This window comes from Eleftheria terrae, from assembly GCF_030419005.1.
GTDB lineage: Bacteria > Pseudomonadota > Gammaproteobacteria > Burkholderiales > Burkholderiaceae_C > Caldimonas > Caldimonas terrae.
In genome coordinates this window covers 971253-1201938 of the sequence record NZ_CP106951.1, presented here as the reverse complement: position 1 = coordinate 1201938, position 230686 = coordinate 971253, and the positions used below count along the sequence as shown (strand labels likewise).

At 68.4% G+C, this 230686-nt stretch carries 195 protein-coding genes, 3 tRNA genes, 1 other RNA gene and 2 pseudogenes (1 of these 201 running past the window's edge); 146 read left to right on the top strand and 55 right to left on the bottom strand.

From position 1 onward, the window contains the following. The first annotated feature begins 51 nt into the window (after positions 1-51). Positions 52-127 (top strand) — tRNA-His (locus N7L95_RS05335). A gap of 456 nt (positions 128-583) precedes the next feature. On the opposite strand, the gene N7L95_RS05330 is transcribed toward N7L95_RS05335, so the two are convergent. Beyond that, positions 584-838, bottom strand: a complete 255-nt coding sequence (locus N7L95_RS05330; RefSeq protein WP_301258783.1) for a hypothetical protein — start codon at positions 836-838, stop codon at positions 584-586. A gap of 734 nt (positions 839-1572) precedes the next feature. On the opposite strand from N7L95_RS05330, the gene N7L95_RS05325 reads away from it, so the two are divergent. Together N7L95_RS05325 and N7L95_RS05320 are read left to right on the top strand one after the other, a co-directional pair. Further along, the gene (locus N7L95_RS05325) at positions 1573-2292 is read left to right on the top strand and encodes an aspartate/glutamate racemase family protein (protein WP_301258782.1); all 720 of its coding nucleotides are present in this window, start codon (positions 1573-1575) and stop codon (positions 2290-2292) included. Positions 2293-2432: 140 nt separating this feature from the next. Then, positions 2433-2855, top strand: a complete 423-nt coding sequence (locus tag N7L95_RS05320; protein ID WP_301258781.1) for a response regulator — start codon at positions 2433-2435, stop codon at positions 2853-2855. Between the two features lie 81 nt (positions 2856-2936). Here N7L95_RS05320 and N7L95_RS05315 read toward each other — a convergent pair whose 3' ends face one another. Together N7L95_RS05315 and N7L95_RS05310 are read right to left on the bottom strand one after the other, a co-directional pair. After that, complete coding sequence (locus N7L95_RS05315) at positions 2937-3965, bottom strand: porin (RefSeq protein ID WP_301258780.1); 1029 nt, start codon at positions 3963-3965, stop codon at positions 2937-2939. A gap of 215 nt (positions 3966-4180) precedes the next feature. Then, complete coding sequence (locus tag N7L95_RS05310; RefSeq protein WP_301258779.1) at positions 4181-4516, bottom strand: cupin domain-containing protein; 336 nt, start codon at positions 4514-4516, stop codon at positions 4181-4183. A gap of 161 nt (positions 4517-4677) precedes the next feature. Between N7L95_RS05310 and kduI the strand changes: the two genes are divergently transcribed. From kduI to kdgR, 9 genes are all read left to right on the top strand, one after another. Then, positions 4678-5514, top strand: coding sequence for a 5-dehydro-4-deoxy-D-glucuronate isomerase (gene kduI, locus N7L95_RS05305; RefSeq protein WP_301258778.1), 837 nt, complete (start codon positions 4678-4680; stop codon positions 5512-5514). A 58-nt stretch (positions 5515-5572) separates the two neighbouring features. Next, complete coding sequence (kduD, locus tag N7L95_RS05300) at positions 5573-6334, top strand: 2-dehydro-3-deoxy-D-gluconate 5-dehydrogenase KduD (protein ID WP_301258777.1); 762 nt, start codon at positions 5573-5575, stop codon at positions 6332-6334. Between the two features lie 203 nt (positions 6335-6537). Then, a complete protein-coding gene (locus N7L95_RS05295; RefSeq protein ID WP_301258776.1) occupies positions 6538-7422 on the top strand; it encodes a carbohydrate ABC transporter permease in 885 nt (294 codons plus the stop codon). Next, positions 7419-8315, top strand: coding sequence for a carbohydrate ABC transporter permease (locus tag N7L95_RS05290; protein ID WP_301258775.1), 897 nt, complete (start codon positions 7419-7421; stop codon positions 8313-8315). Before N7L95_RS05295 ends, N7L95_RS05290 begins: the two co-directional genes overlap by 4 nt. A gap of 20 nt (positions 8316-8335) precedes the next feature. Continuing rightward, positions 8336-9466 carry an ABC transporter ATP-binding protein gene (locus N7L95_RS05285; RefSeq protein ID WP_301258774.1) on the top strand — a complete coding sequence of 377 codons (1131 nt, stop codon included), beginning with the start codon at positions 8336-8338 and terminating at the stop codon, positions 9464-9466. Between the two features lie 38 nt (positions 9467-9504). After that, a complete protein-coding gene (locus N7L95_RS05280; protein ID WP_301258773.1) occupies positions 9505-10800 on the top strand; it encodes an ABC transporter substrate-binding protein in 1296 nt (431 codons plus the stop codon). Between the two features lie 105 nt (positions 10801-10905). Then, the gene (locus N7L95_RS05275; RefSeq protein ID WP_301258772.1) at positions 10906-12078 is read left to right on the top strand and encodes an oligogalacturonate lyase family protein; all 1173 of its coding nucleotides are present in this window, start codon (positions 10906-10908) and stop codon (positions 12076-12078) included. Continuing rightward, positions 12078-13451, top strand: coding sequence for an MATE family efflux transporter (locus tag N7L95_RS05270; protein ID WP_301258771.1), 1374 nt, complete (start codon positions 12078-12080; stop codon positions 13449-13451). Before N7L95_RS05275 ends, N7L95_RS05270 begins: the two co-directional genes overlap by 1 nt. 48 nt (positions 13452-13499) lie before the next feature. After that, positions 13500-14324 (top strand): DNA-binding transcriptional regulator KdgR, encoded by an 825-nt coding sequence (gene kdgR, locus N7L95_RS05265; protein WP_301258770.1) that lies wholly within the window; start codon positions 13500-13502, stop codon positions 14322-14324. A 155-nt stretch (positions 14325-14479) separates the two neighbouring features. Here kdgR and N7L95_RS05260 read toward each other — a convergent pair whose 3' ends face one another. Further along, a complete protein-coding gene (locus N7L95_RS05260) occupies positions 14480-15418 on the bottom strand; it encodes a sugar kinase (protein ID WP_301258769.1) in 939 nt (312 codons plus the stop codon). Between the two features lie 172 nt (positions 15419-15590). On the opposite strand from N7L95_RS05260, the gene N7L95_RS05255 reads away from it, so the two are divergent. The 4 genes from N7L95_RS05255 (at position 15591) to N7L95_RS05240 (ending at position 19932) form a co-directional block, all read left to right on the top strand. Continuing rightward, positions 15591-15797, top strand: a complete 207-nt coding sequence (locus N7L95_RS05255; RefSeq protein ID WP_301258768.1) for a hypothetical protein — start codon at positions 15591-15593, stop codon at positions 15795-15797. A 223-nt stretch (positions 15798-16020) separates the two neighbouring features. Continuing rightward, positions 16021-16635, top strand: coding sequence for a hypothetical protein (locus N7L95_RS05250; protein ID WP_301258767.1), 615 nt, complete (start codon positions 16021-16023; stop codon positions 16633-16635). 86 nt (positions 16636-16721) lie between these two features. Further along, entirely contained in the window at positions 16722-17678 is a 957-nt protein-coding gene (locus tag N7L95_RS05245; protein ID WP_301258766.1) for a DUF4123 domain-containing protein, read from the top strand. Next, a complete protein-coding gene (locus tag N7L95_RS05240; RefSeq protein WP_301258765.1) occupies positions 17668-19932 on the top strand; it encodes a hypothetical protein in 2265 nt (754 codons plus the stop codon). The genes N7L95_RS05245 and N7L95_RS05240 overlap by 11 nt, the downstream gene beginning before the upstream one ends. A gap of 34 nt (positions 19933-19966) precedes the next feature. Here N7L95_RS05240 and tagF read toward each other — a convergent pair whose 3' ends face one another. The 5 genes from tagF to tssJ all read right to left on the bottom strand — a co-directional run bounded on the left by tagF (position 19967) and on the right by tssJ (position 27658). Next, positions 19967-20689, bottom strand: coding sequence for a type VI secretion system-associated protein TagF (gene tagF, locus N7L95_RS05235; protein ID WP_301258764.1), 723 nt, complete (start codon positions 20687-20689; stop codon positions 19967-19969). 16 nt (positions 20690-20705) lie between these two features. Next, positions 20706-24326, bottom strand: a complete 3621-nt coding sequence (gene tssM, locus N7L95_RS05230; protein ID WP_301258763.1) for a type VI secretion system membrane subunit TssM — start codon at positions 24324-24326, stop codon at positions 20706-20708. Positions 24327-24354: 28 nt separating this feature from the next. Next, positions 24355-25653 (bottom strand): DotU family type VI secretion system protein, encoded by a 1299-nt coding sequence (locus tag N7L95_RS05225; protein WP_301258762.1) that lies wholly within the window; start codon positions 25651-25653, stop codon positions 24355-24357. A gap of 98 nt (positions 25654-25751) precedes the next feature. Next, positions 25752-27092 carry a type VI secretion system baseplate subunit TssK gene (tssK, locus tag N7L95_RS05220; RefSeq protein ID WP_301258761.1) on the bottom strand — a complete coding sequence of 447 codons (1341 nt, stop codon included), beginning with the start codon at positions 27090-27092 and terminating at the stop codon, positions 25752-25754. Between the two features lie 89 nt (positions 27093-27181). Then, positions 27182-27658, bottom strand: coding sequence for a type VI secretion system lipoprotein TssJ (tssJ, locus tag N7L95_RS05215; RefSeq protein WP_301258760.1), 477 nt, complete (start codon positions 27656-27658; stop codon positions 27182-27184). Between the two features lie 350 nt (positions 27659-28008). Between tssJ and tssA the strand changes: the two genes are divergently transcribed. The 24 genes and pseudogenes from tssA (at position 28009) to mltA (ending at position 55363) form a co-directional block, all read left to right on the top strand. After that, on the top strand, positions 28009-29025 hold the full coding sequence (tssA, locus tag N7L95_RS05210) for a type VI secretion system protein TssA (protein ID WP_301258759.1): 1017 nt from the start codon (positions 28009-28011) through the stop codon (positions 29023-29025). A 120-nt stretch (positions 29026-29145) separates the two neighbouring features. Continuing rightward, complete coding sequence (gene tssB, locus N7L95_RS05205) at positions 29146-29658, top strand: type VI secretion system contractile sheath small subunit (RefSeq protein ID WP_301258758.1); 513 nt, start codon at positions 29146-29148, stop codon at positions 29656-29658. A 44-nt stretch (positions 29659-29702) separates the two neighbouring features. Beyond that, positions 29703-31196, top strand: a complete 1494-nt coding sequence (gene tssC / locus N7L95_RS05200; RefSeq protein WP_301258757.1) for a type VI secretion system contractile sheath large subunit — start codon at positions 29703-29705, stop codon at positions 31194-31196. A gap of 95 nt (positions 31197-31291) precedes the next feature. After that, the gene (locus tag N7L95_RS05195; protein ID WP_301258756.1) at positions 31292-31774 is read left to right on the top strand and encodes an Hcp family type VI secretion system effector; all 483 of its coding nucleotides are present in this window, start codon (positions 31292-31294) and stop codon (positions 31772-31774) included. A gap of 157 nt (positions 31775-31931) precedes the next feature. Further along, positions 31932-32414 carry an Hcp family type VI secretion system effector gene (locus N7L95_RS05190; RefSeq protein WP_301258755.1) on the top strand — a complete coding sequence of 161 codons (483 nt, stop codon included), beginning with the start codon at positions 31932-31934 and terminating at the stop codon, positions 32412-32414. Between the two features lies 1 nt (position 32415). Further along, positions 32416-33249, top strand: a complete 834-nt coding sequence (locus N7L95_RS05185; RefSeq protein ID WP_301258754.1) for a type VI secretion system accessory protein TagJ — start codon at positions 32416-32418, stop codon at positions 33247-33249. A 3-nt stretch (positions 33250-33252) separates the two neighbouring features. Next, positions 33253-33759, top strand: coding sequence for a type VI secretion system baseplate subunit TssE (gene tssE / locus N7L95_RS05180; protein ID WP_301258753.1), 507 nt, complete (start codon positions 33253-33255; stop codon positions 33757-33759). A gap of 103 nt (positions 33760-33862) precedes the next feature. Beyond that, a complete protein-coding gene (gene tssF, locus N7L95_RS05175) occupies positions 33863-35737 on the top strand; it encodes a type VI secretion system baseplate subunit TssF (RefSeq protein ID WP_301258752.1) in 1875 nt (624 codons plus the stop codon). After that, positions 35734-36909 (top strand): type VI secretion system baseplate subunit TssG, encoded by a 1176-nt coding sequence (gene tssG, locus N7L95_RS05170; RefSeq protein ID WP_301258751.1) that lies wholly within the window; start codon positions 35734-35736, stop codon positions 36907-36909. The genes tssF and tssG overlap by 4 nt, the downstream gene beginning before the upstream one ends. 25 nt (positions 36910-36934) lie before the next feature. Beyond that, positions 36935-39658 carry a type VI secretion system ATPase TssH gene (gene tssH, locus N7L95_RS05165; RefSeq protein WP_301258750.1) on the top strand — a complete coding sequence of 908 codons (2724 nt, stop codon included), beginning with the start codon at positions 36935-36937 and terminating at the stop codon, positions 39656-39658. A gap of 1 nt (position 39659) precedes the next feature. Continuing rightward, complete coding sequence (locus tag N7L95_RS05160) at positions 39660-40214, top strand: hypothetical protein (RefSeq protein WP_301258749.1); 555 nt, start codon at positions 39660-39662, stop codon at positions 40212-40214. Between the two features lie 189 nt (positions 40215-40403). After that, entirely contained in the window at positions 40404-41756 is a 1353-nt protein-coding gene (locus tag N7L95_RS05155) for a tetratricopeptide repeat protein (RefSeq protein WP_301258748.1), read from the top strand. 236 nt (positions 41757-41992) lie between these two features. After that, positions 41993-43431: pseudogene (locus N7L95_RS29735) on the top strand (type VI secretion system Vgr family protein); the annotation flags it as partial. After that, a complete protein-coding gene (locus N7L95_RS29730) occupies positions 43408-44253 on the top strand; it encodes a bacteriophage T4 gp5 trimerization domain-containing protein (RefSeq protein ID WP_435870089.1) in 846 nt (281 codons plus the stop codon). The pseudogene N7L95_RS29735 and the gene N7L95_RS29730, both read left to right, overlap by 24 nt. Continuing rightward, positions 44253-44621 (top strand): hypothetical protein, encoded by a 369-nt coding sequence (locus tag N7L95_RS05140; protein WP_301258747.1) that lies wholly within the window; start codon positions 44253-44255, stop codon positions 44619-44621. Before N7L95_RS29730 ends, N7L95_RS05140 begins: the two co-directional genes overlap by 1 nt. Before the next feature lie 88 nt (positions 44622-44709). Further along, entirely contained in the window at positions 44710-45087 is a 378-nt protein-coding gene (locus tag N7L95_RS05135; RefSeq protein WP_301258746.1) for a hypothetical protein, read from the top strand. A gap of 26 nt (positions 45088-45113) precedes the next feature. After that, complete coding sequence (locus tag N7L95_RS05130; RefSeq protein WP_301258745.1) at positions 45114-47765, top strand: DUF2169 family type VI secretion system accessory protein; 2652 nt, start codon at positions 45114-45116, stop codon at positions 47763-47765. A gap of 11 nt (positions 47766-47776) precedes the next feature. Beyond that, on the top strand, positions 47777-48835 hold the full coding sequence (locus N7L95_RS05125) for a pentapeptide repeat-containing protein (protein ID WP_301258744.1): 1059 nt from the start codon (positions 47777-47779) through the stop codon (positions 48833-48835). 44 nt (positions 48836-48879) lie between these two features. Further along, the gene (locus N7L95_RS05120; protein ID WP_301258743.1) at positions 48880-49539 is read left to right on the top strand and encodes a DUF3540 domain-containing protein; all 660 of its coding nucleotides are present in this window, start codon (positions 48880-48882) and stop codon (positions 49537-49539) included. Between the two features lie 18 nt (positions 49540-49557). After that, a complete protein-coding gene (locus tag N7L95_RS05115) occupies positions 49558-49947 on the top strand; it encodes a DUF4150 domain-containing protein (RefSeq protein ID WP_301258742.1) in 390 nt (129 codons plus the stop codon). Positions 49948-50187: 240 nt separating this feature from the next. Beyond that, a complete protein-coding gene (tagH, locus tag N7L95_RS05110) occupies positions 50188-52206 on the top strand; it encodes a type VI secretion system-associated FHA domain protein TagH (protein ID WP_301258741.1) in 2019 nt (672 codons plus the stop codon). A gap of 8 nt (positions 52207-52214) precedes the next feature. Next, positions 52215-53042, top strand: a complete 828-nt coding sequence (locus N7L95_RS05105; protein WP_301258740.1) for a PP2C family protein-serine/threonine phosphatase — start codon at positions 52215-52217, stop codon at positions 53040-53042. Between the two features lie 42 nt (positions 53043-53084). Then, the gene (locus tag N7L95_RS05100; RefSeq protein ID WP_301258739.1) at positions 53085-54122 is read left to right on the top strand and encodes an OmpA family protein; all 1038 of its coding nucleotides are present in this window, start codon (positions 53085-53087) and stop codon (positions 54120-54122) included. 2 nt (positions 54123-54124) lie between these two features. Beyond that, positions 54125-55363 carry a murein transglycosylase A gene (mltA, locus tag N7L95_RS05095; protein WP_301258738.1) on the top strand — a complete coding sequence of 413 codons (1239 nt, stop codon included), beginning with the start codon at positions 54125-54127 and terminating at the stop codon, positions 55361-55363. Positions 55364-55394: 31 nt separating this feature from the next. Here the strand turns inward: mltA and N7L95_RS05090 are convergent, their stop codons facing one another. The 3 genes from N7L95_RS05090 to N7L95_RS05080 form a co-directional block, all read right to left on the bottom strand. Continuing rightward, positions 55395-57677, bottom strand: coding sequence for a sensor histidine kinase (locus N7L95_RS05090; protein WP_301258737.1), 2283 nt, complete (start codon positions 57675-57677; stop codon positions 55395-55397). A 171-nt stretch (positions 57678-57848) separates the two neighbouring features. Then, the gene (locus N7L95_RS05085) at positions 57849-58628 is read right to left on the bottom strand and encodes a LuxR C-terminal-related transcriptional regulator (RefSeq protein WP_301258736.1); all 780 of its coding nucleotides are present in this window, start codon (positions 58626-58628) and stop codon (positions 57849-57851) included. Between the two features lie 89 nt (positions 58629-58717). Then, positions 58718-59695: an NADPH:quinone oxidoreductase family protein gene (locus N7L95_RS05080; protein ID WP_301258735.1), complete on the bottom strand. Its 978-nt coding sequence runs from the start codon at positions 59693-59695 to the stop codon at positions 58718-58720. Between the two features lie 88 nt (positions 59696-59783). On the opposite strand from N7L95_RS05080, the gene surE reads away from it, so the two are divergent. From surE to rlmD, 6 genes are all read left to right on the top strand, one after another. Beyond that, positions 59784-60542: a 5'/3'-nucleotidase SurE gene (gene surE, locus N7L95_RS05075; RefSeq protein WP_301258734.1), complete on the top strand. Its 759-nt coding sequence runs from the start codon at positions 59784-59786 to the stop codon at positions 60540-60542. After that, positions 60539-61429: a protein-L-isoaspartate(D-aspartate) O-methyltransferase gene (locus N7L95_RS05070; protein WP_301258733.1), complete on the top strand. Its 891-nt coding sequence runs from the start codon at positions 60539-60541 to the stop codon at positions 61427-61429. Before surE ends, N7L95_RS05070 begins: the two co-directional genes overlap by 4 nt. Before the next feature lie 18 nt (positions 61430-61447). Next, the gene (locus N7L95_RS05065) at positions 61448-62338 is read left to right on the top strand and encodes a peptidoglycan DD-metalloendopeptidase family protein (protein WP_301258732.1); all 891 of its coding nucleotides are present in this window, start codon (positions 61448-61450) and stop codon (positions 62336-62338) included. Positions 62339-62362: 24 nt separating this feature from the next. Then, the gene (gene rpoS / locus N7L95_RS05060) at positions 62363-63379 is read left to right on the top strand and encodes an RNA polymerase sigma factor RpoS (RefSeq protein WP_301258731.1); all 1017 of its coding nucleotides are present in this window, start codon (positions 62363-62365) and stop codon (positions 63377-63379) included. Between the two features lie 100 nt (positions 63380-63479). After that, complete coding sequence (locus N7L95_RS05055) at positions 63480-64271, top strand: 3'-5' exonuclease (protein ID WP_301258730.1); 792 nt, start codon at positions 63480-63482, stop codon at positions 64269-64271. An 8-nt stretch (positions 64272-64279) separates the two neighbouring features. Beyond that, the gene (rlmD, locus tag N7L95_RS05050) at positions 64280-65635 is read left to right on the top strand and encodes a 23S rRNA (uracil(1939)-C(5))-methyltransferase RlmD (RefSeq protein ID WP_301258729.1); all 1356 of its coding nucleotides are present in this window, start codon (positions 64280-64282) and stop codon (positions 65633-65635) included. Positions 65636-65736: 101 nt separating this feature from the next. On the opposite strand, the gene N7L95_RS05045 is transcribed toward rlmD, so the two are convergent. Continuing rightward, positions 65737-66432 (bottom strand): Bax inhibitor-1/YccA family protein, encoded by a 696-nt coding sequence (locus N7L95_RS05045; protein ID WP_301258728.1) that lies wholly within the window; start codon positions 66430-66432, stop codon positions 65737-65739. Positions 66433-66627: 195 nt separating this feature from the next. Here N7L95_RS05045 and N7L95_RS05040 point away from each other — a divergent pair, with 195 nt between their 5' ends. Continuing rightward, entirely contained in the window at positions 66628-67038 is a 411-nt protein-coding gene (locus tag N7L95_RS05040; RefSeq protein WP_301258727.1) for a GlcG/HbpS family heme-binding protein, read from the top strand. Between the two features lie 122 nt (positions 67039-67160). On the opposite strand, the gene hemP is transcribed toward N7L95_RS05040, so the two are convergent. Both hemP and N7L95_RS05030 read right to left on the bottom strand, forming a co-directional pair. Continuing rightward, a complete protein-coding gene (gene hemP, locus N7L95_RS05035) occupies positions 67161-67382 on the bottom strand; it encodes a hemin uptake protein HemP (protein ID WP_301258726.1) in 222 nt (73 codons plus the stop codon). Between the two features lie 124 nt (positions 67383-67506). Continuing rightward, positions 67507-67725, bottom strand: coding sequence for a (2Fe-2S)-binding protein (locus N7L95_RS05030; RefSeq protein ID WP_301258725.1), 219 nt, complete (start codon positions 67723-67725; stop codon positions 67507-67509). A gap of 369 nt (positions 67726-68094) precedes the next feature. Between N7L95_RS05030 and N7L95_RS05025 the strand changes: the two genes are divergently transcribed. Further along, complete coding sequence (locus N7L95_RS05025; protein ID WP_301258724.1) at positions 68095-68820, top strand: protein-S-isoprenylcysteine O-methyltransferase; 726 nt, start codon at positions 68095-68097, stop codon at positions 68818-68820. 28 nt (positions 68821-68848) lie between these two features. On the opposite strand, the gene bfr is transcribed toward N7L95_RS05025, so the two are convergent. After that, entirely contained in the window at positions 68849-69325 is a 477-nt protein-coding gene (bfr, locus tag N7L95_RS05020) for a bacterioferritin (protein WP_301258723.1), read from the bottom strand. A gap of 340 nt (positions 69326-69665) precedes the next feature. Here bfr and carA point away from each other — a divergent pair, with 340 nt between their 5' ends. The 4 genes from carA to N7L95_RS05000 all read left to right on the top strand — a co-directional run bounded on the left by carA (position 69666) and on the right by N7L95_RS05000 (position 75077). Further along, entirely contained in the window at positions 69666-70823 is a 1158-nt protein-coding gene (gene carA, locus N7L95_RS05015; RefSeq protein WP_301258722.1) for a glutamine-hydrolyzing carbamoyl-phosphate synthase small subunit, read from the top strand. After that, entirely contained in the window at positions 70816-74058 is a 3243-nt protein-coding gene (gene carB / locus N7L95_RS05010) for a carbamoyl-phosphate synthase large subunit (RefSeq protein WP_301258721.1), read from the top strand. The genes carA and carB overlap by 8 nt, the downstream gene beginning before the upstream one ends. 85 nt (positions 74059-74143) lie before the next feature. Next, positions 74144-74620, top strand: a complete 477-nt coding sequence (gene greA / locus N7L95_RS05005) for a transcription elongation factor GreA (protein WP_301258720.1) — start codon at positions 74144-74146, stop codon at positions 74618-74620. Positions 74621-74633: 13 nt separating this feature from the next. After that, complete coding sequence (locus N7L95_RS05000) at positions 74634-75077, top strand: DUF4149 domain-containing protein (RefSeq protein WP_363324861.1); 444 nt, start codon at positions 74634-74636, stop codon at positions 75075-75077. 82 nt (positions 75078-75159) lie between these two features. On the opposite strand, the gene yhbY is transcribed toward N7L95_RS05000, so the two are convergent. Further along, the gene (gene yhbY, locus N7L95_RS04995) at positions 75160-75636 is read right to left on the bottom strand and encodes a ribosome assembly RNA-binding protein YhbY (protein ID WP_301258719.1); all 477 of its coding nucleotides are present in this window, start codon (positions 75634-75636) and stop codon (positions 75160-75162) included. A 20-nt stretch (positions 75637-75656) separates the two neighbouring features. On the opposite strand from yhbY, the gene N7L95_RS04990 reads away from it, so the two are divergent. The 4 genes from N7L95_RS04990 to glmM all read left to right on the top strand — a co-directional run bounded on the left by N7L95_RS04990 (position 75657) and on the right by glmM (position 80719). Next, positions 75657-76334 (top strand): RlmE family RNA methyltransferase, encoded by a 678-nt coding sequence (locus N7L95_RS04990; RefSeq protein ID WP_301258717.1) that lies wholly within the window; start codon positions 75657-75659, stop codon positions 76332-76334. Positions 76335-76515: 181 nt separating this feature from the next. Next, complete coding sequence (gene ftsH / locus N7L95_RS04985) at positions 76516-78426, top strand: ATP-dependent zinc metalloprotease FtsH (RefSeq protein ID WP_301258715.1); 1911 nt, start codon at positions 76516-76518, stop codon at positions 78424-78426. A 67-nt stretch (positions 78427-78493) separates the two neighbouring features. Next, positions 78494-79333 (top strand): dihydropteroate synthase, encoded by an 840-nt coding sequence (folP, locus tag N7L95_RS04980; RefSeq protein ID WP_301258714.1) that lies wholly within the window; start codon positions 78494-78496, stop codon positions 79331-79333. A 51-nt stretch (positions 79334-79384) separates the two neighbouring features. Beyond that, a complete protein-coding gene (gene glmM, locus N7L95_RS04975; RefSeq protein WP_301258712.1) occupies positions 79385-80719 on the top strand; it encodes a phosphoglucosamine mutase in 1335 nt (444 codons plus the stop codon). A 95-nt stretch (positions 80720-80814) separates the two neighbouring features. On the opposite strand, the gene N7L95_RS04970 is transcribed toward glmM, so the two are convergent. Continuing rightward, positions 80815-81303 (bottom strand): fasciclin domain-containing protein, encoded by a 489-nt coding sequence (locus N7L95_RS04970; RefSeq protein ID WP_301258711.1) that lies wholly within the window; start codon positions 81301-81303, stop codon positions 80815-80817. A gap of 279 nt (positions 81304-81582) precedes the next feature. Here N7L95_RS04970 and pstS point away from each other — a divergent pair, with 279 nt between their 5' ends. The 7 genes from pstS (at position 81583) to phoR (ending at position 88193) form a co-directional block, all read left to right on the top strand. After that, positions 81583-82623, top strand: a complete 1041-nt coding sequence (pstS, locus tag N7L95_RS04965) for a phosphate ABC transporter substrate-binding protein PstS (protein ID WP_301258710.1) — start codon at positions 81583-81585, stop codon at positions 82621-82623. Positions 82624-82754: 131 nt separating this feature from the next. Continuing rightward, positions 82755-83714 (top strand): phosphate ABC transporter permease PstC, encoded by a 960-nt coding sequence (pstC, locus tag N7L95_RS04960; protein WP_435870060.1) that lies wholly within the window; start codon positions 82755-82757, stop codon positions 83712-83714. Then, positions 83711-84577 carry a phosphate ABC transporter permease PstA gene (gene pstA / locus N7L95_RS04955; protein WP_301258708.1) on the top strand — a complete coding sequence of 289 codons (867 nt, stop codon included), beginning with the start codon at positions 83711-83713 and terminating at the stop codon, positions 84575-84577. Before pstC ends, pstA begins: the two co-directional genes overlap by 4 nt. 17 nt (positions 84578-84594) lie before the next feature. Then, positions 84595-85380 (top strand): phosphate ABC transporter ATP-binding protein PstB, encoded by a 786-nt coding sequence (gene pstB, locus N7L95_RS04950; RefSeq protein WP_301258707.1) that lies wholly within the window; start codon positions 84595-84597, stop codon positions 85378-85380. 22 nt (positions 85381-85402) lie between these two features. Then, positions 85403-86110, top strand: a complete 708-nt coding sequence (gene phoU, locus N7L95_RS04945; protein WP_301258706.1) for a phosphate signaling complex protein PhoU — start codon at positions 85403-85405, stop codon at positions 86108-86110. A gap of 18 nt (positions 86111-86128) precedes the next feature. Beyond that, complete coding sequence (phoB, locus tag N7L95_RS04940; protein ID WP_301258705.1) at positions 86129-86827, top strand: phosphate regulon transcriptional regulator PhoB; 699 nt, start codon at positions 86129-86131, stop codon at positions 86825-86827. A 13-nt stretch (positions 86828-86840) separates the two neighbouring features. Continuing rightward, positions 86841-88193: a phosphate regulon sensor histidine kinase PhoR gene (phoR, locus tag N7L95_RS04935; RefSeq protein WP_301258704.1), complete on the top strand. Its 1353-nt coding sequence runs from the start codon at positions 86841-86843 to the stop codon at positions 88191-88193. Here the strand turns inward: phoR and N7L95_RS04930 are convergent. From N7L95_RS04930 to trxA, 5 genes are all read right to left on the bottom strand, one after another. Beyond that, positions 88172-89530 carry an MATE family efflux transporter gene (locus N7L95_RS04930; protein ID WP_301258703.1) on the bottom strand — a complete coding sequence of 453 codons (1359 nt, stop codon included), beginning with the start codon at positions 89528-89530 and terminating at the stop codon, positions 88172-88174. The genes phoR and N7L95_RS04930 overlap by 22 nt on opposite strands. Further along, positions 89527-91185, bottom strand: a complete 1659-nt coding sequence (locus N7L95_RS04925; protein WP_301258702.1) for a hypothetical protein — start codon at positions 91183-91185, stop codon at positions 89527-89529. Before N7L95_RS04925 ends, N7L95_RS04930 begins: the two co-directional genes overlap by 4 nt. A 153-nt stretch (positions 91186-91338) precedes the next feature. Next, a complete protein-coding gene (locus N7L95_RS04920; RefSeq protein WP_301258701.1) occupies positions 91339-91599 on the bottom strand; it encodes a type B 50S ribosomal protein L31 in 261 nt (86 codons plus the stop codon). A gap of 185 nt (positions 91600-91784) precedes the next feature. After that, a complete protein-coding gene (rho, locus tag N7L95_RS04915) occupies positions 91785-93047 on the bottom strand; it encodes a transcription termination factor Rho (RefSeq protein WP_301258700.1) in 1263 nt (420 codons plus the stop codon). 238 nt (positions 93048-93285) lie between these two features. After that, a complete protein-coding gene (gene trxA, locus N7L95_RS04910; protein ID WP_301258699.1) occupies positions 93286-93615 on the bottom strand; it encodes a thioredoxin TrxA in 330 nt (109 codons plus the stop codon). A 480-nt stretch (positions 93616-94095) separates the two neighbouring features. Here trxA and N7L95_RS04905 point away from each other — a divergent pair, with 480 nt between their 5' ends. Together N7L95_RS04905 and N7L95_RS04900 are read left to right on the top strand one after the other, a co-directional pair. Next, positions 94096-96504, top strand: a complete 2409-nt coding sequence (locus tag N7L95_RS04905; RefSeq protein WP_301258698.1) for a serine/threonine protein kinase — start codon at positions 94096-94098, stop codon at positions 96502-96504. Between the two features lie 112 nt (positions 96505-96616). Next, the gene (locus tag N7L95_RS04900) at positions 96617-98902 is read left to right on the top strand and encodes a serine/threonine protein kinase (RefSeq protein ID WP_301258697.1); all 2286 of its coding nucleotides are present in this window, start codon (positions 96617-96619) and stop codon (positions 98900-98902) included. 263 nt (positions 98903-99165) lie between these two features. On the opposite strand, the gene N7L95_RS04895 is transcribed toward N7L95_RS04900, so the two are convergent. The 6 genes from N7L95_RS04895 to N7L95_RS04870 form a co-directional block, all read right to left on the bottom strand. After that, entirely contained in the window at positions 99166-100407 is a 1242-nt protein-coding gene (locus tag N7L95_RS04895; protein ID WP_301258696.1) for a flavin monoamine oxidase family protein, read from the bottom strand. 7 nt (positions 100408-100414) lie between these two features. Further along, on the bottom strand, positions 100415-100738 hold the full coding sequence (locus N7L95_RS04890; protein ID WP_301258695.1) for a DMT family transporter: 324 nt from the start codon (positions 100736-100738) through the stop codon (positions 100415-100417). 53 nt (positions 100739-100791) lie between these two features. Next, the gene (locus tag N7L95_RS04885) at positions 100792-104109 is read right to left on the bottom strand and encodes a thioester reductase domain-containing protein (RefSeq protein ID WP_301258694.1); all 3318 of its coding nucleotides are present in this window, start codon (positions 104107-104109) and stop codon (positions 100792-100794) included. A gap of 49 nt (positions 104110-104158) precedes the next feature. Continuing rightward, positions 104159-105565, bottom strand: coding sequence for a homospermidine synthase (locus tag N7L95_RS04880; protein WP_301258693.1), 1407 nt, complete (start codon positions 105563-105565; stop codon positions 104159-104161). A 642-nt stretch (positions 105566-106207) separates the two neighbouring features. Next, a complete protein-coding gene (locus tag N7L95_RS04875; protein ID WP_301258692.1) occupies positions 106208-106495 on the bottom strand; it encodes a hypothetical protein in 288 nt (95 codons plus the stop codon). A gap of 412 nt (positions 106496-106907) precedes the next feature. Next, entirely contained in the window at positions 106908-107441 is a 534-nt protein-coding gene (locus tag N7L95_RS04870) for a hypothetical protein (RefSeq protein ID WP_301258691.1), read from the bottom strand. On the opposite strand from N7L95_RS04870, the gene N7L95_RS29725 reads away from it, so the two are divergent. Then, complete coding sequence (locus N7L95_RS29725; protein WP_301258690.1) at positions 107440-107799, top strand: hypothetical protein; 360 nt, start codon at positions 107440-107442, stop codon at positions 107797-107799. The genes N7L95_RS04870 and N7L95_RS29725 overlap by 2 nt on opposite strands. A 420-nt stretch (positions 107800-108219) precedes the next feature. Here N7L95_RS29725 and ffs read toward each other — a convergent pair. Next, positions 108220-108317, bottom strand: an RNA gene (gene ffs / locus N7L95_RS04860) — signal recognition particle sRNA small type. A 126-nt stretch (positions 108318-108443) separates the two neighbouring features. Between ffs and dnaX the strand changes: the two genes are divergently transcribed. From dnaX to N7L95_RS04835, 5 genes are all read left to right on the top strand, one after another. Further along, complete coding sequence (gene dnaX, locus N7L95_RS04855; RefSeq protein ID WP_301258689.1) at positions 108444-110618, top strand: DNA polymerase III subunit gamma/tau; 2175 nt, start codon at positions 108444-108446, stop codon at positions 110616-110618. Positions 110619-110690: 72 nt separating this feature from the next. After that, positions 110691-111017: a YbaB/EbfC family nucleoid-associated protein gene (locus N7L95_RS04850; RefSeq protein WP_301258688.1), complete on the top strand. Its 327-nt coding sequence runs from the start codon at positions 110691-110693 to the stop codon at positions 111015-111017. A 61-nt stretch (positions 111018-111078) separates the two neighbouring features. Continuing rightward, complete coding sequence (gene recR / locus N7L95_RS04845) at positions 111079-111660, top strand: recombination mediator RecR (RefSeq protein WP_435870059.1); 582 nt, start codon at positions 111079-111081, stop codon at positions 111658-111660. 52 nt (positions 111661-111712) lie between these two features. Continuing rightward, positions 111713-112120, top strand: a complete 408-nt coding sequence (locus N7L95_RS04840; protein WP_301258687.1) for an MAPEG family protein — start codon at positions 111713-111715, stop codon at positions 112118-112120. An 85-nt stretch (positions 112121-112205) separates the two neighbouring features. Then, the gene (locus N7L95_RS04835) at positions 112206-113285 is read left to right on the top strand and encodes an ABC transporter substrate-binding protein (protein WP_301258686.1); all 1080 of its coding nucleotides are present in this window, start codon (positions 112206-112208) and stop codon (positions 113283-113285) included. Positions 113286-113345: 60 nt separating this feature from the next. On the opposite strand, the gene N7L95_RS04830 is transcribed toward N7L95_RS04835, so the two are convergent. The 3 genes from N7L95_RS04830 to gloB all read right to left on the bottom strand — a co-directional run bounded on the left by N7L95_RS04830 (position 113346) and on the right by gloB (position 118023). Further along, positions 113346-114629 carry a pectin acetylesterase-family hydrolase gene (locus tag N7L95_RS04830; protein WP_301258685.1) on the bottom strand — a complete coding sequence of 428 codons (1284 nt, stop codon included), beginning with the start codon at positions 114627-114629 and terminating at the stop codon, positions 113346-113348. A gap of 896 nt (positions 114630-115525) precedes the next feature. After that, positions 115526-117256 (bottom strand): transglycosylase SLT domain-containing protein, encoded by a 1731-nt coding sequence (locus tag N7L95_RS04825; protein WP_301258684.1) that lies wholly within the window; start codon positions 117254-117256, stop codon positions 115526-115528. After that, positions 117253-118023, bottom strand: a complete 771-nt coding sequence (gene gloB / locus N7L95_RS04820; RefSeq protein WP_301260072.1) for a hydroxyacylglutathione hydrolase — start codon at positions 118021-118023, stop codon at positions 117253-117255. The genes N7L95_RS04825 and gloB overlap by 4 nt, the downstream gene beginning before the upstream one ends. On the opposite strand from gloB, the gene N7L95_RS04815 reads away from it, so the two are divergent. The 4 genes from N7L95_RS04815 to N7L95_RS04800 all read left to right on the top strand — a co-directional run bounded on the left by N7L95_RS04815 (position 118022) and on the right by N7L95_RS04800 (position 123833). After that, the gene (locus N7L95_RS04815) at positions 118022-118831 is read left to right on the top strand and encodes a class I SAM-dependent methyltransferase (RefSeq protein WP_301258683.1); all 810 of its coding nucleotides are present in this window, start codon (positions 118022-118024) and stop codon (positions 118829-118831) included. The genes gloB and N7L95_RS04815 overlap by 2 nt on opposite strands. A 76-nt stretch (positions 118832-118907) precedes the next feature. Continuing rightward, positions 118908-119360 (top strand): ribonuclease HI, encoded by a 453-nt coding sequence (rnhA, locus tag N7L95_RS04810; RefSeq protein WP_301258682.1) that lies wholly within the window; start codon positions 118908-118910, stop codon positions 119358-119360. A gap of 100 nt (positions 119361-119460) precedes the next feature. Then, positions 119461-120717, top strand: a complete 1257-nt coding sequence (locus N7L95_RS04805; protein ID WP_301258681.1) for an efflux RND transporter periplasmic adaptor subunit — start codon at positions 119461-119463, stop codon at positions 120715-120717. 44 nt (positions 120718-120761) lie between these two features. Next, positions 120762-123833 carry an efflux RND transporter permease subunit gene (locus tag N7L95_RS04800; RefSeq protein ID WP_301258680.1) on the top strand — a complete coding sequence of 1024 codons (3072 nt, stop codon included), beginning with the start codon at positions 120762-120764 and terminating at the stop codon, positions 123831-123833. A gap of 60 nt (positions 123834-123893) precedes the next feature. On the opposite strand, the gene moeA is transcribed toward N7L95_RS04800, so the two are convergent. The 5 genes from moeA to N7L95_RS04775 form a co-directional block, all read right to left on the bottom strand. Continuing rightward, positions 123894-125153: a molybdopterin molybdotransferase MoeA gene (gene moeA / locus N7L95_RS04795; protein ID WP_301258679.1), complete on the bottom strand. Its 1260-nt coding sequence runs from the start codon at positions 125151-125153 to the stop codon at positions 123894-123896. Positions 125154-125158: 5 nt separating this feature from the next. After that, positions 125159-125698, bottom strand: a complete 540-nt coding sequence (locus N7L95_RS04790) for a GNAT family N-acetyltransferase (protein ID WP_301258678.1) — start codon at positions 125696-125698, stop codon at positions 125159-125161. Further along, positions 125691-126281 carry a molybdenum cofactor guanylyltransferase MobA gene (gene mobA / locus N7L95_RS04785; RefSeq protein WP_301258677.1) on the bottom strand — a complete coding sequence of 197 codons (591 nt, stop codon included), beginning with the start codon at positions 126279-126281 and terminating at the stop codon, positions 125691-125693. The genes N7L95_RS04790 and mobA overlap by 8 nt, the downstream gene beginning before the upstream one ends. Positions 126282-126353: 72 nt before the next feature. Further along, complete coding sequence (gene moaA, locus N7L95_RS04780; RefSeq protein ID WP_301258675.1) at positions 126354-127472, bottom strand: GTP 3',8-cyclase MoaA; 1119 nt, start codon at positions 127470-127472, stop codon at positions 126354-126356. 90 nt (positions 127473-127562) lie between these two features. Next, positions 127563-128237 carry a C40 family peptidase gene (locus N7L95_RS04775; RefSeq protein WP_301258673.1) on the bottom strand — a complete coding sequence of 225 codons (675 nt, stop codon included), beginning with the start codon at positions 128235-128237 and terminating at the stop codon, positions 127563-127565. Between the two features lie 352 nt (positions 128238-128589). Here N7L95_RS04775 and N7L95_RS04770 point away from each other — a divergent pair, with 352 nt between their 5' ends. The 3 genes from N7L95_RS04770 (at position 128590) to N7L95_RS04760 (ending at position 134337) form a co-directional block, all read left to right on the top strand. Continuing rightward, a complete protein-coding gene (locus N7L95_RS04770) occupies positions 128590-130482 on the top strand; it encodes a propionate--CoA ligase (protein ID WP_301258672.1) in 1893 nt (630 codons plus the stop codon). A gap of 79 nt (positions 130483-130561) precedes the next feature. Further along, positions 130562-131863, top strand: coding sequence for a cyclic di-GMP phosphodiesterase (locus N7L95_RS04765; RefSeq protein ID WP_301258671.1), 1302 nt, complete (start codon positions 130562-130564; stop codon positions 131861-131863). Further along, positions 131860-134337, top strand: a complete 2478-nt coding sequence (locus N7L95_RS04760) for a sensor domain-containing protein (RefSeq protein ID WP_301258670.1) — start codon at positions 131860-131862, stop codon at positions 134335-134337. Before N7L95_RS04765 ends, N7L95_RS04760 begins: the two co-directional genes overlap by 4 nt. 28 nt (positions 134338-134365) lie before the next feature. Here the strand turns inward: N7L95_RS04760 and N7L95_RS04755 are convergent, their stop codons facing one another. From N7L95_RS04755 to N7L95_RS04745, 3 genes are all read right to left on the bottom strand, one after another. Beyond that, the gene (locus tag N7L95_RS04755; RefSeq protein ID WP_301258669.1) at positions 134366-134701 is read right to left on the bottom strand and encodes a hypothetical protein; all 336 of its coding nucleotides are present in this window, start codon (positions 134699-134701) and stop codon (positions 134366-134368) included. A 62-nt stretch (positions 134702-134763) separates the two neighbouring features. Continuing rightward, complete coding sequence (locus N7L95_RS04750; RefSeq protein ID WP_301258668.1) at positions 134764-138180, bottom strand: alpha-L-rhamnosidase-related protein; 3417 nt, start codon at positions 138178-138180, stop codon at positions 134764-134766. A 274-nt stretch (positions 138181-138454) separates the two neighbouring features. Beyond that, positions 138455-139315, bottom strand: a complete 861-nt coding sequence (locus tag N7L95_RS04745; RefSeq protein ID WP_301258667.1) for a hypothetical protein — start codon at positions 139313-139315, stop codon at positions 138455-138457. A gap of 132 nt (positions 139316-139447) precedes the next feature. Between N7L95_RS04745 and N7L95_RS04740 the strand changes: the two genes are divergently transcribed. Further along, positions 139448-140836 (top strand): DUF2868 domain-containing protein, encoded by a 1389-nt coding sequence (locus N7L95_RS04740; protein WP_301258666.1) that lies wholly within the window; start codon positions 139448-139450, stop codon positions 140834-140836. Beyond that, the gene (locus N7L95_RS04735; RefSeq protein WP_301258665.1) at positions 140833-142329 is read left to right on the top strand and encodes a GTPase domain-containing protein; all 1497 of its coding nucleotides are present in this window, start codon (positions 140833-140835) and stop codon (positions 142327-142329) included. The genes N7L95_RS04740 and N7L95_RS04735 overlap by 4 nt, the downstream gene beginning before the upstream one ends. A 306-nt stretch (positions 142330-142635) precedes the next feature. Here the strand turns inward: N7L95_RS04735 and N7L95_RS04730 are convergent, their stop codons facing one another. After that, on the bottom strand, positions 142636-143055 hold the full coding sequence (locus N7L95_RS04730) for a secondary thiamine-phosphate synthase enzyme YjbQ (protein ID WP_435870088.1): 420 nt from the start codon (positions 143053-143055) through the stop codon (positions 142636-142638). A 389-nt stretch (positions 143056-143444) separates the two neighbouring features. On the opposite strand from N7L95_RS04730, the gene N7L95_RS04725 reads away from it, so the two are divergent. Beyond that, positions 143445-145397 (top strand): carbohydrate binding domain-containing protein, encoded by a 1953-nt coding sequence (locus N7L95_RS04725; protein ID WP_301258663.1) that lies wholly within the window; start codon positions 143445-143447, stop codon positions 145395-145397. Between the two features lie 245 nt (positions 145398-145642). Beyond that, a complete protein-coding gene (locus tag N7L95_RS04720; protein ID WP_301258662.1) occupies positions 145643-146581 on the top strand; it encodes a porin in 939 nt (312 codons plus the stop codon). A gap of 78 nt (positions 146582-146659) precedes the next feature. On the opposite strand, the gene N7L95_RS04715 is transcribed toward N7L95_RS04720, so the two are convergent. Next, positions 146660-147568: a LysR family transcriptional regulator gene (locus N7L95_RS04715; RefSeq protein WP_301258661.1), complete on the bottom strand. Its 909-nt coding sequence runs from the start codon at positions 147566-147568 to the stop codon at positions 146660-146662. A 118-nt stretch (positions 147569-147686) separates the two neighbouring features. Here N7L95_RS04715 and N7L95_RS04710 point away from each other — a divergent pair, with 118 nt between their 5' ends. The 6 genes from N7L95_RS04710 (at position 147687) to zapE (ending at position 156501) form a co-directional block, all read left to right on the top strand. Further along, the gene (locus N7L95_RS04710; RefSeq protein WP_301258660.1) at positions 147687-148649 is read left to right on the top strand and encodes a Tim44 domain-containing protein; all 963 of its coding nucleotides are present in this window, start codon (positions 147687-147689) and stop codon (positions 148647-148649) included. A gap of 335 nt (positions 148650-148984) precedes the next feature. Continuing rightward, positions 148985-149263 carry a hypothetical protein gene (locus N7L95_RS04705; protein WP_301258659.1) on the top strand — a complete coding sequence of 93 codons (279 nt, stop codon included), beginning with the start codon at positions 148985-148987 and terminating at the stop codon, positions 149261-149263. Positions 149264-149565: 302 nt separating this feature from the next. After that, on the top strand, positions 149566-152424 hold the full coding sequence (locus N7L95_RS04700) for a 2-oxoglutarate dehydrogenase E1 component (RefSeq protein WP_435870058.1): 2859 nt from the start codon (positions 149566-149568) through the stop codon (positions 152422-152424). Between the two features lie 104 nt (positions 152425-152528). Beyond that, positions 152529-153809: a 2-oxoglutarate dehydrogenase complex dihydrolipoyllysine-residue succinyltransferase gene (odhB, locus tag N7L95_RS04695; RefSeq protein WP_301258657.1), complete on the top strand. Its 1281-nt coding sequence runs from the start codon at positions 152529-152531 to the stop codon at positions 153807-153809. Between the two features lie 10 nt (positions 153810-153819). Continuing rightward, a complete protein-coding gene (lpdA, locus tag N7L95_RS04690; RefSeq protein ID WP_301258655.1) occupies positions 153820-155247 on the top strand; it encodes a dihydrolipoyl dehydrogenase in 1428 nt (475 codons plus the stop codon). A gap of 153 nt (positions 155248-155400) precedes the next feature. Beyond that, positions 155401-156501: a cell division protein ZapE gene (gene zapE / locus N7L95_RS04685; protein ID WP_301258654.1), complete on the top strand. Its 1101-nt coding sequence runs from the start codon at positions 155401-155403 to the stop codon at positions 156499-156501. Positions 156502-156857: 356 nt separating this feature from the next. On the opposite strand, the gene N7L95_RS04680 is transcribed toward zapE, so the two are convergent. After that, entirely contained in the window at positions 156858-158999 is a 2142-nt protein-coding gene (locus tag N7L95_RS04680; RefSeq protein WP_301258653.1) for a hybrid sensor histidine kinase/response regulator, read from the bottom strand. 177 nt (positions 159000-159176) lie between these two features. Continuing rightward, a complete protein-coding gene (locus N7L95_RS04675; protein ID WP_301258652.1) occupies positions 159177-159944 on the bottom strand; it encodes a PP2C family protein-serine/threonine phosphatase in 768 nt (255 codons plus the stop codon). A gap of 79 nt (positions 159945-160023) precedes the next feature. On the opposite strand from N7L95_RS04675, the gene N7L95_RS04670 reads away from it, so the two are divergent. Both N7L95_RS04670 and yoaA read left to right on the top strand, forming a co-directional pair. Beyond that, positions 160024-160227, top strand: coding sequence for a DUF465 domain-containing protein (locus N7L95_RS04670; protein WP_301258651.1), 204 nt, complete (start codon positions 160024-160026; stop codon positions 160225-160227). Positions 160228-160408: 181 nt separating this feature from the next. Then, on the top strand, positions 160409-162403 hold the full coding sequence (gene yoaA, locus N7L95_RS04665) for a DNA repair helicase YoaA (RefSeq protein WP_301260071.1): 1995 nt from the start codon (positions 160409-160411) through the stop codon (positions 162401-162403). Between the two features lie 27 nt (positions 162404-162430). Here yoaA and N7L95_RS04660 read toward each other — a convergent pair whose 3' ends face one another. After that, the gene (locus N7L95_RS04660; protein WP_301258650.1) at positions 162431-163276 is read right to left on the bottom strand and encodes an outer membrane protein assembly factor BamD; all 846 of its coding nucleotides are present in this window, start codon (positions 163274-163276) and stop codon (positions 162431-162433) included. A gap of 56 nt (positions 163277-163332) precedes the next feature. On the opposite strand from N7L95_RS04660, the gene N7L95_RS04655 reads away from it, so the two are divergent. The 20 genes from N7L95_RS04655 to N7L95_RS04560 all read left to right on the top strand — a co-directional run bounded on the left by N7L95_RS04655 (position 163333) and on the right by N7L95_RS04560 (position 184489). Beyond that, on the top strand, positions 163333-164334 hold the full coding sequence (locus N7L95_RS04655) for an RluA family pseudouridine synthase (RefSeq protein WP_301258649.1): 1002 nt from the start codon (positions 163333-163335) through the stop codon (positions 164332-164334). A 291-nt stretch (positions 164335-164625) separates the two neighbouring features. Then, positions 164626-165663 carry an SMC-Scp complex subunit ScpB gene (gene scpB / locus N7L95_RS04650; protein WP_301258648.1) on the top strand — a complete coding sequence of 346 codons (1038 nt, stop codon included), beginning with the start codon at positions 164626-164628 and terminating at the stop codon, positions 165661-165663. Beyond that, positions 165653-167761, top strand: coding sequence for a pseudouridine synthase (locus N7L95_RS04645; RefSeq protein WP_363324860.1), 2109 nt, complete (start codon positions 165653-165655; stop codon positions 167759-167761). The genes scpB and N7L95_RS04645 overlap by 11 nt, the downstream gene beginning before the upstream one ends. Positions 167762-167880: 119 nt before the next feature. After that, positions 167881-168306 carry a nucleoside-diphosphate kinase gene (gene ndk, locus N7L95_RS04640; protein WP_301258647.1) on the top strand — a complete coding sequence of 142 codons (426 nt, stop codon included), beginning with the start codon at positions 167881-167883 and terminating at the stop codon, positions 168304-168306. Positions 168307-168364: 58 nt separating this feature from the next. Beyond that, a complete protein-coding gene (gene rlmN / locus N7L95_RS04635) occupies positions 168365-169501 on the top strand; it encodes a dual-specificity RNA methyltransferase RlmN (RefSeq protein ID WP_301258646.1) in 1137 nt (378 codons plus the stop codon). Beyond that, complete coding sequence (pilW, locus tag N7L95_RS04630) at positions 169498-170328, top strand: type IV pilus biogenesis/stability protein PilW (protein ID WP_301258645.1); 831 nt, start codon at positions 169498-169500, stop codon at positions 170326-170328. Before rlmN ends, pilW begins: the two co-directional genes overlap by 4 nt. After that, positions 170321-171223: a helix-turn-helix domain-containing protein gene (locus N7L95_RS04625; protein WP_301258644.1), complete on the top strand. Its 903-nt coding sequence runs from the start codon at positions 170321-170323 to the stop codon at positions 171221-171223. The genes pilW and N7L95_RS04625 overlap by 8 nt, the downstream gene beginning before the upstream one ends. Positions 171224-171263: 40 nt before the next feature. Next, the gene (gene ispG, locus N7L95_RS04620; RefSeq protein WP_301258643.1) at positions 171264-172535 is read left to right on the top strand and encodes a flavodoxin-dependent (E)-4-hydroxy-3-methylbut-2-enyl-diphosphate synthase; all 1272 of its coding nucleotides are present in this window, start codon (positions 171264-171266) and stop codon (positions 172533-172535) included. 73 nt (positions 172536-172608) lie between these two features. Further along, entirely contained in the window at positions 172609-173907 is a 1299-nt protein-coding gene (gene hisS, locus N7L95_RS04615; protein WP_301258642.1) for a histidine--tRNA ligase, read from the top strand. Positions 173908-173961: 54 nt separating this feature from the next. Beyond that, positions 173962-174633, top strand: coding sequence for a YfgM family protein (locus N7L95_RS04610; protein ID WP_301258641.1), 672 nt, complete (start codon positions 173962-173964; stop codon positions 174631-174633). Further along, entirely contained in the window at positions 174633-175781 is a 1149-nt protein-coding gene (gene bamB / locus N7L95_RS04605; RefSeq protein WP_301258640.1) for an outer membrane protein assembly factor BamB, read from the top strand. The genes N7L95_RS04610 and bamB overlap by 1 nt, the downstream gene beginning before the upstream one ends. Before the next feature lie 22 nt (positions 175782-175803). After that, a complete protein-coding gene (gene der, locus N7L95_RS04600; protein WP_301258639.1) occupies positions 175804-177144 on the top strand; it encodes a ribosome biogenesis GTPase Der in 1341 nt (446 codons plus the stop codon). Between the two features lie 69 nt (positions 177145-177213). Continuing rightward, a complete protein-coding gene (hfq, locus tag N7L95_RS04595) occupies positions 177214-177456 on the top strand; it encodes an RNA chaperone Hfq (protein ID WP_301258638.1) in 243 nt (80 codons plus the stop codon). A 56-nt stretch (positions 177457-177512) separates the two neighbouring features. Continuing rightward, positions 177513-178763, top strand: coding sequence for a GTPase HflX (gene hflX, locus N7L95_RS04590; protein ID WP_301258637.1), 1251 nt, complete (start codon positions 177513-177515; stop codon positions 178761-178763). Between the two features lie 158 nt (positions 178764-178921). Beyond that, positions 178922-180145, top strand: a complete 1224-nt coding sequence (gene hflK, locus N7L95_RS04585) for an FtsH protease activity modulator HflK (RefSeq protein ID WP_301260068.1) — start codon at positions 178922-178924, stop codon at positions 180143-180145. Between the two features lie 29 nt (positions 180146-180174). Further along, positions 180175-181068, top strand: coding sequence for a protease modulator HflC (gene hflC, locus N7L95_RS04580; protein ID WP_301258636.1), 894 nt, complete (start codon positions 180175-180177; stop codon positions 181066-181068). A gap of 10 nt (positions 181069-181078) precedes the next feature. Next, a complete protein-coding gene (locus N7L95_RS04575; protein ID WP_301258635.1) occupies positions 181079-181264 on the top strand; it encodes a DUF2065 domain-containing protein in 186 nt (61 codons plus the stop codon). Between the two features lie 93 nt (positions 181265-181357). Beyond that, a complete protein-coding gene (locus N7L95_RS04570) occupies positions 181358-182521 on the top strand; it encodes an ATP phosphoribosyltransferase regulatory subunit (RefSeq protein ID WP_301258634.1) in 1164 nt (387 codons plus the stop codon). 56 nt (positions 182522-182577) lie between these two features. Beyond that, the gene (locus N7L95_RS04565; protein WP_301258633.1) at positions 182578-183909 is read left to right on the top strand and encodes an adenylosuccinate synthase; all 1332 of its coding nucleotides are present in this window, start codon (positions 182578-182580) and stop codon (positions 183907-183909) included. 58 nt (positions 183910-183967) lie between these two features. Beyond that, complete coding sequence (locus tag N7L95_RS04560) at positions 183968-184489, top strand: phosphoribosyltransferase (RefSeq protein WP_301258632.1); 522 nt, start codon at positions 183968-183970, stop codon at positions 184487-184489. Positions 184490-184768: 279 nt separating this feature from the next. Here N7L95_RS04560 and N7L95_RS04555 read toward each other — a convergent pair. Continuing rightward, positions 184769-184853: transfer RNA gene (locus N7L95_RS04555), tRNA-Leu, on the bottom strand. A gap of 781 nt (positions 184854-185634) precedes the next feature. Then, positions 185635-185719: transfer RNA gene (locus tag N7L95_RS04550), tRNA-Leu, on the bottom strand. Positions 185720-185820: 101 nt separating this feature from the next. Here N7L95_RS04550 and rnr point away from each other — a divergent pair. After that, positions 185821-188004 (top strand): ribonuclease R, encoded by a 2184-nt coding sequence (gene rnr, locus N7L95_RS04545; protein ID WP_301258631.1) that lies wholly within the window; start codon positions 185821-185823, stop codon positions 188002-188004. A gap of 30 nt (positions 188005-188034) precedes the next feature. Here the strand turns inward: rnr and N7L95_RS04540 are convergent, their stop codons facing one another. From N7L95_RS04540 to N7L95_RS04525, 3 genes and pseudogenes are all read right to left on the bottom strand, one after another. Next, entirely contained in the window at positions 188035-189624 is a 1590-nt protein-coding gene (locus tag N7L95_RS04540; RefSeq protein WP_301258630.1) for an NAD(P)H-hydrate dehydratase, read from the bottom strand. Between the two features lie 151 nt (positions 189625-189775). Beyond that, positions 189776-191093 (bottom strand): annotated as a pseudogene (locus N7L95_RS04535) (FAD-dependent oxidoreductase). Between the two features lie 3 nt (positions 191094-191096). Further along, the gene (locus N7L95_RS04525; protein ID WP_301258627.1) at positions 191097-192455 is read right to left on the bottom strand and encodes an amidase; all 1359 of its coding nucleotides are present in this window, start codon (positions 192453-192455) and stop codon (positions 191097-191099) included. Positions 192456-192685: 230 nt separating this feature from the next. On the opposite strand from N7L95_RS04525, the gene rpsB reads away from it, so the two are divergent. The 16 genes from rpsB (at position 192686) to N7L95_RS04445 (ending at position 207604) form a co-directional block, all read left to right on the top strand. After that, positions 192686-193435 carry a 30S ribosomal protein S2 gene (rpsB, locus tag N7L95_RS04520; protein ID WP_301258626.1) on the top strand — a complete coding sequence of 250 codons (750 nt, stop codon included), beginning with the start codon at positions 192686-192688 and terminating at the stop codon, positions 193433-193435. A gap of 112 nt (positions 193436-193547) precedes the next feature. After that, positions 193548-194426 (top strand): translation elongation factor Ts, encoded by an 879-nt coding sequence (gene tsf, locus N7L95_RS04515; protein ID WP_301260067.1) that lies wholly within the window; start codon positions 193548-193550, stop codon positions 194424-194426. 63 nt (positions 194427-194489) lie between these two features. After that, positions 194490-195200, top strand: a complete 711-nt coding sequence (gene pyrH / locus N7L95_RS04510; RefSeq protein ID WP_301258625.1) for a UMP kinase — start codon at positions 194490-194492, stop codon at positions 195198-195200. A gap of 14 nt (positions 195201-195214) precedes the next feature. Next, positions 195215-195775: a ribosome recycling factor gene (frr, locus tag N7L95_RS04505; protein ID WP_301258624.1), complete on the top strand. Its 561-nt coding sequence runs from the start codon at positions 195215-195217 to the stop codon at positions 195773-195775. 79 nt (positions 195776-195854) lie between these two features. Next, complete coding sequence (uppS, locus tag N7L95_RS04500; RefSeq protein WP_301260066.1) at positions 195855-196547, top strand: polyprenyl diphosphate synthase; 693 nt, start codon at positions 195855-195857, stop codon at positions 196545-196547. Between the two features lie 3 nt (positions 196548-196550). Next, on the top strand, positions 196551-197387 hold the full coding sequence (locus N7L95_RS04495) for a phosphatidate cytidylyltransferase (RefSeq protein WP_301258623.1): 837 nt from the start codon (positions 196551-196553) through the stop codon (positions 197385-197387). Continuing rightward, positions 197384-198589: a 1-deoxy-D-xylulose-5-phosphate reductoisomerase gene (gene ispC, locus N7L95_RS04490; RefSeq protein ID WP_301258622.1), complete on the top strand. Its 1206-nt coding sequence runs from the start codon at positions 197384-197386 to the stop codon at positions 198587-198589. The genes N7L95_RS04495 and ispC overlap by 4 nt, the downstream gene beginning before the upstream one ends. Then, positions 198586-199953, top strand: a complete 1368-nt coding sequence (gene rseP / locus N7L95_RS04485) for an RIP metalloprotease RseP (protein WP_301258621.1) — start codon at positions 198586-198588, stop codon at positions 199951-199953. The genes ispC and rseP overlap by 4 nt, the downstream gene beginning before the upstream one ends. Positions 199954-199957: 4 nt before the next feature. Next, entirely contained in the window at positions 199958-202282 is a 2325-nt protein-coding gene (bamA, locus tag N7L95_RS04480) for an outer membrane protein assembly factor BamA (RefSeq protein ID WP_301258620.1), read from the top strand. A 23-nt stretch (positions 202283-202305) separates the two neighbouring features. Further along, positions 202306-202797 (top strand): OmpH/Skp family outer membrane protein, encoded by a 492-nt coding sequence (locus tag N7L95_RS04475; protein ID WP_435870087.1) that lies wholly within the window; start codon positions 202306-202308, stop codon positions 202795-202797. A gap of 10 nt (positions 202798-202807) precedes the next feature. Then, complete coding sequence (gene lpxD / locus N7L95_RS04470; protein ID WP_301258618.1) at positions 202808-203839, top strand: UDP-3-O-(3-hydroxymyristoyl)glucosamine N-acyltransferase; 1032 nt, start codon at positions 202808-202810, stop codon at positions 203837-203839. Positions 203840-203841: 2 nt separating this feature from the next. Beyond that, positions 203842-204282: a 3-hydroxyacyl-ACP dehydratase FabZ gene (gene fabZ / locus N7L95_RS04465; RefSeq protein WP_435870086.1), complete on the top strand. Its 441-nt coding sequence runs from the start codon at positions 203842-203844 to the stop codon at positions 204280-204282. An 11-nt stretch (positions 204283-204293) separates the two neighbouring features. Further along, positions 204294-205082 carry an acyl-ACP--UDP-N-acetylglucosamine O-acyltransferase gene (gene lpxA, locus N7L95_RS04460; protein ID WP_301258616.1) on the top strand — a complete coding sequence of 263 codons (789 nt, stop codon included), beginning with the start codon at positions 204294-204296 and terminating at the stop codon, positions 205080-205082. A gap of 5 nt (positions 205083-205087) precedes the next feature. Beyond that, positions 205088-206230 (top strand): lipid-A-disaccharide synthase, encoded by a 1143-nt coding sequence (gene lpxB, locus N7L95_RS04455; protein ID WP_301258615.1) that lies wholly within the window; start codon positions 205088-205090, stop codon positions 206228-206230. Then, positions 206202-206828 carry a ribonuclease HII gene (gene rnhB, locus N7L95_RS04450; protein WP_301258614.1) on the top strand — a complete coding sequence of 209 codons (627 nt, stop codon included), beginning with the start codon at positions 206202-206204 and terminating at the stop codon, positions 206826-206828. The genes lpxB and rnhB overlap by 29 nt, the downstream gene beginning before the upstream one ends. After that, positions 206828-207604 (top strand): TrmH family RNA methyltransferase, encoded by a 777-nt coding sequence (locus N7L95_RS04445; RefSeq protein ID WP_301258613.1) that lies wholly within the window; start codon positions 206828-206830, stop codon positions 207602-207604. Before rnhB ends, N7L95_RS04445 begins: the two co-directional genes overlap by 1 nt. 22 nt (positions 207605-207626) lie before the next feature. Here the strand turns inward: N7L95_RS04445 and ppsR are convergent, their stop codons facing one another. Then, entirely contained in the window at positions 207627-208448 is an 822-nt protein-coding gene (gene ppsR / locus N7L95_RS04440; protein WP_301258612.1) for a posphoenolpyruvate synthetase regulatory kinase/phosphorylase PpsR, read from the bottom strand. A 225-nt stretch (positions 208449-208673) separates the two neighbouring features. Here ppsR and ppsA point away from each other — a divergent pair, with 225 nt between their 5' ends. From ppsA to dnaB, 10 genes are all read left to right on the top strand, one after another. Next, positions 208674-211070: a phosphoenolpyruvate synthase gene (gene ppsA / locus N7L95_RS04435; protein ID WP_301258611.1), complete on the top strand. Its 2397-nt coding sequence runs from the start codon at positions 208674-208676 to the stop codon at positions 211068-211070. A gap of 168 nt (positions 211071-211238) precedes the next feature. Continuing rightward, complete coding sequence (locus N7L95_RS04430) at positions 211239-211535, top strand: hypothetical protein (RefSeq protein WP_301258610.1); 297 nt, start codon at positions 211239-211241, stop codon at positions 211533-211535. Further along, positions 211526-212119 (top strand): tetratricopeptide repeat protein, encoded by a 594-nt coding sequence (locus N7L95_RS04425; protein ID WP_301258609.1) that lies wholly within the window; start codon positions 211526-211528, stop codon positions 212117-212119. The genes N7L95_RS04430 and N7L95_RS04425 overlap by 10 nt, the downstream gene beginning before the upstream one ends. A 136-nt stretch (positions 212120-212255) precedes the next feature. Next, on the top strand, positions 212256-212513 hold the full coding sequence (locus N7L95_RS04420) for a DUF4212 domain-containing protein (RefSeq protein ID WP_301258608.1): 258 nt from the start codon (positions 212256-212258) through the stop codon (positions 212511-212513). Between the two features lie 2 nt (positions 212514-212515). Then, positions 212516-214639, top strand: coding sequence for a sodium:solute symporter family protein (locus N7L95_RS04415; protein ID WP_301258607.1), 2124 nt, complete (start codon positions 212516-212518; stop codon positions 214637-214639). A 239-nt stretch (positions 214640-214878) separates the two neighbouring features. Continuing rightward, a complete protein-coding gene (rpsF, locus tag N7L95_RS04410; RefSeq protein ID WP_301258606.1) occupies positions 214879-215241 on the top strand; it encodes a 30S ribosomal protein S6 in 363 nt (120 codons plus the stop codon). A gap of 35 nt (positions 215242-215276) precedes the next feature. Then, positions 215277-215558 carry a primosomal replication protein N gene (priB, locus tag N7L95_RS04405; protein ID WP_301258605.1) on the top strand — a complete coding sequence of 94 codons (282 nt, stop codon included), beginning with the start codon at positions 215277-215279 and terminating at the stop codon, positions 215556-215558. Positions 215559-215600: 42 nt separating this feature from the next. After that, positions 215601-215885: a 30S ribosomal protein S18 gene (gene rpsR / locus N7L95_RS04400; protein WP_301258604.1), complete on the top strand. Its 285-nt coding sequence runs from the start codon at positions 215601-215603 to the stop codon at positions 215883-215885. Between the two features lie 12 nt (positions 215886-215897). Beyond that, positions 215898-216350: a 50S ribosomal protein L9 gene (gene rplI, locus N7L95_RS04395; RefSeq protein WP_301258603.1), complete on the top strand. Its 453-nt coding sequence runs from the start codon at positions 215898-215900 to the stop codon at positions 216348-216350. A gap of 179 nt (positions 216351-216529) precedes the next feature. After that, positions 216530-217960, top strand: coding sequence for a replicative DNA helicase (dnaB, locus tag N7L95_RS04390; RefSeq protein WP_301258602.1), 1431 nt, complete (start codon positions 216530-216532; stop codon positions 217958-217960). Between the two features lie 186 nt (positions 217961-218146). Here the strand turns inward: dnaB and N7L95_RS04385 are convergent, their stop codons facing one another. The 3 genes from N7L95_RS04385 to N7L95_RS04375 all read right to left on the bottom strand — a co-directional run bounded on the left by N7L95_RS04385 (position 218147) and on the right by N7L95_RS04375 (position 221006). Beyond that, positions 218147-219814: a PhoH family protein gene (locus tag N7L95_RS04385; protein ID WP_301258601.1), complete on the bottom strand. Its 1668-nt coding sequence runs from the start codon at positions 219812-219814 to the stop codon at positions 218147-218149. 176 nt (positions 219815-219990) lie between these two features. Beyond that, a complete protein-coding gene (locus N7L95_RS04380; protein ID WP_301258600.1) occupies positions 219991-220461 on the bottom strand; it encodes a peroxiredoxin in 471 nt (156 codons plus the stop codon). 164 nt (positions 220462-220625) lie between these two features. Next, a complete protein-coding gene (locus N7L95_RS04375) occupies positions 220626-221006 on the bottom strand; it encodes an Mth938-like domain-containing protein (protein ID WP_301258599.1) in 381 nt (126 codons plus the stop codon). Between the two features lie 157 nt (positions 221007-221163). Here N7L95_RS04375 and N7L95_RS04370 point away from each other — a divergent pair, with 157 nt between their 5' ends. The 9 genes from N7L95_RS04370 to clpB form a co-directional block, all read left to right on the top strand. After that, the gene (locus tag N7L95_RS04370) at positions 221164-222390 is read left to right on the top strand and encodes a pyridoxal phosphate-dependent aminotransferase (protein ID WP_301258598.1); all 1227 of its coding nucleotides are present in this window, start codon (positions 221164-221166) and stop codon (positions 222388-222390) included. Positions 222391-222451: 61 nt separating this feature from the next. Next, positions 222452-223774, top strand: a complete 1323-nt coding sequence (locus tag N7L95_RS04365; protein WP_301258597.1) for a homoserine dehydrogenase — start codon at positions 222452-222454, stop codon at positions 223772-223774. Between the two features lie 22 nt (positions 223775-223796). Then, positions 223797-225203 carry a threonine synthase gene (gene thrC, locus N7L95_RS04360; RefSeq protein ID WP_301258596.1) on the top strand — a complete coding sequence of 469 codons (1407 nt, stop codon included), beginning with the start codon at positions 223797-223799 and terminating at the stop codon, positions 225201-225203. A gap of 13 nt (positions 225204-225216) precedes the next feature. Beyond that, on the top strand, positions 225217-225801 hold the full coding sequence (gene mobB, locus N7L95_RS04355; protein ID WP_301258595.1) for a molybdopterin-guanine dinucleotide biosynthesis protein B: 585 nt from the start codon (positions 225217-225219) through the stop codon (positions 225799-225801). Then, positions 225719-226954, top strand: coding sequence for a molybdopterin molybdotransferase MoeA (locus N7L95_RS04350; RefSeq protein ID WP_301258594.1), 1236 nt, complete (start codon positions 225719-225721; stop codon positions 226952-226954). Before mobB ends, N7L95_RS04350 begins: the two co-directional genes overlap by 83 nt. Then, a complete protein-coding gene (locus tag N7L95_RS04345; protein WP_301260065.1) occupies positions 226954-227205 on the top strand; it encodes a MoaD/ThiS family protein in 252 nt (83 codons plus the stop codon). The genes N7L95_RS04350 and N7L95_RS04345 overlap by 1 nt, the downstream gene beginning before the upstream one ends. A 2-nt stretch (positions 227206-227207) precedes the next feature. Then, positions 227208-227693 (top strand): molybdopterin synthase catalytic subunit MoaE, encoded by a 486-nt coding sequence (moaE, locus tag N7L95_RS04340; RefSeq protein WP_301258593.1) that lies wholly within the window; start codon positions 227208-227210, stop codon positions 227691-227693. Next, positions 227690-228079 (top strand): fluoride efflux transporter CrcB, encoded by a 390-nt coding sequence (gene crcB / locus N7L95_RS04335; RefSeq protein ID WP_435870057.1) that lies wholly within the window; start codon positions 227690-227692, stop codon positions 228077-228079. The genes moaE and crcB overlap by 4 nt, the downstream gene beginning before the upstream one ends. A gap of 85 nt (positions 228080-228164) precedes the next feature. Next, positions 228165-230686, top strand: the 5' portion of a protein-coding gene (clpB, locus tag N7L95_RS04330; RefSeq protein WP_301258592.1) for an ATP-dependent chaperone ClpB. 79 nt of this gene lie beyond the right edge of the window; 2522 of the gene's 2601 nt are visible here — the first part of the coding sequence; its start codon is at positions 228165-228167; the stop codon falls past the right edge of the window.

The window sequence follows — 230686 nt, the reverse complement described above, 5'->3', positions numbered from 1 at the left end:
GAATAAGTTGCACAAGATCGCTGAGATGTGTCTATAATCTCAGCTTCTCTGGTGGCTGTAGCTCAGTTGGTAGAGTCCAGGATTGTGATTCCTGTTGTCGTGGGTTCGAGTCCCATCAGCCACCCCAAGATTCAAGAGGCCCTCCGCGTGAGGGCCTCTTTTCTTTTGGCTTTGATTTCCCTCCGAGGGAAATCCATGGGCCCTCTGGCATGGATGACCTTGCTGGGAGCCCAAGTGCAGAGCCCGGCTGTCACCGTTGGGCCAGCCCGAGGGACGGGCAGGGCGCCGCATGGCGGCTTGTGCACCGTGACGTGGAAGTCGCCAGGTCGGCGAAGCTGAACTGTTTCTCCTCGGCGCCGGTGTTCTTTCTCGTCCATCGTTTGAACCGGCGGTACTCATGCTGGACATGAAGCCGTGTCCCTCGTCGACGTCGCGCTTCGCGATCCCGCGCGTGGTGGGCAACCGGCAGCACGCCTGCCAAGGGCACTGCGCCCCAGCTGCTCGGCTCGAAGCTCGCCCGGACCGGAAGAACCGGCCTTCCGTGGTCGCGTATTCGGCCGACGGTGAAGCCGTGACGAACCGCCTATCGACGGGCACAGCCCTTCAGCCGGCTCTTTGCGAACGCTCCGAGCACCGTGGCGACAAGCAGCGCCACTGCATCGAACGCCAGCAGGAAGGGGACCGGACTCTCCCACTTGTCCATGTTGGCGGTCCGACCGTAGTAGGGCGGACCGCTGCCGTACGACTCGAGCAGGTTCGACGCGGTGACGAAGGTGGCCACGCAGAGTGCGGCGCCTGCGGCAAACGCCGCGGAGATGGCGATGGCCTTGTTCGACATGATCGGTGATCGACTCGGAGAAGGAGAAGGCAGGAGGTGGTATCGCCCCCCGCCCGTCGCGAAGGCTGCGACGAGCTCACGCATTTTCGCGTGCCGATCAATACAAGCAGCGCTCTCGCGAGCAGCTTCACCGTGGACCGGTCCATCACTCGCCTTCGGGCATGAAGCGCACGACACGAAGCCTCTGCTGCTCCGCAGCGCAAGAGGGCTTGCCGCTCTTGTCGCGCTTGCCAACGCGGGGCAGGGAGGAACAGGGGCTCTCACTCGTCCCGGTGCGAGGGTGCTGCCGTTCAGGCACCGTGACAACGACGCTGGCGCGCCATGCGCTACCGCCGGCTGCGCCCGCTCTTCCCTGGCGTTCGGCATGGACGACCTGCCGCTTGTTCCTTGACGGCTGATCCGTGTGCGCATGCAGGGGGAAGCGTCACCGGACCCGCGCCCACTGCCCGGCTCCCTCGTCCGCGGGCTGCCTGCTCGATATGCCGCCGCGCAGTGGCACCTCCATGACGGCATGCCCCTCCTACAAGTGCCAGCCCGCTGGCAGGGAGCTCGATCGAGCTGGTGATGGCCGTGCTGCCGGCATGCGGCACCGGAGACCGCGGCTGCGGCGCCGATGCCCCGGGCGTTCCATGGCATGCGAGGGCGGCTGCAATGGCACTCGTGCGCCCGCCGTCGACGGTGCGGCTATCCTTGGTCGACCGCGGTGAGTCGCACCGCTTCGCATCAAGGAACCCATGCCCCAGCACATCGGTATCGTTGGTTGCTCCGCCGAAGGCGCAGCGCTCTGCTATCGCACCCTTTGCGCCGAAGGGGCGGATCTCCTCGGGCCCTACGCCCATCCGGAAGTGTCCCTGCACACGCCATCCTTGGCCGACTACGTCGCCTGCCTGGCAAGGGATGACTGGCAAGGCGTTGCCGATCTGATGCTCGCGTCGGCCGAGAAGTTGGCGCGGGCGGGGGCTGATTTCCTGATCTGTCCCGACAACACGATCCATCAGGCGCTGCCGCTGCTGCAAGCGCGTTCACCACGGCCCTGGCTGCACATTGCGAAGGTCGTCGCCGCAGAGGCGGCGGCGCGCGGCTTTCGGCGGCTGGGCCTCACTGGCACGCGCTTGCTGGTGGAGGGGGACGTCTATCCGGAGCAGCTGGCACAACATGGCCTGGACTGGGTGCGCCCCGACGCTGAAGACCGCGAGGCGATCGACCGCATCATCATGAACGAGCTGGTCCCGGGCATTTTTCGCCCAGAGGCGGTGAGCTGCTTCCAGGCTGTGATTGGCCGGCTGCAAGCGGCGGGCTGCGATGCCGTCGTGCTGGGGTGCACCGAAATCCCATTGATCATGAACGATGGCAACTCGCCCTTGCCGACGCTCGATTCCACTCGTCTGCTGGCGCGTGCGGCGCTGCTGCGGGCGGTCGGCCGGGGTGAGGCGGCCTCGCAGCAGCCGGCCTGAGACGGTCGGCGATGGCCGACCTATTGTGTGTAGTCCAGGAGGCCCCGCCGGGGTCGTTGGTGACCATAAGAGACTCTCTGCTCGCCAAGGCGCGCAGGCTGCATAGAATCTTCCCTATGTCGAACCCAGCGAATCTGCTCATGAACCCAGCCGAAGGCGCGCCGGCATCGGGCCATCCCTCCCCATGCAAGGTGCTGATCGCCGACGACAATGTCGATGCGGCCGAAAGCCTGGCCGTGCTGCTGTCCCTGGATGGCCACGAGGTCCGCACCGCCCGGGGCGGGGAGGAGGCCTTGCAGATGGCAGAGTCTTTCCAGCCCGATGCGGCGGTGCTCGACATTGGCATGCCGCGGCTCAACGGCTATGAAGTTGCGCGGCGCATCCGCGCCGCCTCCTGGGGCGGCCGGATGCTGCTGATCGCACTGACCGGCTGGAGCCAGTCCGATGACCTGCAGCGCGCCCGCGATGCCGGCTTCGACCATCACTGCACCAAGCCGGCCAATCCGGACGAGTTGCAGCCCTGGTTGAAGCAGGCGGTGGAAAGACGCAGCGCCACCCACTGAGGGCGCTCCGCTGCCTCCTGCCGGCAGGCAGGGACGGCGCCCTGCCTGCCTGCCGGCCGGCCCGCGTGGCGGTCAGGCGCGTCAGAAGTTATGCCTCAGGGCCAGCTCCACGCCGCGGCCGCTGAAGTGGCTCTTCTCGCTGCCATTGGCGTTCTGCACCTTCACCTTCTCATGGGCCAGCAGCGAGAAATTGGCACTGGTGCGCTTGCTGAAGGGGTACTGGTAGCCCAGGCCCAGCCGCCGGCTGTCACGGTCGGACGAGAAGTCGCCCCGGCCTTTGAGCTGGTCGTCGCGCACCGCGCGCCACGACGCCCGGAATTCGCCGGGGCCCGCCGGCACCCGCGTGCCGAGCGTGTAGACCACCCGCTTGCCGGAGTCCGCGGTGTTCACGTCAGCGCTGCGCGCGTAGGTGCCCAGCAGCTTGAATGGGCCGAAGTCATAGGTGGTGCCCAGCGTCCAGGTCTTGATGCCGTTGCCCACCACCGAGCTGAAGCTGTCCTGCTCCACTTGGTAGGTGAGCGCTGCGACCAGCGGGCCGCCGGCATAGTCGAGGTGGAAGCCGGCGGCATGTTTGCGACCCCCTTCACCCAGGGCGCCGGCCAGCCCGACGGTGATGCCGGCCAGGTTGGGCGTGGTGTAGTAGATGGCGTTGTCCCATTTCGCCGCTGAGGCCGCTCCGCGCGTGCCCATCGAGGCATACGAGTCGCCGCCATAGGCCTCGAAGCGGCCGTTCACGCCCAGGTTGTCCTGCGGTGAACTCATGCGGCCCAGCTGCAGCGAGCCCCAGCTGCGGCTGGCAAGGCCGACCCAGGCCTTGTCCTTCCAGAAGACGGTGCCATCCACATTGCCGGTGTCTGCCTTGAAGCGGTGCTCCAGCTGAAAGAAGGCGCTCAGTCCCCCACCCAGGTCTTCCACCCCTCGGAAGCCCAGCCGGGCCGTGGAGCTGTCATCCACCGCCCAGATCCTGTCGTCCGACTTCGTCAGGTCCTGCGGGCCGTACTTGAGGCCGAGGTCCACGCGGCCATAGATCGTCACGCTCGACTGCCCCCAGGCCAGGCCGCAGGCGGCGGCAAAGAGGGCGGGCCCGAGGGCCAGCGGAAGGGTTCTCATTGGGTTTGTCTCCGTCTCGTTTGTATCGGCATCGTCTCGTGTGCCGGCTACGCGTCCGGCAGGCAGCCCACCTCGCCGTCGATGCCCCGGCGGTGTGGCTGTTGAAAAACACAAAGGGGAGGGCCGCAGCAGGCGGCAGATGAAGGGCCGGGCGGCAGCAGGCCGCTGGCCACACATTCGGCAGTGAGGGCGCTGGCGCGAGGAGGGCGCCGGCTTCAGGCGACGAAGTCGTCGCGCCGCGGCGAGAACAGGTCGAGCAGCAGGCTGCCCGGCTCCAGGGCCACCACACCGTGACGAACGTGCTTGGCTGCGACGAAGGCGTCACCGGCCCGCAGCACCCGCTTCTCGCCATTCACTTCGCATTCGAAGGCGCCGGCCAGCACATAGGCGATTTGGTCATGCACCTCGTGGTGATGCGGACTGCCGATCGCCCCTTGCTCGAACTTGACGACGGCGGCCAGCAGCTCCGGCGTGTGCCCCACGATCTTGCGCGTGATGCCCGGCTCCACCGGCGTCCAGGGGGTGTCCTTGTCAATGAAGTAGGGGCTCATGTCGCTTCCTGTCGTGAAGGAGGGGTTGTTTCGGTTCATTATAGAAGCGAATTCTTTTTGTGGAACGCCGGTTCATTTTTTTGGAATCCATGTTTAGAATGACTTCCATTCGAGCGGCGGCCCACGGGCCAGCCGAGGAGACCACCGCATCAGGAGCCTTCATGGAAATCCGACAAGCCATCCACAGCGAACATGCGCGCCAGCTCGACACGGCCGGCCTGCGCAAGCAGTTCATGGTGGAGGCCATCTTCCGGCCCGGCGAGATCACGCTCACCTACAGCCACATCGACCGCATCATCGTCGGCGGCATCCAGCCGACCACCGGGCCGCTGGTGTTCTCGCCCGAGCTGGGCCGCCACACCGGCACCGACTACTTCCTGGAGCGGCGCGAGCTTGGCCTGATCAACATCGGCGGCGACGCGGTGGTGAAGGTCGACGGGCAGACCTTCGATGTGGCAGCGCAGGAAGCGCTCTACATCGGCAAGGGCGCGCGCGAGGTCGAGTTCCTCAGCCGCAACGAGGCGCAGCCGGCCAAGCTCTACTTCAACAGCGCGCCGGCCCACACGGCCTACCCGCACAAGAAGATCACCCTGGAGCAAGCCTCGCCGCAGACCCTCGGCGAGGCCCGCACGAGCAACCGCCGCACCATCTACAAGTTCATCGTGCCGGGCGTGGTCGAGTCCTGCCAGCTGGTGATGGGCATGACGCAGCTGGAGGAGGGCAGCCTCTGGAACACCATGCCTTGCCACCGCCACGAGCGCCGCATGGAGGTGTACTTCTACTTCGGCATGGCGGAGGACGCGGCCGTCTTCCACCTGCTGGGCGAGCCGCAGGAAACCCGCCATGTGGTGGTGCGCAACGAGCAGGCAGTGATCAGCCCGAGCTGGTCCATCCACTCCGGCGTCGGCACCCAGGCCTACACCTTCATCTGGGGCATGGTCGGCGAGAACCAGGTCTTCCCCGACATGGACCATGTCGCGATGAAGGACCTGATGTAGTGGGCTTCGCCGCGCGGTGCCTCGGCGCCGCGCTTCCTTCCTCTCACCAAGAGACACCATGGTTTTGAACAGCTTCGACCTGGAAGGCAAGGTCGCCATCATCACCGGCTGCGACACCGGCCTGGGCCAGGGGATGGCCCGCGCCCTCGCGCAGGCCGGCGCCGACGTGGTCGGCGTGAACATCAGTGAACCCAAGGACACCATCGCGCAGATCCGCGGCATGGGCCGGCGTTTTCACGATGTGCGCGCCAACCTGGGCGAGATCCGCGGTATCCCCGACATCGTGGCCGAGGCCACCGAGGTCTTCGGCGGCGTGGACATCCTGGTCAACAACGCCGGCATCATCCGTCGTGAAGACGCGCTCAAGTTCTCCGAGAAGGACTGGGACGACGTGATGAACATCAACCTGAAGACGGTGTTCTTCTTCTCGCAGGCGGTGGCGCGGCAGTACGTCGCGCAGGGCCGCCCGGGCAAGATCATCAACGTCGCATCGATGCTGAGCTTCCAGGGCGGCATCCGGGTGCCGTCCTACACCGCGTCCAAGAGCGGTGTGATGGGCATCACCCGCCTGATGGCCTGCGAGTGGGCACAGCATCGCATCAACGTGAATGCCATCGCCCCGGGCTACATGGCCACCAACAACACCGCCCAGCTGCGCGCTGACGAAAACCGCAGCCAGGCCATCCTCGAGCGCATCCCGGCCGGCCGCTGGGGCACGCCGGACGATCTGGCCGGCCCGGTGGTGTTCCTCGCCTCCCGCGCCTCGGACTACATCAACGGCTACACCGTCGCCGTCGACGGCGGCTGGCTGGCGCGCTGAGCGCCCGCGCCCAGCAGGCGCACACCGGCGGCCTGACGCCGCTGAACACCATAGAGACCGGCTGCCCGGGGCTGACCCCCGCGACGCAGAGCCGGCACAACAGGAGACGCTTCGTGACGACCCACGCGCCGTGCGTGCCGTCCGACGGACGTCGCATGCGTGATCCGGCTGCCCTGCCGCAGCTGCGATGAAAGGAGTACGTCATGTACGAGAACAAGAAGCTCGGCTTCATGTTCGTGTTGCCGTTCTTTCTCGGGGTGCTGCTGTTCAAGCTCTTCCCCTTCGTGATGTCGTTCGCATTGAGCTTCACTCACTACGACATCATCAGCCCGCCCGAATACATCGGCCTGGAAAACTACCGTGAGCTAAGCGAAGACCCGCTGTTCCGCAAGTCGCTGGGCGTCACGCTGATGTTCGTCGCGCTGACCGTGCCGCTGCGGCTGGCTTTCGCGCTGATGATCGCGCAGGTACTGAACTTCCGCCTGCGGGGCATCGATTTTTTCCGCTCGGCCTACTACCTGCCGTCCATCCTGGGCGGCTCCATCGCAGTATCGGTGCTGTGGCGCTACCTGTTCTCCCGCAACGGCCTCATCAACATCGTGCTGATGAAGCTCGGCATGGAGCCGATCGCCTGGCTGGCTGACGAGGACTATGCCTTGTGGACGATCGTGCTGCTCAACGTGTGGCAATTCGGCTCGGCCATGGTCATCTTCCTGGCCGCACTGCAGAACGTGCCGACCTCGCTGTACGAGGCGGCCGCCATCGACGGTGCCACGAAGTTCCAGATGTTCTTCAAGATCACCGTGCCGCTGATCACGCCGGTCATCTTCTTCAACCTGGTGATGCAGACGGTGCACGCCTTCCAGGAGTTCAACGGCCCCTACATGGTGACCGAAGGCGGGCCGCTGCACTCCACCTACCTGCTGTCGCTCTACATCTACGACCAGAGCTTCCGCTTCTTCAACCTGGGCTACGGCAGCGCGCTGTCGTGGGTGATGTTCTTCCTGGTGGTGTCGCTCAGCCTGGTGGCCTTCTGGTCTTCCAAGTACTGGGTGTTCTATTCGGGTGAGAAGGAGAAGGCACGATGAGCGCCGTCCTGCAAGAGCGACTGCCGGTGTCCGACGTGGAGTCGCGTCGCACGCGGCGGCGTGAACAGTTGAGCGCGGTGGTGCGCTATACCATCCTGATCGCGGTGGGGTTGCTGATGCTCTACCCGCTTATTTGGCTGGTGGGCGCCTCGTTCAAGAGCAACGCCGAAATCTTCACCGAGATCGGCTTCTGGCCCAGCCATTTCAGCCTGCAGGCCTATGCCAAGGGCTGGAAGACCAGCACCGAGTACACCTTCGCGACCTACTTCCTCAACTCCTTCGCGATCATCATCCCGCGCATCGCGGTGACGGTGGTCTCCTGCGTGCTGGTGGCCTATGCCTTCGCGCGCTTCGACTTCTGGGGCAAGAAGGTGCTGTTCGGCGTGATGGTGGCCTCGATGATGCTGCCCCACATCATCCTGCGCGTGCCGCAGTACCTGATGTTCAAGGAGTTCGGCTGGCTCGATACCTACCTGCCGCTGATCGTGCCGTCGGCCTTCGCCACCGACACCTTCTTCGTCTTCCTGCTGGTGCAGTTCCTGCGCGGCATCCCGCGCGACATGGAGGAGGCGGCGCTGATCGACGGCTGCAACGCGCTGCAGCTGCTGTGGCACATCCTGGTGCCACTGCTGAAGCCGGCCATCATTTCGGTGGTGGTGTTCCAGTTCATCTGGACCATGAACGACTTCATGGGGCCGCTGATCTACCTGTCCTCGGTCGAGAACTACCCCGTCTCCCTGGCGCTGAAGATGAGCATCGGGGCCACCGAGGAGGTCGAGTGGGCGAGCGTCATCGCCATCTCGGTGGTGGCCCTGCTGCCATCGGTCCTCATCTTCTTCATGGCCCAGCGCCACTTCATCGAAGGTGCCACCAGCAGTGGCATCAAAGGCTGACAACACACAGAGGTACAGCGATGGCCCATGTTTCCCTCAAGCGCCTCGAGAAGGTCTATCCCAACGGCTTCAAGGCGGTGCACGGCATCGACCTGGACATCCGGGACGGCGAGTTCATCGTCTTCGTCGGCCCCTCGGGCTGCGCCAAGAGCACCGTGCTGCGCATGATCGCCGGGCTCGAATCGATCAGCGGCGGCGAGCTGCACATCGGCGGCGCAGTGGTCAACAACCTGCCGCCCAAGCAGCGCGGCATCGCCATGGTGTTCCAGAACTACGCGCTCTATCCCCACATGAAGGTGCGCGACAACCTGGGCTTCGGCCTGAAGCTGGCCGGGGTCGGCAAGCAGGAGCTGACGCAGCGGGTCGAGCAGGCGGCCCGCACACTGGAGATCGAGCACCTGCTCGACCGCTATCCCAAGCAGCTCTCGGGCGGCCAGGCGCAGCGGGTGGCGGTGGGCCGCGCCATCGTCAAGCGGCCGGAGGTGTTCCTGTTCGACGAGCCGCTGTCCAACCTCGACGCCAAGCTGCGCGCCTCGATGCGAGTGCGCATCACCGAGCTTCACCGCCGGCTGAAGGAGCGCGGCCAGCCCTCCACGGTCGTCTATGTCACGCACGACCAGGTCGAGGCGATGACGATGGGCGAGCGCATCTGCGTGCTCAAGGACGGCACCATCCAGCAGGTCGATACGCCGACCGCGCTCTATGACCGGCCGGCCAATGCCTTCGTCGCCGGCTTCATCGGCTCGCCCGAGATGAACATCCGCGATGCCCGGGTGGTGCAGCAGGGCGCCGGGCTGGGCGTCGAGGTGGGCGGTATCTGCCTGGCCCTGCCGGAGCACAAGGCGGCGCGGCTGCGGGCCCGGGTCGGTACGCCGGTGCGCCTGGGCATCCGGCCCGAGCACATTGCCTCGCGCCACGCTGCGGGCGGGGAGGGCCAGGTGGTGACCGGCCGGCTGCGCTTCCAGGAGCACATGGGCAGCGAGGTGTTCGTGCACTTCGACCTTGGCGACGTGCCCTTTGCGTGCCGCATCAGCGCCGACCGCCTGGGCGCTCTAGGCGGGCTGGCGCGCGGCGAGCCGCACGAGTTCGCCTTCCTGATGGACCAGTGCCATGTGTTCGATGCCGACAGCGGCGCCAACCTCACGCTGTGAGCGGACCTCATTCCAAGCAACAAAAGACGGAGACGCGGATGAAACAGATCAAGAAGGCCTTGCTGGCGGCGGTGGCCGCCCTGGGGGTGGCCGGCAGCGCGGTGCAGGCGCAGGACGCCACCTTGCGCTTCTCGTGGTGGGGCGGCGGCGAGCGGCATGAAAGCACGCTGAAGGCCATCCAGCTGTTCGAGAGCAAAAACCCGGGCATCAAGGTGAAGGCCGAGTACATGGGGTTCGCCGGCTACCTGGAGCGGCTGACGACGCAGATCGCCGGTGGCTCGGAGCCCGACATCATGCAGATCAACTGGGCCTGGCTGTCGATGTTCTCGCGCAATGGCGACGGGCTGTACGACCTGAACCAGCAGAAGGCGTCACTGGCGCTCAACCAGTTCTCGGAGGAAGAGCTGAAGATGGGCGTGGTCAAGGGCCGGCTCAATGCCTTGCCGGTGTCCTACACCGCGCGCGTGTTCGTCTGGAACAAGGCAGCCTGGGACCGGGCCGGCCTGCCGCTGCCCACCACCTGGGACCAGCTGTTCGCCTCCGGCGCGGCCTTCAAGCAGAAGCTGGGCGACAAGGCCTATGCCATCGACGGCGAGGCCTACGACATGCTGCTGCTGTCGCATGCCTATGTGCAGCAGAAGTACGGCCAGCCCTACATCCACCCCTCCGAGCCCAAGGTGGCCATGACGCCGCAGGCCGCGCTGGATTGGGTCAAGACCTACAAGCGGCTGAGTGCGGAGCACACCGCCGTTCCGCTGCCTTTGCGGGCCAGCCTGGGCGGCGCCGAGAAGCCCACCGAGCAGCAGCCTGACTGGGTGAGCGGCAACTGGGCCGGCAACTACACCTGGGACTCGGTGCTGAGGCTGCGCGCCAGCACGCTGAACAAGGACCAGAAGCTCGACATCGGCGAGTTCCTGATGCTGCCCGGCGCCAAGGCTTCCGGCGTGTTCGGCCGGCCGTCGCTCATGTTCGCGGTGAGCAAGAACAGCAAGCACCCGGCTGCCGCGGCCAAGCTGCTCAACTTCCTGCTGACCGATCCTGAAGCGGCCCGGGTGCTGGGCCTGTCGCGCGGGGTGCCGGCTTCGGACAGCCAGTTCCACACGCTGGTGAAGGAGAACCGCATCGAGCCCACCGAGCTGAAGGCCTACCTGCAGATCAAGAAGCTGAAGGACGCGGGCCAGATCCAGCTGCCTTCGCCCTTGCTGGAGCATGCGCGGGTGCACAAGTTCCTGCGCGAGGTGTTCGAGTCGGTGTCCTACAACAAGGTCAGCGACGAAGACGCGGCCCGCCGCCTGGTGGAAGAGGGCAATTCGATGCTGCGCCGCATCCGCTGAGGCCGCTGGCGCATTCCTTTTCGTGACCCCGGGAGCCGGGTGGCATGCGTCGCCCCAGCTCCCTTTCTGCCGGCCTGCCTGCACCGGGCAGGCCGGTACTTTCGAATGAAGGCACACCGCACCATGGCCAAGGCCCGCGTCATTCCGCTTCCCTTCCACAGCTACGACGACCCTGACACGGGCGTGCGGGTGACCCGCATGACCCCGACGGACGTCACCTGCCATCGCAACTACTTCTACCAGAAGTGCTTCACCAACGACGGCGCGCGCCTGCTGTTCGGCGGGCAGTTCGGCGAGCACTGGAACTACTTCCTGCTCGACCTGCAGGAGCGCAGTGCCTTGCAGCTCACCGACCAGGCCGGCGAGAACACCTTCGGCGGCTTCCTGAGCCCGGACGACCGCCACCTCTACTTCGTGCGGGCCGAGCGGCAGCTGATGCGGCTGGCGCTGGCCGACCTGTCGGAGGAGGTGGTGTACACCGTGCCGCAGGGGTGGGTGGGCTATGGCACCTGGGTGGCGAACTCGTCCTGCACGAAGATGGTGGGCATCGAGATCGCCGCCGAAGACTGGATGCCGCTGACCGACTGGCAGAAGTTCCGCGAGCTGTACTTCCGCCGGCCTCGTTGCCGGCTGATCCGCATCGACCTGCACAGCGGCGAGCGCGAGGTCATCCTCGACGAGCGCACCTGGCTGGGTCATCCGCAGTACCGGCCCTTCGACGACCAGACGGTGGCCTTCTGCCACGAGGGGCCGCACGACCTGATCGACGCCCGCATGTGGTTCGTCGACGAGGACGGCAGCCGCCTGCGCTGCGGCAAGGAGCACCTGGACGGCGAGAGCTGCACCCATGAGTTCTGGGTGCCCGACGGCTCGGCGATGATCTATGTGTCCTACCTGAAGGGACAGACCGAGCGCTGGATCTGCTCGTTCGACCCGCAGACGCTGGAGAACCGGCGGCTGATGAAGATGCCCAACTGCTCGCACCTGATGAGCAACCACGACGGCAGCCTGATCGTCGGCGACGGCAGCGACACGCCGGTGGATGTCGACGACACCGGCGGCTACCGCATCGAGAAGGATCCCTACCTGTACCTGTTCGACCTGAAGGCCGGGCAGGCGCGCCGCATCTGCCGGCACGACACCTCATGGCGGGTGCACAAGAACAACCGGCAGGTGACGCATCCACACCCCTCGTTCGCGCCTGGCGACCGCCAGGTGCTGTTCACGTCGGACTGCCACGGCGAGCCGGCGCTCTACCTCGCCGATCTGCCGGCCTGATGCCGAGGCCGGCGCTGCTCGAACGGCTGGGGCGCTGGGGCCGGCCCGAGCCGGTGGTGCTGCAGCTGGCCTGGCCGGTGGCGCTGCAGGAGGTGTCGCTGGTGTTCTCGGGCGTGCTGGTGACGATGATGGCGGGCCACCTGAGCTCGACCGCGGTGGCGGCGATCGGCGCCATCGAGTCGCTCGGCTACCTCTTTCATTCGCTGTTCGTCGCACTGGGCGTCGGCGCAACGGTGACCGTCGCTCACTGCCAGGGGGCGGGGCGGGACGCCGACGTGCGCGATGCCGGCTTCAACGCGCTGGCGCTCGGCGCGGCGGCCGCGCTGCTGCTGGCGGCCTTGCTGTGGTGGCTGCGGGAGCCGATCGTGCGGTGGTGCTTTCCCGCTGTGGAGCCGGCCTTGCGGGCCGAGGCGCTGGCGTATTTCGGCTGGGTCATCGCATCTGATCTGCCGACCGGCCTGGTGGTGGTGGCCAGCGGCGTGCTGCGTGGCATGGGCCATACTCGCCAGGCCATGCAGGCGCATGTGGCGATGAACCTGCTGCAGGTGGCGGCAGCCTTCGTGCTGATGCATGGCGTGGCGGGCTGGCCGGGGCTCGGCGTGCATGGCGCCGGCCTGGCGCTGGTGGCGGCTCGCACCCTTGGCATGGCGCTGGCGGTGGCTGCCTGGTGGTCCGTGGCGGGCCGGCGGCCGTCGGCCGGTGCCCGGCCGCGCCTGCAGCGGCGGTTCCTGGCGGGCATGCTGCGGGTGGGCTGGCCGACGGCCGCGGAAGCCGGGCTCTTCCACGTCGGCAAGCTGCTGACGCAGCTGATGGTGGCCGGCATGGGCACCGCCGCGATGGCTGGCAACTACGTGGCCGCCTCGCTGGTGACCCTGATCAACATTCCCGGCCAGGCGCTGTCGGTGGCGGCCACCACGCTGGTGGGGCAACGCCTGGGCGCGCGCGACGTGGCCGGCGCCCGCCAGGCGCTGGGCCAGGTGCTGCGCAGCGCGACCCTGGCGCTGTCGATGCTGGGGCTGGCGGTGCTGCCCCTGTCGCCGTGGCTGGCCGGGCTGTACGGCTCGGGGCCCGCGGTGACACGCACCGCGGCCTGGCTGATTGCGGTGAACTGTCTTTTCATGCCGACCTGGGCCGCATCCTTCGTCCTGCCTTCCGGGCTGCGGGGTGCCGGTGACACGCGCTACACGATGATCGTGGCGGTCGGCTCGATGTGGCTGTGCCGCATCGCGGCGGGCTACGGGCTCGGCGTGCTGGCCGGCTGGGGCGTGCTCGGCGTGTGGCTGGGCATGCACATCGACTGGATGGTGCGGGCCGCGCTCTTTCTGCGTCGCGCGGGCGGCGACACATGGACGAGGCATCGGCTTCTACAATGAGCCGTTGCACTCGGCGACGATGCACACACAACTGACAGGCGACACAACATGCTTGCTAAGCAGATGGATGCTGAAACACAGGACCACAAGCAGCCGGAGTCGGTGGCGGCGGTGCTGAAGGTCTTCGCGATCCTCCAGGCGCTGACCGAACAGGAAGAAGTCGGCATTTCCGAGCTCTCGGTGCGCATGGCCATGCCGAAGGCCACGATCTACCGCTTCCTGCAGACCATGAAGAGCCTCGGCTATGTGCGCCAGGCTGCCGACAGCGAACGCTACAGCCTGACGATGAAGCTGTTCGAGCTGGGCACCAAGGCACCCCGCTACCCGGACCTGGTGGAGCTGGCCAAGACCGAGATGGAACGACTGTCCGCGCAGACCGCCGAGACCATCCACCTCGGCATGCTCATCGAGAGCGAGATCATCTACGTGCACAAGGTCGACTCGCGCCACATGCTGGGCATGTATTCGCGCATCGGCCGACGCGCACCGCTGCACTGCACCGCCATCGGCAAGGTGCTGATGGCCTGGGAGGAGCCGGCCCGCCGTGACGCGGTGCTCGAAGGCGTGGAGTTCAAGCGCTTCCGCGAGAACACCATCACCAGCCGGGCGGCCTTCGACGAGGAACTGCGGCGCACCCGCGAGCAAGGCTACGGCGAAGACCGTGAGGAGTTCGACGAACACATCCGCTGCCTGGGCGTGCCGGTGTTCGACCGTCACGGCAAGGTGGTGGCTGGCCTGAGCATCTCCTTCCCCACCTTCCGCTACCCGGAGCAGCGCAGCGACGAGATCGTCAAGCTGCTGCACGATGCCGGCCGCGCGGTGTCGGCCGGCCTGGGCTGCAGCAGCTATCCGCCGGACGCCAAGCGCGGCTGAGCCGAGGCACGAGCCCCGCGCCTTGGCTGTGGGCCGACCTCGCGGCAAGGGGCTCACGCGGGCCGTCGCGGCGCTGCCGGGGCGTCAGCGCCTGGGCCGGCGAGGGGGGCGCCGCGCCGCCCCGTGCGTCGCGGGGGCGGCGGCAGGGGCCGGCGTCAACCCGTCGAGCCTGCCATGACGTCCTGCATCACCTCCCGCGGCACGATGGCCCCCGGATGCTGCACCACGATGGCGGCCAGGCGGTTGCCGAGGGCTGCGGCCTCGGCCGCCGGCGCGCCCGCCAGTCGAGCGGCCAGGTAGCCGCCGGCAAAGGAGTCGCCGGCGGCCGTGGTGTCCACCACGCGCGGCACCGGCACCACCGGGACCGGTTGCGGGGCACCGCCGGCCAGCCTCACCAGCGTGGCCTCGGCCCCGCGCTTGACGACCACTTCGGGGCAGGGCAGGGCGAGGCAGTGCGCCAGGGCCGCCTCTGGCCCCCGCAGTTCATGAAGCAGGCTCTCGTCATCGGCGGTCACCAAGGCGATGTCGGCGCAGCGGCAGGCCTGCTGGAACCAGTCACGTGCCTCCGAAGCGTGGCCCCACAGCCGTGGCCGGTAGTTGTTGTCGAAGATCACCCGACCGCCGGCCGCCCGCAACCGCGCTGCGGCGTCCAGCAGGCGCTCGCGCGCAGGCGCGGGCAGGATGGCCAGGCTGATGCCGCTGAAGTAGAGCGCGCCGAGCACCGGCAGCCGGGCTTCCAGCGGCGTTTCCGGTGCGTCGAAGTAAGCCTTGGCGGCGCTGGTATCGCGCCAGTAGCTGAAGCTGCGTTCGCCCCGCGCATCCACCTCGATGGCATACAGGCCCGGCATCCGGCCCGGCACCCGCCGGACCAGCTCGGTGCCGACGCCTTCGTCGGCCCAGCGCTGCAGCAGCCCGTCGCTATAGCGGTCTTCGCCGAGCCCGGTCGCATAGCTGGCCCGGATGCCGCGCGCCTGGCCCAGGCGAGCCAGATAGACCGCGGTGTTGAGGGTGTCGCCGCCGAAGCCCTGGCGCATCGTGCCAAAGGCCTCGCCTTGCAGCTCCAGCATGCATTCGCCGAACAGCGCTACGTTCACGCGGTCTCCTCTTGATTATTGAAACGGTGTTCCGAATTCTATCGATGTGAAGCGATGGTGGCCAGTCCGCGCCTCCAAGGGCCTCGGTAGCCCCTGGCTTCGACACTGTCTTTGACCGGCCGGAGCCGCCGGGCGCTACCGTGACGGTATTCATGGAATGGAGACGCTTTTCATGTTCGACAGTGCCGCCGACCGCATCGAATACAGCCAGGCTGTGGACTACCTCGATCAGGGCCGCGCAGACCTGGTGCCTGCCCAGAAGCTCGAGGACTACGTCGCCCGTGGGCTGTTGCAGCGTGAAGGCTCGCAGCTCGTGCTGACCGAGGCGGGGCGGCGCGAGTTCGAGACAGCAAAGAACGAGCGCTCGGCCGAGGGCTGAGCGCGGCAGCCACAGGGCGGCTGCCGGCGCCCCCCGGGTCGTGGGGGCCCGGCACGCCGCCGTCTCACTAACATTCGCTTCGACGGCCTGCACTGCCGCTTCCGGCGGGCGCCATGCGGGGCCGCACGGTATGTCGAGCGCCGCAGAGGGCCCCGGACCTGGAGTCTCGGTATCCCGCTGCTGGCACCGCCTTCGGTTCATTCGACGATGCCCAAGGAGTGCCATGACCGAGCTGGAACCCAGCGTCCTGCGAGCCAGCCTGCGCCTGGACGACAGTCATTGGCTCTGTGAGCCGCGCGACTTGCCGGCCGGTGTCATTGAAGGCGAGCGGCCCCGGCCTTGCGAAGCCGCCTGGCATCTGTGCTCAGGCGACCCGCCGACCTTCAGTCGCAGCCTGCTGCCTTGCCTTTGCGAGCGAGACCGGATGCAGAGCCTGCGTGCGGCTTTGCGTCAACTGGGGCACTTCGAGGTGGCCCGGCTGGAAGACGGGCGGGTCGTGGAGGAAGTCGCGGTGTTGCTGGCCATGGGCCGGCTATGCCTGCTGGCGCTGCCGTTGTCGGCCGGCCGACATCGCTCGATCGCTGCGGTGCCGCAGCAGCCTGCCCCCGTGCAACGCAGTACGGGGTGGGACCATATCGAAACGCGGCGGCCGGAGCCGGAGGCGTTGCCGCAGGTCCCTGCCGCAGTGGCGCAGGTCAACGACGCCAGCGACCTCACGCCCTCGTCGGCGCTGCAGGAAGAGGCGCAGGCCCGGGCACTTGAGCTGGCCGCCCAGCATGGCATCGCACGCTGCCGCCTGTGTGGCCGCGGCGCCGCCCGGGCGGGAGACCGGCCGTGACAGCGGCGGCACCTGCCGGCACTCTGGCCTGGCTGGAGCAACTGCCCTTGCTGCGGAATCAGGGGCGGCCGCTCCGGTATTTCGCCGTGCTGGATACGGCCCGCGACCGGGCGATAGAGCCGTTGCTTCGCGCCAGCGGCTTGCCCCGCGAGTGCTTGCTGGCGGGAGCGTTGTCGGCCCGGCTGCTTGCGGTGGCGCCCTATGTCGTTCAGTTGGATGTGCACGAGGGTGGACAGTGGCTCCAGCTGCTGACGGCCGTGTGGGGTGGCAGCAGGGGCTGGCTCGCCGTGACCCGGCAAGAGGTTGGACTGGCCCTGATGCGCCGCCACCTGCGTTCCCTGCTGCTGGTGCCGGGGAGCGCGGACGACGGTCCCAGCCTGCTGCGATTCTTCGACCCCCGGGTGCTGCGCGTGCTCCTGCCGCACAGCACATCGGCCCAGGCCGAACGCTTCATGGGGCCGATGGCTTGCGTGTTGGTGGAGTCGAGCGCGTCGAACGATGCGCAGCTGTGCGGCATGGGGCCGCGGCCGCAGGATGTGCAGAAGCTCCAGGGCCTGCCTCAGCTGCGGGTCTTCGTTGAGCGGGCGATGTTGCGGGAGGCACCGTTGGATGTGAGGTTGCCGCCAGCCGGTGGCTGGGTGCTGAAGCTGACGCCTCAGCAGCTGCACGCCCTGACACAGGACGCCAGTGACCGGTTTGCCGAGCGCCTGGCGCACGAACTGCGTCGCGCATGGCCGCGGGCCTGCGAAGGCCGCAGCACGGCGGAGTTGCAGGCCCTGGTGCGGCAGGCACTCATCGATGCACGGCGGCTGGAGCTGCAGTCGCTGCGTTCACTGTCCGACTATGTCGGGCTGGCATTTCGCTTCGGCCTCGGGTTCGAGGAGCACCCTGCGGTGCGGCGGCTGCTCGAGCCTGACGATCGACCTGTGGAGCAGCGGCTGGCACGCCTGTTCCTGGAGATGGCCGACGGGGACTGGGCTGACTTGCAGGCGGGGGCCGCTGCGAGATCAGCAAGGCGAGAGGACGCACCCCATGACGATTGAGTCAGTCCGCCGCGATCTCCTGGCGGCACTCGACGAGGCAGCAGACGGGGTCATCTGCCCGAACCAGGAGCATGGGGCCGCCTTTCAGCAGCAATGGGCGCAGGCGCGAAAGGCGGTGGCTGACGCGGACAACTTCCGCCGGTTGGTGGAGGCCTTTGGCAACGCAGTCGACGAGATCCTATTTGCGGGCCCGGATGCCAAAGAGGCGCTGCATTTGGCCTCGGCCCGCTTCCTCGCAGAGCTGGAAGCGAGACGTCGGAACTCTCCTGCATTGTTCTGCACTGTGCTGGCTGCACTCGATGGGGCAGCGGATCTGGTCACTCCCGCGAACCAGGAGCACCTTGCCGACTTCAAGCAGCGGTGGAAGCGGGCGCGAGGGGAAATAGTCAGCGCGGAGAACTGCGTGCTGTGGGTCGCGGGCCCATTCTCCAACGCGGTCAACATGATCCGCGGTGACAGCCTGGAGGTTGAAGACGAACTGGATTCGGCTGAGGGCAAGTTCTTGGCATGGCGCCAGGAGTCGGAAGACGTGATGGGTGCCTGCGACCGGCTGCAGCAGATGATGAACAGATGGGGCTGCGCCGAGGGCGAGCATGCAGCGCTGCAGGACGAAGAGGACGAAGACCAAGACGAAGACGAGGATGAGGATGAGGATGAGGATGAGGGTGAGGGTGAGGGTGAGGGTGAGAGCGAGGGCGAGGGCGAGAGCGAGGGCGAGAGCGAGGGCGAGGCCATGCTCGTCGTCATCGACGAGGAGGAGGTGCTGAGCGACGGCAGTCCGCAAGAGCTGCCGCTCGGGCCAGTGGGTGGGCAAGGTTTTGGAGCGAACGCCGGTGCCTTGCCGTTCAGCGCTCTGACTGGCGAGGTTTCTCGCGCCACGCTCGAAGACGTACCGTGTTCGATGGACGGCTTGTGGCCCACTGAGACGCTGAAGGTGGTGCTGACGAACTTCCCTGCCTGGCACGTCACGCCAATGGTGATCCACGTTGTACAAGACGATCTGAATGCCAAGCAGTTGCTTCGGCTCGGTGAGATGCCGAACTTGCGCACGCTGGATGCAACATTCCACGTACTCCCGGCTCCGTTCGCGGTGTATGCGTATCCTTCTGAAGGTGAGGACTGCGGAGTTTGGACCTCGTCAGCCATCGTGCCGCAAGATGCATGCGTCAGTTTGGTGGTTAATCCTTCGCCTTGCTGCCGCGCTTGCTGCTGGAGAACACCTTATGCGCTCAGGGTCGCCGACGGTTGCATCACAGGTTATCGCTTAATGCGCGTTGCCCACCGGGTAATGGCCGCGATTGTGTCGCGTGTGTGGTGCGATGGGCAGTACGAGGCCACCGCGCAACGGCGCAGCGGTGGCCAGCGTGACGCTGTCCAGCGCGACAATTACGGCTTCCAGGTGCGTAACGGCTGCCAATGGCTATGGCTGGCTGGGCGGCTGCAAGAGTTGAACAATCCCTCCCGGTTGGCGTCCTTTGATCCAGGGAAGGTCTCGGCATTCCAGGAGTCCGGGGCAAAGCTGCTCGACGTCTGTGCGACGACATGGATTGGAAACCGCCGCATACCGGTGAAGAGCGATTTCTCGACGGTGAGAGTCGCTGGGACGGGCACCATGACCGTGTTGCGCAAGCACCCTCGCGTCCAGTATCACAGCAAAGATGTGGCGGGGGCCAGCTATTCGGAGATCGCCGCGATGTTCCAGCAAAACGATCGCAGTGAGGCAGCCCAGCTGCTGGCCCTGCTTTGCAGCGGCGACAGCGGTGCTGCGGACGAGCGCGAACTGATACGGGCCGCCTTCCTGCTGCACATCTTCGGCGTTGAAGCAAACAAGAACAACCTGGCCTATGTCACGGCGGTCATGGGCCTGCAACTGATCGGTGAGGGGGCGTTGACCTTCGACGCCTTCCTCCGCAACTGCGGTGAATTCGGTCTGAAGGGCGGGCTATTCGCCATGGCCTCGTTCAAGGACGAGGAGAAGCTCGAAAACGCCAGTGTCGAGCTGGTGTCTGCCATCTCCCGGGAGCAGGAGCAGACGAAGCGGGAGAATGATGCAATGCAGGCTCTTGGTGAGAGCCTGCGTTCCGGCATCAGGAAGCAGAAGTGGACGATCCCGGCTAAGGAAATGAGGATGCTGATCCGCTGGTGTGAGAAGTTTCACCCTGCAGTGCAGGGAATGCCGAAGTCGGTTGCAGAGCAGTACCTGGCCGGTGCCATCGAGAACATGCTCCTGCACGCCTATGGTGTGCCGCAATAGCGGCCGGCCGCGACCTCGCCGGTTTTTCTGCCCCTCACCCCTCCGCCGCCAGCATCGCCGTATACGACTCCGGCGGCGGCATGCCCTTGAAGGCTCGCAACACCGTCGCGCCGCCTGGCAGCGGTGCCCACCACAGCGTGGTGCCGCGCAGGTAGTGCGACATCAGGTCCAGCCCCAGCATGTCGACCGCGCTGGCCATGTTCGGCAGCAGCAGCGGCTGGCCCTGCTGGAAGGCCGCACCCCAGTCGATGCTGCCCGATAGCTCCAGCGCATCGCCCACCCCCGGCGCCATCGGCGCCGATGCCAGCAGCGACTCGAACTGCTCGTGCGTGAACTGGGTGTTGAGCACCTGCGGCAGCGCCTGCTGCACATAGGCGTACCAGCTGCCTGTGCCCTGCATCTCGCGCAGCAGCGCGCGCGGGTAGGGCACCTCGGTGTACACCGTGAGGGGGAAGTAGCGGCCCACCCGGTCCACGCTGGACATCAGCACGCCCGCGTAGGCCTCTTCGCCGCAGACGCCGGGAAACATCGCAAAGCTCCACAGCGGTGCGCCCACGTAGGCATGCGTCCAGCCCTCGTTGAGCTGGGCGCGGCTGGCGGGGATGGCCCGCTGCAGCCAGGCATCCAGCAGGCCGTTGAAACGTTCGTTGCCGCGACGGTGGGCGAAGTCGCCCAGCGCCGGCAGCTTGCCGAACCAGGCCGGCGCGCCGTCCCCGGCGGCCGGCGACGTGGCGAGCCAGTCTTCCAAGCCGGTCATGTTCTCGCTCCCGGTGTCACAGCTTGCCAGGGCAGCCGAAGCTGGCCAGCTCATTCATGCGGAACGGATTCAGCACGCTGCTCGTCGTCACCTCGAAGACCGCGCGGCGGCCGTCGATGACGAAGGTGGCGCGGAAGCGCTCAGGCTGGCCGGCGCCGTCGATCTGCACCTTGTCGAACATGCGGAACAGTGCCCACGGCCCCTCGAACACCGCGCCCGAGCTGCCCGACGCGGATGGCGGCGAGAGCTGGATGCGTACCTGCCCGCGGCCTCCGGTGCCTGGCCACTGCACGCTCATCGGCACCGACGGGCCGTGCGCGTACTTCACGATCTGGCCGTCCACGTCGAGGATGAACTGCGTGATCGACGCATCCATCTCCACCGGCTTGAAGTCCAGCCGCAGGCCGGGCGCCTTGCCGCCCGAGCGGAAGAAGGTGTCACGGATGGCCTGCGCCCGCTGGAACTGCACCAGCGCACCGGAATCGCTCGTCGTGCCCATCTGGCCGCCGCCGATCTCACGGAAGGTCCAGGGCCGGGTGGTGGTGTCGGCGAACTGGATCAGGTTGCGCTGGAAGAAGTCGTCCATCAGGCCGCCGGGCGAGAACAGGCGCGAGAAGTCGTCCTGGGTGACGTCGCGGTTGCTGCCCCGGGCGAAGGGGTAGCGGCCGTCGATCGCCTGGTGGCAGAAGTCCGACACCGTGGTCTTGAGGTTGTTGCTCAGGTTCTCGCGGGTCGCGCCCAGGGCCTGGCTGGTGCCGCTGGTGACAAGCTGGGTCATCATGCCGCGCATCGGCTCCGGCAGGCGGCCGGCCTCGGCACGCACCTTGTTCGGCACGTCGCTGGTGGGCGGCGCGGCACCGCCGCGCACCGCGGTCTCGGTGGCGGTCATCAGCGTGTAGAGCTCGTTGAGCAGCTGCAGCGAGGTGTCGATCGGCGCCGGCTGGCCCTGCCCCGGGCTCAGCACGAAGCGACGCAGTGGCTCGAAGCGGTCGTCGACGATGCTTTCGAGCTTCTGCGGCTGGCTGGAGGTGCCGGGTTGCGGCTGGTCGGTGGCCAGCAGGCGGGCCAGGCTGTCGCGGGTGTTGGAGACCCGGTCGCTGACGCTGCTGGTGGCGCGCTCCACCGTGCCGCCCTCGATCTTCTCGCCCAGCGTCGTTTCCTTCACGATGGCCCGCAGCAGCGGCGGCAGCGGCGAATCGCCGGCCGACAGCGTGCGAGCCGCCTGGATGGTCTGCGGCAGCGTGCCGTGGCGAGCCAGCTTGATGTCGTTGATGAAGGTTTCCCAGATGCGGGCGTAGTCCTCCAGGTAGAGGCGGCGCACCTCGTTCACCAGCCGGGCCAGGCTCTGCGGGTCCTGCAGGTTGAAGCTGCGCTGCTGCTCGTTGAGGCCCAGCACCCAGCCTTCCTCATCGAACAGTTGGCGTGCCACCTTGTCGGTCTGCTGCAGGAAGGCCTTGTGGTAGCCGTCATAGGTGTAGAGGCCCGGAATGCCCTTGGTCAGCGGCGCGCCGCTGGCGCGGGTGAACACCAGGCCGGCTGCCGGACCGGCGGCCTTCGTCAGCTTGAACTCGGGAATGTCCGCGCCCACGCCCACGCGCTTGAGCCGGCTGTAGACGCGCTGCGCCAGCGACATGCGCTGCAGCGCCTGGCGCGATTGCTCGACCAGGGTCTTGTCCTGCGGCACCGGCGACAGCACCATGCCGCGGTCCAGCAGCACGTTCAGGTGCTGCTCGAGCATGGCGCGCTGCTCATTGTTGACTTCGCGCGGCAGGTTGGCTTCCCAGTCGGCCAGCACCAGGTCCTTCAGCGCCGCCGACGAGTAGTGCTCGCTGTCGTAGAGCATCAAGTAGGCCTTGAGCGCCTCGTACATCAGCTCGGGATTGCGGCTCTGGGCCGAGCGCAGCAGGTCTTCAACGCGGCGGGCCACCTTGGGCAGCATCGCGTCTTCCAGCAGGCGCTCGTAGGCGGCACGGGCCGCGGCGTCCATCTTCTCGCCCTGGAACAGTCCGAAGCGCCAGGAGGCGGGGGCATCCAGCTCGCTCGTCACCGGGGGCACGATGGCCAGCTGGCGCAGTTCGTTGAGTGCGGGCAGCAGCTGCACCACCTCGGCACCGGTGCTGGGATCGATCGCCTGCACCGTCTTGTTGGCCGGCGGGACGCGCTCGCCCACCGCGGCGAGGTACTGCTTGTTGTTGACGTAGCTGACGCTCCATGCGGCCAGCGCGCCCACCGCCAGCAGCCCCACCAGCACGTAGGCCGCGCCCTGCACCCAGGCGCGGCGGCGCTCCCACTTCAGGTTGGTGCCGGCGAGCTCCGACTCCTGGAAGATCACGTCCTTCAGAGTGCGGGTCAGGAAGTAGCTGCGGCCGGTGTTCTTCTGCGGCGGCAGCGCCCGGCGCTCCACCTTGAAGCTGCGCGCCAGCACGCCCATGATGCGGTCGATCGGCGAGTCTTCCTGCGTGCCGCTGGTGAAGTAGACGCCGCGCAGGATCATCGCCTCGTCGAACTGCGAGCCCGAGAAGGCGTTCACCAGGAAGTCGCCCAGCACCTCGCGCACTGCGGCGAACTGCTGCGGAAAGCTGTAGATCAGCGAGCGGCGGGTCGGGTCGCGCTCGGCCTCGAGCCGCTCCAGGGAGCCTTCGAAGAGGCGGCGCGACATCAGCTCGAACTCGGTGCCGAAGGTCTGGGCCAGCGCCGCCTTCTCCAGGGCCGGCGCACGGTCCTGGTAAGGCATGGTGAAGCCCAGCACCTGCTCGCGCTCTTCCTTGCTCAGGTTGTCGAAGTACTCGGTGAAGCCGGGCAGCAGGTCGGTCTTGGTGACCAGCAGGTAGATCGGAATGCGCACGCCCAGCTGCTGGTACAGCTCCTGCACGCGCTGGCGCACGGTCTGGGCATAACGCTCACGCTCCGGCGCGGCATGCGAGAGCATGTCCGACACGCTGATCGTCACCAGCACCCCATTGATGGGCCGGCGCGGCCGGTTCTTGCGCAGCAGCTGCAGGAAGCCCTGCCAGGCCGTCGCGTCGTCCTGCTGGTGGCTGTCCTGGGTGGTGTAGCGGCCGGCAGTGTCGAGCAGGATGGCTTCGTTGGTGAACCACCAGTCGCAGTTGCGGGTGCCGCCGACGCCGCGGATGGCTTCCTTGCCGAACTTCTCGGCCAGCGGGAACTCCAGCCCGGAGTTGATCAGCGCGGTGGTCTTGCCCGAGCCTGGCGCGCCGATGATGATGTACCAGGGCAGGTGATAGAGGTAGCCGCGGCCGAGCTTGCGGCTCAAGCTGGCCTTGCCGCCCAGGCCGGCCTTCTTGAGCGTTTCGAGCGCTTCCTTGAAGCGGCCTTCGATCAGCACCACTTCCTGGCTGCCGGCGCTTGGCGGCGGCGCGGCCGCGGCCTGCTGCGCAAAGCCCTGCACCAGCTTGTCGCTGGCCTTGCGGGCGCGCCAGGCCAGCCACAGCTGCCGGCCGATGACCAGCAGCACGATGATCCCGATCAACGCCAGGCGCGACCAGAGACTGTCCAGCGGACGCCAGTCGCCGATGGAGACCAGCGGCCCGACGATCCAGATCACCAGCGACAGCGCCAGCAGGCCGAGGGCCAGCATGACCCAACGGTTGAAGATCCAACCCAAAACCTTCTTCATCATCATTCCTTCGATGCGCGCGCGGGCCTCAGGCCGGCTTGGCGACGTACACCGTGATTTCGACCCGGCGGTTCTTGGAGCGGCCGGCCGGCGTGTCGTTGGGCGCCACCGGCTCGGACTCGGCGCGGCCTTCGGCCTGGATGCGCGTTGCGTCGATCTTGCTGGTCAGCAGGTTGGCGACCGACTTGGCGCGTTCCTGCGACAGGTGCCAGTTCGACGGGAAGCGGGCCGAGCGGATCGGCTGGTTGTCGGTGTGGCCGGTGACGAGCACGCGGCCCTTGACCGATTCCACCGCCTCGGCGATGCGCCGCATCAGCGGCTCACGCGCGACTGCCAGCGTCGCGCTGCCGGGGTCGAACAGGCCGTCGCCGCGGATGGTGACGATGCTGCGGTCGGCGAAGTCGCGCACGTCCACCAGGCCGGCGGCGATCTCGGGCGCCAGGAAGTGCGCCAGGCGCGGGGCCGCCGCCGGCGGCGGGGCGGGCGGCGCGATCTGCGTCTTGCGGGCCTTCAGGCCGGTGATGGAGGCGAACAGCGGATCCGACGCCTGGTTCAGCGCATAGCTGAACCCCATGTAGCCGAGCAGCAGCAGCAGGGCCACCACCGCGCCGAAGATCCACAGCGGCATGGCGGTGGACCACTTGCGCTTGGGCAGGACCGCCGGTGCCCAGTGCTTGGCCAGTGCCGGCTCGAAACTGCCGCGCTGGCGGCGGATCAGCTGGGCCAGCCGCTCGCGCAGCACCTGCAGTTCGGTGCGGCCGTTCTCGATGACACGGTAGCGGCCCTCGAAGCCGAGGGCGATGCAGGTGTAGATCAGCTCCAGCAGCTCGATGTTGTCGGCCGGGCTCTGCGCCAGCCGGGTCAGCAGCTGGAAGACCTTCTCGCCGCCCCAGCCCTCGTTGTGGAACATCACCAGCAGGCTGTGCCGGCCCCACACGCCCGAACCGCCCCAGGGTGTGCTGGCGGCCGTCTCGTCGAGCACGGTGCAGAGGATGTAGCGGGCGGCAATGACCTTTTCGTTGGCGATGTTGGCCGAGCGCGCGGCATTCTCGAACTGCCGGATGCCCTGGGCCAGGTTGTCGCGCAGGCCGGCCACGTCCTGGTGCACCGTGATCGTCCGCATCTGCGGGATCATGTTGAGCAGCGGGTTGGCCGCGGCGATCAGCGGGTTGAAGCCGGCGGGATGCCAGGCGATGTCCTGCGCGGCTTCGCGCATGAAGCCGCCCTGGGCAGGGGCGGCCATCGTGGCCGGGCGTGCGCCCGGGGTGGGCATCACGAATGTCTGCCCGACGTCGAAGCCTGCAAACGGATCGTTGGATGGGCTCATGGGAGGCACCTTGAAGGCGGTGGGGCGGGGCCAGTGCGCAAGTCGGTCAACTCAGGGCACGGGCCGCATAAGGGAAGGGCGGGGCGGTTCGGTGCGCCTCAGCGCTCCCGGATGGCCCAGAACTCCAGCTGCAGGCCGGGGAACTCGCCGGCGATGTGCATCGCCATCGCGCCTGACTTCTTCAGCTGCTCCCAGAGGTCGCCGTGGCGTTCCAGCTCGAAGTAGTGGAAGCCGGCGTGGTAGGGCAGCTCGCGCGGCGCCACCGGCAGGCCGCGCAGCGTGATGCCGGGCAGCTGCAGGTTGACCAGGTCGCGGATCTTGTCCACCGGCCCCAGCTTGACCTGTGTGGGGAAGCGGGTTCGCAGCTGCTCGCCGGGCAGCTGGGCATTGACGGCGAGCACGAAGTTCGCGCTCTTCATCAGCTCCAGGTCGGCGATCGAGGCGGTCCGCACGCCGTACTTGCGGTCGATCAGCTCGATGGCGATGGCGCGCTGCTCCAGCACGGTGCCCAGCAGCGCGCGCAGCTCGGCCACCACGACGCTGAAGCAGCGCTCCAGGTCCTCGTGCAGGTAGTCGGGCATGGCGCGCGGGCGCCGGGTCGGGCTGCCGAAGATGGCCAGGTCGCCGGCGGCTTCCAGGCAGGTGCGGTAAAGCAGCTCCGGGTGCACCTGGTAGAGCTTGGTCAGGTGGGTGAAGACCGGCTCGTAGCGGTTGACCGTCTGCAGCATCAGGAAGTCGGCGATCTCGGCCACGCCGCCCGCGCCGGGCTTGCCCATGCGCGCAGCCAGCGCCTCGCCGCGCTGCGCCAGCAGTGCCTGCACCTCGCGGGCATAGCCGATCAGGCGTGGATGCCCTGCGATCGACAGCATGGACGGCACGTAGTGCCGGTCGATCACCAGCTGGTTGTCGGCCTTGCGCTCGATCACGCGCAGCACGCCCACCGACTGGTAGGCTTCGCTCGCCTCGCGCTGCAGCATCAGCCGGGCGTTCAGGTCGCCCACCTGGATGTCGGCCTGGTTCTCGAAGTCGGCCGAAGCGTCCTGCACTTGCACGTCACGCGCCAGGTAGCGCAGCAGGGCGGCATCGCTTTCGCTGTCGAGGCCCGCTTCCTGGGCGGTAGGCCGGCGCGAAGGCACGGCCAGCACGACCACGCTGTCCTTGACGTCGGACGGGAAATCGAAGGCCGGCGGCAGCGGGTCGAGCGCGGGCGCGTCGATGGGGGTGCCGTCGGGCAGCACGCCGCGAATCTTGACCAGCTGCACCCGGCCCAGCATCAGGCTGGCATCGTCCAGCTCGTACTCGACCCAGCCCCAGCGATAGGGCGCGGTGGTGGACAAGCGCTGGTCGACCCAGCGCTCGATGTGGCGATCTTGCTGTTGAAAGTGCTGCGGCTGGAGGAACATGCCCTCCGTCCACACCACACGGCGAAAGCTCGACATGAAATCCGCTTCCCTGCTCTGGACGTGAAAATGAAAATTCGATCTCGGCGGTGGTGCCCTGCACCGGCCGCCGCCACGGCGCCGGACGCCTACTTCCTGGAGATGGCCAGGTCCACCACCCGCGGCCCTGCAGTGATGCGCACCACCTGCGACTTGCCCAGCGGCAGCGCGCCCACGGCGCGCCAGCGCGAGCGTTCCAGGTCGCGGTAGGCCACCAGCACCGCGATATAGCGGGTGTCGGGCTTGGCAACCCGCTTCATCGACAGCGTCTTGCCCGGCTGCAGCACGAATTCATCGCGCGCATTGAGGTCGGCCGCCAGCGTTTCGCGGTCCTTGTCGAACAGCGAGAAGAAATCGGCGGTCTCGAAGGCGGCGGGCGACTTCAGTTCATAGACGCGCACCATGGCGGGCGACGGGCGATTGCGGCTGTCCGGGTTCAGGTCGGCCGTCCCGGTCAGCTGAATCTCGATCGGCGTGGGCTTGGGCGTGCTGGAGCAGCCCCACAGCAGGGCGGCAAGGCCGACCACGAAGATCCGTTTCAGCAGGTCGGGCAGGTGTCGGCTCATCTCTGGTTTCCGTTTGGGGCAACGATCTCGGGCAGGAACATCGGGGGCGGCGGTCGCGGGCAGCCAAATGCGCGGCTCGCGACCGCCGGCGCCGCACGATTATGGGTCGCGCAGGACCCGGAAGAAAGCTTTGCTGCTGTGCACCACCAAGAACTAGGGGGCGGCCTCGGCAAGCGGGTGGTGGGCGGGGCGTGCGATCGGGGTCTGGACGTGGTATAGGCGCGTTGTGGGCGCGAGGGCGCGCCGGCCAGCGATCCCCTAACCCTTGGGGTGGCGCCTGCCGGGGTGCGATCCTAGACTGCCGGCAATCCAAACAAATGGCGCAACAAGTGCCTGCTGAGGTTCCTTCCGTGATAGCTCTCGACGTCCTGCTCGCTCCTGTCTCCGAGTCTTCGCCCTGCGGCGAGGACCTGGAGTACGACGCGCAGTTCATGGCGCTGGAGCAGGCGGCCCGCGGCAAGGCGGAGCAGCAGTTTGGCGACACGGTGGTGGCCGCCGAAGATCCCGACTGGAACGTCGTGATCGACAGCGCCACCGAGCTGCTCGGCCGCACCAAGGACCTGCGCGTGGCCACCTACCTGGCCCGCGGCCTGGCTCGTACGGCCGGGCCGGTGGGCCTGGGGCATGGTCTTGAACTTCTGCACGGCCTGTGCGAGCGCTACTGGGATCAGCTGTATCCTCAGCTGGATCCGGATGACGGGTACGATCCCATCATGCGCATGAACGCGCTGGCACCGCTGGCCCACCCGGAAGCGGGCCTGAAGGAGCTGCGCGAGTCGCCCTGCGTGCGCACTCGGGGCGGTGCCATCACGGTGCGTCAGGTGGAGTATGCACTGGCTCTCGCCGAGCCGCCGGCCGGCCAGCCCGCGCCGTCGGAGCAGGAGGTCCTGGCGGCGTTCCGCGAAGCGGCGGCGGCCAAGGCCGGTTTTGTCGAGGGGGTGCGGCGGGCCAGCCAGCAGGCCAATGCGCTGCAAAGCTGGTTGAATGAGCGTGTCGGCTCCGAGCAGGCGGTGGACTTCCGCCCGCTGCGGGCCATCCTGAACGCTGTCACCAAGCTGGTCGACCAGATCGCGGCACCGGCGCCGGAGGCGGCCACCGTGGTGGTCACGACCGAGGGCGCCGACGGGCAGGTGGTGGTTGCCGCGGCACCGGCGCTGCCGCCGGGCGAGATGCGCAGCCGGGAGGATGTGATGCGCATGCTGGACAAGGCGATCGAATTCCTCGAGCGCAACGAGCCGACCAACCCGGCGCCCCTGCTGTTGCGTCGTGCTCAGCGCTTGATGACGATGAACTTCCTGGAGATCATCGAGGACATGACGCCGGACGGCGCCAGCACGGTGCGCAACCTGGCCGGTATCAGAGAATGATCATCCCGAGCCCCGCCGCACCGGTGCAGTCGCCGACTCGTCTGCCCCGACCGTATTGATTTAGATGTTATGGGTCGCCGCGACTGCACGCGGGGTCCGTCCTCAACTTAGGAGATCCACATGGCCACCAGCAGCCAGAAATTCATTGCCAGGAACCGTGCGCCCCGCGTGCAGATCGAGTACGACGTTGAGCTGTATGGCGCCGAGAAGAAGATCCAGCTGCCGTTCGTGATGGGCGTGCTGTCCGACCTGTCGGGCAAGCCGGCTGATCCGCTGGCCCCGGTGGCCGACCGCAAGTTCCTGGACATCGACGTGGACAACTTCGACTCGCGCATGAAGTCGATGAAGCCGCGCGTCGCTTTCCAGGTGCCCAATACCCTGACCGGCGAAGGCAACATCAGCGTCGACATCACCTTCGACAGCATGGACGATTTCTCGCCGGCTGCCGTGGCCAAGAAGGTCGATGCGCTGAACAAGCTGCTCGAAGCGCGCCAGCAGCTGGCCAACCTGGTCACCTACATGGACGGCAAGACCGGCGCCGAGGAACTGATCGCCAAGGTCATGCAGGACCCGGCGCTGCTGCAGTCGCTGGCTGCCAACAAGAAGCCTGCCGAAGAAGGCGGTGCGGCCTGAGGTCGCTCGACTGAAGTCGCTCGAACCACTCAGGAGTTTTTCTCATGGCTGACACAAAACAACAGCAAACTCAGCTCGAAGGCGTGACCTTCGAGGGCAACGAACTCAGTTCGCTGCTGCAGCGGGAATTCAAGCCCAAGACCGAGGAAGCGAAGTCCGCGGTCGAGCAGGCGGTGCAGACGCTGGCCCAGCAGGCCTTGTCGCAGACCCAGGTGATCGGCGCCGATGTCGTCAAGACGATCGAGTCCATGATCGCCCAGATCGACAAGAAGCTGTCGGAGCAGATCAACCTGATCCTGCACCACAACGACTTCCAGAAGCTCGAAGGCGCCTGGCGCGGGCTGCACTACCTCGTCAACAACACCGAGACTGACGAGCAGCTGAAGATCCGCGTGATGAACATCACCAAGAACGAGCTGGGCAAGACCCTCAAGCGCTACAAGGGCACGGCCTGGGACCAGAGCCCGATCTTCAAGCGGGTCTATGAAGAGGAATACGGCCAGTTCGGTGGCGAGCCCTTCGGTTGCATGGTGGGCGACTACCATTTCGACCACAGCCCGCCCGATGTGGAGCTGCTGGGCGAGATGGCCAAGGTCTGCGCTGCCGCGCACATGCCCTTCATCTCCGGTGCGTCGCCGACCACCATGCAGATGGAGACCTGGCAGGAGCTGGCCAACCCGCGCGATCTGACCAAGATCTTCTCGACGCCCGAATATGCGGCCTGGCGTTCGCTGCGCGAGTCGGACGACTCCCGCTACATCGGCCTGGCGATGCCGCGCTTCCTGTCGCGCCTGCCCTATGGTGCACGCACGAACCCGGTCGAGGAATTCGACTTCGAGGAAGACACCGGCGCGGCCGACCACAACAAGTACACCTGGGCCAATGCCGCCTACGCGATGGCGACCAACATCAACCGCTCCTTCAAGGAGTTCGGCTGGTGCTCGCGCATCCGTGGCATCGAGTCGGGCGGTGCGGTGGAGGGCCTGCCGGCCCACACCTTCCCGACCGACGACGGCGGCGTGGACATGAAGTGCCCGACCGAGATTGCCATCTCCGACCGGCGCGAGGCCGAACTGGCCAAGAACGGCTTCATGCCGCTGGTGCACCGCAAGAACAGCGACTTCGCTGCCTTCATCGGTGCCCAGTCGCTGCAGAAGCCGGCTGAATACGACGATCCGGACGCAACGGCCAACGCCAACCTGGCGGCCCGCCTGCCGTACCTGTTCGCCACCTGCCGCTTTGCGCACTACCTGAAGTGCATCGTGCGCGACAAGATCGGCTCGTTCAAGGAACGGGACGACATGCAGATCTGGCTGCAGAACTGGATCACCCAATACGTGGACGGCGACCCCGCCCACTCGTCCGAATCAACCAAGGCGCGCAAGCCACTGGCTGCCGCCGAAGTTGTTGTGGAGGAAGTCGAGGGCAACCCCGGCTATTACACCTCCAAATTCTTCCTGCGACCGCACTACCAGCTCGAAGGCTTGACCGTCTCCTTGCGGTTGGTATCCAAGCTGCCGTCAGTCAAGGGGGCTTAAGCCGCTCGCCGGCTTACAGAAGCGCTGGCCCGCAAGGGCCAGCACAAGAAGACGCAGTACTTTTCCATCACTGTCATAGCAATTAGGAGCGCGACATGGCTGTAGATATGTTTCTGAAGATCGACGACGTCAAGGGCGAATCGGTCGATTCCAAGCACAAGGGCACGATCGACGTGCTGGCATGGAGCTGGGGCATGGCCCAGTCCGGCACCACCCACCTGGGCGGTGGCGGCGGTTCCGGCAAGGTGGCCGTGCAGGACATCTCCCTGACCAAGTACGTCGACAAGTCCACCCCGACCCTGATGCTGGCCTGCTGCAACGGCAAGCACTACAAGGAAGCGGTGCTGACCGTGCGCAAGGCTGGCGAAAAGCCGCTGGAGTACATCAAGATCACGATGAAGGAAGTCCTCATCTCCAACCTGAGCACCGGCGGCTCGGGTGGTGAAGACCGCCTCACCGAGAACCTGACCCTGAACTTCGCCGAGTTCAAGATCGAGTACACCCCCCAGCGGCCGGATGGCTCGGGCGAAGCCGTGGTCGAGTCGGCCTGGAACATCGCCGAGAACGTCAAGGTCTAATCGCCTGTGTTCTGGACGCAGGCCCGCAGGGGCCTGCGCCCTTTTCCTTCCGGTCCTCACCGGGATGCGCGGCGCATGCGTATCGCGGTGAGGGCCGTACTCAGCCACAACATGCGCAGGCGGCTTCCGGCCGCCACGCCACTTCACGAAAGCTCCCATGTCTCACGGTGACATGTTCCTCAAGGTCAACGGCAGCCGCTCCGGCGGTATCAAGGGCGAGGCCAACGATCAGGCCCACCGCGACGAGATCGACGTCGTCGGCTGGTCCTGGGGCATGCGTTCGGCCAGTGCCATGGGCGGCGGCGGTACGGCCTCCAAGACCACCGTTGAATCGCTGCACGTGACCAAGGAAGTGGACGCCGCATCGACTGCGCTGATGTCGGTCATGCGCAACAACGAGCTGCTCACCAAGGTGGTGCTGACCGTGCGCAAGGCGGGTGGCCTGCCGATCGACTATTTCGTGGTGACGCTGGAGAACGCCCGCATCACGTCCTACGACGTGGCGACCGCCGGTGCCGGCAGCGACGTGCTCCTGGAGAAGCTCACCTTCTCGTTCCAGAAGATCACCGCCGAGTATGTCGGCCAGGACGACCGGGGCCTGAAGCGGGGCAGCATGAGCTTCACCGCGGAGGTGAATTGACATGGCCCTTTCCTCGGAAGAACACCTGCGCGCTGGTGATCCGGCCGCAGCGCTGAAGGCGCTGCAGGATGAAGTGCGCGCCAAGCCGGCCGACGCGAAGAAACGCATCTACCTGTTCCAGCTGCTGTGCGTGCTGGGCCAGTGGGAGCGGGCGCTGAACCAGCTGAACGTCGCGGCCGAGCTCGACCCGATGGCGCTGGCCATGGCCCAGACCTACCGCGAAGCCATCCAGTGCGAGATGCTGCGCAGCCAGGTGTTCGCCGGCCGCAAGGTGCCCATGCTGTTCGGCGAGCCCGAGCCATGGATCGCCCTGCTGATCGAGGCCTTGCTGCGTGAAGGGCAGGGCCAGCCGGCCGATGCCAAGGCGCTGCGCGACCAAGCATTCGAGCAGGCGCCAGCCAGCAGCGGCAAGCTGGGTGACGCGCCCTTCGCCTGGATCGCCGATGCCGACATGCGGCTGGGCCCGGTGCTCGAGGTCATCATCAATGGCAAGTACTACTGGGTGCCGTTTGCCCGGCTGTCGAAGCTGACGGTGGAAGAGCCGGCCGACTTGCGCGACGCGGTCTGGATGCCGGTGCACCTTCAGTTCGAGAACGGTGGCGAAACGGTGGGCCTGGTGCCGACCCGCTACCCCGGCAGCGAGCAGTCCACCGACGGCATGGTGGCGCTGTCGCGCAAGACCGAATGGCTGGAGCCGGCGCCCGGCTTCTACACCGGCCTGGGCCAGCGCGTGCTCACCACCGACAACGGCGACGTGCCGCTGATGGACATCCGCACCATCGAGTGGGACGCGGTGGCCGACGAGGCAGCAGCCGAGGCGCCCGCAGGCGAGTAAGCGGTGGCCGAGCTGACGCCGCAGGAGCGCCTGCAACCGGCCTTGCTGGACCGGCTGACCGACGACGACCCGGGCCGCAAGGTCGAGTCGCGCGAGCAGCGGGTGCTGAGCAAGGCACGGTTGCGCGAGGCGGTGCTGCGTGACTTGGCATGGTTGTTCAACTCCACCCGCATGTCGGGCGACGTCGACTGGCAGAATCTGCCCCATGCCAACCGCTCGGTGATCAACTTCGGCCTGCCCGCGCTGTCCGGCGAGACGGCGTCCACGCTGGACATCGTCAACCTGGAGGCTGACGTCAAGCGGGCCATCATGGATTTCGAGCCCCGCATCATGGCTTCCACCTTGAAGGTCGAGGCGCTGGTGTCGGAGCTGCAGATGGACCATCACAATGTGGTCAGCCTGCGCATCTCGGGCCACTTGTGGGCCCAGCCGATTCCCTTCGAACTGCTGTTGCGCACCGAGGTCGATCTCGAAACCGGGCAAGTCGAGATCCAGGAACTGGCCCGCTGAAAGGAAGGCGGCCATCGAGATGTACCGGCCTGCTGTTCTTCTGCCTCTTGCCTGCGCCGCCCCCGGGGTGGCACGTCCGACCCCCTGCTGAACCGACCTCCACATGGATCCCCGGCTGCTTCGCTACTACAACCAGGAACTGCAGCATCTGCGCGAGATGGGCGCCGAATTCGCCCAGCAGTTCCCGAAGATCGCCGCCCGGCTGGGCATGGACGGCATCGAGGTGGCCGACCCGTATGTCGAGCGCCTGCTCGAGGGCTTCGCCTTCCTGGCGGCCCGGGTGCAGCTGAAGATCGATGCGGAGTTTCCGCGCTTCACGCAGCGGCTGCTGGAGATCGTCTACCCGAACTACCTTGCGCCGACGCCGGCCATGGTGATGGCGCAGTTCCGGCCCGACCTGAACGACGGCAACCTGGCGCGCGGCTTCACCATCGCCCGCGGCAGCACGATGCGCAGCCAGCTCGGCAAGGGAGACGAGACGCCGTGCCAGTTCCGCACCGCCAACGACGTCACGCTGTGGCCCATCGAGATCGCCTCGGCCTCGTACTTCTCCTACGCGCCCGACCTGCCGCTGAACCAGTTGGCCGTCGGCCGGCGCGTCAAGGGTGGGGTGCGGCTGAAGCTGCGTTGCACGGCCGGGCTGACCTTCAACCAGCTGTCGTTGGACACGCTGCGCATCCACCTCTCCGGCGGCGACGAGATCGCCTACAAGCTCTACGAAGCCATTCTGGGCGGCACCCTGGGCGCCATGGTGGTGCCGCCGCAGCGGCCGGTGCCGTGGCACCACCAGCTGCCGGGCAGCGTGGTGACGCCGGCCGGCTTCGGCGACGAGGAGGCCTTGCTGCCGGTGGGCCTGCGCAACTTCCAGGGCTACCGGTTGCTGCAGGAGTACTTCACCTTCCCGCAGCGCTTTCTGATGTTCGACGTCGGCTCGCTGGCGCCGGCCATCAAGCGGCACACCGGCAATGAGCTGGAACTGGTGCTGCTGCTGGAGCGGGGTGACGCGAGCCTGGAGAACGTGGTCGACGCCGGCAACTTCTCGCTGTACTGCTCGCCGGCCATCAACCTGTTCGAGCGCCGCTGCGACCGCATCCACATCACCGACAACGCGCACGACTATCATGTGGTGGCCGACCGCACCAAGCCGATGGACTTCGAGGTCTTCGACGTCACCTCGGTCACCGGCTATGGGGTGGGCGCCGACAGCGAGCACAAGTTCCTGCCGTTCTACGCTGCCTTCCATGCCAAGGACGGCGCGCACCATGCGTACTACAGCCTGCAGCGCGAGCCGCGCCTGCTGTCGGCCGAGCAGAAGCGCCGCGGCGCCCGTTCCACCTACATCGGCAGCGAGGTGTTCCTGTCGCTGGTGGACCCCAAGGAGGCGCCGTTCAGTGAAGACCTGCGCCAGTTGGCGGTGACGGCGCTGTGTACCAACCGGGACCTGCCGTTGCACATGCCGCTGGGCATGGGCAAGACGGATTTCATGCTCGACATGGCGGCGCCGGTGGAGTCGGTGCGCGCGCTCAAGGGACCGTCGCGGCCGCATTCGGCGATCCGCGAAGGGGCGATGAGCTGGAAGTTCGTGAACCAGCTCTCGCTCAACTACCTGTCGCTGGTGGACACCGACGAACGCGAAGGTGCAGCCGCCTTGCGTGACATGTTGTCGCTGTACGCGCAGAGCGGTGACGCCAGCCTGCTGAAGCAGATCGACGGCCTGCGCTCAGTGCGCACTCAGCCCACCGTACGGCGCTTCCCGGTGCCCGGGCCGATCACCTTCGGCCGCGGCATCGAGATCGGCCTGGAGGTGGACGAATTCGCCTTCCAGGGCGCCAGCGCCTTCCTGTTCGGCGCGGTGCTGGCGACCTTCTTCAGCCGCTACGTGTCGATCAACTCCTTCACCGAGACCGTGCTGCGGTCCACCAGCCGCGGCCAGCTGATGCGCTGGGTGCCCAAATGCGGAAGCCGGGCGATCCTGTGAGCGCGCCGGCCGAGCCGGTGGAGCGGCCGGCCGCGCCTGCTGCGGGGCCGGCCGGCGTACCGCGCGTGGCCGCGCCTGCTGCGGGGCCGGCCGGCGTACCGCGCGTGGCCGCGCCGATGCAGCTGTGGCACCGGTTGGAAGCGCAGCCCTGGCGGCACGACTTCTACTGGACCATGCGGCGCATCGAGTGCCACTACACCGACCGGCCTCGCCTGGGCCTTGGCATGCGGCCGGTGGATGAGCCGGTGCGGGTGGGCCAGGAGCCGGCGATGGACTTCGCGCCGGCTTCCTTGTCGGGCTTCAAGCTCAATGACAAGGGCCTGCCGCCGCGCATGGAGGTGCGATTCTTCGGCCTGTTCGGCCCCAACGGGCCCTTGCCGCTGCACCTGACCGACTACGCCCGGGAGCGCCTGCTGCACCACGGCGACCGGGGCTTCGCGCGCTTTGCCGACGTGTTCCACCACCGGCTGCTGCTGCTGTTCTACCGCGCCTGGGCGCAGGCGCAGCCCACGGTGTCGCTGGACCGGCCGAAGGACGACCGTTTCGCCAGCTATGTCGGTTCGCTGTTCGGCATCGGCAGCGCGCCGCTGCAGCGGCGAGACGAGATCCCCGACAACGCCAAGCTCTACTACGCCGGCCTGCTGGTGCGCCAGGCCCGCAATGCCGACGGCCTGCAGGCCTTCGTGCAAGGCTATTTCGGGCTGCCGACACGGGTCGAGCAGTTCGTGGCGCACTGGATGGCCCTGCCGCCCGACCAGCGCACCCAGCTGCGCCGCGAGCCCGATCCCGGCAAGCAGCTGGGCGTGGGCGCCGTGCTGGGCCGCCGCGTCTGGGACCGGCAGCACAAGTTCCGTATCCACCTCGGGCCGCTGACGCTGGCGCAGTACGAGCAGTTCCTGCCTGGCGGAAAAGGGCTGGAGCCGCTGGTGGCGGCGGTGCGCCAGTACATCGGCTTCGAGCTCGACTGGGACGTGCGCCTGATCCTGCGGGCCGACCAGGTGCCGCTCGGACGGCTGGGGCCGCATTCGCGCCTGGGCTGGACGTCCTGGGGCGGCAAGCGGCGCGATGCCGGCCATGCGCAGCCGTTGATCATCCATCCCGAACAAGTGCGCAGCCGCCGTCCGGCTGCGCCGACACCCACTACCGACGCCACCCGAGCGGTTGTCGCTTGAGGCAGTCCATCGAAGGAGAAAAAGCATGAGTGAGATCAGCCGCGTGGCTCTGTTCGGCAAGCTCAATCCGGTCGCCTACAAGGCGGTGGAGGGCGCGACCGTGTTCTGCAAGCTCAGGGGCAACCCGTACGTGGAGCTGGAGCACTGGGTGTCGCAGATCGTGCAGGTGCCCGACAGCGACTGGCACCGCATCATTCAGCACTACGGGCTCGACGTTTCGGTGCTGGCCAAGGACATCACCAACGCGCTGGACCGCCTGCCGCGTGGCGCCACCTCCATCTCCGACCTGTCGGACAACATCTCCAACGCGGTGGAGCGCGGCTGGGTCTACGGCTCGCTGAAGTACGGCGAGGCGCAGGTGCGCACCGGCCACGTGCTGGTCGGCTTGCTCAAGACCTCCTTCCTGCGCAATGCGCTGGTGGCCATCTCGCGCCAGTTCGAGCGCATCCGTCCGGACGATCTGGCCGAGGACTTCGAGAAGATCGTGGCCGGCTCGCCGGAAGAAGGCCTGGCCTCCACCGACGGCTCCTCGCTGGGCGGTGCCGTTCCCGGCGAAGCCAGCGGCGCGATGCCGGCCGCGCAGATGGGCAAGCAGGAAGCGCTCAAGCGTTTCACGGTCGACCTGACCGAGCAGGCCCGCAGCGGCAAGATGGACCCCATCGTGGGCCGTGACGACGAGATCCGCCAGGTCATCGACATCCTGATGCGCCGGCGCCAGAACAACCCCATCCTCACCGGCGAGGCCGGCGTCGGCAAGACCGCGGTGGTGGAAGGCTTCGCGCAGCGCATCGTCAAGGGCGATGTGCCGCCGTCGCTCAAGGACGTGGAGCTGCGCACGCTGGACATCGCGCTGCTGCAGGCCGGCGCCAGCATGAAGGGCGAGTTCGAGCAGCGCCTGCGCCAGGTCATCGAGGAGGTGCAGGCCTCGCCCAAGCCCATCATCCTGTTCATCGACGAGGCGCACACCCTGGTGGGTGCCGGTGGCGCGGCGGGCACCGGTGATGCCGCCAACCTGCTGAAGCCGGCACTGGCCCGCGGCACGCTGCGCACGGTCGCCGCCACCACCTGGGCCGAGTACAAGAAGTACTTCGAGAAGGACCCCGCGCTGACCCGCCGCTTCCAGGTGGTGCAGGTGGAGGAGCCGTCGGAGCAGAAGGCCATCCTGATGCTGCGCGGCTCGGCGTCGATGATGGAGAAGCACCACAAGGTGCAGATCCTCGACGAGGCGCTGGAAGCGGCCGTCAAGCTGTCGCACCGCTACATTCCGGCGCGCCAGCTCCCTGACAAGGCGGTGAGCCTGCTCGACACCGCCTGCGCGCGGGTCGCAGTGAGCCTGCATGCGACGCCGGCCGAGGTCGAGGACAGCCAGCGCCGCATCGAGGCGCTGGAGACCGAGCTGGCCATCATCGGCCGCGAGAAGAGCATCGGCATCGACACTGCCGAACGCGAGGCCACCTGCACCGGCCTGCTGGCCACCGAGCGCGAGCGCCTGGCCGCGCTGAGCGAGCGCTGGACCAGCGAGAAGAGCCTGGTCGACGAGCTGCTGGCCATCCGCGGCCAGCTGCGTGGCGGCGTGCGGGCGGTGGAGGGCACCGGCAGCGCGCTGGAGGCCTCGGCCGAGGCCGCCACCCCCGAGGAACACAAGCTCACCGAAGGCGACCGCACCGCGCTGCTGGAGCAGCTGCGCGGGGTGCAGGCCCGGCTGACCGAGCTGCAGGGCGAGAGCCCGCTGATCCTGCCCACGGTGGACTACCAGGCGGTGGCCAGCGTGGTGGCCGACTGGACCGGCATCCCGGTGGGCCGCATGGCACGCAACGAGATCGAGACGGTGCTCAACCTCCCGAAGATGCTGGGCCAGCGCGTGATCGGCCAGGACCATGCGATGGAGATGATCGCCAAGCGCATCCAGACCTCGCGTGCGGGCCTGGACAACCCGAGCAAGCCGATCGGCGTGTTCATGCTGGCCGGCACCTCCGGCGTCGGCAAGACCGAGACGGCACTGGCACTGGCCGAGGCGCTGTATGGCGGTGAGCAGAACCTCATCACCATCAACATGAGCGAATACCAGGAGGCACACACCGTGTCGTCGCTGAAAGGCGCGCCTCCGGGCTACGTCGGCTACGGCGAGGGTGGCGTGCTGACCGAGGCGGTGCGGCGCAAGCCCTACAGCGTGGTGCTGCTCGACGAGGTCGAGAAGGCCCACCCGGATGTGCACGAGCTGTTCTTCCAGGTCTTTGACAAGGGCTGGATGGAAGACGGCGAAGGCCGCCAGATCGACTTCAAGAACACGCTGATCCTGCTGACCACCAATGCCGGCACCGAGCTGATCGCCAGCCTGTGCAAGGACCCCGACCTGATGCCCAACCCCGAGGGCATGGCCAAGGCGCTGCGCGAGCCGCTGCTGAAGATCTTCCCGCCGGCCTTGCTGGGCCGGCTGGTGGCGATTCCGTACTACCCGCTGTCGGACGAGATGCTGGGCCGCATCGTCGAGCTGCAACTGGGCCGCATCAAGAAGCGGGTGGAAGCGCGCTACAAGATCCCGTTCACCTACAGCGACGAGGTGGTGAAGCTGGTGGTGTCGCGTTGCACCGAAAGCGAGTCCGGTGGCCGCATGATCGACGCGATCCTCACCAACACGATGCTGCCCGACATCTCCCGTGAGTTCCTGAACCGGATGATGGAAGGGCGCGATATCACCGGGGTGAAGGTGGAAGTGGCGGACGGCGACTTTGCCTACAACTTCGCCTGAAGTGGCGGTGCCCCAACGGAGACAACAGCATGGCGGCTTCTTCGCGATGACCGGCTCTCGGCACGTCGCGCTTGGCCTGCTCGCCCTGGCTCTGATGGCTGCCGGACGGCCGGCAGCCGTGCAGGCCGCGGATGTCGATCCACCGACCGTGGAGCGGGTCCTGCAGGGGCCGGCCAATTGCCGGTTCGCTGCGTTGAAAGGCTGGGAGGCCTTCGCGGTGCAGTGGGAAGGACCCTGCGCCCACGGGCGTGCCACAGGCAGCGGGGTGCTGCGGGCCTACGGCCAGGCCGGGCCGACGCAGTTCTTCTTCGGCCGAATCGAGGCAGGCGAGCCCCGGTTCGGCGTGATGGAGGCCGAGGGCGGCCTGGGGCCTGGCGAGTTCCGGCACGGTAGCCTGGTGCCGACGGATGACCGCGGTCTCATGATCCGGGCCTTTGAGGAGGCCGAGAAGGCAGCGAAGCAGGCGGCCGCGCGGTTCGAAGCGCGTGGGAACGCCGCATCGGCTCGGTTCTACCGGGCCCGGGCCGCCAGCTTCGCTGAGCAATTGTCCGACTGACGGGTCGAGGTCGCAGCCGGTCGGCGCCGTAGGTGTTCATGCAGAGCTGACGACCCGAAGAGCGCAGGTTGCCAGGCGAGCCGGCGCTTGTTTCGCCTTGCGAGGGAAGACGGCATCGCCCGGCTGCGGCCGGAACGAGGCCCGACATGCCTGCGAGCAGATCGACCGAACCGGCCTACCAGGTCTTCCATGAGCAAGTCCACATCCAAGTCACGCCGAGCCAGCGCCAAAGGCCCCGCCCACCTCTCGCTCGGCGACGCCCTGCGGGTGGCGGTGGAGCTGCATCGCAAGGGCGCGCTCGACGAAGCGGAAACCCTCTATCAGCGTGTCCTCAGGCTGGCGCCGCGTCAGGCCGACGCGTTGCACTTCCTGGGCGTGCTGAACCACCAGCGCGGCCGCAGCGAAGCGGCCTGGGGCTTGATCGAGCGGTCGCTGCAGGCCAATGCCAAGGTGCCCGACTGGCACAACAACGCGGGCAACGTCCTGCTCGAGATGGGCCGCCTGAACGAGGCCGCAGAGGCCTACGAGCGCTGCCTGGCGCTGGCGCCCGAGCGGCCCGAGGTGCTCAACAACCTGGGCGTGCTGCGGCGTGCCCAGCAACGGGCCGGCGAGGCCGAGGCGGCTTACCGGCGCGCCATCGAGCTCGCCCCCGATTTCGCCGACGCCTATAACAACCTCGGCAACCTGATGGGCGACCGCGGCGACAACGAAGCCGCGCTGGCGCTGTATATCAAGGCCATCGAGCTCAGGCCGCGCCATCCCGAGGCCCGCATGATGCTCGGCGTCGGCTACTGTGCCCTGGGCCGGGTGGAGGAGGCCGCCCGCGTCTACCGCGAGTGGCTGGCCGAGGAGCCGGGCAACCCGGTCGCGGCCCACTACCTGGCCGCTTGTTCCGGGGAGCCGGCACCGGTGCGCGCGTCGGATGCCTATGTCGAGGACACCTTCGACCGCTTCGCCAACAGCTTCGACGCCAAGTTGGCCCGGCTGAGCTACCGGGCCCCGCAGTTGATTGCCGACGCGGTGGCCAGCGCCTGTGGCGAACCGCAACGCCGGCTCGACGTGCTGGACGCCGGTTGCGGTACCGGCCTGTGCGGCCCGCTGCTGGCGCCCTATGCGCGCCGGCTGGTGGGGGTCGACCTGTCGGCGCAGATGCTGGCCAAGGCCGAGCCGCGTGGCGTCTACGACCAGCTGAGCAAGGCCGAGCTGACCGCGTTCATCGAAGCGGCGCCCGGCGCCTATGACCTGATCGTCTCGGCCGACACGCTGTGCTACTTCGGCGACCTGGCCGGGGTGGCGCTGGCGGCCCGCCGGGCACTGCGGGCCGGTGGCTGGCTGGTTTTCACCGTCGAGTCGCTGCCGGCGGACATCGGCGGCGAGGGGTTCCACCTCAACCCGCATGGCCGCTACAGCCACGAGGCCGGCTATCTGCGCCGGGTCCTCGAATCGGCCGGCTTCCAGCCGCCTGCGCTCTCGGGCCAGGTGCTGCGCAGCGAAAACGGCCGGCCGGTGCAGGGCTGGGTGGTGTCGGCGCAGGTGGCATAGTGGCCGGCGACGCGAGCGGGCGCTGACATCGAGCACGCCGGGCTGGCGGCGCTGCATCATCAGCGGCCGGCCTGCCGGCTGTGCCGCTCATCGCGCTTGGTCGCCCGGCTGTCGCCATGTGGCGGGCAGATGTCATCCCGCCACGCAGGTTAGGGATGGAGCCCGGGCGCGGCCTTGCGCACAATGCACCGGGCTCGCACACGAGCGCCTGTGCCTGACTGAAGGATTTCGAGAAGATGCAAAGAGTCATGGATATCAGCACGCCTTTCGGGGGGGACGTGCTGCTGTTTCGTTCGATCAGCGCGAACGAGGAACTGGGGCGCTTGTTCGAGTTCCAGATCGAAGTGCTGTCCGAGCGCAACGACCTCGACCCGGACCAGATCCTGGGCAAGAACGTCACCGTCAAGCTGGAGCTGCCCTATGCCGCGCCGCGCTGCTTCGACGGCTGCGTGACCCGCTTTGGCCTGAGTGGCCGCGTCGGACGCTATCACCGCTATCGCCTGACGGCGCGGCCCTGGCTCTGGCTGCTGACGCGCACCAGCGACTGCCGCATCTTCCAGAACAAGACGGTGCCCGACATCCTGAAGGACATCTTCGACAAGTACCCGGCCGCCGCCTTCGAGAGCCGCCTGACCGGCAGCTACTCCGCGAAGGACTACTGCGTCCAGTACCGCGAGACCGATTTCAACTTCGTCAGCCGGCTGATGGAGCAGGAGGGCATCTACTACTACTTCGAGCACCGCGACGGCGGCCACACCCTGGTGCTGGCCGACGGTCCGAGCGCCCACACGCCTTTCGGGGACTACGGCACCATTCCGTTCATCCCGCACGATCGCGGTGGCCGGCTCGACCAGGAGTACGTGGACGAGTGGTACTTCTCCCGCGAGATCCAGCCCGGTGCCTATGTCAGCGACGACTTCGACTTCATCAAGCCGAGTGCCGACCTGCGCGTCTCCACCCGCCGCCAGCGCGGCCACGCGGAGGCCGGTGGCGAGTACTACGACTACCCGGGCGAATACACCCAGGCCGGTGATGGCGACCACTATGTGAAGGTGCGGCTCGAGGAGCTGCAGGCCCGCCACGAGCTGATCGAAGGCGGCGGCAATGCACGGGGCATCACGGTGGGATCGGTGTTCCGGCTCACCGGCCAGCCGCGCGACGACCAGAACCGCGAGTACCTGGTGGTGCGCAGCACCATCGAGTTCGAGGACTTCGGCACGAGTCGCAGGAAACCGCCGGCGCGCGCTTTCGCTGCAACTTCGCGGTGCTGGACAGCCGCGAGAGCTTCCGGACGCAGCGCCTGACGCCCAAGCCGACCGTGCAGGGGCCGCAGACGGCCATCGTCGTCGGCCCCAAGGGCGACGAGATCTACACCGACGAATACGGCCGCGTGAAGGTGCAGTTCCACTGGGACCGCCTGGGCGAGCTGAACCAGAACAGCTCCTGCTGGGTGCGGGTGTCGCATCCCTGGGCCGGCAAGAACTTCGGCATGATCGCCATCCCGCGCATCGGGCAGGAGGTGATCGTCGACTTCCTTGAAGGGGACCCGGACCAGCCGATGGTGACCGGCCGCGTCTACAACGCCGAGAACATGCCCCCGTGGCCGCTGGCCGACCACAAGACGCGCAGCGGCATCGTCACGCGGTCCTCGCTGGGCGGCTCGTCGAGCACGGCCAACGAGCTGCGCTTCGAAGACAAGATGGGCGCGGAAGAGGTCTTCCTGCATGCCGAGCGGCAGCTGCGCACCGAAGTCGAGGTGGACGAGCTGCGCGACGTGGGCCACGACCGCAAGAGCACCATCCACAACGACGAGACCCTGACGGTCGAGGGCCAGCGCCTGAGCACGATCACGAAGGACGAGACGCTGCGGGTCACCACCGGCAACCGGCTGATGGAGGTGCAGACCGGCACCAACACCGAGAACATCACCGGCTTCGAGACGCGCACCCTCAAGAGCGGCCGCAAGGTCACGATCGAGAAGGGCGGGGAAGAGAAGGACATCACTGGCGCGCTGAAGGAAACCATCAAGAACGCCGATGTCACGCAGACGCTGACCACCGGCAGCTACACGCAGACGGTGAGCACGGGCAATGCGACGCACTTTGCGCAGGCCGGGCATGTGTTCAACACGCCGACGACGATTCTGCTCAAGGCGGATACGAGCGTGACGATCAACAGTCCGCAGTTGATCCTGACGGGGGGAGCGTCGGTGACCGGCTCGGCGCCGAAGTCATCGTGGTTCGTGCTGCATGACGCGAAGGTGTACGGCATGGTCAACAAGGCCACCGGCATCAGCACCGAAGCGAAACTCGTCAGCCTGGAGACGAAGGGGCTCGCCATGACCGGGGTCACCTTCAAAGGCGAACATGTCGGTGTGGCCACCCGAACCGCGGCGCTCAACAACGCCAGCAAGGCGCTGGAGATGAAAAACGTCGGCGTGGCGATCGGCAAGGGCGGCGTTGCCCTGTACAAGAAGGTCGTGTCGATCTGGTCCTGATGAAGGTCGGTCCGCTGCTGGTGGTTGCCATGCTGGCAGGGGCCGGCTTCTTCGGCTATGTGGTCTACGACTCGCTGCGAGTGGAGCGGCTCGAACGCGAGATTCGCAACCACGGCCGGCCGGCCGTCGCGACCGTGCTGTCCGCCAGGCAAACCGGCTCATGGGTGGCCAACAATCCGGAGCTCGAGCTGCTGCTGCGCATCCAAGAGGAAGGCGCGCCCGCACGACAGCAGCAAGCGACGAAAATCGTTCCGCTCGCGGCGGCAGCCCTGTTCCAGCCGGGGGTCGAGATGCGCTTGCGCATCGATCCAAAGGACCCTGGCGCGTTTGTTTTTGACGAGCCCTGGGACGTACCACCCGACAATTGAGCCGGCAGTCGCGGCATCATGACGCCACATCTTTCCTTCGTGCAGTGACTGCCGCCGGGTGGTGGGGCGCTGAATCCGGAACCCGAGAATGTCTGAAGAACTGACGAACCCCTTTTTCATTGTCCCGCTGGTGGCCTGCCTCCTGTTTGTCGGCTGGCTGTTCGTGGGCATCCGAAAGGAGCAGCGAATGCAGCGTTTCCTTCGGGCCCATGGCCGGCCGGCGCTGGCCACGGTGATTTCAGCGCGGGAAACGGGTGGCTGGTCCGGCAATTCGCCTGCGCTCGCCCTGGTGATGAGCGTGGAGCAGGACGGCCAGCCTGTCCGTGAACTGCGCGCCGAGAAGGTCGTTCCGGTGCTGGGTGCGGCGCTGTTCCAGCCGGGCGCCAAGATGCGCCTGCTGGTGCACCCAACAGATCCGCAGGAGTTCCTCTTCGACGAGCCCTGGAACGCGGCTGACGAGCAATGAAAATCCTCAAGCCACAATCGCTTTCCGTGCTGCATCGCTGTTTCGAACGGCAGCAGCGGGCCTGGCTGGGCGTGTCGGTGATCGGCTTCGTGCCGCTGGCTGCAGAGCCGGCCTTGCTGCCGGAGCAGGAGCTGTGGCAGATGGTGCCTTCGCTGCTGGGTGATACGCCACTCGATGTGGCCGTGCCGAAGCAGGGTGCGGAATTCGTGCTGGCCGGCGACGCCTGTGCGCCTGCCGGACAGCCCTTGTCCGGCCTGAAGGTCGGTGTGCGCGTCGGTGGACTGCGCAAGGAGTTGCATGTCTTCGGCGAGCGGCAGTGGATCGGCCCGTCGCCCAGTGAGCCACGGCCCTTCGAGCGCTTGCCCCTGGTGTGGCAGCATGCTTATGGCGGCCCCGGATTCGAGCTCAACCCGCTTGGCCTCGGCCATGTGCCGCTGGAGACGCCGAGCGGCCGGGTGCATCCGCTGCCGCATATCGAATACCCGACGCAGCCAAGCGTAAAGCCCTCCGCCCCGCTCACGCCGGCCGGGTTCGCCGCATTGGGAGCGATGGCGCCGCAACGCAAGCGCTTTGATGGCACCTATGACGATGCCTGGCTGCAACAGGACTTTCCCGGCACACCGCGGGACATCGACTGGCGCTATTTCTGTGTTGGAAGCGAGGACCAGTGGCAGTCCGAGCCGTTTGTCGGCGACGAACCGGTGGAACTGCTGCACCTGCATCCGGAGCATCCGCGGCTGGCGGGTCGGCTCCCGGGCATCCGTCCCGTCATTGCGGTGCGTGACAAGCGCATGTCGAATGGCGCGGCCCGTTTTCTCGAGCCTCGGCTCACCACGGTGTGGTTGTTCCCGAATCAGCTGCGCATGGCGCTGGTCTGGCATGCCCTGATGCCGGTGGCGGATGAGTTCGCCGACCAGGTGGAGCTGATGCAGGTGGGCGCGGAATGGCTGCACAGCCCGAAGCCCCGCGAGCACTACCTGAAAGCCATTGACGAGCGCCTGGACGACGAGCACGGTGCCCTGCGCATGCTCGACGATGAAGACCTGTTGCCTGAAGGCATGGCGGCACCCAACGAGGCGCTAGCTCGCTACGAAACACTGCTGAAGGATTCCGGCATCGGACTGGAACGTCACCAGGACAAGCTCCGGCAGAGCCAGCAACGCCTTGAGGCCGAGTTGAAAGGGAAGTTTGGCGACACCGCCGTGCAGGAGTTGCGAGCCGAGCAGGCCCGCACCCTGCGTGAGCTGGGATTGCCGGATCCACTGGCGCCGCTGCCCAGCGATATCAAGGGCTTGATGGCGGTTGCCAAGCAATTGCCCAGCACGGCGCCGGGCTCTGCCATCGGACAGTGGATGTCCAGCCGTCAGGCCGCGGCAGTTGCTGATGCCCATCGAACGCTGCAGGCCGCGGGCCAGGACCGTTCCTGGCTGGGTGCCCTGCAGCAGGCCAGTGGCCTGGCGCAAGCCCCGCAGGGCTTTGCTCGCAGCTTGAGCGGCCTGGACCAGGGCATGGCGGCGCTGCCGGCGGCGGTGCGGCCTGGTGACCTCGTCACCCCCGAGTTGCGCAACCTCGCGGCTCAGGCGGACACACGGGTGAAGCCCATGCTCAACGCCATGGCACACCTGCAGGACGCGCCGGCCCGCCTGGACGCAGCCACCGCCGGTGCCTGGCGCGAAGGCGCCGCGCAGGCGAAGGCACAGGGCCGCAGTTTCGCAGGGCTGAGGCTGCAAGCAGCCGACTTCCGCGGCATGGACCTGGCCGGTGTGGATTTCAGCGGCGCCCAACTGGAGGGGGCGGATTTCAGCGAGGCGTGCCTCGACGGTGCCCGCTTCGATGGCGCTTCGCTCGCCCATGCGAAGCTCGCGCGCGCACGTGTGGAAGGCACCAGCTTTGCAGGGGCCAATCTCGGCAAGGCTGACATGACCGGTGCAGCGGGCCAGAAATGCAATTTCACCGATGCGGTCCTTGGCGAAGCCTGCCTGGCGGAGGCGGTGCTCCAACTCGGTACCTGGCAGGAGGCCACGCTGCTCGACACCGACTTACAGCGCGCCGACCTGAGCGGCGCCCGCCTCGAAGACGCGGTGCTGATGCGCTGCCGACTCGGTGGCGCCAGGCTGGACGCGGCCTTGCTGAACGGGACCTCGTTCATCGAGTGTGACGCAACGGGGGCCAGCTTCCGCCAGGCGGCACTGGCCAAGGCGGACTTCGTCACCTGCCTGCTCGACGGCGCCTGCTTTGATGAGGCACGCGCCGACAACCTGCGGGCCGTGCACCAGTCATCGCTGAAAGGTGCCAGCTTTGTGCGCGCGCGGCTGCAGCGAGCGAATCTGCGCGGCATGCCGCTGCACGGTGCCAACTTCAGCTACGCAAGCGCTGATGCGGCGGATTTCGGCGAGAGCGAGGGCCCGGGAGCCGTGTTCGTCGGCGCCAGCCTGAAGGAAACCCTGTTTGCCAAGGCGGTGCTGACTGAGAGCTGTTTCGCACAGGCCAACCTGATGTCGGCCATCCTGCAGCACGCCGACCTGCGTGGCGCCGACCTGAGTGGCTGCAACCTCTACGGCGCGGACCTCGCTCGCCTGGAGACAGACGACAGGACCCGCTGGGATCAGACCTTCACCGCGAAGGCCCGCACCCTGCCGGCCCGCAAGGTGCTGCCGGTGAACGGCTCGGCCGCTTGAGGAGAACCAGGATGGAGCTGAACCAGATCCTTGAACAGATCGCCGATCTGCAGCCGCTGTCGGAGCTGCAGATGCAGGGCCTGCCTTTGAAGGGTGTGAATTTCACCGGCGGCGTGTTCCAGCGGGTCGATTTCTCGGGCTGCGACCTCTCGCAAGCGGTGTTGCGGGAAGCTACCTTCATCGAATGCAACTTCGCGGGGGCTTGCCTGGACGGCGCCAGCCTGCAGCTGGCCACCTTGCAGGCCTGCGGGCTGAAGGACACCTCACTGCGCCAGCTGTTCGCGCCCGGAGTTACCTTCAACGAATGCGTGGCGCACCGCTCACAGTGGCAGCAGGCCGACCTGGAATTCGGCAGCCTGGTCAAATGTCAGCTGCAGGGCTCGGATTTTGGCCAGGCGCAGCTCGAGCAGGTCTCCTTCATCGAATGCGCCTTTGGCGACGCCAACCTGGATGCCGCGCATCTGCTCGCCACCGTGTTCTACCAGGCTGACCTGTCGGCAGCCCGGTTCGGCAGCGCGCCACGCGGCGACAAATGCGTCTTCACCGAATGCAAGCTCACCGGCCAGCGCTTCGCCGGCGCCAGCTGGCTGCGTACCCAGTTCATGGAAGCCGAGCTGAGCGGCTGCGACTTCAGCGGCGCTGAGCTGGCCAACAGCAACTTCAAGGGCGCCGTGCTGGATGGCGCGAGCTTCCGGCAGGCCCGCGCGCCCCAGACCCTGTGGCTCGAAGCGCGGCTGCAGCAGGCCGATTTCACCGGCGCGCTGCTCAGGCAGACCGTCTGGACCGGCGCGCAGGCGCGCGCCGCCAGCTTCGCCGGCGCGGTGCTGGAAGAATCGGTGCTGCAGCGCGCCGTCTTCGAGCAGTGCGACTTCCGCGGCGCCGTCCTGCGCTATGCCGACCTGGCCCATGCCCGCGTGGACGGCAGCCGCTTCGAGCGCGCCGACCTGTTCCGCACCGGCCTGCGCGGCTTGCAGGCCGAAGGCAGCGGCGGCCTGGACCGCTCGCTGGCCGCCCCCGACGACCCCGACACCGTGAAGGCCGAGGCATGGACGCCTCCGGCCCGCACCTGAACCCTGGCCCGCCCGCCCACCGACCGCACGAGGATGTGATGCAAGTGCAGCAGCAAGATCAGCAAGAACGACAGCCGGCCCCCGCGGCCACCACCGGCCTGACGCAGGGCGTCATCCAGCATGTGGGCGAGGTGGAGCGTGTCTCGGCCGAGAGCGCCCGTGTGCTCACCGTCTCCACGGCGGCCGGCCTGCGCCGGGCCCGGCTGGCGGCCTCCTGCCTCGCCCTGCCGGCCTGCGGCGACCGGGTGCTGCTCGCCTCGGACGACAGCGACTTGTATGTCCTGGCGGTGCTTGCACGTGCGTCGCAGGAGCCGCTGGTACTGCAGACCGAGGGCGATCTGCGCCTGGAGGTGCAGGGCCGGCTCGATGTGCAGGCGCGCGACGCCGCCCAACTTGCCGCGCCGCAGCTCCGGCTGGAAGGCCGCGAGGTCGAGATCGCGGCAGACAAGCTCAACATTCTCAGCCGCGCTGCCCACTGGGTGGCCGACACGCTGGAGACCGCCGCCCGCGCGCTGCGCCAGGTCAGCCAGACCCACACGTTGCAGGCCAAGGGCTTCCACCGCCAGGTCGATGAGCTGGAATCGGCCCGCGTCGGCCACCTCGACCTGAAAGCCCGGGAGATGCTGAACGTGCACGCCCGGCATGCCGTGGTGAAGAGCAGCGAGCTGGTCAAGATCGACGGCAAGCAGATCCAGGTCGGCTGAGCAAGGGGAGCAACGAAGATGTTTGCGAATTGCCAGATGGGCGGCATCGACATGGCGTTTCCCGATGTCTGCCTGACGCCGCCGGTGCCGGTGCCGGTGCCGTATCCCAACATCGCCGCCTCTCCGATGGCGGTAGGCGCTGCCTACAACCTGCTCGTCGGCTGCGCGCCGGCCCACAACCTGGGCACCACCATCCCGATGACCAACGGTGACAACGCCGGCGTCGCACTCGGCGTGGCCTCCGGCATGGTGATGGGCCCGAGCCGCCACCTGACGGCCGCCTTCACCGTGCTGTTCGGCGGCATGCCGGCCACCCGGCTCACCAGCGCCTCGCTGCAGAACAGCACCAATGCCCCCGGCATGCGGGTTGCACCGAGCCAGGTCAAGGTCCTGCTGCTGGCGCCCTGAGCACGGGGCGTGCTCGCCAAGGGGGGCGGGCGACCTCAAGTTAGGGGGGACGCCTTGCGCCTGCCGGAGCGCTTCGATAGCCTCGGCATCCACCTGCGCCCGCGGGGGTCAGGCATGGTGCCCCCCCGAGAGCCGAAGCTTCCCGCACGGGGTTCACGCGGGTTCACCCAGACGAGCGAAATTCCAACCATGCTCCAGATTCGAGTTGTGAGTGTTGCCGGCCAAGCGCCGGCTTCGGCCATGGCTGCCCAGTTCGGGCCGGCCGGCGGGACCATCGGTCGCAACGAAGGCAACACCCTGGTGCTGCCGGACGATGCCAAGACAATTTCGCGGCAGCAGGCGCAGGTGCTGATGCAGGGCGGCCACTATGTGTTGGTGGACAAGGGCGCCAATCCGACCCTGCGCAACCGGGTGCCGGTGGGCAGCGGCCAGTCGGTGCCGCTGGTGGCCGGCGACGAGTTGCGCATCGGGCCCTACGTGCTGGTGGTCGAGTCGCCTGCCAGCAGCGCCCGCGGCTTCGATCCCCAGGGCACGCTCGTCAACGAGGCGCTGGCCGCGCGGCCTTCGGCTGCTCCGGCCGTGGTGCCGCCGCCGGTGCAACGGCCGGCCGCGCTGCCGCCCTTCGATCCCTTCGCGATCCCACCGCCAGCCCCGGCCGTGCCGCCGGCGCCTTTGGGCGAGGCGGCCGCGGGGTCGCCGTTCTCGGCCGCACCCACCGCGCCAGCGCCTTTCAGCGGAGCGCCGACGGCCCTGGCTCCGCTGGGGGGGGCTCCTACCGCGCCGGCGCCCTTTGCCGCGACACCGGCCGCACCGGCACCTTTCGGTGCGCCGACGCCGGCCATGTCCGATCCGTTTGCCGACTTGCTGGGCCCGACGCCCGCGGCGCCTGCGGCGGCACGGCCGCCGGTCGATCCCTTCGGCCTGCCGCCGAGTGCTCCCGCGCCGGCGGCTCGCCCCACCGGTTCCGCCATTCCGGACGACTTCGATCCCTTCGCCAGCCTGTCGCGCATGCCGCCGCCGGCTTCGCACACCAGCACCGGTGGCTTCAACCCGCTCAGCTCGGGCGCGCGTCGCATACCGCCACCCATTCCCTTCGATTCAAGGGCCGGCCATGACGACCTGATCGGCCCGGCAGTCGAGAAGTCGGCCTCGATCGACGAGCTGTTCGGCCTCGGCGCCGCGCCGGCCAACCCGCTCGACGTGCTGGGGGCTCCGGCCGGCGCGGGCAACCCGTCCGCGCAGCCGGTGGATGACCCGCTCGCCTTGTTCGGCGGCCCGTCGAGCAGCGCTGGCGCCGGCCCCGCGCATGCCGACCAGACGCCCGCCGTGCACTCGGCCTTCGCGCTGCCGCAGGCGGCGCCTGCGCCGCGCACCGCGCCCACGCCCATGCCGGTCCCTTCGGCCCCGGTGCCGATGCCGACGCTGTCCTCCGGCCCGCCGGGGGCCACCCGCACCGGCGGCGTGTCGGCAAAGGCGATCGACGACCTGCTGGCGTCAGTCGGCCCGCTCGATCCCAACAAGGGCGCCACCGGCCAGTTCCGCGTGGCCCAGCCGGCGCATACCGCGCCCCTGCCGCCCTCGCCACCGGCGAGCCCGGCGGCCGCCATGGCGCCGGCAGCGGCCGCTGGCGCACCGCCGGTCGCCGGCCAGGTGTCGGTCGACGCGCTGATGACCGCCTTCTGCGAAGGCCTTGGCAGCCCGCTGAACCTGCCGGATGGCGTCACCGAGGAATTCATGTTCCGCATGGGCGGCCTGGTGCGCGAGGCAGTGCAGGGCACGGTGGACCTGCTCAACGCACGGGCGGTCACCAAGCGGGAGGTGAAGGCCAGCGCCACCATGATCATGGAGCGCAACAACAACCCGCTGAAGTTCTCGCCGGATGCGAAGACGGCGATGCTCTACCTGGTGTCCGGCCGGCTCAACCCGGCCTTCATGCCGCCCATCACCGCGATGCGCGACGCGTACTACGACCTGCGCTCGCACCAGTTCGGCTTCATGGCCGGTACCAAGGCGGCGCTCGAAGGGGTGATCGAGCGCTTCGAGCCGCAGCGCCTGGAAGGGCGGCTGAGCAAGGGCGGCTTGGTGGAGTCCATCATTCCGGCGGCCCGCAAGGCCCGGCTGTGGGACCTGTTCACCGAGCTGTACAAGGAAATCGCCCGCGAGGCGGAAGACGACTTCCACGCCTTGTTCGGCCAGGCCTTCCTGAAGGCCTATGAAGAGCACGTCGAGGCGCTGCGGCGCGACATGCCCCAAGAGTGAACGGCACCATGCTCGAGTTGCACGCCCACCTTCTGCACAGCCAGGGTGGGCGCTCCTACCAGGAGGATGCCTACGGATTGCGAATCTCGCAGGACGTGGCCTGCCTGGTCGTGGCCGACGGCGCCGGCGGCCATGGCGGCGGCGATCTGGCATCCAAGCTGGTGGTGCGGTCCATCCTGGAGCAGCACTCGCTGCGGCCGGCCTGCTCGATGGAGGCGGCCAATGCGCTGATCCAGCATGCGCAGCAGGTGGTGCTGGCCGGCCAGAGCAAGTTCGCCCAGTTCCCCGACATGCGCTCCACCGTGATCCTGGCCCTGGTGGACCTGCCGAGCGGGCGGGCGGTGTTCGGCAATGTCGGTGATTCGCGCGCCTACTGGTTCCGCCGCGGCGAATTGCAGCTGCAGACGCGCGACCACAGCCTGGTGCAGCAGATGGTGGAGGCCGGCATGATCGCCCCGGGTGACCTGCGCCAGCGCAAGGAGCGCAGCGTGCTCACCAGCTCGCTCGGCAGTGCCGGCGGCATCGAGCCGTATGTCTACGAGCTGGCGCAGGGCGGGCAGGGCGGTGATGCGCTGCTGCTGTGCACCGACGGCATCTGGGAGTACGTGCACGAACAGGAGATGCAGGAAGTGCTGCGCCTGGGCACCGACGGCGACCAGGCCCTGGCCTGCTTCGAGCGCTGGGTGGACCAGCGGGCCCCGCAGACGCGCGACAACTTCACGGCCCTGCTGGCGCTGTTCGACGGCGGCAGCGATGCCGAAGCGTTCGACGGCATGGACCCCGAAACCACCGTGATCGCCCGCCTCGAGCCCTATGGCAGCGGCGACGATGCCTGACGCGGCTGCCGGCCGCCCCGACAACAACATGCAGGAGCAACCATGAGCCAGCCGACCTCCCCACTTCTTGCGCGCGCGGCCCTGGCCGTCGCGCTGGCCGCAGCGCTCGCGGCCTGCGGCGACAAGGCAGCCGAGGCGCCGCCGGCGCCGTCGGTGGACACCGCAGCACCGGCGCCGGCCGGCCAGGCGGTGCTGTTCGAAGCCAACCAGACGGTGGCCGTCACCGGCCCGGAGTTCGTGGCCTGGCGTGACCGCATGCTGGCCGAAGGTGGCAGCACCAAGGTGCTGCAGGTCACCGGCCGCGCCTATGGCAACGAGCAGGCCAATGGCGGCGAAGATCTGGGCCGGGCCCGGGCCGAGGCGGCCAGCATCCTGTTCATGGAAACGCTGCCGCCCGAGCGCATCGTGCTGAAGTCGGCACCGGCCAGCGGCAGTGCGCCGGCCGGCCGGTTTGAGGCGGTCAGCTTCGAGTGGGTGGACGCACCGTCGACCGCGGTTGCGGCCGCCCCAGGCGCCTCCGCGGGCAGTGAACCGGCCGGCACGGTGGTGGCCGCGGCGCCGGCGGAAGCGGGGGTTGCCTCCGCCCCGGCTGCGGCTCCGGGCTCGTCCGGGGCAGCCGTCCCCGGTTCCGCGGCTGCGCCTGCGCCCACGCCGGCCCCGGCTCCCGCTCCGGCTCCTGCCGCGGCAGCCTCCCCGGTCCCCGCGCCCGCTGCGCCGCCGACCGCGACGGCCACGGCCGCCGCTGCCCAGGCTTCGGCGATGACGCTGTTCTTCGCCACGGGTAGCAGCACCCCGCGGCCGTCCGCGGCGCAGCGCGAGCAGCTCAAGGCCCTGGTGGCAGCGGCCGGTGGCGGCAGGCCCATCGTCGTGGTCGGCCATGCCGACCAGCAAGGCGACAGTGCCCGCAACCAGGCGCTTAGCGAGGCGCGGGCCCGCGCCGTCAAGCAGCTGCTGGTCGGCCTGGGCGCCAAGCCGGAAGGCGTGGACGCCAGCGCACGCGGCGATGCCCAGCCGCGCGAGGGCAACGACACCGCCGCCGGCCGGGCTCGCAACCGGCGCGTCGAGATCGCGGTGCTGTGAGGATGTCAAGCGCCGTACAGCCCACCGGCAAGGCCGCGCGGCGCCACGCCCTGCTGGCAGGCGCCGTCGCGCTGGCCGCTCTGTGGTCCGGCTGTGCCAGCCCGCCAAGCCCTGCGCCCGGCGGCCAGCGGCCGGCTGGCGAGACACCCGCGGCCGGGCCGGCACCGGCGCCGGCCCAGGCCGAGCCGGCTGCCAAGGTGATCCAGACCGAGGCCGGCCGGCTGGTGCCGGTGGCCTGGAGCGAACTGCCCGACATCGACGTCGATCCGCTCGACGACGTGCACAAGAGCTTCCGGCTGAGCTGCCCCTACCTCAGCCGCACGGCGCAGTGGCGTAGCGTCTGTACGGAGGTGGCCCGCCTCAAGCCGACCGACGCGGCCGGCCTGCGGCAGTTGCTCAAGACCTTGCAGCCGTATCGTCTCGAATCCCGCCAGGGCGAGGACAGCGGGCCGATCACGGGCTACTACGAGCCGGTGCTGCGCGGCTCGCGCACGGCGCGCAACCCCTATTTCTTCCCGCTGTATTCGCGCCCCGTGGACCTGGTGCCGCTCGATGCCAAGGCCGGCAAGGGCGTGACGCGCGGCCGGCGCGAGGGCGACAAGGTGGTGCCCTACTGGTCGCGCTCGCAGATGGCGACGCCGCAGGGCCTGCGCTCGATGAGCGGACGCGAGATCGTCTGGGTGGACGACCCGATGGACGTGATCCTCATCGAGGTGCAGGGCTCCGGCCGGGTGGTGCTGCCCGATGGCAGCGCGATCCGGCTCTCTTATGCCGACCACAATGGCCATCCCTATCGGCCGTTGAGCACCTGGTTCAAGGAAACCGGCGAGCTGGCGTCGCCCGGCATGCTGCAGATCCGGCAGTGGGCGCGCCGCAGCCCGCCGCCCCGCGTGCAGGAGATGCTCTACAGCAATCCGCAGGTGGTGTTCTTCCGCTGGGAGCCGGTGGCCGACGTCACGGTGGGCCCGCGCGGCGCCTCCGGCGCGCCGGTGGTGCCGATGCGCTCGCTGGCGGTGGATCCCAAGGCGGTGCCGCTGGGCGTGCCGATGTTCATCGAGTTCCCGTCGCCGCTGTCAGCCCAGGTCATGAACCGGCGGGTGGTCTTCGCGCACGACGTCGGCGGCGCCATCAAGGGCCCGATCCGGGCCGACTTTTTCTGGGGCTTCGGCGAGCATGCGGGCGAGGTGGCGGCCAAGACGCGCCAGAACGGCCGCCTCTGGGTATTCCTGCCCAAGCCTTGACGCGCGTGGCGGCGCACCTGCGCCGCCTGCTTCAGTCGGTCGGCCGGAACCGGGCCACGGTCACCCGGCATTCGATCCCCTGGGGCGCCACCTCGCGCCATTCCACTTCGCCGCCCAGCTGCTTGATGCGCTTGCGGATGCCGCCCAGGCCCAGCCCGTGCGACCAGCTGGCCGGGTCGCGGCCAATGCCGTTGTCGCGCACCACCAGCTCGAAGCGGTCGCCCTGCAGCGTCATCGCCACATCGACCCGGGTCGCCCGGGCGTGTGCGATGGCGTTGTTGCCAAGCTCGCGCAGCACCCGGGTGAGGGCCGACCACTGCACCACGCCCAGTGGCACGTTGCGGTCGAAGCCCACGTTCCACACCAGGTCGCATTCCGCGGCTTGCAGCCGGTGCACCAGGTCGGCCTTCCATTCGGCCGCTGCATCGGAGAGGTGGTGGTTCTGCGCCGCCAGCCCGCGGGTCAGGGTTTTCAGGTCCTGCAGGGTGTGGCGGATGTAGTCCTCCATCTCGGGCGTTTGCGCCTGGTACATCAGCGTCAGCAGCCGTGCGCCGATGTCGTCGTGCAGGTCTTGCGCCAGCCGGGTGCGTTCCTCGCTACGGCCTTGTTCGACCGCCTTGTCGAAGGCCACCGCGCGGCGCAGCTGCTCGAAGATGCGATCGGTGAGCCGCGCGTCCTCGGCGGTGAAGACCTTGCGCCCGCGGTGGGCGAACCGGATCACGATGGAGCCCATGGTCGGCGCGGTCGGCTGCGGGTTCACCATGTTGGGCACCGGCACCACCAGCGTGGAGCCGTCGGCCACCACCCGCGAGCCGGATGTGAGCTTGTCCACCACCAGGATCTCCAGCGGCTCGAACAGCTCGCGCAGCAGCCGTGTCAGCAGCGAGGCGGTGCGGTCGGGCCGGGCCTCCACCTCCCGCGCGATCTTGTAGAGCTGCTCGAACATCCGTTCGGTGGTGACCACGCTGCTGCCCATCAGGCGGTCCAGCAGCCATTGGCGGGCACCGACGTACAGGCCGAGCGAAACGAACAAGGCCAGCGTGACCGAGGTCACCTGGCCGAGCGAGAAGGCGGCCACGAAGAGCAGGTCCAGCGAGGTGCCCACCGTCGTGATGGCCGCCAGCAGCGAGAACTCGCGCATCACCTGCTGCGACTTCGACAGGAAGGGAATCAGCAGCAGCAGCGAGGCAAAGAACACATACCAGATCATCGAGCCGACGATGGAGATGTTCTGCTGGATGCCCGGCTGCCCATCGGCCATGGCGACCGCCACGCTCAGCAGCACCCAGGTGCCGAGTGCGATGAAGCCGAAGCGCCGCAGCACCAGCGCGAAGGGGTGCGGCTCGATGCGGTGCGACCAGGTCAGCAGCACCATCGCGGTGCCGCTGAGCGCCGCGGCGCCGAGCTGGCACCACCACCAGGTGCCTGGCAGCCAGTCCAGCGTGCCCAGCAAGACCAGCAGGCCCACCGCGGCCCATGCCGCCGCCAGCCACAAGCGGGCATGCGGCACGCGGTGTGGGTAGAGCGCGGTGGCGTGCACGGTGGCGCCGGCCGTCACCACATCGAGCGCCAGGCGCACATACAGGTCCCAATGGGCCAGGCCCGGCGGCCAGGCGAAGTCGAGCGTCGACTCCGCCGCAATGAACACCAGGTTCAGTGCCTGGCACACCGCCATCAGCGCATACACGCCGTTGCGGTGGCCCGGGCGCGCCAGCAGTACGGCCAGGGCCACGCCGAACAACACCAGCGCCAGCGCGCACAGCAGCCAGAACAGCAAACCCAGCCCCATCAGGCCGCGCGGCTGCGGACGCAGCTCGAGCTGCGTGTGGTCGGAGAAATGCAGCTGCACCGTGTCGTGCTGCAGCAGCTGGCCAAGCTGCCGTTGCAGGCCCAGGTAGCGAGTGGCCTCCACGTCGTCGATCAACCAGCGGGCGGAGCGCTGCAACACCAGCGCGTCCACTGGCACCACCCGGCCGTCCGGCCCGGCCAGGCCCACCAGGGTCTTGCCCTGGGCCGCCTTCAGGATGCTGTCGTGGGCCAGGTTCAGCTCGATCTGGCCATTGCCGGTGGCCCGCCAGGTGGCGCCCAGCGTCGGCTGCGCGGCCAGCCAGTAGGCCAGGAAGAACACGCCCAGGCAGCCGAGCAAGACCGCTGCCACCAGCCCCCGCAAGCGCCAGCCGAGCCAGCGCGACATGGCCGCCTTGCGGCCCAGGCTGCGGTCGAAGGCATTCCATTGCCCGGTGCTCAGGAAAGCGCCGGGCCCGGGCAGGGTGGGCGTCGGTGGGTCCTGCGGGGCGGGCGAGGGTGGGGTCATGAGGGCAGTGCGGGCGAGGGGCGGGCCTGCCGCGGGCAGGCGGCACTGCGGCGTTGCCGCAGCAGGGATTGTGCAGCGGTGTGCCGCGCTATGGCGCAGCGCGCAGCCGCTGTGCCGCGGCTGAGATCCGCGGCCGGGCGCCGGCGCGGGCCGCCATGCTGCCGGCGGCGCTCAGACCAGGCCTTGCTTGCTGGCCAGCACCGCGGCTTCGGCACGGCTGGAGACGTTCAGCTTCTTGTAGATGGACTTGATGTGGTCGTTGACCGTGAACCACTTGATGCCCATCAGGCTCGCGATTTCCTTGATCGTGAAGCCTTTGCTCAGGTAGGTCAGCACCTCGTTCTCGCGCGGCGTGAGGCGCTCGTAGTCCAGCTTGTCCGCCGGGTCCATCGGGATGGGCGGATGGGCCGGCTGCGGCGCGGGCGCCGGCTGGCGGTGCGGGTGATGCGGCTCGGCAGGGGTGAAGCCCGAATCGCTGTAGCGCTGGCCGCCGAAGTCGCCGCCGTGGCGGAAGTGGGTCAGCAGGCGCCGCGCGATCGCGGGCGACAGCGGCGGCTGCCCGCGCACGATCTTCTGCAGCTCCTCCACCAGCACCTCAAAGCGGTCTTCCTTCAGCAGGTAGCCGTCGGCGCCGCACTGCAGGGCCGGAAAGAGGTGTTCGTCGTCCGAGTACAGCGTGGTGATGACCTTGGTCGCCGGGTACTGGGTCAGCTGGGCCAGCAGTTCCAGCCCATTGCCGTCGGGCAGTTCCAGGTCCAGCAGCATCAGCTTGAAGGGGTCGGGGCCCGGTTCCAGGGGGCGGCCGGGCTGCAGTCCGATCTGCCGACGGGCCGACTCCAGGTCGCCGGCTTCCGTGATCGCGATGGCGTCGCTGAAGCTGTCTCTCACCACCCGACACAGGAATGCCCGGGCCACCGGGTTGTCTTCGACGATCAGGACCTTGACTGTCATGTGTGTGCGCCTTCCTCCAACAGGCGCAATGGTAGCGCAGCGCTTTCCCTGGCCGGCCGCAGTGTCACTTCATCGGGGGACAGTGCGGCTCAATCCACCGTCAGCACCAGCTTGCCGCGCACCTGGCGTGCCGCCATCAGGGCGAAGGCCTGCGGCAGCTGCGACATCGACAGCTGGTGTTCGATGACCGGCTTGATCTTGCCGGCCGCATACCAGCCAGCCAGCTGCCCCAGGGCGGCGGCATTGCGCTGCGGCTCCCGCTTGGCGAACTCGCCCCAGAACACGCCGACGATGGACGCGCCCTTGAGCAAGGCCAGGTTGAGCGGCAGCGCCGGGATGCTGCCCTGCGCGAAGCCGATCACCAGGTAGCGGCCACGCCAGGCGATGGAGCGGAACACCGGCTCCGCCAGGTCGCCGCCGACCGGGTCGTAGACCACGTCGGGGCCCTTGCCGCCGGTCAGCGCCTTGATCTCCTCGCGCAGCTGGCCACCGCTGTAGTTGAGGGTCGCATCCGCCCCCAGCTCGCGGCAGAGTGCGCATTTCTCGTCGGTCGATGCGGCCGCGATGACGCGCGCACCGACCGCCTTGGCAATCTGGATCGCCGCAGTGCCGACGCCGCCGGCCGCGCCCAGCACCAGCACGGTTTCGCCGGGCTGCAGGGCGGCCCGGTCGACCAGGGCATGATGGGTGGTGCCGTAGGTGCACAGGAAGGCCGCCGCATCGGGAAATGCGAAGCCGGCCGGCAAGGGCATCAGCAGTGCGGCGGGCACCACCGCATGCGTGCCGAAGCCGCCCAGGCCGGCGAAGGCCGCCACGGCATCGCCCGGCTTGAGGTGCTTGACCCCTTCGCCGACCGCTTCCACCACGCCCGAGAACTCGGCGCCTGGCACAAAGGGCGGCGTCGGCTTCATCTGGTACTTGCCCTGGACGATCAGCAGGTCGGGAAAATTCAGCCCGGCCGCCTTGATCGCCACCAAGACCTCGCCCGCCTGCGGGCTGGGGGTCGGCAGCTCGCGCCAGCTCAGTGCCTCGGGCCCTACGGGGTTGTCGCAAATCCAGGCATGCATCGTCCGGTCTCCTCCAAGAGTTGACGAATGATAGGCAGCCCCCACGGAGGGGTGAGTCACCGAGGTGACGACTCAATACAATCGCGCCATGCGCATCCTAGTAGCCAACGACGACGGTTATCTTGCCCCCGGATTGCAGGCCCTGGTCGACGCCTGCCAGGGCCTGGGCGACATCGAGGTGGTGGCGCCCGAGCAGAACGCCAGCGGCACTTCCAACTCGCTGACCCTGCACCGGCCCTTGTCGGTGTTCCAGGCCGCCAACGGGTTTCGCTTCATCAACGGCACCCCATCCGACTGCGTGCACGTGGCGCTGACGGGGCTGCTGGAGCAGCGGCCCGACCTGGTGGTCTCGGGCATCAACAACGGCGCCAACATGGGCGAGGACACGCTCTATTCGGGCACTGTCGCCGCTGCGATGGAAGGCTTCCTGTTCGGTGTGCCAGCCATTGCGTTCTCCCTGGTGGACAAAGGCTGGCAGCACCTCGATGCCGCGGCCCGGGTGGCCCGGGACGTCATCCAGCGGGTGGTGGCCGAGCCGCCCTCGGGCGGCGCCTTCCTGCTCAACGTCAACATTCCCAACCGGCCCTACGACGAGCTCGGCGGCCTGGCGCTGACCCGGCTGGGTCGCCGCCATGCGAGCGAAGGCGTGATCCGGCAGACCAACCCCCGCGGCGAGCCGATCTACTGGATCGGCCCGGCCGGCGGTGCCCGCGAGGCCGGGGAGGGCAGTGACTTCCATGCGGTGGAAGCCGGCATGGTGTCGGTCACGCCGCTGCAGGTGGACCTGACCGACCACGCCCGCCTGCCGGCCTGGCGCGACTGGTTCCAGGGCCGGGCCCCTGCATGAACGACAGCACCAAGCCGCGGCCCCCACGCGCCTTCCCGCTCAGCCTGGAGCGCCTTGCCCCGGCGGCGCAGCGCGCGCCCGTACCGTCGCGCCAGGAACCAGCCGGCGGCCGGGCCACGCCGGTGGCGGCCGCAGCTCGCAGCGTGGTCGCCAAGGCGCCGGCCGGCGTGTTGCTGCGGCCCCAGCGGCCCTTGCACGAGGCCGCCCAGGACCGCGCCCGCCATGCCACGCCGGCCGGCATCGGGCTCGACTCCGAGCTCGTGCGCCAGCGCATGGTGCAAAAGCTCCGGGCCCTCGGCGTGCGCGACGAGCAGGTGTTGTCCGCCATGCAGCGGGTGCCGCGGCACCTGTTTGTCGACACGGCGCTGGCCAACCAGGCGTATGAAGACACCAGCCTGCCCATCGGGCTGCAGCAGACCATCTCCAAGCCCTCGGTGGTCGCCCGCATGCTCGAGCTGATGCTCGGCGGGCGCGGCCCGCAGCCACTGCCGCGCATCCTGGAGATCGGCACCGGTTGCGGCTACCAGGCGGCGGTGCTGGCCTTGCTGGGGCGGCAGGTGATCTCTGTCGAGCGTCTGAAGCCGCTGCACGACAAGAGCCGGGAGTTGCTGCGCTCGATGCGCATCGACAACCTGCGCCTGGTGTGGGGCGACGGCATGCTGGGCCACGGCCCCAATGCGCCGTACGACGGCATCGTGAGCGCAGCTGGCGGCGAGGCCCTTCCACCGGCCTGGCTGGAGCAGTTGGCGGTGGGCGGCCGCCTGGTCGCGCCAGTTGTCCGGGGCGGCGGCCAGGTCATCGTGCTGGTGCAGCGCACCGAAACCGGCTTTGTGCGCAGTGAGCATGAGGCCGTGCACTTTGTCCCTTTAAAATCTGGCACGACCTGAGCCCCACCTGCGTCCCTCATGGTTTCCACTTCTGGAGTTTTGATGAGTTTCAAGACAGGCGTCTGCATTGCAGCCGCCTTGCTATTGGCGGCCTGCACCACCCCCAGGCACCGTGCCCCCGTCGAGGATCGCAACACCTCGGGCCGGGCGTCTTCGACCCTCCCCGGTGATGCGTCGCGGCCGCTGCCGCCCGGCGCGGAGAACGCCGGCAAGCCCGGCTACTACACGGTGAAGCCGGGTGACACGCTGATCCGCGTGGGCCTGGAGTCGGGCCAGAACTGGCGTGATGTCATGCGCTGGAACAACATCGACAACCCCAACGTGCTCGAAGTCGGGCAGGTGCTGCGGGTGGTGCCGCCGGGTGTCGACCCGGGGGGGGCTGCGACCAAGCCGATCTCCGCAGCGCGTGTCGAGCCGCGTCCGCTGGATGCCAAGCCCGGCAGCGTGCCCCCCGGCGAAGCCGGCCTGCCGCCGGTGACGACGGCCGCTTCCGCACCGGTGGCGCCGCCGCCGCCCGCGCCGCCCGCCCGCGAGGGGGACGACAACATCAACTGGATGTGGCCGGCAGGTGGCGCGGTGGTCGCCGGGTTCGACGAGTCGCGCAACAAGGGCCTCGGCATCACCGGCAAGCCGGGCGATCCGGTCTATGCAGCCGCCGATGGCCGGGTGGTCTATGCCGGTTCTGGCTTGCGTGGGTATGGCAACCTGGTCATTGTCAAGCACAACAACAGTTACCTTACCGCCTACGCGCACAATCAGACGCTGCTGGTCAAGGAGGATCAAACTGTGCGGCGCGGTCAGAAGATCGCCGAGATGGGCTCCACCGACTCCGATCGGGTGAAGCTCCACTTCGAGATTCGCAAGCAGGGTAAGCCGGTCGACCCTGCCAAATTCCTACCACCGCGCTGAGCGCACCGGACCCCGGAGCAGCCCATGATGAACAGGAAGCACGTCGAACTCAACGCTCGCGAGCTTCCTGAATCAGCGCTGGAGCCCTACCTGGAGTCGGACCAGGCGGTGCCAGCCGAGCCGGCGCCGGAAGTGGTGGAGCCGGTGGTCAACGGCGCTGCTGCCAAGGCCGAGTTCTCGGCCGGTGAGCCGGACATCGGCAACACCTTGCAGACCTACCTGCGCGAGATTCGCCGCACGCCGCTGCTGACACCCGAGGAAGAATTCGCCACCGCCACGCGGGCGCGCGGCGGCGACTTCGGCGCCCGTCAGTCGATGATCGAGCACAACCTGCGGCTCGTGGTCAGCATCGCGAAGAACTACCTCGGCCGGGGCCTGCCACTCACCGACCTGATCGAGGAAGGCAACCTGGGCTTGATGCATGCCATTGGCAAGTTCGAGCCCGAGCGCGGGTTTCGTTTCTCGACGTATGCCTCGTGGTGGATACGACAGAGCATCGAGCGGGCCATCATGCATCAGGCCCGTCTGGTGCGGCTCCCGGTGCATGTGGTGAGGGAGCTCAACCAGGTGCTGAAGGCACGCCGCCACCTCGAAGCCGAACTGTCGCGCCGCCCCGACGGCGACAAGCCGGTGCGGGTCGAAGACGTCGCGGCAATGCTGGGCCGCCCGGTGCAGGACGTGGCCGAGCTGCTCAAGTTCGCCGAGACGCCCACCTCGCTCGACGCGCCGCTGGAGCGCGACAACTCCGAGTCGATGATCGACATGGTGGCCGATGAACAGGCCACCGACCCGATGGGCACCACGCTGACGCACGAGGTCGAGCACCTGCTCAACACCTGGCTTGGTGACCTCAGCGAGCGCGAGCGCGAGGTGCTCGCCGGACGTTACGGGCTGCACGACCGGGAGCCCGAGACGCTGGAGGTGCTGGCCGAGCGCTTGGGCCTGACACGCGAGCGCATCCGGCAGATCCAGCAAGAGGCCTTGCTCAAGCTCAAGCGCCGCATGATCCGCAACGGCGTGGACCGCGACTCGATCTTCTGATCGCCCCCGCCGGCTGCCGCCAGCGGCCTGGATCCGGGCCCGGAGCGGCATTCTTTCGTTTTCCCGTTCTCACTTCACTTCCCCACTGCACAGAGGTGCCATGACCTGGCCGGTACTCGTCTTCGACATCGAATCCATCCCCGACATTCCTGGTCTGCGCGCCTTGCGCAAGGCCGAGCCCGAGCTTGACGACGAGGCGTTCTTCGCCCAGGTGCTGGCCGAGCGTGCCGCCGCCGGCCAGAGCGACTTCATGCCGCACTACCTGCAGCGGGTGCTGGTGATCAGCTGCGTCTTCCGCAACGCCGACGGGCTGCGCATCCATTCCTTCGTCGATCGCGAGCCCGAGGGTGTGAGCCAGGAAGGCAAGATCATCCAGACCTTCTTCAACACCATCGAGAAGCACATGCCGCAGCTGGTCAGCTGGAACGGCGGCGGCTTCGACCTGCCGGTGCTGCACTACCGCGGCCTGCGGCACGGCGTCACCGCCCACAAGTACTGGGACCTGGGCGAGGACGATCGCGAGTTCAAGTGGAACAACTACATCTCGCGCTACCACATGCGCCACCTCGACCTGATGGACCTGCTGGCCCTGTACCAGCCGCGCGCCAATGCACCGCTGGACGCCATGGCCAAGCTTTGCGGCTTTCCGGGCAAGCTGGGCATGGACGGCTCGGCGGTCTACCCGGCCTACCGGGCGGGGCAGCTGGAGGACATCCGTCGCTACTGCGAGACCGACGTGATGAACACCTACCTCATGTACTGCCGCTTCCAGCAGATGCGCGGCGGTCTCACCGAGGGCGAATACGAGCGTGAAATCGAACACGTCAAGAACTGCCTCGGCGAGATCGACGAGCCGCACTGGCGGGAGTACCTGGAGGCCTGGGGCCGATAATCCGGGGCATGACTCAAGCAAATGAATGGCTCCGGATCGAGTCGCTCGACCTGGAGGCGCAAGGCGTGGCCCACAACGCCGAAGGCAAGGTGGTGTTTGTCGAAGGGGCGCTGCCCGGCGAAGAGGTCCAGGTGCACACCGGGCGTCGCAAGAACAACTGGGAGCAGGCGACGGTGCGCGCGCTGCGACGCGAGAGCTCCCAGCGCGTGGTGCCGCGCTGCCGGCATTTCGGCGTCTGCGGGGGCTGCAAGATGCAGCACTTCCATGTTGGCGCTCAGGTCGCGGTGAAGCAGAGGGTGCTGGAGGACAACCTCTGGCATCTGGGCAAGGTCAAGCCGGACACGATGTTTCGCCCCATCGAGGGCCCGACCTGGGGCTACCGCTACCGGGCGAGGCTGTCGGTGCGCTATGTGGCGAAGAAGGGCGGTGTGCTGGTGGGATTCCATGAGCGCAAGTCGAGCTATGTGGCGGACATGGACAGCTGCGAGATCCTGCCTGCGCACATCAGTGCCATGCTGGTGCCGCTGCGTCGGCTGATCGAGGCCATGGACGCCCGGGAGCGCTTGCCGCAGATCGAGGTGGCCATTGGCAACCATCACGGCGAGCTCATCACCGCGCTGGTGCTGCGCCATCTGGAACCGTTGTCGGCCGCCGACCTGGACCGGCTGCGCGCCTTCGCCGCGGAGCAGGGCGTGCAGTGGTGGTTGCAACCCAAGGGTCCGGACAGCGTCCACCTGCTGGAGGCCGGTGGGGTACAGCTGGCGTACTCGTTGCCCGAGTTCGACATCTCGATGCCCTTCAAGCCGACCGACTTCACCCAGGTCAACCACCACATCAACCGCGTGCTGGTGAACCGTGCCCTGGGCTTGCTCGATGCGCAGCCGCAGGAGCGGGTCATCGACTGGTTCTGCGGGCTCGGGAACTTCACGCTGCCCATTGCCCGCCGTGCCCGCCAGGTGCTGGGCATCGAGGGCAGCGAGGCGCTGGTGCAGCGTTCGCGCGAGAACGCGCGCCACAACGGCCTCGCTGACAAGACCAGCTTCGAGGCTCGCAACCTGTTCGAGATCGAGCCGTCCGAGCTCGCCGGCTACGGGCCGGCCGACAAATGGTTGGTAGACCCGCCGCGTGAAGGCGCCTTCGCGCTGGTGAAGGCGCTGGCCGACCTGCATCAGCAGCCGGAGCTGGTGCCGGGCTACCAGGCGCCACGACGTATCGTCTACGTCTCCTGCAACCCGGCCACCCTGGCACGTGATGCAGGGCTGCTGGTGCACCAGGCGGGCTATCGGGCCGCGGGCGCAGGCGCGGTCAACATGTTCCCGCACACGGCTCATGTGGAGAGCATCGCCGTGTTCGAGCGCAACTGAGGCCCGGGCGGCCCCACCGCGGCTGCCGCCCGCAAGCACAACGGGGCCCGCGGGCCCCGTTGTGCTTGCTGCGGCCTTCGGCCGCGGTGTGTCCAGCCGGCTTACTCGCGTTCGCCGCCGAAGATGCCGAGCAGGCTCAGCAGCGACTGGAACACGTTGTAGATGTCCAGGTAGATCGCCAGGGTGGCCGTCACGTAGTTCGTTTCGCCGCCGTCGATCACGCGCTTGATGTCGTACAGCATGAAGGCCGAGAAGATCACGATCGCCAGGGCCGAGATGGTGGCAGCCATGGCGGGCATCTTCAGGAAGATGTTGGCCACGCAGGCGACCATCAGCATCACGGCGCCGACCATCAGCCACTTGCCCATGCTCGACAGGTCGCGCTTGACCGTGGTGGCAAGCGTCGCCATGCCGAAGAACACCAGCGCGGTGCCGCCGAAGGCCATCATGATCAACTGGGCACCGTTCGAGAAGTTGCCGAGCACCACCCCGATCAGGCGCGACAGCATCAGGCCCATGAAGAAGGTGAAGCCGAGCAACAGGGCCACGCCCACCGGGGAGTTCTTGAACTTCTCGATCGCGAAGAAGAAGCCGAAGGCCACGCCCATGAACACCATGAAGCTGATCAGGGGCTTGCCGGCAAAGAAGCTGAAGCCGGTTTGCACGCCGATCCAGGCACCAAGGACGGTGGGCACCATCGACAGGGCCAGCAGCCAGTAGGTATTGCGCAGCACACGGTTGCGTTGTTCGGCCAGGACGCCTGAGCCCGAATACGCTGCTTGAAGACTTTCATTCATCGGTTTTCTCCTCTAACACAAAGCGGCCGCGATTCGACCTCCCGGTGGCGATTCTAGTTCCACCGCGCAGGCGCGGTGAGCGGCACCAGCAAGATGGCTGTAAGCCAGCACCGGCCGCTTGCTGGCAACATGCAGGATGCAGCAGGGCGGCGCTGTGCCGCCCGTGCATACCGAGGACAAAAGAAAGGTTCGCGAATGAAAACCAAGCCGCAACTGACCGCTGCCGACGTCGACCGGATCGCCCAGGCGGCACGCGCGGAGGCGCAAGCCCATGGCTGGGCGGTCTCCATCGCCATTGTTGACGACGGCGGCCACCTGCTGTGGTTCCAGCGCCTGGACGGCGCCTCACCCGTCTCCGCCCAGATCGCTCCTGCCAAGGCGCACACCGCGGCGCTCGGGCGCCGTGAAAGCAAGATCTACGAAGACATGGTGAACCAAGGGCGCATGTCCTTCCTCAGCGCGCCTGCACTGCAGGGGCTGCTGGAAGGTGGCGTGCCGATCCTGGTGGAGGGCGAGTGCGTCGGTGCGGTGGGAGTCAGCGGCGTCAAATCCGCCGAAGATGCCCAGGTGGCGAAGGCCGGCATCGCGGCCCTGGCTGCAGGCTGAAAGGGTCTACCCAGGGGGCAAAAAAAGCGTGGCTGGCACCGGCGACCGGTACGTGGCTGCGCACAAATACGACCCGCGGCGGTTCGATAGAAACCCGCCTCCGGGTCGCCCCACGATGAAAGCTATTTGGTCAGGATCAGCTTGCCCAGCTTGGTCGCGCGCAGCTGGTAGAGCGAGCCGTTGTGTTCAATCTGAACCGATTTGCCGCCACGAAGCAGACTGCTGCTGGCCAGCGTGGGGGCGGCCGGTGCTTGAGAGGCGGGGCCCTGTGCTGCGGCGACGGCCAGCGAAGGGGGCAGGGGGACAGGCTGTTCGCGGCCTGCCAGAGCAGAAGTCGATTTCATCGGACGTTGCTTTCTTGAAATGATCGGGTGCGGCAGGCTCGGTGGGGCCGGGACGCTCAGGGGCGGGTCACCACCCACCAGGCGCCGACCAGCACAATGGCCAAGCTCAGCAGCGAAACCATCATCACGCCAAGGCCAGCTCACGCGGCGCGCACGCTGCACGCGCGCCGACTGTCTGCTTGTGGGTGGCGGACTCCAGGGTCTGCTGTGCGCACTCGGCGCACCGGCCGCAGCAGGTGGCCACACCCAGCTCCATTTGCAGGTCGTCGAACGAGGCGCAACCCGCCCGAGCGGCACGCTCGATGTCGCGGTCCGAGACCTTTCGGCAGACGCACACAATCATTCGCTGGTCCTTCTATTCAAGTTGTGCCCAGTATAAATACGAATGATTCGCAATTCAATGCTCTGTTGCGAAGAGGGGTATCTGAACGAGGGGGAGGGGCCGCGATGGCGCCGCGAACCCGGGCTCTGGCCGGGGTGCGCCGTTGGGGCCTCCCACTTTTGGGGGAGGCGGTATTCGCGCGTTGGGGCCGCATACTGCCCACTATCAATAGGCAAATTCGATGCCCTAATTGCGCGCCATGCGCCGAGGAAATATGAGGATGGAGAAGTCCCTGATCGCGGGAAGTGGCTGTACCGCACGGGCATGCGAGGCGCGGGTAGCCAGGGGCGAGGCGGAAGACGCTGAACCGGAGCCCTTGGGGCTGTGCGCATGAGGCGCATCGACGCGGCGGCGGCGCAGGACCGTGGCGCCAATGCCACCTCCGGCGTTTACGGGGCCCGCCTGCGCTTGTGGTTCCCGGTGCTGTTGTTCGGGCTGGTGGTGGCCGCCTATGTCTGGCGCCGCGGGGAGCAGGTGCGCTGGCCCGAGCTGTGCTGGGTGCTGGCTGCCTTCCTCCAGCTGGCCATACGTTGGCCGCATGTGCAGGCCAACCGGGCGAATCGCGTGGCGCGCAGCAAGGTCTGCCCGCTGGAGCAGTGGCTCATGTTCGGGGTCTTCCTGACCTTGCTCGGCTTGCCGATGTTCTACTTGGCCACACCCTGGCTGGACCTGTTCGACTACCGCCTGCCACTGCCTTACGGTGGTGCCGCCGTGGCAATGATGGTGGCGTCGCTGTGGTTGTTCTACCGGTCGCATGCCGACCTGGGCCGCCACTGGTCACCGTCGCTGGAGGTGCATACCGAGCACCGGCTGGTCAGCCAGGGGGTGTATCGCCGCCTCCGCCATCCGATGTATGCCTCGATCTGGCTGTTCGCCCTGGCGCAGCCGCTGCTCGTGCAGAACTGGGTGGCTGGGGCGCTGGCCATCCCCGGCTTTGCGCTGCTGTACTTCCTGCGCGTGCCACGCGAAGAGGAACTGATGCTGGAGACATTCGGGGAGGACTACCGCGACTACATGCGGCGCACTGGGCGGGTCCTGCCTCGCTGGCGCGGCTGACAGGAACCCGTCGAGGAAGTGGGGCGGCTCAGGCCACCTCGGCCATGATGGACTGCATGTAGTTCTGCAGGCCCACCTTGCTGGCCAGGTCCAGCTGGGTTTCGAGGAAGTCGATGTGCTCCTCGGTGTCGTCGAGGATCTCCTGCAGCAGGTCGCGCGAGACATAGTCGCGCACCGACTCGCAATAGGCGATGCCATCCTTGATGGTGGCCTGTGCGCCTTGCTCCAGCCGCAAGTCGCATTGCAGGACTTCGAGCACCTCTTCACCGATCATCAGCTTGCCCAGGTCTTGCAGGTTGGGCAGGCCGTCCAGCATCAGGATGCGGGCCATGAGCTTGTCGGCATGCTTCATCTCGCCGATCGACTCGGCGTACTCCTTCTTCGCCAGCTTGTCGAAGCCCCAGTGCTGCAGGATGCGGTAATGGAGGAAGTACTGGTTGATCGCGGTCAGCTCGTTCTTCAGCTGCGCGTTCAGGTGTTCGATGACTTTCGGATCGCCTTTCATCGGGGCTCCTGTCCTTCTTGTAGTGGTGAATCGTCGGCGGATTGTGGGGCTTCGATTGCCGAGCTCCAAGTGCGCGGCCGCCTAACCCGACTCGCGGTGCATGGGCTGCGCATGAGAGTGAGAGGCTTTCGCGTTCCGGTGCCTGTTGTCGGGGCGTCGAAGGCCGCTGCAGGCGCAGGCTGCCAGGAAGTCGTGCCCGCAGGCTATAATTCCGCGGTTTACCTGCAACCACCCCCGCCTAGCGAAACCCCCTGTCGTTTCCACCCCGGTCGACGTCCATCGACTGGAGCGCTGCTTGTCGAGCAGAGCTGGGCGTGCACACACCTACGGAGAGTATCCCGTGCTGCCGCAACTGCCCCAAGCACTCCTCGCACTCGCAGACGGCACGGTCTTTCGTGGCACCTCGATCGGCGCAGCCGGTCATACGGTCGGTGAAGTGGTGTTCAACACCGCGCTCACCGGCTATCAGGAAATCCTCACCGACCCCAGCTACTGCCGGCAGATCGTCACCCTGACGTATCCGCACATCGGCAACGTGGGCGTGAATGAAGAGGATATCGAGGCGCCGAAAGTCCATGCCGCCGGCTTGATCATCAAGGATCTGCCGGTTCTCGAATCAAACTTCCGCATGACGCGGACGCTGCCCCAGTACCTCCAGCAGGAGGGCACGGTGGCGATCGCCGACATCGATACCCGTCGCCTGACCCGCATCCTGCGTACCACGGGCGCGCAGAATGGCTGCATCCTGGCGCTGCCGGCCGGCCAGGAGATCACGCAGGCCCACATCGATGATGCGATCGCCAAGGCCAAGGCTGCGCCGAGCATGGCAGGGCTGGACCTGGCGAAGGTGGTGAGCGTGAACGAGCGCTACGACTGGACCGAGAACGAGTGGAAGCTGGGCGAAGGCTATGGCCGCGTCGAGACCCCGCGCTTCCACGTCGTGGCCTATGACTTCGGCGTCAAGCGCAACATCCTGCGCATGCTGGCCGAGCGGGGGTGCAAGGTCACGGTGCTGCCCGCCACGACGCCTGCGGCCGAGGCCCTCAAGCACCAGCCCGACGGCATCTTCCTCAGCAACGGCCCTGGCGACCCCGAGCCGTGCGACTACGCCATCCAGGCGTCGCGCGAGCTGATCGAGCGAGGCATCCCGACCTTCGGCATCTGCCTGGGTCACCAGATCATGGCGCTGGCCTCAGGTGCCAAGACCTTCAAGATGAAGTTCGGCCACCACGGTGCCAACCACCCGGTCAAGGACCTCGACTCCGGCCGCGTCAGCATCACCAGCCAGAACCATGGCTTCGCGGTGGACGAGGCCTCGCTGCCCGCCAACCTGCGTCCGACGCACGTCAGCTTGTTCGACGGCACGCTGCAGGGCCTGGCCCGCACCGACAAGCCGGCCTTCTGTTTCCAGGGGCACCCCGAGGCGTCGCCCGGCCCCAGCGACATTGGATACCTCTTCGACCGCTTCGTGGCGTTGATGGAGAAGAAGAATGCCTAAGCGGAACGACCTCAAGACCATCCTCATCATCGGCGCCGGCCCGATCATCATCGGTCAGGCCTGCGAGTTCGACTACTCCGGGGCGCAGGCCTGCAAGGCGCTGCGTCAGGAGGGCTACAAGGTGGTGCTGGTCAACAGCAACCCGGCCACCATCATGACCGACCCCGAGATGGCCGATGTCACCTACATTGAACCCATCACCTGGCAGGTGGTCGAGCGCATCATCGCCAAGGAGCGTCCCGACGCGATCCTGCCGACCATGGGCGGGCAGACCGCGCTGAACTGCGCGCTGGACCTGCACAAGCATGGCGTGCTGGCCAAGTACGGCGTCGAGATGATCGGCGCCAACGAGCATGCCATCGAGAAGGCCGAGGACCGCCAGAAGTTCAAGGAGGCGATGACCAAGATCGGCCTCGACTCGGCCAAGTCCGGCATCGCGCATTCGATGGAAGAGGCCTGGACGGTGCAGAAGCGCATTGCCGCCGAGACCGGCGGCCCGGGCTTTCCGACCGTCATTCGTCCCAGCTTCACCTTGGGCGGCACGGGCGGCGGCATTGCCTACAACCCGGAGGAGTTCGAGGAAATCTGCAAGCGCGGCCTCGACCTCTCGCCGACCAAGGAACTGCTGATCGAGGAATCGCTGATCGGCTGGAAGGAGTACGAGATGGAAGTGGTCCGCGACAAGGCGGACAACTGCATCATCGTCTGCTCCATCGAGAACCTGGATCCGATGGGCATCCACACCGGCGACTCCATCACCGTGGCGCCGGCGCAGACCCTGACGGACAAGGAATACCAGCTGCTGCGCAATGCCTCGGTGGCCATCCTGCGCGAGATCGGCGTGGACACCGGTGGCTCCAACGTGCAGTTCTCGATCAACCCGGCCAACGGCCGCATGATCGTGATCGAGATGAACCCGCGCGTCTCGCGCTCCTCGGCACTCGCATCCAAGGCCACCGGCTTCCCGATCGCCAAGGTTGCGGCCAAGCTGGCGGTGGGCTACACGCTCGACGAGCTGCGCAACGAGATCACCGGCGGCGCGACGCCCGCGAGCTTCGAGCCGAGCATCGACTATGTCGTCACCAAGATCCCGCGCTTCGCATTCGAGAAGTTCCGTGAGGCCGATTCGCGCCTGACCACCCAGATGAAATCGGTGGGCGAGGTGATGGCGATGGGCCGCACCTTCCAGGAGAGCTTCCAGAAGGCCCTGCGAGGCCTGGAGACCGGTATCGACGGCCTGAGCGAACGCAGCACCGACCGCGAGGAGATCGTGCAGGAGATCGGCGAGCCCGGCCCGGAGCGCATCCTCTTCGTGGGCGACGCGTTCCGCATCGGCATGAGCCTGCAGGAGGTGTTCGAGGAAACCGCGATCGATCCGTGGTTCCTGGCGCAGATCCAGCAGATCGTGAAGACCGAGCAGCAACTCGTCGGCCGCACGTTGGCCAGCCTGTCGGCCGAGGAGCTGCGCTTCCTGAAGAAGAAGGGCTTCTCCGATCGCCGCCTGGCCAAGCTGCTGGGCACCAACCAGCATGCGGTGCGCCAGCGCCGCCATGCCGAGGGCATCCGCCCGGTCTACAAGCGAGTGGACACCTGTGCCGCCGAATTCGAGACGCAGACGGCCTACATGTACTCCAGCTATGACGAGGAGTGCGAGGCCCAGCCGACCGACAAGAAGAAGATCATGGTGCTCGGCGGTGGTCCCAACCGGATCGGGCAGGGCATCGAATTTGACTACTGCTGCGTCCACGCCGCCCTCGCCATGCGCGAGGACGGCTACGAGACCATCATGGTCAACTGCAATCCCGAGACGGTCTCGACCGACTACGACACCTCGGATCGCCTCTACTTCGAGCCGGTCACGCTTGAAGACGTGCTGGAGATCGTTGACAAGGAAAAACCGGTCGGCGTCATCGTGCAGTACGGCGGCCAGACGCCGCTGAAGCTGGCCCTCGACCTCGAGGCCAATGGCGTGCCCATCATCGGCACCACGCCGGACAGCATCGACATCGCCGAGGACCGCGAGCGCTTCCAGAAGTTGCTGCACGAGCTGGGCCTGAAGCAGCCGCCCAACCGCACCGCCCGCACCGAAGAGCAGGCGTTGGCGCTGGCGCAGGAAATCGGCTACCCGCTGGTGGTGCGCCCGAGCTATGTGCTGGGTGGCCGCGCGATGGAAATCGTGCACGGCGACAAGGACCTGGAGCGCTACATGCGCGAGGCGGTCAAGGTCTCCGAGAAGTCGCCGGTGCTGCTGGACCGCTTCCTCGACGATGCGATCGAGGTCGACGTGGACTGCATCAGCGACGGCCAGGACGTCATGATCGGCGGCATCATGGAGCACATCGAGCAGGCCGGGGTGCACTCGGGCGACTCCGCTTGCTCGCTGCCGCCGTACACGCTCTCGAAGTCCCTGCAGGACGAGTTGCGCCGGCAGACCACGCTGATGGCCAAGGCGCTCAAGGTGGTGGGGCTGATGAACGTGCAGTTCGCCATCCAGGGCGAAGGCAGCGATGCCATCGTCTACGTGCTCGAGGTGAATCCGCGTGCCTCGCGCACGGTGCCGTACGTCTCCAAGGCGACCGGCCAACCGCTGGCCAAGATCGCGGCACGCTGCATGGCGGGCCAGAAGCTGGGCGAGCAGAAGGGCGTCAAGGGCGAGGTGATTCCGCCTTACTTCAGCGTCAAGGAAGCCGTCTTCCCGTTCAACAAGTTCCCGGGCGTCGATCCGGTGCTGGGGCCCGAGATGCGATCGACCGGCGAGGTGATGGGCGTCGGCAAGACCTTCGGCGAGGCGATGTTCAAGAGCCAGCTGGCCGCCGGCTCGCGCCTGCCTGCCAGCGGCACGGTCTGCATCACGGTGAAGAACGGCGACAAGGCACGTGCCGTGGAGGCGGCGCGCACACTGCATGCGCTGGGCTTCCAGTTGGTGGCCACCAGGGGCACCGCAGTGGCGATCAGCGAGGCCGGCGTGCCGGTGCGCACCGTCAACAAGATCAAGGACGGTCGCCCGCACATCGCCGACATGATCAAGGCCGGCGAAATCCAGCTGGTCTTCACGACGGTGGATGAAACCCGCACGGCCATTGCCGACTCGCGCTACATCCGCACGGCAGCGCTGGCCAACCGCGTCACGTACTACACGACGATGGCGGGCTGTGAAGCCGCGGTGGAGGCTCTGAAGCACCTGGACGACCTGGTGGTCTATTCGGTGCAGGAGCTTCACAAAGAGCTAAACTAACTTCAAACTTGAACCCAGCGGCCGCCGCCGCCCTCCTGAGAAGGAGTGTGGCGGCGGCTGATTTTTTGCTGCCGGAGAGATACTGATGGCCACCATTCCTTTGACCAAGCGCGGCGCCGAGAAGCTCAAGGAAGAGCTGCACCGCCTCAAGACGGTCGAACGCCCGGCCGTGATCAATGCGATCGCCGAGGCTCGCGCCCAGGGCGACCTGTCCGAGAACGCCGAGTACGACGCGGCCAAGGACAAGCAAGGCTTCATCGAAGGCCGCATCCTCGAAATCGAAAGCAAACTGGCCGCTGCCCAGGTCATCGATCCGTCCACGCTGGACGCCGGCGGCCGGGTGGTGTTTGGCGCGACGGTCGACCTGGAAGAGGAAGAGTCCGGCGAGCCGGTCACCTACCAGATCGTCGGTGACGACGAGGCGGACCTGAAGCAGGGCCTGATCTCGGTCAGCTCGCCCATCGCACGGGCAATGATCGGCAAGGAAGCCGGTGACGTCGCGGAAGTGCAGGCGCCCGGCGGCATCAAGCGCTACGAGATTGTTGAGGTTCGCTACGCCTGAGGCAGCCGGCGTGATGCGGATGTCGCTTCTGCGCTGGCGTGGCTGGCTCGCCGGCTTGTGGGCCGGTGTGGTGGGGTGCGTGGGGCTGGTGGCAGCTCCGTCACTGTTCGCCGTGCTGGAGCGCCAGCAGGCCGGGCTGGTGGCAGCCCGGCTGTTCCGCATCGACGCCTACCTGGGCCTGGCGCTGGCCGTCGTGCTGATCCTGCTGGAGCGGCAGGTTGCTGCCCGCCAGGCCGAGCAAGGCCGTGGATCGCCGATGAGCACTGAACTGGTGCTGGTGTTCGGCGTGCTCTTCTGCGTGGTGGCTGGGTATTTCGCACTGCAGCCGATGATGGAGCAGGCGAGGGCGGGGCAGGGGCCGTGGTCGTTCGGGACGCTGCACGCGGTGTCGAGCGTGTTTTTCCTGCTCAAGGGCCTGCTCTTGCTCGCACTCAGCTGGCGCTGTGCGCCTCGTTGAGCGGGCTGGGCGCGCTCGCGGCTGCGGTTCCTGGTTGCCTCGCGGGCGCCGCGCCGAAGGGGCGCGGCGGTTGGCAAGGCGGTTATTCGCTGCCGGCCTTTTTCTTGACGCTGGTGATCCGTGGCTTGGCACGCTTGATGGTGCCGCCGGGCGTCAGGCGCTGGTTGCCGAGCAGGGTCACCTTCTTCACTTCCGGGCGCTGGCCGCCTCGCTTGGAGTACTTGACCAGCTTGACCGTCTTCGGCGCCGGCATGCGGTCCTCGCGCTCCGCTTTTTCCTTTGGCGGCATGGGGCGCCAGAGCACCAGCAGCTTGCCGATGTGCTGGATGGGGGCGGCGTCGAGTTCGTCGGCCAGCTTGGCGAGGATGTCCTCGCGGGTCTGGCGCTCGTCGGAGAACACCCGGACCTTGATCAGGCCGTGGGCCTTGAGGGCGGCGTCGGTTTCCTTCATGACGGCAGGGCTGAGGCCCTCGCCGCCGATGAGGACGACCGGGTCGAGATGATGGGCCTCGGCGCGTTTTTCTTTGCGCTGGGCAGGGGTCAGATTGATGGCTGGCATGCGCGTATTATCGTTTGGCAATGAAGATCAAAACCAAAAGCAAGAAGGTGAACAAGGCGTGGTTGCATGACCACCTCACGGATCCCTACGTCAAGTTGGCTCAGAAAGAGGGCTACCGGGCCCGCGCTGCGTACAAGCTGAAGGAAATCGACGAAGAGTTGCACCTGCTGAAGCCCGGCCAGTTGGTGGTCGACCTGGGCGCTGCCCCGGGCGCCTGGAGCCAGTACGTGCGCCGCAAGTTCGCGCCCAAGGAAGCCGGCGTCGGCGGCGCCGCGGTGGGTGAGTTGAATGGCACGCTCATTGCTTTAGATCTGCTCGATTTCGAGCCGATCGAGGGCGTGCGCTTCATCCAGGGCGACTTCCGAGAGGATGAGGTGTTGCAGCAGTTGCGCGACGTGGTCGGCGGGCGGCCGGTCGATGTGGTCATCTCCGACATGGCGCCCAACTTGTCGGGCATCGAGTCCTCGGATTCGGCCCGGGTGGCGCATCTTGTCGAGCTGGCGGTCGAGTTCGCGCAAAACCACCTGCGACCGGACGGGGCGCTCGTCTGCAAGGTCTTCCACGGCAGCGGCTACAGCCAGCTGGTCGAGTTGTTCAAGCGCAGCTTTCGCGTGGTGAAGCCCATCAAGCCCAAGGCCTCGCGCGACAAATCTTCTGAAACCTTTCTTGTCGGCCGGGGTCTCAAGCTGCAGGCTTGACTGCCGATAGTGCTCAAAGAAGGCGCTTTTGCGCTCGTTGGTGGACGGGCGGGCGATAGAAAACACCTGTCACAAGCGTGGGAAACATCAAAGAGAACCGGGTCTTGACTCGTCTAGAATTGCCCCGATCTATTCGGTATTCGCAGTATTTTTGCTATCAGGAATCGGAGAAGGAGCCCCAGTGAACAATCAGTGGTTCTCTAAAGTGGCCGTGTGGTTGGTGATTGCGCTGGTGTTGTTCACCGTGTTCAAGCAATTCGACCGCGGCGTGGCCACCTCGGGGCAGATCGGTTATTCCGATTTCCTCGAAGAGGTGCGCAGCAAGCGCATCAAGGCCGTGACCCTGCAGGAGGGCTCGGGCGGTACCGAGATCATTGCCGTCACCAATGACGACAAGCGCATCCGCACCACCGCCACCTACCTCGACCGGGGCCTGGTCGGCGACCTCATCAACAATGGCGTGAAGTTCGACGTCAAGCCGCGCGAGGAGCCCTCGCTACTGATGAGCATCCTGATCTCCTGGGGGCCCATGCTCCTGCTGATCGGCGTGTGGATCTACTTCATGCGCCAGATGCAGGGGGGCGGCAAGGGCGGCGCCTTCAGCTTCGGCAAGAGCCGGGCACGCATGCTCGACGAGTCCAACAACTCCGTCACCTTCGCCGATGTCGCCGGTTGCGACGAGGCCAAGGAAGAAGTGAAGGAGTTGGTCGACTTCCTGAAGGACCCGCAGAAATTCCAGAAGCTCGGTGGCCGCATTCCGCGCGGCGTGCTGATGGTCGGCCCGCCGGGGACCGGCAAGACGCTGCTGGCCAAGAGCATTGCCGGCGAGGCGAAGGTGCCGTTCTTCTCGATCTCCGGCTCCGACTTCGTCGAGATGTTCGTCGGTGTGGGCGCGGCCCGCGTCCGCGACATGTTCGAGCAGGCGAAGAAAAACGCACCCTGCATCATCTTCGTCGACGAAATTGATGCCGTCGGCCGCCACCGGGGCGCTGGCCTGGGCGGCGGCAACGACGAGCGCGAGCAGACGCTGAACCAGATGCTGGTGGAGATGGACGGCTTCGAGACCAACCTGGGTGTCATCGTCATCGCAGCGACCAACCGGCCGGACATCCTGGACCCGGCGCTGCTGCGCCCGGGTCGTTTCGACCGCCAGGTGTACGTGACGCTGCCGGACGTGCGCGGCCGTGAGCAGATCCTGACCGTGCACATGCGCAAGGTGCCGATCGGTGGCGACGTGCGGCCGGACATCCTGGCGCGCGGCACACCGGGTTTCTCTGGTGCCGATCTGGCCAACTTGGTGAATGAAGCCGCGCTGTTCGCGGCGCGGCGCAACGGCCGCGTGGTCGAGATGCAGGACTTCGAGAAGGCGAAGGACAAGATCCTGATGGGCCCCGAGCGCAAGTCCATGGTCATGCCCGAGGAAGAGCGTCGCAACACCGCCTACCACGAGGCCGGCCATGCCCTGGTGGCTCGCCTGCTGCCGAAGACCGACCCGGTGCACAAGGTCACCATCATCCCGCGTGGCCGCGCGCTGGGTGTGACGATGCAGCTGCCCGAGGGCGACCGCTACAGCATGGACAAGGAGCGCATGCTCAACACCATCTCGGTGCTGTTCGGTGGCCGTATTGCGGAAGAGGTGTTCATGAATCAGATGACCACCGGCGCCAGCAATGATTTCGAGCGTGCCACGCAGATTGCCCGCGACATGGTCACCCGTTACGGCATGACCGACGAGCTGGGCCCGATGGTCTATGCCGAGAACGAGGGCGAGGTGTTCCTCGGCCGCAGCATCACCAAGCAGGTGAATGTGTCCGAGCAGACGATGCAGAAGGTCGACCACGAGATCCGCAAGATCATCGACGACCAGTACGGCACCGCCCGCAAGCTGATCGAGGACCACCAGGACAAGATGCACGCGATGGCGAAGGCCTTGCTCGAGTGGGAGACCATCGACGCCGAGCAGATCGAGGACATCATGTCCGGCCGCCCGCCGCGCCCGCCTAAGGACTGGACGCCGTCCAACTCCAAGAGCGGTGGGGGTGGCGGCAGCACGCCCTCGGTGAACACCGACGGTGCACCGGCGACCGCCTGAGGCTGGCCGGACTTCCACACGACGGGGCCGCAAGGCCCCGTTTTGCATTTCCTGAGGGATGTTCAGCATGAGCTTCTGGCAGACCACCCGGTTTCGCATCGACCTTTCGGGCCCGCGGGTGATGGGCATCGTCAACGTCACGCCTGACTCGTTCTCCGACGGCGGCCGGCATGGCAATGCCACGGCGGCCGTGCGAGCTTGCGAGCTACTGCTGGAAGAGGGGGCTGACATCCTCGACATCGGCGGTGAGTCGAGTCGCCCGGGCGCCGAAGCCCTGCCACTGCAGCAGGAGCTGGACCGCGTGCTGCCTGTGCTGCGCGAGGCGGTGCGGCTCGGCGTGCCGGTGTCGATCGATACCTACAAGCCCGAGGTCATGCAGGCGGCGCTGGACCTGGGTGTGGATATCGTCAATGACATCAATGCCCTGCGGGCGCCGGGCGCCGAGGCCACCGTGGCGGCGCATCCGGCCTGCGGGGTCTGCCTGATGCACATGCAGGGGCAGCCGAAGTCGATGCAGGCCTCGCCTTCCTACGAAGGCGACGTGCTGGAAGCGGTCGGCGGCTTCCTGGCCGAACGCGCCGCGGCCTTGCGCGGGCAAGGCGTGGGCGGCGAGCGCATCGTGCTAGACCCGGGTTTCGGCTTCGGCAAGAGCGTGGAACACAACTTCGAGCTGCTGGCCCGCCAGCGCGAGTTGCTGGCGCTGGGCTATCCGCTGCTGGCCGGCTGGTCGCGCAAGTCCTCCCTGGGTGCGGTGACCGGCCGGGCGGTGGGCGACCGGCTGGTGCCCAGCGTGGCGGCCGCGCTTGCGGCAGTGATCCTCGGTGCACGCGTGGTGCGCGTACACGATGTGGCGGCCACTGTCGAGGCCCTGAAGGTGTGGCGCGCAGCGCGCCTGGTGTCAGGCTGAAAGGGCGAAAATACCGCCCTTTCCACGAGAACAGCAGGCAGAGGACGCAGGATGAGCCGTACTTACTTTGGCACCGACGGCATACGCGGCACCGTGGGCCAGGCCCCGATCACGCCAGATTTCATGCTGAGGCTGGGTCATGCCGTGGGCCGCGTGCTGAAGACCGGCGGGCGGCGCCCGACGGTGCTGATCGGCAAGGACACCCGCATCTCGGGCTACATGCTGGAATCCGCGCTGGAGGCCGGCTTCGCCTCGGCCGGCGTGGATGTGCTGCTGAGCGGGCCGCTGCCCACGCCGGGCGTGGCCTACCTGACGCGGGCGTTGCGGCTGGACCTCGGCGTGGTGATCAGTGCCTCGCACAATCCTTTCGGGGACAACGGTGTCAAGTTCTTCTCGGCGCGTGGCGAGAAGCTGCCCGACGAGTGGGAGGCCCGGGTCGAGGCGGCCCTGGCCGAGGAGCCGCGGTGGGCCGATTCGGCGGGCCTCGGCAAGGCGCGGCGGCTGGACGACGCGCAGGGCCGCTATACCGAGTTCTGCAAGAGCACTTTCGGCAACGACCTGTCGCTGAAGGGCGTCAAGGTGGTCGTCGACGCGGCCCACGGCGCTGGCTACCTGGTCGCTCCGAACGTCTTTCACGAATTGGGGGCGGATGTCGTGTCCATCGGCTGCGCGCCGGATGGCTACAACATCAATGCCGGTTTTGGCGCGACTGCGCCGGCTGCCCTCGTCAAGGCCGTGCAGGAGCAGGGCGCCGAGTATGGCGTGGCCCTGGACGGCGATGCCGACCGCCTGCAGCTGGTGGACCGGCAGGGCCGGCTCTACAACGGCGACGAGCTGCTCTACGTGATGGTGATGGACCGCCTGGCGCAAGGCCAGTCGGTGCCGGGCGCAGTCGGCACGCTGATGACCAACATGGCGGTGGAGCTGGCGCTGCAGGCGCGTGGCGTCGACTTCGTGCGGGCCAAGGTGGGCGACCGCTATGTGCTCGAAGAACTGATCACGCGCGGCTGGCAGCTGGGCGGTGAAGGCTCGGGCCACCTGTTGGCGCTCGACCGGCACACCACCGGCGACGGCATCATCAGTGCCCTGCAGGTCCTGCAGGCGGTCATTCGGTCCGGTCGCACGTTGACTGACCTGCTGGACGGCGTGCAGTTGTTCCCCCAAGTGCTGATCAACGTCCGGCTGCAGCCGGGCCAGGACTGGAAGGCCAATGGCCGGCTGGCCGAAACGCAGCAGGCGGTCACCGAGGAGCTGCAGGCACGCGGGCGGGTGTTGATCCGTGCCTCGGGCACCGAGCCGCTGCTGCGGGTGATGGTCGAGGCGCAGGACGAGCCGTTGGCGCGCCGCTGCGCGGAACGCCTGGCCGAGGCGGTGCGGGCCGGCTGAGGTTCGCTTCCTCCTGGCCGGCGGCCTGGCTGCCTGCAGGCAAAGGGCCGGCCGGTGCCGGCCCTTTGCCGTTCGGGCGACGACTTATCGTCGCATCATTTCTTCTGCGGCGGCATCAGCACGCGGTCGATGACGTGCACGACGCCGTTGCTGGCCGGCATGTCGGCCTGCAGGACCATGGCGTCTTCCACCGTCACGAAGGTGCCGGCCTTGGACAGGGCCACTTCGCTGCCCTGCAGGGTCTTGACATTGCCGTTCTTCACATCGGCGGCGCCAAGCTTGCCCGGCACGATGTGATAGGCAAGCACCGCCTTCAGCCGTTCCTTGTCCTGCGCCAGGCTGTCCAGGGTGGCCTTGGGCAACTGGGCGAAGGCTTCGTCGGACGGCGCAAACACCGTGTAGGGGCCGCCGGCCCGCAGCGTGTCGCCCAGGCCGGCTTCGGCCACCAGCTTGTTCAGCGTGCCCAGCTGGGGCGCGCCGGCCGTGGCCTCGGCGACGGTTTTCGGTGCGGGCGTGGCGGCGCAGCCGACCAGGGTGGCCATCAGTGCAGCGCCGAAGGCGAGCACCCAGGTACGTTGGATCATGTGAGCTCCTTGGGAAAGCGTCGGGCTGTCTCGGGCCGGTGAGCGTGGACCCTCCACCTCCCGGCTCTCAGCGCCGCGCAGCTTAGAAGCGGTGCATGACAATCCCGTGACGCCGGCATGACGCTCCATGACAGTCCGGCCGGTGCGGGCGGGCGCATTGCTGGTGCGGCGCCAGATGTCACGGCGATGTCACAAATGCGCCCTACAGTCCGCCACCGTCGAGAGGCCTGTTGTGAGGCCTTGTTTCCCACCCTCCGCTTACTAAGTAAGGTGCACCTGATGAACTTCTCCCTGATCCGCTGCGGGCTGGCTGCTGCCGCGCTGGTGGGTGTTACCGGCTTCGCCCAGGCCCAGGACGTCACCGGCGCCGGTGCCTCCTTCCCGGCGCCGGTCTACAGCAAGTGGGCCGACGCCTACAACAAGGCCACCGGTGTGCGCATCAACTACCAGTCCGTCGGCTCGGGCGCGGGCATTCGCCAGATCAAGGCGAAGACGGTTGCTTTCGGTGCGTCGGACGCACCGCTGAAGGACGAAGAGCTGGCCAAGGACGGTCTGGTGCAATTCCCCACCGTCATCGGCGGCGTGGTGCCGGTGGTCAACATCAAGGGCATCACCCCCGGCCAGCTCAAGATGAGTGGCCAGGTGCTGGGTGACATCTTCCTCGGCAAGATCGCCAAGTGGAACGATCCGGCGCTGACCGCCCTGAACCCGGGCGTGTCGCTGCCGGACGCGGCCATCGCGGTGGTGCGCCGGGCCGATGGTTCGGGCACCAGCTTCATCTTCACCAACTACCTGTCGAAGGTGAATGCCGAGTGGAAGAGCCAGGTCGGCGAAGGTACCGCGGTGAAGTGGCCCACCGGCGCGGGTGGCAAGGGCAACGAGGGGGTGTCGGCCTTCGTGCAGCGCCTGCCCAACTCGATCGGCTATGTCGAGTACGCCTATGCCAAGCAGAACAAGATGTCCTATGTCCTGCTGCGCAACAAGGATGGCCAGTTCGTGGCCCCTGACGAGGTGAACTTCAAGGCCGCCGCCGCCGGCGCCGACTGGTCCAAGAGCTTCTACCAGGTGCTGACGGAGCAGGCAGGCAAGGATGCCTGGCCGATCACCGGCGCCACCTTCATCCTGATGCACAAGTCGCAGGATGACCCGGCCAAGGCTGCCGGCGCACTGAAGTTCTTCGACTGGGCCTACGGCGCCAACGGCGACAAGATGGCGTCCGAGCTCGAATATGTGCCGCTGCCGGAATCGGTCAAGGCGCTGGTTCGCAAGCAGTGGGGCGAGATCAAGGACAGCAGCGGGAAGGTCGTCGCCGTCAAGTGAGGCAGGCGGGCTGAAGCAGGCTCCAGGGTGGGGTGGCGCGAGCCGCCCTGCTCGCACATCGAGGGGAAAACGTGACCGCTACACTCCGGGCATCCCACTACAACACCGACAACATGCAACGAACGGACCCAATGGGCGAGCCCCCGGTCGCGCGCCGGGTTTCGCCGTGGGCGGACACCGTCTTCTCCTGTCTGGCCCATGGTGCGGCCTTGCTGACCCTGGCGCTGCTGCTGGGCATCTTGGTGTCGCTGCTGATCGGCGCGGCGCCTGCCATCGAGGCCTACGGCCTGAGCTTCCTGTGGCGCAGCGAATGGGACCCGGTGCAGGACCAGTACGGCGGCCTGGTGATGATCTACGGCACGCTGATGACCTCGCTCATCGCGCTGCTGATCGCCGTGCCGGTGAGCTTCGGCATCGCGCTGTTCCTCACCGAGCTGTCGCCGGGCTGGCTGCGCCGGCCGCTGGGCACCGCCATCGAACTGCTGGCCGCCGTGCCGTCCATCGTCTACGGCATGTGGGGCATGATGGTCTTCGGCCCCATCCTGGCCACCTATGTTCAGCAGCCGCTGCAGGCGGCGTTCGGCGAAGTGCCTTACCTCGGTGCGCTGTTTTCCGGCCCGCCGGTGGGCATCGGCCTGCTGTCGGCGGGCATCATCCTGGCCATCATGATCATTCCCTTCATCGCCTCGGTGATGCGCGACGTCTTCGAGGTCACGCCGGCGCTGCTGAAGGAATCGGCCTACGGCCTCGGCTCCACCACCTGGGAGGTGGTCTGGAAGGTGGTGCTGCCCTACACCAAGACCGGTGTCATCGGCGGCATCATGCTGGGCCTGGGGCGTGCGCTGGGCGAGACGATGGCGGTCACCTTCGTCATCGGCAATGCCAACCAGCTCGACTCGGCCTCGCTGTTCGAGGCAGCCAACAGCATCACTTCCGCCCTGGCCAATGAGTTCGCCGAGGCGCAGGAAGGCCTGCATTCCGCCTCGTTGATCTACCTCGGCCTGGTGCTGTTCTTCATCACCTTCGTGGTGCTGGCGTTCTCCAAGATCCTGTTGCTGCGCCTGAAGCGGCGCGAAGGAGCCCGCGCATGAGCCGCCTGCTGCTCGACGATGCGCGCCTGGCGGTGCACCGCCGCCGCAAGCGCACCAACACCCTCGCGCTGGCCCTGTCGATGGCGGCCATGGCCTTTGGTGTCTTCTGGTTGCTGTGGATCCTGTTCGAGACGGTGCGCCTCGGCATCGGCGGCCTCTCGCTGTCGCTGTTCACCGAGATGACGCCGCCGCCGCAGGCAGAGGGCGGCGGCCTGGCCAATGCCATTGCCGGCTCGCTGATGATGGTGGCGCTGGCCACGCTGCTCGGCACGCCCATCGGTATCCTGGCCGGGATCTACCTGGCCGAGTACGGCCAGCGCGGCTGGCTCGGTGCGGTGACGCGCTTCATCAACGACATCCTGCTGTCGGCCCCGTCCATCGTTATCGGCCTGTTCGTCTACGCGGTGGTGGTCGCGCCGATGCGGAGTTTCTCCGGCCTGGCCGGGGTGGTGGCGCTGGCCCTGATCGTGATCCCGGTCGTGATCCGCACCACCGAGAACATGCTGATGCTGATTCCCAACGCGCTGCGCGAAGCCGCCTATGCGCTGGGTACGCCGAAGTGGAAGGTGGTCTCCATGGTCACCCTCAAGGCGGCCCGGGCCGGCGTGGTGACGGGCGTGCTGCTGGCACTGGCGCGCATCGCCGGTGAAACCGCACCGCTGCTGTTCACCGCCTTCAACAACCAGTTCTGGAGCCTGAACCTCGGAGCGCCGGTGGCCAGCCTGCCGGCCACCATCTTCCAGTTCGCGATGAACCCGGACCCGAACTGGCAGAAGCTCGCCTGGGCGGGCGTGTTCCTGATCACCATCGGGGTGCTGCTGCTCAACATCCTGGCGCGGATCTTCTTCCGCAACAAATCCTGATCCGAGGCCATCCATCCATGGACGCAAAAGTTGAACTGCCCTTGATCGAGAAGGCCAAGCTCTCGGTCCGCAACCTGAACTTCTACTACGGCAGCTTCCACGCGCTGAAGAACATCAACCTCGACATCCCGGAGCGCAAGGTCACCGCCTTCATCGGGCCGTCGGGCTGCGGCAAGTCGACGCTGCTGCGCACCTTCAACCGCATGTTCGAGCTGTACCCTGAGCAGCGCGCCAGCGGCGAGATCCTGCTCGATGGCGAGAACATCCTGAAGTCCAAGCTCGACGTGTCGCTGATTCGCGCCAAGGTCGGCATGGTGTTTCAGAAGCCCACGCCTTTCCCGATGTCGATCTATGACAACATCGCCTTCGGTGTGCGCCTTTTCGAGACGCTGCCGCGCGCCGAGATGGACGAGCGGGTCGAATGGGCGCTGAAGAAGGCGGCCCTGTGGAAAGAGGTGAAGGACAAGCTGGACCAGAGCGGCGCCGGCCTGTCGGGAGGCCAGCAGCAGCGGCTGTGCATCGCCCGGGGCATCGCCATCAAGCCGGAAGTGCTGCTGCTGGACGAACCGTGCTCGGCGCTCGACCCCATCTCCACCGGCAAGATCGAGGAACTGATCCACGAGCTGAAGGCGGACTACACCGTGGTCATCGTCACGCACAACATGCAGCAGGCGGCCCGCTGCTCGGACTACACCGCCTACATGTACCTGGGCGACCTGATCGAGTTCGGCCCCACCGCCGACCTGTTCATGAAGCCCAAGCAGAAAGACACCGAGGACTACATCACCGGCCGCTTCGGCTGAGCCGGACCGAGGAGCGCACACCATGAGCGACAAACACCTGTCGACGCAATTCGATGCCGAGTTGAGCGGCATCTCGACCCGGGTCCTCGAGATGGGCGGCCTGGTCGAGGCCCAGGTCGCCCAGGCGATCTATGCGCTCACCCATTTCAGCGGCGAGACGGCCACCCAGGTCATCGCGCAGGAGGAGCGGGTCAACCACATGGAAGTGGACATCGACCGCGACCTGTCCACCATCATCGCCCGGCGCCAGCCCACCGCGCGCGACCTGCGGCTGCTGATTGCCATCTCCAAGACCATCGGCAACCTCGAGCGCGTGGGCGACGAGGCCGCCCGCATCGCCCGCACGGTGCAGCGCTTGATCAACACCGGCGTTTCGAGCCGCCTGCGGCTGCCGGTGTCGGACCTGTCCTTCGAGGCGTCGCTGGCGACCGACCAGTTGCGCAAGACGCTGGACGCCTTCGCACGGCTGGACATCAAGAAGGCGGTGGAGGTGCTCAAGCAGGACAACCAGATCGACCAGGAGTTCGACGGCCTGATGCGCAAGCTCATCACCTACATGATGGAAGACCCGCGCACCATCTCGGCCAGCATCGACCTGGTGTTCGTTGCCAAGGCCATCGAACGCGTGGGCGACCATGCCAAGAACCTGGCCGAGCAGATCATCTACATCGTCAAGGGCACCGACGTGCGCCATGTCCCCATGGAAAGCGTCGAGTCGGTGCTGAAGTAAGAAGCCACAGGAGTCCGCATGAGTCGTGTTCTGGTCGTCGAGGACGAAGCTGCGATTGCCGAGCTGATTTCGCTCAATCTCCGGCACACCGGCTACGAGGTCAGCGTGGCGCCGGACGCGCACAGCGCGCAGCAGGAGGTGGACCGCGTGCTGCCCGACCTGGTGATCCTCGACTGGATGCTGCCCGGTCAGTCCGGCCTGGCCCTGGCCAAGCGCTGGCGCTCGGAGGCCCGCACGCGTGAGATGCCCATCATCATGCTCACCGCCCGCTCGGACGAGCCGGACAAGATCGCCGGCCTCGATGCCGGGGCCGACGACTACCTCACCAAGCCCTTTTCCACCAACGAGCTGATGGCTCGCATCCGCGCCGTGCTGCGGCGCAAGGCACCCGAAGCGCTCGATTCGGCGGTGGAGGTGGGCGGCCTGCGGCTGGACCCGGCCACGCGGCGCGTCTCGCGTGGCGAGCGCGACGTCAAGGTCGGACCGACCGAATTCAAGCTGCTGCATTTCTTCATGACGCACCCGGAGCGGGTGCACAGCCGGGCCCAGCTGCTCGACCGGGTATGGGGCGACCACGTCTTCATCGAGGAGCGCACGGTGGACGTGCACGTCAAGCGGCTGCGCGAGGCGTTGTCGCCGGTGCAGTGTGCCCAGATGATCGAGACCGTGCGCGGCGCAGGCTATCGCCTGACGCAGCAGGTCTCCGCGACCGCCTGACGGCCCGGTGGGCATGAGCTGGTTCCTGCCGAGGGTCCTGGCCTATGTGGTGATGATGTTGGGAGGCGGCCTGCTTGGCCGCATCGCCGGTACGCCTTTTCACATGTCGACCTCGGGCATGGTGGTGGGCGCTGGAATGGGCGTGGCGCTGGCGGTGCTGTTCGACGGCCTGCGCGGCCGGCGCCTGCTGGTGTGGTTGCGTGGCTCGCTGCAGGGGCCGGCCCCGCGCGACACGGGCTTCTGGGGTGAACTGGGCTATCGCGTCGAGCGGGCGGTGCGCAGCCGTGAGATGGTGGCGGTGCAGGAGAAGGCCCGGCTGGCGCAATTCCTGTCGGGCATCGAGGCCTCGCCCAACGGTGTGATGCTCTTGAACGCCAACGACCAGATCGACTGGTGCAACCACCTGGCTGCCGAGCACTTCGGGCTCGACCCGGTGCGTGACCGCAGCCAGCACCTGACCAACCTGGTGCGGGCGCCCAGCTTCGTGGCGTATCTGCGGGCGCGGCAGTTCGAGCAGCCGGTGGTGTTCCCCAGTCCGGGCGGGCGAGGCACGCTGTCGGTGCTGATCCGCGGCTACGGCGACGGGCTCAAGCTGGTGCTCTCGCAAGACATCACCGAGCGCGAACGGGCCGAGACCATGCGGCGTGACTTCGTCGCCAATGTCTCGCACGAGATGCGCACGCCGCTGACGGTGCTGTCCGGCTTCATCGAGACGCTGGTGAACCTGCCCCTCACCGAGGTCGAGCGCAAGCGCGTGCTGAGCCTGATGGGGCAGCAGACGGCGCGCATGCAGACCCTGGTGAGCGACCTGCTCACACTGGCCCAGCTCGAGGGCAGCCCGCGGCCGCCTTCGGACCGCTGGGTCGACGTGGACAAGCTGATGCAGCATGCCGAAGGTGACGCCCGCACGCTGTCGCGCGAGCGCCACCAGCTCGTCTTCGAGAGCCTGGCGCCGGCCCAGCTCGCGGGCGCCGAGGGTGAGCTGCTGAGTGCGCTGACGAACCTGGTGACCAACGCGATCCGCTACACCCCGGACGGAGGACGCGTGGAGGTGCGCTGGCAGCCGCGCGCTGACGGCAGCGCGGAGTTCATCGTGAAGGACAGCGGCATCGGCATCGAGAAGGAGCACCTGCCGCGGCTGACCGAGCGCTTCTATCGGGTGGACGGCAGCCGTTCCCGCGAGACGGGCGGCACCGGGCTGGGCCTGTCCATCGTCAAGCACGTGATCCAGCGCCACGGCGGCGAGCTGGATGTGCAGAGCGAACCGGGCAAGGGCTCGGAGTTCCGCCTCATCTTCCCGTCGTTGCGGGTGAGGGTGGGGCAGGCGGCGCCGGTGCCGGTGCCTCAGGCGGTGGGCGCGCGCTGAGCTTCCCGGCGGGCCACCGCGCCGAACAGCAGCACCAGCACCGCTGCCACCACCGCGAGCGCGCCGGCATTGGCGCACCAGAAGCCGCTGGCGGCATGCAGGGCCGCCGGCACCTGGCCGCCCAGGTTGAAGCCGAGCGCATAGCCGCCGCCCAGGCCGAAACCCCACAGCGCGACCACGTAGACCACGGCCGGCAGCGCCGCCACGCGGAAGGAGCGCAGTGCAAAGGCGCAGGTCACCTGGGTGGCGTCGAACAGCTGGTACAGGGCGATGTAGATGAACAGCCCGGCCGCCGCCGCCTGTACCGCCGCATCGGTGCTGTAGAGCTCCACCAGCGGAGCGCGGCACAGGTACATCATGCCGCCCATCAGCACCGACAGCGACACCGCCAGCCCGATGCCTTGCCAGCCGGCGCGAGCAGCGGCGGCGGCCTGGCCCGCGCCGCGCAGCTGCGACACCTGGGCGCCGGTGGCGATCGCGATGGACAGCGGCAGCATGTACATCACCGCGGCGAGGTTGGCGACGATCTGGTGCCCCGCCACCGCGATGGTGCCGAAGCGGGCAATAAAGATCGCCATCAGCGTGAAGGCGGTGACTTCGACGAAGTAGCTGGCCCCACTCGGCAGGCCTAGGCGCAGCAGCTCCTTTTGCACGACCCAGCGCGGGCCGTGCCAGCCGGTCCAGAGCTGGAACGGGCGGTAGACCGGATGGCGCAGCAACATCAGCAGGCCCACCAGCAGCAGGCCGGCGCTGATGACCAGCGAAGCCATCCCGCAGCCCACCGCGCCTTGTGCCGGCAAGCCGGCGCCGCCGAAGATGAACCAGGCGTTCAGCGGCACCTTGACCAGCAAGGCGCCGAGCTGCAGCACCGTCACCATCAGTGGCTTGGAGATGCCCTGGTTCAAGCCGGTGTAACAGCGGAACAGCAAGCCCAGCGGCAGGCTCCAGGCCAGCCAGCCGAGGTAGTCGCGGGCCCGGTCGGTCAGCCCCGGTGGGGCGCCGGCAAGGCTGAGCAGCGCGTCGGGCCAGCGCATCAGCAGCAGGCCCGGCACCGACAGGATCAAGGCCAGCCAGACGGTCTGGCGAAACGCTTCGCCGACCTGCAGGTTGTCCTTCGCGCCATGGTGATGGCCGACGATGGGAATGAGGGCCTGCACGATGCCGGTGGCGCCGACATAGATGCTGATGTAGAGCGCCGAGCCGATGGACAGTGCCGCCAGGTCTTCACTGGCATAGCGCCCGGCCATGATGGTGTCGGCCACCCCGAAGCCGATGGTGGCCAGCTGGCCGACCAGGATCGCGCCCGCATCGCGGGCGATGCGCCGCAACACTGTCATGGGCGGTCCGCCTGCGCGCGACGGAACACATAGATGTAGTCGCCGCCCCGGTCGGTCGGCCGCCGCTCGCGGGCCACCTGTGTCCAGCCCTCGGGCGCCGGTGCCTGATGCCCTCCGGGCAGCATCAGGATGTCGCAGCGCGGCGCATTCAGCACATGGCTGGCGTAGACATGCCAGCCCCCCAGTGCCTCCAGCGCCGCCACCTGACTGCGGGCCAGGCCACGTGCCTCGATGCAGGCATCGCGCGGCAGGTGCACGCCGAGCCGCAACACCAGCGGTCGCTCGCTGCGGGCGTAGTCCAGGACGGGCAGGCACAGCGTCATCAGCAGCAGCCAGCACAGCGCCACGCCGCTGGCCGGCAGCACCAGGCTGCGCCAGAGCACCTCACGGCTGCGGCCGGCGCGCCAGCGCACCAGCCACAGCCAGGCCAGCGTGCCGAGCAGCGCGGGTACCAGCGCCGCCAGCGAAAAGCCGGGCTCGAAGCCCGGTGCCAGCTTCATCACATTGGCTGCCGGCTTGGCCGGCACCCCGGTCTGCAGGGAGATGTAGATCACCCACACCGCGAGCGCGCAGAAGCTGAAGAAAAAGACCGAGAACCAGTCGATCGCCGATGCCACGCCGCGACGCAGCGTCGGCAGCGAAAAACCGGCCAGTACCGCCAGCGAGGGCAGTGCGAGCATGAGCGCACGGTCGTAGCCGTTCATCACGATGCAGGCCCCCACCGCAACGGCGGCGGTGAACAGCGGTACCGCAATGTGGCGCTTGAGCAGGTGGCCGCGCCAGCGCCACAGCGTCCAGGCAGCCAGCGGCCATGCCGGCCAGGTGAACCAGGCCAACAGCCGGGTGACCTGGCGCAGCTGTGGCCGCGGATCGGCTCGCCAGGCCCAGGCATCGAAGGCGGTGGCCGTCAGCGCGGCGAGCAGCAGCGCGGCGAACACCCAGATGGCAAAGCGCTTGGTGCGGTCGTCATGCGACATCCAGCACACCGCCAGCGACACCAGGGCCAGCAGCACCGCCATGTTGGGCGCGCCGCTGCCGGCCATCAGCGGCAGGGCCACGACGATCGCCACCCGCGGCTTGGCGCTGCGCACCGCGCTGGCCGCCAAGGCATAGATGAGCAAGGCCACGCCGGTCAGCTGCAGCAGCTCCGGCGTCGTTTCGTGGCCGAGTTGCAGCAAGCCGAGCGTGGCCAGCAGGGCGAGCAGCGCGCCGTCGGCGATGGCTCGTGCGTAGTCCACCGGGCTGGCCTCGCCCCCGAAGGCAAACGACACCGGTTGGGCAGCCTCGGTCCGGGCCAGGTGGTAACAGGTGTACCAGGTCAGCACCAGCACCGCGGCCAGCAGCAGGGCAAAGGGCAGCCGGGCCGCCAGCGCCGGGTCCAGCCAGCCGTCGAAGAGGCGAATGAAGGCGGCGCCCAGCCAGTAAGGCAGCAGGCCGCCCTCGGGCGGCAGCCCACCGACCAGCGGATGCCACAACTCGGCATCGCCACGTGCGAGGCGGTGCATGAAGCCGAAGGCCGTCACATCGGCGCTGCGCCACGGGTCGCGGCCGAACAGGCCGGGCAACACATAGGCAGCGCACAGCAGCAGCAGGGGAATGCGCGGCAGGCGCTGCGCGGCGCGCTGCGTGACGATGGCGGGAGTGGGATGGTTCACGGGCAGAGGCGGGAAGGCGAAGCCGGCATCATGCAGCAAATCGGCCGCCGGGCCGGCAGGGCTGCATTGTCGCAGCCGCGACTGGGCGGACCCCGAAAAGAAAAAAGGCAGCCGGTTGCCCAGGCTGCCCTCTTCGCGAAGAAGAAGCGGTGCTTACTTCTTGATGCCCACCCGGGCGAACTTGTTGCGGAACTTCTCGACACGGCCGCCGAGGGAGTCCACGCTCTTTTGCGTGCCGGTGTAGAAGGGGTGCGATTCGCTGGTGGTTTCCAGCTTGAACAGCGGCAGTTCCCGACCGTCTTCCATCTTGATGGTTTCCTTGGTCTGGGCGCAAGAACGGGTCACGAACTTGAAGCCGTTGGACAGGTCCACGAAGCAGACTTCGCGGTAGTTGGGGTGGATGCCTTCTTTCATGGCGGTGCCTTATCGCTGGTCTATGCGCCGGGAGCCACTTCGAACCGCTCGAAGCACTTTCCGGAAGCGGAAAACCGGCGATTATGCCATGACGATCAGGCACTTATGAAGATTCTCGGCCTGGCACCGCCCGTCCAGGCGCAAAAAAGGCCGGTTGCCCGGCCTTGCTGGGTGCGCAGGGGCGTTCAACCGCCGCGGCGCATCATGTCGAAGAAGTCCAGGTTGGTCTTCGTCGCCTTCATCTTGTCGAGGATGAACTCCATCGCCGCGACTTCGTCCATCGGGTAGAGCAGCTTGCGCAGGATCCACGTCTTCTGGAGGATCTCGGGCTTCAGCAGCAGCTCTTCGCGCCGGGTGCCCGACTTGTTCAGCAGGATGGACGGGTAGACCCGCTTCTCGGCCATGCGGCGATCCAAATGGATTTCGCAATTGCCGGTGCCCTTGAACTCTTCGTAGATCACCTCGTCCATGCGGCTGCCGGTATCGACCAGCGCCGTGCCGATGATGGTCAGCGAACCGCCTTCCTCGATGTTGCGGGCGGCACCGAAGAAGCGCTTCGGGCGCTGCAGCGCGTTGGCGTCGACACCGCCGGTCAGCACCTTGCCGGAGGAGGGCAGCACGTTGTTGTAGGCGCGCGCCAGGCGGGTGATGGAGTCGAGCAGGATCACCACGTCCTTGCGCAGCTCGACCAGGCGCTTGGCGCGCTCGATCACCATCTCGGCCACCTGCACATGGCGGGCGGCCGGCTCATCGAAGGTGGAGCTGATGACTTCGCCGCGCACGGTGCGCTGCATCTCGGTCACTTCCTCGGGGCGCTCATCGACGAGCAGCACGATGAGGTAGACGTCCGGGTGGTTGGCGGTGATGGCATGCGCCAGGTGCTGCATCATCACCGTCTTGCCGCTCTTGGGTGGCGCCACCAGGAGGGCGCGCTGGCCTTTGCCGATAGGGGCGATCAGGTCGACGATGCGGCCGGTGATGTTCTCTTCGGAGCGGATCTCGCGCTCGAGCTTGAACTGCTCTTTCGGAAAGAGCGGCGTCAAGTTCTCGAACATGATCTTGTGCTTGTTCTCCTCCGGGGTCAGGCCGTTGACACGGTCGACCTTCACGAGGGCGAAGTAGCGCTCGCCGTCCTTCGGCACCCGCACTTCACCTTCGATGGCGTCGCCGGTGTGCAGGTTGAAGCGGCGGATCTGGCTGGGCGACAGGTAGATGTCGTCGGTGCTCGCGAGGTAGCTGGTCTCGGGCGAGCGCAGGAAGCCGAAGCCGTCGGGCAGCACCTCCAGCACGCCATCGCCGAAGATCTGCTCGCCCTGCTTGGCGCGCCGCTTCATGATCGCGAACATCAGCTCCTGCTTGCGCATGCGGCTGGTGTTCTCGATCTCCAGCGACTCGGCCATCTTGATGAGTTCCGAGACGTGGAGGACTTTCAGTTCGGATAGTTGCATGGGCGCATACCCTTGTCGGTGCCCGTCGCACTGCCAAGGGCGACGGCTGAATAGACTTCGGCATCGCTCGCAGCCCGGCGGACCGGATGCGAGAACTGGCGCATGACCGCGACAAGCGCGAATCGGAAGACGCTGGAGTTGGGGGCCGAAACTACGCGGCGAACGATGTGCGTAGTGGCGAAGCTTGTGCTACCGGGAACCGACCTTGTGGTGTCGGCTCCCGATGCATTGAGGGAAATTATAGATGACCGTCGAGGAAAGACGTCAACTGGGCTTTCGACAGGGCGCCCACCTTGGTGGCGGCCAGCTGGCCGTCCTTGAACAACATCAGGGTCGGGATGCCACGAATGCCGAACTTGGCGGGCACTTCCCGGTTCTCGTCGACATTCATCTTGGCGATGGAGAGACGGTCGCCGTAATCCTTGGCGACTTCGTCGAGGATGGGGGCGATCATCTTGCAAGGCCCGCACCATTCGGCCCAGTAGTCCACCAGCACAGGCTTGCCCGCCTGCAGCACGTCGGCGTCGAAGGACGCGTCGGAGATGTGTTTAATCAGATCGCTGCTCATCTTGGAGTCCTCAGAGAGGTCGAAGCCCGGCTTCGACTCAAGTCCCAATGATTCTGACATAAACCTTTTGGCCGGCGTACCTGGCCGGTGCAAGTCTTTCTATCGCGGGGATATCCGTTTTCTCTCTCAGCATCGGTGGCAGGCCACCTTTTCTTCAAGGGGGCGTGGCTGCAGCATCGGCTGGTTGGCCGGGATGGCAGAGCCTCAGCGCATCTCGCCCGGCAGCCCTCCTGCTGCCGTTCCACCGGCCGTGCACGCACCGGGCGCCGGGAGGGTGGTTGCGGAGGGCGGCGGAGCCGGCGGGGTGGGCCCCACCGGGCAACCGAACCGGCAAGGCGGGAGGCGACCAAGGCGTCGCTCGCATGAGCGAGCGCACACGGAGGCGAAATGGCGGCACTTTTGCCGCTTCCTCCGGGCTTCTCCCTCCCCCGAGACGCGGTCCAATCAGGACAATCACCCCATTTGCAACGAAACGTACAAATGTCGGCCGCCGCCACCCTCAGCCCACCCACCCGCCTGCTCGGACGCTATGAACTGCGTCACGCGCTGGGCCAGGGTGCCCAGAGTTCGGTGTGGCGGGCCTTCGATCCGCGGCTCGACCGCGAGGTGGCGCTGAAGCTGCACCGCGCCCAGGCTTCGGATGCGGCAGCCCTGACGCAGTGGTTGCATGAAGCGCGCGCGGTCAGCCGGCTCAGCCATCCACACATCGTGCCGCTGTTCGAGGCGGACGTGCACGAGCAGCATCCCTATCTGGTGTTCGAGTTGGTCGAGGGTGTCACGCTGGCGCAGCGGCTGCGCGAGCAGGGCCCGATGGCGCCGGCGGAGGCCGTCAAGCTCCTCCTGGGGGTGCTTGAAGGGCTCGCACATGCGCACCAGGCCGGCGTGGTGCATCGCGACCTCAAGCCGTCGAACATCCTGCTCGACGCCAGCGGCCGGGCGCGGGTGATGGACTTCGGCATCGCGGCCAGCCAGCGACACGGTGTGGCCGACACGACCCTGGTCGGCACGCCGGGCTATATGGCACCGGAGGTCACGCACGGCCGTCCGCCGACGCCGCAGGTGGACGTCTACGCCGCGGGCCTGGTGTTGTACGAGATGCTGGTGGGACAGCCAGCGGTGCATGAGCGCGACCCCTACCGGGCGATCTACCGCAATGCCCACGAGGACCTGAGCCTGCCGGTGCAGACGCCGCAGCCGGTGGATGACGCGCTGCGCGCCATCGTGAACCGGGCCACGGCACGCGACACCGCGGTGCGTTTCGGCGGTGCCGCCGAACTGCTGGCCGCCCTGCGGTCCTGGCTCGCGCCCACGGCGGACTCCGAGCCACAAGACAGCGCCCGCAGCGGCACGCTCGATTTCCTGCTGCGGCGCATGCGGCACAAGAGCGATTTCCCGGCCTTGTCCGACTCCATCGGCCGCATCCAGCGCATTGCCAATTCGGAGCACGAGAGCCTCAACAGCCTGGCCAACGAGGTGTTGAAGGACGTGGCGCTGACCCACAAGCTGCTGCGGCTGGTCAACTCGGCGCATTTCGGCGGTGCGGGGGGCGGCTCGATCAGCACGGTGTCGCGGGCGGCCGCGCTCATCGGCTTTGCCGGCATTCGCAACCTGGCGCTGTCGCTGATCCTGCTGGAGCACATGCAGGACAAGGCCCATGCCGCCGGGCTGAAGGAAGATTTCCTGCGCGGCATGATGGCCGGTACGCTGGCGGCCGAGCTGTGCGCCGGCGGGCGCGATGCCGAGGAGGCGTTCATCGGCGGCCTGTTCCAGAACCTCGGCCGCACGCTGACCCGGTTCTACTTTCCCGAGGAGGCGGAACAGATCCGCCGTCTGGTGGAGTCGCCCGAGGGCGAGTCGATGGACGAGGAGCGGGCCGCGAGGGCGGTGCTCGGCATCGGCCTGGAGGACCTGGGGATAGGTGTCGCGCGCTCCTGGGGCCTGCCCGAGAGCCTGCAGCGCTGCATGCGCAAGCTGCTGCCGGGGGCACCGGTGAAGCGGCCCGAGCATGCGGCGGAGCAATTGCGCCTGCTGGCTTGTGCCGCCAACGAGGTGGCCGAGATGCTGCTGCAGACTCCGAGCACCGGGCATGCGTCGAAGGTCGAGCAGCTGTCGCAACGCTTTGCGCCGGCGCTGGGCCTCGGCGCGCGCGAGCTGCAGGAGGCCGTGCAACGCGCGCGCAACCGCATGGCCGAGATCGTCACTGCGCTGCAGCTCAGCCCACGGGCCGGCAGCCCGGCCGCACGCTTGCTGCAGACGGGCCCCGTGGCCACAGGTGCTGCTGTCGATGCCGATACCCTGTCGCCGCACCAGCTCGACACGCTCGTGCAGGCCCAGGCCGCCCAACCGGTGGAGGCCGCCGTGCGCAGTGCAGCCGACGATGCGGCGCATACGCTGGCGGCTGGCATCCAGGACATCAGCAACACGCTGGTCGAGAACTTCAAGCTCAACGAGGTGTTGCGCATGATTCTCGAGACGATGTACCGGGCGCACGGCTTTCAGCGCGTGATCTTCTGCCTGCGCGACGCGCGCAGCGGGGCCCTGACCGGCCGGTTCGGCCTCGGGGTCGATGCAGAGCGGGTGGCTGGTCGCTTTCGGCTGCAGGTGACCGGGGCCGCGGACCTGTTCGCTGCCGTGTGCGCGAAAGGGGCCGACACCTTGATCAGTGACGCCTCGGCAGCCAACATCGCAAACCGCCTGCCCGCCTGGTATCGCAGCGAGGTCAACGCGCCCACCTTCCTGCTGCTGCCGCTGGTGTTGCGCAATGCGCCCCTGGGCCTGATTTATGCCGACAAGGCGAATGCCGGCGCCATCGCCATCAGCGACCGCGAGCTGTCCTTGCTGCGCACACTGCGCAATCAGGCCGTCATGGCCTTCAAGCAGGCCGTTTGAAATGACCGTGCACCGCCGCCGCAGTTTCCTGCTTGCCGTGCCGGCAGGTGTCCCCGTCTTCGGGGGCACGGCCGGGTGCGACGGGCCTTGCTCATGATCACCGTGAACCGCCGTGCAAACGCTGGACGACACCACCGCTGAACACCTGCCCGCCCTCGGGCGCTGGCGTCTGCTGCGAGCCCTGGCCCGCGGCAGCGTCAGCACCTGGTGGCAGGCCCACGACACGCTGTCGCAACGTGATGTGCAGTTGCAGGTGGGGCACCGCCTGCCGCTGCCCGGCCTGGGTGAGCAGGTGTGGCGAGCCGCCGCAGCGCCGGTCCTGGCGCTGCGCCATCCCAACCTGGTGCAGGCGGTGGAAGCCGGCGTCGCGGCTGGCCGGCCGGTGCTGGTGGTCGAGCCGGTGCAGGGCGTCGCCCTGTCGCAGTGGCTCGCCGAGCACGACGCGATGCCGTCGCGCCAAGCCGTGCTGACGGTGATCGGCATGCTGGACGGGCTGGCGCATGCGCATGCCGCGGGCGTGGTGCACGGCTGCCTGGAGCCGGCTTGCGTGGTGCTGGACATTGCCGGGCGGCCGCGGCTCACCGGCTTTGCGGTGCTGCCCGTGCCGCCCGAGGTGAGCGCACTGCCGAGCGCGAGCGGGCTGTACCTCGCACCCGAGATGGTGACTGGCGGCGGGGCCGACGTGCGCAGCGACCTGTTCTGTGCCGGCCTGGTGTTGTTCGAGTTGTTGACTGGCCGGCCCGCCGTGCAGGACCAGAACCCGCAACGCGCCGCCGCCCGCTTGCAGGAGGAAGACCTGGCGTTGCCGCGCGGCGTGCCGGGGATCGAACACGGTGAGGCGCAGCTGCGGGCCATCGTGGCGCGCTGCCTGGCGCGCGATCCGGCGGAGCGCTACGAAACCGCAGCGGCCCTGCGCGATGCCTTGCAGGACTGGCTCACACCGGCCTTGCTCGAGGGCATTGGCGATAGCCGGGCTGCCCGCACGTTGAACCGCCTGGTGCAGCAGATCGCGCAGCAGGCGGACCTGCCGGTGCAGACCGAGGTGGTGCGGCGAGTACGGCGCCTGGCCAGTGCGGAGAAGGTCAACCTCGACGAGATCAGCCAGGCGGTGCTCGACGACGTGTCGCTGACGCAGAAGCTGCTGCGCATGACCAACGCCGCCTACTACAGCTCGGTCGGCGGGGGCAGCATCACCACTGTCTCGCGGGCGGTGGCCCTGATGGGGTTCATGGCGATCCGGGACCTGGCAGGCACCTTGCCGACACTGGAGGACATGCGCGACGCCGCGGCTGCCGAGACCCTGCGCGAGGAATATGCGCGCTCGCGCCTGGCCGGCCATTTCGCCGCCCGCCTGTGCCCAACGCAAGCGGAGGAAGAGGAGTCCTTCATCACCGCGATGATGCAGAACCTCGGCCGGACCCTGGTGCACTACTACCTGCCCGAAGAAGCGACGCAGATCCGCCAACTGGCCCTCAGCCAGGGCGGCAGCGAGGACGCCGCCGTCTGGTCGGTGCTGGGCGCCAGCTTTGAAGACCTGGGCATCAGCATCGCACGCACCTGGGGGCTGCCGGAAAGCCTGGTGCGCGACATGCGCCGCCCCGGGCGCGACGGCGTGCCGCGCCGGCCCGAGAAGCGCAACGACTGGTTCCGCCTGCTGGGCGGCCTGGGCAACGAGCTGGCCGATGTGCAGACGCGAGCCGACCGGCGCGATCACGCGGTGCGCAACACCGTGATCATCGAGCGCTACGGCAAGGCGCTGGGCCTGGCGAGCCAGCAGATCTGGGCCGCCATCGACGCGCAACAGCCGCCCGCTGCGCCTCGCGAGGCCGCTGTGGCACGTGTGCAGCCCGCTGCGTCGCGCGATGCCAGCCATCCCCTGGCACGGGCAGCCGCCCGGCTGCGCCTGGCCAGCCTGCAGTCGACGGACCGTGCGCCGCTGCTGAAGATTGCCGCCGAGGCGGTGTTCGACACCTTCCAGTGCCAGGATGTGGCGCTGTTGCTGCGCGAGCAGCCGGGGGACACCCTGGTGGTGCGGCAGGCTTTTGGCGCCCGGGAGGCGCTGCTGCGCCAGCACTTCCGCTTCCGCCTTGGGCAGGACAGCGACCTCTTCAGCGCCTTGTGCCTGAAGGGGGCCGACACGCTGATCCGTGACGCCGGCTCGCCGAACATTGCGGCGCGCCTGCCGGCCTGGTTCCACCGGCACTTGCGGGCGGCCAGCCTGATGGTGCTGCCACTGGTGGGCGAGGACGGGCCGGTCGGCCTCCTGTATGCCGACAAGTCGCAGGTGGACGGCTTCAAGCTGGCCGACCGGGAGCTGGCGCTCCTGCGCGGCCTGCGCGACGAGTTGCAGAAGGCGCTGCAGGGGCAGCCACCGCAGCCGAGGGTGGCGGCGGGCTAGAAGGGGCCGCCCGTCGCTCGGCGGGGCGCCTGGCGTGCGGGGTGCCGGCGAGCATGCGGCCTGCTGGCGGCGGCTTCGCGGCGCCGCTTGCATTTCGTGCTCCACCACACGCAGCGGCCGCCAGGTCGCACCCGGGCCGGCGTTGGTGTGATGCTGGCAGGCCGAGTCGGGCGGCGCAGCAGGCGGGGCAAAGGGATGAAGCGGCTGCGGCGCTCGGTGCCCTCCGGCTGCCTGGCTCCACGCTGCATGCGGGTGGTGCGCGCTCAGGAGCGCAAGGCCGCAAAGGTGGCCAGCAGTTGCGTGGCAGCCCGTTCACCCGAAGTGATGGCGCCGCTGACCGTGCCGGCTTCACCGTCGGCCGCGGTCGCCTCGCCGGCGAACAGCAACGGCCCCACTGTGCGGGCCAGCACCACGCGGGCGTGTGCTTCGCCGGGTGGCACGGCGGAATAGCCGCCCCGGGCCCAGGGGTCGCGGCCCCAGTCCACCACCTCCACGTCGCGCAGGGCGTCCAGCGCGTCGCCGCCGAGCAGCCGGCTGACCCGGTGCGCGACCTGCTCGCCGTCCGGCGCATGGCGGGCCCGCGGGCCGGTGAGAAAAGCCGTCCACACCGGCGCGGGAGAAGGCGCCCGCCAGATCAACGGCAAGACGTCGTCGCCGGCCAGCACCCGCACATCGCGCGGGCCGACCGGCTCGTGGTAGCGGCACAGCACCTTGATGGCCGGATGCATGCGCAGTGCCGCCAGGGCCGCCTGCTTGGCCGCTGGCAGGGGGGGCTCGAACAGCACCTGGCCGCCCTGCAGCACGCCAAGTGGCAGGGTGATGAGGGCGGCCCGCGCCCGCAGGCGCTGGCCGGCCTCGATGTCCACGCCCTGGTCGTTCCAGCGCACGTGTGTCACCGGCATGCCGTAATGCACGTCCAGTCCACGCGCCAGGTGGGCCGGCAGGGCCTGGTAGCCCTGCTCGATGCGGAAGTCGCCCCCGCTGGACTGCTGCGACGAATACATGCGCAGCACATCCGCCAGGCTCAGGTCTTCGGCGGAAGCACAGGCCGAGTTGGCCAGCGTGTCGGCCAGCTGCCAGCCGGCCGGGTCGCGAATGCGGTGGCGGCGCAGGAAGGCGGCCACACTCTCGTCGCGCCGGCGGCCGAGCATCAGCTCGGGCAGGGCCAGCAGCAGTTGGAAGAACGCCGGGCGCGTCAAGAGCCACAGCGGGTGGTGCAACTGCTCGCCCTGCACCAGCCGCAGGTGGCGCGTGCGCAGGCTGCGCCGGGTGGCGAGGCCGAGGCGGTCGAGGTAGCGCCAAGTGGCCACCGCGTCGCCGTGCACGAACTCGGCGCCGCGCTCGATGGGGACGGAGGCGAAGTCGTGGTCGGTGTGGATGCGCCCTCCGACACGGGTGCGGGCCTCCAGCAGGCGCACGCGCAACCCGGTGTCGTCCAGGATGCGCGCCGCCACCAGGCCGGCGATGCCGGCCCCCAGCACCGCGACGTCGACGTCAGGCGTCATGCCCGCATCAGCGGCTGACCCCGCTCAGGTTGAGCCCACCGATGCCAGCCACGATCAGCAGCAGCGACACCACCTTGGCGGTCGAGACCGGTTCCCTGAAGTACAGGATGCCCACGACCGCGATCAAGGCAGTGCCCAGGCCGGCCCAGATCGCGTAGGCCACCGCGATCTCCAGATGGCGCAGCGCCAGCGTGATGAAACCGGCGCACAGGGCATAGAACACGAAGATGAAGATGCTGGGCCACAGCTTGCTGAAGCCGTCCGACAGCTTCATGCAGGTGGTGCCGGCCACCTCGAAGACGATGGCCAGCGTCAAGTAGAGCCAATGCATGGCAACTCCCGGTGTGGCGGGCGGGACCGGTGGGCCCCGCCCGCCGTGCGCGATCAGCCGTTCACGGCGAAGTCCACATAGTGGTGCGTGAAGCGGGTGTCGCAGGGCGGGCACCAGTGCTTGAACTGCTGGGCATGGTCAATCTCGACGTTGCGGAACATCGTGTTGAACTGGTGCTGCAGCTGGTGCGAGACGACCGACTTCAGCAGCTTGGCACTTGGCTTCTTGACGTCGCGGATGTAGTCCTCGTAGCGCTGCAGGAAGTCGGGCAGCGGCACGTGCTGCACCTTGGGATGGGCCTTCTTGAAGTAGGACTGCACGTCGCGCCACTTGAGCGGCTGCGGGTTGTAGAAGGTGTAGGTCGTCTTGCGCTCACCCAGCGGCAGCTTGGTGGTCTCGACGATCGCCTTGGCCGCATACTCGACCGGGGTGAGGTCGAAGTCGACGTCGATGTCGGGGCAGGCGCCGATCTGCGGCAGCGAGGACAGGAAGTTCTCGAAGGCATCGGCATCGACGATCAGGTCGTCGTTGACTTGGCTGTAGGCCTTCTCGACCGCGGCCAGCAGCTTGTCGAAGGAACCGTTGGCGGGCACGTCCTGCACGCGCAGGTTGTAGAGGTAGCCGAGGCGGTAGTTGATGACCGGATAGCCCTTGGCAGCCAGGGCGAGCACCGTTTGCTCGGCCACGAACTTGCTCTGTGCGTAGCCGTTCACCAGGCCGATGACCTCGGTGTTCTCCTCCTGGCCCTCCAGCATCGAGACGGCGCAGCTCGAGATGTAGAAGATGGGCTTGAGCTTCTCGCTGAGCGCGAAGTTCAGCACCTCCAGCGTGCCCAGCACATTGGTCTTGCGCATCACGCTGTAGGGCAGGTAGAAGTTGTCGATGGCGGCGCAGTGGTAGACGCTGTCGATCTCGCGGGCGAAGCGCTGGTAGTCGGCATCGCTCAGGCCCAGCCTGGGCTTGGACATGTCGCCGATCATGATCTGCACGCGCCGCTCAAAGCCCGACGGCAGTCGAAGGTCGTACTTGGCCGAGGTGTTCCGGATGCGCTTGAGGGCAGCCGTTTCGTCGGCTGCACGGACCATGCACACCACGTCCGCATCGGTGCGTTCGAGGATCTCCTTGAGCAAGGCCACGCCGACGAAGCCCGAGGCGCCGGTCAGCAGCGTGCGACGCCCGATGCTGCCGTCGGAGCTGCCGCTGACGGCTTCCAGCTTGGTGGTGAGCTGGGCCACCGCATGGTCGATCTCTTCGCGCAGGGTGGCGCCTTCGGCGATCTTGCGGTCGAACTGGTGGCGGTCGGCCATCGCTGCGACGATGTCGTCGATCATCTCCATGAAGTTGTTGGCCCGGAAGAAGGCCACCGTCGGGATGGAGCAGCCCAGCTTCTTTTCGAGATGGGCATGGATGTCGATGATGTTGAGCGAGTCGATGCCGTAGAAGAAGATTGATTTCTCGATGTCGAAGTCGGACAGCTGCACGCCGTACTTCGAGCTCATCAGCTGGGTCAGCAGGCTGAACACGCGCAGGTGGTCGGGGCCCAGTTCGGTGATGCGGGCGAGGGCTTTTTCGATGTTGGACATTTGCTTCTTTCGTTCGTCGGAGGTGGTGTCGGCCAGGGGCCAGAGGGCGAGGGCGTCGGTGGCGTCCTTCAGGTAGCGCCGCTTGCACTCCTGGCGCTGGATCTTTCCGCTGGAGGTCTTGGGCAGTTGCCCCGGCTTGAGGTAGACGATGCGGGTCACCGGCAGGTCGAAGTGCTGGCCGACCGCCTCGCAGACCTTGCCCGCGATGTCGTTGAGCAGGCCTGGGTTGGCCTGCACCTGCGACAGCGCCTGGCGCTCCAGCTCGGCGAACAGCACCAGTGCTTCCGAAGGCCCCTGGGTGATGCCGATGGCCGCCATGCCGCCCTTGCGCAGCGCCGGGTGCGCGACCTGGGCGTGCTCCTCGATGTCCTGCGGGTAGTAGTTGGCGCCGTTGATGATGATGACGTCCTTGACGCGGCCGGTGATGTAGAGCTGCCCGCTCTCGTCGAAGAAGCCCAGGTCGCCGGTGCGCAGGTGGTCGACCGTGTCGCCTTCCAGGCGACCGGTGGCCTGCTGGGTGGCCTCGGGATTGCGGTAGTAGCCGTCCATCACGTTGTCGCCCTGCAGCCAGAACTCGCCCACGGTGTTGGGCGGCAGCTCCACATGCCGCTTGGGATCGACCACCCGGATGCGCTGCTCCAGCCAGCTGCGGCCGCAGCCCACCAGCTCGCGGAAGGGGGCGCCCTCGGCCGGCTCGCGCACCAGGCCGCTGTTGTAGAGCAACGCCGGGTCGACCCGCTTGAAGTTGAGCGGCGAGCCCACCGGGTTGGCCGACACGAACACGGTGGCCTCCGCCATGCCATAGGCTGGCAGGAAGGTCTCGGGCCGGAAGCCGGCCACTTCGAAGGCGGCGCAGAAATCCTTCACCGTCTGCGGATTGATGGGCTCGGCCGCGTTGATGGCCATCTTCAGGCTGGACAGGTCCAGCTGCTCGCGCTCCTCGCGCGGGATGCGGTCGACACAGAGCTGATAGGCGAAGTTCGGTGCGCCGGTGTATTCGCCCCGGTAGCGGCTGATGGCACGCAGCCACTGCAGCGGCTGCGAAACGAAGGCGGCCGGGCTCATCAACACGCAGTGGCTGCCGCAGTACACGCTGTGCAGGATGTGCGCCACCAGGCCCAGGTCGTGGTAATGCGGCAGCCAGCTCACCAGCACCGACTCGGGGCCCGCGCCGCTGCAGGAGCGGATCATCTCCAGGTTGTAGAGGGCCGCGCGGTGGCTCACCATCACGCCCTTGGGCAGGGAGGTCGAGCCGGAGGTGAACTGCGTGAAGGCCAGCTCGCTGGAACCCGCAGCCAGGCTCGCAGGCGTCAGCCCGCTGCCGGCGTCGGCGGACAGGAAGCCGATGTCCTGTGGCCAGTCGGCCTCGCGCCTGAGCACCGTTTCAAGCCAGGACTGCAGGCTGGGCGTGGTCAGCACCAGGTGGGCCTCGCTGGCACGCACCATCTGCGCCAGCCGCGCGTTGGGCCGGTTGTCGCGGGGCAGAGGAATGGCCGCAGCCACCAGGCCGGCCCGCATGCAGGCAAAGAAGGCGACGACGAAGTCGATGCCGGCTGGAAAGGCCAGCATCACGTGCTGTCCAGGCGGCGAGGAGGCCTGCACGGCGGCCGCCAGTTCGCGTGATCGGCGGTCGAGCTCGCCGTAGGTGATGACCTCGACTTCCGCGCCTTGCGTGTCGAGTTCGGTATAGGCCTTGCGGTGTGGCTGTCGTTGGGCCCAGTAGGTCAGCACCTCTTCCAGGCGCTGCATGTTGCCGTGGCAGTCGGCCTGCTTTACTTCACTATCCATGGGGGGCACTCCTGTGGCCAGCGTCGATTGCGTGGCCTGGCGGTCGGGGTTAAACGCGGAAATTCTTGAACTGCCAGCAATCGCTCGTGTCGAGGTCCTCCTTGAAGATGCGGCCGCGTCCCTGCAGGGGCGTCCAGTCGGTGTAGGCGGCGACGACCTCGCCGAGGTAGGGGCGGCTGAAGCGCAGGATCTGGTCGAAGGGCAAGTCCTCCGGCTCGACGATGCCCTGCGCCGGATGCCGTATGGCCCAGTCGATCGCGGCCATGGCGGCCGCCGTCACCTGCAGGCCGGTGGCGCCGTTATGAGGCGCGAGTTGCCGCGCGTCGTCGATCGACAGCCGGGAGCCATACCAGTAGGCGCCTCGGCCGTGGCCCATCAGCAGCACGCCCAGTTCGTCGACACCACTCACGATGTCTTCCTTCACCACTCGCTTGCGCGGCTGCAAGGCCCAGTTGCGGCCGGCCAGCTCATGCAGCGACAGCACGGCGTCGTCGCAGGGGTGGTAGGCGTAGTGGACGGTCGGCCGGTAGGCCGGCTGGCCCCCGTTGCGGCAGGTGAGGTAGTCGGCGATGGAGATGGCTTCGCTGTGGGTGATGAGGAAGCCGTGGTAGGCGCCTGCCATCGGCGTCCAGCTGCGCACCCGGGTGGCCGCGCCGGGGCGGTTCAGGTAGATCGCCGCCTGGCAGCCGTAGGCATGGTGCTGCCCATCGGGCGGAAGCTGCTGCTCGTGCGTGCCCCAGCCGAGTTCCGCCGGCTGGCAGCCCTCTCCGGCAAAGCCGTCGACCGACCAGGTGTTGACGAACTCGCCGGGCTGCTTGCGCGGCTGCGACTCCTGGTGGTCGCGTTCGGCGATGTGGATCACCTTCACGCCCAGCCTGCGTGCCAGGTCTGCCCAGCCCTCGCGCTGGGTCGGCACGTCGGCCTCGACCTGCAGGTCGCGGGCGACGTCCAGCAGGGCCTGCTTGACGAAGTGGGAGACCAGGCCGGGATTCGCGCCATGGGTCAGCACCGCCGTCGGGCCGCGGGGCAGGTCGCGGCGCAGGCCGAGCACCTGCTCTCGCAAGGCGTAGTTGCTGCGCTCGTCGGGCGTGAGCGCCTCGTCGACATAGCCGCCGGCCCAGGGTTCGATGCAGGTGTCGAGGTAGAGCACGCCCAGGCGCTGGCACAGCTCGATCAGCGCGAAGCTCGAGACGTCATTCGAGACGTTCACCAGGAAATCGCCGGCCTTCAGGCGCGGCTTGAGAATCTCCTGGTAATTGGTGGGTGTCAGGGGATTTACCGAGTGCGACACACCGTATTCGCGGGCGATCGATTCGCCATTGCGATCGGCCGTGATGATGCTTATTCGGTCAGCGGATATTGATAAATGCCGCAGAAGCAGCGGCAACAGGCCTTGACCAATAGAGCCAAAACCGACGAGCAGGATTTTCCCTGTAAATTCGGCTTGCTGAGCCATTGTGCGACCTCCACAAATTCGGAACGACACCGGGCGCACGCCGCATAAGGCGCGGGCATGGCGATATCGGTAGGACGATGTGAGAAACGGCCGATCAGTGAGGCAGGTGCCGTTTATCCTGCCACCTCAGCACGACGGGGTGCTGTCGTGCTCTCTGTACTCCATTTCACCAAACGCCTGCAGGGGAGAGTAGCTGTAGTTTTTGCTAGGTTTCTCCGCAGCCGAGATGAGAAACCAGCAGATGTTTCCGTTTTCTGACGAAACGATGAAGAAATATAAGAGGTGATCGCAGGCGCCGGAATGTCCGAAAGGGAGGGGAGCCGGAGCAGTATTGCGCTGGGCCGCGTGATCGTTGTTTCCGCGAAACCGGTCAAAGGCGGGCGGCGATCAGCGACAGAGTCATCTTGCCGACATATTGAAGCCGTCCAATTCGCACTGGTAGACATGGCGGTGGGCACCGGGTGGCGCAACCGAGCCTTACATCTGTCCGAATGGGCAGGAGGACCGGGAGGAGATGACGCAGGGGGCTCCCGCCCGTTTTATTGAAACGATCCCCGGGTGGAACGACCGCCCCGGAAACATAAAGACATGCCGCCGCTTGGCGCATGAGCGCGGAGGCGACGGCATGAGGGATGGGGGTTGTCAATCGTTCCAGACGTCGGTGTGATGGCCCGGGAAGACGGCGCAGACGTCGCAGTCCTGCCGGTCTTCCAGGGCGAGCGAAACGGCGTCGTGCCAGGTGCTGGCATGCAGGAGCACGGTCTGATAGTCGATGTGCGGGCCGGGGCTGCGAAGGACCACGGTGAAAGGCAGTCCGGCACTGTGCGGAGCCCAAGGTTCGGTGTCGTCCGATGGGGTCTCAGGCAATGGCCGCGACGGCTCGAAGCCGCGTTCAACGATCATGCGGGTTGCGTCCCATGCGATGGTCATGCTGTGTCTCCTCGCGATTGCGAATGTGCAGGGTAATGTCTGCTCCAAGGGCAAGGGCGGGATGCCCACGCATATGTATGCGCAGCTATCGTCTAAACCTGTCAGGGCTCGCAGACCGATGCACCAAGCCGGGGCCGATTGCCAGTGGCATCGATGCCGGAGGTGGTGGGCGACGGTCCTGGACAGGGCGAAACTCGGTATAAACCCTGGGCCCGCGGCAGGCCGGCAGCCGGGCCGTGGGGCGGTCCAGCTGTGGAGGTGTCGCGCCCCGGAGGGTGGCATCGTGGAGTCTGCGCTGCCTGCCGGCCTTCCTCCGCTGGAGCGACTGGCTCGGCGAACTGCCGAATCCCGCACAGGCCGCTGCTGGCGGCATCCACGACTCGCATCGCGTCGGGCTCATGGCAGCTGCGCGTCATGTCGGGTGGACCGCGCTTGCCAGGGGCAGGCCGGCACGATCCCCGGCATATCGGCGCCGCGCCGCTGTGACTGGGAGCGGTGCAGGGGGCGCCTGCATGCCCCGAAGTGTGCTGCCGCCTGACCCTCCCGACCGGCTTGGCGGGAAGGCGCTCAGCGGCGGCGCCTGGCAAGGTGGCCGCCGACTGGCCACCCAGCCGACCCATATCAGCGCATCGGTGTGCGGCTCGGGAATCGACTGCTGCAAGTATGCGTGCCGCCTCCCGTGGATCTGCCCGTAGCCCACGATTCCACCGCGATCATTGATCGCGGTTGCTGAGGTGAGCTCCCCGCCTTCACCGGTTGCGTCGAGGAGGTCCAGGTTCTGCGTCGTTTCCCCATCGTAGGAAAACGCACGGGCGGCGCTGCTGCCTTTGATCTGAGAGGATCCGACGCCATGCCCTGCGGCATTGGCGTCACCGCCGACCGAGCCTGCCCCTCCAAGGGTGCCCAGGTCGCGCAGCACGGTGCCATCGTGCAGGAACGCGTGCATGGCTGCGTCACCAGCGAGCTGCGCCGCTCAGGTGACGGTGCCTCGTGCATTGATTGATGCCATCGGCTCAGCCGGTGCTGCCGCCGAGCGTTCCCAGGTCGTGCATGGTGCTGCCGTCATGGATGAAGGCGCGTCCTTGGGATTCCTGGTGATCCTACGGAGTGCGGGCGGTTGCGTCGGTGAGCAGCCTGTTTTCGCCGATGTCGCCGGCGCTGCTGTAGACAGCCTCGAACCGATCCAGATTGACCAGGCGGTAGCGAGGTGCCGCCAGCCAGCCTCCGGTGGCCAGGGCGAGCGACAAGGCGACGCCCCCGCGGGCAAGTGCAGGAGGGATGAACGTCTGAAGCTCCTGGCGTGATGGAGCGTTCACCTTATCCTGCGGCCAGCCGGCACGAGGCCCCCGGAGCAGGGACGTCGACAGGAGCGCGCCTTTCCTTCGCCAAGGGGCGGCCAGTACCGCCTGCGGGGGGCTGTCGGGCTCGGCGGTGGATGGGCGAGCTGCGGTCCCGCCCGGCATGTGGGCGGTGCCGGACAGGCCGCTGGCGGCTTGGCCTTCAAACGGTGCTTGCAGCGTGCCGGGCACCGCGGTGCATGGCGCGATCGAAGGCCATGCTGGCCCTTACTGGCCAACTGTGCAGCAGAGATCGGTGCAGCGGAGATCGGTGGGGTGGGCGGGTCCGATGTCGGCCCTTGATGGGGTGCACGGGCGGGATGGTCTGCTTCCCTTGAACACCACCGATGGATGGAAAGCCGCCGCGTGGCGGCTTTCGAGAAGATGGGTGACGAGCCTTAACCCCGGCACTGGTCGCAACGGTTAGGGCTGCTTCGTTCCCGACCTGACCCGGTTGGCCGCGCTCCCATGCGGGGAGGCCCGTCAAGCGCGATTGTAGGCCAGCTTTTCGCCCGGCGTCCGCCGCGGCATCGAAAGTTGCGAAGTGAAGTGCATTGCGCCTCGCTGCGTGGCCCCGGCGAGGAGGGGCGCCGCCCCCGTAGAATTGCGACATGAGCTACCTTGTCCTGGCCCGCAAATACCGCCCGCGCACCTTCGAGCAAATGGTGGGGCAAGAGCATGTGGTGCAGGCCCTGTCCAATGCGCTGACGCAGCAGCGCCTGCATCACGCCTACCTCTTCACCGGCACCCGCGGCGTGGGCAAGACCACGGTCTCGCGCATCCTCGCGAAATCGCTCAACTGTGTGGGTGCCGACGGGCAGGGCGGCATCACCGCCGCGCCCTGCGGCGCGTGCCAGGCCTGTCGTGACATCGATGCCGGCCGCTTCGTCGATTACGTGGAGCTTGATGCCGCATCGAACCGCGGTGTTGAAGAAATCTCGCAGCTGCTGGACCAGGCGGTCTACAAGCCGGTGGTGGGGCGCTTCAAGGTCTACATGATCGACGAGGTGCACATGCTGTCCAACACCGCGTTCAACGCGATGTTGAAGACGCTGGAAGAGCCGCCGGAGTACCTGAAGTTCGTGCTGGCCACCACCGATCCGCAGAAGGTCCCGGTCACCGTGTTGTCGCGCTGCCTGCAGTTCAACCTGCGGCCGATGGCGCCCGAGACGGTGCTGGAGCACCTGGAGTCCGTGTTGCAGGCCGAGCAAATCGCGGCCGATGCCGGAGCGCTGCGGCTGTTGTCGCGCGCTGCGCGCGGCTCCATGCGCGACGCGCTGTCGCTGACCGACCAGGCGATTGCCTTTGGCTCCGGCGAGCTGCGCGAGGCGGGTGTGCGCCAGATGCTCGGCGCCGTCGATCGCAGCCATGTCTACCGGCTGATCGAGGCCCTCGCAGCCGGGGATGGTGCGGCGGTGGTCGATACCGCCCGGCAGCTGCGGGCCCAGGGGCTGTCGGCCCAGGGGGCGCTGGAGGAAATGGCGGTGCTGCTGCAGCAGCTGGCGGTGCTGCAGGTGGTGCCCGACGCGGCCGATGCCGGCGATCCCGAGGCCGAGCGGCTGGCCCGCCTCGGCGAGTTGCTGCCGGCCGACGAGACGCAGCTGCTCTACAGCATTGCACTGCACGGCCGCAACGAACTGGGGCTGGCACCGGATGAGTACAGCGGCCTGACGATGGTGCTGCTGCGCATGCTGGCCTTCAAGCCGGCCGTGGGCGGTGGTGGCGGTGGGCGGCCGGCGTCCTCGGCGCCGCTGCAGCGGCCGGCGCAGAACGCCGCCCTGCGCGTGGCCATGCGCAGCAACGAGCCGTCGGCCGAGGCCGCTGCGCCAGGCGCGGAAGCCTCGCTTGCATTGCGCCAGCCCGGCACTCCGGCTGCGCGGCTCGACGGGCCGGCTGCCACGGGCACCGGCGTGGCAGCCCAGCCGGAGGCGCGGCCTGCGCAGTCCGCCCCATCGGCCGCTGCAGCGGCGGCCCAGCCAGCCGAGCCGCCGGCTCGGCAGCTGTCCGAGAACACCCCGGTCACCTCTGCCGGCCCGGCCCACCAGCCGCTCGCGGCGCCCCCGGTGGCCGCGGCCAGGCCGGTGGCCTTGCGCCAGTCAAGCACCGCGCCGGTACGCAGCATCCAGCCGCCGGCTCGCGCCAGCGCCGAACCCCCGCCTTGGGAGGACCTGCCCGAGGACCCTGCGCCGGCTGCTGCAGCCACTCGCCCCATCGCGCCCGCGCCGGCCCCGGCAGACCCCCGTCCGCCGCAGGTTGAAGCCGAGCCTGCGCCGGGCTCCGTGGTCCCGGCGCGAGCCGAGCCGGCCGTGCTCGACGTGGCACCGCCTGCCTTCGTGCAGCAGCAGCCGGCCTCCGTCGCTGCGCCGATCGCGGTGCCCGCCGCGGCGGACTCGCCCATTGGCGAGCGCTGGCATGCGCTGGTGCTGCAGATGGCTGAGCGCGAGCTGATTTCGGCCCTGGTGCGCGAACTCGCGATGCAGGCCGAGTGCTGCGCCATGGCCGACGGCGAGGCGCCCTGGCAGTTGCGGGTCGAGCGCAACACCCTGGCGGCCGAGGCCACCCGGGCCAAGCTGGAAGCCGCCCTCGCCGAGGTGCTGGGCCGGCCGGTGCGCCTGCAGCTCGAGGTGGCGCCGACGCAGGACACACCGGCCCGTCGTGAAGCCGCCAAACGCGCTGCGCGGCAGCGCCAGGCCGAGGAAACCATCCAGGGCGACCCGCTGGTGCGCTCCCTGATGCAGCAATTCAGCACCGCACGCATCGTGCCGGGCTCGATCCGGCCGGTATGAAGCTGTGCAGATTACCCGGGCGCCGGCCCCTTGATGCCGGCACCGACACCCCTTGAACCCGAAAGGAAAGACATGCTCAAAGGACAACTCGCGGGCCTGATGAAACAGGCCCAGCAGATGCAGGACAACCTCAAGCGCGCCCAGGAAGAACTGGCCAGCGTCGAGGTGGAAGGCCAGTCCGGCGCCGGCCTGGTGAAGGTGCTGATGACCTGCAAGCACGACGTCAAGCGCATCACGATCGACCCCAGCCTGCTGGCCGACGACAAGGACATGCTGGAGGACCTGGTCGCCGCCGCCTTCAACGACGCCGTGCGCCGCGCCGAGGAAGTCAGCCAGGAGAAGATGGGCAAGCTCACCGCCGGCATGCCGCTGCCGCCCGGCATGAAGTTCCCGTTCTGAGTGCCCGCGAGCGATTCGCGCCCGACCCGCATTCCCACACAACGCCGTACCGCTGCCACACATGTCGTCTTTCGATGCCCTGGTGCAGGCCTTGCGCCGCCTGCCCGGAGTGGGCCCGAAGTCGTCGACGCGCATGGCCTTCCACCTGCTGCAGCACGACCGGGAGGCAGCCCACCTGATCGCGCGGGCCCTCGACGACGCCATCCGTGATGTGCGGCACTGCCGGCTGTGCAATACCTTCACCGAGGCCGAGGTGTGCGACACCTGCCTCGACCCGCAGCGCGACACGGCGCAGTTGTGCGTGGTCGAGACGCCGGCCGACCAGGCCGCGGTGGAGCGCACCGGCAGCTACAAGGGGCTGTACTTCGTGTTGATGGGCCGGCTCAGCCCGCTGGACGGCATCGGTCCGCGAGAGATCGGCCTGGAGCGCTTGTTCGAGCGTGCCGCGGAGGGGGAGGTGCGCGAAGTGATCGTCGCCACCAACTTCACCGCCGAAGGCGAAGCCACCGCCCATGTGCTGGCCGAGGGCCTGAAGGCCCGCGGCCTGCGGGTGACCCGCCTGGCGCGCGGTGTGCCGGTGGGCAGCGAACTGGAATACGTCGACCTGGGCACCATCGCCCATGCCTTGGTGGAGCGGCGCTGAGCCGGGCCGCCTCTGTCCCCCCGCGGGATGCCTTTGCCAGGAGCGAAGACCGATGAGCATTGCCATCTGGTGTGTGTTGATCGCTGCCTTGCTGCCGATCGTGTGCGCAGGGCTGGCCAAATCCGGCCAGCTCGGCAAGCGCCGCAGCGAAGGCGGCTACGACAACCATGACCCGCGCGCCTGGCTGGCCCGCCAGCAAGGCTGGCGCCAACGGGCCAATGCGGCGCAGGCCAACAGCTTCGAGGCCTTGCCGTTGTTCATCGGCGCGGTGGCCATCGCCATCAGCACCGGCGCGCCGGCCGCGCGCGTGGACCTGTTGGCGGCGGCCTTCGTGGGGCTGCGGCTGGCCTACATCGCGCTGTACCTGGCCGACAAGGCGACCTTGCGCAGCCTGGTGTGGGCGGCTGCACTGGCCGTCAACATCGGCCTGTTGTTTTCCGGGACGGCAACGCGGGTGTGACGGGCAGTATCGCCGTCGCTGGGAGTTTCCCTGCCCGGATCGGTCCCGATTGGAGCCGGCAGGTCCTGCCGATAAGCTGCCGGTCATGCCGCTGCACCTGCCCGTTCCGCTGATGCGCCCTTCACGCCGCCCGAGCCGGCGCGACTGCCTGCGCACCTTCGGCGCCGCCGCGGTGCTGCTGGGCACCGGCCTGGGGGGCGCCCGGGCCCAGCCGGAGCAGGTTCGCGTCTCGGTGGCCCTCGGGCGGGGCGAGTCCTTCTGCCACCTGCCGCTGACGGTGGCGCAGGAGCTGGGCTACTTCCGCGCCGAGGGGCTCGACGTGCGACTGCTCGAAGTGCCGGAGCCGGGCAGTGCCTCGCATGCGGTGCTGGCGGGCGATGCCGAATTCGGTTCGGGCGCCTACCTGGGCCTCGTGTCCCGGCAATTGCAAGGGCATCCGCTGCGCACCGTGGTGCTCGAAGGGCGGACACCCAAGGTGTCCTTCGGTGTTTCTGCGCGGCTGATGTCGACCTGGCGCGGCATGGGCGACCTGCGGGGGCGGCGCCTCGGGGTGGCTGCGGCTGGCAGCCTGTCGCAGGTGCTGGCCCGCGTGTGCCTGGCCAAGGGCGGGCTCAAGCCGGCAGAGGTGCAGTTCGTCCCTCATGGTTCGATGCAGGAGGCCGTACAGGCCTTGCGCAACGGCGCGATCGACGCCCTGAGCCACCTGGACCCCGGCATGACACAGCTGGAGCTGCGCGGCGAGGCACGGGTGGTGGCCGATCCGCGCACGCCCAAGGGCGCACATGAGCTGTTCGGCGGCCCGATGCCGGGCACCTGCGTGTACGGGGCGCCGGCTTTCGTGGAGCGCCATCCGCGCACCTGCGAGGCCTTCGTCTATGCGGTGGTGCGGGGGCTGCGCTGGCTGCAGACGGCGCAGCCGCAGGACATCATCAAAACGGTGCCGGCCGAGCTGATGGGGGACCGTGCGCTCTATCTGGCGTCCTTCTTCAAGGTGCGCGAGTCCTACTCGCCCGATGGCGAGCTGCGTGAAGACGCCTTGCGCACCGCTTGGAAAGCGGCCGGCTGGCTGGGCGAGCCGCGGCCGCAGGACGACCTGCAGGCGCTGCTCGGCCGCAGCCATACCAACGAGTTCGTGCTGCGTGCCAGGGCCAGGCTCAGGGCCTGACCCCGGCGGTGCCTGGCCGCCCGGCGCTCGAGCGGCCTTGCGGTTCAGCCGCTCAGGCGCTCAACCAAACAGCCAGCGCAGGAAGCTCACCAGCGACTGGATGGGATTGACGGGGCGCGCATAGTCGGACGACTGGTCGGCCTCGACATGGCGCATCGGCGGCGCCTGGCGCTGCAGGACGTTCTCCACCACCGGCGACAGGTCGGCGATGCCGCTCTCCTCGATGCCGGTGCCCGAGAAGTCGACGATGGTCAGGCAGTGCGCGTCGTTGAAGGAGCGCCAGAAGGGCACGTGCCAACCCACGTTGTCGTGCTGGCCCAGTACCGGCAGCCATTGCGAGATGTCCTGCCGCCAGCGCTGGTTGATCAGCTTGCGGCGGGTGGGCTCGTCCGGCGCGCCGATGATGTCGGGATGGAACTTCGCGTAGCTGAAGGCCGAGTAGATGCCATCCTCCTGGAACAGCACATAGCTGAAGCGGTCCTCGGGATAGCTCAAGGCCAGCGCATTGGCCACGCTGCCGAGGTTCTCCCGGTCCAGCCCCGGGCGATCGGCGAAGGCGTCGAGGAGGCTGCCCGGACGGTCCAGGCCCCAGGCGTCCCGGATGCGGTTGTGCAGCGGCAGCGACGGCGCCTGCGCCGGCGTGGCGCCGCGCCGGGCCGGAAACAGCGGGCCGGAGTCCGACAGCAGCGAGGAGCGGCCGGGCTGCAGGATGTCACGCACCAGCGGGTAGGTGCCCATCGAGCCGGCGCCGCCGGCCGAGAAGCCGGTCAGCAGCAGCTCGTCAGGGCGCCCGATGTGCTCGCGCAGCCAGCGTGCGGCGCCAGTGACATTCGCCTGCCCGCGGTGGTGCTCCACGCGGGGCTCGGCCGGATTGCTGTCGCTGTACACCTGCACCGCATTGCCGGTGTGGACGTCGCCGGTGCAATAGGGCAGGTAGACGATGTTCCAGCTCTGGGTGGCGACCTGGTTGAAGGGATGGGCGCGGGCGGTGAAAGGGGTGATGAGGCCGAAGGCAGCGGCGCTGAGCCGCTCAAGGTAGTCGGCCGGGACGCCGTCCGGGTTGGTGGCGCTCAGGCTGCCCTGGCCGAGGCAGGAGGCCTGGTCCCAGCAGGCACCGCCGCCTTCGTACATCACCACCGTGTTGCGGGTGAAGGGGGTGCGGTTGAGGAAGAAGCGATAGGGCGTGCCATTGCCGCACGCGGCGCCGGAGGATGCCGGCAGTTCGACGACATCCCACTGGAAGTAGCCGGCGCTGGCCCAGGAGGCCGACAGCCCGAGTACCAGGGCAGCGCCGCATCGCAGCCAGCGGCGGGACGGGCGGGGATCACAACAGGTCATCTTCATTCGAGTTTCCTGGTTGAGTGACGGCGCCCGGCGCCGGCGCGCCGCCTCGTGGGCGACGACCGGCCCCTGCCCGGGCGCCGACTACCGGCACAGCCCGGGGTTCAGGCTGCACCTGCAGTGGCGACGTGCCGCGGCGGCTGTGGGGCGGCCGCGGTGCTGAGGCAAGGGGGGCGGGCCTGCGGCGGCGCAAGGCCGGTGCGCACAGGGCAGGGGCCGTGATCGCGCGGACGGATCGCAGCGGCTGCCGTCAGCGGGAGGGCATGCGGATCGAATGCGGCTGGACGCAGGAAGCAGCGACTCGTGGGGAAGGGCGGGCCGCTCGGGCGCTGCGATGAGGAGGGCGCGGCGGTGGCCACCGCCGCCAGGTGCGTGGAGAGACGTGCAACTGCCATGCTTTCCTCCTGCCTCGTCGTGAGTGCCTGCCTGTCGGCGACCCTGCGCGGCTGCGCGAGCCCGCAGTCTGGCAGCCGGCCCGGGCGGCGCGAGGCGAATTCGTCAGCAAATGCAGGAATGCCGGGCAGGACGTGCTGCAGGGGGCATGTGGAGGGAGAGGGTGCGGGCGGCGAGCGCGACCAGGGCACGGGCCGGCACCATGGCCAGGCAGGGGTCTGGTGCGTTTGCGTGCTCGCGCCGTTCACGTTCACGTGGGCGTGGGCGTGGACGTGGACGTGGACGTGGACGTGGACGTGGACGTGGACGTGGACGTGGACGTGGACGTGGACGTGGACGTGGACGTGGACGTGGACGTGGACGCGGACGCGGACATGGGGGCCGGCGTGGGCGTGGGCGTGGGCCCCAGGAGGCTCAGCGTGGCGGAAGGGAAGCCATGCGCCCAAGTAAAAGGCCGCGCTTTTGGCGCGGCCTTCAGGTCCACCGGTGGTGGGGTCGAGGGCGGCTCAGTTGCGGGCCACCTTGACCCGTCCCTTGCCCTGAGTGCGCACCGAGGCCTTGCCGGCGTCCTTGCGGGCGACCCGCGTGGGTGCTTTCGCGGCCTGCTTGCGCTCGGTCTTCGAGGCGACGACGGTGCGCTGGCCCTTGCGCAGGGTGGCGCGCGGGCTGGCTTGTTCCTGGCGGGCCGCCAGGCGGGTGGCGGCCGGGCTGCGGCCGGCGCGCTTGGGTGACACGAACAGCACGATCTGCTGGCCGCGCTTGAACCGGGCGCTGCTGCCCACCTTGTTCCAGCTCGCCACCTGGGCGGCGCTCACGCCATAGCGCTTGGCCACCGAGGCCACGCTGTCGCGCGCGCCGGCGCGCACCACGGTGCGGCGCACGGGCGGCAGGTCGGGTGCCAGCGACATGACGGCGTTGTCGGCCACCTCGGCCGAGACGTCTTCGTGGTGCTTGCGCGCCTGGCGTTCGACCAGCAGCGTGGAGCCGCCCTTGATCAGCATGAGCGGCGGGATCTTGTTGACCTCGCGCAGCTCGGCTTCGCTCATGCCGACCTGCTTGGCGGCCTCGGCCGGGCGCATGGTCTTGGGCACGACCCAGGCCGTCCAGGTCGCCAGCGGACCGGTGTGGTCGGCCAGGTTGCGGATGAACTTGCGGGCGTTGTCGTAGGGCAGCAGGATGTGCGGCGTGCCGGCGGCCAGGATCACCGGCTGGTTCATCTGCGGATTGAGGGCGCGGAATTCGTCGCGCGGCATGCCGGCCAGCTTGGCGGCCACCGCCACGTCCATGTCGCGCTGGATGGCCACGGTCAGGAAGTAGGGGTGGTTCTCGATCGAGGCCAGCGAGACGCCGAAGGACTCCGGCCGGTGGATGATGTTCTTGATGGCCTGCAGCTTGGGCACGTAGTAGCGCGTTTCCACCGGCATGCGCAGGCTCTGGTAGTCGGTTGGCAGGCCGGCCTTGCGGTTGCGCGCGATGGCGCGCTGCACGCTGCCTTCGCCCCAGTTGTAGGCGGCCAGCGCCAGGTGCCAGTCACCGAACATGCCGTGCAGCCGGGCCAGGTAATCGAGCGCGGCACGGGTGGAGGCGAGCACGTCGCGGCGTTCGTCGCGGAACATGTTCTGCGTCAGCTCGAAGTCGCGTCCGGTGGACGGAATGAACTGCCACATGCCGGAGGCCTTGGCGACCGACATGGCCTGCGGGTTGAAGGCGCTTTCGATGAAGGGCAGCAGGGCCAGCTCGGTCGGCATGCCGCGCGACTCGATTTCCTCGACGATGTGGAAGAGGTAGCGGCTGGCCCGCTCGGTCATGCGCTGCATGTAGTCGGGCCGCGAGACGTAGTACTGCTCGCGATCGTGCACCAGCTCGCCTTCGAGGTCGGGCATCTTGAACCCCTGGCGGATGCGCACCCACAGGTCGGACACCACGATGTCGGCCGACGTCGGGCCGGGCGGGCTGTTGGCGGTGGTGCCGGTGGGCGTGGCTTCGGGGTCGGGAACGATCACCGCGGCATCGCGCGGGTCGTCCTCGTCACGTGCCTGCTCCAGCGCCTTCAGCGCGGCTTCGCTGGGCTTGCTGGCGAGTTCGGGGGCGGAGGCGCCGTTGGCCGGCGCGCTGGCGGCGGCCTGCGCCGACGGTGCGGTCTTGGCGGACGGCAGCGGGCCCGTGGCGCAACCCGAGGCGAGCAGGCTGGCCGCCATGGCCAGCAGCCAGCCCGGGCGTGTCAGGAGAGGCTTCATCGAAATTCGTTTTTCCATTGTCTGAGGGCGGCCAGCACGCTCACCGGGTCGTCGCCGGCAGCGCCCTGCGCACGGGCAGCCGCGACAACGGCCGGCTGATCGCAGCGCAGGAAGGGATTGATCCGGGACTCCTGGTCCAGCGTGCTGGGCAGGGTGGGCCGGCCCTCGGCCCGCCAGGCTTCGCAGCGTGCCCGATGGGCGGCGATGTCGGCATTGCCGGGTTCGACCGCGGCAGCGAAGCGCAGGTTGCTCAAGGTGTATTCGTGCGCACAGCACACGCGGGTGGTGCCGGGCAAGGCGGCCAGCCTGCCCAGCGAGGCCGACATCTGTGCCGGCGTGCCTTCGAAAAGCCGGCCGCAGCCGGCGGAAAAGAGCGTGTCGCCGCAGAACAGCACCGGCGCGTCGCCGACATCGGTGCTCCAGTAGGCAATGTGCCCGGCGGTATGGCCGGGCACGTCGATCACTTCGAACTGGTGGCCGCGCCAGATCGCACGGTCGCCTTGCCGCAGCGGCTCGAAGTGTACCGGCAGGGCCTCGCCGGCCGGCCCGAATACGGGCCCCCCCAGACGAGGGAGAAGCGCTTCCAGGCCGCCGACGTGGTCGGCGTGATGGTGGGTCACTAGAATGCCGGTCAGCTGGAGCCCGCGGCGGTCCAGGGCATCAATGACCGGCGCTGCCTGGCCTGGATCGACGACAAGGGCCTCCTGGCCCTCATGAATCATCCAGATGTAGTTGTCGGCAAAGGCGGGTAAGGCAACCAGTTCCATGACGCAAAACGGGCGGATTATAAGTTTGGATGAGTGGTTGCTCACGCCAGCCGGCCGGTATTTGTTGGCATGGGAGCAGGAGCAGTTGGACCGAACTGTAGGCGATTTGTTCGGATTCCATGCCGTGCAGCTCGGCCTGCCGCAACTCGACGCGCTGGCGCAGAACCGCATGCCGCACCGCTGGGTGGCGCTCAGCGCCGCCGGTGCGCCGGCCAGTGCCGTACCGCGCAGCGTGCCGCATGCGGTCATGACGGATTTCGAGGCGCTGCCCTTCGAGACCCATAGCCTGGACCTGGTGGTGCTGCCGCACACCCTGGAGCTGTCGCGCGATCCTCACCAGACGCTGCGTGAAGTCGAGCGGGTGCTGGTGCCGGAGGGCAAGCTGCTGGCCCTCGGCCTCAACCCGGCCAGCCTGTGGGGTGTGCAGCAGCGCAGCGCGGGGCTGTGCGCCCGGCTCGGCATGGGCACCGACTTCCTGCCGCCGGCCGGTGACCTGATTGGCTACTGGCGGCTGCGCGACTGGCTGCGCCTGTTGAGCTTCGACATCGAAGGCGGCCGCTTCGGCTGCTGGCGGCCTGCGCTGCGCTCCGAGCTCTGGCTGGAGCGCTTCGGCTGGATGGAGCGGGCCGGCGAGCGCTGGTGGCCAGTGCTGGGAGCCGCCTACTTCCTGATGGCCACCAAACGGGTGCGCGGCATGCGCCTGATCAACCCGGCCTGGAAGCGCCGGCAGCAGGCGCAGCAGCGCGCGCCTGCGGTGGCCGCATCACGCCGCCAGCCGCTGCGCGACCTGTCGGAACCTCGGCGCTGACCGGCCGGCGCGCGATGGCGCCGGCGGTCCTGGCGCCTTCCTCGACCCTTCTTTCATTTTTCGGATCTTCAGCTTCATGACGACAGGCATAACGCGACCCAAGGTGGTGATCTATACCGATGGCGCCTGCAAGGGCAATCCCGGGCCGGGCGGCTGGGGCGCCTGGCTGCAGTCCAACGGCCATGAGAAGGAATTGTTCGGTGGCGAGCCGGTGACCACCAACAACCGCATGGAGCTGACCGCGGTGATCGAAGCACTGGCCAGCCTGAAGCGCACCTGCGAGGTGGCCCTCTACACCGACAGCGAATACGTCCGCAAGGGCATCACCGAGTGGATCCACGGCTGGAAGACGCGCGGCTGGAAGACGGCCGACAAGAAGCCGGTCAAGAACGCCGAGCTGTGGCAGCGGCTCGATGCGCTGGCCTCGCTGCATCACGTGCAGTGGCACTGGGTCAAGGGCCATGCCGGCGACCCCGGCAACGAACGCGCCGATGCGCTGGCCAACCGCGGCGTGGCGCGCGCCGGTTGAGGGCCGGCGCCCCGGCCGGCACCCGGCCGTGTGAAGAAGTGTGAACAGGGGGCGTGGTGCGCCGGTTACAGTGAGATGGCTGAGGCTTTCACCACCCCCAATGAAGAAGTTGCACGCCACCGTGGCGGTTGTTGGCATGGCGCTGGCCAGCGCTGCCGCCTACTGGTACCAGAACCGGCCCACCTCCGCGCAGGCGGCTGCTGTCGAAACGGTGTCGCCGGGCGCATCCCGCGGGGGCGGTACCGGCCGCGCCGGCGCTGCAGACGCTGCTGGGCCCGGGCCGGTGGCGGTCGAGGTGGCCAAGGCCCGTGCCACCTCACTCAGCGAGGAGGCACAGGCGGTTGGCAGCCTGCGTTCGCGCCAGGGGGTGATGCTGCGGCCCGAGGTGGCCGGGCGGGTCGCCGCGCTGGGCTTCAAGGACGGCCAGCCGGTGCGCCGCGGCCAGCTGCTGGTGCAGCTCGACGAGACGCTGCTGGCGGCGCAGGTGCGTCAGGCCGACGCCCAGCTCAGCATTGCGCGTGCCAACGACAAGCGCAACCGCGAGCTGCTGGCGGAGAACTTCGTCAGCCAGGCGTCGGTGGACCAGACCGCGGCCAACCTGCAGGTGGCCGAAGCCCAGCTGGCCCTGGCCCGCGCCCAGCTGGCGCGCATGCGCATCCTGGCGCCGTTCGACGGCGTGGCTGGCATCCGGGCCGTCAATGTGGGCGACTATGTGAATGCCGGCGCCGAGCTGGTGAACGTGGAAGACCTGGGCACCATCCTGGTGGACTTCCGGCTGCCCGAGCGCTACCTGCCGCAACTCAGGCCGGGTCAGCCCGCCGCGGTCAGCCTGGACGCCTTGCCAGGTCGGCGCTTCGAGGCACGCGTGGAGGCGCTGGAGCCGCAGGTCGATGCGGACGGCCGCTCGGTGCTGGTGCGAGCGAGCATCGCCAACCCTGACGGCGCTCTGCGCCCGGGCATGTTCGCTCGCGTCGACATCCGCCTGTCCACCCGTGACGGGGTGGTGGTGGTGCCGGAGGAGGCCTTGCTGCCGCAGGGCGGCAAGCAATACGTCATCAAGGCGGTGCCGGGGCCGGACAGGGGCGCCACGGTGGCCCGCCGGGTCGAGGTGCAGACCGGCGCACGCCGGCAGGGCCAGGTGGAGATCGTGAAGGGCGTGGCGGCCGACGACACGGTGGTGACGGCGGGCCACCAGCGCTTGCAGCGCGACGGCGCGCCGCTGCGCATCGTCGAGCTGGGCCAGGGGGCGGCGCCGGGCGGCGCCGCCAGCGCACCGGCAGCCGCCAACGGGCAAGAGGGCGAAGCCCGCGCCGCGGCGCGGGTGAGCCTGGCGCCGGCCAGCGGCCGGGCGCCTTGAGGCGCATTCGATGTCGCCTGTATCCCCACGAGTGAAAGCGCGCTATGCAACTCGCTGAAGTGTCCGTCCGCCGCCCGGTCTTCGCGACCGTGCTGTCGCTGCTGCTGGTGTTGGTCGGCCTGGTGTCCTTCACCCGGCTGCAGGTGCGCGAGTACCCGCGCATCGACGAGCCGGTGGTGACGGTGCGCACCCAGCTGACCGGCGCCTCCTCCGAGGTGATCGAATCCACCGTCACCAAGCCGCTGGAAGACTCCATCGCCGGCATCGACGGCGTGGACATCATCACTTCCATCTCGCGGCAGGAAGAGAGCCAGATTTCGGTGCGCTTCAAGCTCGAGAAGGATCCGGACAACGCCGCCGCCGATGTGCGCGACCGGGTCTCGCGGGTGCGCGGGCGACTGCCCGAGGCGGTGGAGGAACCGGTGATCTCCAAGGTCGAGGCCGATGCCTCGCCCACGCTCTGGCTCGCTTTCACCACCGAGGCCCTGTCGCCGCTGCAGGTGACCGACCTGGCCAACCGCGTCGTCAAGCCGCGCCTGCAGACGGTGCCCGGCGTGGCCGACGTGGTGGTGCGCGGCGAGCGCACCCAGTCGATGCGGGTCTGGCTGGACCCCGACAAGCTGGCCGCGCTGGCCGTGACGGTGCAGGATGTGGAGGACGCGCTGCGCAAGCAGAACCTGGAGGTGCCGGCTGGCCGCATCGAGGGCCAGCAGCGCGAGTTCAGCGTGACGGCACAGACCGACCTGCGCACGCCGGAGCAGTTCGGCGAGGTTGCCCTGCGCCAGGTGAATGGCTACACGGTGCGCCTGCGCGACGTGGCCCGCATCGAGCAGGGCGCGGCGAGCGAGCGCTCCAGCGTGCGCCTGAACGGTCGCCCGGCGGTGTCGCTCGGCGTGGTGCGGCAGGCCACCGCCAACCCGCTGGAGGTCGCGGCCGGCGTGCGCGCGATGATGCCGCGCCTGGCCGAGGACCTGCCGCAGGGAGTGGAGGTGCAGGTGGCCAACGACAACACCATCTTCATTGACCGCTCGGTGAAGGCGGTCTACCACACCATTGCCGAGGCGGTGGTGCTGGTGGCCCTGGTGGTGTTCGTCTTCCTGCGCACCTTGCGCGCCTCCATCATTCCGCTGGTGACCATTCCGGTGAGCCTGATCGGCGCCTTCTCGCTGATGGCGCTGGCCGGTTTCAGCATCAACACGCTGACACTGCTGGCCCTGGTGCTGGCCATCGGCCTGGTGGTGGACGATGCGATCGTGGTGCTGGAGAACATCTTCCGCCACATCGAGGAAGGGCTGTCGCCCTTCGCCGCGGCCGTGACCGGCGCGAAGGAGATCGGCTTTGCGGTGGTGGCGATGACGCTCACGCTGGCGGCGGTCTACGCACCGCTGGCCTTCACGCCGGGGCGCACCGGGCGGCTGTTTGTCGAGTTTGCGCTGACGCTGGCCGGTGCGGTGGTGGTGTCGGGCTTCGTGGCGCTGACGCTCTCGCCGATGATGTGCTCCAAGCTGCTGCGCCACCATGCCGCGCCCTCCAGGTTCGACCGCTGGATGGAGCGCGGCCTGGTGCGCCTGACCGGGACCTATGAAGCCGCGCTGGGCTGGAGCCTGGGCCGGCGGTGGGTGGTGGTGGCGGTGATGGCCGCCTGCGCGGCAGCCAGCTGGGCGTTGTTCAAGACCACCAAGAGCGAGCTGGCGCCGATGGAGGATCGCGGTACCGTGCTGGTCAATGTCAACGCGCCTGACGGCTCGACGCTCGCCTACACCGAGAAGTACATGCGCGAGATCGAACGCCTGGGCGGCCAGTACAAGGAGTTCGACCGCATCTTCGTCGTGTCGGGCAACCCCAGCGTGTCGCAGGGCATCTCCTTCCTGCGCACCGTGGACTGGGACGACCGCGAGCGCTCGGCCATGGACCTGGCGCAGGCGCTGCAGCCGAAGTTCGCCGGCCTGCCGGGCGTGAACGCCTTCCCGATCACGCCGCCGTCGCTCGGGCAGGGCTTCCGCGAGCGGGCGGTGAACTTCGTCATCGTGACTTCGGACAGCTATGACAACCTGAACCAGGTGGCGCAGAAATTCCTGGCCGAGATGGCCCGGAACCCCGGCCTGGTGCAGCCCGACAGTGACCTGCGGCTGAACAAGCCCGAGATCTTCATCGACGTGGACCGCGAGCGGGCGGCAGATGCCGGCGTGGCGGTGGACCAGATCGCACGCACCATCGAGACCATGCTGGGCGGCCGCAACGTGACCCGCTACAAGCAGGACGCGGATCAGTACGACGTCATCGTGCAGACCGAGGCCGCCGGCCGGAGCCGGCCGGACGACATCGAGCGGCTGTTCGTGCGTGGCCGGGACGGCCGCATGATCCCGCTGTCTTCACTCGTCAAGGTGAAGGAGACGGTGGCGCCGCGCGAGCTGAACCACTTCAACCAGCGCCGCTCGGTGGCCCTGACGGCCAACCTGGCACCGGGCTACTCGCTCGGCGAAGCGCTGGCCTTCATGGACGACACCGCCTCGCGGCTGCTGGAGCCGGGCTACTCCACCGAGCTCAACGGTGTCTCGCGCGAGTTCCGCAGCTCCAGCGGTGCACTGGCGCTGGTCTTCGTGCTGGCCCTGCTGTTCATCTTCCTGGTGCTGGCGGCGCAGTTCGAGAGCTTTGTCGATCCCTTCGTGATCCTGCTGTCGGTGCCGCTGTCGATGGTGGGCGCGCTGCTGGCCCTCAAGCTGGCCGGCGGCACGCTGAACGTCTATTCGCAGATCGGCCTGATCACGCTGGTGGGGCTGATCACGAAGCACGGCATCCTGATCGTCGAGTTCGCGAACCAGCAGCGCCAGTTGGGCGAGGGCGTGTTCGAGGCGGTGCGCCATGCCGCGGCGATGCGCTTGCGCCCCATCCTCATGACCACCGGTGCCATGGTGCTGGGGGCCCTGCCGCTGGCGCTGGCTACCGGTGCGGGGGCGGAGAGCCGGCAGCAGATCGGCTGGGTGATCGTCGGCGGCATGACGCTCGGCACGCTGCTCACCATCTTCGTGGTGCCGACGATGTACACGCTGTTCGCGCGCAAGAGCACGCCAGGGCCGATCACCACGCCCGTCGCGGCGCAGGCCACCGGGCACTGAGGGTCACCGCGCGGCACGCGCCGGCCCGCGCCGCCGAGGAGGGGCGCGGCGGCGGCCGGTTCAGAGCAGGCCCTGCAGGGGCATCACGTCGACCCAGTCGCCGGGCGCCACGTCGCCCTGCTCATGGTGCAGCACCACCAGGGCGTCTGCCTGCGACATCGAATGCAGGATGCCGGAGCCCTGCGAACCGGTGAGCCGCACGGTGGGCTCGCCGTCGGCACAGCCGAGAAGGCCGCGCTGGTATTCGGTGCGGCCCGGCCGCTTGCGCATCGGGCCGCTCGCCCGGGCCTTCAACAGCACCGGCGGGCCCGCGGTGGCGCCGCCGATGGTCAGCAGCGCATCGCGCACGAACACCAGGAAGGCCACCATGCTGGCCACCGGATTGCCCGGCAGGCCGAAGAGCAGCGCTTCGCGGCCGTGGTGGGCGATGCGGCCGAAGGCCAGCGGGCGCCCCGGGCGCATGGCCAGGGAGCAGAAGGTCACCTGGCCCAGCCGGGCCAGCAGGGCCCGGGTGTGGTCGGCCTCGCCGCTGGACACGCCGCCGGAGGTGAGGATGACGTCAGCCTGTGCGGCGGCGCCGAGCAGCACCGCCTCGAGGGCTGCCGGGTCGTCCCGCACCATGCCGAGGTCGAGCGCTTCCACCGGCAGGCCCTGCAGCAGGCCCAGCAGCGCGTGACGGTTGCTGTCGTAGATGCAGCCTTCGTCGAGCGGCTGGCCGATGCCGCGCAGCTCGTCCCCGGTCGAGAACACCGCCACCCGCAGCGGCCGCCAGACGACGACCTCGGCCTGCCCCAGCGACGCCAGCAGCCCCAGGTCGGCCGACCGCAGCCGCCGCCCGGACGGCAAGGCCGGCCGGCCGCGGGCCAAGTCCTCTCCGCGCAGGCGCACATGCTGGCCGGCCTGGACGCTGCCGGCAGGCACCACGAGCCGGCCGTCGACGACGCTGACCGCTTCCTGCGGCACCACACTGTCCAGGCCCGGCGGCAGCATGGCGCCGGTCATGATGCGCAGGCAATGGCCGGCCGGAAGGCTGCCATGGAAGGGCTGGCCGGCCAGCGCCGTGCCGGCCACCGGCAGCTGCGTCGGGCCGCTGCCGGCGAGGTCGGCCGCGCGCAGGGCGTAGCCGTCCATCGCGGAGTTGTCGTGGGCCGGTACGTCGATCGGCGAGACCACATCGTCGGCCAGCACGCGGCCCAGCGCATGGCGGATCGACAGGCGTTCTCGCTCCTGCACACGCGGCAGCCCGGCCATCACCCGCTGGCGGGCTTGCTCGACGGTGAGAACGGGCGCGGCGCCGGGGGCGCCTGCTGCTGCGGCCACGGCGCTCACAGCTCCAGCAGCATGTAGGCCTTGTCGAAGTACTGCACGCGCGAGCCGGTCTCGACCCGGATGGCGCGCGGCAGCAGGCCGTACATGCGGAAGCCGGCGCGCTCGTACATGCGCACGGTGCGCTCGCTGGAGGCGGTCACGGTCAGGGTGAGGATCTCCAGCCCCTCGGCCTGCCGCGCCAGCTCGATGCCGGCGCTCAGCAACTGCCGGCCGATGCCGCGGCGGGTGTGCTTCTCGCGCACATACATGCCGACGATGCTGGCGCGGTGGCGCACCTTGGGCATCAGCTCGCGCTCGCAGGCCACCGTGCCGGCCAGCTCTTCGCCGAGCCAGGCGCCGAGCAGGAAGGTGCCGCCCATCGGCTCCGACCAACCGAGCCGGCCGAGGTAGCTCTCCGGCGAGCGTTGCCGTTCGGTGCGGGGATCGGAGGTGAAGGACTCGGGGTGGCGTTCCAGGCCTTCATCGCGCAAGGCCTTGTACGCCGGCAGGTGCTCGGGTTGCAGGCGTCGGATCTGCACCGGAAGCTGGTCAGTCATGGGCACTTTCGAGCTTCTGAAGCTCTTCCAGGGTGTTGGCATTGGCAAAGGCCGCTTTCTCTTCGAAGGGGACTTCCACACAACCGTGCTCGACGCACCAGCGTTCGATTCTGCGCCCACCTGCATCGAGGTGGCGCATCAGGCTGTCGGCGGTGTGGGTCTTCATCAGGCAGAACACCGGCTGCAGCTGCGTGCCGGTGCGGGCGATGGCGATGTCCCCGCCCTGCGTCCGCAGTGCGTGGGCGAGCCGCTCCACCAGGTCGAGGGGAAACATCGGGCTGTCACAGGGCACGCACGCGAGCCACTCGGTGCGGCAATGCTGCAGCCCGGCCAGGAAGCCCGCCAAGGGGCCGGCATGGCCCGGCAGGGAATCGGTGAGCACCGGCGCCCCGAAGCTGCGGTAGCGATCCAGGTGCCGGTTGGCGCTGATCAGGGTGGTGTGCACCTGCGGGCTCAACCGCTGCAGCGCGTGCTGCACCAGCGGCTGGCCCCGGAAGGCTTGCAGGCCCTTGTCGATGCCACCCATGCGGCTGCCTTGCCCGCCGGCCAGCACCAGGCCCGTGATGTGGCGCCGCTCGATCATGCCGCGCCGCCGGGAGCCTGGACCGGCCGCAGGGCGGCAGGCGAGGGAGGGAGGCTGCGGCTCGCACCCATCTCAACCTCCGATGTAGTGCATCTCGACGCGCGGGCCGCCGTGCCCGGCCTGCTCCGCCGGCAGCGAGCTGCGCAACTCCGAATAGCGGTCGCTGCGCTCGCTCCAGACCTGGCCGATGGCGCCGGCCAGCTGCGCATCGGAGCAGCCACCCCGCAACAGGGCGCGCAGGTCGTGGCCGCGGTGGGCGAACAGGCAGAGGAAGAGCTTGCCCTCGGTGGACAGCCGGGCGCGATTGCAATCGCCGCAGAAGGCCTGGGTGACGCTGGAGATCACGCCGATCTCGCCGCTGCCGTCGCGCCAGCGCCAGCGCTGTGCGGTTTCACCGGCCTGTGCCGGCGCGAGCGGCTCCAGGCCGAAAGCGGCGTCGAGCCGGGCCACCACCTCGGCGGAAGGCAGCACCTCGTCCATGCGCCAGCCGTTGGACGCACCGACGTCCATGTACTCGATGAAGCGCAGCACCACCGGCGTGCCGCGGAAGTGGCGCGCCATCGGCAGGATCTCCTGGTCGTTGGTGCCGCGCTTGACCACCATGTTGAGCTTGATCGGGCCGAGACCGGCTCGCTCGGCGGCCTCGATGCCATGCAACACGTCGGCCACCGGGAAGTCGGCGTCGTTCATGCGGCGGAAGATGGTGTCGTCGAGCGCATCCAGGCTGACGGTGACACGGCGCAGGCCGGCGTCCTTCAGGGCTTGCGCCTTGCGCGCGAGCAGGGAGCCGTTGGTGGTCAGCGTCAGGTCCAGCGGCCGGCCGGCCGGCGTGCGCAGCGCCGACAGCATGGCCACCAGGCGCTCCAGGTCCTTGCGCAGCAGCGGCTCGCCGCCGGTCAGGCGGATCTTCTCGACGCCATGGGCCACGAACACGCCAGCCAGCCGGGTCAGCTCCTCGAAGCTCAGCAGGGAGCTGTGCGGCAGGAACTGGTAGTGCTTGTCGAAGACCTCCTTCGGCATGCAGTAGCTGCAGCGGAAGTTGCATCGGTCGGTGACCGAGATGCGCAGGTCGCGCAGAGGGCGTCCGCGGCGGTCGCTCAGCCGCCCGGTGGGCGGCTCCAGGAGCGAGGGCACCCGCGGCGCGGCCGCAAGGTAGCGGTGATCCGCCAAGGGGATGATTTTTTCGCCCATGCCGGCCATTGTGCCGTTAACCGCAGCGGACCGGGGAGGTCCATCTGCACAAACCCTTGGTCCCTGGCCGCTGCGGCGGCCCCGCGACACTCAGGGTTGACGCAAGTCAGGGTAGGCGGGGGAGCTCAGCGCAGCGGGGGAGCCGCCGGGCAGGGTGGCGCCGAGGGTCGGGGCGCTGCCGGTGTCCAGCGTGCTCGGGCGGCGCGCGCCGGTGAAGCGCTTGGTCCAGTAGGAGATGCGCATGTCCTCGATGCGCACCTCGGAGCCGCTGCGGGGCGAGTGGATGAACTTGCCTTCGCCGATGTAGATCCCGACATGCGAGAAGGTGGCACGCAGGGTGTTGAAGAACACCAGGTCGCCGGGCTTCAGGTCGTCCTTGGAAATCTTGATCAGGCCGGGCGCCTTGGCCTGCTCGTCGGCCCGGCGCGGCAGCACCAGGCCCAGGCTGCGTTCGAAGATGTAGCGGGTGAAGCCGCTGCAGTCGAAGCCTTCCTCAGCGGAGTCGCCGCCGCGGCGGTAGGGCACGCCGAGGAAGTTCATGGCCGTCATCACCATCTCAGAGGTGGTGTCGCGCACATGGGCCATCAGGCCGCGCTTTTCCTCGGGAGCAGGGGCCGGTGCAGGGGCGGCCGGTGCGACCAGGCCCTTCTCGGCAAGGAACTGGCTGACCGGGTCTGCATCCGGGTTGGCCAGCGCCGGCGCACAGGCCAGGGCAAGGACAACCAGGGCCCAGCGGGCGCGGAGGGGACGGCGGCAATACAGCATGGCCGCGACCTTAGTGCACCGAAACGCAGGAGTCAACCAAAAAATCCCGCAAATACAAGTAGTTAGGACAGATTTTTCAACATATTAAGAATTGCGGCCGGTCGATAGCGCGGCTTGCGCCCCCTTTCCAGGCGGCGCCCGGCCGCGGCGCGACGGCGTCTGGCACGGCGTTCCGGCCGGCAGAACCGCCAGGTTGCTGGCCCCCTACGCGTCAGGGCAGAGTCAGCCTCCGCACCTTCAATGGCCTGGCGACTCTTCTATAAGACATAAGAATCGCCGGCTTCCCGCCGGGGCCCCGCCAGTCCAGGTCGAGGGTCGGCGGCGGCGAGCGCCACCTGCAGGAGACCCCGTGATGGATTACCAGGACTTCTACCGGCGCTCGATCGCCGACCGTGACGGTTTCTGGGCCGAGCAGGCCCGCTTGATCGACTGGGAGACCCCGCCGCAGACCATCTGCGACACCGGCCAGCCGCCCTTCACCCGGTGGTTCGCCGGCGGCCGCACCAACCTTTGCCACAACGCGGTGGACCGCCACCTGCCGGGTCGGGCGGCGCAGCCGGCGCTGATCCACGTGTCCAGCGAGACCGGCGAGGAGCGCAGCTACAGCTTCGCCGAGCTGCACGCGGAAGTGCAGCGCATGGCCGCGGTGCTGCAGTCGTTGGGCGTGCGGCTGGGCGACCGGGTGCTGATCTACATGCCGATGATTCCCGAGGCGGTGTTTGCGATGCTGGCCTGCGTGCGGCTGGGTGCCATCCATTCGGTGGTGTTCGGCGGCTTCGCCAGCGTGAGCCTGGCCAGCCGCATCGATGACGCCCGGCCGCGGCTGGTGGTGAGCGCCGATGCCGGCAGCCGCGCCGGCAAGGTGGTGGCCTACAAGCCGCTGCTGGACGAGGCGATCCGGCTGGCAGAACACCCGCCCGCCACGGTGCTCCTGGTGGACCGCGGCCTCGCGGCGATGGACCGGGTGACCGGCCGCGACGTCGACTACGCGCCGCTGCGCGAGCGGCACCTGCAGGCCGAGGTGGCCTGCACCTGGGTCGACGCCGGGCATCCGAGCTACACGCTCTACACCAGCGGCACCACCGGCCGGCCCAAGGGCGTGCAGCGCGACACCGGCGGCTACGCGGTGGCGCTGGCGGCCAGCATGCAGCACATTTTCTGCGGCCAGGCCGGCGAGACCTTCTTCTCGACCAGTGACATCGGCTGGGTGGTGGGGCACAGCTACATCGTCTACGGGCCGCTGATCGCCGGCATGGCCACCATCCTCTACGAGGGGCTGCCGATCCGCCCCGACGCCGGCATCTGGTGGCGGCTGGTGGAGCGCTACCGGGTCACGGTGATGTTCAGCGCGCCGACCGCGGTGCGCGTGCTCAAGCGCCACGACCCCGAGCACCTGCGCCGCCACGACCTGTCCTCGCTGCGGGCGCTGTTCCTGGCCGGCGAGCCGCTGGACGAACCCACCGCCCAGTGGATCGCCGACAGCCTGGGCAAGCCGGTGATCGACAACTACTGGCAGACCGAGACCGGCTGGCCCATCCTCACGCTGGCGCGCGGCGTTGCGCCCGGCCAGGCCGCCAAGGTCGGCTCCCCCGGCGTGCCGATGTACGGCTATGACGTGCGCCTGCTGGACGAGAACACCGGCGAGGAACTGCAGGGCCCCGGGCGCAAGGGGGTGCTGGCCATCGAGGGGCCCCTGCCGCCCGGCTGCATGCAGACCGTCTGGGGGGACGACCGGCGTTTCGTCGACACCTACTGGCGCAGCTTCCCCGGCCGCAACACTTACAACACCTTCGACTGGGCGGTGCGCGACGAGGAGGGCTATTACTTCATCCTCGGCCGCACCGACGATGTCATCAACGTGGCGGGCCACCGGCTCGGCACCCGCGAGATCGAGGAAAGCATCGCCAGCCATCCGGCCGTCGCGGAGGTGGCGGTGGTGGGCGTGGCCGACACGCTCAAGGGCCAGGTGGCGATGGCGTTCGCGGTGCTCAAGGACCCGGCCCAGGCGGCTGACACGGCGCAGCAGCTCATGCTCGAAGGGCAGGTCTTCAAGCGGGTGGAGGAGCAGCTCGGCGCGGTGGCCCGGCCGGCGCGCGTGAGATTCGTCACGGCCTTGCCCAAGACACGCTCCGGCAAGCTGCTGCGCCGTGCGCTGCAGGCGGTGTGCGAGGGGCGGGACCCGGGCGATCTGACCACCATCGAGGACCCGGCCACCTTGCAGCACATCAAGGCGCTGCTCGGCTGAACCGGGGCGGCCCTCAAGCTGGCGCCGCAGCGGCCGATATCCCGGGAGCCGGACCCTCCAACGCGGTCGGCTCTCGGGAATGAAAGACAAGAAAACCTCCCCCGCTTGCAGCATCGACGTCCTCCAACTCCAGGTCGGCATGTACGTGCACCTCGACCTCGGCTGGATGGCCCACCCCTTTGCGCGCAGCAGCTTTCGCATTGCTTCGCAGGAGCAGATCGAGATCATCCGTTCGCTGGGCCTGGCGCAGGTGCGCTGGGACCCGGTACGCAGCGATACCGGCGCGGCGCCGGAGGCGGCGCCGCCGGCCGCCGCGCCCGGTGCACCGAGCGCCGGTCCCGCGGTGGACGACGCTGCGCGGGCGCGCCAGGCGCGGCGCGAGCTGCTGGCGGCCCAGCAGGCCAGCTTGGCTGCCTGCGAGCGGGAGTTCGCCCAGGCCGGCCGCGTCCATCGGCAGGTGCTGGAGCAGGTACAGAGCGATCCCGAAGGCGCCCGCCGCAGCAGCGAGCAGCTGATCGGCGGCTTCCTGGACTGCCTCGGCCGGGGCGGCGACATCTGCATCCGGCTGCTCGGTGAAACCTCGGGCGACCGTGCAGCCGGGCATGCGATCAACGTCACCGTGGTGGCCCTGCTGCTCGGCAAGGCCTGCGGCCTGGAACAGGCCGAGTTGCACGAACTGGGGCTGGGCGCGCTGCTGCACGACATCGGCAAGGTCGAATTGCCCGACCGCGTGCGCTGGCGCAGCGACCACCTTTCGCCGGTGGAGCTGCAGTTCTACCAGGAGCATGTGGCGCACGGGCTGGACCTGGCGCGCCGCATGCAGCTCGGGCTGGGAGCGGCCCTGATCATCGCCCAGCATCATGAACATGCCGACGGCAGTGGGTTCCCGCAGCGCCTGTCCGGCCCGCGCATCGCGCATGCGGCGCGCATCGTCGCCCTGGTCAATCGCTACGACAACCTCTGCAACCACCCCAACCCGGCGCGCGCGCTCACGCCGCACGAGGCCTTGTCGCTGATGTTCGCGCAGATGAAGCAGCGTTTCGACGCGAGCCTGCTCAACGCCTTCATCAAGATGATGGGCGTGTACCCGCCGGGCTCGGTGGTGCAGCTGGGCGACGACCGCTACGCCCTGGTGGCCTCGGTCAACCCGGCCCGGCCCCTGAAGCCGCGGGTGATCGTGCACGACCCCGGCGTGCCGCGCGAGGACGCCTTGCTGCTGGACCTGGAGGCGCTGCCGGCCCTGGGCATACGGCGCAGCCTGAAGCCGGCCCAGCTGCCGCAGGCCGCGCGTGACTACCTGGCTCCGCGGCAGCGCGTGAGCTATTTCTTCGAGCCGCCGGCCAGTGCCTCGCTGGCGGGCTGCGAGAGGATGGCGGCATGAGGACGGCCGGTGAACCCATCCTGGCGGCGGTGGTGCAGGGGGTGCCGCCACTGTCGCTGCTGCAGCCCCTGATCGACGCCATGCTGGAGGCCGCCTGGCTGATCGATCCCATCGAGCTGAGGGTGATGGCCGCCAATGCCGCAGCCGACCGCCTGCTGGGCGTGGAGGCGGGCTCGGTGGTCGGGCAGCCAGTGGTGGCGCTCGCCGCGACGCCGGAAGACCTGGCCTTCTGGGAGGACGTGGCGGCCGGGCTGTCCGACCGCATCCGCTCCGACACGCTGTTGACCCGTCCCGACGGTGCCACGCTGCCGGTGGAGCGCCGCGTGAGCCGGGTGCGCTTCGCCTCCGGCGCTTCGGTCTTCATGATGAGCGTGCTCGACCGCAGCGAGCAGCAGGAGGCGGCCGCCGAGCTCGAGAAGCTGGTGGCCGAGCTGCGCGCGACGCTGGAGTCGACCGCCGACGGCGTGCTGGCTCTGGACCTCGATGGTTCCATCCGCGGCTACAACCGGCGCTTCGCCGAGTTGTGGGCGCTGCCGGAGTCGCTGCTGTCACGGCGCGACGACCAGGCGGTGTTTGCCTGGATGCAGCATGCCGTGCGCGACGCCGAGGCCTATGCCGAACGGCTGCAGCACATTGCCCGCTCGCCGCTGCTGGAGGCCAGCGACACGCTGGTGCTGCAGGCCGGCCGCGTGCTGGAGCGGGTGACCCTGCCGCAGTACAGCCGCGGGCAGCCGATCGGCCGGGTCTATTCCTTCCGTGACATCACCGCGCGGCTGGCGGCCGAGTCGCGCCAGCAGCTGGCGGCCAAGGTGTTCGAGGCCAGCCTGGACGCCATCTTCGTCACCGATGCCGGCCACCGCGTGATCGCCGCCAACCCGGGGTGCGAGCGCCTGACCGGCTGCGACCGCAATGGCCTGCTCGGCCGGGAGACGGCCCAGCTGCTGCACCAGCCGGGCGACCTGGCGCAGATGGACCGGGTGCGCAGCCACCTCAGCGCGCAGGGCTACTGGGAGGGCGAGCTGTGGCACTGGCACCAGCTGGGCGAGGCGCATGCCGGGCCCTGCCAGGTCAGCCTGGTGCGGCTGCCCGACGAGCAGGGCCGCACGCTGCACTACATCGGCTTCATCAAGGACCTCAAGGACAAGCTGGCGGCCAAGCGCCGCATCGAGCAGCTGGCCTATACCGATGCGCTGACCGGGCTGCCGAACCGGCTGGTCCTGAGCGAGCGGGTGGAGTTCGAGATTGCGCTGGCCCGGCGCGACCAGCATGCCTTCGCGATGCTGTTCGTCGACCTCGACCGCTTCAAGCACATCAACGATTCGCTGGGCCATGCCTTTGGCGACCGGGTGCTGGTGGAGGTGGCCGAACGCATCAAGTCCTGCGTGCGCGAGGTGGACACCCTGGCCCGCCTGGGCGGTGACGAGTTCGTGCTGCTGGTGCACCAGGCCGACGCCCGTGGGGCCGAGGCGGCGGCGCGCCGGGTGCTGGACGCGCTGTCGCGACCGCTGACGCTGGATGGCCATTCCTTCACCGTGACGGCCAGCATCGGCATCGCGCTGTATCCCAACGACGGCACCACGCTGGACGACCTGATCAAGAACGCCGACACCGCGATGTTCCGCGTCAAGGAGCGGGGCCGGTCGAGCTTCCGTTTCTACCAGCCGCAGATGAACGTGAACCTGCTGTCGCGCATGAAGATCGACCATGCGATGCGGCAGGCCCTGCAGCGTGGCGATTTCCGGCTGCACTACCAGCCGCAGCTGGACCTGCGCAGCGGCCGCGTCAAGGGTGCCGAGGCGTTGCTGCGCTGGCATGACGACGACCTGGGCCAGGTGTCGCCGGCACAGTTCATCCCCGTGGCGGAGGAAAGCGGCTTCATCGTCGCCCTGGGCGACTGGGTCCTGGACGAGGCGGTGCGCCAGGCGGCGCAATGGCAGGCGGCCGGCCTGGACTGGGGGGTGGCCGTGAACGTTTCGCCCTTGCAGTTCCAGCAGGGCGGATTCGTCGAGCGGGTGGCCGCCGTCATTGCCGCCCACGGCCTGCAGGCGCAGCGGCTGGAGCTGGAGCTGACCGAGTCCATCCTGATCCAGGATGCCGGCGAGGCGCTGCTGAGGCTGAAGGCACTGGCGGCCCTGGGCGTGCGCCTGGCCATTGACGACTTCGGCACCGGATATTCCAGCCTGGGCTATCTGAAGCGCTTCCCGATCGAGAAGCTGAAGATCGACCGCTCCTTCGTCAAGGGCTTGCCGGGGGACGAAAGCGATGCCGGCATCGTCACCGCGGTGGTGGGACTGGCCAGGGCCTTGCGGCTGAAGGTGATTGCAGAGGGGGTGGAGACCGAGGCGCAGCGTGCCTTCCTGGTGGAGGCGGGTTGCGACGAGTTCCAGGGCTTCCTGTGCTCGCCGGCCGTGGCCAGCGAGCAATTCGAGCGGCTGTTTGCCGGCGAAGCGTCGCTGGCGGCTGCCGAGGCCTGAACCGGCCCCGCTTGGGGCCCTGCCGGCGTCAGCAGTCGGGGCAGGGCTCCACCAGCGGTTCGCCGCTGTCCGGGTCGTCGCCATGGTCCACCACGCCGTGGCCGCGGCAGGTCATGCAGTCTTGCGGCGGCGCCTGCAGCAGGCCGCGCCAGGCGGCCGCCTGGTGCGGGCTGGCAGCCGCCTGGCGGGCCGCGGCGTCGGGCGTCACGGCGTCGTAACGCCAGGCGCGGCCGTCCCAGCAGCTGTAGGGGCCGCCGGGGTAGCGGCGTTGGTAGACCCCTGGATGGTGCGGCAGTTCGCCGCTCGGGAACCAGGGCGTGAGGGCCGCCTCATCGTGGCGCGCGCGGTCGGTATCGGTCGGCATGCGTCGATTCTATGCAGCCGGCCGTCGCCCACTCAAGGCCATCCGGTGCGCCGGCGGTCGGCTCATGGCCCGCCCAGGTAGACCACCCGCAGCGCCGCGATGCTCGCGCGGTTGACCGGCCCCGAAAGGCCCCCGCTGCCCGCATAGCTCGCGTTGGTGCGCAGGTAGCTCATGTTGAAGTAGTCGAGCAGTTCGAGCCGGTAGCGGCCCGCCGCCAGCCGGGCCTGCACCTGGGTGGAAAGCACCAGCGGATGCTGGCCGTCGCGGTCTTCGACGTTGGGCATCTGCACGATGCCGCGTGCCGCCTCGCTGCCGTCTGGCCGCAGGATGCGCAGCAGCTTCACGGCATTGGTGATGCCGGAGTTGATCGCGTGCTGCCGGTTGTTGTAGCTCAGCTCGAAGCCGTGCAGGCCGTCGCGGGCCAGGTTCAGTTCGTCCAGGTGCAGGGTGTCGCCCGGGCGCCCCCAGTCGCGCAGCGTGGGCAGGGCCAGGCCGTTGCCCGCGGGGCTGACCGGGACATTGCTCTGCACCCGCGCATCGTCCACCCCGATCACCTGGACCGCGTCTTCCTCCCAGCAGGCCGGGGCGCTGTGGTGCGACCGGTGGCCACTGCCGTCGAACACCGCTTCCACGGCATAGCAACGGCGCTGGCCGGGCTGCGGCGGCACGGGGTCGGTCCAGCGCAGCGACTGCAGGCCCGCCTGGGCCAGCACACCGTCGCGCCAGATGTTGTAGCGCACCGACTGGCCCGCGCCAGTGTTGCCCGGGTCGGAGAAGCTGACGCTGAGCCGGCCTTGCGCGAGGCCGAGGCCATCGATGACCGGCGCCTCGGGCGAGAAGACGCGCCAGTCGTCATGGCTGGTGCTGCTGACGACGGGAACGCGGGTGATGCGGGCGTCGCCGGCCTGCAGGGCGCCGAAGCGCACCTCCAGCGTATTGGTCGAGGCCGAGAGGTGTTCACGGCTCAGGATGCCGCTCACCGGCTGGCCATTCAGAGTCACCGAGCTCGGCGCATAGAAGCCCTCACCGGGCGTCATGGGCGGCAGGTGCAGCACCACCTTCAGTGGCCGGCCCTGCCATTGCACGCGGTCCAGCACCGCGGTGTCCGAGGCGCCCATGGCCTGCCGGGCGTTGGCCGTCAGGAAGGGCCGCAGCTGCAGGCCGTTGGCGTCCACCTGCAGGCCGAACAGGGTCTCGGTGACCATGTTCAGGTAGCCGGCCACCGACCAGAGCTGGCGCCGCGAGTTGATGGCCGGGCCGTCGTCATACCAGGCCTTGCCGGTCAGCCACTCCAGGTTCTCCATGTTGGACAGGTTGAGCGCTGCGCCGCGCATCAGCGAATCCACCGCATTGGCGGCCACCAGGGGGTTCTGCACCCGAGCCGCGGCACGCAGCGCGTAAGCCGTGACGAAGGGCCACAGCGCGCGGTTGTGATAGACCGGCACATGAGGCTGCTGCGGCTCGTACACCGGCACGCCGAAGGGGGCGTGCGGATAGCGGGCCAGGGCCTCGCGAGCCTGCGCCTCGCTGGCGACGCCGGAGAGCACCGCCAGGGCCGTGCCCAGCATGTCGAACTTGTGCACCGCGGCGGGGTCGTCGCCAGTGCTGGTCAGGCTGGCATAGCGCTGCTCGGCGGGCAGCCAGAACGTCTGGTTGATTGCCAGCCTGAGCGCGTCGGCCCAGCCGCCGTAGCGTGCCGCGAGCGCCGTTTCGCCCCGCTCGGCGGCCAGCCGTGCGGCCAGCCGCAGCGCCTGGTAGTGGCCCACGTTGGTGGACAAGGCCTTGCTGCTGGCCATGCGGCTCAGGTTGTCGGTGATCCAGGGTGCATAGGTCTGGGTGCGCCAGTCGAGGTAGGACTGCTCGCCGCCGTAGAGGCCCTGGCGGGCGTCGAAGGCGGCCTCGCGGTCGGCCTCCAGCGTGCCACGCAGCGCCGCCCAGGCCTGCTCGGCGAAGCGGCTGCGGGCGTCGCCGGTCAACTGGGCCAGCACGCTCTCGGCCGCCCAGGCCCAGGTGACCCGGTCGGTGCTCACCGGCCAGCTGCCGCCGGAGCCGGTGTCCTGCACGATCTGGGTGCTGCCGGGCGGCAGCGAGCCGGGGGCGGCCACCCCGTCGCGCCAGTCGCTGGTCTTGAACAGCAGCGAGTTGACCACCCGCTGCGCATCGAAGCCGGCCAGCCCCAGGTGGGCCGCATAGGACAGGTCGCGGGTCCAGACGTAGGTCCATTTCTCGCCGGTCTGGAAGCAGTCGCAGGCCACCGCATGGCCTGCGTCGTAGCTGCCATCCTGGATGGCCTTGACGCTGTCGAGCCGGGCATCGTCCACCGCCATCGCGAACAGCGCATCGAACAGCAGGCTGCCGGTGCGCACCACCGGGTGGACCGCGTCTTCCTCCACCACGCGGTACTGCGGGGTGCCGTCGCGCTGCTCGGCGGTGCTGCTGAGGGTGTAGCGGCGCCACGGCGCGCGGCGATCGCTGACCGACACGCGCACCGTCTCGCTGCGGCCGCCGGGCTCGCCGGCATAGGGCGGGTAGGCCTGGGCCTGCGGCTCGCCGTCGGCATCGAAATGGGGGGCGACCGGCTTGGCCTCGTCCGGTGTCAGGCGCCGCAGGGCCAGTGTGGGCGCCGCCGCGCCGCCGGGGGCAGCCACGTGCACTTCGTACCAGAAGCCGAGGTCCACGGTGAGCGTCGAATCGCAGGTGCCTTCGCAGGGAACGAGCGCCGCGCTTTGCTGGCCAGCGCCCAGGTGGGCCTGCCAGCGCCGGCCGTCGGCAGCGGTGAGCCGCACCCGGTTGTCACCGGCCTGCAGGTAGAGCGCGCCGACGTAATTGCCGTCGCCGCGATAGCCCAGGATGGCGGCCGGATCGCTGCCGGCCTGCACGCTCAGGGTGTCGGTGAGGGTGGGTTCGTCTTTCACGATGGTGAGTCGGACCTTGGGGGTGGGGCCGGGCTCCAGCACCCGCACCTCGAAGTCCAGCAGCACCCGGCCGGCCGGGTCGGCGGCGTCGCTGTCGAGAGGCAGGTAGAGGTTCTTGCTGTCGGCATGGTGCTGAAGCTGGGTGACCGAACGCGAGCCGTCGAAGCGCAGGGTGGACTGCTCCACCGGGGTGGCTGCGCCATTGGGGCCGAGGCCGAACTGGTGGGTCCAGCCCGCACTGCTGATCTTCAGGCTGCGGCCCCCGTCGGCGCCGGCCAGGCCGGCCCGCACGTTGTCCAGATGGTAGACCCCGCGCGCCACATCGAAGATGAAGCGGTTCTCCGCGGTGTGGCTCCACTGCGTCAGGGTGCCCGGCAGGTAGAGCTCGTAGGGCAGCTGGTAGCCCGGTGCCTCGTCCGGTGGCGGTGGTTCTGCCGCGGGTGGACTGGACGGGCCCCCGCCACCGCCGCAGGCCGCCAGCGCGGCGGCCAGGCAGGCGAGGGCGGTGCGGGCCAGGGCCCGGCGGGCGCGCGGCCAAGCGCGGCGGCTCGGTGTGGGGGGCATGGTGCGTCTCCTCGTTGGCCCGGCTCGGCCAGCGCTTGCGCGGCGCGCCGGCGGGCCGAAGCGCCGCCATGTGAGCATCGCGGCCGATGGTGGCCGGTGTCCAGGCGCGAGAAGTTGTTAACGGCGGTCCGCCGACGCGGTCCGGCCCCTGCGGGCGCTGCGGCGCCGTGCCGTGTGGGGACGCTGGCTGCCGGGCAGGCGGGTGGCAGGGCGTGTCGGCGTGGCTGCTACTTACACTACACCGGCGGTGGTCGCGCGGCGGGCCGGCCGGGCCTCAGCCGCCAGCGTGGCGCAGCAGGTACAGCGCGTCGGGCAGCGAGTGCGCCGCCGGCAGGTAGTGGTCGATCACCAGGCCGAGCAGCACCGCCAGGACCAGCGCGCCCAGCGCGCCGCGCCAGGTGTGCCGCAGCGCGCGGCCCAGCCAGCCTTCGGCAAAGCCCTTGTAGGCGAGCGAGCCGGCCGCCGAGGCGAGCAGCAGCTCCACCGCAACTGCCACCAGCACATCCACGCCGAACAGCGCGAACAGGCCCACGCCGAACAAGCCGGCCAGCAGGGCCAGCAGGCCCAGCACCACGATGAAGGGGATGGCCACCACCGCGCCTTCGTCCGCGCCCTCCAGGACCGAGCCGGCGCCTTCCAAGGCCTGACCGGCCAGCTCGCTGACGGGGGAGTCGCCGGCGTCCCAGGACGCGTCGGCGCCGCCACCGGCAAAGTCGCCCCCGCCGTCGCCGTGCCAGGCATCGCCGCCGGTGCCCCCGCCCGTGCTTGCGCTGCTCCCGCTGGTGTCTCCAGGCAAGCCCGGGTCACCGACATCGATGCCTGCGTCGCTCTTCCGGCGGCTGAGCAGCGAGCCGGCCCAGGCCCTCAGCAGCAGCAGGTAGAAGCCGTAGCCCAGGGGCAGGGCGATGGCGTAGCGGGCCGCCAGCGACACCAGGCCCCCGTGCATCAGCAGCGCGGACGCCAGCCAGGTGGCGGCCAGCGTCAGCAAGGCGATGCAGGCGACATGCAGCCGCAGCCAGTGCCGCTGCCGCAGCTGATGGGCCAGCATCTCGCCGCGGCGGCGGATCTGCTTCAGTTGCCGGGCCAGCCGGGTCGAGGGCGAGGTGGTGGAGCGGCGGGTGTGCGGCAAGGACATGTGCAGGCGAAATGGCGGCCCGGTGGGCGCAGTGCCGGCATTGTCGTCGCGACGCGGCCTGCGGCGGCCAGCTGCGCCGGCCCCGGCCCGCCTGCACCGGCACAATGACGCAATCTGATTCCAATCCTGCGCATGACCGAATCCGACGCCCGCCTGCTGCTGCTGACCCGCGCCTTCGAGGACCCGCCCACGACCCCGTGGACCGACGCCGATGCCGCCTGGGCCACCCAGGAGGCATTGCATGTGGTGGGCGAGGCGGCTGATGCAGAGCGCCTGCTGGCCTGCCGTGCCGGGCTGGCGGTGCGCCGCCTGCAGGAGCGCGGTGCCGTGCCGGCGACAGCGCTTGCCGCCCACCCGCTGCGCGGCTGGGGCCTGCTGCTGGTGGCGGCGGCCTTCCTGCTCGGGATGGCGGGCAATGCGGCGGGAGCCTCCGGGCACATCAACCTGCTGGCGCCGCCCCTGCTGGCCTTGCTGGTGTGGAACCTGCTTGTCTACCTGGCCCTGGTGGTGGCCGCCGTGCGGCCGGGCCGCACGGCTCCCGGGCCGTTGCGGCGGGCGCTGGGTGGCCTGGCGGACGGTGCGATGCGGCGGCTGCAACGGCCTGGCGCAGCGCCGGCGCTGGCCCGCTTTGCCGCCGCCTGGCTGCACGCGGCCCGTCCGCTGCAGGCAGCCCGCGGTGCAGCCCTGCTGCATGCGGCAGCGGCCGCGCTGGCGCTGGGGGCGGTGGCCTCGCTCTACCTGCGCGGGCTGGCCTTCGAATACCGGGCGTCCTGGGACAGCACCTTCCTGGTGCCGGAGACGGTGCATGCACTGCTGCGTGCCGTGCTCGCGCCGGCCGCCTGGCTCGGTGGCATCGAGCTGCCCGGTCCGGCTGAGTTGGCGGCGCTGCGCGCCTCCAGTGGCGGCAGCGAGAACGCGGCCCGCTGGATCCACCTGCAGGCACTGACGCTGGGCTGGGCCGTGCTGCTGCCTCGCCTGGTGCTGGCGGCACTGGCGGCGCGGAAAGCAACCCGGTTCGCGCGCCGCTTTCCGCTGCCGCTGCAGGATGCCTACTTCCAGGGCCTGCTGCGCCAGCAGCGCCGCCAGCCGCTGGCGGTCCAGGTGCTGCCCTACAGCTACCACATGCCCGACGCCTTGCTGCCCGGCCTGCAGGCGGTGCTGCAGCAGGCCTTGGGCGGGCCCGTGGCGGCAGCGCTCGCGCCTGCCGTGCCGCTGGGCGGCGAGGACGACCCGGTGCGCTGGCTGCCAGCCCTGCCTGCAGGGGGCGCGCGCGTGCTGCTGTTCGCCCTCACCGCCACGCCGGAACGCGAGAACCATGGCGCCTTGCTGCGCCTGCTGCTGCAACGGGGCGAGGTGCCGGTGCGGGTGGTCATCGACGAGTCCGGCTTCCGCCAGCGTTTCGGGGCGGATGCGCAGCGCCTCGCGCAACGACGATCGGCCTGGCAGGCGCTGCTGCAGGACAGCGGCCAGGCCGCGCTGTTCGTGGACCTGTCGCAAGCGATGGTGGAGCCGCGTCCATGACGGCCGATGCCGCTGCCGCGAGCCTGTCCCTGAGCCTGGTCGCGCATACCAATGTGGGCAAGACCACGCTGGCGCGCACCCTGCTGCGCCGCGACATCGGCGAGGTGCGGGACGAGGCGCACGTCACCCGCGAGGCCGAGCCGCACACGCTGATCGAATCCGCCGCCGGCGACCGCCTGCTGTTGTGGGACACGCCGGGCTTCGGCGACAGCGTCCGCCTGGCCCGGCGGCTGCAGGCCGGCCAGGCGCTGGGCTGGTTCCTCACGGAGGTGTGGGACCGTTTCCGCGACCGCGCCTTCTGGTCGAGCCAGCGCGCCGTGCGCCATGTGCTGGAGCAGGCCGACGTGGTGCTCTACCTGGTCAACGCCTCGGAGGCGCCGGACGACGCAGGCTACCTCGATGCCGAGCTGGAAGTGCTCGGCCTGGTGGGCAAGCCGGTGCTGGTCTTGCTGAACCAGATGGGCCCGCCACAGTCACCGGCTGCCGAAGCGGCTGAACTCGAGCGATGGCGCGGGCGCATCGCGGCAGTCCCCGTGGTGCGCGGCGTCTGGGCGCTGGACGCATTCGCCCGCTGCTGGGTGCAGGAGGACACCCTGCTCGCCGCAGTGCACGCTGTGCTGCCGCCCGCGCAGCGGCCGGCCTTCGAGCGCCTGCGCGGGGCCTGGCAGGCCCGCAGCGAGGCCACCTGGCACGCCGCCATGGCGGTGCTGGCGGAGCGACTGGTGCACGCCGCACTCGACCGCGAGCCGCTGCCCGCCGACGGCTGGAGCGGCCGGCTGCGCGAGGTCGGCGCCGCCCTGGGCCTGCACCGCGGAGGACGCGCCACGCCGCGGGAGCAGGCCATGCAGCATCTGGCCGAACGGCTGGACGCCGACATCCGGGCATCCACCGACCGGCTGATCGCCCTGCACGGCCTGGCCGGCCACGCCAGCGAGCGTGTGCTGACCCGGCTGGCCGAGCACTACGCGCTGCAGGCGCCGGTGAGTGAAGGGCGTGCGGCCCTGTGGGGCGGCGCCGTCGCGGGCGCGCTGGCCGGGTTGAAGGCCGATGTGCTGAGTGGCGGCCTCACGCTGGGCGGTGGCCTGCTTGCCGGTGGCGTGCTGGGCGCGCTTGGCGCTGCCGGCCTGGCGCGCGGCTACAACCTGCTGCGAGGCGTCGAGCAGCCCATGCTGGGCTGGGCGCCCGAGGTGCTCGACGGACTCGTCCGCTCGGCCTTGTTGGGCTACCTGGCGGTGGCCCACTACGGCCGCGGCCGCGGCGACTGGACCGAGTCTGAACATCCGGCCTTCTGGCAGGAGGTGGTGCAGGCGGTGGTGGCCGAGCGGCAGGCCCAGCTCGAGCCGCTGTGGGCCGAACTCCACGCGCTGCGGCAGGAGGGGGCGGCGCCGGACGAGGCAGGCGAGGCCACCAGCCGGCTGCAGGCGTGGCTGGCGGCAGCGGGCCGGGCGGTGCTGGCGCGCCTGTATCCCGGCCTGGCCGGGCCGCGGGCCTAGGCCGCGCCGAGGCGTTCCGGTCGAGTCCGGGCGGCGGCCCCGTTTCCGGGGCGCGAGCGTGGTGTCGGAGGCGCTGGCAGCCTCGTTGAACACCCGTCGGCACGTCTGGTGGCCGGATGACCACCAGGCCGCGGGCGCCGTGCGCCGCTGGCGCCAGTGCGCCGACAGCGGCGGTGGCCTCTTGCGGCCGCCACGCCGGGCCGCGGGCTGCCGCGCCTGCCCGGCAGGTCCCGGTGCCACCCGGCGGCGCCGGGACCGGGCGGCCCCGCAGCCGGCCCGAGCGCCGCACCTCGGCCCGCATGCCGCTCACTCGCCAAGCAGGTGCAGCACCACCTCTCGGCGATGCGGCCGCAGCCGGTGCTCCCACAGGTAGACGCCTTGCCAGGTGCCCAGCGCCAGGCGCCCGTCGAGCAGCGGGATGGACAACTGGGTCTGCGTCAGCGCCGCCCGAACATGTGCCGGCATGTCGTCCGGGCCTTCCTGCGTGTGCTCGAACAGCCGGTCGCCGTCGGGCACCAGGCGCGCGAAGAACCGCTCCAGATCGGCCTGCACCTGCGGGTCGGCGTTTTCCTGCACCAGCAAGCTGGCCGAGGTGTGGCGCACGAACAGTGTCAGCAGGCCGGTGCGTTGCGCCCGTGCCTCGACCCAGCGGCGCACCGGCTGGGTGATGTCGAGCAGGCCGCGCCCGCGGGTCTGGAAAGCCAGTGTGGTGGTGTCCTGGGTCAGCATGGTGTCGAGGCAGGTGGCACGCGAAGGCGCACCGGTGAAGCTGGGGCAGGCTGGAGCTTATACAAGGGCCGCGGCGCCGCGGTGGCCCCAGCCGCGAAGACGCCGCCGCGCGCTGCGTCGCAGTGCGGGAAGGTGCCGATGCACGCCCTTGCCGAACGACTGCACGACGGTGGGCAAGGCCGCCCCCCCAACAGGCCGTGCAAGCGCGCCGCAAACCGGCCGCCGCCCGCTCCCAGCCTGGGCTGCGGGCCGGCGAGGGCGACAGCACACAGGCGACGGCTTAAGCCAACGGTACTTCCACACGTCGGGGTCTGATTCGCAGCCGCGCGCCCTCAAGCCACGGTTCAGCGATGCCGCTAAGGGGAACAGGTCAACCCGAGATCCCCATGAAACCGATTGCCACGCTTGCCCTTCTTCTCCTGCCCGCCCTGACCCTCACCGGTTGCGGCGGTGGCGGTGGGGGTGGCGGCAGCAGTGCCACCACGTCGACCACCAGCACCGATTCCCAGCCCACCGCCGATGCGCCGGAGCAGGTGATCGCACCGGCCGATTCGACGCAGGACTCCACCCCTGCGTCCACCAGCGGCTCGACGCTCATGATGACGGCGACCGCCCAGAGCGAGCCCGTGCTGCCTGCGGCGCTGACGCCCAGGTCAGGGCTTGCCGAGGTGACCCTGCAGAGCGACCCGCCGCTGGTTCCTGCGCCGGTGGTGGTCACCCGCTCGACCTTCGACGACAGCTTCACGACCCGGGCCCCGGGCTGGACCGTCAACGCCTTCGATGGCGCCACCTGGAGCGCCAGCAAGAGCTACGACGCCGCGGTGGGCACCGGTGCGCAGTCCTTCGTGCTGCTTGGCAAGGGCAGCGGCGACGCGCACCTGGTGCGCGCCTTCCCGATGAAGCAAGGCCGAGCGTATGAAGTGCGCGTGAAGTGGAAGCTGCCGGTCGGCAAGACCGCCACCCTGCAGCTGCGTCATGACCAGCAGCCCTGGGAGACGCTCACCCAGCAGGTGGTGCAAGGCACCGGCAACTGGGAACAGCTGAGCCTGAAGGCGGCCTTCCCGCATGCCGACCAGAGCGGCGGCTTCCGCGTGGCGCACCACTACCTCGACACGCCCATCCTGCTCGACGACTTCGAGCTGATCGAGTCGCGCCCCAACCTGATGGCCCAGGCACAGGGACAGGCGGTGTCACCCCTGTTCAGCGGCATGCACGTCAACAAGCTCGGCCAGCACAACAGCTGGCCGCCGCTGGGCGTGCAGATCGTGCGCCTGCATGACACCGGCACCACCTGGCGTGCGCTGCAGCCGGAGGACGCACCGGTCGACTTCAGTGGCAACGCGGCGGCGCGTCGCCTGGACTACTACGTCTTCAACCAGCGGCGCTTCGGTGGCGAGCTGATGTACACCTTCTCGGCCACGCCGACCTGGGCTGCCAGCGACCCGACGCTCATTGGCGCGGCCGGTGCCGACGGCGCGGTGTCCCCGCTCAAGGACGTGGACGCCTTCCGCCGCTTCGTGCGCCAGATGGGCCAACGCTACAAGGGCCACATCCGCTACTGGGAGATGTGGAACGAGGCCAACTACGGTGGCTTCTGGCGCGGCACCGCACAGCAGCAGGCGGAAATGACGGCCGTCGCGGCCGAGGAGTTGAAGGCCATCGACCCGGAGAACAAGATCGTCTCGGCCAACATCACCTGGCCGGGCCTGCACTGGATGGACGCCTACCTGAGCGCAGGCGCTGCAAAGCACATCGACGTGCTGGCCTACCACTACTACGGCGGCGAGAACGCGGAGGCGGCGGCCCTCTATCACTACAACGTGCGCCAGCTGGCGGCTCGCCACGGGCTGTCGCACCTGCCGATCTTCAACACCGAAGGCGATTCGACCTGCGACATCACGAGCCTGGCCTGCCCCGGTATCGACCGGCCGCTGGAGCATGCCCGCCTCAATGCCCGTGCCATGCTGACCATGGCTGCCGCCGGCGTGGGCAACTACAACTACTACTACATGGAAGGCCGCAACGCTGACAAGGCGCTGCTCTCCAGCACCGACTGGACCACCGTGACGCCGGCCGGCCTTGGCTATGCCGCAGTCAGCGGATGGCTGGCCGGGGCCACCGTGCAGGACGGCTGGTGCGGTGACGGCTGGTGCGTGCTGCGCCTGCAGGGGCGTGGCTGGGCGGTGTGGCCGGTGCGCGACAGTGTCAACGTCACACTGCCCTTCACGCCGGTCGCGGCGCGGCTGCTCGACGGCCAGCGCATCGGGGTGAGCGGCACCTCCCGGTTCCTGCTGGAAGGGCCGGTCTTCTTCGAGCAGTCGGGCGCGCCTGCCTTCTGACAGCGGGCCCGGCTGCAGCCGGCAGGCCGCGGCCGCCCGGGTCGCGGCCGGCCGGCCACCCACCACCGCGCAGGGGGCTGGCATGAGGACGTGACCCGGCTGTGACGGCCGAGCTGTGCGGTGGTGTATTCGGAAGTGTCATGGCGCCTTTGTGGCGCGCGGGCTCAATGCCGCCCGGCGACGCCTGCCTGCTTCATGAGGGGGGGCGGTGTCGCGACAACACCGAACTCACTACCGAGGACCTCATGAAAAAATCGATACTGCTGAGCACGCTCGCCCTGCTGTCCTGCGCCCCCGCCTGGGCCCAGACCACGTCCAACGTGACGCTCTACGGCCGGGTGGACCTGGGCCTCGCCCGCAACATCGGCGACGACACCCTCAAGCTGCAGGAAGGCTCGGGCAACCGGCTTGGCGTGCGCGGCAGCGAAGACCTGGGCGGCGGCCTGAAGGCCATCTTCAACATCGAGCACCGCTTCACCGCCGACGACGGCGTCGCCAACAAGACCTTCTGGCAGGGCCGCTCCGTGGTGGGGATGCAGGGCGGCTTCGGCACCGTGACGCTGGGCCGCGACTACACGCCGGCCCGCAATGTCGCCAACGCGCTCGACCCCTGGGGCGGCGACACGGTGGCCAAGCACGAGAGCAACCTGCTGGGCGACAGCAGCAAGCTGGCCCCCACCCGCAAGGCCAACGCCATCACCTACGCCAGCCCCGACTTCAGCGGCTTCAAGGCGCAGGCCCAGATCGCGCTGGACGAGGACGAGGCCACCGACACCAAGACCACCTACGGCCTCTCCCTGGGCTACGTGGGCGGGCCGCTGTCGGTGAGCTACGGCTTCGACAAGTTCGCGAAGAAGAACGCCACCTGGCATGTGGTGGGTGGCTCCTGGGACCTCGGCATGGCCAAGCTGTTGGGCGGCTTTGGCACCGGCAAGGACGCCAAGGGCGACAAGCGCCGCGCCTGGATCGTCGGCGCCGCCGCGCCGCTGGCCAGCGGCGAGCTGCGCCTGGCCTATAGCAAGCTGGAGACGAAGGACCCGGACCAGGACCTGTCGTCCAAGTTCGGCATCGGCTACCACTACCCGCTGTCCAAGCGCACCACCGTCTATGTGGATGTGGCCAACGACAGCGAAGCGAAGGAAGACAAGACCGGCGTCGACTTCGGCATCAAGCACAATTTCTGACGTTCGCCTCTGTCCAGAGCGCGACTTGCAGCCGCCCCGCGGGGCGGCTTTTTTGCGTCCGCGTGCGGCGCGGCCGCCTCATGCCGGGCTGGTGCCGCCGCCCGCCGTGGCGGCGGCCACCAGGCGCTGCACCAGCGGGTGCTGGATCTTGCGCTGCGCGGTGATGAGGTAGAAATGCTCGGCCACGTCGGTGCAATGGCCGAGCAGCGTCAGGCCGTGCACGCGCGTCAGCTCGTCGTGCGACCACTGTGGCGCCGGGAAAGCGCCACTGCCGCTGCGTCCGAAGGTGGCCAGCAGCGCGCTGTCCTCGAACTCGCCGACCACCAGCGGCCGCACGCCCACCCGCTCGAACCAGTGCTCCAGCCGTGCCCGCAGGGCCCCATGCGTGGTGGGCAGCAAGACTGGCAGCCGCCCCAGGCAGGCCGGAAAGTCCTGGGTGGCGCTTCCCAGCAGCGCGGCCGGCGCATACCAGGCCACCGGTGCCTCGCCCAGCGCATGGCTGTACAGCTTGAGGTTGGGATTGGGCGGGGCAGGGCGGTCGGACAGCACCACGTCGAGCCGATGCAGCGCCAGTTCGGCCAACAAGCGCTCAATCTCGTCCTCGTGGCACAGCAGCCGTACCTGGTGCCCCGCCATGGCGGGCTGCAAGAGCTGCGGCACGGCCAGCTTGGGCAGGCCGTCGGAAATGCCCACGGCCAGGCGCACACTGCGCTCGGTGGCCGCCTCGCGCACCAGGCCCGGCAACTGCTCGCCGAGCTGGAAGATCAGTTCGGCCTGTGCAAGTGCCGCGGCACCTGCCTCGGTCAGCGCCACGCCCCGGCCGGCCGGCTTGAGCAGCGCATGGCCCAGCGAGCGCTCCAGCTCACGCACCTGGGCACTCACGGTCTGCACCGCCATGTCGAGCCGTTGCGCCGCCCGGGCCATGCCGCCTTCCTTGGCGACGACCCAGAAATAGTAGAGGTGGCGATAGTTGAATGAGGTGGCCATGCTTCAAGTTCGGGAATTCCGAAGTATCCTTCTGCGAAACCTATGTTTTTTCAGAAGCAATTCTTGCCTATCTTCGGCAATCGCCTCATCCCTTCATCAATGCAAGGAGACCTGACTGATGAAATCCTTCCTGCTCGCCCTGTCGATTGCCGTCGCCGGGCTGGGTTTCGGCGGCCTGCCGTCCGAGGCCGAGGCCAAGCGCATTGGCGGCGGCAAGAGCGCCGGCATGCAACGCCAGATGCCCCCGCGCACCCCTGACAACACACCGGCCACCCCGGCCAACCCCAACCAGGCGTCGCCTGGCGTGCCGGCGGCTGCCGGTGCCGCCGCTGCAGCGCCGGGCAAGCGCTCATGGCTGGGCCCGGTCGCCGGCATCGCTGCGGGCCTCGGCATTGCCGCGCTGCTCAGCCATTTCGGCCTCGGCGAAGGCATGGCCAACATGCTGACCATGATGCTGATGGCGGCCGCGCTGTTCTTCGTCATCCGCTTCCTGATGCGCCGCTTCGGCGGCGGTGCGGCGCGCCAGGCTCCGGCTGGCATGCAGTTGGCCGGCGCGCATGCGCACGGCGGCAGCGGCCCCGCGCCGTTCGGTACCCCGGCAGCCGCGCAGCCGATGCAGCGCACCGCTGGCGAATTCAAGCCGGTCTCTGCCGCTGCGGCGGGCGGCATCTCGCTCGGCAAGGGCGCTTCGGCACCGGCCGGCGTCGCCGTTCCCGGCTTTGATGCGCAAGGCTTCGAGCGCGTGGCGAAGATGCTGTTCATCCGCCTGCAGGCGGCCAACGATGCCCAGGAAGTGGACGACCTGCGCAAGTTCACGACACCGGAGCTGTTTGCCTCGCTGCGCCTGGACCTGCAGGAGCGCCAGGGCGCCGCACAGCGCACCGACGTGCTGCAACTCGAGGCCGAGGTGATCCACCCGGCGCAAGAGAACGGCCAGTGGGTGGTGACGGTGCGCTTCCACGGCCTCATCCGCGAGGCGGCCGAGGCGCCGGCCGAGCCGTTCAACGAGCTGTGGCACTTCGTGCGCCCGCTCGACGAGAGCCGCGACTGGGCCATTGCCGGCATCACGCAGGCATCCTGAGCCTGCACGGCTCGGCCAAGCTGGCAGCCCGTGTGGCTGCCGGCAAAAAGGGCGGCTTCGGCCGCCCTTTTTGCTGCCCGCCGGCTGCCCTCGGGGGCTGTCACTCAAGCGTGCCGGCGACCGCCTGCCGCCTCTGGAGCCGTCGCCGCATCGGCCGCCTGCCTCTCATTCCCTATGCCGGACCACCGGCATGGGGCCGCGGGGCGCCGCAGCGGCCCTTCGCCGCGAGAGCACGAAACCGCCCGGCCTGCCAGGCGGGACGAGGCGCCAACGCTGCCAACAGGGTTCGCCGGCGCAAGGATGACTTCGATGTGAATCAGTCCTAACATGCCCGCATGCGACGCAGCCTGGTTTCCTTCTTCATCGCCGTGCCCCTGCTCGGCGCCTGCAGTTCGGTTGGCGTGGGCCTGTCGGTGCCGGTCGGCTTCGGCGGCGTCGGCGTGTCCATCGGCTCGGACGGCCGCATCGGCGGCACGGTCGGGGTGGGGCGGGGCGGCGTTGGTGTCGGCATCGGCGGCACCACCCGGTTGCCGGCGGCCGCCGAGGCGCCGCAGTCCGCCGCTTCGCAACCCGCAGCGGCGGCTTCCTCGGCCAGCGGCGGCGCCGCGCGCTGAAGCCCATCGTGGCTGCCGTCGCGATGCCTGTCCCGCCGGTTGCGGCGAGGCATCGCGGCGGCCGTGCCGGCCCTGGCATCCGCCAGATGCTTCACATGCTAAGCAGTTGCCGCAGTGGCGAGCGAGTTACAACGGTGTTAGAGTGCGCCGTCTGAAAAGCAGGTCCTTCCCGTCCCCTTTGCTGGTTTCTGTATTGATTCCAGATGAAAGGCGGGTCGCAATCCGCCAACCGGTCAAGCCGTGTCGCGGAAGGTTGTCCAACCAGCCAACAGCCCTGGAAACCGGGGTGAAAGGTGAGCGAAATGATGCAGCAATACAGGTCGAACTCGTACCTGTTCGGGGGCAATGCGCCCTATGTGGAAGAGTTGTACGAGGCCTATCTCGACAACCCCGGCTCGGTGCCGGACAACTGGCGTGCCTACTTCGATGCGCTGCAGAACGTCCCCGCCGCCGACGGCTCCGAAGCGCGTGACGTGCCGCATGCGCCGGTGATCGAATCCTTCGCCCAGCGCGCCAAGTCCAACGCCTTCGCGGTCAAGGCCAGCAGTGCCGACCTGGCCGTGGCGCGCAAGCAGGTCCACGTCCAGTCCCTCATCGCTGCCTATCGCTTCCTCGGCTCCCGCTGGGCCGACCTCGACCCGCTCAAGCGCCAGGAGCGCCCCCGCATCCCCGAGCTGGAGCCGGCGTTCTACGACCTGAGCGAGTCCGACATGGACATCACGTTCAGCGCGACGAACACCTACTTCACCAAGGCCGAGCAGATGACGCTGCGCGAGATCGTGCAGGCCTTGCGCGAGACCTACTGCGGCACCATTGGCGCCGAGTTCATGCACATCACCGAGCCGGCTGAAAAGCGCTGGTGGCAGCAGCAGCTCGAAAGCATCCGCTCCAAGCCGGTCTTCACCGCCGAGAAGAAGAAGGCCATCCTCGAGCGCCTGACCGCCGCCGAAGGCCTGGAGCGCTACCTGCACACGAAGTACGTCGGCCAGAAGCGCTTCTCGCTGGAAGGCGGCGAGAGCTTCATCGCCTCGATGGACGAGCTGATCAAGCGCGCCGGCGAAAAGGGCGTGCAGGAAATCGTCATCGGCATGGCCCACCGCGGCCGCCTGAATGTGCTGGTGAACACGCTGGGCAAGACCCCGCGCGACCTGTTCTCCGAGTTCGACCACACCGCGCCCGAAGACCTGCCGGCCGGCGACGTCAAGTACCACCAGGGCTTCTCCAGCGACGTCTCCACCCCTGGCGGCCCGGTGCACCTGAGCCTGGCCTTCAACCCCTCGCACCTGGAGATCGTCAACCCGGTGGTCGAAGGCTCGGTCAAGGCCCGCATGGACCGCCGCGGCGACAAGGCTGGCGACCAGGTGCTGCCGGTGCTGGTGCACGGCGACGCGGCCTTCGCCGGCCAGGGCGTCGTGATGGAAACGCTGGCGCTGGCCCAGACCCGTGGCTACTACACGGGCGGCACGGTGCACATCGTCATCAACAACCAGATCGGCTTCACCACCTCCGACCCGCGCGACAGCCGCTCGACGCTGTACTGCACCGACGTCGTCAAGATGATCGAGGCCCCGGTGCTGCACGTGAACGGCGATGACCCCGAGGCTGTGGTGCTGGCCACGCAGCTGGCGCTCGACTACCGCCAGGAGTTCAACAAGGACGTGGTGGTCGACATCGTCTGCTTCCGCAAGCTGGGCCACAACGAGCAGGACACCCCTTCGCTGACCCAGCCGCTGATGTACAAGAAGATCGCGGCCCACCCCGGTACCCGCAAGCTCTACGCCGACAAGCTGAGCACGCAGGGCGCCATCGCCGGCGACGAGGCCGACGAGATGGCCAAGGCCTACCGCGCCGCGATGGACGCCGGCAAGCACACGGTCGACCCGGTGCTGACCGACTACAAGAGCAAGTACGCGGTGGACTGGTCGCCCTTCCTCGGCAAGAAGTGGACCGACGCGGCCGACACCGCGCTGCCGCTGGCCGAGGTCAAGCGCCTGGCCGAGCGCATCACCACCATCCCGAGCAACTTCAAGGTGCACCCGCTGGTCGAGAAGGTCATCGCCGACCGCGCCGCGATGGGCCGTGGCGAGATCAACGTCGACTGGGGCATGGGCGAGCACCTGGCCTTCGCCTCGCTGGTGGCCAGCGGCTACCCGGTGCGCCTGTCGGGCGAGGACTGCGGCCGCGGCACCTTCGTGCACCGCCATGCCGTGCTGCATGACCAGAACCGCGAGAAGTGGGACGAGGGCAGCTACATCCCGCTGCAGAACGTGGCCGACAACCAGGCTCCGTTCGTCGTCATCGACTCCATCCTCTCCGAGGAAGCGGTGCTCGGCTTCGAATACGGCTATGCCAGCGCCGACCCCAACACCCTGGTGATCTGGGAAGCGCAGTTCGGCGACTTCGTCAACGGCGCCCAGGTGGTGATCGACCAGTTCATCGCCTCCGGCGAAGTGAAGTGGGGTCGTGCCAACGGCCTGACCCTGATGCTGCCGCACGGCTACGAAGGCCAGGGCCCCGAGCACTCCTCGGCCCGCCTGGAGCGCTTCATGCAGCTGGCCGCGGACAACAACATCCAGGTCGTGCAGCCCACCACCGCCAGCCAGATCTTCCACGTGCTGCGCCGCCAGCAGGTGCGCATGTTCCGCAAGCCGCTGGTCATCATGACGCCGAAGTCGCTGCTGCGGAACAAGGACGCCACCTCGCCGCTGGCCGAGTTCACCAAGGGCGAGTTCCGCACGGTCATCGGCGAGCTGAACCCGCAGGTGGATGCGGCCAAGGTCAAGCGCGTCATCGCCTGCTCGGGCAAGGTCTACTACGACCTGGTCAAGAAGCGCGAGGAGAAGAAGGCTGCCGACGTTGCCATCATCCGCGTCGAGCAGCTCTATCCCTTCCCGCACAAGGCCTTCGCGGCCGAGCTGAAGAAGTACCCCAACCTGGTCGATGTCGTGTGGTGCCAGGACGAGCCGCAAAACCAGGGCGCCTGGTTCTTCGTGCAGCACTACATCCACGAGAACATGAGCGAAGGCCAGAAGCTGGGTTATGCCGGCCGTCCGGCCTCGGCTTCGCCGGCAGTGGGCTACGCCCACCTGCACCAGGAGCAACAGAAGGCGCTGCTCGACCAGGCCTTCGCCAAGCTCAAGGGTTTCGTCCTCACCAAATAAGCAGCTTCGCGGTCGGGGCGGGCGCCGCCTGCCCCGCCTGACCGCCTGCGCGGCGCCGGGCCAGGGGCCGGCCGCGCCGCATCACAGACATCGAAAGACACGTTATGGCAATCGTAGAAGTCAAGGTTCCGCAGCTCTCCGAATCGGTGGCCGAAGCCACCCTGCTGCAATGGAAGAAGAAGCCCGGCGAAGCCGTGGCCCAGGACGAAATCCTGATCGAGATCGAAACCGACAAGGTCGTGCTGGAAGTGCCGGCGCCTGCCGCCGGCGTGATGGGTGAGCTGGTGGTGGCTGACGGCGGCACCGTCACCTCCGACCAGGTCATCGCCAAGATCGACACCGAAGGCAAGGCCGGTGCAGCCGCTCCCGCTGCCAGTGCTCCGGCTGCTGCGGCGCCGGCGCCTGCTGCGGCGTCGCCGGCAGCGCCTGCCGCCGCGACGGGCGGCAGCAAGTCCGACGTGGCGATGCCCGCTGCCGCCAAGCTGATGGCCGAGAACCACCTGACCGCCGGCTCGGTGGCCGGCACCGGCAAGGACGGCCGCATCACCAAGGGTGACGTGCTGGGCGCGATCGAAGGCGGTGCCAAGCCCGCCGCTGCGGTGCCCGCACCGGTGCAGGTCCCGGCGGCACCCGCCGTCGCCAAGCCCCTGCCGGCCGTGGCCGCGCCGGTGGCCAACCTGGGCGACCGCCCTGAGCAGCGCGTGCCGATGAGCCGCCTGCGTGCCCGCGTGGCCGAGCGCCTGCTGCAGTCGCAAGCCACCAACGCCATCCTGACCACGTTCAACGAAGTGAACATGGCGCCGGTGATGGAGATGCGCAAGAAGTTCCAGGAGAAGTTCGAGAAGGAGCACGGCGTCAAGCTCGGCTTCATGAGCTTCTTCGTCAAGGCGGCGGTGCATGCGCTGAAGAAGTACCCGGTGCTCAACGCCTCGGTGGACGGCAACGACATCGTCTACCACGGCTACTTCGACATCGGCATTGCCGTCGGCTCGCCGCGCGGCCTGGTGGTGCCCATCCTGCGCAACGTCGACCAGATGACCTTCGCCGAGATCGAGAAGAAGATCGCCGAATTCGGCCAGAAGGCCAAGGACGGCAAGCTGGGCCTCGAGGACCTCTCGGGCGGCACCTTCTCCATCTCCAACGGCGGCGTGTTCGGCTCGATGCTGTCCACCCCCATCATCAACCCGCCGCAGTCGGCCATCCTGGGCGTGCACGCCACCAAGGACCGCCCGGTGGTGGAGAACGGCCAGATCGTGATCCGTCCGATCAACTACCTGGCCATGTCCTATGACCACCGCATCATCGACGGCCGCGAAGCCGTGCTGGGCCTGGTGGCCATGAAGGAAGCGCTGGAAGATCCGGCCCGCCTGCTGTTCGACATCTGAGGACCCGACGATGAGCAAACAATTCGACGTCATCGTCATCGGCGGCGGCCCCGGCGGCTACATCGCCGCCATCCGCGCGGCCCAACTGGGCTTCAACACCGCCTGCATCGACGAATGGAAGAACAGCAAGGGCGGCCCGGCCCCGGGCGGCACCTGCACCAACGTCGGCTGCATTCCCTCGAAGGCGCTGCTGCAGTCCTCCGAGCATTTCGAGCAGGCCGGCCACTCCTTCGCCGACCACGGCATCTCGCTGTCCAACCTGTCGATGGACGTGGCGAAGATGCTGGGCCGCAAGGACACCGTCGTGAAGCAGAACAACGACGGCATCCTCTACCTGTTCAAGAAGAACAAGGTCAGCTTCTTCCACGGCCGCGGCTCCTTTGCCAAGGCGGTGGAGGGCGGCTATGAGATCAAGGTCAGCGGCACGACCGAGGACACCCTGGTCGGCAAGCACATCATCGTGGCCACCGGCTCGAACGCACGCGCCCTGCCGGGCGCGGCCTTCGACGAGGACAAGATCCTCTCCAACGACGGTGCCCTGCGCATCCCGGCGGTGCCGAAGAAGCTGGGCGTGATCGGCTCCGGCGTCATCGGCCTGGAGATGGGCTCGGTGTGGCGCCGCCTGGGCGCCGAGGTGACGGTGCTGGAAGCGCTGCCGACCTTCCTCGGCGCGGTGGACGAGCAGATTGCCAAGGAAGCGCTGAAGATCTTCACCAAGCAGGGCCTGAAGATCGAGCTGGGCGTGAAGATCGCCGAGGTGAAGACCGACGGTGAAGGCGTGGCGGTGAACTATGTCGATGCCAAGGGCGGCTCGCAGATCCTGTCGGTGGACAAGCTGATCGTCTCGATCGGCCGGGTGCCGAACACCATCGGCCTGAACCCCGAGGCAGTGGGCCTGAAGCTGGACGAGCGCGGCGCCATCGTGGTGGACGACGACTGCAAGACCAACCTGCCCAATGTCTGGGCGGTGGGTGACGTGGTGCGCGGCCCGATGCTCGCGCACAAGGCCGAGGAAGAAGGCGTGGCGGTGGCCGAGCGCATTGCCGGCCAGCATGGCCACGTCAACTTCAACACCGTGCCCTGGGTCATCTACACCCACCCGGAAATCGCCTGGGTGGGCCAGACCGAGCAGCAGCTGAAGGCCGCCGGTCGTGCCTACAAGGCCGGCAGCTTCCCCTTCCTGGCCAACGGTCGCGCGCGGGCGCTGGGCGACACCACCGGCCTGGTGAAGTTCCTGGCGGACGCCAAGACCGACGAGATCCTGGGCGTGCACATCATCGGCCCCTACGCCTCGGAACTGATCGCCGAGAGCGTGGTGGCGATGGAGTTCAAGGCGAGCGCCGAAGACATCGCGCGCATCTGCCACGCCCACCCGTCGCTGAGCGAGGCGACCAAGGAAGCCGCCCTGGCGGTGGACAAGCGCACGCTCAACTTCTGAGCCTTGGCCGGGGCGCCGCTGCCCGGCCTACCGGCCTGAGCCGGTGGGCCCGCGGCGGCAGCGGCCCCTGCATCACCGGGACGGAGGGCGACTTGCGGGTCGCCCTTTTCACGCGCGCTCCCAGGAGCCGGCGAACAACGACAACAGGTTTCGATGGTCACCGTTACCGAGCTGTACGAACAGACGCTGAAGGAGCGCGGCTATCGCAGCGATCCGGCGCAGCTGCGCGCCATCGAGGCGCTGCAGCGCTGCTACGACGAGTGGGTGGACTACAAGGCCCGCCGCTCCAATGCGCTGACCAAGCTGCTGCGGCGCCCGCCGCTGCCCAGGGGCGTCTACATGTTCGGTGGGGTGGGGCGGGGCAAGAGCTTCCTGATGGACTGCTTCTTCAACGCCGTGCCGGTGCAGCGCAAGACGCGACTGCATTTCCACGAGTTCATGCGCGAGGTGCATCGCGAGCTGGCCGAGCTGAAGGGCATGGCCGACCCGCTGGACGAGTTGGGCCGGCGCATCGCGCGGCGGCACCGGCTGATCTGCTTCGACGAGTTCCATGTGGCGGACGTCACCGACGCGATGATCCTGCACCGCCTGCTGCAGGCCTTGTTCGACAACCGGGTCAGCATCATCACCACGTCCAACTTCCATCCCGACGAGCTCTATCCCAACGGGCTGCATCGCGACCGTATCCTGCCGGCCATCGAGCTACTGAAGGACAAGCTGGAGGTGATCAACGTCGATAACGGCACTGACTACCGGCGCCGCACGCTGGAGCAGGTGCAGCTGTACCACACGCCGCTGGGCATCGAGGCCGACACCCAGATGCAGCAGGCCTTCGAGCGCCTGGCCGAGGCACGTGACGAGGACCCGCTGCTCCATATCGAGCACCGGGAGATTCGCGCCCGGCGCCGCGCCGGCGGCGTGGTGTGGTTCGATTTCCAGACGCTGTGCGGTGGGCCGCGCTCGCAGAACGACTACCTGGAACTGGCCACCCAGTTCCACACCCTGCTGTTGTCGAACGTGCCCCGCATGTCGCCGCGGCTCGCATCCGAGGCCCGCCGCTTCACCTGGCTGGTGGACGTGCTGTATGACCGCCGCGTCAAGCTGATGCTGTCGGCCGAAGTGCCGCCCGAGCAGCTCTACACCGACGGCCCGCTGGCGCACGAGTTCCCACGCACCGTCTCGCGGCTGCACGAGATGCAGTCGACCGAGTTCCTCTCGCTGGCACACCGCAATGTGGACACCCGGCTGACCTGAACGCCGCCAGCGGCCACCGCTCGCGGCAGCCGCCGGTGTTCGGCGCCGGCTTGCCGCGCAGGCCGCCTGTCGGCCGCTGGCCGGCCTGCAGGTGTCGCGCCCGCTGGGGTCCACTGAGGGCCCTCGCGACCTGCCTTGCAGGCGTCTATCATGCCGTGCCGGCTCCCGGCAGGTGGCGCGGGAAGCGGGGTGGGCGATGCGCGGCATATTGCCCCAGACTCATGGCACATCGCTCGTGGCACAGGGCGCACGGCACATGGCGCACGGCATGGCGCATGGCACGGCGCATGGCATGGCGCACGGCATGGCGCACGGCGCATGGCGCATGGCGCGCAGCCGACCGCGCGACGGCTGACTCACGACGCATGCCGGATCGTGCTGAGCGCGGCCTGCAAGGCGGCCAAGTCGATGGGCTTGGTCAGGTGGTGGTCGAAGCCGGCGGCCTGGGTCATCTGCTTGTGCTGCTCGTGGCCCCAGCCGGTCAGGGCAATCAGCAGGGCGTCCTTGCTGTGCGGATGCTGGCGAATCAGCCGGGCCAGCTCGAAGCCGTCCATCACCGGCATGCCGAGGTCGATCACCACCGCGTCGGGCTGGAATCCGTCGTCGATCGCGTAGAGGGCCGCATCGCCGTCGTAGCAGACCTTGGCATCCGCCCCGATCAGGCGCAGCAGTGCGCCTACCGGGTCTGCCGCCGCGCGGTTGTCGTCCACCACCAGCACCCGGGCGGAGAGGCGAAAGCTGCGCGCTTCGGCCGGGCTGAGGGTGGGCAAGCCCTGGGTCGCCAGCGGCAGGTGCACGGTGAACTCGCTGCCCTGGCCGGACCCCTCGCTGTAGGCAGCGACGCTGCCGCCATGCAGCTCCACCAACCGGCGCACCAGCGCCAGCCCCACCCCCAGTCCCGCGCTGAGCGCGGTGCCTGGGCTGGGCACCTGGGCGAACAGGTCGAAGACATGCGGCAGCATGGCCGGCTCGATGCCATGGCCGCTGTCGCGCACCGAGATGTGCGCCTGCTGGCCTTCTCGCTGCACGGTGAGCCAGATGTCGCCACCCGGCGCGGTATGGCGCGCGGCGTTGTTGAGCAGGTTGGTGACCACCTGGGTCAGGCGGACCCGGTCACCCTGCACCCGCAGCGGCGCGGCGAGCAGAGAAAGGTGCAGGCGCTGACGCGCGTCGATGATGTGCGGCATGCTGGCCTCGACGGCCGTGTTCACCACCAGCAGCAGGTCGACGTTTTCCTTGCGCAGGGCGATCTTGCCGTGGGTGATGCGCTGCACGTCGAGCAGGTCGTCCACCAGGTGCACCAGGTGGTTCACCTGCCGCTCCAGCATCTCGTGCAGGGGGGCAGGGTCCAGCGCGCCGGGTGCGCTCAGGCGCAGCAGCTCCAGCGCGCTGCGCAGCGGTGCCAGCGGGTTGCGCAGCTCATGCGAGAGCATGGCGAGGAATTCGTCCTTCTGACGGTCACGCTCTTCCAGTTCACGCTGCACGGCTTCGAGCTGGTCGCGCTGGTGGCGCACCGCCTGCAATTCCACCGACTCGGAGTGCATGCGCCCCGACCGGGCGCCGACATCCTCACCGTGCAGCAGGTGTCCGAGCGCCGGGTACCCGGCCAACAGCGCCTGCAGATCGTCTTCATAAGCCAGCTCGGGGTGCAACAGGCTCCAGGCATGGGCGGCCCGGATGTAGGCCAGGCAGGCCAGCAGCCGTTCGCAGCGCAGCAGGCCGAGCGCCTGCCGCAGCGCCTGGGTGGCGTCTTCTGCGCGGGTGGGGTCGGTGAAGAGGGCCGTGGCCACGTCGAACAGCTGCTGCTCCAGCGGCGTGTCGGGCGCCGGCCAGGCGGCAAGGGGGGCCTCGCGTGCAGCAAGCTGGGCAATGGCTGTCTGCACCTGCTCGCTGCCCGCCGGCGCCCGCTTCAGCAGGGCCAGCACCTGCTCGACGCTGGCCGGGCAGGCGGCGGCATCGCCGGCGGGACGGCCCCGGCCGAGCAGGTAGCCCACATGCCGGACGATGCAGTAGCGCCGTTCGCAAAAGCGCGAGAGATGGACGAACAGGCGTTCCTTGAACAGCGAGGGCAGCGGATTGTCGAGGTAGGCCGCCTTGGCAAACTGCCACAGCGCCGGCAGCCAGCCCGGCATGCCGCCGGCGGCCCTGAAGAAGTTCGGCAGCAGCCCCAGTCGCTCGGTGATCTCCCTTTCGACAGCCGCTTCGTGGCCGGGGGCCGCGGCTCCGCCACCGGCGGTGTTCTTCGGGGTCGCATCGGCTGCTGCAAGGGGGGAGGCGGGGTCGCCGTGCGGCATGCCGCTCGACCGGGGGCCGCTGGCAGTGCCGGCCAGCAGGCCGCTTGGCACGTCGTTCGGAGCGCTGCCCGTATCGGGGGGCTTGCCCGCCGCGCCATGCACCGTGCTGCCGGGCCCGGCGCCTGGTGCGGTGCTCGACGCACCGTGCGTGGAATCTCCCGGCGTGACGAGGGCAGCAGGGTGCTGCGGGGCGGTGACGGGCATGGCGGCTCCTGGTGATGGCGGAAGGGAGCCGCAATGGCGCGTGCCATGCACCGGGCTCCTGCTCGCCCGCAAGGGCTGGCAGGCGGCAAGCCAGGCCGGGTGCGGTCAGTGGCGTGGAATCTAAGCCCTTGCGGGGGGCATTTCAACGCGGGTTCTGACAGTCGCCCTGGAACCGCCTCAGCTGAGCGCTTCGATGCGCACCACCGCGAGCGACAGGTTGTCGCCGCCTCCGCGGGCCCGCTGGCGCGCCTTGCTGATCAGCATTTCGCTTGCCTCGCGCGGTGGCAAGGTGTGCAGGATGGCGCCCAGCTCCCGGGGGCTGAAGTAGTGCCACAACCCGTCGCTGCAGGCCAGCAACGCATCGCCCACCTCGAGTCGGGCGATGTGGTGGGTGGTCACCGGTGGATCCTGGAAGGTGCCCAGGCAGCCGGTCAGCAGGTTGGACTGCGGGTGCACATTGGCCTCGTCCTCGGTGATCTGCCCCTCGTCGACCAGGCGCTGCACATAGGAGTGGTCCTTGGTGCGGCTCACCATGTCGGCGCCACGGAAGTGGTAGACCCGCGAGTCGCCGGCATGGATGACCGCGCATTCCCGGCTCGGATTGATGAGGAAAGCCGCCACCGTGCTGTGCGGCTCCTCTTCGGCCGTGATGGCGGTGAGCTTGATCATCAGGTGCGACTCGAGCACCAGCTGCTTGAGGGTCTCGGCCGCGTCGTCGCTCGACGGCGCATAGCGCTCGAACAACTGGCGCGCGGTGAGGACGACCTGGTCGGAGGCCTTGCGGCCGCCGCTCTTGCCGCCCATGCCGTCGGCCACGATGCCCAGCAGGCAGCCGCTGACACGCGGATGGGCCAGCACCTCCACCTGGTCTTGCTGGTAGGTGCGGTCGCCCCGGTGGATGCCGGTGGCGGCGGTGAGACGGTAACCCTTGGGTGGAGCGCTCATGGTCGGCCCGTTACAAAACAGCGAAAACTATAATCGAGGCGACCCCGATCCCTGCCGAGTACTCCTACTGATGGCCTCCATGAATGAAAACCTGCACTCGCCTCAGCGTCGGCTGATCGAGCTGCGCATGGAACACGCGGACCTCGACAACCTGATCGACCAGACCGAAGGACAGCGCCCGCTGGACGAATTGTCGCTGCGCCGGCTCAAGAAGCGCCGCCTGCTGCTGCGCGACCACATCGCCCGGCTGGAAACCCAACTCGACCCGCAAGAGCCGGCATGAGCGCCGCTCGCAGGCCATGCCCCCGCAGTGCGCAGCACGAAAGCCACCCCATGACCGTTGCCCAGCCGCCTGAAGGCAGCCCCATGGCAGCGCACCTCCCGAAGGGCCCCCGATGAACCCCGCCGACTCGGCCACCGAGGCCGACGACTTCCTGGCCGGCAGCGGCTGGGGTGACGATCTCATGGCGCCGCCGCCATCCCACCAGGATGGCGTGCTGGTGCAGGCGGTGCTCGACACCTTCGCGCCCGGCGGCGCGCTGTCGCAAGCCGATGCCGACTACCGCGAGCGGGCGCCGCAGACCGAGCTGGCGCGCGAGATCGCGCGTGCCATCGAGGCGCGCCGGCCCATCGTCGCAGAGGCCGGCACCGGCGTGGGCAAGACCTTCGCCTACCTGGTGCCGGCGTTGCTGGCCGACGGCCGGGTGCTCGTCAGCACCGCGACCAAAAGCCTGCAGGACCAGCTGTTCCTGCGCGACCTTCCCCATGTGCGCGATGCGCTGCAGGTGCCGGTGCAGCTGGCCCTGCTGAAGGGGCGCGGCAGCTACCTGTGCCTGCACCGGCTGGAGCAGGCGCGGCACGACAGTGCGCTGCCCGACCGCTGGGCGGTGCGCACCCTGGCGAAGATCGAGCAGTGGTCGCACGGCACCAGGAGCGGCGACCTGGCCGAACTCGACGGCCTGGATGACCGCTCGCCGGTGATCCCGCTGGTCACCTCCACCCGCGACAACTGCCTGGGCTCGGACTGTCCCAGCTACCGCGACTGCCACGTGATGAAGGCCCGGCGTGAAGCGCTGGCCGCCGACGTGGTGGTGGTGAACCACCACCTGTTCTTTGCCGATCTGGCGTTGCGCGAAACAGGCATTGCCGAGTTGCTGCCGAGCGCAGACGCCGTGATCTTCGACGAAGCGCACCAGCTGGCCGAGGCCGGCGTGCAGTTTCTCGGCACGACGCTGGCCACCGGCCAGGTGCTCGACTTCTCCCGCGACATGCTGGCGGCCGGCTTGCAACACGCGCGCGGGCTGGCGCCCTGGTCGGAGCTGGCGGCCGCCTGCGAGCGCGCCGCGCGCGATCTGCGGCTGGCGGCGGCTGGCTCGCTGCGTGAAGTGCGGGGGGTGGTCAAGCTGCGCTGGCAGGAGCGCGCCGGGCGGCCCGAGTTCCTCGACGCGCTGCAGGCGCTTGGCGAGCATGCGCGCGCCGCCGACCAGGCGCTGAACAACGTGGCCGAGGTCGCGCCCGATTTCCCCAAGCTCCAGGAGCGGGCCCGCCTGCTGGCGAAGAAGGCGGGCGGCTTTGCGTTCGATGCGGCGGCCGGCAAGGTGCGCTGGATCGACATCAGCCCGCAGCAGGCCCGGCTGGTGGAGTCGCCGCTGGATATCCGCGAGGCGATGCGCGAGCAGCTCGACAGTCATTCGAAAGCCTGGATCTTCACCTCCGCCACGCTGGGCGCCGACGACGAGCTGCGCTGGTTCACCGAGCCCACCGGGCTGGACGAGGCCAGGACGCTGCGGGTCGGCAGTCCCTTCAACTATCCGGAGCACGCGCGCCTCTATGTGCCACGCGTGTTCCCGCGGCCCAACGAGCCGGGGCATCCGCTGGCCGTCGCCCGGCTGGCGGCCCGCCTGGCCCAGGCGGTGGGTGGCCGAACCTTCGTGCTGACCACCACCTTGCGTGCGCTGCAGCAGATCGGCGAGGAGATGCAGGCGGAGTTCGAGCACGCAGGCGCCGACATCGCGGTGCTGTTGCAGGGCACCGCTCCGAAACGGCAGCTGATGCAGCAGTTCATCGCGCAACCGCGCTCGGTGCTGGTGGGCTCGCAGAGCTTCTGGGAGGGCATCGACGTGCCCGGCGAGGCCCTGCAGTGCGTGGTGATCGACAAGCTGCCTTTCCCGCCGCCCAACGACCCGCTGGTCGAGGCCCGGGTGAAGCGCCTGGAGGCCGAAGGGCGCAACGCCTTCAACGACTACTTCGTGCCGGAAGCCGCGGTGGCGCTCAAGCAGGGCGCCGGCCGGCTGATACGCACCGAGACCGACCGCGGCCTGCTGGTGGTGTGCGACCCGCGCCTGGTGAGCATGGGATATGGGCGGCGGCTACTGGCGGCGCTGCCGCCGATGACCCGCCTCGGCAGCGAGGACGAGGCGGTGGCCTGGCTGGGCGAGCTGGCGGGCGAGGCGAGCTGACCGCCCGCCGGCCCGACGCGCTTCATCTCACCAGAGCTGCCACCACGGCTTGGTGTTGCCGTCGAAGCCGCGAGCCAGGTAGGGGCTGTCGGGGAAGCTGGTCTTCAGCACGCGCTCGGCATCGTCGCGCAGCTGGGTCAGCCCGAGGCGGTCGTAGCTGCGGGCCATGATGTAGAGCGCTTCCTCCAGCGCGGGCGACTGCTGGTAGTCCTGCACCGTCTGCTGGGCCCGGTTGGCGGCGGCCAGGTAGGCGCCGCGGCGGAAGTAGTAACGCGCCACATGCACCTCGTAGGCGGCCAGCGCGTTGACGATGTAGCCCATGCGCAGGCGGGCGTCCGGCGCATAGTTGGAGGTGGGGAACTGCTCGACCAGTTGCTTGAAGGCCTGGAAGGCGTCCTTCGAGGCCTGCTGGTCGCGCTCCGACAGGTCCTGGCGCGACAGCTTGCCGAACAGGCCCAGGTTGTCGTTGAAGTTCACCACCCCCCGCAGGTAGAGCGCGTAGTCCATTGCCGGGCTGCTCGGATGCAGCTTGGCGAAGCGGTCGAGCGTGGCGAGCGCCTGCGCCTTCTCGTTGGTGCGGTAGTAGAGGTAGGCCAGCTCCAGCTGGGCCTGCTGCGCCAGCACGGTGCCGGCGGCACGGCCTTCGAGGCGCTCGTAGAACTTGATGGCGCGCTCGTAGTTGCCGGCGGCCGCCTCGTCCTTGGCCTCTGCATACAATTTCTCGGTCGACATGCCGGCCGTCTCGTCTTTCGGCGTCGAGGAGCAGCCGGCCAGCAAGGCCAGGGCGACGGCACTGGCGGCCAGGGCGGCTGAAGGCGATACGCGCCTTGCGCTCGTCGGCTCGGTTCCCGACACGGGCTTCACATCACGCATACCAGCAGTGGGCGGTGCTTGCCGCCCCCAGTCATAAGAAGGATCGCGGATTTTATATGCTTCCCCCTGCCTGCCCCGACACGTTCCCGGCCGACGCGGCCGAACTGGAAGACGAGGGCCCGGAGGTCGCCGAGGCGGAGCGCCGCGAGGCGGTCGTCGATGCGGCCAGCCACGGCCTGCGGCTGGACAAGCTGCTGGTCGGGCTGGCGGGCGAGTTCTCGCGCAGCCACCTGCAGTCGCTGATCGAGCAGGGCTGCGTGCAGCTGGACGGCAAGCCCGCCACCACCGCCAGCCGCAAGGTGCAGCTGGGCCAGCGGGTGCAGGTCGAGCTGCGCCCGACGCCGCAAAGCCAGGCTTTCCGGGCGGAGCGGCTGGCGCTGGACATCGTGTTCGAAGATGCCCACCTGATGGTCGTGCGCAAGCCGGCCGGGCTGGTGGTGCACCCGGCGGCCGGGCACTGGTCGGGCACCCTGCTGAACGGCCTGCTGGCACACCACCCGGGCGCCGCGGGCTTGCCGCGAGCCGGCATCGTGCACCGGCTCGACAAGGACACCAGCGGCCTGATGGTGGTCGGCAAGACGCTGGAGGCGGTGACCGCGCTGGTGCGGGCGATCGCCGCGCGCGAGGTGCGGCGCGAATATGCGGCCCTGGTGCACGGCGAGATCCTGCAGCCGGCCCGCCTGGCCAGCATCGACGCGCCCATCGGCCGAGACCCGCAGTCGCGCGTGCGCATGGCGGTGGTCGCCAGCGGCAAGCCGGCCCGCACCGACGTCAGTCTCGTGGCCACCGGGCAGGGCTGCTCCGCGGTGAGGTGCCGCTTGCACACCGGGCGGACGCATCAGATCCGGGTGCACCTCGCCTCGCGCGGCTTCCCGCTGGTGGCGGATGCGGTCTACGGCGGGCGGCCGGCCCTGGGCCTGCAGCGCCAGGCCCTGCACGCGGCGCGGCTGGGCTTGCTGCACCCCGTGACCGCGGCCCCGCTGAGCTTCGAGGCCGAGCCGCCGGAGGACTTCGCTGCGGCCTGGGAGCAGGTGGCTGGCACCCGTGATCTGATGTAATCAACCGACATCCAGGCCGCGGATGCCGCGCGAGGCGCCGGCTTGGATACAATGCGCCCCAGGCAAGCACCAGCCCAGAGCTTGCGGCCCGTGCCGCGCCTGCGGCTTGCGGCCGCCCCGGGCAGCGCCGGCAAGCCAGGTCCGGCGCCCTGATCCCTGGCGCCGTTGCCCAGAACCCAGAACAAGTCTCGACGACACCCGTATCCAGCGTGCGATGCACCGGCCTGCAGCGAGCAGGCTCGCCGCCATACGGCGACGCCCGATCCCGGTTGAGGACGACAACGACAACTCATGAACACACAGGATGCGAAGCGCGTCCTCGAGACGGCGCTGATCTGCGCACAACAGCCGCTGCCGCTGCGCGACTTGCGCTCCCTGTTCAATGACGAGCTGGGCGCAGACACCCTCCGCATGCTGCTCGACGAGTTGACGCGGGACTGGGAAGACCGGGGCGTCGAGTTGGTCGCGGTGTCCACCGGCTGGCGTTTCCAGAGTCGTCCCGAGATGCGCGAGTTCCTCGACCGGTTGAACCCCGAGAAGCCGCCCAAGTACTCCCGCGCGACGATGGAGACGCTGGCGATCATCGCCTACCGCCAGCCGGTCACGCGCGGTGACATCGAAGACATCCGTGGCGTCACGGTCAGCAGCCATATCATCAAGCAGCTGGAAGACCGCGGCTGGATCGACGCCATCGGCTACCGCGAGGCGCCCGGCCGCCCGGCCCTGTACGCAACGACGCGACAGTTCCTCAACGACCTCGGTCTCGCTTCGCTCGACCAGCTGCCGGCGCTGCAGAATGCCGCTACCGCGCCCGACCTGCTGGCCGCCGGCCTGATGGATGCGCCGGCGCCGGCCGAGCTCGTGCAGGACGGTCCGGCCGAGGCCGGTTCCGCGCGGGAAGTGGCCAGCGATGGCGGGCCGGAGGCGGCTGCTGCCGCCACCGAGCCGTCGCTGGCGACAGGTAACGCCGATACCGATACCGATACCGATACCGATACCGCGGTCGCGGTCGCGGCTGCCGCGCCGCTGTCTGATGCCGAGGACGAGGCCCGCGTCGACCCGCTGCCGCCTCACACCGCCCAGCCGCCCCGGCCCGACGCCGGTGTGGCTTTCGACGAGCTCCAGGAGGCGGCCGGCGTGGCAACCTCCGCGACGCTCCCCACCGATGGCGGGGCAGCCTCCGGCTGCGCCGAGATCGCCTCCGACCTTGTGCCGCAGCAGGCGATTGCGCCTGAGCTGCCGGCCTCCGACCACCCGCCCGTCAGCGACGCCGCTGAACCCGACACCCCGGATCCCACTGCCTTCCCACCGACTCGCCATGAACTCTGAATCGCAAGACCTGCCACCTTCGCCCGAGACGCAGGTGCCCACCGAAGCCACGGTGCCCTCCGAGGCGGGCGCTGCGCCGGCCGACAAGCCCAAGCGTCGCAGCCCGCGCAAGGCCAAGCCTGCGGACGTGCCGGCAGCCGAGGCGCCCGTGAGCGAGGCGGTGGCGCAGGCCCCCGCCGAGGCGCCTGCCGTCGAAGCAGCACCGGCCGCGGAGGAGGCGGTGGCAGCTGCGCCCGCCAAGAAGGCGCCGCGCCGCCGCAAGACCGCGGCTGCCGTGGCGGTCGAGGCGCTGGCAGGCGAGGCGGCCGCCGTGCCGGTGGCTGAGGGCTCGATCCCAGCGGCCGAAGTGATGCCAGCGGCTGCTCCGCAGGCGCCTCAGGTGCCGGCGACCACGGCTGTGGCGGAAGTGGCTCCTAGCGGCCGGCAGGATGCCGGGGAAACGGCAGCGGAGGCCGCCGAGGCGGGCGAGACGTTGTCGCAGTTCGGTCAAGGCGACGAGGCGCCCGCCGTTGAGGGTGAAGGCGGCGGTCGTCGTCGCCGCGACCGCCGTGGCCGACGCGGTGAACGCCAGGCCGGCGCCGAAGCGGCCGGGCAGGAGCCGTCGAAGGATGCGCCGTCCACCGAGCCGGCCGAGGCCCGCGAGCCGCGCCCGCCGCGGGAAGGTCGCGAACCGCGCGAACCGCGCGAACCGCGTGAACCGCGTGAGCCGCGCCAGGGTGGCGACCGTGCCGCCCAGGGCGAGCGCGCGGGCGGGCAGCCGCAAGGCAAGCGCGGCGCACGCGGCCAGGGCGCTGGCGGCCAGGCAGACGCGCGCCAGCGCTTCGCCGAAGTGCTGGCCGGCGAGTTTGACGGCGACGACGAGGCGGAAGCCGAAGAAGTCGTGAGCAAGCGGGTGCTGCAGCCCGATGCCGACGCGCCCAAGCTGCACAAGGTGCTGGCCCAGGCGGGCATCGGCTCGCGCCGCGACATGGAGCAGCTGATCCTCGAAGGCCGCATCTCGGTCAACAGCGAGCCGGCCCACATCGGCCAGCGGATTTCCTACGGCGACCAGGTGCGTGTCAACGGCAAGCCCATCCGCGTGCAGATCGCCCCGCCGCCGCCGCGCGTGCTGGCCTACCACAAGCCGGTCGGCGAGGTGGTGAGCCATGACGACCCGCAGAACCGTCCTACCGTGTTCCGTCGCCTGCCGAAGCTGCCACAGGGCAAGTGGCAGTCGGTTGGCCGGTTGGACATCAACACCGAAGGCTTGCTGCTGTTCACGAGCTCGGGCGAGCTGGCCAACCAGATGATGCATCCGCGCTTCGGCGTGGAGCGCGAGTACGCCGTGCGCGTGCTGGGCTCGCTGGACAAGGAGGCGCGTGACAAGCTGCTGGAGGGCGTGAAGATCGACGGTCAGCCGGCCAGCTTCAAGTCCATCGAGGACGGTGGCGGCGAAGGGGCCAATCACTGGTACCGCGTGGTCATCACCGAAGGCCGCAACCGCGAGGTGCGCAAGCTCTTCGACGCCGTGGGCCTGACCGTGAGCCGGCTGATCCGCATCCGCTACGGCACCGTGGTGCTGCCGCGCGGCCTCAAGCGCGGCGTCTGGGTGGAGCTGGACGACAACGATGTGCGCTCGATGAAGCGGCTGGCCCAGGGCGGCGACGCGCCGCGCCAGGAAGGCCAGCGCGATGCGCGCGGTCGGCCGGGGCAGGGCGGCGGCAAGCAGGGCCAAGGGCAGGGCGGCAAGGGCGGTCCGGCCGGCAAGCGCCAGGGTCGTGGCCCGGGCGGCGCCGGTGGTGGCGGTGGCCGTGGGCCGGCCCAGCCGCGTGTGATCGGCCCGGATCCGCTGGAGCAGACCTACGACAAGCGCTTCGCACAGTCGACCAAGCTCAAGCAAGGCCAGCCGCGCCAGCCTGACCCGATGCAGACCAGCGTCGGCTACATCGGCGCCGACGCCTTCCTGCGCAAGAGCCATGGCCAGAAGGGCGGCGGGCGCGGCGGCAACTCCGGCGGCAACCGCGGCTTTGGTGGCGGCGGCGGCGGCCAGGGCGGCAACCGTGGCTTCGGTGGTGGTGGCAACAAGCGCGGCGGCGGTGGAGGCGGCCGCGGCCGCTGAGGGGCGGCGCTCCAAGTCCATGCCGCAGGGCGGAAAAAGCGCCCTCGGCGGGGGAAAACCCGGGCCTCAAGCGCTACAATGCAAAGCTTTGCCAAGTAGTTGAATTCAGGAGAATATTCATGGCGGTCGAACGCACCCTGTCGATCATCAAGCCCGATGCAGTGGCCAAGAACGTGATCGGCCAGATCTACTCTCGCTTCGAAGGCGCGGGTCTGAAAATCATCGCGGCCAAGATGGCGCACCTGTCCCGCGCTGAGGCGGAACAGTTCTATGCCGTGCACAAGGCACGTCCCTTCTTCAACGACCTGGTCAACTTCATGATCTCCGGCCCGGTCATGATCCAGGTGCTCGAAGGTGAAGGCGCGATCGCCAAGAACCGTGAGCTGATGGGCGCCACCGACCCGAAGAAGGCCGACAAGGGCACCATCCGCGCCGATTTCGCTGACAGCATCGACGCCAATGCCGTGCACGGCTCCGATGCCCCCGAGACGGCTGCTGTGGAAGTGGGCTTCTTCTTCCCCGGCATGAACGTCTACAGCCGCTGAGGCGGTCGTAGCATCTGCGCCTCCCCGCTGCGGCGGGCGGCGCCAACGAGGAGAGCATATGGCGGCCAACCTGCTTGATCACGATCTCGACGGACTGGCCGCTTTCTGCGAGCAGCTGGGGGAGAAGCGCTTTCGCGCGACCCAGCTGTTCCGTTGGATCCACCAGCGAGGCGCATCGGACTTCACCCAGATGTCCGACCTCGCGAAGTCCCTGCGCGAAAAGCTCGCGCACAGCGCGGAAATCCGGCCCCTGCCGGTCCTCACCGAGCAGGCCTCGAGCGACGGCACCATCAAGTGGCTGTTCGACGTCGGCGCCGGCGATGCGGTGGAGGCGGTGTTCATTCCCGAAGACGACCGTGGCACGCTCTGCGTTTCATCGCAGGCCGGCTGTGCCGTGGGTTGTCGTTTCTGTTCCACCGGCCACCAGGGCTTCAGCCGCAACTTGGGCACCGGCGAAATCCTCGCCCAGCTGTGGCATGCCGAGCACCACTTGAGGCAGCGGCTGCAACTGGCCCCCGGCGAGCGCGCCATCACCAACGTGGTGATGATGGGCATGGGCGAGCCACTGCAGAATTATTCGGCCCTGGTGCCGGCCCTGCGCACGATGCTGGACGACCACGGCTACGGCCTGTCGCGGCGCCGTGTGACGGTGTCCACCTCCGGCGTCGTGCCCTTCATGGACCGGCTGCGGCAGGATTGCCCGGTGGCACTGGCCGTGTCGCTGCATGCGCCCAACGATGCGCTGCGCGACGAGCTGGTGCCGTTGAACCGCAAGTACCCCATTGCCGAGCTGCTGGACGCCTGCAACCGCTACCTTGAAGCCGCGCCGCGCGACTTCATCACCTTCGAGTACTGCATGCTCGATGGTGTCAACGACAGCGAGGCGCATGCCCATGAGCTGGTCGCGCTGCTGCGCGGGCGGGTGTCGTGCAAGCTCAACCTGATTCCCTTCAACCCCTTCCCGGCGTCGGGGCTGAAGTGCTCGCCGCGCGCCCGGGTGCAGGCCTTCGCCAAGGTCCTGATGGACGCCGGCATCGTCACCACCGTGCGCAAGACGCGCGGCGACGACATCGACGCCGCCTGTGGCCAGCTGGCCGGCGAGGTGCAGGACCGGACCCGGGTCCAGCAGCGCATGACACGCCAGCCCATCCCCATCCACGCGACCACCGGCGGGCGCCGGCAGGAGACAAGATGACCATGTGCGGGCAAGGCGGTGCAGTCCTTCATGGCTGGCGCCGCGCGCTGTGGCTGGTGTTGGCGGCGGCCGGGCTGGCCGGCTGCGGCAATCTGCCGCCGCCGGGGGGCGGCAGCGGCCGCGAGATCGTCACCGCCTCCGACGAGACGGAGGCGCACAAGCGCGCCCGCATCCGGCTTGAGCTGGCCTCCGCCTATTTCGGCCAGGGCCAGGCCACCACGGCGCTCGACGAATTGAAGCAGGCCCTGCAGGCCGATCCCGACATGCCGCAGGCCTACAACCTGCGGGGGCTGATCTATGCCAGCCTGAATGAAGAGCAGCTGGCCGAGGAGAGCTTCCGCCGTGCGGTGCAGCTCGACAGTCGCGATGCCGACGTGATGCAGAACTACGGCTGGTTCCTGTGCCAGCGTGGCCGCTACAACGACGCCAACACGCAGTTCGATCTGGCGGCGGCCCAGCCGCGCAACCGCGACGTCACCAAGACGCTGCTCGCCAAGGGGGTCTGCCAGGCACGTGCCGGCACGCTGCCTGAGGCCGAGCAAACCCTGGCGCGAGCCTACGAGATGGACCCCGCCAACCCGGCCATCTCCGTCAACCTGGCCGACGTGCTGTACCGCCGCGGCGAATACGAGCGCGCCCGGTTCTACATCCGGCGTGTCAACAACGTCCCCCAGCTGGCCAATGCCGAGACCCTTTGGCTGGCCTCGCGCATCGAGCACAAGCTGGGCAACACGATGGGAGCAATGGACTACGGCAACCAATTGAAGCAGCGCTATCCGCAATCCCGCCAGGCAGCGGACTTCGAGCGGAGGCGCTTCGATGAGTGACAGCGACCGCAACCTGCATCCGACCCCGCACGGGTCCCAGACCGCCGGCGAGATGCTGAAGGCCGCGCGGGTGGCCAGCGGCATCCACATCGCCGCGCTGGCGGCCTCGATCAAGGTCACGGTCCAGAAACTGGAGGCGCTGGAGGCCGATCGGCATGACGAGCTGCCCGATCCGACCTTCGCGCGCGCGCTGGCCCAGGCCGTCTGCCGCTTCCTGAAGATCGACCCGGTGCCGGTGCTGGCCAAGCTGCCCGAACTTGGCACCCCGTCGCGGCTGGAGCACGTGGCCATTGGCTTGAACCAGCCCTTCCGCGACGGCGCCGGCCGCCGCCGCGAAGGCTTCAGGCTGTCGTCGCTGCTGCGCCCGGCCTTGCTGCTGCCGCTGTTGCTGGTGGTGGCCGCCGCCATCCTGTGGGCGCTGCCGCCGGGCCTGCTGCGCCTGCCCACGGGCAGCAGTGCGCCGGCGCCGGCACAAAGCTCGGCGTCCGGCGCGGCGGAGGGCACCACCACCACGACGGTCACGTCGCCGGTGTTCCCGCCCGGCGAGGCCAGCGGCACGGAGACCGTGCACTCGGCCCCATTGGTGGCCGATCCGGTCGCCTCGCAAGCGGTGCCGGCGGCCTCGCAGGCGGCGGCTGCAAGCGATGTCGCCGTGCCGTCCGCGCCGGTGGTGGTGCGGGTCTCGGCCAGCAGCTGGCTGAGCGTGCGCGACGCTGGCGGCAAGACCCTGGTGTCGCGCCTGGTCCCTGCCGGCGAGGTGGTGGAGCTCAACGGCCGCTTCCCGCTGCGGGTGCAGGTCGGCAATGCGCGCGCCACCGAGGTCACGGTGCGCGGCCAGCCGATGGACCTGACACCCTACGCGCGCGACAACGTCGCCCGCTTCGAGATCAAATAAGGCCCACAGGCGCGTTTGCCTTCGCATGGAAGACTTCCCGATGTCCACCGACCCCCTCTTCATCCCTCCGGCGCAGCCGGCGCCGCGCCGCAGCCGGCAGGCGCACATCCGCTGGGGCGAGCATGTCGTGACGGTGGGCGGGGATGCGCCGGTGCGCGTGCAGTCGATGACCAACACCGACACGGTAGACGTCATCGAGACCGCCATCCAGATCAAGGAGCTGGCGCTGGCCGGCTCCGAGATGGTGCGCCTGACCGTCAACACGCCCGAGGCGGCGGAGGCCGTGCCGGCCATCCGCGATCAGCTCGACCGCATGGGCATCGTGGTGCCGCTGATCGGCGACTTCCACTACAACGGCCACAAGCTGCTCACCGAGCATCCCGCTTGCGCCGAGGCCTTGTCCAAGTACCGCATCAACCCCGGCAACGTCGGCAAGGGTGACAAGCGCGATCGGCAGTTCGCCCAGATGATCGAAGCCGCCATCCGCCATGACAAGCCGGTGCGCATCGGCGTCAACTGGGGCAGCCTGGACCAGGAGCTGCTCGCCTCGCTGATGGACGAGAACTCCCGCCGTGCACGTCCCTGGGACGCCAAGCAGGTGATGTACCAGGCGCTGGTGACCTCGGCCATCGAATCCGCCCGGCGTGCCGAGGAGCTGGGCATGCGCGGCGAGCAGGTGCTGCTCTCGTGCAAGGTCAGTGGCGTGCAGGACCTGGTGTCGGTCTACCGCGCTCTGGCGGCGCGCTGCGACTATCCGCTGCACCTGGGCCTGACCGAGGCCGGCATGGGCACCAAGGGCACGGTGGCTTCCACCGCGGCGCTGGCGCTGCTGCTGCAGGAAGGCATCGGCGACACCATCCGGGTTTCGCTGACCCCGCAGCCCGGCGAGGCGCGCACCCAGGAAGTGGTGGTGGCGATGGAGATCCTGCAGTCCCTCGGCCTGCGTGCCTTCGTGCCCAGCGTGACGGCCTGCCCGGGCTGCGGCCGCACCACCAGCACCACCTTCCAGGAGCTGGCCAAGCAGATCGACGACTACCTGCGCCGGCAGATGCCGCTGTGGAAGGCCCGCTATCCCGGTGTCGAGACCATGAAGGTCGCGGTGATGGGCTGCATCGTCAACGGCCCGGGCGAAAGCAAGCATGCCGACATCGGCATCAGCCTGCCTGGCAATGGCGAGGCGCCGGCCGCTCCCGTCTTCATCGACGGCGAGAAGGCCCTGACCTTGCGCGGCGACGGCATCGCCGCGGAGTTCCAGCGCATCGTCGAGGACTACATCGAGCGTCGCTACGGCGCGGCGGCGAGCGTCGCCTGACATTCCGGCGGCGCGCAGGCGCCGTCCCCGCAGGCCCGGCGCTCGCCGGGCCCGGCAAGCACTTCAAGACAAGATGGCAGAACAGATCAAGGCCGAGTTGAAGGCCGTCAAGGGCATGAACGACCTCCTGCCGCCGGAGTCGGCACGCTGGGAGTGGTTCGAGGACAAAGTGCGGGCGCTGATGCAGCGCTATGGCTATGCCAACCTGCGCACGCCCATCGTCGAGCCCACCGCGCTGTTCGTGCGGGGCCTCGGCGAAGTGACCGACATCGTCGAGAAGGAGATGTACTCCTTCGAGGACGCGATGAACGGTGACAAGCTCACCCTGCGACCCGAGAACACCGCCGGCGTGGTGCGCGCGGTCGCCGAGCACTCCCTGCTCTACGACGGCGGCAAGCGCATCTACTACATGGGCCCCATGTTCCGCCATGAAAAGCCGCAGCGCGGTCGTTATCGGCAGTTCCACCAGGTGGGTGCCGAGGCGCTGGGCTTCGGCGGGCCGGACGTCGATGCCGAGCTGATCCTGATGTGCCGGGCCTTGTGGCGCGACATCGGGCTGACCGACGTGCGGCTCGAACTCAACAGCCTCGGCCAGCCGGAGGAGCGGCGTGCCCACCGGGCGGCGTTGATCGCCTACTTCGAGGAGCACCGCGACCAGCTCGATGCCGAGGCCCAGCGGCGCCTGCACAGCAACCCCTTGCGCATCCTCGACACCAAGAACCCGGCCATGCAGGCGCTGGTGGAGGCGGCACCGCGGCTGATGGACTTCCTTGGCGAAGCCTCGCTGGCCCACTTCAACGCGGTGCGTGCGGTGCTGGACGCCAACGGCCTCGAATACCGCATCAACCCGCGCCTGGTGCGCGGCATGGACTACTACAACCTCACCGTCTTCGAGTGGGTCACCGACCGGTTGGGCTCGCAGGGCACGGTCTGCGGCGGCGGCCGCTATGACTACCTGATCGAGCAGGTCGGCGGCAAGCCGGCGCCGGCAGTCGGCTGGGCCCTCGGCGTGGAGCGGGTGCTGGAGCTGCTGAAGGAACTGGGCGCCGAGCCGCCGGCTCGCGTGGCCGATGCCTATGCCATCGTGCCCGACGCCCAGTCGCTCGGCGTGGTGACTGCCACGCTGGAGGCGCTGCGCGCAACCGGCGTGTCGGTACTGATGCACGCCGGCGGCAAGGACGGGCAGGGCAGCATGAAGAGCCAGTTCAAGCGGGCCGATGCCAGCGGTGCACGCTATGCGCTGGTGTTCGGCAGCGATGAGCTGGCGCAAGGCATGGTGGCGCTCAAGCCGCTGCGCGATGCCGGCGCCCAGCAACGCCTGCTGCCCATCGGTGAAGCCGCGCAGTGGGCTTCCGAGCTGCGCAACGCATAATCCGCTGCCGGCCGCATGGCGGCCGGCCCCCCATTTCCTTCCTGGAACGCCCGCATGGCCACCCATCTCGACCTCGAAGAACAAGAGCAGCTTGAGCACCTCAAGCATTTCTGGAAGCAGTACGGCAACCTCATCACCTGGACCTTGATCCTGGTGCTTGCTGCCTTTGCCGCGTGGAACGGCTGGAACTGGTGGCAGCGCGACCAGGCCATCAAGGCCGCGGCCCTCTACGACCAGCTGGAGCAGGCGGCCACCGCCAAGGACGCCGACAAGGTGCAGCGCGCCTTCGACGACATCAAGCAGCGCCACCCGCGCACCGTCTACGCCCAGCAGGCCGGCCTGCTGGCCGCCAAGGTGCTGCAGCAGCAGAACAAGGCCGACGGCGCACGCAGCGCGCTGAGCTGGGTCGCGGAGAACGCCTCCGAGGACGAGTACCGCGCCATCGCCCGCCTGCGCCTGTCGGCGGTGCTGCTGGACCAGAAGGCCTATGACGATGCGCTGAAGCTGTTGTCCACCGGGCTGCCCAAGGAATTCGAGGCACTGGCGGCCGACCGCCGTGGCGACATCCTCTCGGCCCAGGGCAAGAAGGCCGACGCCCAGGCCGAGTACGAGAAAGCCTACAAGGCCATGCCCGCGACGCTGGACTACCGCCGCCTGGTGGAGGCCAAGCTGACCGCCCTCGGCGCGGCCCCGGCTCCTGAAACCGCAGCTTCCGCCGCAGAGTGATGAAGACGCACCCGCTCATGCCCGCCGGCGCGCTGCGCCGGTTGTCCGCTGCCTGGCTGCTGGCCGCCCTGGCTGCCTGCTCCAGCGGTCCTGACAAACCCAAGCCCACGCCGCTGGAGTCGCCGGCGCCGTCCGCGGTGCGCGTGCAGTCGTTGTGGAGCCAGCGCATCGGTGGCCTGCAGCAGCTGCCGCTGCGCCCGGTCGTCAACGGCGACCAGCTGGTGCTGGCCAGCGGCGACGGCAAGGTGCTGGCGCTGCAGACCGACAGCGGCAAGGAGCTCTGGCGTGCCGAGGTGGGCGCCGAGCTGAGCGCCGGCGTCGGCACTGACGGCCGCCACACCGCCGTGGTGACGCGCGCCAACGAACTGGTGGTGCTGCGTAACGGTGAGGTGGCCTGGCGCTATCCGCTGAAGGCCCGCATCGTGACGGCGCCGCTGGTGGCCGGCGAGCGGGTGTTCGTCTATGCCGCCGATCGCTCGGTGCATGCCTTCGATGCCGCCAGCGGCGCCAAGTTGTGGAGCCAGCAGCGCCCCGGTGACCCGCTGATGCTGGCGCAACCCGGCGTGCTGCTGCCGGTGCGCGACACCCTGGTGGCAGGGCAGGGCCCGCGCCTGGCCGGCATCGACCCGCTGCGCGGCTCGGTGCGCTGGGAAGTGCCGCTGGCCTCGCCGCGCGGCACCAACGAGGTGGAGCGGCTGGCTGACCTGGTCGGCCCGGCCGGCCGTGAAGGCAATGTCGTCTGTGCGCGTTCCTTCCAGTCGGCCGTGGGTTGCGTCGAGGCCCAGGGCGGCACGCTGCTGTGGAGCAAGGCATCCAGCGGCTCCACCGGCCTGTACGCCGATGGCCAGCGTGTCTACGGCGTCGATTCGACCGACCGCGTGACGGCCTATCGCCAGGCCGATGGCGACGTCGCCTGGACCTCCGAGCGCTTCCGCTTCCGTGGCTTGTCGGCCCCGCTGGCGGTCGGCCGCAGCGTGGTGGTGGGCGATGCGGAAGGTTATGTCCACCTGCTGTCGCGGGAAGACGGCCAGCCGCAGGCTCGCGTGGCCACCGACGGCTCGGCCGTGGTGGGTGCGCCGGTGCTGGCCGGCTCGGCCTGGGTGGTGGTCACCCGCGCCGGCGGCGTGTTTGCGTTCAGTGCGCAGTGAGTGAAGTGGTAGTGAGTTGTCGATGAAACCTGTCATTGCCCTGGTCGGGCGACCCAACGTCGGCAAGTCGACGCTGTTCAACCGGATGACGAAGTCGCGCGACGCCATCGTGGCCGACTTCGCCGGCCTGACGCGCGACCGCCACTATGGCGACGGCCGGCTGGGCGACCGCGAGTTCATCGTGATCGACACGGGTGGCTTCGAGCCCGACTCGTCCACCGGCATCGTCAAGGAAATGGCCAAGCAGACGCGCCAGGCCGTCGCCGAGGCCGATGCCGTCATCTTCGTGCTCGATGTGCGGGCCGGCCTGTCGGCCCAGGACCAGGACATTGCCCGCTACCTGCGCTCGGTCAACAAGCGGGTGGTGCTGGCGGTCAACAAGGCCGAGGGCATGGCCGACTCGCCGCTGCTGGCCGAGTTCCACGAACTGGGCATGGGCGAGCCGATGGCCGTCTCGGCCGCGCATGGGCAGGGCATCCGCAGCCTGATCGAAGCCGCCCTGGAGCCGTTCTTCTTCGAGGACGAGGAAGAGGCCGAGGCGCCTGATCCCGGCCTCGTCATCAAGCTGGCGGTGGCCGGTCGGCCCAACGTCGGCAAGTCCACGCTCATCAACACCTGGCTGGGCGAGGAGCGGCTGATCGCCTTCGACATGCCGGGCACCACGCGCGATGCCATCAGCGTGCCCTTCGAGCGTGATGGCCAGCGCTTCGAGCTGATCGACACCGCCGGGCTACGGCGCAAGGGCAAGGTGTTCGAGGCGATCGAGAAGTTCTCGGTGGTCAAGACGCTGCAGGCCATCTCCGAAGCCAACGTGGTCGTGCTGCTGCTCGATGCCACGCAGGGCGTGACCGACCAGGATGCCCACATCGCCGGCTACATCCTCGACAGCGGCCGCGCGGTGGTGCTCGCGCTCAACAAGTGGGATGCGGTGGACGACTACCAGCGCCAGATGCTGGAGCGCTCGGTCGCGCAACGCCTGGCCTTCCTGAAGTTCGCGCCGATGATCAACATTTCGGCCCTCAAGCGGCAGGGCCTGGGCCCGCTGTGGAAGGCGATTGCCGACGCGCATGCCTCGGCCTTCAAGAAGATGTCGACCCCGGTGCTGACCCGCCTGGTGCACGAGGCGGTGGAGCACCAGGCGCCCAAGCGCGCCGGCATGTTCCGTCCCAAGCTGCGCTATGCGCACCAGGGCGGCATGAACCCACCCTTGATCGTGGTGCATGGCAACTCGCTGGAGCACATCACGGATGCCTACAAGCGCTACCTGGAAGGCCGCTTCCGCGAGCACTTCAAGCTGGTGGGCACCCCCTTGCGCATCGAGTTGAAATCGTCCCGCAACCCCTTCACAGATAAGGATTCGTAAGGATTTGCCGGGAGGGGTAGGGGCCTGTGTTAACGTCCGGGTTCCAAAACTTTCAACACGGAGCATATCGTGAGCAATAAAGGGCAACTTCTACAAGACCCCTTTCTGAACCTGCTGCGCAAGGAACATGTGCCGGTCTCGATCTACCTCGTGAACGGCATCAAGCTGCAGGGCCACATCGAGTCTTTTGATCAGTATGTGGTGCTCTTGCGCAATACCGTGACCCAGATGGTTTACAAGCATGCCATCTCCACGGTGGTTCCCGGCCGGGCCGTGAACTTCCACGCCGGTGAATCGACCGAGTCCAACTGAAGTACATGAGGGCCCGGCGACGGGCCCCATGTAAGCCTTCGGCAACGGCACCTACTTTGACATCCTCCCCCACGGCGACACCCACTCCCACCCGCACGATCCTCGTCGGCGTGGACCTCGGCGCCGGCGCGCCTTTCGATCCCACCCTTGATGAACTGGCCTTGCTGGCGGAATCGGCCGGCGAGACACCCGTTGCACGCCTGACCTGCAAACGCAAGGCGCCCGACGCGGCGTTGTTCGTCGGCGAAGGCAAGGCCGACGAGATCAAGCTCCTCGTCAGCGCCCACCAGGCCGGCTCGGTGCTGTTCGACCAAGCCCTGTCACCGGCGCAGCAGCGCAACCTCGAGCGAGTGCTCGGCGTGCCGGTGGCCGATCGCACGACCCTGATCCTGGAGATCTTCGCGCGTCGCGCGCAGAGCCATGAGGGCAAGCTGCAGGTCGAGCTGGCCCGGCTGCAATACCTGTCGACGCGCCTGGTGCGGCGCTGGAGCCACCTGGAGCGCCAGCGCGGCGGCGTGGGGCACCGCGGTGGCCCGGGTGAAGCCCAGATCGAACTGGATCGCCGCATGATCGGCGACCGCATCAAGGCCCTGAAATTCCAGCTCGAGAAGGTCAAGCGGCAGCGCAACACGCAGCGTCGTTCGCGTGAGCGCAGCGGCACCTTCCGGGTCTCGCTGGTCGGCTACACCAATGCCGGCAAGTCCACGCTGTTCAACGCCCTGGTGAAGGCCCGCGCGTATGCGGCCAACCAGTTGTTCGCGACGCTGGACACCACCACCCGCCAGCTTTACCTGGCCGAAGCCCAGCGCTCGGTGTCGCTGTCCGACACGGTCGGCTTCATCCGCGACCTGCCGCACACGCTGGTCGAAGCGTTCCAGGCGACGCTGCAGGAGGCCAACGATGCCGACCTGCTGTTGCATGTGGTCGATGCGGCCAGCCCGGTGTGGCAGGAGCAGATCGACGAAGTGCAGCGGGTGCTGCGCGAGATCGGTGCCGACGGGCTGCCTCAGCTGCTTGTCTTCAACAAGCTCGACGCACTCGAAGGCTCGCAGCGGCCGCGTGCGACCGTCGATGCCTACGAGTTCGAGCCGAACCGGCGTGCGCTGCGGGTGTTTGTCAGCGCCCTCAGCGGCGAGGGACTCGACGAGTTGCGTCATATGATTGCCCAGGCCGCCTTGGGCACGCTGCCTGCACCGGACGCCATGGCGTCGGCAGCCAGCGCCTCAGCGGACACGACAGAACAGAGCGCAGGCCAGGACGAGAAGGAAGTGCCTGCGCAGAATTCCGCTTCAATTGCACGAGCATGAACACAAGCAACTCTCACGTGCCTCCCACTCCGGACAGCCGCCGGTCGGTCGTGCGTCCGCTGGCCGTTCTCACCGCACTGGCGTCGGCCGTCGCGGCGACGGTCGGCTGGGGCGCGCGCAGGCTGTTCAACCTCAACGATCCGCGTTGGGGCCGGGGCCTGGATCCGCAGAGCAACGAGCCCACCCGCAACCAGGGCTCGGGCGGCGGCCGCAATGACGGCCCGCCCGATCTCGACGAGATCTGGCGCGACTTCAACCGTCGCCTCAGCGGCATGTTCGGTGGCAAGTCAGGCGGCCCTGGCCCGAACGGTTCCGGCGGCTCCATGCCGCCCGGCTTTCGCGGTGCCAGCCTCAGCGTGCTGCTGATCGGCGGGGTGGCCGTCCTCATCTGGATCATGAGCGGCATCTTCATCGTGCAGGAAGGCCACCAGGCGGTGGTCATGTCCTTCGGCCGCTACAGCCACACGACGGAAGCCGGCTTCAAATGGCGCCTGCCCTATCCCTTCCAGTCGCACGAGATCGTGCCCGTCACGCAGCTGCGCTCGGTCGAGGTGGGCAACACCGCGGTGACCCAGCAGACCGGCCTGCGCGACTCCTCCATGCTGACCCAGGACGAGAACATCGTCGACATCCGCTTTGCGGTGCAGTACCGCATCAAGGACGTCAAGCAATACGTCTTCGAGAACCGCCGCCCGGACGACGCGGTGGTGCAGGCGGCCGAGTCGGCCGTGCGCGAGATCGTGGGCAAGAGCAACATGGACTCGGTGCTCTACGAGCGGCGTGACGCCATCGCGGCCGACCTGGTGAAGTCGGTGCAGGCTCAGCTGGACCGCCTGAACGCCGGCATCCAGATCTCCAACGTCAACGTGCTGGGCGTGCAGCCGCCGGAGCAGGTGCAGGCCGATTTCGACGATGCCTTCCGCGCTGGCGCGGACCGCGAACGGGCCAAGAACGATGCACAAGCCTATGCCAACGAGGTGATCCCCAAGGCCAAGGGCACCGCGTCGCGGCTGCGCGAGGACGCCGAGGCCCACCGCGCCCGCGTGGTCGCCCAGGCCGAGGGCGATGCCGACCGCTTCAACAGCGTGCTGACCGAATACGCCAAGGCGCCGGGTGTCACCCGCGACCGGCTCTACCTGGACACGATGACGCAGATCTACGCCAACGCCACCAAGGTGCTGATCGACACCCGCAACAACGGGAACCTGCTCTACCTGCCGCTCGACAAGATCCTGCAGCAGCAGGCGGGTGGCGCGCCGGCGGCCAGTGCGCCGGCTGCCGCACCGGCCCTGCCGGCCACCGCCGATCCGGTGCCTTTGCCCGCGCCGGCCGACACCCGTTCGCGCGACAACCAGCGCAGCCGTGAGCGTGAAAGCCGCTGACAGCAAGAACAAGAGGCGTAGAGGCTGATATGAACCGTATTGGATTGATTGTTTCGACCCTGCTGCTGCTGGTGGTCGTGGCGGGCTCGACCCTGTTCGTGGTGGACCAGCGGCAGTTCGCCGTGGTGTATGCGCTGGGTGAGATCAAGGAGGTCATCACCGAGCCGGGCCTGAAGATCAAAATGCCGCCCCCGTTCCAGAACGTGGTCTTCCTGGACCGACGCATCCAGACCCTGGACAGCCCTGAGACGCGGCCCATCTTCACCGCCGAGAAGAAGAGCCTCGTGATCGACTGGCTGGTGAAATGGCGCATCGTCGATTCGCGCCAGTTCATCCGCAACAACGGCGTCGACATGCGCCACGCCGAAACTCGCCTGGCGCCCATCGTGCAGGCGGCCTTCAACGAGGCGGTGACCAAGCGCACCGTGCGCGAGATGCTGGCCACCGACCGCGAGGAGGTGATGCAGGAAGTGCGCAAGAACATGGCGGAAAACGCCAAGAGCTTCGGCATCGAGATTGTCGACGTGCGCACCAAGCGGGTGGACTTCTCGTCCAACATCACCGACGCCGTCTACCGTCGCATGGGCTCCGAGCGCAAGCGCGTGGCCAGCGAACTGCGCTCCACCGGCCTGGCTGAAGGTGAGCAGATCCGCGCCGACGCCGAGAAGCAGCGCGACATCATCATCGCCGAGGCCTACCGCGACGCGCAGAAGGTGAAGGGCGAGGGCGACGCCAAGGCCGCTGCCATCTATGCCGCGGCCTTTGGGCAGGATCCGCAGTTCGCCCAGTTCTACCGCAGCCTGGAGGCTTACCGGCAGAGCTTCCGCGGCCGCTCCGACGTGCTGGTGCTCGACCCGGCCAGCAACGATTTCTTCCGCGCCATGCGTGGCAGCAGCGGGGCAGCAGCAGCGCCCCGGAAGTGAACGCACGGCAATGACGGACGCCTTGTGGGTGGCGCTGGCCCTGGTCCTGGTCTTTGAAGGCCTGTTGCCCTTGTTCAGCCCCATCACCTGGCGTCGTGTCTTCGAGCAGGCCTTGCAGCTGAGCAATGGCCAGATCCGTTTTCTCGGCCTGGCCAGCTTCGCGGCCGGCCTGTTGTTGCTCTGGCTGCTGAGTTGATCCTGCATGCCCGGCGCCTCGCCGGGTACTTCCGCACGCGCCGCGGTGCTTACGCCCCGGTACAATCGCGTTTTTAATCCCCCGGTGGTTTTTATGTCGTCTGCTTGGCTGCTGCCAGAGCACATTGCCGATGTCTTGCCTTCGGAGGCCAGGCGCATCGAGGAACTGCGCCGTGCGTTGCTCGACGTGGCGCGTGGCTATGGCTACGAGCTGGTCATGCCGCCGCTGCTGGAGTACCTGGAGTCGCTGCTCTCCGGCACCGGGCGCGAGCTGGACCTGCGCACCTTCAAGCTGGTCGACCAGCTCAGTGGCCGCACCATGGGTGTGCGGGCCGACGCCACGCCCCAGGTCGCCCGCATTGACGCCCACCTGCTCAACCGCCACGGTGTGACCCGCCTGTGCTATTGCGGGCCGGTGCTGCACACCCAGCCCTCAGGCCTGCATGCCACCCGCGAGCCGTTGCAATTCGGCGCTGAAATCTACGGCCACGGTGGCCTCGAAGCCGACCTGGAAGCCCAGGAACTGGCGCTGGAAGGCCTGCACCGCCTGGGCATCGACTCATTGTTCCTGGACCTGGCTGACGTGCGCATCGTGCGTGCGCTGCTGCAGGGCGTGAATGCCGCGCCGGACGTGCTGGACCAGGTGTATGCCTGTCTCGCCGCCAAGGACACCGCCTGTCTGCGCGAGCTGACCGCTGCCTTCCCCTCCGACAGCCGCGAGGGCCTGCTGGCACTGACCCGCCTGTATGGTGGCGACGAAGTGCTGGCCGAAGCCGCGCGCATCCTGCCGACCCGTCCCGGCATCGAGTCGGCGCTGGCCGACCTGCGCTGGCTGGTGGAGCGGGTGGCCCACACCCATCCGCAGGTGCGCATCGGCTTCGATCTGGCCGACCTGAGCGGCTATGCGTACTACAGCGGTACCCGCTTCGCCATCTATGCCGCCGGCAGTGCCGACGCGCTGGTGCGCGGTGGCCGCTATGACGAGGTGGGCGCGGTGTTCGGCCGCAACCGCCCCGCCGTTGGCTTCAGCACCGACTTGAAGGAGCTGGTCGGGCCGGCCCGTGTGGCTGGCACCCGGGCGGCGATCCGCGCGCCGTGGGGCGAGGATCGCCGCCTGCGCGACGCCATCCGCCAGCTGCGGGAGCAGGGCGAGATCGTCGTCTGCGTGCTGCCCGGGCACGAGCACCAGGTGCAGGAATTCGAGTGCGACCGGGAGCTGGTCTCGGCCGCAGGGAGCTGGGTCGTCCAGGCCCTGTGAGCGACGGCGGGTGCACAGCCCGCCACACACTTTCATTTGATTCAGGAACATCTTCCATGACGCAGCAAGACCGTGGGCGCAACGTCGTCGTGATCGGCACCCAGTGGGGCGACGAAGGCAAGGGCAAGGTGGTGGACTGGCTGACCGACCATGCCCAGGGCGTGGTGCGCTTCCAGGGCGGCCACAATGCCGGCCACACGCTGGTGATCAAGGGCAAGAAGACGGCCCTGCAGCTGATTCCCTCGGGCATCATGCGCGACGGTGTCGGCTGCTACATCGGCAACGGGGTGGTGGTCGATCCGGCCCACCTGCTGCTGGAGATCGAGCGGCTGGAGGCGGCCGGGCTGGAGGTGCGTTCGCGCCTCTTCATCAGCGAGTCCTGCCCGCTGATCCTGCCCTTCCACGTCGAGATCGACAAGGCGCGCGAAGCGCTGCGCGAATCGAGCGGCGCCGGCAAGATCGGCACCACCGGCAAGGGCATCGGCCCGGCCTACGAGGACAAGGTGGCACGCCGCGCACTGCGTGCGCAGGACCTGAAGCACCCGGAGCGTTTCGCCAAGAAGCTGCGCGAGCTGCTGGAGCTGCACAACTTCGTGCTGCAGGGCTACCTGAAATCGGGCCCGCTCGAATTCCAGCCGATCTTCGACCACGCAATGCAGCTGGCCGAGCAACTCAAGCCCATGCTGGCCGACGTCGGCGTGCGCGTTGCGGCCATCAATCAGGAAGGCGGCAGCGTGCTGTTCGAAGGCGCGCAGGGCACGCTGCTGGACATCGACCACGGCACCTATCCCTACGTCACCTCCAGCAACTGCGTGGCGGGCAATGCGGCAGCCGGCTCCGGCGTGGGGCCGGACAAGCTGCACTACATCCTCGGCATCACCAAGGCCTACACCACCCGGGTGGGCAGCGGCCCGTTCCCGACCGAGTTGCCGATCGACCAGGAAGGCAGCATCGGCCACCACCTGTCCACCGTCGGCCAGGAGCGCGGCACCGTCACGGGCCGCGCCCGCCGCTGCGGCTGGCTGGATGCGGCCGCGCTCAAGCGCTCCATCCTGATCAACGGCGTGTCGGGCTTGTGCATCACCAAGCTCGACGTGCTGGACGGCCTCAGCGAGATCAAGGCCTGCGTCGGCTACGAACTGAACGGCGAGCGCATCGACATCCTGCCGCTGGACGCCGACGACATCGTGGCCTGCCGGCCGATCTACGAGACCTTCCCGGGCTGGACCGAGTCCACCTTCGGCGTGACCGAATGGGACCGGCTGCCGGCGAATGCGCGCAGCTACCTGCAGCGGGTACAGGAACTCGTCGGCGCGCCGATAGACATGGTGTCGACCGGCCCCGACCGCGACCACACCATCCTGCTGCGCCATCCCTACAAGGGCTGACGCGCCCTGGCCGAAAGAGTTTGAACCCACGGCTTCCCGCCGAGCTTTAGGAAACCGCATGCTGACCGACGACGGCAAACATCTCTACGTCTCCTGGGACGAGTTCCACATGCTGACCGAGCGCCTGGCGCTCAAGGTGCACAACTCCGGCTGGGAGTTCGACCAGATCCTGTGCCTGGCGCGCGGTGGCATGCGTCCGGGTGACGTGCTCTCGCGCGTGTTCGACAAGCCGCTGGCGATCATGTCGACCAGCTCCTACCGCGCCGAGGCCGGCACCATCCAGGGCCGGCTGGACATGGCCAAGTACATCACGATGCCCAAGGGCGAGCTGGCTGGCCGCGTGCTGCTGGTCGACGACCTGGCCGATTCGGGCGTGACGCTGCGCGCGGTGGTCGAGCGCCTGCGCGGCATGCCGGCCATTCGCGAGGTGCGGTCCGCCGTGATCTGGGTGAAGGGGGTGTCGAGCTACCTGCCCGACTACTATGTCGAGAAGCTGGAGACCAGCCCCTGGATCCACCAGCCGTTCGAAGAATATGACTCGCTGCGCCCGGAAGGCCTGGCGAAGAAATACGAGGTCTGAGCGCCGGACGGCGGCGCCGTCGCCGCGACCGCGCCACCTTCGTCACCCGGCCGGGACGCTGCAAAGCTCCCGGCTTTTTTCTTGTCCACTGCCGTGGCCGGCCGCGTCGGCCGGAATGCAGCCGGTGTCTTCACGGTGCAGCACGCCCAGGAGAAGGGAAGAGGGCGGACCGTGCGACCAAAGGCCGACTCACCGATGCCGAGAGGCAAACACACCTGCAATCGATTCGAGGCCATAAACAAAAAAGCCCCGCATCATGCGATGCGAGGCTTTTGTGTCTGGTGCCCAGGAGAGGACTCGAACCTCCACGGAGTTACCCGCTAGTACCTGAAACTAGTGCGTCTACCAATTCCGCCACCTGGGCCAGGATTCAAACCAGAACTTGAATGTTTTGGCTGTGAACCGAACAGAAGAATATTCTAGCAGGGTCTTTTTTCGTTTGTCCAGTCTTTTTCGTACTTTTCTTGCATTGCCGGTCCGGGTCAGGCCTTAACCGTGGCCGGGGCGGGGCAACGGCCTCATCTTCCTTGCATGCAGGGGCCTGCATGGGGCACCATGCGAGCCGATGTTCACGGCAGCAAGAGCGGGCGGGACCGGCGCCGGCCCAGGTTCAGGCGGTACGCGGCACGGCACTTGGCCGGCCTGGCGGGCCGCGCGGTGCACGGCCCCATGTGCGGCTGGGTGCGCCGCCCGCAGCGCCGCTCGGTGCGGTGGGCATGGGCCGCGCGGCCGACCCGTGAGAAGAGGCTGCGGCCGTTGCATCGATCCGGCCTTGCCGTCTGCTTCTGCCGATGACTCCAGCCCGGCCGGCGTTGGCCTCATCCTCTCTTGCATGGCTGCCGCGCTTCCCTCGCAAAGCGAATATCGCTTCCAATATCCGGGCTGCCTGCCGGCGAGGCGGTGGCCATGCGGGGCGTCGCGGCCCAGGGCAGGGCTTGGAGGGCAAGCTGGCCACGGTATGGGAAGCGTTTGGCGAATCGCCGAACAGCCCTTCAGGGCGGCGATACATGCAGCCTGCTGTCCCGGGGAAGGGCGCCCGCTTCACCGTGCGGCACGCCAGCCGGCAAATCGCGGTCGCGGGCGCAAACCAAACGCTGCCCACAAACAAAAATGCCCCGCATCTTGCGATGCGAGGCATTTGTGTCTGGTGCCCAGGAGAGGACTCGAACCTCCACGGAGTTACCCGCTAGTACCTGAAACTAGTGCGTCTACCAATTCCGCCACCTGGGCTTCTTGGTTCACAACTTGTTTGTTAAGCTGTGAACCGAACAGAAGGAGATTCTATCATTAAAAATTCCAACGTTGCAACTCCCTCCGCCACGTCGGCTCTGATGAGCGAAGTTGAAGGCACCGTGCAGGGCCATCGCGACGGCCATGGCTTCGTGCAGCGAGAGGACGGCGAATCCGACGTCTACCTCTCGCCGCAGGAGATGCGGGCGGTGCTGCACCGTGACCGGGTGCGCGCGCGCATCATTCGATACGACCGCAAGGGCCGCCCCGAGGGGCGGGTGCTCGAGATCGTCGAGCGCCGCAAGTCGCCCATCATCGGCCGGCTGTTGCATGAGAGCGGCGTCTGGGTGGTGGCGCCCGAGGACAAGCGCTACGGCCAGGACATCCTGATCCCCAAGAACGCGACGGCGAAGGCGCAGGCAGGCCAGGTGGTGGCGGTGGAGCTGACCGAGCCGCCATCGCTGTACTCCCAGCCGGTGGGGCGGGTCACGGAGGTGCTCGGCGAGATCGACGATCCCGGCATGGAGATCGAGATCGCGGTGCGCAAGTACGAAGTGCCCCACCAGTTTTCGCCCGAGACGCTGGCCGAGGCGGGCCGACTGCCGGACAGCATCCGCGCAGCAGACTGCAAGCACCGCATTGACCTGCGCGATGTGCCGCTGGTGACCATCGACGGCGAGGACGCCCGCGACTTCGACGATGCGGTCTACTGCGAGCCGGCCAAGGTGGGCCGTGCCAAGGGCTGGCGGCTGGTGGTCGCGATCGCTGACGTGAGCCATTATGTGAAGCCGGGCGAGCCGCTCGACCGCGATGCGTATGAGCGGGCCACCTCGGTGTACTTCCCGCGCCGTGTGATTCCGATGCTGCCGGAGAAGCTGTCCAACGGGCTGTGTTCCCTCAACCCGGAGGAGGACCGCCTGGCGATGGTGTGCGACATGCTCATCACCGCCAAGGGCGAGCTGCATGCGTACCAGTTCTTCCCGGCGGTGATGAACTCGCATGCCCGCTTCACCTATACCGAGGTGGCGGCCATCCTGAGCAACACCCGCGGCCCCGAGGCCGAGCGCCGGCGCGAACTGGTCCCGCACCTGCTGAACCTGCACGAGGTCTACCGCGCGCTGCTGCGCGCCCGCGCGGAGCGCGGTGCGGTCGACTTCGAGACCACCGAGACCCAGATCGTCTGCGACGACAACGGCCGCATCGAGAAGATCGTGCCGCGCGTGCGCAACGAAGCACACCGCCTCATCGAGGAAGCCATGTTGGCGGCCAATGTCTGCTCGGCCGACTTCATCGAGCGGGCCAAGCACCCCGGCCTCTTCCGGGTGCACGAAGGGCCTACCCCCGAGAAGAAGGCGGTGCTGCAGAACTACCTGAAGGCACTTGGCCTGGGCCTGGGCGTCAGCGACGATCCCAAGCCAGCCGAGTTTCAGGCCATCGCGCAGGCCACCAAGGAGCGGCCGGACGCACAGCAGATCCACTCGATGCTGCTGCGCTCGATGCAGCAGGCCATCTACACCCCGGCCAACAGCGGCCACTTCGGCCTGGCCTACGAGGCCTATACGCACTTCACCAGCCCCATCCGCCGCTATCCCGACCTGCTGGTGCACCGCGTCATCAAGGCCCTGCTGCTCGGCAAGCGCTATCACCTGAGCGGAGTGGCGGAGGATGACGTGCCAGCCAAGCGAGGCGCCCGCAAGGCCGCTCAGAGCGACGCTGCCCAGTGGGAGGCCGCCGGGCTGCACTGCAGCACCTGCGAGCGCCGGGCCGACGAGGCCTCGCGTGACGTCGAGGCCTGGCTCAAGTGCCGCTACATGCGCGAGCACCTCGGCGAGGAGTTCAGCGGGACGGTCAGCGCCGTGACGAGCTTCGGCCTGTTCGTGCAGCTGGATGCGCTCTATGTGGAGGGCCTGGTGCACATCACCGAGCTGGGCGGCGAGTACTACCGGTTCGATGAAGTGCGGCAGGAGTTGCGGGGCGAACGCACGGGCGTGCGCTATGCGGTGGGCGCACGGGTGCGGGTGCAGGTCAGCCGGGTGGACCTGGACGGCCGCAAGATCGACTTTCGCATGGTGCGCGAGACCGCCGACGAGCGCCTGCTGAGCCGGGCCATGCGCGAGAAGTCCGGTGGTGGCGGCGGCAAGCAGGCCGAGCTCAAGGGCGTGCAGGACGCTGATCGCGAGCTGAAGGCGCGTGGCCGCGCGGCCGGCAAGGGACGCAGTGCGGCCTCCAAGCCGCGCACGGCTCAAGCGCCCAAGAGCGCCGCCAAGAAAACGCGCCGGAGCTGAATGCTGCGCACCCGCCCGGCGGTGCCCGGCTCAGCCTGTTGCGGCGGCCCTGGCCAGGGCTTCTAGCAGCTGGCTGGCGGTCAGCGGGCCGCGCTGGGGCGCTGTGCCGTCCTCGTCCTGCAACCAGCGATCGGCGGCGGCGCCGTGCGTCCACACCGCCAGCCGGGCCGCGTCAAAGCCGTCCAGGCCCTGGGCCCACAGGCCGCCCAGCCAGCCGGCCAGCACATCGCCGGTACCGGCCGTGGCCAGTGCGGCATTGCCGCTGGCATTGACTGCCGGCACCTGGCCGGGCGCGGCCACCACGCTGCCCGAGCCTTTCAGCACCACCACGCAGCCGTCCTGGCGCACCAGCTCCTGCGCCGCTTCGATTCGCCCGGCCTGGACGTCGGCCGCGCTGCATCGCAGCAGGCGAGCTGCTTCCAGTGGATGCGGCGTCAGCACGGTCGTCTGGCCGCGTGCGCGGCGGGCCTGCAATTGCCGGCGCAGCGCGCTGTCGGCGGCCAGCGCATTCAGGGCATCGGCATCGAGTACCAAGCGCGCGCTGTCGCCCAGTGCACGCGGCAGCACCTGGCGCACCGGCTCGCCGCCACCGCAGCCGCACACGACGGTGAGGCGGCTCCAGTCCATCGCGTCCGCGGCCGCGGGGGTGCGAAACATCAGCTCGGGCATCAGCCCGTCATGCTGCGGGAACTCCTCGTCGAGCGGGCTGGCGTACACCCGTCCCGCGCCGGCATGTAGCGCAGCGCGCGATGCGAGCAGGGCGGCCCCTGTCATGCCGGGTGCCCCGGCCAGCACCAGCACGTCGCCAAAGCTCCCCTTGTGGTGGGCATGTGCACGTCGCGGCATCAGCGAGGCGGCGTCGGTGGTCAGCCAGGCGTCCGGTTCCTCGTCGGCGGCAATGCCGAGATCGTCGAACCAGACGGCCCCGCAGAAGTCACGGCCCTGGCCGGTGAACAGGCCTGGCTTGAGGGTCAGCAGCGACAGGGTGTGATCGGCCCGCACGCAGGTGCCTGCCTCGCCGCCAAGGGGCTGGCCGGTGTCGGCATCCAGCCCGGTCGGCAGGTCCAGCGCCAGCACCGGGCCGGGCCACTGCCGCAGGCGTGCCACGGCCTCTGCCAGTCGCCCCTGCGGCGCCCGCGAACTGCCCAGGCCCAGCACTGCATCAACAGCCAGGGCGTGGCGAGCCGGCTGCTCGGGTGGCAGGCCCTGCTCGACGATGGGCACTCCTGCCGCGCGGGCCCGGGCCAGGGCGGTCTGCGCATCGGTCGGCAGGCGTTGCGGGTCGGCGAGCAGGCTCACGGTGGTGGCCTTGCCGGCGCGGTGCAGATGCATGGCCGCCTCCAGGCCGTCGCCGCCGTTGTTGCCCGGACCGGCCGCAATCCATACCTGTTCGGCATGCGGCGCGATGGCCAGGGCCAGCCGGGCACTGGCCTGGCCGGCGCGCTGCATCAGCGTGAAGGGAGGCAGTGGCTGCCTGGCTGCCGCCTCGATGGTCCGGCTCTTCGCCACGCCATGCAGCGGCCGGCAGGCGTGGCCGCTGCGGGCGGCGGGCAGCACCGCTTGCAGGCCGCCGTCATTGGGGACGGGGAAGGGGTGGGTGGTTGGGCGGGGGGTGCTCATGGCGCCACGATAGCGCCATGCGGCCGCCGCGGCGAGGCTGGCCGCGCGGCGCATGGGGCGTGACCCTTTCGATCCCTGTCATGCAGCCAGGCCGCGCCGCCGCCACGGGCTGCCGGGGGGGCTGCCCGTGCGCTCCAGGCTGCCGGCCGCTTCAAGCGCGCTGCTGCAGTCGCCGCGCCTCGAAAGGCTGCAGCGGCAGGTCGGTGGGCCGGCCCGAGATCTGGTCGGCCAGCAGGCGGGCCGACGCACAGGCCAGGGCCCATCCCTGCATGCCGTGGCCCAGGTTGAGCCAGATGCCCGGCACGCCGCTCTCACCCAGGGCAGGCAGCCCATCGGGCAGGCTGGGGCTGGCGCCTTTCCAGGCGTGCGCGTGGTGCTTGTGGGTGTGGGCAGCACCTGGGAACCAGCGCTCCAGTGCGCGGTAGAGCGGGCGCAGCGACGTGTCCAGGTGCCGATGCGGGGCGGTGCCTAGCTCCACGCCGCCAGCCACCCGCAAGCGCTGACCGAGGCGGGCGATGCTGATGCCTGCCTGGGCGTCGGTCACTGTCGCGCGTGGCGCGCGGTCGTGGTCGCGCACCGTGGCAGTGATGGTGTAGCCGTAGATCGGCATCAGTGGTAGCTTGAGGTGCAGTTGCCGCAGCAGCGGCATGGCCTGCGCACCGGCACACAGCAGCACCGCGTCGAAGCGCTCGTCCAGCGCGCTGTTGGCTCGTTGCGCGGGCACGCCCTGGCGCGTCTGCAGGAAGGCGGTGGTCTCGATCAGCTCCACGCTGCTGATGCAGGGACGGGGCCCGGGGGTCAGGCGGGTCACTTCGGTCGAGAAGCGAAACTCCACGCCGAGGCGTTCACACACGTCCTTCAGCAGGTGGGTGAACTGCCGGCAGTTGCCCACCTCGTCACCGGGAAAGTGCAGGCCGCCGGCGAGCTTGGCAGCGGCTGCCAGGCCCGGCTCCAGCGCCTGGCAGCCGGCCGCGTCGTGCACCTGCGCCTCCACATAGCGGGCCTTCAGTTCAAGCAGGCCTTGCTCGGCATCCGCCATCTGGCGCTCGGTGGCCCAGCACCAGGTGGCCATCGGCCCGTTCGTAGTCCAGCCGGTGGCCTGCCACCAGCTTGCGCAGCTGCAGCCGGCCGTAGCGGGCCAGCTCACCCAGGCTTTTCTGTGCGGTGCCGCGTCGCGGCCCCGAGGCCTGCCGCGCCTGCCAGAGCCAGCGCCAGGCGCCTGCGTCCCAGCCGGGCTTCAGCTGCGCCCGCGGATGCAGACCCCAACGACCCTGCTCGTGGAGCGGTGGGGCAGCGTCGAAGCCGGTCGGCCCGGCCAGGCTGGGGGCGACCAGACCCAGCTGCGCGAAGCTGGCTTCGGCAGCGACGCTGCCGCGGCGCTCGAACACGGTGACGCGGTGGCCGGCGGTGACAAGCGCATGCGCGGCGGTGACGCCCGCGATGCCGGCGCCGATGACGGCAAGGTGCATCGTTCAGCCTTCCTGCGCGAGGAGCTGGGCCTCGATGGCCAGCGACAGGTCGAGCACGGTGTCATCGCACAGCGGACCGGCCCACACCATCAAGCCCACCGGCAGGCGACCTGCCGCCTGGCAAGGCAGGGACAGCGCACAGCCGTCCAGCATGTTCACCACCGAGGTGTTGCGCAGCAGCAGGGCGTTGATGCGGAAGAAGGCGTCGTCGTCATGAGCGATCTCGGCGATCGGCGGGGCCACGATCGGCACCGTGGGTGACAGCACCGCGTCGAAGCCGCTCAGAGCCGCCTGCACCCGGGCGATCCATGCAGTGCGGGCCTGCTGCAGCTCGATGTACTCCGCCGCGCTCATCGTGGCGCCGCGGCGAATGCGCTGCGCCACGCGCGGGTCGTAGCGGTCGCCCGAGCGCTCCAGCAGCCGGCGGTGCCAGGCCCAACTTTCGGCCGCAGAGAAGCCCCCGGTGGACTGGATCTGGGCCAGCTCGCCCAGCTCGGCCAGGCCGATTTCCTCGATGCGGGCGCCACCGCGGCGCAGCCGGTCGAGGCTGGCCTCGAAGGCGCTGGCCACCTCGGCATCGAGGCCGTCCTGCATGGTGTGCCGCACGACCGCGAGGCGGCGTGCCGCCAGCGGGCGTCGCGGCAGGGCCAGCTGCCGCGCCGCCAGCACTTCGTGCAGCAGCACCGCATCGCGCACCGAGCGGGTGAGGGCGCAGGCCGTATCCAAGGTGGTGGACAGCGGGATGGCACCACTCAGTGGCGTGAGGCGCGCGGTGTTCTTGAAACCCACCAGGCCTTGCAAGGCTGCGGGGATGCGGATCGAGCCGCCGGTGTCGGAGCCGAGCGCTGCCCAGGCGGCGCCGCACGCCACCGACACGGCAGCACCCGAACTGGAGCCGCCCGGGATGCGCTCGCCGCTGGGGTCGGCCGCACGGCTGCCGGCATTGGCCGGTGTGCCATGGTGCGGGTTCCAGCCGACGCCGGAGAAGGCGAACTCGGTCATGTTGGTGTGGCCCACCAGTGCCGCCCCGGCCTGGCGCAGCCGTGCGACCGCGCCGGCGTCGGCCGCGGCGGGCGGCGCGTCAGCCAGCACGACGGAGCCGCCGGTGGTTGGCTGGCCGGCGACGTCGAACAGGTCTTTCACGCTCACCGCCAGCCCAGCCAGTGGCAACAGGGGGGCGCCGGCGTCCACGGCCAGGTCGGCCGAGCGCGCGGCCGCTTCGGCGGACGCGGTGAACTCGCGCAGGAAGACATGGCGGCAGGCGGGCGAACGTGCTGCGGCCTGGGCTTGTGCCAGCAGGTCGGCCGCGCGGACGCGGCGCTCACGCAGCGCGTCGCGCGCCGAAATCAAGTCGATGTGCATGGAGCTGTTATACTCTTCGGGTTTACCTGGACGGGCCACTTCTAAGCCCTTCGTTCCCGGCCCTTCTGAAGCCGCTTCATGGAAGTACTTCGGGGCAGGCCACCGGCCCGGCATCGGGCCTGGAACGGGCCAGGTCGACAAATCACAAACCCGGCGGTTTGAAGGTGTTGCAACAGGAAAGTCGCGTTGCAATGTGCGCCGGATTTTAGACCCAACCTTTGGAGCAAAACATGCCCGTGACGATGCGCGAAATGCTGGAAGCAGGTGTCCACTTTGGTCACCAGACCCGCTTCTGGAACCCCAAGATGGCCCCGTATATCTTCGGCCATCGCAACAAGATCCACATCATCAACCTCGAGAAGACGCTTCCGATGTTCGAGGAAGCGATGAAGTTCGTGCGCCAGCTGTCGGCCAAGCGCGGCACGATCCTGATGGTGGGTACCAAGCGCCAGGCGCGCGAGTTCGTTTCGGCCGAGGCGCAGCGTGCTGGCATGCCTTTCGTCGACCAGCGCTGGCTCGGCGGCATGCTGACCAACTTCAAGACGGTCAAGACCTCCCTGAAGAAGCTCAAGGACATGCAAGCCCAGGTCGAAGCCGGCCTGGAGTCGATGAACAAGAAGGAAGGCCTGCTGTTCCAGCGCGAGATTGCCAAGCTGGAAAAGGACATCGGCGGCATCCAGGACATGAACGCGCTGCCTGACGCGCTGTTCGTGATCGACGTGGGCTATCACAAGATCGCCGTGGCCGAAGCCAAGAAGCTCGGCATCCCGGTGATCGGCGTGGTCGACAGCAACCACTCGCCGGCCGAGATCGACTATGTCATCCCCGGCAACGACGACTCCTCCAAGGCCGTGGCGCTCTACGCGCGTGCCGTGGCTGACGCCGTGCTCGAAGGCAAGGCCAACGCCGTGAACGAAGTGGTGCAAGCCGCCGGTGCCGGTGGCGACGACGAGTTCGTGGAAGTCAACGAAGCCGCCTGAGCCCTCCCGAGGCGCTGAAACGGGGGCTGCTTCAGCCCCTTTTTTTCAGCAGCATCCGATTTCGATGCCGGGCGCCTGCCGCCCGGAGCATGCAAGAGAACTGGAGATAGTTATGCCCGCAATTACCGCTAGCCTCGTCGCCGAACTGCGCGCCAAGACCGATGCCCCGATGATGGAGTGCAAGAAGGCGCTGACGGAAGCCGACGGCGACCTGGACCGCGCTGAAGAGATCCTGCGCGTCAAGCTCGGCAACAAGGCCGGCAAGGCGGCCTCGCGCGTGACGGCCGAGGGCATCGTCGCCGCCTTCATCGAAGGCAACACCGGCGCGCTGCTCGAGCTGAACTGCGAAACCGACTTCGTCACCAAGAACGACGACTTCCTGGCTTTCGGCAAGGCACTGGCCGAAGTGGTCGCCAAGCAAGGCCCGGCCGATGTGGCAGCCCTGTCGGCGCTGGACCTGAACGGCACCACCGTCGAAGCCACCCGCACCGGCCTGATCGGCAAGATCGGCGAGAACATGACGATCCGCCGCTTCAAGCGCTTCGCCGGCGACAGCCAGCTGGTCAGCTACCTGCACGGCACCCGCATCGGCGTGGTGGTCGAGTTCACCGGCGACGAAGTGGCGGCCAAGGACGTGGCGATGCACATCGCTGCGATGAAGCCCGTCTCGCTGTCGGCCGACCAGGTGCCCGCCGAACTGATCGCCAAGGAGCGTTCGGTGGCCGAGCAAAAGGCTGCCGAATCCGGCAAGCCGGCCGACATCGTCGCCAAGATGGTCGAGGGCTCGGTGCAGAAGTTCCTGAAGGAAGTGTCGCTGTTCAACCAGCCCTTCGTGAAGAACGACAAGCAGACCGTCGAGCAGATGCTCAAGGCTGCCAACACCACGGTGAAGGGCTTCACGCTCTACGTCGTCGGCGAAGGCATCGAGAAGAAGCAGGACGACTTCGCTGCCGAGGTGGCCGCGCAAGTCGCTGCTGCCAAGGGCCAGTAAACCCTGTTGCCGCCATCCCCTACACTTCGCACCCAAACCCGCCGCACCCTCAGGAGGAACTGCATGCCGGCATATAAGCGCATCCTGCTCAAGCTTTCCGGTGAAGCCCTGATGGGCGACGATGCCTATGGCATCAACCGCGCCACCATCGTCCGCATGGTGCGCGAGATCCAGGAGGTGACGGCATTGGGCTGCGAAGTGGCGGTCGTGATCGGCGGCGGCAACATCTTCCGCGGCGTCGCGGGCGGCTCGGTCGGCATGGACCGGGCCACCGCCGACTACATGGGCATGCTGGCGACCGTGATGAACGCGCTGGCGCTGGCCGACACGATGCGCCAGGAAGGCATGGTGGCCCGCGTCATGTCGGCCATCGGCATCGAGCAGGTGGTCGAGCCCTATGTGCGTCCGAAGGCGCTGCAATACCTGGAAGAAGGCAAGGTGGTGATCTTCGCCGCCGGCACCGGCAACCCCTTCTTCACGACCGACACGGCAGCCGCGCTGCGCGGCGCCGAGATCGGTGCCGAGATCATGCTCAAGGCCACCAAGGTCGACGGTGTCTATACCGCCGACCCCAAGAAGGACCTGACGGCCACCCGCTACTCGAAGATCAGCTTCGACGAGGCGATCATCAAGAACCTGCAGGTGCTGGATGCCACGGCGTTCGCGCTGTGCCGCGACCAGAAGCTGCCCATCAAGGTGTTCAGCATCTTCAAGCCGGGTGCGCTCAAGCAGGTCGTGCTCGGTGAGGACGAGGGCACCCTGGTCCACGTTTGAGGAGTACGAAGCTCATGACCATCGCAGACATCAAGAAGACGGCCGAGCAGAAGATGCAGAAGTCGGTCGAGGCCTACAAGCACGAACTGACCAAGATCCGCACCGGCCGGGCGCACCCGGGCCTGCTCGACCAGGTCAACGTCGAGTACTACGGCTCCATGGTGCCGATCAGCCAGGTGGCCAACGTCACGCTGCTCGATGCCCGCACCATCAGCGTCCAGCCCTGGGAAAAGGGCATGGGTGCCAAGATCGAGAAGGCCATCCGCGAGTCTGACCTGGGCCTGAACCCGGCGTCGCAGGGCGACCTGATCCGCGTGCCGATGCCGCCGCTCACCGAAGAGCGCCGCCGCGACCTGACCAAGGTCGTGCGCCATGCCGGCGAGGACGCCAAGGTGGCCGTGCGCAACCTGCGCCGCGACGCCAACGAGCAGGCCAAGAAGCTGCTCAAGGACAAGCTGATCACCGAAGACGACGAGCGTCGCTCGCAGGACGAAGTGCAGAAGCTGACCGACCGCACCATCGCCGAGATCGACAAGCTGATCGCCGGCAAGGAAGCCGAGATCCTTGCGGTCTGACCCGGTGTCCTCCAGCGGCCCAGGCAGCTCCAACGTGTCATCCGATTCCAAAGCGGTGCCCCGCCACGTTGCCATCGTGATGGATGGCAACGGCCGCTGGGCCAACAAGCGGTTCATGCCGCGGGCCTTCGGCCATGAGCAGGGCGTCGATGCGCTGGTGCGCACCGTCAAGGCCTGCGTGGTGCGCGGCATCGACTACCTCACCGTGTTCGCCTTCTCCTCGGAGAACTGGCGTCGCCCGGCCGACGAGGTGTCCGGCCTGATGAGCCTGGTGCTGGTGGCAGTGGCCCGCCATGTGGAGCGCCTGGCGCAGGAGGGCGTGCGCATCCGCATCGTCGGTGACCGCTCGGCGGTGTCCGAGAAGGTGCGCGCCTCCTGGGACAAGGCCGAGGCCGCCACGCAGCACAACAGCAAGCTGGTGCTGTCGGTGGCGTTCAACTACGGTGGCCGCTGGGACATCGTGCAGGCCTGCCAGCGCGCGGTGGCTGACGGCCTGGGCGCCGCCGACATCACCGAGGCCGCCCTCAGCCGCTACATGGCGCTGAACTATGCGCCGGACCCCGATCTCTTCATCCGCACAGGCGGTGAGCTGCGCATCAGCAACTTCCTGCTGTGGCAGACCGCCTACTCGGAACTCTATTTCACCGACTGCCTGTGGCCGGAGTTCGGCGAGGCCGAACTCGATGCCGCCATCGCTGCCTTCGCGCGGCGTGAGCGCCGCTTCGGCGGCGTCGATGCGGCGCCGCCGGCCCTCGCAACTCAAGGAGCCTGACCCATGCTGAGGCAACGTGTCATCACGGCCCTGGTGCTGTTGGCGGTGCTGCTGCCGGCCTTGCTGACTCCGCAGGTCTGGCCGTTCGCATTGCTGAGCGTGGTGATGGTGGCTGCAGCCGGCTGGGAGTGGGGCCGGCTCAACCAGGCCGGCGCCGCCGGTTCGGTGGCGCTCGGCGCGCTGGTCGGTGGCCTGTGCGCGCTGACCTGGTGGCGCGAGCTGCCGCTGACAGGGCAACCCTGGCTGTGGTGGGCGGCCACCGCGGCCTGGGTGCTGGGCGGCGCCTTCGTGCTCAAAAGCGGCCCTTCGCGCTGGCCTGCGGTGCCCGCCGTGCTGCGGCTGGGCCTCGGTGTGCTGATGTTGTGGCTGACCTGGGTGGCGCTGACGCGCGCCAAGGAAGTCGGCGTGGCCTACCTGCTGTCGGTGTTCTGCCTGGTCTGGGCGGCCGACATCGCGGCCTATTTCGGCGGTCGCGCCTTCGGGCGGCGCAAGCTGGCGCCGGCCATCAGCCCCGGCAAGAGCTGGGAAGGCGTCTGGAGCGGCATGGCCGGCGTGCTGGTGCTTGCCGTGGCCTGGGTGACGCTGGACCGTTCCGCACCGCTCGGTTCGCCGAGCCTCTACACCGAGATGCAGGGCCGCTTCGGCTGGGCCGGCCTGGTGGTGGTCTGCCTGTTCCTGGCCGCCATGAGCGTGGTGGGTGACCTGTTCGAATCACTGGTCAAGCGCAGCGTCGGTGCCAAGGACAGCAGCCAGCTGCTGCCGGGCCATGGCGGCGTGCTGGACCGCATCGACGCCTTGCTGCCGGTCTTTCCCATTGCCCTGACCCTGAGCCTCTTGTGACACATTCCGACGCCGCTGCATTGCAGCAGGTCTGCATCCTGGGCTCGACCGGTTCGGTGGGCACCAGCACGTTGGACGTGATGGCACGGCATCCCGGCCTCTACCAGGTGTTCGCGCTGACGGCCCACAGCCGGGTCGATGAACTGCTGGCCCAGTGCCTGCAATGGCAACCGCGCTTCGCGGTGATGTCGGATGCTGACGCCGCGGCCCGCCTGCGGAGCCGGCTGCAGCAGGCTGGCAGCCGCACCGAGGTGCTGGCCGGCAGCTCGGCCCTGGCCGAGATCGCCGCGCATCCCGAGGTGGACACCGTGATGGGCGCCATCGTCGGTTCCGCCGGCCTGGCGCCGTGCCTGGCCGCCGCGCGCAGTGGCAAGCGCCTGTTGCTGGCCAACAAGGAGGCGCTGGTGGTGGGCGGCGCACTGTTCATGCGGGCGGTGCGTTCGGGCGGCGCGACGCTGCTGCCCATCGACAGCGAGCATTCGGCCATCTTCCAGTGCCTGCCCGAGGACGCCACCACCTGGCAGCAGCGCATCCAGCGCATCGTGCTGACCGCCTCCGGCGGGCCGTTCCGCCAGCGCGATCCCGGCACGCTCGGGGCGGTGACGCCGGCCGAGGCCTGCTCCCATCCCAACTGGGTGATGGGGCGCAAGATCTCGGTGGACTCCGCCACCATGATGAACAAGGCGCTCGAAGTCATCGAGGCCCGCTGGCTGTTTGACCTCGCGCCCGAGCAGATCGAGGTGGTGATCCATCCGCAGAGCATCATCCACTCGATGGTGGTCTGCCGCGACAACTCGGTGCTCGCCCAGCTCGGCACGCCGGACATGCGGGTGCCGATCGCCTATGGCCTGGCCTGGCCGCGGCGCATCGAGAGCGGGGCACAGGCGCTCGACTTCACGCAGCTCTCGGCGCTGACCTTCGAGGCGCCGGATGCGGCTCGCTTCCCGGGGCTGCAACTCGCCTGGGACACGCTGCGCGGCCCGCAAGGCAGCACCGCGGTGCTCAACGCGGCCAACGAGGAGGCCGTGGCGGCCTTCCTCGACGGGCGCATCGGCTTCGACCAGATCCATGCGGTCAACGCCGACACGCTGGCGGCCTTCGTGCTGCCAGCCGGCGCGACCGAGTCGCTCGACGGCCTGCTGGAGCTGGACGCGGCCGCACGTCGCTGCGCGCTCCAACGCATCGGGAGCCGGAGCCGATGAACCCGGTCCTCGGCTTCCTGGTGACACTGAGCATCGTGGTGCTCGTGCACGAGTGGGGCCACTACCGAATGGCAAAGGCCTGCGGCGTCAAGGTCCTGCGTTTCTCGCTGGGGTTCGGCAAGGTCCTGCTGCGCTACCAGCGCAGCCCCGACAGTACCGAGTTCGTCCTGTCCGCGCTGCCGCTGGGCGGCTATGTCCGCATGCTGGACCAGCGCAGCGGCGTGCCGGTGCCGCCGGCCGAAGCCCATCTTGCCCTGGAGCGGCAGCCGCTGCGCTCCCGCGCGCTGATCGTGGCGGCGGGGCCGATCGCCAACCTGGTGCTCGCCATGCTGCTGTATGCGGTGGCGGGCTGGGTCGGCACCGAGGAACCCAAGGCCGTGCTCGGCGCCCCGACCGCCGGCAGCCTGGCCGAGAAGGCCGGCCTGCGGGCAGGCGACTGGGTGCAGGCGGCCGATGACGGCGAGGGCGCGCGTGAGCTGCGCTCGTTCAGCGACCTGCGCTGGGCCATGATCGACGCGATGGTGGACCGGCGCGACCTCACGCTGGACGTGACCGACGCCCAGGGACACCATGCCCGTTCGGTGCGCCTGCCGCTGGCCGAGCTCGGCTCGGAGGACGTCGATGCCCAGTTGATGCAGAAGGTCGGCATCGGCGCGCCCTATGGCGAGCCGGTGATGGGCGAGATCGTGCCGGCCAGCCCGGCCGCGCAGGCCGGACTGCGCGAAGGCGACCGGGTGCTGGCGGTGGACGGTGAGCCGGTGCGCGACGCGGCGCGCCTGCGCGAACGCATCCGGGGTGCGGTGCAGGACGGCCAGCCGCGCGCGATGGACTGGCAGGTGGAGCGGGGCGGTGGCACCCTGCAGCTGCGGGTCCAGCCCAAGGTGGAGGAGGTCGACGGCCGGACCATTGGCCGCATTGGCGCCTTCGTGGGCCGGCCGCCCGAGATGGTGCAGGTGTCCTATGGCGTGCTCGATGGCATCGCGTATGGCGTGACACGTACGTGGGAAGTCTCGATGCTGAGCTTGCGCATGCTCGGCAAGATGCTGATCGGCCAGGCCTCGGTCAAGAACCTCAGCGGCCCGCTGAGCATTGCCGACTATGCCGGCCAGTCGTCCAGCCTCGGGCTGGCCTATTACCTGGGTTTCCTGGCAATGGTGAGCGTGAGCCTGGGTGTCGTGAACCTGCTGCCGCTCCCGGTCCTCGATGGGGGACACCTGATGTATTATCTTTTCGAAGGGGTGACAGGGCGGCCGATCTCCGATGTGTGGCTGGATCGGCTGCAGTTCGTGGGCCTGGCCATCATCGTCCTGATGACCTCCATCGCCCTCTACAACGACGTGGCCCGGCTCCTGGGTCAGCACTGACCTCATGCTGCTTTCCTCTCGCTCGCGCGCTCGCGCGTTTCACAGCTTCCGCCAACCGACGCTGATCGCTGCCGCGATCTTCGCGGCCCTTCAATCAGCTGCAGCCTGGGCGGTGGAGCCCTTCACGCTCAGCGACATCCGGGTCGAAGGCCTGCAGCGCACCGAGGCCGGCACCGTGTTCGGCTCGCTGCCGTTCCGCATCGGCGACACCTACAACGACGAGAAGGGGGCGGCCGCGCTGCGCTCGCTGTTCGGCACGGGTCTGTTCTCCGATGTTCGCATCGAGGTCGAGGGCAACGTGGTCGTGGTGGTGGTGCAGGAGCGCCCCATCATCTCCAACGTCGAGTTCGTCGGCACGAAGGAATTCGACAAGGACGTCCTGACCAAGGCGCTGCGCGACGTCGGCATCGCCGACGGCCGGCCCTTCGACAAGGCGCTCATCGACCGTGCCGAGCAGGAACTCAAGCGCCAGTACCTGGCCAAGAGCCTGTACGGTGCCGAGGTCATCACCACCATCACGCCGCAGGAACGCAACCGCGTCAACGTGACCTTCACGGTCACCGAAGGTGGTGTGGCCAAGATCAAGGACATCCGCATCGTCGGCAACAAGGCCTACTCCGAAGGCGAGCTGAAGGACCTGTTCTCGCTGACCACCGGCGGCTGGCTGACCTGGTACACCAAGAGCGACCGCTATTCGCGTGCCAAGCTCAATGCCGACCTGGAGTCGCTGCGCTCCTTCTACCTGAACCGCGGCTACCTGGAGTTTGCCGTCGAGTCCACCCAGGTGGCCATTTCGCCGGACAAGCAGGACATCACGATCACCATCAATGTCCGCGAGGGCCAGCCCTATGTCGTCACCGGCGTGCGGCTGGAAGGCGAGTACCTGGGCAAGGAAGAAGAGTTCAAGTCGCTGGTCACCATCGACCCCGGCAAGGCCTATCGGGCCGAGGACGTCGCCGAGACGGTGCGCAAGTTCACCGAGCGCTTCGGTGCCTTCGGCTATGCCTTCGCGCGGGTCGAGCCGCGCACCGACATCGACCGGGCCAACGGCCGTGTGGCCGTCGTGCTGCAGGCCGAGCCGCAGCGCCGGGTGTATGTGCGCCGGGTCAACGTGGCCGGCAACACCCGCACCCGCGACGAGGTGGTGCGCCGCGAGTTCCGGCAGTTCGAGTCGTCCTGGTACGACGGCGACAAGATCCGCATGTCGCGCGACCGGGTCGACCGCCTCGGCTACTTCAACGAGGTGAACATCGAGACCAACGAGGTGCCCGGCACGACCGACCAGGTCGACCTGACCCTCAACGTGGTCGAGAAGCCGACCGGCAACCTGATGCTGGGTGCCGGCTTCTCCAGCGCCGAGAAGCTCACGCTGACCGCCTCGATCAAGCAGGACAACATCTTCGGCTCGGGCAACTACCTGGGCGTGGAGTTCAACACCAGCCGCTACAACCGCACCTTCGTGGTCAGCACGGTCGACCCGTACTTCACGGTGGACGGCGTGTCGCGGGCGCTCGACTTCTACTACCGCACCACCCAGCCGCTGTCCAGCCAGGGCAGTGACTACAAGCTGGTGACGCCCGGTGCCTCCATCCGCTTCGGCGTGCCGTTCAGCGAGTACGACACGGTGTACTTCGGCGTCGGCGCCGAAAGCACCGAGATCCGCGGCGATTCGGATGCGATGCCGAACGAGTATCACGCCTACCGCAAAGCTTTCGGTGCCCGCAGCCTGGCAGTGCCCTTCACGCTGGGCTGGACCCGTGACGACCGCGACAGCGCACTGGTGCCGACCCGCGGCCGCTACCAGCGCATCAATGCCGAGCTCAGCCTGGTGGGCGACGCGCGCTACCTGCGCAGCAACTACCAGTTCCAGCAGTACATCCCGCTGGGCCGGGGCTTCACCTTTGCCTTCAACACCGAGTTGGGCTACGGCAAGGGCCTGCAGGGCCGGCCGTTCCCGATCTTCAAGAACTTCTACAGCGGTGGCCTGGGCACGGTGCGGGGCTTCGAGCAGGGCTCGCTGGGGCCGGTGGATGCCACCGGCGCCTACTACGGCGGCTCACGCCGCATCAACGTCAACACCGAGCTGTATGCGCCGTTCCCGGGCTCCGGGGCCGACCGCACGCTGCGGCTGTTCGCCTATGTCGACGCCGGCAACGTGTTCGACGAGCGGGACAAGGTCAAGCTGTCGGAGATGCGGGCCTCGGCCGGCATCGGCTTCAGCTGGGTCTCGCCGGTGGGCCCCCTGAAGCTCGCCTACGGGGTGCCTTTGCGCAAACAGCCAGGCGATAGAATCGAGCGACTGCAATTTCAGATTGGGACTGCGTTCTGATGAAGAAGAATCTTTTGAGGGCCATGCTGACTGCTGGCCTGCTGGCCATGGCAGTCCAGGGCGTGCAGGCGCAGGAGCTCAAGATCGGCTATGTGAACAGCGATCGCGTGCTGCGTGATGCCACGCCGGCCAAGGCGGCCCAGGCGCGCCTGGAGCAGGAGTTCTCGCGCCGCGAGAAAGAGCTGGCCGACATGGCCGCCAAGCTCAAGACCGCCGGCGACAAGCTGGAGAAGGAAGCCCCGACGCTGGCCGAGTCCGAGCGTTCGCGCCGCCAGCGCGAGCTGGTCGAGCAGGACCGCGACTTCCAGCGCCGCCGCCGCGAGTTCCAGGAAGACCTGAACTCGCGCAAGAACGAAGAGCTGTCGGCGGTGGTGGAACGCGCCAACCGCGTCATCAAGCAGATCTTCGAGCAGGAAAAGTACGACCTGATCCTGCAGGAAGCGGTGTTTGCCGGCCCCAAGGTCGACATCACCGAGAAGGTCATCAAGGCGCTCAACGCCAACGGTGGCAAGTGACGGCGGCGCCGTGACCGATGTTCGCCTGGGCGAAATCGCCGACCAGCTCGGCGGTGAACTGATCGGTCCGGCTGACCTCGCGATCACGCGCATCGGCCCGCTCGAGGGCGCCACGCCCTCGACACTCAGCTTCCTCTCCAACCCGAAGTACCAGTCCCAGCTGGCCGCCACCGCGGCCGGCTGCGTGATCGTTGCGCCGGCGTTCCGGGAGGCGGCGGCGGGCCGCGGTGCGGCGATCGTCACGCCCGATCCCTATCTCTACTTCGCACGCCTGACCCAGTGGTGGGCCCGGCGTGTGCGGCCGGCTGCGCCTGCGGGGGTGCACCCCAGCGCCTGCGTCTCGCCTTCGGCCCACATCGGCGAAGGCGTGCGTATCGAGGCCTTCGTCGTCATCGAGGACGGCGCGGTGATCGAAGACGGTGCCGTCATCGGTTCCCACAGCGTGGTGGGGCAGGGCGCCCGGGTCGGCGCCCAGACCCGGCTGGCGCCGCGAGTCAGCCTGCTGTATGGCTGCAGCATCGGCGCGCGCGGCATCCTGCATTCCGGCGTCGTGATCGGCGCCGACGGCTTCGGCTTCGCGCCGGACCAGGGGCAGTGGATCAAGATCGAACAGTTGGGGGCAGTGCGCATCGGTGACGATGTGGAGATCGGCGCCAACAGCTGCGTCGACCGTGGTGCGCTCGACGACACGGTGATCGAGGACGGCGTCAAGCTCGACAACCTGGTGCAGATCGCCCACAACGTGCACATCGGCGCGCACACCGCGATGGCGGGCTGCGTCGGGGTGGCGGGCAGCGCACGGATCGGCCGGCACTGTACGGTCGGCGGCGGCGCCGGCATCCTCGGGCACCTGACGCTGGCCGATCATGTGCATGTGTCGTCGATGTCGCTGGTGACCCGCTCGATCCTGCAGCCCGGCCTGTACAGCGGCGTCTTCCCCATCGATGACAATAAGTCGTGGGAGAAGAATGCGGCGACCCTGCGTCAGCTGCACGGCCTGCGGGAGCGCGTGCGCGCGCTGGAAAAGAAATTCACGCCATGACCATGGACATTCATCAGATTCTCAAGAAGCTCCCCCATCGCTACCCCATCCTGCTGGTGGACCGGGTGCTGGAAGTGGAGCCCGGCAAGCGGGTCAAGGCGCTCAAGAACGTCACGATCAACGAGCCGTTCTTCATGGGCCACTTCCCGAGCCGTCCGGTGATGCCCGGAGTGCTGATGCTCGAGGCACTGGCCCAGGCGTCGGCACTGCTGTCCTTCGCTGGCGACGGTGGCGACCTCGACCCTCGCGCGGTGTACTACTTCGTCGGCATCGACGGTGCCCGCTTCAAGCGGGTGGTGGAGCCGGGCGACCAGCTCATCCTGGAGGTCGAGCTCGACCGCGCCCGCGGCGGCATCTACAAGTTCAAGGCACGCGCCAGCGTGGACGGCGAGCTCGCGGTGGAGGCCGAGCTGATGTGCACCATGCGCATCATCGAGGACTGAAGGAGCGCGGCATGGCCACCATACATCCGTCGGCGATCGTCGACCCCCGGGCCGAGCTGGGCGAGAACGTCAGCATCGGCCCCTATGCCGTCATCGGCCCGCATGTGCGCATTGGCGAGGGCAGCAGCATCGGCGCCCATGCCGTGGTGGAAGGCCACACCACCATCGGGCGTGACAACCGCATCTTCCAGTTCGCCTCCATCGGCTCGGTGCCGCAGGACAAGAAGTACGCGGGTGAGCCGACCGAGCTGCGCATCGGCGACCGCAACACCATTCGCGAGTGCTGCACGCTCAACGTCGGCACCGTGCAGGACGGCGGCCTGACCTCGCTCGGCAACGACAACTGGATCATGGCCTATGTGCACATCGCGCACGACTGCCACCTGGCCAACCACATCACCATTGCCAACGGTACCCAGCTGGGCGGCCATGTGGTGATCGCCGACTGGGTGACGCTGGGCGGCATGACCGGCGTGCACCAGTTCGTGAAGATCGGCGCCCAGGCAATGACCGCGGTCGGCAGCGTGCTGCTGCAGGACCTGCCGCCTTACGTGATGGCCGACGGTGACACCGCCAAGGCGGTCGGGCTCAACACCGAGGGCCTCAAGCGGCGTGGCTTCACGCCCGAGCGGCTGGCGGTGGCCAAGAAGATGTACCGCTTGCTGTACCGCGACGGCCTGACCCTCGATGCGGCCCGCCAGGCCATCTCGGCCCTCGCGGCCGAGCATCCCGAGGCCGCCGGCGATGTCGCGATGATGGCCGATTTCCTGTCCGCCGCCACCCGCGGCATCGTGCGCTGACGCCGATGGGCGAAGCACCGCGTCTGGCCCTGGTGGCCGGCGAAGCCTCCGGTGACCTGCTGGCCGGCCTGATGATGGGCGGGTTGCGCGCGCGCTGGCCGCAGCTGCAGGCGCAAGGCATCGGCGGCCCCAGGATGGCGGCGCACGGCTTCGACGCCTGGTGGCCGCACGAGAAGCTGGCCGTGCGCGGCTATGCCGAGGTGCTGCGTCACTACCGCGAGATTTCGGGCATCCGCCGCGAGCTGGGCGACCGCCTGCTGCGCCAGCCGCCCGATGCCTTCATCGGTGTCGACGCGCCCGACTTCAACCTGGGGCTGGAGGAGCGGCTGCGCGGCGCCGGCATCAAGACGGTGCATTTCGTCTGCCCGTCGATCTGGGCCTGGCGCGGCAACCGGATCGAAAAGATCCGGCGTGCCGCCGACCATGTGCTGTGCGTCTTCCCCTTCGAGCCGGCTCTGCTGCAGCAGCACGGCATCTCGGCAAGCTATGTCGGCCATCCGCTGGCCGATGCCATCCCGCTCGACCTGCCGCGTGCCGAAGCGCGCGCCGCACTCGGCCTGGCGGCCGAGGACACGGTCGTGGCCCTGTTGCCCGGCAGTCGCCGCAGCGAGGTGCAGTACATCACGCCGGGCCTGGTCGCCGCCGCTGCCGAACTGCAGCGGCGCCGCCCCGGGCTGCGCTTCGTGCTGCCGCTGGTGCCGGGCCTGCGTGGCCTGGTGGAGCCGGTGCTTGCGCGGCATGCCGGGCAAGTGCAGGTCAGCCTGGTGGACGGCCGCTCGCACGAGGTGCTGGCGGCCTGCGACGTGACCCTGGTGGCCAGCGGCACCGCCACGCTGGAGGCCGCGCTGTTCAAGCGGCCGATGGTCATCACCTACACCATGCATTGGCTCAGCTGGCAGCTGATGAAGCGCATGGGCTACCTGCCGTGGGTGGGCCTGCCCAACATCCTCTGCGAGGACTGGGTCGTGCCCGAGCTGCTGCAGCACCATGCGACGCCGGCCGCACTGGCCGATGCGGCGCTGGCCTGGCTGGACGATCCGGCGCGCTGCCGCGCCGTCGAACAGCGTTTCCTGGAACTGCACCACCGCCTGCGCCGCAACACCGCGCAGGCCGCCACCGATGCGATCGCGCAAGTCCTCCATCGTTGAACAGCTGCCCCTGAGCTGGGATGTGCAAGGCCTGCTGGCCGGCGTCGACGAAGCCGGCCGCGGTCCGCTGGCCGGCCCGGTGGTGGCCGCCGCCGTCATCCTCGACGACACCCGCCCCATCGAGGGCCTGAACGATTCCAAGCAGCTCACCGAGCGGGTGCGCGAGCGCCTGTTCGACGAGATCCGCGCCAAGGCCCTGTGCTGCTCGATCGCCGAGGCCAGCGTGGAGGAGATCGACAGCCTCAACATCCTGCATGCGACGATGCTGGCGATGCGCCGGGCCGTCGAGGGCCTGCGGCTGCGGCCGGCCAAGGTGCTGGTGGACGGCAACCGCCTGCCGGTGCTCAAGGTCGCGGCCGAAGCCATCGTGCAGGGCGACGCGCGGGTGCCGGCCATCTCGGCCGCCTCGATCCTGGCCAAGGTGCATCGCGACCGGCTCTGCCTGGCTCTGCATGAACGCCACCCGCAGTACGGCTTCGCGGTGCACAAGGGCTATCCGACGCCGGATCACCTGGCCGCGCTGAAGGCGCATGGCGCCTGCGTTGTGCACCGGCGCAGCTTCGCCCCGGTGCGGGCGGTGCTGCCGGACGAGTGCTGATGCAGCCGCCGGTGCACATCACTTCGCGGGACAACCCGCTGCTGGTGCGGCTGCGCAAGCTCGCCCAGGACCCGACCGCCTACCGCAAGCTGGGCGAGGTCTGGATCGAGGGCGACCATCTCTGCAGCGCCTGTGCCGGCCGGGGCCTGGCGGTGCCGCAGGCCGTGCTGTCAGAGTCGGCCTGGGCACGGCCGGCGCTGCGCCAGCTGGCCGGCCACGCCGCGCGGGTCGCCGTGGTGCCCGACGCCTTGTTCAATGCCGCGAGCGGCCTCGAATCACCGGCCGGTTGCGGCTTCCTGCTGCCCTGGACGCCGCAGGTCGAGGTGCGCGCTGGCGTCGCCACGGTGGTGCTCGACCGCCTGCAGGACGCGGGCAATGTCGGCTCCATCCTGCGCAGCGCCGCGGCGCTCGGGGTGGGTCAGGTCGTCGCGCTGCGTGGCACGGCGGGTGTGTGGTCGCCCAAGGTGCTGCGCGCCGGCATGGGCGCGCATTTCGCGCTGCACATCGTCGAGGGTGCGGTTCCCGACGACCTGAGCCGGCTGCAACTGCCGCTGCTGGGCACCAGCTCGCACACCGAGGCCGAGCTGCATGCTACCCGGCTGCCGTCGCCCTGCGCCTGGGTGCTGGGCCACGAGGGGCAGGGCGTCGACGAGGCCCTGCTGGCGCGTTGCCAGCAGGTGGTGCGGATTCCGCAGCCGGGCGGCGAGGAGTCGCTGAACGTGGCGGCGGCTGCGGCGATCTGCCTCTATGAATCGCTGTGCCAGCGGCTGCGGTAGCCGCCGGCGCTCGCCAGGCAGGTCAGTAGATCAGCCGGTCGGGACGGATGTCGCGCAGGATGGTGGTGGCGATTTCCTCGATCGACTTGTGCGTGGACGACAGCCAGGAAATGCCCTCGCGCCGCATCAGTGACTCGGCCGCCGCCACTTCGTAGCGGCAGTTCTCCAGGCTGGCGTACTTGCTGCCGGGGCGGCGCTCGTGGCGGATCTCGGCCAGCCGGTCGGGCGCGATCGTGAGGCCGAAACACTTGCCCTTGTGCGGTGCCAGCGAGGCCGGCAGGCAGTCGCGTTCGAAATCCTCGGGGATCAGCGGGTAGTTGGCGGCCTTCACGCCGTGCTGCATCGCCAGGTAGAGCGAGGTCGGCGTCTTGCCGCTGCGGCTGACGCCGACCAGGATCACGTCGGCCTGCTCCAGGTTCTTGGCCGACTGGCCGTCATCGTGCGCCAGCGAGAAATTGATGGCCTCGATCCGATTGTGATATTCCTGGCTCTTGGCGATGTCCGAGAAGCGGCCCACCCGGTGGTTGGACTTCATGCCGAATTCCGCTTCCAGCGGCTCGACGAAGGTCATGAACATGTCGAGCACCAGGCCCTTGCAGCCCGACTTGACGATGGCCAGCACCTCCTCGTCCACCAGCGTGGTGAAGACGATGGGCTTGCGGCCTTCGGCATCGGCGGTGCGGTTGATCTTGTCGACCGCATGTTCGGCCTTCTCGACCGAGTCGATGAAGGGCATGCGCACATGCCGCGGCTGGATCGCGAACTGCTTCAGGATGGAATTGCCGAAGGTTTCGGCAGTGATGCCGGTTCCGTCAGAGACGAAGAATACGGTTCTGGTGGGCATGATTCAGATTGTTTAGCCTTTGTTCACAAGCGAAGGTTAAAGCCCCGTAGAATTCTGCGGAATACCTCTCGTCACTCACCCCATGCGTGCCGCACCACACCAAGCAGAATCCAGAAAGTGGGCTGGCTTGCGCGCGTCCGTCGGAGAGGCTGCGCCTGGCGCGCACTCCGCCACCCTGCGCGGGGTCTCGGGAGCACCGGTTTCTCAACATCACGGAGCTTTCCCATGTCATCCACCCCACTGGCGACCGCCCTGGTCGTTCCGTTTGAAAACCTGAGGATGACCGACGTCGAGTCGGTCGGCGGCAAGAACGCCTCCCTCGGCGAAATGATCAGCCAGCTGGCCGCCTCCGGAGTGCGGGTGCCAGGCGGTTTTGCGACCACCGCCCATGCCTTCCGCCAGTTCCTGGCGCATGAAGGCCTGGCCGACCGCATCAACGAGGCCCTGTCCCGGCTCGACACCGAAGACGTGCGCGCGCTGGCCGAGGCTGGCGCGAAGATCCGGCAATGGGTCATCGACACGCCGTTCCCGCCGGCGCTGGAAGACGCCATCCGCACCCAGTTCGTGCAGCTGACGCAGGACCATCCCGGCGCGTCTTTCGCTGTGCGCTCGTCCGCCACCGCCGAAGACCTGCCCGACGCATCCTTCGCCGGCCAGCAGGAGACCTTCCTGAACGTGGTGGGCATCGACGACGTGCTGCACAAGATGAAGGAGGTGTTCGCCTCCCTCTACAACGACCGCGCCATCAGCTACCGTGTGCACAAGGGCTTCGCCCATGACAACGTGGCCCTGTCGGCCGGCGTGCAGCGCATGGTGCGTTCCGACCTCGGCGCGGCCGGTGTGATGTTCACCATCGACACCGAGTCGGGCTTCAAGGACGTGGTCTTCATCACCTCCAGCTACGGGCTGGGCGAGACGGTGGTGCAGGGCGCAGTCAACCCTGACGAGTTCTATGTGCACAAGCCGGCGCTGAAGAACGGCAAGTCGCCCATCATCCGCCGCAACCTGGGCTCCAAGCTGATCAAGATGGAGTTCGCCACGCCCGAGGAGAAGGCGGCCGCCGGCAAGCTGGTGAAGACCGTCAACACCGCGCCCGAGCTGCGCAACCGCTATTCGCTCAGTGATGTCGACGTGGTCGAGCTGGCCCGCTACGCGCTGATCATCGAGCAGCACTACGGCCGCCCGATGGACATCGAATGGGGCAAGGACGGCGACGACGGCAAGCTCTATATCCTGCAGGCCCGCCCCGAGACGGTGAAGAGCCAGTCCGAAGGCAAGGCCGAGCAGCGCTACAAGCTCAAGGGCCACGGCACGGTGCTGGCCGAGGGCCGCGCCATCGGCCAGAAGATCGGCACCGGCCCGGTGCGGCTGGTGCATTCCATCGCCGAGATGGACCGGGTGCAGCCGGGCGACGTGCTGGTCACCGACATGACCGACCCCAACTGGGAGCCGGTGATGAAGCGCGCCAGCGCGATCGTCACCAACCGCGGAGGGCGCACCTGCCACGCCGCCATCATCGCGCGCGAGCTGGGCATCCCGGCGGTGGTCGGCTGTGGCGACGCCACCGAGGTGCTGAAGGACGGTGCCCTGGTGACCGTGGCCTGCTCCGAGGGCGACACCGGCTACATCTACGACGGCCTGCTGGAGACCGAGGTCACCGAGGTGCAGCGTGGCGAGATGCCGTACTGCCCGATCAAGATCATGATGAACGTCGGCAACCCGCAGCTGGCCTTCGACTTCGCCCAGATGCCGAACGCCGGTGTCGGCCTGGCCCGGCTTGAGTTCATCATCAACAACAACATCGGCGTGCACCCGAAGGCCATCCTCGACTATCCCAATGTCGATGCCGACCTGAAGAAGGCCGTCGAATCGGTCGCCCGCGGCCACGCCTCGCCGCGCGCGTTCTATGTCGACAAGCTGGCCGAAGGCGTCGCCACCATTGCCGCCGCCTTCTGGCCGAAGCCGGTGATCGTGCGGCTGTCGGACTTCAAGTCCAACGAGTACCGCAAGCTGATCGGCGGCTCCCGCTATGAGCCCGAGGAAGAAAACCCGATGCTGGGCTTCCGCGGTGCCTCGCGCTATGTCAGCGCCGAATTCGCTGAAGCCTTCGCCATGGAGTGCGAGGCGATCAAGCGGGTGCGCAACGAGATGGGCCTGGACAACGTCGAGATCATGGTCCCCTTCGTGCGCACGCTGGGGCAGGCGCGCCGTGTCACCGAGATGCTGGCCGAGCACGGCCTGCAGCGCGGCAAGGACAACCTGCGCATCATCATGATGTGCGAGGTGCCGAGCAACGCCATCCTCGCCGAGCAGTTCCTGGAGTACTTCGATGGCATGTCCATCGGCTCCAACGACCTGACCCAGCTGACGCTGGGCCTGGACCGCGACTCCGGCCTCGAGCTGCTGGCGAAGGACTTCGACGAACGCGACCCGGCAGTGAAAGCGATGATCTCGCGCGCCATCGCCGCCTGCCGTGCGGTGGGCAAGTACATCGGCATCTGCGGGCAGGGGCCCAGCGACCATCCCGACTTCGCCGAATGGTTGGCGGCAGAGGGCATCGTCTCGCTGTCTCTGAATCCAGACACTGTTGTTAACACCTGGCAACGTTTGGCTCAACGCTGACACTGACAGAACTTCCTGTTCTGCATGCAAGCGGCTCCCTTGGGAGCCGCTTGTCTTTTAGACTTCCCCGGTTGGTCCATTCAGGACTTGCTTTTGCTCCCCGGGTGCTGTCGATGTGTCGTCAGACACGCCCCATGGCCGCTCATCGTGAGTGAGGAAGGGTGTCTGATGCTCATGCTGGTGTCAGCGATCAAGCTGCTTGCCGAGATCGCCCTGCTGTCGTTGGCTGGCCGCTGGCTGCTGGGCTTGCTGGCCGGGCCCCGGCGCGACGGCAACCCGTTCTACCAGTTGCTCGACGTCCTGACCCGCCCCTTCCTGCAGGCCGCACGCCTGCTGACCCCGCGCCTGGTGGTGGACGCGCATGTGCCGCTGGTGGCTTTCCTGCTCCTTGCCTTCGTCTGGCTGGTGGCCACGCTGCTGAAGATCGATCTCTGTCTGCAGATCGGGGTGCAGGCGTGTCGCTGAGCCGCGAGCCGGCCGCGATTCGCGGCTTCACCTGGCGGCTGCTGAAGTGGCAGGCCCTGTTGCTGCTGTCGGTGGGCGCCACCCAAGCGGCGCGCCGCACCTTCGATCGCCTGCTGGCGCGCCATCCCGACGACCGCTTTGCCCTCGCCGGCCGCGCCCACCTGCTGGCCACCCACGGTGAGCCGGAGGCCGCGATGCGCGACTATGGCGAGCTGGTTCGCCTCCATCCTGAAGACAGCGCTGCGGCCTGGTTCAACCTGGCCTACCTGCTGGACGAAGCCGGCCGCTGCGAGGAGGCCGAAGCCGGCTTCCGCCGCGCCCTGGCGCTCGACCCACGGCTCGACCGCGCCTGGTATGGCCTGGGGCTGAGCCTGATCCGCATGCGACGGCTCGACGAAGCCGTGGACGCGCTGCGGCGCAACACCGAATTGCAGCCCATGAGCCCCTACGGCTGGTACCAGCTGGCACGGGTTCATGTCGATCGCGACGAACCGCAAGAAGCCACCCGGATCATCCGCCACCTCAAGGGCTTCGAGCCCCAGGTGGCCGCCCAGCTGGAGCGGGAGACCGGACTGGCGGCCTGACGGCCTTGCGCAGGCGGCCGCCTGGAGGGGCGGCCGCCTGCGCGTCGCGGCACGATCGCTTCCCGGCCGGGGGCGACGCGCTGCTCGGGGCCCCGAGCCTGAAGCCCGGGGTGTGTAGCTACGGGAGAGCACCATCATGCAACTGACACGCAGGCAAGAGGACTACTGGCGCAAGAACCTTCGCGTCACCGGCGGGCTGCTGGCCGTCTGGTTCCTCGTCACGTTTGTCGTCGGCTATTTCGCCCACGACCTGAGCTTCCGCTTCTTTGGCTGGCCCTTCAGCTTCTGGGTGGCGGCCCAGGGGGCGCTGATCGTCTATGTGCTCATCATCGGCTTCTATGCGCACTACATGAATCGGCTGGACCGCGAACACGGCGTGGCGGAGGAGGCCTGATCATGAGCAGCGTCATTTCCCCCGGACCGCGCCAGGCGTCGCGCAACGTGCAATCCAACGCGTATTTCCGCAAGCAGCTGAACAAGGTGTACGGCTGGTATACCGGCGGTTTCATCGCCTTCATCGTCGTGCTGGCCCTGCTGGAGCAGTTGGGCCTGCCGAGGAGCTGGATCGGCTTCATCTTTCTGCTGGCCACCGTGGCGCTCTATGCCGGCATCGGCATCATGAGCCGCACCACCGATGCCGCCGAATACTACGTGGCCGGGCGCCGCGTGCCGGCCGTCTACAACGGCATGGCCACCGGTGCCGACTGGATGTCGGCCGCCTCCTTCATCGGCATGGCGGGCACCCTCTACCTCACCGGCTATAGCGGGCTCGCCTTCATCATGGGCTGGACCGGCGGCTACTGCCTGGTGGCCTTGTTCCTGGCTCCCTACCTGCGCAAGTTCGGCCAGTTCACCATTCCCGACTTCCTCGGTGCGCGCTATGGCGGCAACATCGCACGCTTCATCGGCATCGTGGCCGCCATCCTCTGTTCCTTCACTTATGTGGTGGCGCAGATCTATGGCGTGGGCCTGATCACGTCGCGGCTGTCAGGGCTGGCTTTCGAGATCGGCATCTTCGTCGGGCTGGGCGGCATCCTGGTGTGTTCCTTCCTCGGCGGCATGCGTGCCGTCACCTGGACCCAGGTGGCGCAGTACATCATCCTGATCATTGCCTACCTGGTGCCGGTGGTGTGGCTGTCGGTCAAGCAGACCCAGGTGCCGGTGCCGCAAGCCATCTACGGCCTGCAGATGGAGAAGGTCAGCGCCAAGGAAAGGGAGCTGATGCAGGACCCGAAAGAGCTGGAGGTGATGGCGATCTTCAAGCAGCGTGCCGAAGCCGCCGACGCCAAGCTGAAGGACGTGCCCGCCGCAATGGCCGCAGACCGGGCCGAAGCCGAGCGCCGGCTGGAGCGGCTGCTGGCCACGCACGAGCCGCTCTCCGAAGTGCAGGCTGCCGAGAAGGCGCTGGCCGCGTTGCCGCATACCGAGGCAGAGGCACTGGCCGCGTACACGAAGGAAAAGGCCGCCGCCGAGGCCCGGGCCAAGCCGCTCGGCGGCATGCCGATGCACGGCCAGATCTATGCTGGCGACCCGAACGGCAGCGAGCAGGAGAGGGCGGCCTTCAACGATTCGCGCCGCAACTTCCTGGCCCTGGTGTTCTGCCTCATGGTCGGCACCGCCGCGCTGCCGCACATCCTGATGCGCTACTACACCACGCCCTCGGTGCGGGAGGCGCGAGAGTCGGTGACCTGGTCGCTGTTCTTCATCTTCCTGCTCTACTTCACCGCGCCGGCGCTCGCGGTGCTGGTGAAGTACGAGGTTTTCACGATGGTGGTGGGCACCTCGTTCGACCAGCTGCCAAACTGGGTCTCGCAATGGGCCAAGGTGGATCCGACACTCCTGAGCGTCTCGGACGTCAACAAGGACGGCCTGCTGCAGCTGGGCGAGCTGCGCATCGGTGGCGACATCGTGGTGCTGGCCACGCCGGAGATCGGCGGGCTGCCCTATGTGATCTCCGGCATGGTGGCCGCCGGCGGGCTGGCGGCGGCCCTGTCGACCGCCGACGGCCTGCTGCTGACGATCGCCAACGCGCTGTCGCATGACCTGTACTACAAGATGATCGACCCGAACGCGCCAACGTCGCGTCGCGTGATGATCTCCAAGGTCCTGCTGCTGGTGGTGGCGCTGTGCGCGGCCTACATGGCGGCCCAGAAGCCGGCCGACATCCTGTTCCTGGTCTCGGCCGCCTTCTCGTTCGCCGCTGCCGCCTTCTTCCCGGCCCTGGTGCTGGGCATCTTCTGGAAGCGCGCCTCCAGCGCCGGCGCGGTGCTGGGCATGTTGTCCGGCCTGGCGGTCACCATCTACTACATGGTGCAGAACCAGCCCTGGCTGCGACAGGTCTTCGGCATCGACTCGCCGGTGAGCCTGTGGTTCGGCATCCAGCCCATCTCGGCCGCCGTGTTCGGGGTGCCGGTTGGCTTTGCGGTCATCATCGTCGTGAGCCTGCTGACGCGCGCGCCCAGCCGCTCGGTGCAGGAATTCGTCGAGCACGTGCGCTACCCGAACCTGCGCGCCGTGTGAGCGCTGTGCACGGCTGCTTCGCTCCTGAAGCAGCCGCCTGCCAAGCCGGTCACGTCCGTGTGAAGGAGCCGCCGCCTGCCGGCGGCTTTTTGTTCACAAGTGCGCTATACTGTTCGGCTTTCCTTGCTGCACCCGGCATCGGGGTTGCGTGTGGCGCTGTCGCGCCGGACGCCTTCGATATGACGCCCCGGGGCGGCTTCGTGGCCGGCAGGAGTGCCGGCGAACCCAAAAGGAGTGTCATGCGTCACTACGAAATCATTCTGCTGATCCATCCGGATCAAAGCGAGCAGGTCAACGCGATGGTCGAGCGCTACAAGGGCGTCGTGACCGCCGCCGGTGGCAAGATCCACCGTGTGGAAGACTGGGGCCGCCGCCAGCTGGCCTACATGATCCAGAAGCTCGCGAAAGCCCACTACATCTGCATCAACATCGAGTGCAGCAAGGAAGCGCTGGAAGAGCTGGAAACCGGCTTCCGCTTCAACGATGCCGTGCTGCGCCACCTGACGGTGCAGAAGAGCAAGGCCGAGACCACTCCGTCCGTGATGATGAAGATGGTCGAGAAGGAAGAAGCGCGCAAGTCGCAGCAAGAAGCCACCGCTTGAGCCGTGCCGGCTCGTCGCGCGGTTGACCCCTCTGCATGAACCGGGTGGTTCTCAGTGCAGTGGTGGTCGAGCGAGGAGCGATGCGCTACACGCCCGCCGGACTGCCGGCCCTCGACCTGCGCCTGGCGCACGAGTCGACGGTGACGGAAGCCGGTCATCCCCGCAAGCTGGGCCTCGAGCTCAAGGCGGTGGTGATAGGGCCCCTGGCGCAGAGCATCGGCCGGCTGGAACTGGGCAGTGCCCATGAGTTCGGCGGCTTCCTGGCTTCGCAGCGCAACGGCCGTGGTGTTGTCCTGCACATCACCGAGCTGCTCTAGTTCGTTTTGAATTCGGATTGATAGATTTAGAAGGAGGTCATCATGCCCCCACCCCGTGGTAAGTTTTCGAAGGACCGCAAAGGCAAGCGCAACCAGCAATCGCTGCTGTTCAAGCGCAAGCGCTTCTGCCGCTTCACCGTCGCCGGCGTCGAAGAGATCGACTACAAGGATGTCGACACGCTGCGTGACTTCATCGGCGAAAACGGCAAGATCATTCCGGCTCGCCTGACCGGCACCCGTGCGATCTACCAACGCCAGCTGTCCACCGCCATCAAGCGTGCCCGCTTCCTGGCCATGCTGCCGTACAGCGACCAGCACAAGGTCTAAGGAGCACCCGACATGCAAGTGATCCTGCTGGAAAAAGTGGCCAACCTCGGCAACCTGGGCGACATCGTCAAGGTCAAGGACGGCTACGCCCGCAACTTCCTGATCCCGACCCGTGCCGCACGCCGTGCGACCGAAGCCGCGATCAAGGAATTCGAAGCCAAGCGCGCCGAACTTGAAAAAGTGGCCGGCGAAAAGCTGAGCGCTGCGCAAGCCCAAGGCGAGAAGCTGGGCGGCAAGACCGTCCAGGTCGCACAGAAGGCCGGCGTCGACGGCCGCCTGTTCGGCTCGGTGACCAACGCCGACATCGCTGAAAGCCTGAAGAAGCAAGGCTTCGAGGTGGCCAAGTCGCAAGTGCGCCTGCCCACCGGTCCGCTGAAGAACGTCGGCGAGCACACCGTGTCGGTGGCGCTGCATACCGATGTCGTGGTCGACATCACCGTGGCGGTGGTTGCTGCGCAGGACTGATTCTCTTCAGTCCCGGCGCCTCAACGCTGCCATGCAAAAGGCCGGTCCCCTGGACCGGCCTTTTCCTTTTTTATCCTCAGTTCATCCCCAGGCGCTGCACTCGTTTTCCACAGCGTTGTCCACCGGTCCGTGCTGCCTGCACTGGTTCAGGCAGAGGCACGGTCCTATCATTGCCGCCTATGTCCGCATTACTCTCCAGCTCCGACTTCGGCCGTCCGCAAGGGCCAGCGCAGGACGATGAAGTTGCCAAGCTCCGCATCCCGCCGCATTCGGTCGAGGCCGAGCAAAGCGTGCTGGGCGGCTTGCTGATCGACAACGGCGCCTGGGATCGTGCCGGCGACATGCTCAGCGAGGCCGACTTCTACCGCTTCGAGCACCGCCTGATCTACAGCGCCATCGCCGGCCTGATGAATGCCAGCAAGCCGGCCGACGTGATCACCGTCTACGAGCAGCTGCAAAGCCTCGGCAAGGCCGAGGAGTGCGGCGGGCTGGTGTACCTGAACGCGCTGGCGCAGAGCGTGCCGAGCGCGGCCAACCTGGGCCGCTATGCCGAGATCGTTCGGGAGCGCTCGGTGTTGCGCAAGCTGGTCTCGGCCAGCGACGAGATCGCCACGGCCGCGTTCAACCCGCAAGGCCGGCCGGTGTCGGCGATCCTCGATGAGGCCGAGGGCAAGATCTTCCGCATCGGTGAGGAGGGCTCGCGCTCGAAGCAGGGCTTCCACTCGATGGACCAGCTGGTGGTGGACCTGCTCGACCGGGTGCAGGAGCTGGCCGAGAACGGCGCCGAGGACGTCACCGGCGTGCGCACCGGCTTTGTCGACCTGGACCGCATGACGGCTGGCCTGCAGCCGGGCGACCTGATCATCCTGGCGGCCCGACCCTCGATGGGCAAGACCGCATTCGCGCTCAACATCGGTGAGCATGTGGCGGTGGCCGAGGGGCTGCCGGTGGTGGTGTTCTCGATGGAAATGGGCGCCGCCCAGCTCGCGCTGCGGGTGGTCGGCTCGCTGGGGCGCATCGATCAATCGCACCTGCGGACCGGCTCGCTGCGTGACGACGAATGGTCGCGCCTGTCCGAGGCGGTCGAGAAGCTGCGCAATGCCAATATCTTCATCGACGAGACGCCCGGCCTGAGCCCGACCGAGCTGCGCGCACGCGCCCGCCGGCAGGCGCGCCAGTGCGGGCAGCTGGGACTCATCATCATCGACTACCTGCAGCTGATGAGTGGCAATGGCGGCGGCAGCGAGGAGAACCGCGCCACCGTCATCGGCGAGATCTCGCGGGGCCTGAAGGCGCTGGCCAAGGAACTGCGCTGCCCGGTGATCGCCCTGTCGCAGCTCAACCGCAGCGTGGAGACCCGCACCGACAAGCGCCCCATGATGAGCGACTTGCGCGAGTCGGGCGCCATCGAGCAGGACGCGGACGTGATCATGTTCATCTACCGCGACGAGTACTACACCAAGGAAGCCTGCAAGGAGCCGGGCGTCTCCGAGATCATCATCGGCAAGCAGCGGAACGGCCCGGTGGGCACGGTGAAGCTGGCCTTCCTGAAGCCGCTGACGAAGTTCGAGAACCTGGCGCCGGGCTATACCGGGCCGGACGACTACTGACCTCGCGCCTGGGCGCGATCAGGACGACAAAAGGGCCCCGTCATGGGGCCCTTTGCATGAGGAGCCGGCCTTGCACGGCAGGCACAGGGCAGGGCGCGCGGTCGACTCCGCAGGCGGAGTGGCTCATCTCGGAGCCGCGGGCGCCGACGAGCCGGGCCCGTCCCTCGATGGCCGGCGGCCGCCCGGTCAGAGCACCTGGCTTGCGAAATCGGCCAGCCGCGAACGCTCCCCCCGCGCCAGCGTCACGTGGCCGCTGTGCGGCCAGCCCTTGAAGCGGTCCACCGCGTAGGTGAGGCCGGAGCTGCCTTCGGTGAGGTAGGGCGTGTCGATCTGCGCCAGGTTGCCCAGGCAGACGATCTTGGTGCCGGGGCCGGCCCGGGTGATCAAGGTCTTCATCTGCTTGGGCGTGAGGTTCTGCGCCTCGTCGATGATGACGTACTTGCTCAGGAAGGTGCGCCCGCGCATGAAGTTCAGGCTCTTGATTTTGATCTTCGAGCGCACCAGCTCGTTGGTGGCGGCCCGACCCCATTCGCCGGCGCTGGAGTCGGAGCGGGCCAGCACCTCGAGGTTGTCGTCGAGTGCGCCCATCCAGGGCGACATCTTCTCTTCCTCGGTGCCCGGCAGGTAGCCGATGTCCTCGCCCACGGGCACGGTGACGCGCGTCACGATGATCTCGCTGTAGCGCCGCTCGTCGAGTACCTGGCTGAGCCCGGCCGCCAGCGTCATGAGCGTCTTGCCGGTGCCGGCGGTACCGGTCAGCGTGACGAAGTCGCACTCCGGGTCCATCAGGAGGTTGAGCGCGAAATTCTGTTCACGGTTGCGGCCAACCACACCCCAGACGGCGTTCTTCTGGTGGCTGTAGTCCTTCAGCGTCCGCAGCACCGCGGTCTTGCCGGTGATCTCGGTGACCTTGGCATATAGCGGCACGACACCGGGCGCCTCCAGGTAGACGAACTGATTGATCATCAGCGAAGGCACCAGGGGGCCGCTGATGCGGTAGTAGGTCAGGCCGCCTTGCTGCCAGCTCTCCATCGTCTTGCCATGCCGGTCCCAGAAGTCGGGAGGCAGGGGCAGCACGCCGGTGTAGAGCAGGTCGACATCGTCGATCGTCTTGTCGTTGTAGTAGTCCTCGGCCGGCAGCCCCAGGGCACGCGCCTTGATGCGCATGTTGATGTCCTTGGACACCAGCACGACGTCGCGCGTCGGGTGCTGCTGCCGCAGCGACTGCACCACCCCGAGGATCTGGTTGTCGGCCTTGCCTTGGGGCAGGCCCTCCGGCAGCTGCACATTGAGCAGCTGGGTCTGGAAGAAAAGGCAGCCGCCGGCATCCTTGTGGCCGGTCTTGGACAGCGGGATGCCTTCGGGCATCGCGCCGGTGCTGCCGGCCACCAGGCCGTCCAGCTCGCGGCTGACCTGGCGGGCGTTGCGCGCGACTTCCGACATGCCGCGCTTGTGGCTGTCCAGTTCCTCCAGCGTCACCATCGGCAGGTAGATGTCGTGCTCGTCGAAGCGGAACAGCGACATCGGGTCGTGCATCAGCACATTGGTGTCGAGCACGAAGAGCCGCGGCGGTCCTTCGCTGCGTGCTCGCTTGGCGGGCTTGGCCGCGGTGCGCGGCTGCGCTGCCACCGGCGCTGCGGGTGCGGGTGCTGCCTGCTTGGCGGCGGCCTTGGCGGCCGGTTTCACACTGGGGGGCGATGCCGGTTTTTCGCTGGGATCGAACAGATCCAGGACCGCGGGCGAAGCCGGTTCGGACTTGGAAGAGCGCCGGGTGGGCCGCGGCGCTGCCTGGGCATCCAGGTCAGCAAGCGAGAGTACGGTGGCTTTTTTGGCGGGCGGTTTCGGCAGTGGCATTGTGTAGAGACAAAAGCGTCAGGCTGCGAAAACAAAAAAGCCGCACAACAACCTTGTGCGGCTTTGCGGTCATGCAGGAGGTCCAACTCAACGGCATGGACCCATTATGCACAACTCGGTTCGCGGATCAACGCCGGCGCCCCGGCGCCCGGCCCCTCGTTTCGGAGGGCGCAGGCTCAGGCTTTCAGCGCCTTGACGGCCTTCAGCACTTCATCGACATGGCCCGCCACCTTGATGCCGCGCCACTCGTGCACCAGCACGCCATTCGGATCGATGACGAAGGTGCTGCGCTCGATGCCCTTCACCTTCTTGCCGTACATGATCTTGTTCTTCACGACGCCGAACATGTGGCACATCTTTTCTTCGGTATCGGCAATCAGCTCGAACGGCAGTTCCAGGCTCTGCTTGAACTTGTCATGCGAGGCCATGTTGTCGCGCGACACACCGAACAGCACCGCACCGGCCTTCAGGAAGTCCTTGTGCTTGTCGCGAAATTGCATCGCTTCGGTGGTGCAGCCCGGGGTATTGTCTTTAGGATAGAAATACAGGACGACGGTTTGCCCCGCAAATGCCGAAGGCGTGTACTTCACGCCACCGGTCGCGAGCGCTTCAAATTCCGGAAGAGGTTTATTGAGGGCTGGCGTCATGTAGATTTTTTTGAGGGTTGCGCCGGGTCAGGCGTAGCCCCTGATTATACGGCTTCTCGCTTGCCCAGCGTGGCTTGGGCGGGCGGCCGCCGCATGCAAGATGGGGGGATGCAGGGGGATGTGCGGCAGCCCCTGGTGGCGCGCACGGCCACCCCCGCGGCGGCTCAGGCCGGCGCCGCCAGCAGCAGCGCAGCGACCACCGAGCGGCCTTCGGAGATCAGCACGTTGTAGGTGCGGCAGGCGGCGGCGGTGTCCATGGTTTCCATGCCGATGCCGCGCTCCACCAGCGGGCGCAGCGCCTCGGGTCGAGGAAAGCGCAGGCGCGGGCCACTGCCGAACAGCACCACCTCGGGCTGCAGCCGGGCCACCTGCTCGAAGTGCTCGGCTGTCAACTGCAGGGGATCGCTGCAGGGCCAGTCCTCAATGCCGCCGGTGTGTGGCACCAGGATGCTGCGGGTGTGCAGCTGGCCATTGATGGTGACGCCTTCGGGCCCGTGGGCGCCGATGACATTGGCAGAGTCGATGCGGTCGGGTTGCAGCTTCACGGCGGGTTCGCTCGAGTCGGTCGGAAGGGCGGAGGGGAGGGCGCCAGCACACCGGAAAAGCCGCGGCAGCGGCAGGGGGGCTGTGGTTAAATTATAGGTTTTGCGCTGCAGCATTCGCTTCAGTTCTGCGCTTGTCACCGTCGTGCCGGAGGTTTCCTTGAAATCCATCTCCAAGTCCGCCAAGCTGGCCAATGTCTGCTACGACATCCGGGGTCCGGTGCTGGAGAAGGCCCGGGCCATGGAGGAAGAGGGCCACAAGATCATCAAGCTGAACATCGGCAACCTGGCGGTGTTCGGCCTGGAGCCGCCCGACGAGATCGTGCAGGACATGATCCGCAACATGCCGCACACGGCCGGCTATACCGATTCCAAGGGCCTGTTCGCGCCGCGCAAGGCGGTGGTGCACTACACCCAGGAGAAGGGTGTGCGCGGCGTGACGGTGGACGACGTCTACCTGGGCAACGGCGCGTCCGAGCTGATCGGCATGTCGCTGAACGCGCTGCTCAACAACGGCGACGAGGTGCTGATCCCCGCACCCGACTATCCGCTCTACACCGCGGTGGTGGCCCTCTCCGGCGGCACGCCGGTGCACTATGTGTGCGACGAGCAGTCGGGCTGGCTGCCCGACATCGAGGACATCAAGCGCAAGATCACGCCCAACACCAAGGCGCTGGTCGTGATCAACCCCAACAACCCGACCGGGGCGCTCTACCCGGTGGAGCTGCTGCAGCAGCTGGTGGAAGTGGCACGCCAGCACCAGCTCATCGTGTTTGCGGACGAGATCTACGACAAGACGCTCTACGACGGCGAAACCCACACCAGCATCGCCTCGCTGGCGGACGATGTGCTGTTCGTCACCTTCAACGGCCTGTCGAAGAACTACCGTTCCTGCGGCTACCGGGCCGGCTGGATGGTGGTGTCGGGCGAGAAGAAGCATGCGCGCGACTACATCGAGGGCCTGAACATGCTGGCCTCGATGCGGCTGTGCTCCAACACCCCGGGGCAGCTGGCCATCCAGACCGCGCTCGGGGGCTATCAGAGCATCAAGGACCTGGTGGCGCCAGGCGGCCGGCTGTGCCGCCAGCGCGACCTGGCGCACCAGCTGCTCAGCGACATCCCGGGTGTCAGCTGCGTCAAGCCGAAGGCGGCGCTCTACATGTTCCCGCGGCTCGACCCGCGGCTCTACCCGATCGCCGACGACCAGCAGTTCGCCTACGAGCTGCTGGCCGAGGAGAAGGTGCTGATCGTGCAGGGCACCGGCTTCAACTGGATGCAGCCAGACCACTTCCGGCTGGTCTTCCTGCCCAATTCCGACGACCTGACCGAGGCCATCGGCCGCATTGCGCGCTTCCTGGAGCAGTACCGCAAGCGCCATTCGTATTGAGCGAAGCGCGCGGCGGCCCGTCATCCGTTTCCATTCCCTGGTCCCTTACCACCGAGTTCCTATGAAACCCATCCGCATCGGCTTGTTGGGCGCCGGCGTTGTCGCCAGCGGTGTCGTCAAGGTCCTGGAGCGCAACCAGGCCGAGATCCGTCGCCGGGCCGGCCGTGGCATCGAGGTCGCCCGCGTGGCGGCCCGCTCGCCGGAGAAGGCGCGCAGCAGCCTCGGCAGCACGGTCGAGATCGGTAGCGACTTCGATGCGGTCGTGACCGACCCGGCAATCGACATCGTCGTCGAGCTGATCGGCGGCACCACCCGGGCACGCGAGCTGGTGCTCAAGGCCATTGCCTCGGGCAAGCATGTGGTCACCGCCAACAAGGCGCTGCTGGCGGTGCACGGCACCGAGATCTTCGCCGCCGCCAGCCAGCAGGGCGTCATGGTGGCCTTCGAGGCCGCGGTGGCCGGCGGCGTGCCCATCATCAAGGCGCTGCGCGAAGGCCTGACGGCCAACCGCATCCAGTGGATCGCCGGCATCATCAACGGCACCACGAACTTCATCCTGAGCGAAATGCGCTCCAAGGGCCTGGACTTCGACGTGGTGCTGAAGGAGGCCCAGCGCCTGGGCTATGCCGAGGCCGACCCCACCTTCGACATCGAGGGCGTGGACGCGGCCCACAAGGCCACCATCATGAGCGCCATCGCCTTCGGCATCCCGGTGCAGTTCGACAAGGCCTATGTCGAGGGCATCTCGCGCCTGCAGGCAGCCGACATCACCTATGCGGAGCAGCTGGGCTACCGCATCAAGCTGCTGGGCATCACCAAGCGGCGCGACGACCTGGCCAGCGGCGGCATCGAGCTGCGGGTGCACCCGACGCTGGTGCCCGAGAAGCGCCTGATCGCCAATGTCGAAGGCGCGATGAACGCGGTGGTGGTGCATGGCGATGCGGTGGGCTCGACCCTCTACTACGGCAAGGGCGCTGGCTCGGAGCCGACCGCCTCGGCGGTGGTGGCCGACCTGGTCGACGTGACCCGCCTGCACACGGCCGATCCCGACCACCGGGTGCCCCACCTGGCCTTCCAGCCTGACGCGCTGGACAACACGCCGATCCTGTCGATCGAGGCGGTGGTGACCGCCTTCTACCTGCGCCTGCGGGTGGCCGACGAAGCCGGCGTGCTGGCCCGCATCACGGGCATCCTGGCCGAGCACGACATCTCCATCGATGCCGTGCTGCAGCGCGAGGCCGGCGACGACGAGAACCAGACCGACCTCATCATCCTGACGCACGACACGCAGGAAGGCCGCATGAACCGGGCCGCCGAGCAGATGCAGGCGCTGCCGACGGTGCTGCAGCCCATCGTGCGCATCCGCAAGGAAGAACTGAACTGAGCCCGGCAGCGGGGAGACCGACTTGAAGTACATCAGCACGCGCGCCGACCGCACCGAGCGCGGTTTTTCAGAGATCCTGCTGGAAGGCCTGGCGCCCGACGGGGGCCTCTACCTGCCCCAGCGCTACCCGAAGGTCGACGCCGCCATGCTGCAGCGCTGGCGCGGGTTGTCGTATGCGGAGCTGGCCTTCGAGGTGCTGTCGCTCTACATCGACGACATCCCCGCGGCCGACCTGCGCGACATCGTCTCGCGGACCTACACCGAGCAGGTCTTCGGCAGCGCGGCCATCACGCCGCTGAAGCCGCTGGGTGGCGGGGTGCACTTGCAGGCCTTGTCCAACGGCCCGACCCTGGCCTTCAAGGACATGGCGATGCAGCTGCTGGGCAACCTGTTCGAGTACGAGCTGAAGCGCCGCGGCGAGCAGCTCAACATCCTCGGCGCGACCAGCGGCGACACCGGCAGCGCGGCCGAGTACGCGATGCGCGGCAAGCAGGGGGTGCGCGTGTTCATGCTGTCGCCGCACGGCCGCATGAGTCCCTTCCAGCAGGCGCAGATGTTCAGCCTGCAGGACGAGAACATCCATAACCTGGCGGTCGAGGGCGTCTTCGACGATTGCCAGGACATCGTCAAGGCGGTCTCCAACGACCTGGACTTCAAGCGTCGCCACAAGATCGGCACCGTCAACTCGATCAACTGGGCCCGGCTGGTGGCGCAGGTGGTCTACTACTTCGCCGGCTACTTCGGGGCCACGCGGTCGAACGACGAGCGGGTCAGCTTCGCGGTGCCCTCGGGCAACTTCGGCAACATCTGCGCCGGCCACGTGGCCCGCATGATGGGGCTGCCGATCGATCGCCTGGTGCTGGCCACCAACGAGAACGACGTGCTCGACGAGTTCTTCCGCACCGGCACCTACCGGGTGCGCAAGAGTGCCGAGACCTACGAGACGTCGAGCCCGTCGATGGACATTTCCAAGGCATCGAACTTCGAGCGCTTCGTGTTCGACCTGCTGGGCCGTGACGGCGAGCGCACCCGCCGCCTGTTCAAGGAGGAGGTGGAGCTGCACGGCTCCTTCCAGCTGGCGCCGCACGAGTTCGCGCGGGTGGCCGAGTACGGCTTCGTCTCGGGCCGCAGCACGCATGCCGACCGGCTTGCCACCATCCGCACCACCTGGGAGCGTCACGGCGTGATGATCGACACCCACACCGCCGACGGGCTCAAGGTGGCACTCGAGCAGCAGCGCCCCGGCGAGACGATGCTGGTGCTGGAGACGGCGCTGCCGGTGAAGTTCGCCGCCACGATCCGCGAGGCGCTGGGCCGCGAGCCGGAGCGCCCGGCCGCGCTGGAAGGCATCGAGCAGCTGCCCAAGCGCTTCTCGGTGGTGCCGCCGGACGCGCTGGCCGTCAAGGACTACATCGCGCGGCACTGCTGAGCCGGCGGCTGCCATGAAGGTGCTCGGCTTCTGCGGCTACTCCGGCGCCGGCAAGACGACGCTTGTGGAGCAGCTGATCCCGCGGCTGCGAGCGCAGGGCCAGCGGGTCTCGGTGCTCAAGCATGCGCACCACCGCTTCGACATCGACCATCCCGGCAAGGACTCGTGGCGGCACCGCCAGGCGGGCGCCTACGAGGTGGTCATCGCCTCCGACCGGCGCCTGGCCAAGGTGCGCGAGTACGAGGTGGAGGCCGAGCCCACCGTGCCGCAACTGCTGGCCGAACTGGCGCCCTGCGACTGGGTGCTGGTGGAAGGCTTCAAGCACGCGGCGCTGCCGAAGATCGAGGTGTGGCGTGCCGCCACCGGCCAGCCGCTGCAGTTCCCGCAGGACCCGTGGATCGTCGCCATCGCCTGCGACCGGCCCGAGGCGCTGCCGCCGGTGCGCGCCTGCCCGGTGCTGGCGCTGGACGATGCCGATGCCATTGCCGCCCATCTGCTGCAGAATGCCGCTAGCTATGAGTACTGCCCCCCGCCCGCCGATGCTGAGCCTGGAAGAGGCCCTGGCGAAGCTGCTTGCGCCGCTGTCGCCGCTCGCTGAGACCGAGTCGCTGCCCACCTTCGAGGCGCTGGGCCGCGTGCTGGCCGAAGACCTGCTGTCCCCGCTCGATGTCCCGCCGCTGGCCAACAGCGCGATGGACGGCTACGCGCTGCGGGCCGCCGAGGTGGCCGACGAAGGTGTGGTGCTGCCGGTGTCGCAGCGCATCGCGGCTGGCCGGCCAGGCGAACCGCTGCAGCCCGGCACCGCGGCGCGCATCTTCACCGGTGCCCCGCTGCCGCCCGGGGCCGACGCGGTGGTGATGCAGGAGCAGGCCCAGCTGCTGGACGATGGCCGGGTGCGCATCGACACCGTGCCGACGCCGCGGCAGTGGGTGCGCGAGCAGGGCGAGGACGTGCGGCGCGGCAGCGTGGTGCTGGCGCGCGGCAGCCGGCTGACGCCCCAGGCACTGGGGCTGGCGGCCACGGTGGGGGCGGCCCGCTTGACGGTCGTCAGGCGCCCCCGGGTGGCCCTGTTCTCCACCGGCGACGAGCTGGCCATGCCCGGCGAGCCGCTGCGCCCCGGCGCGATCTACAACTCCAACCGCTACACGCTGCGCGGGCTGCTGGCGCAGGCCGGCTGCGAGTGCACCGACTTCGGCATCGTGCCCGACAGCCTGGAGGCCACCCGCCAGGTGCTGCGCCATGCCGCCGCGGCGCATGACCTGGTCCTCAGCTCGGGCGGTGTGTCGGTCGGCGAGGAAGACCATGTGAAGCCCGCCATGCGGGCCGAAGGCGCGCTCGACCTGTGGCAGGTGGCCATCAAGCCGGGCAAGCCGCTGGCCTTTGGCCACATCGACCGTGCCGGCGCCAGGCCCTGCTGGTTCCTGGGCCTGCCCGGCAACCCGGTGGCCAGCTTCGTGACCTTCCTGCTGGCGGTGCGGCCGCTGCTGGGCGCGCTGCAGGGTGCCTCCACCACGGCGCCGGAGCCGGTGCTGTTGACCGCCGGCTTCGACTGGCCCAAGCCCGACCGGCGGCGCGAGTTCCTGCGGGTGCGCCGCCAGCCGGACGGCCGGCTGGCGCTGTACCCCAACCAGAGTTCCGGCGTGCTGAGTTCCACCGTCTGGGCCGACGGCGTGGTGGACAACCCGCCGGGCCAGGTGATCCATGCCGGCGATGCGGTGCGCTTCCTGTCGTTCGCGGAGTGGCAGTCGTGATCAAGGTCTTCGTGAAGTACTTTGCCTCCATCCGCGAGGCGCTGGGCCCCGGCGAGTGGGTCGAGTTGCCGGAGGGCGCCAGCGTCGGCCTGCTGCGCGACACGCTGATCGCGCGTTCACCCGCACATGCCGAGGCGCTGGCGCGCGGGCGGGCGGTGCGCGCGGCGCTGCAGCAGCTGATGTGCGAGGAAACCGCGGTGCTGCCCGACGGCGCGGAGGTGGCCTTCTTTCCGCCGGTGACCGGAGGCTGAGCATGGCCGGCCCGCGCGTTTCCATCCAGGCCGAGGACTTCGACCTGTCCGCCGAGGTGGCCCGGCTGCGCGCCGGCGACGCCGGCGTGGGGGCGGTGGTGTCCTTCGTCGGCACCGTGCGCGACGTCAGCGAGGGCGCCGGCGTCAGCCGCATGGAGCTGGAGCACTACCCGGGCATGACCGAGAAAGCCATCGAGGCCATGATCGATGCCGCGCTGCAGCGCTTTCGCATCCACGCGGCGCGGGTGGTGCACCGGGTCGGGCCGCTGGCGCCTGGCGACCAGATCGTGCTGGTGGCGGTCACCTCGGCCCATCGCGGTGAGGCCTTCCAGGCCTGCGAGTTCCTGATGGACTACCTGAAGACCCAGGCGCCGTTCTGGAAGAAGGAGCACACGCCGGACGGCGCTCGCTGGGTGGATGCTCGCAGCGCCGACGATGCGGCGTTGCAACGCTGGGGCATCGCGGCCACCGGCAACGCGGCCGGATGATGGCACTGCCCGCCTGGCCGCACGCGCTGGCGGTATTCGTCGGCGCGGGGCTCGGCGCCTGGCTGCGCTGGGCAGCCGGGCTGTGGCTGAACGCCGCCTGGAGCGGCTTTCCGCTCGGCACCCTGGCGGTCAATTGCGTCGGCGGCCTGCTGATCGGGGCGGCGGCGCTGTGGTTCAGCCGCATGCCGGACGAATTCTGGCGGCTGCTGCTGGTCACCGGGTTCCTGGGCGGGCTCACCACTTTCTCGGCCTTCTCGGCCGAGTCGCTGCAGCTGCTGCTGGGCGGCCGCTGGGGCTTGGCGCTGGCGCACACCCTGGCGCATGTGGCTGGCGCGCTGGCCGGCGCCGCCCTCGGCTGGCGGTGGATGAAGGCCTGGCTGGGCTGAGCGCAGTCGCCGGGCAGGCGCGCGGCTTGCATCTTGAAACCGCAGCGGCCGCCTTCATTTCCTTCGTCAACGGAGGACCCCACCCATGCGACTCGACAAGCTCACCACCAAGTTCCAGGAAGCCCTGGCGGATGCCCAGAGCCTGGCGTTGGCCCACGACAACCAGTACATCGAACCGGCCCACATCCTGCTCGCCATGCTGCAGCAGGACGAGGGCCCCAAAGCCTTGCTGGCGCGCGCCGGCGTCAACACCTCGGGCCTGGCGAAGGCCACCGAGGCGGCCCTCAAGCGCCTGCCCCAGGTGCAGGGCGCCGAGCAGGTGCAGGCCGGCCGCGAGACGGTCTCGCTGCTGCAGGCGGCCGAGAAGGAGGCGCTCAAGCGCGGCGACCAGTTCATCGCCAGCGAGATGTTCCTGCTCGCGCTCACCGAGTCGAAGGCCGACATCGGGCAGACCGTGAAGGAGTTCGGCCTGACGCGCAAGGCGCTCGAATCGGCCATCGATGCGGTGCGCGGCGGCCAGAAGGTCGACAACGCCGAGGCCGAAGGCCAGCGCGAGGCGCTGAAGAAATACACGCTGGACCTCACCGAGCGCGCCGCCCAGGGCAAGCTCGACCCGGTGATCGGTCGCGACGACGAGATTCGCCGCGCCATCCAGGTGCTGCAGCGGCGCTCCAAGAACAACCCGGTGCTGATCGGCGAGCCGGGCGTCGGCAAGACAGCCATCGTCGAAGGTCTGGCGCAGCGCATCGTCGCCGGCGAGGTGCCCGAGACGCTGAAGAACAAGCGCGTGCTGGTGCTCGACATGGCCGGGCTGCTGGCCGGCGCGAAGTACCGTGGCGAGTTCGAGGAGAGGCTGAAGGCGGTGCTCAAGGAGGTGTCGCAGGACGAGGGCCGCATCATCCTCTTCATCGACGAGCTGCACACCATGGTGGGCGCCGGCAAGGCCGAGGGCGCCATCGACGCAGGCAACATGCTCAAGCCGGCCCTGGCGCGCGGCGAGCTGCACTGCATCGGCGCCACCACGCTGGACGAATACCGCAAGTACATCGAGAAGGACGCCGCGCTGGAGCGCCGCTTCCAGAAAATCCTGGTCGGCGAGCCGAGCGTGGAGGCCACCATCGCCATCCTGCGCGGGCTGCAGGAGAAGTACGAGGTGCACCATGGCGTGGAGATCACCGACCCGGCCATCGTCGCCGCGGCGGAGCTGTCCAACCGCTACATCACCGACCGCTTCCTGCCGGACAAGGCGATCGACCTGATCGACGAGGCGGCGGCCAAGATCAAGATCGAGATCGACTCCAAGCCGGAGGCGATGGACAAGCTCGACCGCCGCCTGATCCAGCTCAAGATCGAGCGCGAGGCGGTGCGCAAGGAGAAGGACGAGGCCTCGCAGAAGCGCCTGGGCCTGATCGAGGACGAGATTGGCAAGCTGGAGCGCGAGTACGCCGACCTGGAGGACATCTGGAAGTCCGAGAAGGCGGCCGCCCAGGGCTCGGCCCACGTGAAGGAAGAGATCGACCGCATCCGCTTCCAGATCGAGGAGTTCAAGCGCAAGGGCGACTTCAACAAGGTGGCCGAGCTGCAGTACGGCAAGCTGCCGGAGCTGGAGAAGAAGCTCAAGGACGCCCAGGCCAAGGAAGCTGGCAAGGCCGAGACCGGCAAGCCGCAGCTGTTGCGCACCCTGGTCGGCGCGGAGGAAATCGCCGAGGTGGTTGCACGCGCCACCGGCATCCCGGTCAGCAAGCTGATGCAGGGCGAGCGCGACAAGCTGCTGCAGATGGAAGCGCGGCTGCACGAGCGCGTGGTGGGGCAGGACGAGGCCATCGTGGCGGTCAGCGACGCCATCCGCCGCTCGCGCGCCGGACTGAGCGACCCGAACCGGCCGTATGGCTCCTTCCTCTTCCTCGGGCCCACCGGCGTGGGCAAGACCGAGCTGTGCAAGGCGCTGGCGAGCTTCCTGTTCGACAGCGAGGAGCACCTGATCCGCATCGACATGAGCGAATTCATGGAGAAGCACTCGGTGTCGCGCCTGATCGGCGCTCCCCCGGGCTACGTGGGCTATGACGAAGGCGGCTACCTGACCGAGGCCGTGCGCCGCAAGCCGTACTCGGTGGTGCTGCTCGACGAGGTGGAGAAGGCGCACCCGGACGTCTTCAATGTGCTGCTGCAGGTGCTCGACGACGGCCGCCTGACCGACGGCCAGGGCCGCACGGTGGACTTCAAGAACACCGTGATCGTGATGACCAGCAACCTCGGCTCCCACCTGATCATGCAGATGCAGGGGCAGCCGTCGGAGCTGATCCGCGACGCGGTGTGGGCCGAGGTGAAGAACCATTTCAGGCCGGAGTTCCTCAACCGCATCGACGAGACGGTGGTCTTCCATGCGCTGGATCAAAAGCACATCGAGAACATCGCCCGCATCCAGCTCAAGGCACTGGAGGCCCGTCTGGAGAAGATGGAGATGAAGCTCGACGTGTCGCCGGCCGCGCTGGCCGAGCTGGCCAAGGTGGGATTCGATCCGGTGTTCGGTGCCCGGCCGCTCAAGCGCGCCATCCAGCAGCGCATCGAGAACCCGGTGGCCAAGCTCATCCTGCAGGGCCGCTTCGG

Excerpts from the sequence above, each read along its gene's own strand:
- N7L95_RS05330 (WP_301258783.1), bottom strand. The coding sequence starts at position 838 with ATGTCGAACAAGGCCATCGCCATCTCCGCGGCGTTTGCCGCAGGCGCC.
- N7L95_RS05325 (WP_301258782.1), top strand. The coding sequence starts at position 1,573 with ATGCCCCAGCACATCGGTATCGTTGGTTGCTCCGCCGAAGGCGCAGCG.
- N7L95_RS05320 (WP_301258781.1), top strand. The coding sequence starts at position 2,433 with ATGAACCCAGCCGAAGGCGCGCCGGCATCGGGCCATCCCTCCCCATGC.
- N7L95_RS05315 (WP_301258780.1), bottom strand. The coding sequence starts at position 3,965 with ATGAGAACCCTTCCGCTGGCCCTCGGGCCCGCCCTCTTTGCCGCCGCC.
- N7L95_RS05310 (WP_301258779.1), bottom strand. The coding sequence starts at position 4,516 with ATGAGCCCCTACTTCATTGACAAGGACACCCCCTGGACGCCGGTGGAG.
- kduI (WP_301258778.1), top strand. The coding sequence starts at position 4,678 with ATGGAAATCCGACAAGCCATCCACAGCGAACATGCGCGCCAGCTCGAC.
- kduD (WP_301258777.1), top strand. The coding sequence starts at position 5,573 with ATGGTTTTGAACAGCTTCGACCTGGAAGGCAAGGTCGCCATCATCACC.
- N7L95_RS05295 (WP_301258776.1), top strand. The coding sequence starts at position 6,538 with ATGTACGAGAACAAGAAGCTCGGCTTCATGTTCGTGTTGCCGTTCTTT.
- N7L95_RS05290 (WP_301258775.1), top strand. The coding sequence starts at position 7,419 with ATGAGCGCCGTCCTGCAAGAGCGACTGCCGGTGTCCGACGTGGAGTCG.
- N7L95_RS05285 (WP_301258774.1), top strand. The coding sequence starts at position 8,336 with ATGGCCCATGTTTCCCTCAAGCGCCTCGAGAAGGTCTATCCCAACGGC.
- N7L95_RS05280 (WP_301258773.1), top strand. The coding sequence starts at position 9,505 with ATGAAACAGATCAAGAAGGCCTTGCTGGCGGCGGTGGCCGCCCTGGGG.
- N7L95_RS05275 (WP_301258772.1), top strand. The coding sequence starts at position 10,906 with ATGAAGGCACACCGCACCATGGCCAAGGCCCGCGTCATTCCGCTTCCC.
- N7L95_RS05270 (WP_301258771.1), top strand. The coding sequence starts at position 12,078 with ATGCCGAGGCCGGCGCTGCTCGAACGGCTGGGGCGCTGGGGCCGGCCC.
- kdgR (WP_301258770.1), top strand. The coding sequence starts at position 13,500 with ATGCTTGCTAAGCAGATGGATGCTGAAACACAGGACCACAAGCAGCCG.
- N7L95_RS05255 (WP_301258768.1), top strand. The coding sequence starts at position 15,591 with ATGTTCGACAGTGCCGCCGACCGCATCGAATACAGCCAGGCTGTGGAC.
- N7L95_RS05250 (WP_301258767.1), top strand. The coding sequence starts at position 16,021 with ATGACCGAGCTGGAACCCAGCGTCCTGCGAGCCAGCCTGCGCCTGGAC.
- N7L95_RS05240 (WP_301258765.1), top strand. The coding sequence starts at position 17,668 with ATGACGATTGAGTCAGTCCGCCGCGATCTCCTGGCGGCACTCGACGAG.
- tagF (WP_301258764.1), bottom strand. The coding sequence starts at position 20,689 with ATGACCGGCTTGGAAGACTGGCTCGCCACGTCGCCGGCCGCCGGGGAC.
- tssM (WP_301258763.1), bottom strand. The coding sequence starts at position 24,326 with ATGAAGAAGGTTTTGGGTTGGATCTTCAACCGTTGGGTCATGCTGGCC.
- N7L95_RS05225 (WP_301258762.1), bottom strand. The coding sequence starts at position 25,653 with ATGAGCCCATCCAACGATCCGTTTGCAGGCTTCGACGTCGGGCAGACA.
- tssK (WP_301258761.1), bottom strand. The coding sequence starts at position 27,092 with ATGTCGAGCTTTCGCCGTGTGGTGTGGACGGAGGGCATGTTCCTCCAG.
- tssJ (WP_301258760.1), bottom strand. The coding sequence starts at position 27,658 with ATGAGCCGACACCTGCCCGACCTGCTGAAACGGATCTTCGTGGTCGGC.
- tssB (WP_301258758.1), top strand. The coding sequence starts at position 29,146 with ATGGCCACCAGCAGCCAGAAATTCATTGCCAGGAACCGTGCGCCCCGC.
- tssC (WP_301258757.1), top strand. The coding sequence starts at position 29,703 with ATGGCTGACACAAAACAACAGCAAACTCAGCTCGAAGGCGTGACCTTC.
- N7L95_RS05195 (WP_301258756.1), top strand. The coding sequence starts at position 31,292 with ATGGCTGTAGATATGTTTCTGAAGATCGACGACGTCAAGGGCGAATCG.
- N7L95_RS05190 (WP_301258755.1), top strand. The coding sequence starts at position 31,932 with ATGTCTCACGGTGACATGTTCCTCAAGGTCAACGGCAGCCGCTCCGGC.
- N7L95_RS05185 (WP_301258754.1), top strand. The coding sequence starts at position 32,416 with ATGGCCCTTTCCTCGGAAGAACACCTGCGCGCTGGTGATCCGGCCGCA.
- tssF (WP_301258752.1), top strand. The coding sequence starts at position 33,863 with ATGGATCCCCGGCTGCTTCGCTACTACAACCAGGAACTGCAGCATCTG.
- tssH (WP_301258750.1), top strand. The coding sequence starts at position 36,935 with ATGAGTGAGATCAGCCGCGTGGCTCTGTTCGGCAAGCTCAATCCGGTC.
- N7L95_RS05155 (WP_301258748.1), top strand. The coding sequence starts at position 40,404 with ATGAGCAAGTCCACATCCAAGTCACGCCGAGCCAGCGCCAAAGGCCCC.
- N7L95_RS05140 (WP_301258747.1), top strand. The coding sequence starts at position 44,253 with ATGAAGGTCGGTCCGCTGCTGGTGGTTGCCATGCTGGCAGGGGCCGGC.
- N7L95_RS05135 (WP_301258746.1), top strand. The coding sequence starts at position 44,710 with ATGTCTGAAGAACTGACGAACCCCTTTTTCATTGTCCCGCTGGTGGCC.
- N7L95_RS05125 (WP_301258744.1), top strand. The coding sequence starts at position 47,777 with ATGGAGCTGAACCAGATCCTTGAACAGATCGCCGATCTGCAGCCGCTG.
- N7L95_RS05115 (WP_301258742.1), top strand. The coding sequence starts at position 49,558 with ATGTTTGCGAATTGCCAGATGGGCGGCATCGACATGGCGTTTCCCGAT.
- tagH (WP_301258741.1), top strand. The coding sequence starts at position 50,188 with ATGGCTGCCCAGTTCGGGCCGGCCGGCGGGACCATCGGTCGCAACGAA.
- N7L95_RS05105 (WP_301258740.1), top strand. The coding sequence starts at position 52,215 with ATGCTCGAGTTGCACGCCCACCTTCTGCACAGCCAGGGTGGGCGCTCC.
- N7L95_RS05100 (WP_301258739.1), top strand. The coding sequence starts at position 53,085 with ATGAGCCAGCCGACCTCCCCACTTCTTGCGCGCGCGGCCCTGGCCGTC.
- mltA (WP_301258738.1), top strand. The coding sequence starts at position 54,125 with ATGTCAAGCGCCGTACAGCCCACCGGCAAGGCCGCGCGGCGCCACGCC.
- N7L95_RS05090 (WP_301258737.1), bottom strand. The coding sequence starts at position 57,677 with ATGACCCCACCCTCGCCCGCCCCGCAGGACCCACCGACGCCCACCCTG.
- N7L95_RS05085 (WP_301258736.1), bottom strand. The coding sequence starts at position 58,628 with ATGACAGTCAAGGTCCTGATCGTCGAAGACAACCCGGTGGCCCGGGCA.
- N7L95_RS05080 (WP_301258735.1), bottom strand. The coding sequence starts at position 59,695 with ATGCATGCCTGGATTTGCGACAACCCCGTAGGGCCCGAGGCACTGAGC.
- surE (WP_301258734.1), top strand. The coding sequence starts at position 59,784 with ATGCGCATCCTAGTAGCCAACGACGACGGTTATCTTGCCCCCGGATTG.
- N7L95_RS05070 (WP_301258733.1), top strand. The coding sequence starts at position 60,539 with ATGAACGACAGCACCAAGCCGCGGCCCCCACGCGCCTTCCCGCTCAGC.
- N7L95_RS05065 (WP_301258732.1), top strand. The coding sequence starts at position 61,448 with ATGGTTTCCACTTCTGGAGTTTTGATGAGTTTCAAGACAGGCGTCTGC.
- rpoS (WP_301258731.1), top strand. The coding sequence starts at position 62,363 with ATGATGAACAGGAAGCACGTCGAACTCAACGCTCGCGAGCTTCCTGAA.
- N7L95_RS05055 (WP_301258730.1), top strand. The coding sequence starts at position 63,480 with ATGACCTGGCCGGTACTCGTCTTCGACATCGAATCCATCCCCGACATT.
- rlmD (WP_301258729.1), top strand. The coding sequence starts at position 64,280 with ATGACTCAAGCAAATGAATGGCTCCGGATCGAGTCGCTCGACCTGGAG.
- N7L95_RS05045 (WP_301258728.1), bottom strand. The coding sequence starts at position 66,432 with ATGAATGAAAGTCTTCAAGCAGCGTATTCGGGCTCAGGCGTCCTGGCC.
- N7L95_RS05040 (WP_301258727.1), top strand. The coding sequence starts at position 66,628 with ATGAAAACCAAGCCGCAACTGACCGCTGCCGACGTCGACCGGATCGCC.
- hemP (WP_301258726.1), bottom strand. The coding sequence starts at position 67,382 with ATGAAATCGACTTCTGCTCTGGCAGGCCGCGAACAGCCTGTCCCCCTG.
- N7L95_RS05030 (WP_301258725.1), bottom strand. The coding sequence starts at position 67,725 with ATGATTGTGTGCGTCTGCCGAAAGGTCTCGGACCGCGACATCGAGCGT.
- N7L95_RS05025 (WP_301258724.1), top strand. The coding sequence starts at position 68,095 with ATGAGGCGCATCGACGCGGCGGCGGCGCAGGACCGTGGCGCCAATGCC.
- bfr (WP_301258723.1), bottom strand. The coding sequence starts at position 69,325 with ATGAAAGGCGATCCGAAAGTCATCGAACACCTGAACGCGCAGCTGAAG.
- carB (WP_301258721.1), top strand. The coding sequence starts at position 70,816 with ATGCCTAAGCGGAACGACCTCAAGACCATCCTCATCATCGGCGCCGGC.
- greA (WP_301258720.1), top strand. The coding sequence starts at position 74,144 with ATGGCCACCATTCCTTTGACCAAGCGCGGCGCCGAGAAGCTCAAGGAA.
- N7L95_RS05000 (WP_363324861.1), top strand. The coding sequence starts at position 74,634 with ATGCGGATGTCGCTTCTGCGCTGGCGTGGCTGGCTCGCCGGCTTGTGG.
- yhbY (WP_301258719.1), bottom strand. The coding sequence starts at position 75,636 with ATGCCAGCCATCAATCTGACCCCTGCCCAGCGCAAAGAAAAACGCGCC.
- N7L95_RS04990 (WP_301258717.1), top strand. The coding sequence starts at position 75,657 with ATGAAGATCAAAACCAAAAGCAAGAAGGTGAACAAGGCGTGGTTGCAT.
- folP (WP_301258714.1), top strand. The coding sequence starts at position 78,494 with ATGAGCTTCTGGCAGACCACCCGGTTTCGCATCGACCTTTCGGGCCCG.
- glmM (WP_301258712.1), top strand. The coding sequence starts at position 79,385 with ATGAGCCGTACTTACTTTGGCACCGACGGCATACGCGGCACCGTGGGC.
- N7L95_RS04970 (WP_301258711.1), bottom strand. The coding sequence starts at position 81,303 with ATGATCCAACGTACCTGGGTGCTCGCCTTCGGCGCTGCACTGATGGCC.
- pstS (WP_301258710.1), top strand. The coding sequence starts at position 81,583 with ATGAACTTCTCCCTGATCCGCTGCGGGCTGGCTGCTGCCGCGCTGGTG.
- pstC (WP_435870060.1), top strand. The coding sequence starts at position 82,755 with ATGGGCGAGCCCCCGGTCGCGCGCCGGGTTTCGCCGTGGGCGGACACC.
- pstA (WP_301258708.1), top strand. The coding sequence starts at position 83,711 with ATGAGCCGCCTGCTGCTCGACGATGCGCGCCTGGCGGTGCACCGCCGC.
- pstB (WP_301258707.1), top strand. The coding sequence starts at position 84,595 with ATGGACGCAAAAGTTGAACTGCCCTTGATCGAGAAGGCCAAGCTCTCG.
- phoU (WP_301258706.1), top strand. The coding sequence starts at position 85,403 with ATGAGCGACAAACACCTGTCGACGCAATTCGATGCCGAGTTGAGCGGC.
- phoB (WP_301258705.1), top strand. The coding sequence starts at position 86,129 with ATGAGTCGTGTTCTGGTCGTCGAGGACGAAGCTGCGATTGCCGAGCTG.
- phoR (WP_301258704.1), top strand. The coding sequence starts at position 86,841 with ATGAGCTGGTTCCTGCCGAGGGTCCTGGCCTATGTGGTGATGATGTTG.
- N7L95_RS04930 (WP_301258703.1), bottom strand. The coding sequence starts at position 89,530 with ATGACAGTGTTGCGGCGCATCGCCCGCGATGCGGGCGCGATCCTGGTC.
- N7L95_RS04920 (WP_301258701.1), bottom strand. The coding sequence starts at position 91,599 with ATGAAAGAAGGCATCCACCCCAACTACCGCGAAGTCTGCTTCGTGGAC.
- rho (WP_301258700.1), bottom strand. The coding sequence starts at position 93,047 with ATGCAACTATCCGAACTGAAAGTCCTCCACGTCTCGGAACTCATCAAG.
- trxA (WP_301258699.1), bottom strand. The coding sequence starts at position 93,615 with ATGAGCAGCGATCTGATTAAACACATCTCCGACGCGTCCTTCGACGCC.
- N7L95_RS04905 (WP_301258698.1), top strand. The coding sequence starts at position 94,096 with ATGTCGGCCGCCGCCACCCTCAGCCCACCCACCCGCCTGCTCGGACGC.
- N7L95_RS04895 (WP_301258696.1), bottom strand. The coding sequence starts at position 100,407 with ATGACGCCTGACGTCGACGTCGCGGTGCTGGGGGCCGGCATCGCCGGC.
- N7L95_RS04890 (WP_301258695.1), bottom strand. The coding sequence starts at position 100,738 with ATGCATTGGCTCTACTTGACGCTGGCCATCGTCTTCGAGGTGGCCGGC.
- N7L95_RS04885 (WP_301258694.1), bottom strand. The coding sequence starts at position 104,109 with ATGGATAGTGAAGTAAAGCAGGCCGACTGCCACGGCAACATGCAGCGC.
- N7L95_RS04880 (WP_301258693.1), bottom strand. The coding sequence starts at position 105,565 with ATGGCTCAGCAAGCCGAATTTACAGGGAAAATCCTGCTCGTCGGTTTT.
- N7L95_RS04875 (WP_301258692.1), bottom strand. The coding sequence starts at position 106,495 with ATGACCATCGCATGGGACGCAACCCGCATGATCGTTGAACGCGGCTTC.
- N7L95_RS29725 (WP_301258690.1), top strand. The coding sequence starts at position 107,440 with ATGGCTGCGTCACCAGCGAGCTGCGCCGCTCAGGTGACGGTGCCTCGT.
- N7L95_RS04870 (WP_301258691.1), bottom strand. The coding sequence starts at position 107,441 with ATGCACGCGTTCCTGCACGATGGCACCGTGCTGCGCGACCTGGGCACC.
- dnaX (WP_301258689.1), top strand. The coding sequence starts at position 108,444 with ATGAGCTACCTTGTCCTGGCCCGCAAATACCGCCCGCGCACCTTCGAG.
- N7L95_RS04850 (WP_301258688.1), top strand. The coding sequence starts at position 110,691 with ATGCTCAAAGGACAACTCGCGGGCCTGATGAAACAGGCCCAGCAGATG.
- recR (WP_435870059.1), top strand. The coding sequence starts at position 111,079 with ATGTCGTCTTTCGATGCCCTGGTGCAGGCCTTGCGCCGCCTGCCCGGA.
- N7L95_RS04840 (WP_301258687.1), top strand. The coding sequence starts at position 111,713 with ATGAGCATTGCCATCTGGTGTGTGTTGATCGCTGCCTTGCTGCCGATC.
- N7L95_RS04835 (WP_301258686.1), top strand. The coding sequence starts at position 112,206 with ATGCCGCTGCACCTGCCCGTTCCGCTGATGCGCCCTTCACGCCGCCCG.
- N7L95_RS04830 (WP_301258685.1), bottom strand. The coding sequence starts at position 114,629 with ATGAAGATGACCTGTTGTGATCCCCGCCCGTCCCGCCGCTGGCTGCGA.
- N7L95_RS04825 (WP_301258684.1), bottom strand. The coding sequence starts at position 117,256 with ATGAAGCCTCTCCTGACACGCCCGGGCTGGCTGCTGGCCATGGCGGCC.
- N7L95_RS04815 (WP_301258683.1), top strand. The coding sequence starts at position 118,022 with ATGACGCAAAACGGGCGGATTATAAGTTTGGATGAGTGGTTGCTCACG.
- gloB (WP_301260072.1), bottom strand. The coding sequence starts at position 118,023 with ATGGAACTGGTTGCCTTACCCGCCTTTGCCGACAACTACATCTGGATG.
- rnhA (WP_301258682.1), top strand. The coding sequence starts at position 118,908 with ATGACGACAGGCATAACGCGACCCAAGGTGGTGATCTATACCGATGGC.
- N7L95_RS04805 (WP_301258681.1), top strand. The coding sequence starts at position 119,461 with ATGAAGAAGTTGCACGCCACCGTGGCGGTTGTTGGCATGGCGCTGGCC.
- N7L95_RS04800 (WP_301258680.1), top strand. The coding sequence starts at position 120,762 with ATGCAACTCGCTGAAGTGTCCGTCCGCCGCCCGGTCTTCGCGACCGTG.
- N7L95_RS04790 (WP_301258678.1), bottom strand. The coding sequence starts at position 125,698 with ATGACTGACCAGCTTCCGGTGCAGATCCGACGCCTGCAACCCGAGCAC.
- mobA (WP_301258677.1), bottom strand. The coding sequence starts at position 126,281 with ATGATCGAGCGGCGCCACATCACGGGCCTGGTGCTGGCCGGCGGGCAA.
- moaA (WP_301258675.1), bottom strand. The coding sequence starts at position 127,472 with ATGGGCGAAAAAATCATCCCCTTGGCGGATCACCGCTACCTTGCGGCC.
- N7L95_RS04775 (WP_301258673.1), bottom strand. The coding sequence starts at position 128,237 with ATGCTGTATTGCCGCCGTCCCCTCCGCGCCCGCTGGGCCCTGGTTGTC.
- N7L95_RS04770 (WP_301258672.1), top strand. The coding sequence starts at position 128,590 with ATGGATTACCAGGACTTCTACCGGCGCTCGATCGCCGACCGTGACGGT.
- N7L95_RS04765 (WP_301258671.1), top strand. The coding sequence starts at position 130,562 with ATGAAAGACAAGAAAACCTCCCCCGCTTGCAGCATCGACGTCCTCCAA.
- N7L95_RS04760 (WP_301258670.1), top strand. The coding sequence starts at position 131,860 with ATGAGGACGGCCGGTGAACCCATCCTGGCGGCGGTGGTGCAGGGGGTG.
- N7L95_RS04755 (WP_301258669.1), bottom strand. The coding sequence starts at position 134,701 with ATGCCGACCGATACCGACCGCGCGCGCCACGATGAGGCGGCCCTCACG.
- N7L95_RS04750 (WP_301258668.1), bottom strand. The coding sequence starts at position 138,180 with ATGCCCCCCACACCGAGCCGCCGCGCTTGGCCGCGCGCCCGCCGGGCC.
- N7L95_RS04745 (WP_301258667.1), bottom strand. The coding sequence starts at position 139,315 with ATGTCCTTGCCGCACACCCGCCGCTCCACCACCTCGCCCTCGACCCGG.
- N7L95_RS04740 (WP_301258666.1), top strand. The coding sequence starts at position 139,448 with ATGACCGAATCCGACGCCCGCCTGCTGCTGCTGACCCGCGCCTTCGAG.
- N7L95_RS04735 (WP_301258665.1), top strand. The coding sequence starts at position 140,833 with ATGACGGCCGATGCCGCTGCCGCGAGCCTGTCCCTGAGCCTGGTCGCG.
- N7L95_RS04725 (WP_301258663.1), top strand. The coding sequence starts at position 143,445 with ATGAAACCGATTGCCACGCTTGCCCTTCTTCTCCTGCCCGCCCTGACC.
- N7L95_RS04720 (WP_301258662.1), top strand. The coding sequence starts at position 145,643 with ATGAAAAAATCGATACTGCTGAGCACGCTCGCCCTGCTGTCCTGCGCC.
- N7L95_RS04715 (WP_301258661.1), bottom strand. The coding sequence starts at position 147,568 with ATGGCCACCTCATTCAACTATCGCCACCTCTACTATTTCTGGGTCGTC.
- N7L95_RS04710 (WP_301258660.1), top strand. The coding sequence starts at position 147,687 with ATGAAATCCTTCCTGCTCGCCCTGTCGATTGCCGTCGCCGGGCTGGGT.
- N7L95_RS04705 (WP_301258659.1), top strand. The coding sequence starts at position 148,985 with ATGCGACGCAGCCTGGTTTCCTTCTTCATCGCCGTGCCCCTGCTCGGC.
- N7L95_RS04700 (WP_435870058.1), top strand. The coding sequence starts at position 149,566 with ATGATGCAGCAATACAGGTCGAACTCGTACCTGTTCGGGGGCAATGCG.
- odhB (WP_301258657.1), top strand. The coding sequence starts at position 152,529 with ATGGCAATCGTAGAAGTCAAGGTTCCGCAGCTCTCCGAATCGGTGGCC.
- lpdA (WP_301258655.1), top strand. The coding sequence starts at position 153,820 with ATGAGCAAACAATTCGACGTCATCGTCATCGGCGGCGGCCCCGGCGGC.
- zapE (WP_301258654.1), top strand. The coding sequence starts at position 155,401 with ATGGTCACCGTTACCGAGCTGTACGAACAGACGCTGAAGGAGCGCGGC.
- N7L95_RS04680 (WP_301258653.1), bottom strand. The coding sequence starts at position 158,999 with ATGCCCGTCACCGCCCCGCAGCACCCTGCTGCCCTCGTCACGCCGGGA.
- N7L95_RS04675 (WP_301258652.1), bottom strand. The coding sequence starts at position 159,944 with ATGAGCGCTCCACCCAAGGGTTACCGTCTCACCGCCGCCACCGGCATC.
- N7L95_RS04670 (WP_301258651.1), top strand. The coding sequence starts at position 160,024 with ATGAATGAAAACCTGCACTCGCCTCAGCGTCGGCTGATCGAGCTGCGC.
- yoaA (WP_301260071.1), top strand. The coding sequence starts at position 160,409 with ATGGCGCCGCCGCCATCCCACCAGGATGGCGTGCTGGTGCAGGCGGTG.
- N7L95_RS04660 (WP_301258650.1), bottom strand. The coding sequence starts at position 163,276 with ATGCGTGATGTGAAGCCCGTGTCGGGAACCGAGCCGACGAGCGCAAGG.
- N7L95_RS04655 (WP_301258649.1), top strand. The coding sequence starts at position 163,333 with ATGCTTCCCCCTGCCTGCCCCGACACGTTCCCGGCCGACGCGGCCGAA.
- scpB (WP_301258648.1), top strand. The coding sequence starts at position 164,626 with ATGAACACACAGGATGCGAAGCGCGTCCTCGAGACGGCGCTGATCTGC.
- N7L95_RS04645 (WP_363324860.1), top strand. The coding sequence starts at position 165,653 with ATGAACTCTGAATCGCAAGACCTGCCACCTTCGCCCGAGACGCAGGTG.
- ndk (WP_301258647.1), top strand. The coding sequence starts at position 167,881 with ATGGCGGTCGAACGCACCCTGTCGATCATCAAGCCCGATGCAGTGGCC.
- rlmN (WP_301258646.1), top strand. The coding sequence starts at position 168,365 with ATGGCGGCCAACCTGCTTGATCACGATCTCGACGGACTGGCCGCTTTC.
- pilW (WP_301258645.1), top strand. The coding sequence starts at position 169,498 with ATGACCATGTGCGGGCAAGGCGGTGCAGTCCTTCATGGCTGGCGCCGC.
- N7L95_RS04625 (WP_301258644.1), top strand. The coding sequence starts at position 170,321 with ATGAGTGACAGCGACCGCAACCTGCATCCGACCCCGCACGGGTCCCAG.
- ispG (WP_301258643.1), top strand. The coding sequence starts at position 171,264 with ATGTCCACCGACCCCCTCTTCATCCCTCCGGCGCAGCCGGCGCCGCGC.
- hisS (WP_301258642.1), top strand. The coding sequence starts at position 172,609 with ATGGCAGAACAGATCAAGGCCGAGTTGAAGGCCGTCAAGGGCATGAAC.
- N7L95_RS04610 (WP_301258641.1), top strand. The coding sequence starts at position 173,962 with ATGGCCACCCATCTCGACCTCGAAGAACAAGAGCAGCTTGAGCACCTC.
- bamB (WP_301258640.1), top strand. The coding sequence starts at position 174,633 with ATGAAGACGCACCCGCTCATGCCCGCCGGCGCGCTGCGCCGGTTGTCC.
- der (WP_301258639.1), top strand. The coding sequence starts at position 175,804 with ATGAAACCTGTCATTGCCCTGGTCGGGCGACCCAACGTCGGCAAGTCG.
- hflC (WP_301258636.1), top strand. The coding sequence starts at position 180,175 with ATGAACCGTATTGGATTGATTGTTTCGACCCTGCTGCTGCTGGTGGTC.
- N7L95_RS04575 (WP_301258635.1), top strand. The coding sequence starts at position 181,079 with ATGACGGACGCCTTGTGGGTGGCGCTGGCCCTGGTCCTGGTCTTTGAA.
- N7L95_RS04570 (WP_301258634.1), top strand. The coding sequence starts at position 181,358 with ATGTCGTCTGCTTGGCTGCTGCCAGAGCACATTGCCGATGTCTTGCCT.
- N7L95_RS04565 (WP_301258633.1), top strand. The coding sequence starts at position 182,578 with ATGACGCAGCAAGACCGTGGGCGCAACGTCGTCGTGATCGGCACCCAG.
- N7L95_RS04560 (WP_301258632.1), top strand. The coding sequence starts at position 183,968 with ATGCTGACCGACGACGGCAAACATCTCTACGTCTCCTGGGACGAGTTC.
- rnr (WP_301258631.1), top strand. The coding sequence starts at position 185,821 with ATGAGCGAAGTTGAAGGCACCGTGCAGGGCCATCGCGACGGCCATGGC.
- N7L95_RS04540 (WP_301258630.1), bottom strand. The coding sequence starts at position 189,624 with ATGAGCACCCCCCGCCCAACCACCCACCCCTTCCCCGTCCCCAATGAC.
- N7L95_RS04525 (WP_301258627.1), bottom strand. The coding sequence starts at position 192,455 with ATGCACATCGACTTGATTTCGGCGCGCGACGCGCTGCGTGAGCGCCGC.
- rpsB (WP_301258626.1), top strand. The coding sequence starts at position 192,686 with ATGCCCGTGACGATGCGCGAAATGCTGGAAGCAGGTGTCCACTTTGGT.
- tsf (WP_301260067.1), top strand. The coding sequence starts at position 193,548 with ATGCCCGCAATTACCGCTAGCCTCGTCGCCGAACTGCGCGCCAAGACC.
- pyrH (WP_301258625.1), top strand. The coding sequence starts at position 194,490 with ATGCCGGCATATAAGCGCATCCTGCTCAAGCTTTCCGGTGAAGCCCTG.
- frr (WP_301258624.1), top strand. The coding sequence starts at position 195,215 with ATGACCATCGCAGACATCAAGAAGACGGCCGAGCAGAAGATGCAGAAG.
- uppS (WP_301260066.1), top strand. The coding sequence starts at position 195,855 with ATGGATGGCAACGGCCGCTGGGCCAACAAGCGGTTCATGCCGCGGGCC.
- N7L95_RS04495 (WP_301258623.1), top strand. The coding sequence starts at position 196,551 with ATGCTGAGGCAACGTGTCATCACGGCCCTGGTGCTGTTGGCGGTGCTG.
- rseP (WP_301258621.1), top strand. The coding sequence starts at position 198,586 with ATGAACCCGGTCCTCGGCTTCCTGGTGACACTGAGCATCGTGGTGCTC.
- bamA (WP_301258620.1), top strand. The coding sequence starts at position 199,958 with ATGCTGCTTTCCTCTCGCTCGCGCGCTCGCGCGTTTCACAGCTTCCGC.
- N7L95_RS04475 (WP_435870087.1), top strand. The coding sequence starts at position 202,306 with ATGCTGACTGCTGGCCTGCTGGCCATGGCAGTCCAGGGCGTGCAGGCG.
- fabZ (WP_435870086.1), top strand. The coding sequence starts at position 203,842 with ATGGACATTCATCAGATTCTCAAGAAGCTCCCCCATCGCTACCCCATC.
- lpxA (WP_301258616.1), top strand. The coding sequence starts at position 204,294 with ATGGCCACCATACATCCGTCGGCGATCGTCGACCCCCGGGCCGAGCTG.
- lpxB (WP_301258615.1), top strand. The coding sequence starts at position 205,088 with ATGGGCGAAGCACCGCGTCTGGCCCTGGTGGCCGGCGAAGCCTCCGGT.
- rnhB (WP_301258614.1), top strand. The coding sequence starts at position 206,202 with ATGCGATCGCGCAAGTCCTCCATCGTTGAACAGCTGCCCCTGAGCTGG.
- N7L95_RS04445 (WP_301258613.1), top strand. The coding sequence starts at position 206,828 with ATGCAGCCGCCGGTGCACATCACTTCGCGGGACAACCCGCTGCTGGTG.
- ppsR (WP_301258612.1), bottom strand. The coding sequence starts at position 208,448 with ATGCCCACCAGAACCGTATTCTTCGTCTCTGACGGAACCGGCATCACT.
- ppsA (WP_301258611.1), top strand. The coding sequence starts at position 208,674 with ATGTCATCCACCCCACTGGCGACCGCCCTGGTCGTTCCGTTTGAAAAC.
- N7L95_RS04430 (WP_301258610.1), top strand. The coding sequence starts at position 211,239 with ATGCTCATGCTGGTGTCAGCGATCAAGCTGCTTGCCGAGATCGCCCTG.
- N7L95_RS04420 (WP_301258608.1), top strand. The coding sequence starts at position 212,256 with ATGCAACTGACACGCAGGCAAGAGGACTACTGGCGCAAGAACCTTCGC.
- N7L95_RS04415 (WP_301258607.1), top strand. The coding sequence starts at position 212,516 with ATGAGCAGCGTCATTTCCCCCGGACCGCGCCAGGCGTCGCGCAACGTG.
- rpsF (WP_301258606.1), top strand. The coding sequence starts at position 214,879 with ATGCGTCACTACGAAATCATTCTGCTGATCCATCCGGATCAAAGCGAG.
- priB (WP_301258605.1), top strand. The coding sequence starts at position 215,277 with ATGAACCGGGTGGTTCTCAGTGCAGTGGTGGTCGAGCGAGGAGCGATG.
- rpsR (WP_301258604.1), top strand. The coding sequence starts at position 215,601 with ATGCCCCCACCCCGTGGTAAGTTTTCGAAGGACCGCAAAGGCAAGCGC.
- rplI (WP_301258603.1), top strand. The coding sequence starts at position 215,898 with ATGCAAGTGATCCTGCTGGAAAAAGTGGCCAACCTCGGCAACCTGGGC.
- dnaB (WP_301258602.1), top strand. The coding sequence starts at position 216,530 with ATGTCCGCATTACTCTCCAGCTCCGACTTCGGCCGTCCGCAAGGGCCA.
- N7L95_RS04385 (WP_301258601.1), bottom strand. The coding sequence starts at position 219,814 with ATGCCACTGCCGAAACCGCCCGCCAAAAAAGCCACCGTACTCTCGCTT.
- N7L95_RS04380 (WP_301258600.1), bottom strand. The coding sequence starts at position 220,461 with ATGACGCCAGCCCTCAATAAACCTCTTCCGGAATTTGAAGCGCTCGCG.
- N7L95_RS04365 (WP_301258597.1), top strand. The coding sequence starts at position 222,452 with ATGAAACCCATCCGCATCGGCTTGTTGGGCGCCGGCGTTGTCGCCAGC.
- mobB (WP_301258595.1), top strand. The coding sequence starts at position 225,217 with ATGAAGGTGCTCGGCTTCTGCGGCTACTCCGGCGCCGGCAAGACGACG.
- N7L95_RS04350 (WP_301258594.1), top strand. The coding sequence starts at position 225,719 with ATGAGTACTGCCCCCCGCCCGCCGATGCTGAGCCTGGAAGAGGCCCTG.
- moaE (WP_301258593.1), top strand. The coding sequence starts at position 227,208 with ATGGCCGGCCCGCGCGTTTCCATCCAGGCCGAGGACTTCGACCTGTCC.
- crcB (WP_435870057.1), top strand. The coding sequence starts at position 227,690 with ATGATGGCACTGCCCGCCTGGCCGCACGCGCTGGCGGTATTCGTCGGC.